Origin of the sequence: Cupriavidus sp. Agwp_2 (assembly GCF_040784895.1) — a bacterium.
Taxonomy (GTDB): Bacteria; Pseudomonadota; Gammaproteobacteria; order Burkholderiales; family Burkholderiaceae; genus Cupriavidus.
Genome location: NZ_CP088083.1, coordinates 2484287 through 2711260 on the forward strand (window position 1 = coordinate 2484287; position 226974 = coordinate 2711260).

Annotated in this window: 208 protein-coding genes and 7 tRNA genes (2 of these 215 only partly in view); 78 read left to right on the plus strand and 137 right to left on the minus strand. The window is 66.3% G+C overall.

From position 1 onward, the window contains the following. The 3 genes from LPA45_RS11645 to hemP form a co-directional block, all read left to right on the plus strand. On the plus strand, positions 1–75 hold the 3' end of the coding sequence (locus LPA45_RS11645) for a MotA/TolQ/ExbB proton channel family protein (protein WP_116322219.1). 654 nt of this gene lie to the left of the window's left edge; the window shows 75 of its 729 coding nt (coding positions 655–729); its start codon lies beyond the left edge, outside the window; it ends in the stop codon at positions 73–75. A 21-nt stretch (positions 76–96) separates the two neighbouring features. Next, entirely contained in the window at positions 97–510 is a 414-nt protein-coding gene (locus LPA45_RS11650; protein ID WP_116322220.1) for a biopolymer transporter ExbD, read from the plus strand. Positions 511–759: 249 nt separating this feature from the next. Continuing rightward, a complete protein-coding gene (gene hemP / locus LPA45_RS11655) occupies positions 760–1089 on the plus strand; it encodes a hemin uptake protein HemP (RefSeq protein ID WP_317919900.1) in 330 nt (109 codons plus the stop codon). Positions 1090–1378: 289 nt separating this feature from the next. Here the strand turns inward: hemP and LPA45_RS11660 are convergent, their stop codons facing one another. From LPA45_RS11660 to LPA45_RS11670, 3 genes are all read right to left on the minus strand, one after another. Next, a complete protein-coding gene (locus tag LPA45_RS11660; protein WP_063238276.1) occupies positions 1379–1786 on the minus strand; it encodes a heme-binding protein in 408 nt (135 codons plus the stop codon). A gap of 152 nt (positions 1787–1938) precedes the next feature. Then, positions 1939–2196 (minus strand): hypothetical protein, encoded by a 258-nt coding sequence (locus tag LPA45_RS11665; protein WP_317919895.1) that lies wholly within the window; start codon positions 2194–2196, stop codon positions 1939–1941. Between the two features lie 274 nt (positions 2197–2470). After that, positions 2471–2827, minus strand: a complete 357-nt coding sequence (locus LPA45_RS11670) for a hypothetical protein (RefSeq protein WP_367394570.1) — start codon at positions 2825–2827, stop codon at positions 2471–2473. A 208-nt stretch (positions 2828–3035) separates the two neighbouring features. Here LPA45_RS11670 and LPA45_RS11675 point away from each other — a divergent pair. Further along, a tRNA-Leu gene (locus LPA45_RS11675) sits at positions 3036–3122 on the plus strand. 92 nt (positions 3123–3214) lie between these two features. Here LPA45_RS11675 and LPA45_RS11680 read toward each other — a convergent pair. Next, positions 3215–4318, minus strand: a complete 1104-nt coding sequence (locus LPA45_RS11680; RefSeq protein WP_116322224.1) for a YeiH family protein — start codon at positions 4316–4318, stop codon at positions 3215–3217. A 94-nt stretch (positions 4319–4412) separates the two neighbouring features. Between LPA45_RS11680 and LPA45_RS11685 the strand changes: the two genes are divergently transcribed. Then, a complete protein-coding gene (locus LPA45_RS11685) occupies positions 4413–5342 on the plus strand; it encodes a LysR family transcriptional regulator (RefSeq protein WP_116322225.1) in 930 nt (309 codons plus the stop codon). Between the two features lie 31 nt (positions 5343–5373). On the opposite strand, the gene LPA45_RS11690 is transcribed toward LPA45_RS11685, so the two are convergent. From LPA45_RS11690 to uvrC, 6 genes are all read right to left on the minus strand, one after another. Continuing rightward, positions 5374–6603 carry a cation:proton antiporter gene (locus tag LPA45_RS11690; protein ID WP_116322226.1) on the minus strand — a complete coding sequence of 410 codons (1230 nt, stop codon included), beginning with the start codon at positions 6601–6603 and terminating at the stop codon, positions 5374–5376. Positions 6604–7012: 409 nt separating this feature from the next. Then, positions 7013–7086: transfer RNA gene (locus tag LPA45_RS11695), tRNA-Cys, on the minus strand. A 107-nt stretch (positions 7087–7193) separates the two neighbouring features. Then, positions 7194–7269 (minus strand) — tRNA-Gly (locus LPA45_RS11700). Positions 7270–7329: 60 nt separating this feature from the next. Next, a tRNA-Gly gene (locus tag LPA45_RS11705) sits at positions 7330–7405 on the minus strand. Between the two features lie 172 nt (positions 7406–7577). Then, positions 7578–8177 (minus strand): CDP-diacylglycerol--glycerol-3-phosphate 3-phosphatidyltransferase, encoded by a 600-nt coding sequence (gene pgsA, locus LPA45_RS11710; RefSeq protein ID WP_317919891.1) that lies wholly within the window; start codon positions 8175–8177, stop codon positions 7578–7580. A 108-nt stretch (positions 8178–8285) separates the two neighbouring features. Beyond that, a complete protein-coding gene (uvrC, locus tag LPA45_RS11715) occupies positions 8286–10397 on the minus strand; it encodes an excinuclease ABC subunit UvrC (protein ID WP_317919889.1) in 2112 nt (703 codons plus the stop codon). 114 nt (positions 10398–10511) lie between these two features. Between uvrC and earP the strand changes: the two genes are divergently transcribed. Beyond that, positions 10512–11681, plus strand: a complete 1170-nt coding sequence (gene earP, locus LPA45_RS11720; RefSeq protein ID WP_317919887.1) for an elongation factor P maturation arginine rhamnosyltransferase EarP — start codon at positions 10512–10514, stop codon at positions 11679–11681. 215 nt (positions 11682–11896) lie between these two features. Next, positions 11897–12457: an elongation factor P gene (efp, locus tag LPA45_RS11725; protein WP_022535910.1), complete on the plus strand. Its 561-nt coding sequence runs from the start codon at positions 11897–11899 to the stop codon at positions 12455–12457. 88 nt (positions 12458–12545) lie between these two features. Here the strand turns inward: efp and nagZ are convergent, their stop codons facing one another. The 23 genes from nagZ to LPA45_RS11840 form a co-directional block, all read right to left on the minus strand. Then, positions 12546–13595 (minus strand): beta-N-acetylhexosaminidase, encoded by a 1050-nt coding sequence (gene nagZ / locus LPA45_RS11730; protein WP_317919884.1) that lies wholly within the window; start codon positions 13593–13595, stop codon positions 12546–12548. Between the two features lie 14 nt (positions 13596–13609). After that, positions 13610–14032 carry a holo-ACP synthase gene (gene acpS / locus LPA45_RS11735; protein WP_116322230.1) on the minus strand — a complete coding sequence of 141 codons (423 nt, stop codon included), beginning with the start codon at positions 14030–14032 and terminating at the stop codon, positions 13610–13612. After that, positions 14029–14811: a pyridoxine 5'-phosphate synthase gene (gene pdxJ / locus LPA45_RS11740; RefSeq protein ID WP_317919881.1), complete on the minus strand. Its 783-nt coding sequence runs from the start codon at positions 14809–14811 to the stop codon at positions 14029–14031. Before pdxJ ends, acpS begins: the two co-directional genes overlap by 4 nt. A 34-nt stretch (positions 14812–14845) precedes the next feature. Then, on the minus strand, positions 14846–15733 hold the full coding sequence (recO, locus tag LPA45_RS11745) for a DNA repair protein RecO (protein ID WP_317919879.1): 888 nt from the start codon (positions 15731–15733) through the stop codon (positions 14846–14848). A 28-nt stretch (positions 15734–15761) separates the two neighbouring features. Beyond that, positions 15762–16697 (minus strand): GTPase Era, encoded by a 936-nt coding sequence (gene era, locus LPA45_RS11750; protein WP_116322233.1) that lies wholly within the window; start codon positions 16695–16697, stop codon positions 15762–15764. Beyond that, positions 16694–17464 (minus strand): ribonuclease III, encoded by a 771-nt coding sequence (gene rnc, locus LPA45_RS11755; RefSeq protein WP_116322234.1) that lies wholly within the window; start codon positions 17462–17464, stop codon positions 16694–16696. The genes era and rnc overlap by 4 nt, the downstream gene beginning before the upstream one ends. A gap of 1 nt (position 17465) precedes the next feature. Further along, on the minus strand, positions 17466–17879 hold the full coding sequence (locus tag LPA45_RS11760; protein ID WP_317919878.1) for a DUF4845 domain-containing protein: 414 nt from the start codon (positions 17877–17879) through the stop codon (positions 17466–17468). A 49-nt stretch (positions 17880–17928) separates the two neighbouring features. Beyond that, positions 17929–18828: a signal peptidase I gene (gene lepB / locus LPA45_RS11765; protein ID WP_116322236.1), complete on the minus strand. Its 900-nt coding sequence runs from the start codon at positions 18826–18828 to the stop codon at positions 17929–17931. A gap of 90 nt (positions 18829–18918) precedes the next feature. Then, complete coding sequence (gene lepA, locus LPA45_RS11770; RefSeq protein WP_116322237.1) at positions 18919–20712, minus strand: translation elongation factor 4; 1794 nt, start codon at positions 20710–20712, stop codon at positions 18919–18921. 210 nt (positions 20713–20922) lie between these two features. Next, on the minus strand, positions 20923–21207 hold the full coding sequence (locus LPA45_RS11775; protein ID WP_116322238.1) for a glutaredoxin family protein: 285 nt from the start codon (positions 21205–21207) through the stop codon (positions 20923–20925). A gap of 18 nt (positions 21208–21225) precedes the next feature. Next, complete coding sequence (locus LPA45_RS11780) at positions 21226–22713, minus strand: DegQ family serine endoprotease (protein ID WP_116322239.1); 1488 nt, start codon at positions 22711–22713, stop codon at positions 21226–21228. A gap of 129 nt (positions 22714–22842) precedes the next feature. Beyond that, complete coding sequence (locus LPA45_RS11785; RefSeq protein ID WP_116322298.1) at positions 22843–23922, minus strand: MucB/RseB C-terminal domain-containing protein; 1080 nt, start codon at positions 23920–23922, stop codon at positions 22843–22845. Positions 23923–23930: 8 nt separating this feature from the next. Beyond that, a complete protein-coding gene (locus LPA45_RS11790) occupies positions 23931–24554 on the minus strand; it encodes a sigma-E factor negative regulatory protein (RefSeq protein WP_116322240.1) in 624 nt (207 codons plus the stop codon). A 116-nt stretch (positions 24555–24670) separates the two neighbouring features. After that, the gene (rpoE, locus tag LPA45_RS11795) at positions 24671–25270 is read right to left on the minus strand and encodes an RNA polymerase sigma factor RpoE (RefSeq protein WP_012353313.1); all 600 of its coding nucleotides are present in this window, start codon (positions 25268–25270) and stop codon (positions 24671–24673) included. A gap of 111 nt (positions 25271–25381) precedes the next feature. Further along, positions 25382–25840, minus strand: coding sequence for a hypothetical protein (locus tag LPA45_RS11800; protein WP_317919876.1), 459 nt, complete (start codon positions 25838–25840; stop codon positions 25382–25384). A gap of 67 nt (positions 25841–25907) precedes the next feature. Beyond that, positions 25908–27140, minus strand: coding sequence for a beta-ketoacyl-ACP synthase II (fabF, locus tag LPA45_RS11805; protein WP_317919874.1), 1233 nt, complete (start codon positions 27138–27140; stop codon positions 25908–25910). Positions 27141–27325: 185 nt separating this feature from the next. Further along, a complete protein-coding gene (gene acpP / locus LPA45_RS11810) occupies positions 27326–27565 on the minus strand; it encodes an acyl carrier protein (RefSeq protein ID WP_008644813.1) in 240 nt (79 codons plus the stop codon). A gap of 180 nt (positions 27566–27745) precedes the next feature. Next, positions 27746–28495: a 3-oxoacyl-ACP reductase FabG gene (gene fabG, locus LPA45_RS11815; RefSeq protein ID WP_317919872.1), complete on the minus strand. Its 750-nt coding sequence runs from the start codon at positions 28493–28495 to the stop codon at positions 27746–27748. Positions 28496–28536: 41 nt separating this feature from the next. After that, entirely contained in the window at positions 28537–29466 is a 930-nt protein-coding gene (gene fabD / locus LPA45_RS11820) for an ACP S-malonyltransferase (RefSeq protein ID WP_116322244.1), read from the minus strand. Between the two features lie 78 nt (positions 29467–29544). After that, on the minus strand, positions 29545–30525 hold the full coding sequence (locus LPA45_RS11825) for a beta-ketoacyl-ACP synthase III (protein WP_116322245.1): 981 nt from the start codon (positions 30523–30525) through the stop codon (positions 29545–29547). A 52-nt stretch (positions 30526–30577) separates the two neighbouring features. Next, positions 30578–31657 carry a phosphate acyltransferase PlsX gene (gene plsX / locus LPA45_RS11830; RefSeq protein ID WP_116322246.1) on the minus strand — a complete coding sequence of 360 codons (1080 nt, stop codon included), beginning with the start codon at positions 31655–31657 and terminating at the stop codon, positions 30578–30580. Positions 31658–31820: 163 nt separating this feature from the next. After that, positions 31821–32000, minus strand: coding sequence for a 50S ribosomal protein L32 (gene rpmF / locus LPA45_RS11835; RefSeq protein WP_029046300.1), 180 nt, complete (start codon positions 31998–32000; stop codon positions 31821–31823). Between the two features lie 120 nt (positions 32001–32120). Then, on the minus strand, positions 32121–32711 hold the full coding sequence (locus tag LPA45_RS11840) for a DUF177 domain-containing protein (protein ID WP_317919866.1): 591 nt from the start codon (positions 32709–32711) through the stop codon (positions 32121–32123). Positions 32712–32906: 195 nt separating this feature from the next. On the opposite strand from LPA45_RS11840, the gene LPA45_RS11845 reads away from it, so the two are divergent. Further along, positions 32907–33506 carry a Maf-like protein gene (locus tag LPA45_RS11845; RefSeq protein ID WP_317919865.1) on the plus strand — a complete coding sequence of 200 codons (600 nt, stop codon included), beginning with the start codon at positions 32907–32909 and terminating at the stop codon, positions 33504–33506. 16 nt (positions 33507–33522) lie between these two features. After that, entirely contained in the window at positions 33523–34254 is a 732-nt protein-coding gene (locus LPA45_RS11850; protein WP_116322249.1) for an SAM-dependent methyltransferase, read from the plus strand. A 65-nt stretch (positions 34255–34319) separates the two neighbouring features. Here LPA45_RS11850 and LPA45_RS11855 read toward each other — a convergent pair whose 3' ends face one another. From LPA45_RS11855 to LPA45_RS11870, 4 genes are read right to left on the minus strand one after another with little or no spacing between them, the layout of a single operon-like run. Further along, positions 34320–35495 (minus strand): S49 family peptidase, encoded by a 1176-nt coding sequence (locus tag LPA45_RS11855; RefSeq protein ID WP_116322250.1) that lies wholly within the window; start codon positions 35493–35495, stop codon positions 34320–34322. A gap of 55 nt (positions 35496–35550) precedes the next feature. Continuing rightward, positions 35551–35949: a Rieske (2Fe-2S) protein gene (locus LPA45_RS11860; protein WP_317919863.1), complete on the minus strand. Its 399-nt coding sequence runs from the start codon at positions 35947–35949 to the stop codon at positions 35551–35553. After that, positions 35942–36601, minus strand: a complete 660-nt coding sequence (locus LPA45_RS11865; protein WP_116322252.1) for an HAD-IA family hydrolase — start codon at positions 36599–36601, stop codon at positions 35942–35944. The genes LPA45_RS11860 and LPA45_RS11865 overlap by 8 nt, the downstream gene beginning before the upstream one ends. A gap of 29 nt (positions 36602–36630) precedes the next feature. After that, positions 36631–37635, minus strand: a complete 1005-nt coding sequence (locus LPA45_RS11870; protein ID WP_317919909.1) for an RluA family pseudouridine synthase — start codon at positions 37633–37635, stop codon at positions 36631–36633. A gap of 803 nt (positions 37636–38438) precedes the next feature. Here LPA45_RS11870 and LPA45_RS11875 point away from each other — a divergent pair. The 5 genes from LPA45_RS11875 to LPA45_RS11895 all read left to right on the plus strand — a co-directional run bounded on the left by LPA45_RS11875 (position 38439) and on the right by LPA45_RS11895 (position 45363). Then, a complete protein-coding gene (locus LPA45_RS11875) occupies positions 38439–41591 on the plus strand; it encodes an Rne/Rng family ribonuclease (protein WP_317919862.1) in 3153 nt (1050 codons plus the stop codon). Between the two features lie 229 nt (positions 41592–41820). Beyond that, positions 41821–42945: a GTP 3',8-cyclase MoaA gene (moaA, locus tag LPA45_RS11880; RefSeq protein ID WP_116322255.1), complete on the plus strand. Its 1125-nt coding sequence runs from the start codon at positions 41821–41823 to the stop codon at positions 42943–42945. A gap of 18 nt (positions 42946–42963) precedes the next feature. Continuing rightward, the gene (gene mobA, locus LPA45_RS11885; RefSeq protein ID WP_116322256.1) at positions 42964–43563 is read left to right on the plus strand and encodes a molybdenum cofactor guanylyltransferase MobA; all 600 of its coding nucleotides are present in this window, start codon (positions 42964–42966) and stop codon (positions 43561–43563) included. 37 nt (positions 43564–43600) lie between these two features. Further along, the gene (glp, locus tag LPA45_RS11890; RefSeq protein WP_116322257.1) at positions 43601–44899 is read left to right on the plus strand and encodes a gephyrin-like molybdotransferase Glp; all 1299 of its coding nucleotides are present in this window, start codon (positions 43601–43603) and stop codon (positions 44897–44899) included. A gap of 182 nt (positions 44900–45081) precedes the next feature. Then, positions 45082–45363 carry a hypothetical protein gene (locus LPA45_RS11895; RefSeq protein ID WP_116322258.1) on the plus strand — a complete coding sequence of 94 codons (282 nt, stop codon included), beginning with the start codon at positions 45082–45084 and terminating at the stop codon, positions 45361–45363. A 99-nt stretch (positions 45364–45462) separates the two neighbouring features. On the opposite strand, the gene rmuC is transcribed toward LPA45_RS11895, so the two are convergent. The 6 genes from rmuC to LPA45_RS11925 form a co-directional block, all read right to left on the minus strand. Further along, complete coding sequence (rmuC, locus tag LPA45_RS11900) at positions 45463–46962, minus strand: DNA recombination protein RmuC (RefSeq protein ID WP_317919861.1); 1500 nt, start codon at positions 46960–46962, stop codon at positions 45463–45465. A 37-nt stretch (positions 46963–46999) separates the two neighbouring features. Further along, the gene (locus LPA45_RS11905; protein WP_116322260.1) at positions 47000–47995 is read right to left on the minus strand and encodes a D-glycerate dehydrogenase; all 996 of its coding nucleotides are present in this window, start codon (positions 47993–47995) and stop codon (positions 47000–47002) included. A gap of 4 nt (positions 47996–47999) precedes the next feature. After that, entirely contained in the window at positions 48000–49436 is a 1437-nt protein-coding gene (locus tag LPA45_RS11910) for a sodium:proton antiporter (RefSeq protein WP_317919858.1), read from the minus strand. A 165-nt stretch (positions 49437–49601) separates the two neighbouring features. Next, the gene (locus LPA45_RS11915; RefSeq protein WP_116322262.1) at positions 49602–50288 is read right to left on the minus strand and encodes a lactate utilization protein C; all 687 of its coding nucleotides are present in this window, start codon (positions 50286–50288) and stop codon (positions 49602–49604) included. A gap of 92 nt (positions 50289–50380) precedes the next feature. After that, entirely contained in the window at positions 50381–51556 is a 1176-nt protein-coding gene (pncB, locus tag LPA45_RS11920; protein ID WP_367394571.1) for a nicotinate phosphoribosyltransferase, read from the minus strand. A gap of 77 nt (positions 51557–51633) precedes the next feature. Continuing rightward, entirely contained in the window at positions 51634–52170 is a 537-nt protein-coding gene (locus LPA45_RS11925) for a hypothetical protein (protein ID WP_317922141.1), read from the minus strand. Between the two features lie 308 nt (positions 52171–52478). Here LPA45_RS11925 and fdxA point away from each other — a divergent pair, with 308 nt between their 5' ends. The 3 genes from fdxA to LPA45_RS11940 all read left to right on the plus strand — a co-directional run bounded on the left by fdxA (position 52479) and on the right by LPA45_RS11940 (position 54295). Continuing rightward, a complete protein-coding gene (gene fdxA / locus LPA45_RS11930; RefSeq protein WP_116322265.1) occupies positions 52479–52802 on the plus strand; it encodes a ferredoxin FdxA in 324 nt (107 codons plus the stop codon). A gap of 97 nt (positions 52803–52899) precedes the next feature. Beyond that, complete coding sequence (locus LPA45_RS11935; RefSeq protein ID WP_116322299.1) at positions 52900–54009, plus strand: NAD(P)/FAD-dependent oxidoreductase; 1110 nt, start codon at positions 52900–52902, stop codon at positions 54007–54009. Between the two features lie 210 nt (positions 54010–54219). Then, positions 54220–54295 (plus strand) — tRNA-Asn (locus LPA45_RS11940). A gap of 134 nt (positions 54296–54429) precedes the next feature. On the opposite strand, the gene LPA45_RS11945 is transcribed toward LPA45_RS11940, so the two are convergent. The 5 genes from LPA45_RS11945 to LPA45_RS11965 all read right to left on the minus strand — a co-directional run bounded on the left by LPA45_RS11945 (position 54430) and on the right by LPA45_RS11965 (position 59130). Beyond that, positions 54430–55200, minus strand: coding sequence for an IclR family transcriptional regulator (locus tag LPA45_RS11945; RefSeq protein ID WP_367394572.1), 771 nt, complete (start codon positions 55198–55200; stop codon positions 54430–54432). 84 nt (positions 55201–55284) lie between these two features. Continuing rightward, entirely contained in the window at positions 55285–56448 is a 1164-nt protein-coding gene (locus LPA45_RS11950) for a CaiB/BaiF CoA-transferase family protein (protein WP_116322267.1), read from the minus strand. 12 nt (positions 56449–56460) lie between these two features. Next, positions 56461–57627: an acyl-CoA dehydrogenase family protein gene (locus tag LPA45_RS11955; RefSeq protein WP_116322268.1), complete on the minus strand. Its 1167-nt coding sequence runs from the start codon at positions 57625–57627 to the stop codon at positions 56461–56463. Positions 57628–57713: 86 nt separating this feature from the next. Next, positions 57714–58691, minus strand: a complete 978-nt coding sequence (locus LPA45_RS11960; protein ID WP_116322269.1) for a tripartite tricarboxylate transporter substrate binding protein — start codon at positions 58689–58691, stop codon at positions 57714–57716. A 49-nt stretch (positions 58692–58740) separates the two neighbouring features. Further along, positions 58741–59130: a cupin domain-containing protein gene (locus LPA45_RS11965; RefSeq protein WP_116322270.1), complete on the minus strand. Its 390-nt coding sequence runs from the start codon at positions 59128–59130 to the stop codon at positions 58741–58743. A 487-nt stretch (positions 59131–59617) separates the two neighbouring features. Between LPA45_RS11965 and rpsU the strand changes: the two genes are divergently transcribed. From rpsU to LPA45_RS11980, 3 genes are all read left to right on the plus strand, one after another. Further along, complete coding sequence (gene rpsU / locus LPA45_RS11970) at positions 59618–59830, plus strand: 30S ribosomal protein S21 (RefSeq protein WP_010814647.1); 213 nt, start codon at positions 59618–59620, stop codon at positions 59828–59830. A gap of 180 nt (positions 59831–60010) precedes the next feature. Further along, complete coding sequence (gene nodI / locus LPA45_RS11975) at positions 60011–60922, plus strand: nodulation factor ABC transporter ATP-binding protein NodI (protein WP_116322271.1); 912 nt, start codon at positions 60011–60013, stop codon at positions 60920–60922. A gap of 13 nt (positions 60923–60935) precedes the next feature. Next, positions 60936–61790 (plus strand): ABC transporter permease, encoded by an 855-nt coding sequence (locus LPA45_RS11980; protein ID WP_317922138.1) that lies wholly within the window; start codon positions 60936–60938, stop codon positions 61788–61790. Positions 61791–61836: 46 nt separating this feature from the next. Here the strand turns inward: LPA45_RS11980 and sugE are convergent, their stop codons facing one another. Next, on the minus strand, positions 61837–62157 hold the full coding sequence (sugE, locus tag LPA45_RS11985) for a quaternary ammonium compound efflux SMR transporter SugE (protein WP_116322273.1): 321 nt from the start codon (positions 62155–62157) through the stop codon (positions 61837–61839). Here sugE and LPA45_RS11990 point away from each other — a divergent pair. Next, entirely contained in the window at positions 62151–62441 is a 291-nt protein-coding gene (locus LPA45_RS11990; protein ID WP_317922136.1) for a hypothetical protein, read from the plus strand. The two genes, sugE and LPA45_RS11990, sit on opposite strands and share 7 nt — an antisense overlap. Positions 62442–62477: 36 nt before the next feature. On the opposite strand, the gene LPA45_RS11995 is transcribed toward LPA45_RS11990, so the two are convergent. The 30 genes from LPA45_RS11995 to LPA45_RS12140 all read right to left on the minus strand — a co-directional run bounded on the left by LPA45_RS11995 (position 62478) and on the right by LPA45_RS12140 (position 94171). Further along, the gene (locus LPA45_RS11995; RefSeq protein ID WP_116322300.1) at positions 62478–63683 is read right to left on the minus strand and encodes an O-succinylhomoserine sulfhydrylase; all 1206 of its coding nucleotides are present in this window, start codon (positions 63681–63683) and stop codon (positions 62478–62480) included. A 323-nt stretch (positions 63684–64006) separates the two neighbouring features. Then, complete coding sequence (gene purF, locus LPA45_RS12000; protein WP_116322275.1) at positions 64007–65536, minus strand: amidophosphoribosyltransferase; 1530 nt, start codon at positions 65534–65536, stop codon at positions 64007–64009. 109 nt (positions 65537–65645) lie between these two features. Further along, on the minus strand, positions 65646–66143 hold the full coding sequence (locus LPA45_RS12005) for a CvpA family protein (RefSeq protein ID WP_116322276.1): 498 nt from the start codon (positions 66141–66143) through the stop codon (positions 65646–65648). 42 nt (positions 66144–66185) lie between these two features. Continuing rightward, entirely contained in the window at positions 66186–66896 is a 711-nt protein-coding gene (locus LPA45_RS12010; protein WP_116322277.1) for an SPOR domain-containing protein, read from the minus strand. Positions 66897–66963: 67 nt separating this feature from the next. Further along, on the minus strand, positions 66964–68274 hold the full coding sequence (gene folC, locus LPA45_RS12015) for a bifunctional tetrahydrofolate synthase/dihydrofolate synthase (RefSeq protein ID WP_116322278.1): 1311 nt from the start codon (positions 68272–68274) through the stop codon (positions 66964–66966). 137 nt (positions 68275–68411) lie between these two features. Further along, complete coding sequence (gene accD, locus LPA45_RS12020; protein WP_116322279.1) at positions 68412–69284, minus strand: acetyl-CoA carboxylase, carboxyltransferase subunit beta; 873 nt, start codon at positions 69282–69284, stop codon at positions 68412–68414. A gap of 175 nt (positions 69285–69459) precedes the next feature. Beyond that, positions 69460–70260 carry a tryptophan synthase subunit alpha gene (gene trpA, locus LPA45_RS12025; protein WP_317922131.1) on the minus strand — a complete coding sequence of 267 codons (801 nt, stop codon included), beginning with the start codon at positions 70258–70260 and terminating at the stop codon, positions 69460–69462. 1 nt (position 70261) lies between these two features. Then, positions 70262–71173 carry a DNA-methyltransferase gene (locus LPA45_RS12030; RefSeq protein ID WP_376790606.1) on the minus strand — a complete coding sequence of 304 codons (912 nt, stop codon included), beginning with the start codon at positions 71171–71173 and terminating at the stop codon, positions 70262–70264. Continuing rightward, positions 71173–72366: a tryptophan synthase subunit beta gene (gene trpB, locus LPA45_RS12035; protein ID WP_317922129.1), complete on the minus strand. Its 1194-nt coding sequence runs from the start codon at positions 72364–72366 to the stop codon at positions 71173–71175. The genes LPA45_RS12030 and trpB overlap by 1 nt, the downstream gene beginning before the upstream one ends. A gap of 124 nt (positions 72367–72490) precedes the next feature. Next, entirely contained in the window at positions 72491–73213 is a 723-nt protein-coding gene (locus tag LPA45_RS12040) for a phosphoribosylanthranilate isomerase (protein ID WP_317922126.1), read from the minus strand. Beyond that, positions 73200–74018, minus strand: a complete 819-nt coding sequence (gene truA / locus LPA45_RS12045) for a tRNA pseudouridine(38-40) synthase TruA (RefSeq protein ID WP_317922125.1) — start codon at positions 74016–74018, stop codon at positions 73200–73202. The genes LPA45_RS12040 and truA overlap by 14 nt, the downstream gene beginning before the upstream one ends. 145 nt (positions 74019–74163) lie before the next feature. Further along, entirely contained in the window at positions 74164–76974 is a 2811-nt protein-coding gene (locus LPA45_RS12050) for a FimV/HubP family polar landmark protein (protein ID WP_367394573.1), read from the minus strand. A 276-nt stretch (positions 76975–77250) separates the two neighbouring features. After that, a complete protein-coding gene (asd, locus tag LPA45_RS12055; RefSeq protein ID WP_317925339.1) occupies positions 77251–78387 on the minus strand; it encodes an aspartate-semialdehyde dehydrogenase in 1137 nt (378 codons plus the stop codon). A 90-nt stretch (positions 78388–78477) separates the two neighbouring features. Continuing rightward, positions 78478–78609, minus strand: a complete 132-nt coding sequence (locus LPA45_RS12060; protein WP_012353360.1) for a hypothetical protein — start codon at positions 78607–78609, stop codon at positions 78478–78480. A gap of 98 nt (positions 78610–78707) precedes the next feature. Further along, positions 78708–79775 (minus strand): 3-isopropylmalate dehydrogenase, encoded by a 1068-nt coding sequence (gene leuB / locus LPA45_RS12065; RefSeq protein ID WP_063238336.1) that lies wholly within the window; start codon positions 79773–79775, stop codon positions 78708–78710. Between the two features lie 22 nt (positions 79776–79797). After that, positions 79798–80448 carry a 3-isopropylmalate dehydratase small subunit gene (gene leuD, locus LPA45_RS12070; protein ID WP_116322287.1) on the minus strand — a complete coding sequence of 217 codons (651 nt, stop codon included), beginning with the start codon at positions 80446–80448 and terminating at the stop codon, positions 79798–79800. A gap of 10 nt (positions 80449–80458) precedes the next feature. Continuing rightward, entirely contained in the window at positions 80459–80590 is a 132-nt protein-coding gene (locus LPA45_RS12075; RefSeq protein WP_116322288.1) for an entericidin A/B family lipoprotein, read from the minus strand. A 14-nt stretch (positions 80591–80604) separates the two neighbouring features. Beyond that, complete coding sequence (gene leuC, locus LPA45_RS12080; protein WP_116322289.1) at positions 80605–82014, minus strand: 3-isopropylmalate dehydratase large subunit; 1410 nt, start codon at positions 82012–82014, stop codon at positions 80605–80607. 351 nt (positions 82015–82365) lie between these two features. Continuing rightward, on the minus strand, positions 82366–83067 hold the full coding sequence (locus tag LPA45_RS12085) for an ABC transporter ATP-binding protein (protein WP_116322290.1): 702 nt from the start codon (positions 83065–83067) through the stop codon (positions 82366–82368). Next, positions 83067–83840 (minus strand): high-affinity branched-chain amino acid ABC transporter ATP-binding protein LivG, encoded by a 774-nt coding sequence (livG, locus tag LPA45_RS12090; protein ID WP_317925344.1) that lies wholly within the window; start codon positions 83838–83840, stop codon positions 83067–83069. The genes LPA45_RS12085 and livG overlap by 1 nt, the downstream gene beginning before the upstream one ends. 8 nt (positions 83841–83848) lie before the next feature. Next, on the minus strand, positions 83849–85129 hold the full coding sequence (locus LPA45_RS12095; RefSeq protein ID WP_317925345.1) for a high-affinity branched-chain amino acid ABC transporter permease LivM: 1281 nt from the start codon (positions 85127–85129) through the stop codon (positions 83849–83851). A gap of 14 nt (positions 85130–85143) precedes the next feature. Beyond that, positions 85144–86070 carry a high-affinity branched-chain amino acid ABC transporter permease LivH gene (livH, locus tag LPA45_RS12100; protein ID WP_116322292.1) on the minus strand — a complete coding sequence of 309 codons (927 nt, stop codon included), beginning with the start codon at positions 86068–86070 and terminating at the stop codon, positions 85144–85146. Between the two features lie 257 nt (positions 86071–86327). Beyond that, positions 86328–87443: a branched-chain amino acid ABC transporter substrate-binding protein gene (locus LPA45_RS12105; protein WP_317925346.1), complete on the minus strand. Its 1116-nt coding sequence runs from the start codon at positions 87441–87443 to the stop codon at positions 86328–86330. A 537-nt stretch (positions 87444–87980) separates the two neighbouring features. Continuing rightward, positions 87981–89282, minus strand: a complete 1302-nt coding sequence (gltA, locus tag LPA45_RS12110) for a citrate synthase (protein ID WP_116322294.1) — start codon at positions 89280–89282, stop codon at positions 87981–87983. A gap of 43 nt (positions 89283–89325) precedes the next feature. Further along, positions 89326–89613, minus strand: a complete 288-nt coding sequence (locus LPA45_RS12115) for a succinate dehydrogenase assembly factor 2 (protein WP_116322295.1) — start codon at positions 89611–89613, stop codon at positions 89326–89328. 78 nt (positions 89614–89691) lie between these two features. Next, positions 89692–90393, minus strand: a complete 702-nt coding sequence (locus LPA45_RS12120) for a succinate dehydrogenase iron-sulfur subunit (RefSeq protein ID WP_011298473.1) — start codon at positions 90391–90393, stop codon at positions 89692–89694. A 34-nt stretch (positions 90394–90427) separates the two neighbouring features. After that, positions 90428–92206, minus strand: coding sequence for a succinate dehydrogenase flavoprotein subunit (gene sdhA / locus LPA45_RS12125; protein WP_367394574.1), 1779 nt, complete (start codon positions 92204–92206; stop codon positions 90428–90430). 3 nt (positions 92207–92209) lie between these two features. Beyond that, entirely contained in the window at positions 92210–92575 is a 366-nt protein-coding gene (gene sdhD, locus LPA45_RS12130; protein WP_116324062.1) for a succinate dehydrogenase, hydrophobic membrane anchor protein, read from the minus strand. Positions 92576–92586: 11 nt separating this feature from the next. Beyond that, positions 92587–92997 carry a succinate dehydrogenase, cytochrome b556 subunit gene (gene sdhC / locus LPA45_RS12135; protein ID WP_012353373.1) on the minus strand — a complete coding sequence of 137 codons (411 nt, stop codon included), beginning with the start codon at positions 92995–92997 and terminating at the stop codon, positions 92587–92589. A gap of 280 nt (positions 92998–93277) precedes the next feature. Then, the gene (locus tag LPA45_RS12140) at positions 93278–94171 is read right to left on the minus strand and encodes a GntR family transcriptional regulator (protein ID WP_116323731.1); all 894 of its coding nucleotides are present in this window, start codon (positions 94169–94171) and stop codon (positions 93278–93280) included. Between the two features lie 432 nt (positions 94172–94603). Here LPA45_RS12140 and LPA45_RS12145 point away from each other — a divergent pair, with 432 nt between their 5' ends. From LPA45_RS12145 to LPA45_RS12175, 7 genes are all read left to right on the plus strand, one after another. After that, complete coding sequence (locus LPA45_RS12145) at positions 94604–95587, plus strand: malate dehydrogenase (protein WP_116323730.1); 984 nt, start codon at positions 94604–94606, stop codon at positions 95585–95587. 130 nt (positions 95588–95717) lie between these two features. Then, complete coding sequence (locus LPA45_RS12150; protein ID WP_317925893.1) at positions 95718–96698, plus strand: aldolase/citrate lyase family protein; 981 nt, start codon at positions 95718–95720, stop codon at positions 96696–96698. 45 nt (positions 96699–96743) lie between these two features. Further along, positions 96744–97925 (plus strand): 2-methylcitrate synthase, encoded by a 1182-nt coding sequence (gene prpC, locus LPA45_RS12155; RefSeq protein ID WP_317925891.1) that lies wholly within the window; start codon positions 96744–96746, stop codon positions 97923–97925. A 167-nt stretch (positions 97926–98092) separates the two neighbouring features. Beyond that, positions 98093–98659: a hypothetical protein gene (locus LPA45_RS12160; protein ID WP_116323727.1), complete on the plus strand. Its 567-nt coding sequence runs from the start codon at positions 98093–98095 to the stop codon at positions 98657–98659. Between the two features lie 289 nt (positions 98660–98948). Continuing rightward, complete coding sequence (acnA, locus tag LPA45_RS12165) at positions 98949–101657, plus strand: aconitate hydratase AcnA (RefSeq protein ID WP_317925887.1); 2709 nt, start codon at positions 98949–98951, stop codon at positions 101655–101657. A 251-nt stretch (positions 101658–101908) separates the two neighbouring features. After that, positions 101909–102058 (plus strand): hypothetical protein, encoded by a 150-nt coding sequence (locus LPA45_RS12170; protein ID WP_199414746.1) that lies wholly within the window; start codon positions 101909–101911, stop codon positions 102056–102058. Between the two features lie 108 nt (positions 102059–102166). After that, complete coding sequence (locus tag LPA45_RS12175; protein WP_063242056.1) at positions 102167–103369, plus strand: DUF2863 family protein; 1203 nt, start codon at positions 102167–102169, stop codon at positions 103367–103369. A 65-nt stretch (positions 103370–103434) separates the two neighbouring features. Here LPA45_RS12175 and LPA45_RS12180 read toward each other — a convergent pair whose 3' ends face one another. Beyond that, the gene (locus LPA45_RS12180) at positions 103435–104121 is read right to left on the minus strand and encodes a methyltransferase domain-containing protein (protein ID WP_317924508.1); all 687 of its coding nucleotides are present in this window, start codon (positions 104119–104121) and stop codon (positions 103435–103437) included. A 126-nt stretch (positions 104122–104247) separates the two neighbouring features. Between LPA45_RS12180 and LPA45_RS12185 the strand changes: the two genes are divergently transcribed. Next, positions 104248–105885 (plus strand): ABC transporter substrate-binding protein, encoded by a 1638-nt coding sequence (locus tag LPA45_RS12185; RefSeq protein WP_116323724.1) that lies wholly within the window; start codon positions 104248–104250, stop codon positions 105883–105885. A 130-nt stretch (positions 105886–106015) separates the two neighbouring features. On the opposite strand, the gene LPA45_RS12190 is transcribed toward LPA45_RS12185, so the two are convergent. The 7 genes from LPA45_RS12190 to LPA45_RS12220 form a co-directional block, all read right to left on the minus strand. Then, positions 106016–106900 (minus strand): spermidine synthase, encoded by an 885-nt coding sequence (locus tag LPA45_RS12190; protein ID WP_317924506.1) that lies wholly within the window; start codon positions 106898–106900, stop codon positions 106016–106018. A gap of 45 nt (positions 106901–106945) precedes the next feature. Continuing rightward, the gene (locus LPA45_RS12195) at positions 106946–107698 is read right to left on the minus strand and encodes a tetratricopeptide repeat protein (protein ID WP_116323722.1); all 753 of its coding nucleotides are present in this window, start codon (positions 107696–107698) and stop codon (positions 106946–106948) included. Positions 107699–107819: 121 nt separating this feature from the next. Beyond that, complete coding sequence (locus LPA45_RS12200) at positions 107820–108950, minus strand: PLP-dependent cysteine synthase family protein (protein ID WP_317924504.1); 1131 nt, start codon at positions 108948–108950, stop codon at positions 107820–107822. A 126-nt stretch (positions 108951–109076) separates the two neighbouring features. Next, positions 109077–109514, minus strand: coding sequence for a universal stress protein (locus tag LPA45_RS12205; protein WP_116323720.1), 438 nt, complete (start codon positions 109512–109514; stop codon positions 109077–109079). 206 nt (positions 109515–109720) lie between these two features. Further along, the gene (locus LPA45_RS12210; protein WP_116323719.1) at positions 109721–110224 is read right to left on the minus strand and encodes a DNA-deoxyinosine glycosylase; all 504 of its coding nucleotides are present in this window, start codon (positions 110222–110224) and stop codon (positions 109721–109723) included. Between the two features lie 59 nt (positions 110225–110283). Continuing rightward, positions 110284–112185: a molecular chaperone HtpG gene (gene htpG, locus LPA45_RS12215; protein ID WP_116323718.1), complete on the minus strand. Its 1902-nt coding sequence runs from the start codon at positions 112183–112185 to the stop codon at positions 110284–110286. A 138-nt stretch (positions 112186–112323) separates the two neighbouring features. Then, positions 112324–113862, minus strand: coding sequence for a PLP-dependent aminotransferase family protein (locus LPA45_RS12220; RefSeq protein ID WP_317924502.1), 1539 nt, complete (start codon positions 113860–113862; stop codon positions 112324–112326). Positions 113863–113994: 132 nt separating this feature from the next. On the opposite strand from LPA45_RS12220, the gene LPA45_RS12225 reads away from it, so the two are divergent. From LPA45_RS12225 to LPA45_RS12255, 7 genes are read left to right on the plus strand one after another with little or no spacing between them, the layout of a single operon-like run. After that, positions 113995–114708 (plus strand): alanyl-tRNA editing protein, encoded by a 714-nt coding sequence (locus tag LPA45_RS12225; RefSeq protein ID WP_317924501.1) that lies wholly within the window; start codon positions 113995–113997, stop codon positions 114706–114708. After that, positions 114705–115352, plus strand: coding sequence for a LysE family translocator (locus LPA45_RS12230; RefSeq protein ID WP_317924499.1), 648 nt, complete (start codon positions 114705–114707; stop codon positions 115350–115352). Before LPA45_RS12225 ends, LPA45_RS12230 begins: the two co-directional genes overlap by 4 nt. A 30-nt stretch (positions 115353–115382) precedes the next feature. After that, on the plus strand, positions 115383–116399 hold the full coding sequence (locus LPA45_RS12235) for a DMT family transporter (RefSeq protein WP_376790607.1): 1017 nt from the start codon (positions 115383–115385) through the stop codon (positions 116397–116399). Between the two features lie 15 nt (positions 116400–116414). Then, a complete protein-coding gene (locus LPA45_RS12240) occupies positions 116415–116873 on the plus strand; it encodes a RidA family protein (RefSeq protein WP_116323713.1) in 459 nt (152 codons plus the stop codon). Positions 116874–116879: 6 nt separating this feature from the next. Then, positions 116880–117209 (plus strand): DHCW motif cupin fold protein, encoded by a 330-nt coding sequence (locus LPA45_RS12245; protein ID WP_116323712.1) that lies wholly within the window; start codon positions 116880–116882, stop codon positions 117207–117209. Between the two features lie 51 nt (positions 117210–117260). Next, entirely contained in the window at positions 117261–118451 is a 1191-nt protein-coding gene (locus tag LPA45_RS12250; protein ID WP_317924496.1) for a PLP-dependent aminotransferase family protein, read from the plus strand. Between the two features lie 33 nt (positions 118452–118484). Then, positions 118485–119129 (plus strand): glutathione S-transferase family protein, encoded by a 645-nt coding sequence (locus tag LPA45_RS12255; RefSeq protein WP_317924495.1) that lies wholly within the window; start codon positions 118485–118487, stop codon positions 119127–119129. A gap of 37 nt (positions 119130–119166) precedes the next feature. On the opposite strand, the gene LPA45_RS12260 is transcribed toward LPA45_RS12255, so the two are convergent. Then, a complete protein-coding gene (locus tag LPA45_RS12260; protein WP_116323709.1) occupies positions 119167–119820 on the minus strand; it encodes a LysE family translocator in 654 nt (217 codons plus the stop codon). A 413-nt stretch (positions 119821–120233) separates the two neighbouring features. Between LPA45_RS12260 and LPA45_RS12265 the strand changes: the two genes are divergently transcribed. The 3 genes from LPA45_RS12265 to LPA45_RS12275 all read left to right on the plus strand — a co-directional run bounded on the left by LPA45_RS12265 (position 120234) and on the right by LPA45_RS12275 (position 125527). Beyond that, positions 120234–121916, plus strand: coding sequence for an L-lactate permease (locus tag LPA45_RS12265; RefSeq protein ID WP_116323707.1), 1683 nt, complete (start codon positions 120234–120236; stop codon positions 121914–121916). Between the two features lie 183 nt (positions 121917–122099). Beyond that, entirely contained in the window at positions 122100–123929 is a 1830-nt protein-coding gene (locus LPA45_RS12270) for an ABC transporter ATP-binding protein (protein WP_317924494.1), read from the plus strand. Between the two features lie 227 nt (positions 123930–124156). After that, complete coding sequence (locus LPA45_RS12275) at positions 124157–125527, plus strand: IS4 family transposase (RefSeq protein WP_367394575.1); 1371 nt, start codon at positions 124157–124159, stop codon at positions 125525–125527. A gap of 77 nt (positions 125528–125604) precedes the next feature. Here LPA45_RS12275 and parC read toward each other — a convergent pair whose 3' ends face one another. The 3 genes from parC to LPA45_RS12290 form a co-directional block, all read right to left on the minus strand. Next, positions 125605–127944 (minus strand): DNA topoisomerase IV subunit A, encoded by a 2340-nt coding sequence (parC, locus tag LPA45_RS12280; protein ID WP_317924186.1) that lies wholly within the window; start codon positions 127942–127944, stop codon positions 125605–125607. A gap of 69 nt (positions 127945–128013) precedes the next feature. Further along, complete coding sequence (locus LPA45_RS12285; RefSeq protein ID WP_317924185.1) at positions 128014–128820, minus strand: lytic transglycosylase domain-containing protein; 807 nt, start codon at positions 128818–128820, stop codon at positions 128014–128016. Between the two features lie 67 nt (positions 128821–128887). Then, on the minus strand, positions 128888–130879 hold the full coding sequence (locus LPA45_RS12290) for a DNA topoisomerase IV subunit B (RefSeq protein ID WP_116323703.1): 1992 nt from the start codon (positions 130877–130879) through the stop codon (positions 128888–128890). A gap of 344 nt (positions 130880–131223) precedes the next feature. On the opposite strand from LPA45_RS12290, the gene LPA45_RS12295 reads away from it, so the two are divergent. Both LPA45_RS12295 and LPA45_RS12300 read left to right on the plus strand, forming a co-directional pair. Further along, positions 131224–132435, plus strand: coding sequence for an MFS transporter (locus LPA45_RS12295; protein WP_317924183.1), 1212 nt, complete (start codon positions 131224–131226; stop codon positions 132433–132435). Next, positions 132435–132575, plus strand: a complete 141-nt coding sequence (locus LPA45_RS12300) for a hypothetical protein (RefSeq protein WP_317924182.1) — start codon at positions 132435–132437, stop codon at positions 132573–132575. The genes LPA45_RS12295 and LPA45_RS12300 overlap by 1 nt, the downstream gene beginning before the upstream one ends. Positions 132576–132656: 81 nt before the next feature. Here the strand turns inward: LPA45_RS12300 and LPA45_RS12305 are convergent, their stop codons facing one another. Beyond that, positions 132657–134588, minus strand: a complete 1932-nt coding sequence (locus LPA45_RS12305) for an ATP-binding cassette domain-containing protein (RefSeq protein WP_116320914.1) — start codon at positions 134586–134588, stop codon at positions 132657–132659. A 430-nt stretch (positions 134589–135018) separates the two neighbouring features. On the opposite strand from LPA45_RS12305, the gene LPA45_RS12310 reads away from it, so the two are divergent. Beyond that, entirely contained in the window at positions 135019–136197 is a 1179-nt protein-coding gene (locus tag LPA45_RS12310; protein WP_317924181.1) for a benzoate/H(+) symporter BenE family transporter, read from the plus strand. 38 nt (positions 136198–136235) lie between these two features. Here LPA45_RS12310 and LPA45_RS12315 read toward each other — a convergent pair whose 3' ends face one another. Continuing rightward, on the minus strand, positions 136236–136745 hold the full coding sequence (locus tag LPA45_RS12315) for a hypothetical protein (RefSeq protein WP_317924179.1): 510 nt from the start codon (positions 136743–136745) through the stop codon (positions 136236–136238). 249 nt (positions 136746–136994) lie between these two features. Between LPA45_RS12315 and LPA45_RS12320 the strand changes: the two genes are divergently transcribed. Further along, complete coding sequence (locus LPA45_RS12320) at positions 136995–137327, plus strand: multidrug efflux SMR transporter (protein WP_116320912.1); 333 nt, start codon at positions 136995–136997, stop codon at positions 137325–137327. 373 nt (positions 137328–137700) lie between these two features. Here LPA45_RS12320 and LPA45_RS12325 read toward each other — a convergent pair. Beyond that, positions 137701–137775: transfer RNA gene (locus LPA45_RS12325), tRNA-Arg, on the minus strand. Positions 137776–137873: 98 nt separating this feature from the next. After that, positions 137874–138047: a hypothetical protein gene (locus LPA45_RS12330; RefSeq protein ID WP_158577676.1), complete on the minus strand. Its 174-nt coding sequence runs from the start codon at positions 138045–138047 to the stop codon at positions 137874–137876. 339 nt (positions 138048–138386) lie between these two features. Between LPA45_RS12330 and LPA45_RS12335 the strand changes: the two genes are divergently transcribed. Both LPA45_RS12335 and LPA45_RS12340 read left to right on the plus strand, forming a co-directional pair. Further along, complete coding sequence (locus LPA45_RS12335; RefSeq protein WP_116320911.1) at positions 138387–138680, plus strand: hypothetical protein; 294 nt, start codon at positions 138387–138389, stop codon at positions 138678–138680. Between the two features lie 88 nt (positions 138681–138768). Next, on the plus strand, positions 138769–139545 hold the full coding sequence (locus LPA45_RS12340; protein ID WP_116320910.1) for a PP2C family serine/threonine-protein phosphatase: 777 nt from the start codon (positions 138769–138771) through the stop codon (positions 139543–139545). A gap of 25 nt (positions 139546–139570) precedes the next feature. Here LPA45_RS12340 and LPA45_RS12345 read toward each other — a convergent pair whose 3' ends face one another. The 10 genes from LPA45_RS12345 to LPA45_RS12390 form a co-directional block, all read right to left on the minus strand. Beyond that, positions 139571–140899 (minus strand): sigma-54-dependent Fis family transcriptional regulator, encoded by a 1329-nt coding sequence (locus tag LPA45_RS12345; protein ID WP_317924176.1) that lies wholly within the window; start codon positions 140897–140899, stop codon positions 139571–139573. Beyond that, positions 140896–143949: a peptidase domain-containing ABC transporter gene (locus tag LPA45_RS12350; protein ID WP_317924174.1), complete on the minus strand. Its 3054-nt coding sequence runs from the start codon at positions 143947–143949 to the stop codon at positions 140896–140898. Before LPA45_RS12350 ends, LPA45_RS12345 begins: the two co-directional genes overlap by 4 nt. Before the next feature lie 73 nt (positions 143950–144022). After that, positions 144023–144775 (minus strand): peptidylprolyl isomerase, encoded by a 753-nt coding sequence (locus tag LPA45_RS12355; RefSeq protein WP_317924173.1) that lies wholly within the window; start codon positions 144773–144775, stop codon positions 144023–144025. Between the two features lie 83 nt (positions 144776–144858). Then, on the minus strand, positions 144859–146238 hold the full coding sequence (locus LPA45_RS12360) for an HlyD family efflux transporter periplasmic adaptor subunit (RefSeq protein WP_317924172.1): 1380 nt from the start codon (positions 146236–146238) through the stop codon (positions 144859–144861). Further along, positions 146235–148847 (minus strand): FHA domain-containing protein, encoded by a 2613-nt coding sequence (locus tag LPA45_RS12365; protein ID WP_317924171.1) that lies wholly within the window; start codon positions 148845–148847, stop codon positions 146235–146237. Before LPA45_RS12365 ends, LPA45_RS12360 begins: the two co-directional genes overlap by 4 nt. A gap of 259 nt (positions 148848–149106) precedes the next feature. Then, the gene (locus LPA45_RS12370; protein ID WP_116320904.1) at positions 149107–150534 is read right to left on the minus strand and encodes an efflux transporter outer membrane subunit; all 1428 of its coding nucleotides are present in this window, start codon (positions 150532–150534) and stop codon (positions 149107–149109) included. Between the two features lie 224 nt (positions 150535–150758). Beyond that, positions 150759–151022 carry a hypothetical protein gene (locus LPA45_RS12375; protein ID WP_116320903.1) on the minus strand — a complete coding sequence of 88 codons (264 nt, stop codon included), beginning with the start codon at positions 151020–151022 and terminating at the stop codon, positions 150759–150761. A 59-nt stretch (positions 151023–151081) separates the two neighbouring features. Then, the gene (locus LPA45_RS12380; protein ID WP_063241792.1) at positions 151082–151351 is read right to left on the minus strand and encodes a hypothetical protein; all 270 of its coding nucleotides are present in this window, start codon (positions 151349–151351) and stop codon (positions 151082–151084) included. A gap of 549 nt (positions 151352–151900) precedes the next feature. Continuing rightward, positions 151901–152329: a DUF4399 domain-containing protein gene (locus LPA45_RS12385; RefSeq protein ID WP_116320902.1), complete on the minus strand. Its 429-nt coding sequence runs from the start codon at positions 152327–152329 to the stop codon at positions 151901–151903. Positions 152330–152374: 45 nt separating this feature from the next. Further along, the gene (locus tag LPA45_RS12390) at positions 152375–152800 is read right to left on the minus strand and encodes a DUF4399 domain-containing protein (protein ID WP_116320901.1); all 426 of its coding nucleotides are present in this window, start codon (positions 152798–152800) and stop codon (positions 152375–152377) included. Positions 152801–153632: 832 nt separating this feature from the next. On the opposite strand from LPA45_RS12390, the gene LPA45_RS34220 reads away from it, so the two are divergent. Further along, positions 153633–154283 (plus strand): formylglycine-generating enzyme family protein, encoded by a 651-nt coding sequence (locus tag LPA45_RS34220; protein ID WP_376790646.1) that lies wholly within the window; start codon positions 153633–153635, stop codon positions 154281–154283. Between the two features lie 93 nt (positions 154284–154376). On the opposite strand, the gene LPA45_RS12400 is transcribed toward LPA45_RS34220, so the two are convergent. Next, positions 154377–156458 carry a serine/threonine protein kinase gene (locus tag LPA45_RS12400; protein WP_116320899.1) on the minus strand — a complete coding sequence of 694 codons (2082 nt, stop codon included), beginning with the start codon at positions 156456–156458 and terminating at the stop codon, positions 154377–154379. 428 nt (positions 156459–156886) lie between these two features. Between LPA45_RS12400 and LPA45_RS12405 the strand changes: the two genes are divergently transcribed. The 5 genes from LPA45_RS12405 to LPA45_RS12425 all read left to right on the plus strand — a co-directional run bounded on the left by LPA45_RS12405 (position 156887) and on the right by LPA45_RS12425 (position 161034). Next, on the plus strand, positions 156887–157156 hold the full coding sequence (locus LPA45_RS12405; protein WP_116320898.1) for a hypothetical protein: 270 nt from the start codon (positions 156887–156889) through the stop codon (positions 157154–157156). Positions 157157–157215: 59 nt separating this feature from the next. Beyond that, entirely contained in the window at positions 157216–157485 is a 270-nt protein-coding gene (locus tag LPA45_RS12410; protein WP_116320897.1) for a hypothetical protein, read from the plus strand. A 91-nt stretch (positions 157486–157576) separates the two neighbouring features. Then, entirely contained in the window at positions 157577–157849 is a 273-nt protein-coding gene (locus tag LPA45_RS12415; protein WP_116320896.1) for a hypothetical protein, read from the plus strand. 115 nt (positions 157850–157964) lie between these two features. Then, positions 157965–158207, plus strand: a complete 243-nt coding sequence (locus LPA45_RS12420; protein WP_116320895.1) for a hypothetical protein — start codon at positions 157965–157967, stop codon at positions 158205–158207. An 859-nt stretch (positions 158208–159066) separates the two neighbouring features. Then, positions 159067–161034: a DEAD/DEAH box helicase gene (locus LPA45_RS12425; RefSeq protein ID WP_367394576.1), complete on the plus strand. Its 1968-nt coding sequence runs from the start codon at positions 159067–159069 to the stop codon at positions 161032–161034. Between the two features lie 94 nt (positions 161035–161128). Here the strand turns inward: LPA45_RS12425 and LPA45_RS12430 are convergent, their stop codons facing one another. Both LPA45_RS12430 and egtD read right to left on the minus strand, forming a co-directional pair. Beyond that, positions 161129–162388: an SUMF1/EgtB/PvdO family nonheme iron enzyme gene (locus tag LPA45_RS12430; RefSeq protein WP_116320893.1), complete on the minus strand. Its 1260-nt coding sequence runs from the start codon at positions 162386–162388 to the stop codon at positions 161129–161131. Positions 162389–162524: 136 nt separating this feature from the next. After that, positions 162525–163631, minus strand: coding sequence for an L-histidine N(alpha)-methyltransferase (egtD, locus tag LPA45_RS12435; RefSeq protein ID WP_317924170.1), 1107 nt, complete (start codon positions 163629–163631; stop codon positions 162525–162527). 527 nt (positions 163632–164158) lie between these two features. Here egtD and LPA45_RS12440 point away from each other — a divergent pair. The 4 genes from LPA45_RS12440 to ilvA all read left to right on the plus strand — a co-directional run bounded on the left by LPA45_RS12440 (position 164159) and on the right by ilvA (position 168110). Beyond that, the gene (locus tag LPA45_RS12440) at positions 164159–164863 is read left to right on the plus strand and encodes a TerC family protein (protein ID WP_116320891.1); all 705 of its coding nucleotides are present in this window, start codon (positions 164159–164161) and stop codon (positions 164861–164863) included. A gap of 133 nt (positions 164864–164996) precedes the next feature. After that, entirely contained in the window at positions 164997–165791 is a 795-nt protein-coding gene (locus LPA45_RS12445; protein ID WP_116320890.1) for a thymidylate synthase, read from the plus strand. Then, complete coding sequence (locus LPA45_RS12450) at positions 165788–166288, plus strand: dihydrofolate reductase (protein WP_116320889.1); 501 nt, start codon at positions 165788–165790, stop codon at positions 166286–166288. Before LPA45_RS12445 ends, LPA45_RS12450 begins: the two co-directional genes overlap by 4 nt. Before the next feature lie 214 nt (positions 166289–166502). Further along, positions 166503–168110, plus strand: coding sequence for a threonine ammonia-lyase, biosynthetic (ilvA, locus tag LPA45_RS12455; protein ID WP_367394577.1), 1608 nt, complete (start codon positions 166503–166505; stop codon positions 168108–168110). Positions 168111–168182: 72 nt separating this feature from the next. Here the strand turns inward: ilvA and pmbA are convergent, their stop codons facing one another. Then, positions 168183–169550: a metalloprotease PmbA gene (pmbA, locus tag LPA45_RS12460; RefSeq protein ID WP_116320887.1), complete on the minus strand. Its 1368-nt coding sequence runs from the start codon at positions 169548–169550 to the stop codon at positions 168183–168185. Positions 169551–169607: 57 nt separating this feature from the next. Between pmbA and yjgA the strand changes: the two genes are divergently transcribed. After that, positions 169608–170222 carry a ribosome biogenesis factor YjgA gene (yjgA, locus tag LPA45_RS12465; protein ID WP_116320886.1) on the plus strand — a complete coding sequence of 205 codons (615 nt, stop codon included), beginning with the start codon at positions 169608–169610 and terminating at the stop codon, positions 170220–170222. After that, the gene (gene mog / locus LPA45_RS12470; protein ID WP_116320885.1) at positions 170219–170866 is read left to right on the plus strand and encodes a molybdopterin adenylyltransferase; all 648 of its coding nucleotides are present in this window, start codon (positions 170219–170221) and stop codon (positions 170864–170866) included. The genes yjgA and mog overlap by 4 nt, the downstream gene beginning before the upstream one ends. A gap of 50 nt (positions 170867–170916) precedes the next feature. On the opposite strand, the gene LPA45_RS12475 is transcribed toward mog, so the two are convergent. Next, positions 170917–171798: an AEC family transporter gene (locus LPA45_RS12475; protein ID WP_116320884.1), complete on the minus strand. Its 882-nt coding sequence runs from the start codon at positions 171796–171798 to the stop codon at positions 170917–170919. Positions 171799–171894: 96 nt separating this feature from the next. Further along, positions 171895–172533, minus strand: a complete 639-nt coding sequence (gene orn, locus LPA45_RS12480; protein ID WP_116320883.1) for an oligoribonuclease — start codon at positions 172531–172533, stop codon at positions 171895–171897. Between the two features lie 96 nt (positions 172534–172629). On the opposite strand from orn, the gene LPA45_RS12485 reads away from it, so the two are divergent. From LPA45_RS12485 to LPA45_RS12495, 3 genes are all read left to right on the plus strand, one after another. Next, positions 172630–173877 carry a M48 family metallopeptidase gene (locus LPA45_RS12485; RefSeq protein ID WP_116320882.1) on the plus strand — a complete coding sequence of 416 codons (1248 nt, stop codon included), beginning with the start codon at positions 172630–172632 and terminating at the stop codon, positions 173875–173877. Beyond that, entirely contained in the window at positions 173874–174842 is a 969-nt protein-coding gene (rsgA, locus tag LPA45_RS12490; RefSeq protein ID WP_116320881.1) for a ribosome small subunit-dependent GTPase A, read from the plus strand. The genes LPA45_RS12485 and rsgA overlap by 4 nt, the downstream gene beginning before the upstream one ends. 65 nt (positions 174843–174907) lie before the next feature. Beyond that, complete coding sequence (locus LPA45_RS12495; RefSeq protein WP_116320880.1) at positions 174908–175213, plus strand: putative signal transducing protein; 306 nt, start codon at positions 174908–174910, stop codon at positions 175211–175213. A gap of 30 nt (positions 175214–175243) precedes the next feature. On the opposite strand, the gene LPA45_RS12500 is transcribed toward LPA45_RS12495, so the two are convergent. Further along, entirely contained in the window at positions 175244–176236 is a 993-nt protein-coding gene (locus LPA45_RS12500; RefSeq protein ID WP_116320879.1) for a CobD/CbiB family protein, read from the minus strand. A gap of 168 nt (positions 176237–176404) precedes the next feature. Continuing rightward, on the minus strand, positions 176405–177103 hold the full coding sequence (locus LPA45_RS12505) for a pirin family protein (RefSeq protein WP_317924167.1): 699 nt from the start codon (positions 177101–177103) through the stop codon (positions 176405–176407). 161 nt (positions 177104–177264) lie between these two features. On the opposite strand from LPA45_RS12505, the gene LPA45_RS12510 reads away from it, so the two are divergent. Both LPA45_RS12510 and gluQRS read left to right on the plus strand, forming a co-directional pair. Beyond that, complete coding sequence (locus tag LPA45_RS12510) at positions 177265–178185, plus strand: LysR family transcriptional regulator (RefSeq protein WP_317924166.1); 921 nt, start codon at positions 177265–177267, stop codon at positions 178183–178185. Positions 178186–178195: 10 nt separating this feature from the next. Beyond that, complete coding sequence (gene gluQRS / locus LPA45_RS12515; RefSeq protein WP_317924165.1) at positions 178196–179101, plus strand: tRNA glutamyl-Q(34) synthetase GluQRS; 906 nt, start codon at positions 178196–178198, stop codon at positions 179099–179101. 52 nt (positions 179102–179153) lie between these two features. Here gluQRS and LPA45_RS12520 read toward each other — a convergent pair whose 3' ends face one another. After that, positions 179154–180653: a DEAD/DEAH box helicase gene (locus tag LPA45_RS12520; protein WP_199414626.1), complete on the minus strand. Its 1500-nt coding sequence runs from the start codon at positions 180651–180653 to the stop codon at positions 179154–179156. Between the two features lie 284 nt (positions 180654–180937). Here LPA45_RS12520 and LPA45_RS12525 point away from each other — a divergent pair, with 284 nt between their 5' ends. After that, entirely contained in the window at positions 180938–181135 is a 198-nt protein-coding gene (locus tag LPA45_RS12525; protein WP_147316222.1) for a hypothetical protein, read from the plus strand. Between the two features lie 143 nt (positions 181136–181278). Here LPA45_RS12525 and LPA45_RS12530 read toward each other — a convergent pair whose 3' ends face one another. The 4 genes from LPA45_RS12530 to rpoD all read right to left on the minus strand — a co-directional run bounded on the left by LPA45_RS12530 (position 181279) and on the right by rpoD (position 186490). After that, positions 181279–182931: an acyl CoA:acetate/3-ketoacid CoA transferase gene (locus LPA45_RS12530; RefSeq protein WP_317924163.1), complete on the minus strand. Its 1653-nt coding sequence runs from the start codon at positions 182929–182931 to the stop codon at positions 181279–181281. Between the two features lie 625 nt (positions 182932–183556). Then, positions 183557–183910 (minus strand): DUF1428 domain-containing protein, encoded by a 354-nt coding sequence (locus LPA45_RS12535; protein ID WP_116320873.1) that lies wholly within the window; start codon positions 183908–183910, stop codon positions 183557–183559. A 217-nt stretch (positions 183911–184127) separates the two neighbouring features. Next, positions 184128–184206 (minus strand) — tRNA-Ile (locus tag LPA45_RS12540). A gap of 10 nt (positions 184207–184216) precedes the next feature. Beyond that, a complete protein-coding gene (gene rpoD / locus LPA45_RS12545; protein WP_317924161.1) occupies positions 184217–186490 on the minus strand; it encodes an RNA polymerase sigma factor RpoD in 2274 nt (757 codons plus the stop codon). Between the two features lie 19 nt (positions 186491–186509). On the opposite strand from rpoD, the gene LPA45_RS12550 reads away from it, so the two are divergent. Further along, the gene (locus tag LPA45_RS12550; protein WP_063241761.1) at positions 186510–186866 is read left to right on the plus strand and encodes a hypothetical protein; all 357 of its coding nucleotides are present in this window, start codon (positions 186510–186512) and stop codon (positions 186864–186866) included. Between the two features lie 92 nt (positions 186867–186958). Here the strand turns inward: LPA45_RS12550 and dnaG are convergent, their stop codons facing one another. The 3 genes from dnaG to LPA45_RS12565 all read right to left on the minus strand — a co-directional run bounded on the left by dnaG (position 186959) and on the right by LPA45_RS12565 (position 190943). Then, positions 186959–188779: a DNA primase gene (gene dnaG, locus LPA45_RS12555; protein ID WP_317924159.1), complete on the minus strand. Its 1821-nt coding sequence runs from the start codon at positions 188777–188779 to the stop codon at positions 186959–186961. Between the two features lie 201 nt (positions 188780–188980). Further along, the gene (locus tag LPA45_RS12560) at positions 188981–189430 is read right to left on the minus strand and encodes a GatB/YqeY domain-containing protein (protein WP_317924158.1); all 450 of its coding nucleotides are present in this window, start codon (positions 189428–189430) and stop codon (positions 188981–188983) included. 253 nt (positions 189431–189683) lie between these two features. Further along, positions 189684–190943 (minus strand): NAD(P)/FAD-dependent oxidoreductase, encoded by a 1260-nt coding sequence (locus LPA45_RS12565; RefSeq protein ID WP_317924156.1) that lies wholly within the window; start codon positions 190941–190943, stop codon positions 189684–189686. 156 nt (positions 190944–191099) lie between these two features. On the opposite strand from LPA45_RS12565, the gene tsaD reads away from it, so the two are divergent. Continuing rightward, positions 191100–192134: a tRNA (adenosine(37)-N6)-threonylcarbamoyltransferase complex transferase subunit TsaD gene (gene tsaD / locus LPA45_RS12570; protein ID WP_317924155.1), complete on the plus strand. Its 1035-nt coding sequence runs from the start codon at positions 191100–191102 to the stop codon at positions 192132–192134. A 77-nt stretch (positions 192135–192211) separates the two neighbouring features. Here tsaD and folE2 read toward each other — a convergent pair whose 3' ends face one another. The 4 genes from folE2 to LPA45_RS12590 form a co-directional block, all read right to left on the minus strand. Beyond that, positions 192212–193015: a GTP cyclohydrolase FolE2 gene (folE2, locus tag LPA45_RS12575; RefSeq protein ID WP_317924153.1), complete on the minus strand. Its 804-nt coding sequence runs from the start codon at positions 193013–193015 to the stop codon at positions 192212–192214. Between the two features lie 256 nt (positions 193016–193271). Beyond that, positions 193272–195188 (minus strand): 1-deoxy-D-xylulose-5-phosphate synthase, encoded by a 1917-nt coding sequence (dxs, locus tag LPA45_RS12580; protein ID WP_317924152.1) that lies wholly within the window; start codon positions 195186–195188, stop codon positions 193272–193274. Between the two features lie 43 nt (positions 195189–195231). Then, positions 195232–196116, minus strand: a complete 885-nt coding sequence (locus LPA45_RS12585; RefSeq protein ID WP_317924151.1) for a polyprenyl synthetase family protein — start codon at positions 196114–196116, stop codon at positions 195232–195234. Next, positions 196113–196415: an exodeoxyribonuclease VII small subunit gene (locus LPA45_RS12590; protein ID WP_317924150.1), complete on the minus strand. Its 303-nt coding sequence runs from the start codon at positions 196413–196415 to the stop codon at positions 196113–196115. Before LPA45_RS12590 ends, LPA45_RS12585 begins: the two co-directional genes overlap by 4 nt. A gap of 391 nt (positions 196416–196806) precedes the next feature. On the opposite strand from LPA45_RS12590, the gene LPA45_RS12595 reads away from it, so the two are divergent. The 3 genes from LPA45_RS12595 to LPA45_RS12605 all read left to right on the plus strand — a co-directional run bounded on the left by LPA45_RS12595 (position 196807) and on the right by LPA45_RS12605 (position 199937). Continuing rightward, positions 196807–197910, plus strand: a complete 1104-nt coding sequence (locus LPA45_RS12595; RefSeq protein WP_116320864.1) for an aromatic ring-hydroxylating dioxygenase subunit alpha — start codon at positions 196807–196809, stop codon at positions 197908–197910. Between the two features lie 193 nt (positions 197911–198103). Then, positions 198104–199027 (plus strand): DMT family transporter, encoded by a 924-nt coding sequence (locus LPA45_RS12600; RefSeq protein WP_317924149.1) that lies wholly within the window; start codon positions 198104–198106, stop codon positions 199025–199027. A gap of 52 nt (positions 199028–199079) precedes the next feature. Beyond that, positions 199080–199937 carry a sulfurtransferase gene (locus LPA45_RS12605; protein WP_317924148.1) on the plus strand — a complete coding sequence of 286 codons (858 nt, stop codon included), beginning with the start codon at positions 199080–199082 and terminating at the stop codon, positions 199935–199937. 13 nt (positions 199938–199950) lie between these two features. Here the strand turns inward: LPA45_RS12605 and LPA45_RS12610 are convergent, their stop codons facing one another. The 4 genes from LPA45_RS12610 to polA all read right to left on the minus strand — a co-directional run bounded on the left by LPA45_RS12610 (position 199951) and on the right by polA (position 206305). Next, positions 199951–200763, minus strand: a complete 813-nt coding sequence (locus LPA45_RS12610) for a ZIP family metal transporter (RefSeq protein ID WP_233528196.1) — start codon at positions 200761–200763, stop codon at positions 199951–199953. A 214-nt stretch (positions 200764–200977) separates the two neighbouring features. Continuing rightward, complete coding sequence (locus tag LPA45_RS12615) at positions 200978–201856, minus strand: dienelactone hydrolase family protein (protein ID WP_317924147.1); 879 nt, start codon at positions 201854–201856, stop codon at positions 200978–200980. A gap of 111 nt (positions 201857–201967) precedes the next feature. Then, positions 201968–203293, minus strand: coding sequence for an NAD(P)/FAD-dependent oxidoreductase (locus LPA45_RS12620; protein ID WP_317924146.1), 1326 nt, complete (start codon positions 203291–203293; stop codon positions 201968–201970). Positions 203294–203482: 189 nt separating this feature from the next. Beyond that, on the minus strand, positions 203483–206305 hold the full coding sequence (polA, locus tag LPA45_RS12625; RefSeq protein ID WP_317924145.1) for a DNA polymerase I: 2823 nt from the start codon (positions 206303–206305) through the stop codon (positions 203483–203485). A 4-nt stretch (positions 206306–206309) separates the two neighbouring features. Here polA and LPA45_RS12630 point away from each other — a divergent pair, with 4 nt between their 5' ends. From LPA45_RS12630 to LPA45_RS12645, 4 genes are all read left to right on the plus strand, one after another. Further along, positions 206310–207257 (plus strand): TIGR00730 family Rossman fold protein, encoded by a 948-nt coding sequence (locus LPA45_RS12630; protein ID WP_232353319.1) that lies wholly within the window; start codon positions 206310–206312, stop codon positions 207255–207257. Positions 207258–207491: 234 nt separating this feature from the next. Next, positions 207492–207905: a hypothetical protein gene (locus tag LPA45_RS12635; protein ID WP_116320923.1), complete on the plus strand. Its 414-nt coding sequence runs from the start codon at positions 207492–207494 to the stop codon at positions 207903–207905. 143 nt (positions 207906–208048) lie between these two features. Further along, positions 208049–209041: a homoserine kinase gene (locus LPA45_RS12640; protein WP_116320857.1), complete on the plus strand. Its 993-nt coding sequence runs from the start codon at positions 208049–208051 to the stop codon at positions 209039–209041. Between the two features lie 5 nt (positions 209042–209046). After that, positions 209047–209844 carry a BPSS1780 family membrane protein gene (locus tag LPA45_RS12645; protein WP_116320856.1) on the plus strand — a complete coding sequence of 266 codons (798 nt, stop codon included), beginning with the start codon at positions 209047–209049 and terminating at the stop codon, positions 209842–209844. A 51-nt stretch (positions 209845–209895) separates the two neighbouring features. On the opposite strand, the gene LPA45_RS12650 is transcribed toward LPA45_RS12645, so the two are convergent. Next, entirely contained in the window at positions 209896–210654 is a 759-nt protein-coding gene (locus LPA45_RS12650; RefSeq protein WP_116320855.1) for an IclR family transcriptional regulator, read from the minus strand. A 179-nt stretch (positions 210655–210833) separates the two neighbouring features. Here LPA45_RS12650 and LPA45_RS12655 point away from each other — a divergent pair, with 179 nt between their 5' ends. From LPA45_RS12655 to LPA45_RS12665, 3 genes are all read left to right on the plus strand, one after another. Then, a complete protein-coding gene (locus LPA45_RS12655) occupies positions 210834–212291 on the plus strand; it encodes an aldehyde dehydrogenase family protein (protein WP_317924141.1) in 1458 nt (485 codons plus the stop codon). Further along, positions 212288–213817 (plus strand): acyl--CoA ligase, encoded by a 1530-nt coding sequence (locus tag LPA45_RS12660; RefSeq protein ID WP_317924140.1) that lies wholly within the window; start codon positions 212288–212290, stop codon positions 213815–213817. Before LPA45_RS12655 ends, LPA45_RS12660 begins: the two co-directional genes overlap by 4 nt. Positions 213818–214055: 238 nt before the next feature. Then, positions 214056–215348 (plus strand): MFS transporter, encoded by a 1293-nt coding sequence (locus LPA45_RS12665; RefSeq protein ID WP_116320852.1) that lies wholly within the window; start codon positions 214056–214058, stop codon positions 215346–215348. 35 nt (positions 215349–215383) lie between these two features. On the opposite strand, the gene LPA45_RS12670 is transcribed toward LPA45_RS12665, so the two are convergent. After that, entirely contained in the window at positions 215384–217732 is a 2349-nt protein-coding gene (locus LPA45_RS12670) for a UvrD-helicase domain-containing protein (protein ID WP_317924138.1), read from the minus strand. 264 nt (positions 217733–217996) lie between these two features. Here LPA45_RS12670 and LPA45_RS12675 point away from each other — a divergent pair, with 264 nt between their 5' ends. Together LPA45_RS12675 and galU are read left to right on the plus strand one after the other, a co-directional pair. Beyond that, complete coding sequence (locus tag LPA45_RS12675) at positions 217997–220864, plus strand: valine--tRNA ligase (protein ID WP_317924136.1); 2868 nt, start codon at positions 217997–217999, stop codon at positions 220862–220864. 122 nt (positions 220865–220986) lie between these two features. Next, on the plus strand, positions 220987–221877 hold the full coding sequence (gene galU / locus LPA45_RS12680) for a UTP--glucose-1-phosphate uridylyltransferase GalU (RefSeq protein ID WP_116320849.1): 891 nt from the start codon (positions 220987–220989) through the stop codon (positions 221875–221877). A gap of 62 nt (positions 221878–221939) precedes the next feature. Here the strand turns inward: galU and LPA45_RS12685 are convergent, their stop codons facing one another. The 6 genes from LPA45_RS12685 to LPA45_RS12710 form a co-directional block, all read right to left on the minus strand. Next, on the minus strand, positions 221940–222167 hold the full coding sequence (locus LPA45_RS12685) for a sulfurtransferase TusA family protein (protein ID WP_029045528.1): 228 nt from the start codon (positions 222165–222167) through the stop codon (positions 221940–221942). A gap of 28 nt (positions 222168–222195) precedes the next feature. Continuing rightward, on the minus strand, positions 222196–222780 hold the full coding sequence (locus LPA45_RS12690) for an NUDIX domain-containing protein (RefSeq protein WP_116320848.1): 585 nt from the start codon (positions 222778–222780) through the stop codon (positions 222196–222198). Positions 222781–222830: 50 nt separating this feature from the next. Next, the gene (locus LPA45_RS12695) at positions 222831–223886 is read right to left on the minus strand and encodes a low specificity L-threonine aldolase (protein ID WP_317924132.1); all 1056 of its coding nucleotides are present in this window, start codon (positions 223884–223886) and stop codon (positions 222831–222833) included. Positions 223887–223950: 64 nt separating this feature from the next. Continuing rightward, positions 223951–224139: a 4-oxalocrotonate tautomerase gene (locus tag LPA45_RS12700; RefSeq protein WP_029045525.1), complete on the minus strand. Its 189-nt coding sequence runs from the start codon at positions 224137–224139 to the stop codon at positions 223951–223953. Between the two features lie 54 nt (positions 224140–224193). Beyond that, on the minus strand, positions 224194–224970 hold the full coding sequence (locus tag LPA45_RS12705) for a class II aldolase/adducin family protein (RefSeq protein WP_317924127.1): 777 nt from the start codon (positions 224968–224970) through the stop codon (positions 224194–224196). 139 nt (positions 224971–225109) lie between these two features. Further along, on the minus strand, positions 225110–226381 hold the full coding sequence (locus tag LPA45_RS12710) for a YbfB/YjiJ family MFS transporter (protein ID WP_317924125.1): 1272 nt from the start codon (positions 226379–226381) through the stop codon (positions 225110–225112). Between the two features lie 141 nt (positions 226382–226522). Between LPA45_RS12710 and LPA45_RS12715 the strand changes: the two genes are divergently transcribed. Next, on the plus strand, positions 226523–226974 hold the 5' portion of the coding sequence (locus tag LPA45_RS12715) for a LysR substrate-binding domain-containing protein (protein ID WP_116320844.1). 445 nt of this gene lie beyond the right edge of the window; 452 of the gene's 897 nt are visible here — the first part of the coding sequence; it begins with the start codon at positions 226523–226525; its stop codon lies beyond the right edge, outside the window.

Genomic DNA, 226974 nt, shown 5'->3' on the forward strand with positions numbered 1-226974 from the left:
ACCGGCGCCCGCGTGCGCCCCACCGGTGCCCGCACTGACGACGGCACCGTGCGCCTGGCCGCGGCCCAGCGCTAATCCGCAAGCAAGGAAGTCATCATGGCATTCGGTACTCTCGACGGTGACGACGACGAGGTGATGAGCGAAATCAACATGACGCCGCTGGTCGACGTCATGCTGGTGCTGCTGATCATCTTCATCATCACCATCCCCGTGATCAACCACGCGGTGAAGATCGACCTGCCGCGCGCCACCAACTCCCCGAACGATCCCAAGCCGCAGAACATCAACGTCTCGATCGACGCCAGCGGCAAGGTGTTCTGGAACCAGGTGGAAGTGGACCAGGCCACGCTGGAAAGCAATATCGCGCTGGCCGCGCAGCAGCAACCGCAGCCTGAGCTGCACCTGCGTGCCGACCGCGAGGTGCGCTACGAACGCGTGGCCGAGGTCATGGCCGCCGCGCAGCACGGTGGCCTAGGCAAGATCGGCTTTATCACCGAACCCAAGCAGTAAGGCGCGCGCCGGCTGGCGCTCCGCGCAACAGGAAGGGCATCCCGTGGGATGCCCTTTTTTTGTTTACCGGACCCGGGCCCGGATGCAAATGCCAGGGGGCGGCTCGCCGTTTGTCGAATCTTTGATCTGGACTATTGTAATGATAACAATTCTCATTTAAGATTCTTCCATCGACCGCGCCATCGGTGGCGCACCCCTGATGCCTTTTTCCTGCGCGCCCAGAGCGCCAGGCAGAACCGGAGCCAGATGATGAGCACTCTTTCCCTGCCGCTGTCGCAACCGCGTGAAGTCACCCGCCGCCGCCTGTCGCTGCGCCGAGTCGAGGTGGCCCAGCCGCGCCGCGAGATGCCAGCCACGAAGGCAGCCCCGTCGACGATCGCGTCCATGAAATCGGCCGTGGCCGCCCTGCCCGCACGCCTGGAAGCTCTGGTGCGCGACAGCCTGTCCTCGGCCCCCGCCGGCGAACCGGTCGCGCTGGACGCGATCATGCGAGGCAACAGCACGCTGCCGATCCTGCACAACGGCGAGGTCTACACGCTGCGGGTGACGCGCTACGGCAAGCTGATCCTGACCAAATGACGCGTCCCGGCGGCAAGGCCGACGCGCTGAAGCCAAGGGAGCGGTTTGAGGACGATTTGAAACCCGCATTCACCGCGGGCGCCACGCAAGTGGCAGTACAGACTTTTGTGGGGACCACCTCGGAACGAGGTGTTGGGCAGTAGCCAGGTGTTGGTGCCGCGGCGGGAATTCCAGACCCCTCGCCTTACCGGCCTCACCCAGCCATGCCCTCTTTTATTCCGCCCCGCAGGCCCGGCCTGCGGGGCTTTTTCATGCGCTGATGCGCGGCAAGGCGCCGCGCAATGCGTCCTTACAGGCCCAGCGCGGCAATGCCGGCGCGTGCGACCTGCGCGTCTTCGGTCGACTTCACGCCCGACACGCCGACGGCACCGACCACCTGCTCGTTGGCAACGATGGGCACACCGCCCTCCAGCATGCCCTGCAGCACCGGCGCCGTCATGAACGAATAGCGGCCGTTGTTGATCATGTCTTCGTAGATCTTCGATTCACGACGACCCAGGGCGGACGTACGGGCCTTCTCCGCGGCGATTTGGGCCGAGATCGGCGCGGCGCCGTCCAGGCGCTGCATCGCCAGCATATGGCCGCCGTCGTCGACCACGACGATGGACACGGCCCAGTGATGGTTCTTCGCTTCGGTTTCCGCCGCGGCCATGATCTTCTTCACATCGTCTGCCGTCAGAACCGTTTTTTGCTGCATGCCACTCTCCTGGTCATTCATTTGGTTGGAGGTCGAAGTATACCCCGCACCCCATGCCATCGCCATTGCGAGCGCGCGCTGGCAGTGCCGGAACGCACCCAAAGAAATGGCCCGCACGAGGCGGGCCGTTCAGCATGCAAACTCCGCGGCAATCAGGCGCCGTCGGTGTACGGGTCCGGCTTGCCGATACGGGCGCCGTCGGTGTACGGGTCCGGCTTGCCAATGCGCGCGCCATCGGTGTACGGGTCGGTCTTGCCGACGCGAGCGCCATCGGTGAACGGATCGACCTTGCCCATCCGGGCGCCATCCAGGTACGGGTCAGGCTTGCCGGTCGCGGCAAACGAAGCGGTGGACACGGCGCACAGCGCGGCCAGCACGGAGGCGGCGGCAATCGATTGTTTGAGATTCATTACGTTCCCCTTGCATCTTGGTCGGTACGGGCATCGCGGCAAGCTCGGCAACAAAAAGGGGCCGGTGTCATCACGATGTCATGGCTCCAGTTTAGGGAAAACCCTCATATCGATAGAGGTGATGCTTTGAGCAGTCCGTTCAAATATTTTGACCGCGATCAAGATAGGGAAATAATCCGGGAACCGGTTCCCACGGCTTCTGTCGTCATCCGCAAGCGCAAATGAAAAGGGCCCCGCGGGGCCCTTCTGTCGAAACGCTTCGGCGCTGTACCGGTCAGTCGTGGCGCCAGTGGCCATGGCCGTGGCCGTGGCCGTGGCCGTGGCCGCGGTGTCCCGGCGGACCATAGTAGCCGTGATGGCCATGGTAACGCGGCGGGCCATAGTAGCGCGGGCCGTAGTAGACCGGACGGGGACGCACCACCACGGCCGGCGGGCCATAGTAGACCGGCGCCGGGGCGACCACCACCGGAGGCGGGGGCGCGTAGTAGACCGGAGCGGGCGGATAATAGGCCGGTGCGCCAACCACGACGCCCGGAACGCCGATCGCGACGCCGACGCTCACATGGGCCATCGCGGCCCCGGATGCCAGCCCGGCTGCGACACCGAATGCTGCGAGCCACCAACGTTTCATATCCGCCTCTCAAGGTTGAGCTTTCTCTTACCCGTTATTGTAGAAGGTCGGAATTTTCCAGGTGCAACCGAGAGCACGACATTGTTACCAGCCGTAACAGTGCGTCACTTTTGTCGCGCGCGCCCCAATCTCTGCCGCCGACAGTACCTAGTGCCTGCGGCGCGCTTGCATCCGGATTGCGGAGCCACCACAATATCGGGCTTGCCGTGCGGCCGTGGAGAAATTGGTAGACTCAGCAGACTTAAAATCTGCCGCCTTTCCGGGCTTACGGGTTCGAGTCCCGTCGGCCGCACCAGGGCCTCCGCAGCGGCAAGCGCTGCGCCCAAGAACAAAAAAGGAGGCCATCGGCCTCCTTTTCCAATCCTTCGTCCTTCGCTGCGCCGCGCTTTACGCCATCACGTAGCACATCAGCGCGCCGACCCCCATCAGGAACACAAACAGCACCCCGGCCAGCGCCAGCGGCTTGCGTCCGGCGCGCACCAGGTCGCCGATGCGGGTATGCAGGCCGATCGCCAGCATCGCGCACGCCAGCAGCCAGTTGTCCAGCGCGATCAGCGGAGCCTTCCAGGCGGCGGGCACCGTGCCGGCCGAGTTGAGCGCCATCACCGCGACAAAGCCCACTGCAAACCACGGCACCGACTTCAGGATGCCGCCCAGGCGGCCCTTACCGGCGGGCGCCTGGCCTGCCTCGCCCTTACCCTGCGGCCACAGCGCCATCACAAGCAGCAGCGGCCCCAGCGCCAGCACGCGCACCATCTTGGCGACCACCGCGGCATCGGCGGTCGGCTCGCTGATCATCTTGCCCGCGGCGATCACCTGGGCCACCTCATGCAGCGTCGCACCAGTAAAGATGCCGAACATGCGCTCGCTGATCGCCCAGTGCCAATGCCCGTTGGCCAGTTCGAACAGGTAGGGATAGAGCAGCATGCCGACCGTGCCGAACAGCACCACCGTGGCCACCGCCACCGCGGTCTGGCGGTCATCGGTGCGCACCACCGACGACACGGCGATGGCCGCGGCCGCGCCGCAGATGGCGCTGCCGGAACTGACCAGGATCGCTTCGCGGCGGCTCAGCCCAAAGAAGGTCGTGCCGACCCAGGTGCCGAACAACAGCGTGGCAACCAGCATCGTCAGCGGCACCACGATGCCCGGCAGGCCCAGCGCGACGATCGACGCGAACGTCAGCCGCAGCCCGTACAGCGCCACGCCCAGCCGCAGCAGGTAATGGCGTGCCACCTGCATTCCGGGAGCCAGCGGCGCCAGCCAGTGCTTCGGCAGTGTATTGGCCGCGACCATGCCGGCGCACATGGCGAGCGTCAGCGCGCTCAGGCCGTAGCGGGCGATCGCCGGATGCTCGGCCAGCGCCAGGGCCAGCCAGGCAATGCCGCCCAGCGGCACGAGCGTCAACAGGCGCTGTGACCAGGGCGGGGAAGCTGCTGCCGGTGTGGCGGCTGCGGTGCGGGGGACGCTGCTGGAGGTGGCGGAAGACATGTCGGCTCACTTGTTTTGTAGTGACTCCAGCGTACTGGTCCGCCCTTAACCCGTAAAACGGGTAATATCGTTATGCGTTATCTATTCTTTCGATATGGAACACCGTCCAGAGCCCCGCCCCGAGCAGCGCCCGCTGCGCTTAACGCTACGCCAGCTGTCGGTCTTCGTCGCCGTCGCCCAGCACGGCAGCACCATGGCGGCCGCGCAGGCGCTGGCGATGTCACAGTCAGCGGTCAGCGCTTCATTGGCAGAGCTGGAACGTGCGCTGGACAGCCCTTTATTCGACCGCATCGCGCGCCGGCTCAGCATCAACGAAACCGGCCGCCAGTTCTTCCCGCGCGCGCTGGCGCTGCTGGACCAGGCGCAGGAACTGGAGCGCTTTGCCACGCAGACCGGGGTGCAACTGCGCATCGCGGCCAGCAACACCATCGGCAGCTATATCCTGCCGCCGCTGCTGGCCGGATTCCGGCATTCGCGCAGTGGGCCCTGCACGCTCGACCTGCGCATTGGCAACACCCGCGAAGTGCTGCAGTCGCTACTGCAGTTCGAGGCCGACATCGGCCTGGTGGAAGGCGCCAGCCACGAGCGCGACCTGCGCAGCATGCACTGGTGCGATGACGAGATGGTGGTGGTCGTCGGCCCGTCGCATCCGCTGGCGCTCACGCCGGAAGACCTGATGGCGCTGCGCGACGCCGAGTGGATCGTGCGCGAACCCGGCTCGGGCACGCGCGAGGTGATCGAGGAACGGCTGGTGCCATTGCTGGGCGAACTGCGCTTCGCGCTGGAGTTGGGCAATGCCGAGGCGATCAAGCGTGCGGTAATGAGCGGATTCGGCGTCAGTTGCCTGTCGTTGCACGTAGTGCGTGACGAACTCGCGCGCGGCACGCTGGTGGCGATCCGTGAAGGATTGCCACGCATCGTGCGACCACTGCAGCTGGTGGTGCACCAGGACAAATTTCCGACGCAGGGCCTGCTGGCCTTTACCGAATACCTGCGCACCATGGCGCCGCGTGTCAGCGCATGACGCGCGGCGCGGACCGGCAATACGCGGACGGCTAGGCCGCCTGCGGCTCGCTGCGCTTGCCCCGCGCGGTGTACAGGTCGAGCAGGTGGAACAGCACCGGGTTGAGCATGATCGACAGCAGCGCGCCCGCCAGGATCAGTGCCTGGCCGCGCTCCGGCAGGATGTTCAGGTAGACGCCCAGGCTCGCCAGGATGAAGGAAAACTCCCCGATCTGCGCCAGGCTGACGGCAATCGTCATGCCGGTCTGCCCGGAGTGGCCGAAGGCCCGCACGATGCCCATTGCTGCCAGCGACTTGCCGACCACGATGATAAACAGCGTAGACAGCACGCCCCACGGGTCGTTGACCAGCACCATGGGATCGAACAACATGCCGACCGAGACAAAGAACAGCACCGAGAATGCATCGCGCAGCGGCAGCGATTCTTCGGCTGCGCGATGGCTGAATTCGGATTCGGCCAGCACCATGCCGGCAAAGAAGGCGCCCAGCGCGAAGGACACGCCAAATAACGAGTACGCGCCATAGGCCACGCCCAGCGCGGTCGCCAGCACGCCCAGGCGGAACATCTCGCGGTTGCCGGTCCAGACAATGCGCTCGAGCATCCAAGGGATAAAGCGGCGCCCGATCAGCAACATCACCGCGACAAAGGCGGCGACCTTGCCCAGCGTCGAGAACACCGCCAGCAGGACTTCGCCGGTGCCCGGACTGCCTTCGGCGCCGGTGTCCGCAGCGCCGGAAAGCAGCCCCGCCAGCGCGGGCAACAGCACCAGCGCCAGCACCATGGCCAGATCTTCGACGATCAGCCAGCCCACCGCGATCCGCCCCTGCGGCGATTCCACCAGGTCGCGCTCCTGCAGCGCCTTGAGCAACACCACGGTACTGGCCACCGACAGCGCCAGCCCATACACCAATCCCTGCCCCCACGACCAGCCGAAACCCCACGCCACCAGCATGCCGAGCAAGGTGGCAATGCCGATCTGCACGACCGCCCCGGGGATCGCAATGCGCTTCACCGCCATCAGGTCCTTGATCGAGAAATGGAGCCCGACGCCAAACATCAGCAGGATCACGCCAAGCTCGGCGAGTTCCGGCGCGAGCGCCTGGTCGGCCGTGTAGCCCGGCGTATGCGGTCCGACCACGATCCCCGCGCAAAGGTAGCCGATCAGCGGCGGCAGCCGCAGCTTGCTGGCGATGGCGCCAAGGACGAAGGCCAGGACGATACCGCCGACGATGGTGCTGATGAGCGGGGTGGCGTGATGCATGCGTGCGGGGTTCCTCGTGTCAGGGGCTGGACGGCGATGGCTGGATCCCACCCGCCTTCCCCACGCGCGCCACGATGCCCACGGCCGGCCATCCGGCGCGCACCAGCGGTCAGTGCGGCACGATCGGCAGCCTCGGAACGGGACAAGCAGGGAAAGAACGGGAAGTGCCGCAGCGGCCCCGGACACGCTGGAGGCGCATCACGGATCAGGAATGGCGTATGACATGCTGCGCCGCGATCCATCGCGCGGCGCACCCCGAAAAGCGTACGACAGGAGTAATGTAACATGCCCGCCGCGCGCTCAAAGCGCAGAAATGCGTGGAAATTCCTGGCAATGGCGAGTGCAGGGATGACGTAGCGGATTGCGCAAAACAAAAGCGGCGCCCAAAGGGCGCCGCTTTGCATGCAACTGGAGGCGGAGGTCGGAATCGAACCGGCGTACACGGCTTTGCAGGCCGCTGCATAACCACTCTGCCACCCCGCCAGGTGACGTGATGCTGGATTGTATCCGCATTCAGCCGATGCTGCCGGCCGGCCTGTCGCGGCAATTCAACCCAAACAAAAAGGGAAGCGCAGCTTCCCTTTGGGGACTGGAGCGGGAGACGAGTCTCGAACTCGCGACCTCAACCTTGGCAAGGTTGCGCTCTACCAACTGAGCTACTCCCGCATACAACTTTTTGCTGCCAGCCCGGCGGGTGCCATGCACGCTGCCGAACCTTTGATAACCTGGAGCGGGAGACGAGTCTCGAACTCGCGACCTCAACCTTGGCAAGGTTGCGCTCTACCAACTGAGCTACTCCCGCAGGGTACTGCTTCAAAAACTTTTCAAGGCATTTTGTATCGCAATTTGCCGCTATCACACAACATCTTGCGCTAAACCTGCCTTATCTCGCTGCTTTCGTTTGCGTCGTCAGCAACGAGAATGAGATTATGCAAAAAGCTCCTCCCTGCGTCAATAGCTTTTTGGAAATTCTTTTACTTGCGCGCGCCGGCGCTCGCCACCACGCCGCTGCGCTCACGGATCTGCGGCCACGCCAGCTTCATGTAATAGATCATCGACCACAGCGTCAGCACAGCGGCCAGATAAATCATCCACGTACCCAGCACGTAGGCATTGAAGCCGAACAGTTGGCCACTGAACAGCAGCAGCGGGATCGCGATCATCTGCACGGTGGTCTTCAGCTTCCCGAGGAAGTTCACCGCCACGCTCTTGGACGCGCCGATCTGCGCCATCCACTCGCGCAGCGCCGAGATCGTGATCTCGCGTCCGATGATGACCAGCGCGATCAGGTCAGTGACCCGATCCAGCGCCAGCAGGGACAGCAGCGCCGCCGTCACCATCAGCTTGTCTGCGACCGGATCGAGGAATGCGCCGAACGACGAGGTCTGGTTCCAGCGCCGCGCCAGGAAGCCGTCGAGCCAGTCCGTCACCGCGGCGATGATAAAGAACGCCGCCGCCGTCAGGTTCTTGGTGTGCATGGGAAGCCATGCGTCGGGCAGGTAAAACACGCCCACCACCAGGGGAATCATGGCGACGCGAAGCCAGGTCAGCAGGATCGGAATATTGAAAGGCATGGAACTCGGGCGGCGGGGGAACGTGACCAATCCCGCGATTGTCGCCGATTTCGGGACCAATCGACCATCATTGACCATTTTCGTGACCGCGCCAGCAACTGCCGCGGGTCAATGCAGCTGCCGATAGATCTCCTCGGCCAGCCCGCGCGAGATGCCCTCGACGCTGGCCAGCTCGTCGATGCTGGCGGCCATCACGCCACGCAGGCCGCCGAAACGGGTCAGCAGCTTCTGCCGCCGGCGCGCGCCGACGCCTTCGATTTCTTCCAGCCGCGAGGTTGTGCGCGCCTTGGCCCGGCGCGCGCGCATGCCGGTGATGGCGAAGCGGTGGGCCTCGTCGCGGATCTGCGCCACCAGCATCAGCGCCGCGCTGCCCTGCCCCAGTTCCAGCGACGGACGGCCGTCGGCGAACACCAATGTCTCCAGGCCGACCTTGCGCCCTTCGCCCTTGGCCACGCCGACCAGCAGGCCGATATCCAGCCCCAGCTCCTCGAACACCTGGCGTGCCACCTCGACCTGGCCCTTGCCGCCGTCGATCAGCACGATCTGCGGCATCAGCGCGGCGGCTTCGCTGCCGGCCTGAGCGCCGCCGTCTTCCTGCATCTGCTCGACCAGCTTCTGGTAGCGGCGCGTCAGCACCTGGCGCATGGCGGCATAGTCGTCGCCAGGGATGATGTCCTGGATGTTGTAGCGGCGATATTCGCTGTTCTGCATGTCATGATGGTGGTACACCACGCACGACGCCTGCGTCGCCTCGCCTGCGGTATGACTGATGTCGAAGCACTCCACCCGCAGCAGCGCCAGGTCTTCCAGGTCCAGGCCGATGGTATCCGCCAGCGCGCGCGTACGCCCCTCCTGGCTGCCCTGCTCGGCCAGCCGGCGCGACAACGCCAGCGCCGCTCCCTGCTGCGCCATTTCCAGCCACACCTTGCGCTGGCCCTGCGGCTGGCGTACCAGCGTCACCTTGCGGCCGGCATGCAGCGTCAGCGCCTCAAGCACCGCTGCGTCGTCCGGCACATGGCTGACGACGATGATGGGCGGCGCGGGTTGCTCCAGGTAATGCTGCACCATGAAGGCGGACAACACCCGGGCGGCGATACGCTCGACGGTGAGCGGTAGCGCGGCCCCGGCGACCCCGCCGTCGCCGGCTTCGTCAAGCGTGTCTCGCTGGTCGGCATCCTCGACGATCATTGCGGCCTCATCGGCATGGGCGGGAAAATAGGCCTTGTCGCCCAGATGGCGGCTGCCGCGCACCATGGCCAGGTTGACGCAGGCGCGCCCGCCTTCCACCGCCACGGCCAGCACATCGATATCGCGCGCCTGCCCGCCCACTTCCTCCACGGCCTGGCGCTTGAGCACGGTCGAGAGCGCCGCGATCTGGTCGCGCACCGCGGCGGCCTGCTCGAACTCAAGCCGCTCGGCGTGCTGCTCCATCTTGCCCTGCAGGCCTTCCAGCACTTCAGTCTGGCGGCCCTGCAGGAAGCGCGCCGCGTTGGCCACGTCGCGCGCGTAATCCTCTTCGCTGATGGCGTTGACGCACGGGCCGGTGCAGCGATGGATCTGGTGCAGCAGGCAAGGCCGGGTGCGGTTGTTGAAGACGGTGTCCTCGCAGGTGCGCAGCTGGAACACCTTCTGCAGGATCTGCATGCTCTCGCGCACCGCGTAGGCGCTCGGGAACGGGCCGAAGTACTGGTGCTTGCGGTCGGTGGCGCCGCGGTAGTAAGCCATGCGCGGGAAGCGATGCCCCGTCAGCTTCAGGAACGGGTACGACTTGTCGTCGCGGAACAGGATGTTGTAGCGCGGCGCCAGCGCTTTGATCAGGTTGTTCTCGAGCAGCAGCGCCTCGGCCTCGGTGCGCACCACCGTGGTCTCGATGCGGGCGATGCGCGCGACCATCATCGCGATGCGCGGCGACAGCTGGGTCTTGGTGAAATAGCTCGAGACCCGCTTCTTCAGGTCGCGCGCCTTGCCGACGTAGAGAACGTTGCCCGCGGCGTCGAAATAGCGGTACACGCCAGGCAGGCCTGGCAGGCGCGAGATGACCGGCTTGGGGTCAAAGGGCTCTGGCGGTAGTTCGCCGGGAGCTTCAGCGGCGGTCTCGGGCTGCACCTCGGCGGGAACTTCGGCCGGCGGTTCGGCCCGCGGTTCGGCCGGCGTATCGGCAAGCGTTTCGGCCGCCACATCGGCCTCGGGTTTCGGTGAATCGGATTGCTGGTCGGACATTGGGGGAACGGTGACCGCTACACGGCCGGCGCGCAACAAAATGGCGCGGCCTCTAAAATCGCAAGTTTAGAGCAATTCAGCGGGCCTCCCGCCCGCGCACGCCTCCACCCTGCCATGCCTATCCGCTCCTGGGACATCTTCTGCACCGTGATCGACAATTTCGGCGACATCGGCGTCTGCTGGCGGCTGGCACGCCAGCTTGCGCAGGAGCACGGGCACGCGGTGCGGCTATGGGTCGATGATCTGGCGAGCTTCGCGCGGCTGGCGCCGGAACTCGATACCGGCGCCACCGTGCAGCGCCTGGCGGGCGTGGAAATTCGTCCGTGGCGGCCGGGTGGCCCGGGTGCTGATAGCGACGTGGATGACACCGCCGGGGTAGAGCCACACGACGCCGTCATCGAAGCCTTCGCCTGCGATATACCGCAAGCCTTCCTGGCCCGCATGGCCGCGCGTGATCCCAAACCCGCCTGGATCAACCTGGAGTACCTGAGCGCCGAGCCATGGGTACGGGAGCACCATGCGATGCCCTCGCCCCATCCGCGGCTGCCGCTGGTGAAGCATTTCTTCTTCCCCGGCTTCGAGCCCGGAACCGGCGGCCTCCTGCGGGAATCGATGCTAGGCGCGCAGCGCGCCACCTTCCTCGGCGGCGCGGCCGCCCAGGCGGCCTTGTGGCACCGGCTAAGCGTGACGCCCCGGCCCAAGGCGCTGCGGGTGAGCCTGTTTGCTTACCGCAACCCGGCGCTGCCCGCGCTGCTGGAGCAATGGCGCGATGCCTCCGAGGCGGTCCATTGCCTGGTGCCCGCAGGCCTGGCGGCTGACCAGGTCGCCGAATGGCTGGGCGCGCCGCTGCGGATTGGCGACCCGGTGGAACGTGGCAGCCTGTGCGTGCAGCGGATCCCATTCGTACGACAGGAGCACTATGACGAACTGCTGTGGGCCTGCGACCTGAACTTTGTGCGTGGCGAAGATTCATTCGTACGCGCGCAGTGGGCAGCGCGGCCGCTGGTCTGGCAAATCTACCCCCAGGATGATGCCGCGCACCGGGTCAAGCTCGACGCCTGGCTCGACCTGTTCCGCCAGGGCGGCGTGGCAACCGACGCTGCCGGTGCGCTAACGGATTTCTGGCACGCCTGGAACGGATATGGCGTCCCCGTCGACTGGCCGCGCCTGCGAGAGCATCTGGCGGCACTTGCCGCAATCGCGCCGCGCTGGGAGCGGCGCTTGCAGCATCCAGGAGATCTTGCCGCCAACCTGGTGGCGTTTTGCGAAAATCAGGTAAAATAACCGGTTGATCCAAATGGCGACCGGGCCGGAGAACCAGGTCCTCTCCCACGCGTCAAACGCGTGAGGCGAAGACCTGAATGCAAGCTGAGCACGGGGTCGCGAGCGCGTGGATACCGGCTTTCGGTGGAGCTCATCTGGCCTATCGCAGCGGTAATGCCGGCAGCGCGCCTTCGCCATTCCAAATTCCTACTTTCTTATTCAGGAAAACAGTTCAGATGAAAATCGCACAGGAACTCCGCGTCGGTAACGTGTTCATGATCGGCGGCGATCCGATGGTCGTGCAGAAGGCCGAGTACAACAAGTCGGGCCGCAACGCAGCCGTGGTCAAGATGAAGTACAAGAACCTGCTGACCGACGCCCCGGGCGAGTCGGTGTTCAAGGCCGACGACAAGTTCGAAGTCGTGGTGCTGGAGCGCCGCGAGTGCACCTACTCGTACTTCGCTGACCCGATGTACGTGTTCATGGACACCGACTACAACCAGTACGAAGTCGAGCAGGACAGCATGGGCGACTCGCTGAACTACCTCGAAGACGGCATGACCGTGGAAGTGGTGTTCTACAACGACAAGGCCATCTCGGTTGAAATGCCGACCACGCTGGTCCGCGAAATCGTCTACACCGAGCCGGCCGTCAAGGGCGACACCTCGTCGGGCAAGGTGCTCAAGGGCGCCAAGATCAACACCGGTTTCGAACTGCAAGTGCCGCTGTTCTGCAACATCGGCGACAAGATCGAAATCGACACCCGTACCGGCGAATACCGCAGCCGCGCCAACTAAGGCGTGCGCAACGTCCCGGCTGGCACAGCGGGACCGGCAGAGAAAAAGGCAGCCGAGGCTGCCTTTTCTGTTTTTGGACTCTCGCGGATCAGGCGATCAACCCGTACTCGCGCAGCGTGCGCAGTGCGGCACGGTATTCGCCTTCGCCTTGCAGCTTGTTCCAGTCCATCGGCTTGCGGCGCGGGAACAGCTTGCGGACGCGGCGCTGCGAAGCCTTGTCGATGCCCACGTCAAGTTCGGTCAGCAACTGGTCGGCGCGATCGGGGTGGTTGCAGATCAGCACCATGTCGCAACCCGCCGTCAGCGCGGCGCGCGCGGCTTCCGTCACATTGCCGGCCACGCTGGCGCCTTCCATGCTCAGGTCGTCGCTGAAGATCACGCCTTCGAAGCCCAGTTGCGCGCGTAGCACGTCCTGCAGCCAGTAGCGCGAGAAGCCGGCCGGATTCGGGTCGACCTTCGGATAGATCACGTGCGCCGGCATCACCGACGACAGCGACAAGCCCAGCCATTCATAGGGGCGCGCGTCCTGCTCGAGGATCTCGTCGAGCGTGCGCTCGTCGACCGGGATCGCCACATGCGAATCAGCCTCGACATAGCCGTGGCCGGGGAAGTGCTTGCCGCAGTTGCTCATGCCGGCCAGCAGCAGGCCGTGGTTGAGATGGCCCGACAGCATCGTCACCACGCGCGGGTCGGCATGGAAGGCGCGGTCACCGATCACGGCGCTGCGGCCGTAGTCGAGGTCGAGCACCGGCGTGAAGCTGAAATCGATGTCGCAGGCGCGCAGTTCAGCCGCCAGCACGTAGCCGCATGCCACCGCCGCGCGCGTCGCGGCCAGTACATCGCGATCCCACAGATCGCCCAGGCGGTGCATCGCCGGCAAATGGGTAAAGCCATCGGTCTTGCAGCGCTGCACGCGGCCGCCTTCATGGTCGATGCAGATCAGCACGTCGTCGCGGATCGCGCGGATCGCGCGCGTCAGCGCCTGCAACTGCGTGCGCGATTCGAAGTTGCGCGCGAACAGGATCACGCCGCCGGCCAGCGGATGCGCGATGCGGCGCGCATCTTCCGTATCGAGCTGCTTGCCGACGACGTCAAGGACCACCGGGCCCGGCCGCTTGCCGGAGTTCTTCTTGGACATGGAAGTGCTTGGATTCACAATGCTGTAGTTTGAGGAGCCGCCCCGCCGGTGCGCTCGGCGATGGCGAAGGCGACCGCATAGTCGTGTTCGTCACTGACACTGACCCGCACGGTGAGGCCGCGTTCCGCGAGCCATGCCGCCAGTTCGCCATGGCACACCGGCGAAGGCTCGCCCGAAGGCAGGTTCATCAGCTCCATCGCGCGCCACGTCATCGGCCAGCGCATGCCCAGGCCGATGGCCTTGGAAAAGGCCTCCTTGGCGGCGAAGCGCGTGGACAGGAAGGCGAGGCCGCGTTTTTCGGAACGCGCCTTGCGCGCGTGGTACTTGGCCAGCTCGTTGGGGCCCAGCACCTTTTCAGCGAAGCGGCCGTGGGTGCGTTCCATCACGCCCTGCACGCGGGCGATCTGGATGATGTCGGTGCCGACGCCGTAGATCACGCCGGCGCGCCTGCGACGGGATATCGCGTGCCCAGGCGCGCGGCCACCATGATGGCCTTCATCTCGCGCACCGCGTTCTGCCAGCCGGCAAACACCGCATGCGCGACGATGGCATGACCAATGTTCAATTCCTTGATGCCGGGCAGCGCCGCGATGGGCTGGACATTGGTGTAGTGCAGGCCGTGTCCGGCGTTGACCACCAGGCCGTGCTTGATACCGGCGTCGACACCCTCAGCGATGCGGCGGAATTCCACCGCCTGCTGGTCGGGCGTGTGCGCATCGGCATAGGCGCCGGTATGCAGCTCGATCACCGGTGCACCGCACGCGGCCGCGGCGGCGATCTGGTCGGGGTCGGCATCGATGAACAGCGACACGCGGATGCCCACGCCGGCCAGTTGCGCGCAGGCGGCCTTGACCTGCTCGAAGCGCCCCGCCACGTCGAGGCCGCCTTCGGTGGTCACCTCCTCGCGGCGCTCGGGCACCAGGCATACGTCCTGCGGGCGGATCTCGCAGGCGATATCCAGCATCTCCTGCGTGATTGCGCATTCCAGGTTCATGCGCGTGGCCAGTTGCGGGCGCAGCGCGCGCACGTCGGCGTCGCGAATATGGCGGCGGTCCTCGCGCAGGTGCAGCGTGATCAGGTCGGCGCCGGCTTCCTCGGCCTGCAGCGCGGCCTGGATGGGATCGGGATACACGGTGCCGCGCGCATTGCGCAGCGTGGCGACGTGGTCGATATTGACGCCAAGGTCGATGACGCCCGGATTTGCGTGGAAGATCATGCGAGCAGGAGAGATTCGGATTGGAATGGTTCGGTCACAGAAACTGCAGGTCGATCAGTATCTGGCGCGTTTTCAGCGGTTCGCCTTGCAGATAATAATGCAGCAGGAAGCGCATCAGTGCCCGGCTTTGCGCCGCGGTCTGCGCACGGCTGTAGTCGTCCTGCGCCATGTCGAGCAGCGTCTGCCCCGACACCACCGGCCACGACGACGGGTCGCTCGGCTGGGCGCGGCGCACGCCGCGCTCGGGCTGGTAGACATAGTCGAGCCCCGACTGCACGCGCTCGCCGGTGCTCAGGCACTGGTCGAAGGCCACCGCGAAGCCGGTGTCCTGCAGCAGCACGCGCTCGAAGCTGCGCAACACCAGCCCGGCGGGTTCGCCATGCGCCAGCCGCGTGAGCGTGGCCAGGTAGTGGCGGAACAGCACGGGATACGCATCTTCGCGCGGGCAGAAGCGCATCAGCAATTCATTGAGGTAGAACGCGGACAGCAGCGCATCGCCAGCCAGCGGCGGCATGCCGCCGACCCATTCGGCCTTGGTCAGGGTCTTGACCTCGCCGCGACCGCTCCACGACACCGACACCGGATGGAAATGCTGCAGCACCGCGCGCAACGCCGAATGCGGGCGCTTGGCCCCCTTGGCGACCATCGAGATGCGGCCATGGTCGCGCGTGAAGACGTCGAGGATCAGGCTGGTCTCGCGATACGGCCAGGCGTGCAGCACGAAGCCGGGCTGCTCGGCGACGCGCGACTCGGGCCGGGCCGGCACGATGCGCATGGCGCGGTCCATCATGGCGCATGCGGCAGCATCCGCCATGCCGGGCAGCGCCCTGCTGTCGAGCAGTTCGGCCGCCTCGTCCACCACCGGATCCGCGCGGCGGGCGCGGGGCGCCGGCACGCGTGCGATGTCAGCCGTCTTGCTCAATGGTCGCTCGCCTTTGGTCGCAGTGCGCTCACTCGTAGCCGTAGGCCCGCAGTCCCGCTTCGTTGTCGGCCCAGCCGCTCTTCACCTTGATCCACATTTCCAGGTAGACCTTGCCGTCGAACAGCTTTTCCATGTCGAGGCGCGCTTCGGTGGATATCTGCTTGAGCTTGCTGCCCTTGTTGCCGATGATCATGGCCTTGTGCGCGTCGCGCTCGACCAGGATGGTGGCAAAAACGCGGCGCAGGCGGCCCTCGGTCTCGAACTTGTCGATGACCACGGTGCTGGTGTACGGCAACTCGTCGCCGGTCCAGCGGAACACCTTCTCGCGGATGATCTCCGAGGCGAGGAAGCGCTCGCTGCGGTCGGTCATCGCGTCGGCGTCATACATCGGCTCGCCTTCCGGCAGGTAGGGCCGGATGATCTCGAACAGCCGCGCGATATGGTCGCGGGTCTTGGCCGACATCGGCACCACTTCGCGGAACGGGAACAGCTGCCCCATCTTTTCCAGGAAGGGCATCATCACTTCCGAGCGGTTCTCGCCGATGCGGTCGAGCTTGTTGGTCACCAGCAGCACCGGCGTGTTCTTCGGCAGCAGCGACAGCACCTTCTCGTCGTCGGCGCCGTAATAGCCGGCTTCGACCACGAACAGGATCAGGTCAACCGACGACAGCGTCGACGTGACCGCACGGTTCAGCGAACGGTTCAGCGCGCTGGCGTGGCGGGTCTGGAATCCAGGCGTATCAACGAACACATACTGCGCGTCATCCGTGGTCTGGATGCCGACGATACGGTGCCGTGTAGTCTGCGCCTTGCGCGAGGTGATGCTGATCTTCTGGCCGACCAGCGCGTTCATCAGCGTGGACTTGCCCACGTTGGGGCGGCCGACGATGGCCACGGTGCCGCAGCGGAACGCCGCGGCCGGGGTATCCGCCGCGTCTTGCTGCGGATGGGTAGATTCGGTCATTCCTTCAACCTGAGAGACAGCTGCGGGTCCTGCGGCTGGGGTTGCTTGCGGGTTTTGCCGGTGCGCTCGGCGCGGCTGCGCTTGAGCAGCTGGGGCACCAGCTTCTGGACTTCTTCCAGCGCCAGCTTGGCGGCGGCCTGCTCGGCGGCGCGGCGCGAGGCACCGGTGCCGAACACCCGGACTTCCAGTTTAGGCACCGTGCACTCGACTTCAAACTGCTGGCTGTGCGCGGCACCGTGAGTGGCGATTACGTTATATTGCGGCAGGGCAATCTTGTGGCCCTGCAGGTATTCCTGCAGCAGGGTCTTGGCGTCCTTGCCCAGCGTGCGCGGATCGACCTGCTCCAGGATCGGGATATAGAGCTTGCGGATCAGCGCGCGCGCGGCCTCGAAGCCGGTATCGAGGAAGACCGCGCCGACAATGGCTTCCAGGGCGTCGGCGAGGATCGACGGACGGCGGAAGCCGCCGCTCTTCAGTTCACCCTCGCCGAGGCGCAGCGTGTCAGACAGCTGCAGCATCTGGGCGATCTCATACAGGGCCTGCTGCTTGACCAGGTTGGCCCGCACGCGCGACAAATCGCCTTCATCAAGCTTGCCGAACATGCCATAGAGCATGTCCGCCACGGCGCAGTTGAGCACCGAATCGCCCAAAAATTCGAGACGTTCGTTGTGCTGGGCGCTGTGGCTGCGGTGCGTCAGCGCCTGCTGCAGCAATTCTGGCTTGCTGAATCGGTAGCCGAGTCGTTGCTGCAAGGCGTCGAGGTTCATATCAGTGCTGCGTTCCCGAATAGGTGATCAGAAGACTCAGGGGTCCGTAGACGGGCACTTCGGTCCGGTACGAAAAATCGACCGAGCGGATGTTGCCGTTATCGTCTTCGCGGACCAGCAGGTCTTCGCCCTTGACTGCGGCAATCCGGTCGATGACTGCCTGTTTGTCGAAATATTCGACGACTTCACGTTTGTTGACTGCGCGCTGCTTCGCATAACTGGCGGCGCGCTTCACCGAAAAATACTCCACCAGGCTCGGGATCGAGCGCACGGCCGGCAAGGCCACGCCAATCACGAAAACCACGATCACCAGCAGCGTCCAGACGGAAAAACCGCCCTGCCCGCGGCGCCGTGACCAGGCCGGCACGTACTCCCGGCCCTGTACTTTCCCCTTGCCCTTCCCGGTCTGACCCATTGCGCTTGCCCTCTTTTGTGTTGAGTGTTCTTGCGCCGCGCGGATTGACTTATTTAAACGAGCCCACGCGTCCGAAATTGCCCAGGTTCATCCAGATGACAAAGGCCTTGCCGACGATATTCTCATCCGGCACGAATCCCCAGTAGCGGGAGTCGAGACTGTTGTCCCGGTTGTCGCCCATGACGAAATAGTGACCTGCAGGTACCTTGCACGTCACACCCTGCTGATTGTAAGTGCAGTTTTCCCGGTAAGGGAAATCCGGGTCGGCGCCCGCCACGAACGCCGGCCGGTCGGCATCGTTAAGGATGCCATGATCGACGCTGCCGGGCAGCTTCTCGCGGAAATGCTTGGAATACGCCAGGCGCTCTTCGTCCAGGAAGTCCGGCAGCACGGTGTATTCAGCCGGCTTGCCGTTGATGGTCAAGCGCTTGTTGAAATACTGCACCGTGTCGCCAGGCACGCCGATGACACGCTTGATGTAGTCGAGCGACTGGTCCTTCGGGTAGCGGAACACCATCACGTCGCCGCGCTGGGGCTCGCGCACGTCCTTGATTTTCTTGTTCACCACCGGCAGCCGGATGCCGTACTCATACTTGTTGACCAGGATGAAGTCGCCGATCAGCAACGTCGGAATCATCGAGCCCGACGGGATCTTGAACGGCTCGACCACGAATGAGCGCAGCACGAACACCGCCAAAATCACCGGGAAGAAGCTGGCCGAGTATTCCAGCCACCACGGCTGGCGCAGCTTCTCTTCGGCCAGGCGCTTGCGCGTGGCGTCGGCATCGGTCGCGCCAAAGCCACCTTGCAGCGCCGCCTGGCGGGAATCGAATTCAGCCAGCGCCAGCCGCGCCGAGGCGCGGCGCTGCCGCTCAAACACGAGCTTGTCCGCGACCCACGCAACACCCGTAATCACCACCAGCACAAAAAGGATCAGTGCAAAATTCATGACGGCTTCTGGTTCTTGGAAATCCTGGTACAGCCTGTTCTGTTATGCGCGCGGCTGAAACGCCGCGCGGGGCATCGTGCTGCCGGTGCCTTACTTGTCGTCCACCTGCAGGATGGCCAGGAAGGCCTCTTGCGGGATCTCGACCGTACCGACCTGCTTCATGCGCTTCTTGCCGGCCTTCTGCTTTTCCAGCAGCTTTTTCTTGCGGCTGATATCGCCGCCGTAGCACTTGGCCAGCACGTTCTTGCGCAGCGCCTTGACGTTCTCGCGGGCGATGATATTCGAGCCGATCGCAGCCTGGATCGCCACGTCGTACATCTGGCGCGGGATGATCTCGCGCATCTTGGCGGCGACTTCGCGGCCGCGGTATTGCGAGTTGGAGCGGTGCACGATCACCGACAGCGCATCGACCTTGTCGCTGTTGATCAGGATATCGACCTTGACCACATCCGACGGGCGATATTCCTTGAACTCGTAGTCCATCGACGCATAACCGCGCGACACTGACTTCAGGCGGTCGAAGAAGTCCATCACGATTTCCGCCATCGGGATTTCGTAGGTCAGTTGAACCTGCTTGCCGTGGTAGCTCATGTTGATCTGCGAGCCGCGCTTCTGCGTGCACAGCGTTATCACCGAGCCGACATATTCCTGCGGCATATACAGGTTGACGGTAACGATCGGTTCCAGGATCGCTTCGATCCTGCTCGGATCCGGCATCTTCGCCGGATTTTCCACCGTGATCATGCTGCCGTCGCGCATCTCGACCTGGTACACCACCGTCGGCGCGGTCGTGATCAGGTCCATGTCGAACTCGCGCTCCAGGCGCTCCTGCACGATTTCCATGTGCAGCAGGCCCAGGAAGCCGCAGCGGAAGCCGAAGCCCAGGGCCTGCGACACTTCCGGCTCGAACATCAGCGAGGCGTCGTTCAGGCGCAGCTTCTCCAGCGACTCGCGCAGCGCTTCATACTGGTTGGCCTCAACCGGATACAGGCCGGCGAACACCTGCGGCTTGACTTCCTTGAAGCCCGGCAGCGGCGCCTCGGCCTTGCGCTGCACCGTGGTGATGGTGTCGCCCACCTTGGCGGCCTTCAGTTCCTTGATGCCGGCAATGACAAAACCCACTTGCCCCGCCGTCAACTCGTCGCGCTGGATCGACTTGGGCGTGAACACACCCACCTGCTCCACCAGGTGCTGCGAGCCATTGGCCATCAGCAGCACCTTGTCCTTCGGGCGCAGCGTACCGTTGACCACGCGCACCAGCATCACCACGCCGACGTAGTTGTCGAACCACGAATCGATGATCAGCGCCTGCAGCGGTGCACTGGCGTCGCCCTTGGGCGGCGGCACCTTGGCGATCAGGGCTTCGATCACGTCCTGCACGCCCTGGCCGGTCTTGGCCGAGCACGGGGTGGCATCCTGCGCGTCGATGCCGATGACGTCTTCGATCTCCTGGATCGCGTTGTCCGGATCGGCCTGCGGCAGGTCGATCTTGTTCAGCACGGGCACCACTTCCACGCCCAGCTCGATCGCGGTATAGCAGTTGGCCACGGTCTGCGCCTCAACGCCCTGCGAGGCGTCGACCACCAGCAGCGCGCCCTCGCAGGCGGACAGCGAGCGGCTCACTTCATAGCTGAAGTCGACGTGTCCCGGGGTGTCGATCAGGTTCAGGTTGTAGACCTTGCCGTCGCGCGCCTTGTAGCTCAGCGCCGCGGTCTGCGCCTTGATGGTGATGCCGCGCTCTTTCTCGATATCCATCGAGTCGAGGACCTGCGCTTCCATCTCCCGATCCGACAGCCCTCCGCAGAGCTGAATGATCCGGTCGGCCAGGGTGGACTTCCCATGGTCGATGTGGGCAATGATCGAGAAATTACGGATATGGTCCATCTAGTGTTCAGGGGAGCGCCGGCAACAGGGCCCGGGCGGCAACAAGCGGTTCGTCGCAGTTCGTAAATGGCCCGGCGCCGCGCGCCGCCAGGCGTGCGCGGGCGTGCCGCAAAGGTAAGGGTGCAATTTTTGCGCCAATCCGCAATTTTACCGGATTTTCAAAGGCTTCCGGGTCGTGAAATGGCCACGCCATGCGTGTGTCGAACGCATTCAGCGGATGTTGCGGGCGCCTCCGTGTGCCGCAAGCCACACCCGCACCACACCTTCGTCGAGGAAATAGTGACAAAGCTGCGCAGCACCGCTGTGAAGCGCCTCCGGCGTCCCTGCCATCAATACCGGGACCAGGTCGCCGAAGCGGTCTTCCAGGCTGGCGTCGCTGTCGACATCCACTTCATGCAGTACGAAAGAAAAATCGCGCCGGAGGGACTCCAGCGCGACCTTCATGTCGTCGCACAGATGGCAGTATGCCCGGCCGTAAAGCGTCAGCGCGGGCATGCCATCGACGGTTGCGGATCAACGGCTGACGGTGGCACCGGGGCGCAGCGTCAGTACCTGGGTGGCATCGCCGCGCCGCACGAACACCGCGGCGATCCGGCTCTTGTCCAGCCCGCGCACCAGCTCGTTGAACTGGCGGGCGTTGGTCACGTCGGTATCGCCCAGGCGCAGGATGATATCGCCCGGACGGATTCCGGCGCGCAGCGCGGGGCCGTCGGCCAATTCGACTTCGACGCCCGACTTGAGCTTGAGCTCCTTCAGCCGTGCATCGGGCAGGTCGTTGACCACCAGACCCAGCGCATTAGGCTTGCTGGCTTGTGCGCTGTCTTCCTTGGGCGCCGCACTGCGGCTGGCGCGGGCCTTGCCGTCCGGCTCCAGTTCGGTGACGGTTATGGTGACCTCGCGGGTCGCGCCCTTGCGCCACAACTGCAGCGGCACGCGCGCGCCCGGCTTGGTATCGCCCACCAGGCGCGGCAGGTCCGAGGCGCGCTCGATATCGCGACCGTTGAACTTCAGGATGATGTCGCCGGCCTCGATCCCGGCCTTTTCGGCGGGGCCGCCCGGTTCGACACTGCCGACCAGCGCGCCGCGCGCACGGCCCAGCCCCAGCGAATCGGCCACTTCCTTGGTGACATCGCCGATCGCCACCGCGATGCGTCCGCGGGTCACGCGCCCGGCGGTCTTGAGCTGCTCCGACACGCGCATCGCCTCGTCGATCGGGATCGCGAAGGAAATGCCCATGTAACCGCCGCTGCGGCTGTAGATCTGCGAGTTGATGCCGATCACTTCGCCGCGCAGGTTGATCAGCGGGCCGCCCGAGTTGCCGGGGTTGACCGCCACGTCGGTCTGGATAAACGGCAGGTAGTCGCCGGTATCGCGGCCCTTGGCCGAGACGATGCCGGCGGTCACGCTATTATCCAGCCCGAACGGCGAGCCGATGGCCAGCACCCACTCGCCCGCGCGGACTTTTTCCGAATCGCCAAGCGGCAGGCGCGGCAGGTTGTTGGCCTCGATCTTCAGCAGCGCCACGTCGGTACGCTTGTCCGAGCCGATCAGCTTGGCCTTGAATTCGCGCTTGTCGGGCAGCGTCACGTAAATGGTTTCGGCATCGGCGACCACGTGCGCGTTAGTCATCACATAGCCGTCCTGGCTGATGATGAAGCCCGAGCCGACGCCGCGGCTCTGCTCTTCCTGCTGCGGCGGCTGGCCACGGCGCGGCGGCGTACCAGGCGACGGTGCGCCGGGCATGGGCACGCCGAAGAAGCGGCGGAAGAATTCGGCCATCTCATCGTCGTCGCCGGGCGCGCCGCCGCGCTGGCGCACGCGCTCGGTGGTGCGGATATTGACGACCGCGGGGCTGGCCTTTTCCACCAGGTCGGTGAAATCGGGCAGGTTGTAGTTGGCGGCGGCAGCCTGGGCGTGGCTGACTTCGGCCACGGTCGGACCGAACACCAACATGGCAGCCATGACCAGGGCGCGCGCCAGGGCTGGAGATCTGAAAGTCATCGACAACTCCCGGGATTCAGCGAAAGAAGAAAAACCGATACGATCCCGTGGCTGGGACCCCTCGCGCAGGTTTCATGGGCCGGCACCCGGAATGGGCATCCCGAGGCGCCGGCTGCACCCGCGTCAGGCTCAGTGTACCGCCTTGGGCGGTCGGTACTCTACGGCCGTCGCAAACTGGCGTACGGTGCTCGCCGGCACCTCTCCGACCACGGTGATCCAGTAGTCGGCGATCCGGCGCACCACGACCTGGGTCGCGCCGAGCGCAGCCACGCCCTCGCGGCGCACACGCTGCTCGGAAACCGGCTCGATGAAGACCGACAGGCCGGTCAGCCCGTCGCTGTAGACCACCTGCAGGACTTCGAATACCTGGCCGCGGTTGCTGCCCGGCGCCGAGGCGCGCAGCTCGCCCAGCGGACGGCGCACTTCGCGGATTTTCTGGAAACCCTTCAGCGGCACAGCGATCGTCCAGCCTTCGTCGGCGATATTGGTCGGCTGGTAGTTCACCTCATAGTGATTCCAGTTGCTGGCGCTCTTGATCGCAGCCAGGATGCGCTGCTTTTCAGACGGCACCCCGATCTGGACTTGCGAGAATGCCACTTGCTCCAGCACCTTGCCGCCATCGCCAACCGTCTGCGCACGCATCAGCAGGCCGGAATTCTTCTCGGCCCACAGGCGCACCGCATAGCGCGCGGCATCGTGCGGCTCCAGCGCAAACACCTCGCAATCCATGCCGGCAACCCGCTCCGCGGGCATCTTGCGCATGTCGTAGAGTTCCAGCACGTCGTTCTTGTTGGTGGCAAGCAGCGCCGGGAAGCGGTCCTTGGCTTCCTGCTTCTCGACCACCACCAGCTTGGCTTCCGGAATCAGGCTGTGCACCACGTCGTTCTGGCGCAGCACCTCGCGCGGCTTGCCATCCAGCGTTTCCAGGCGCTCGTACTCGTTGTTGACCAGGTCGCTGTAATGCTGGATGCGCGACGCATGCATGACGCTGCCGCGCTGGTAGATCAGCGTGCCCACGTAGTTCTCGCGTTGCGCCGCCTTGTGGATCTTGTTGAGCCACGCGGTGGCGTCGCGTCGGTTCAGCGTACTGTCCGTCGGCTGCGCGGTTGCCGCTGCAGCAGTCAGACACAAGGCCAGAAAAAGGGACCTACGCAGGGCCCCAATTCTCTGCGCGCCCGCTACATAGGCGGACGACCGTCCTTTATGCATGTCCGGCATTATTCCTGCGTATTTTCCTGAGAGAAGCTGGCGCCGTTGGCAACCGTGCGCATGGTCGGCACGAACGCATCCGTTGCCACCGAAGTGCGATGGGCACGCAGGTATTCGTCCAGTCGCGGGTCGCGGATCATCTGGGTGTCGGCCACGGTGACGATACCGGCAGCCGGCGCGGCTGCGGACGGTTCCGCGCGTGCCACCACGGCTTCGGGCGTCGCCAGGCCGGCGGGTCCGCGCATCTGCGGCACCACCACCCAGCTGACCGCCGCCACCGCCGCCGCGATCGCCGTACCCGGCAAGGCGCGGCGCACCCACGACGGCCTGACCAGCAGGCGGTGGCGGGCGCTGGCTTGCGCCACGGCCGGCACCAGCACGTGCGGCTCGGCTTCCAGGCGCGCGGAGAAACAAGAGAGGAAATCGGCGGTGGAGCCCGCGTGCGTCAGGTCTTCCGAGCGCAGCGCATCACCGATTAGCTGGTAGGTGCTCCAGTCCGCCATGCCGGCGTCGCTTTTCGCGAGATCGAGCACGGCATTGACTTCGTGCGGCGCCAGTTCGCCATCCATCAGAACGGAGATCTGCTCCGCTGCTTCCATTACATGAACCGACTGCTTATGAGCCTGACCCATTTCCCACCCCAAGACATTCCATTGAACACCGATAATCCCGTCTACTGCTGTCGCTTATCGATGCAGGAATAGGCTGCAACGCTGGCCGCACGACATTGTTCTTTGCTACCGAACCACTACCACCGCTTGCCCTCTGCCGTTCCCAGCAGCGGGCGCAATCTTTCGGCAATCGCCTCGCGCGCACGGAAGATCCGCGAGCGCACCGTGCCGATCGGACATCCCATCGCCTCCGCGATTTCCTCATAGCTGAGGCCCTCGATCTCGCGCAGGGTGATGGCGGTCCGCAATTCCTCCGGCAGTGCTTCCATCGCGCGGTTCACCGTCTCGGCGACCTGGCGCGTGTGGAGCATCGACTCCGGCGTATTGATATCCCTTAGTTGCTCACCGTCCGCAAAAGTTTCAGCCTCTTCCGCATCGATGTCGCTCGACGCTTCTGGCCGGCGGCCCTGGGTAGCCAGGTAGTTCTTGGCCGTGTTGACGGCGATCCGGTACAGCCACGTGTAGAAGGCCGACTCCCCGCGAAACTGGGGCAAGGCGCGATATGCCTTGATAAAGGCATCCTGCGCCACATCCTCGACTTCGGCGGGGTCCCTGACCAGGCGCGAGATCAGGCGAATGATCTTCCGATGGTATTTGGTCACCAGAAGTTCAAAGGCCCGCTTGTCGCCCTGCTGGACGCGTTCAACTAGGAGCTGATCGGCTTCGCGTTCGCTCACGTATGGCTCACCTGCAGTGTATCTCTTGGTTTGGTCGTCACGACAAACGTTGTATTTTACCTACGATTCTCCGCCCACTCCGTCGAGCAACGCGCACCCTGTGACCGTGAATTAACAAATTCGTTCCTTCGCGGCCGCTTCCGGTTGCACCTGCAGTGCAACTCTGGCGGCGCGTTGCAACCGCCGCGAGAGCTCCGGCGAACCGGCTTGCCAGGGGAGGAAGACGGCACCCGGCAGGCCGGGCGCGCTGGAGGCGAGGCGCAAGACAGCTGCGTCGCCTGCCTGCCAGAAGCCGGTGACCACAACTTCATGGCAACTGGCGCCGGGGGCTTCAATACGGATCCGCAGTGGTCCTTTGCCGTCGGGCGCCGGCAGCATCGCCGTGCAGCGCCAGCGCAATGCCTGCACCCATCGGAGCCAACTGCGCACAACGGCAGCGGCGGCAACCAAGGCCAGCAGCGCCAGCGCGCCATGCCACCACAGCATGCCGGCCGGGCTGGCGGCAACGGTGTCGGCCAACGCCGACGCGAGCAGCCCCACTGCCGCCGCCTCACCGACGCAGAACAACAACAGGGCCCACCGCAACCGGTGGACCCTGTCCCGGCGCAGCCCGCGCAGGGCCCGCCTCAACCACGGATCAGACGCGGCGGAAGACAAGCGTACCGTTGGTACCGCCGAAACCGAAGTTGTTCTTCACCGCAATGTCGATCTTCATCTCACGCGCCGTGTTGGCCACGTAGTCCAGGTCGCATTCCGGATCCTGGTTGTCGATGTTGATCGTCGGCGGCGACACCTGGTTGTGCACGGCCAGCACAGTGAAGACCGATTCCAGGCCGCCGGCGCCGCCCAGCAGATGGCCGGTCATCGACTTGGTCGAGTTCACCACCATCTTGTAGGCCTGGTCGCCGAATGCCGCCTTGATGGCATCGGATTCGTTCTTGTCGCCGAGCGGCGTCGACGTGCCATGCGCATTCAGGTAATGAACCTGATCCGCGTTGATGCCTGCGTCCTTCAGCGCGTTGACCATGCAGCGGCGCGGGCCGTCCATGTTCGGCGCCGTCATGTGGAACGCATCGCCGCTCATGCCGAAGCCGATCAGCTCGGCATAGATGCGCGCGCCGCGCGCCTTGGCCGACTCGTACTCTTCCAGCATCATCACGCCGGCGCCCTCGCCCAGCACGAAGCCGTCACGGTCCTTGTCCCACGGACGCGAGGCCGCTGCCGGGTCGTCGTTGCGGGTCGACAGCGCGCGGGCCGCGGCAAAGCCGCCAATGCCCAGCGGCGACACCGTCGACTCGGCGCCGCCCGCCAGCATGGCGTCGGCGTCACCGGCCTGGATCAGGCGAGCGGCAAGGCCGATGCTGTGCAGGCCGGTCGTGCACGCGGTCACGGCAGCCAGGTTCGGGCCCTTGATGCCGTGGATGATCGACAGGTGGCCGGCGATCATGTTGATGATCGAGCCCGGCACAAAGAACGGCGAAATGCGGCGCGGACCGCGCTCGGTCAGCACCGCTTTGGTGTCTTCGATCATCGGCAGGCCGCCGATGCCCGAGCCGACCAGTACGCCGATGCGCTCGGCGTTGGCTTCGGTCACTTCCAGGCCGCTGTCCTTCAGGGCCTGCGTACCCGCGGCGATGCCGTAATGGATAAACGTATCCATATTGCGGGCTTCCTTGGCCGGGATGTAATCCTCGGCATTGAAGCCCTTCACTTCACCGGCGAAGTGCACGGAAAGCGCGGAGTGATCGAATTTGGTAATGGTGGCGATGCCGGACTTGCCGGCTACCAGGTTGGCCCAGCCTTCGGCAACCGTGTTTCCGACCGGAGACACAAGGCCAAGCCCAGTGACGACGACGCGACGACGGCTCACTATGTTTTCCTACGGGTGCGTGAAGATGCAACGGAACGACGGATCAGCCTGCCACCGGCTCGCCGGCGGACAAACGCATTCCATTCTGCGTCTTCGAACAGACGAAAGCCACAGAAAACAGCAAGGCACGGCCGCGACGGCCCGCCCACCTGCCTTCTGTGGCTCGGAATTCAGATACGACGGGCTTAGGCCTTGACGTGCGCGGTGGCGTAGTCGATTGCCTGTTGCACGGTCGTGATCTTTTCGGCTTCCTCATCGGGAATTTCCATGCCGAATTCATCTTCCAACGCCATCACGAGTTCAACCGTGTCCAGCGAATCCGCACCGAGATCGTTCACGAACGAGGATTCGTTCTTGATGTCTGCCTCGGCCACGCCAAGCTGTTCTGCCACGATTTTCTTGACGCGTTGTTCGATATTGTCCATGTAACCCTCCAGGGAAGTTCGACAAAAAGTGGGCGCATTTTAGCAGGTTTGGGGCAACAGAAATGCCGCCTGCCAAGCTTTGCAAGAATCGCGCCCGTTTGGTTCGGAAAACTACGACTTCACTACGGCTTCAGGCAGCTTCTTCCGGCTTTTTCCGGAAAACCGCCAACCGAAAACCGGTTAATTCATGTACATCCCGCCGTTCACATGCAGTGTGGTGCCGGTGATATAGGCGGCTTGCGGACCGGCCAGAAAGGCCACCGCATTGGCGATATCCTCGGGCTGACCCAGGCGGCCCAGCGGGATCTGCTGCTTGAGCGAAGCATGCTGCTCTTCGGACAGCGCCTTGGTCATGTCGGTATCGATAAAGCCCGGCGCGACGCAGTTGACGGTCACGTTACGGCTGCCGATTTCCGCGGCCAGCGAACGGGTCATGCCGGCCACGCCCGCCTTGGCGGCCGAGTAGTTCATCTGCCCAGGGTTGCCGACCGAGCCGACCACCGAAGTGATATTGATGATACGGCCCTGGCGCGCCTTCATCATCGGGCGCAGCACCGCGCGCGACAGGCGGAATACCGAAGTCAGGTTGGTCTGGATGACCGCGATCCAGTCCTCGTCCTTCATGCGCATCGCCAGCTGGTCCTGCGTGATACCCGCATTGTTCACCAGCACGCCGATACCGCCGTGCGCCTTCACGATCTCGTCGATCAGGGCATCGCAAGCGGCCGCGTCATTGACGTTCAGCACCGCGCCCTTGCCCTTCAGGCCTTCGGCGCCGAGGTATTCCGTGATGCCGGCAGCACCGGACTCGCTGGTGGCCGTGCCGATCACGGTGGCGCCCTGGCGGGCCAGCTCCAGCGCGATGGCGCGACCGATGCCGCGCGAGGCGCCGGTGACCAGCGCAACCTGGTTATCGAGAAGTTTGGTCATGCAGAGTGTCCTTTCGTACTCTTTCGTGCTTTGTGCCTGGCTTATTTCAGCAGCGCCAGCGTGTCCTGCAGCGAGGCCGGATCGAAGATCGCGCCGCCGGTCAGGTTGCCGTCAATGCGCTTGGTCATGCCGGCCAGCACCTTGCCCGGGCCGCATTCGATCACGTGCGTGACGCCTTCGGCGGCAAGCTTCTGCACGCACTCGACCCAGCGCACCGGCGCCGCGGCCTGGCGCACCAGCGCGTCCTTGATCGCTTCCGGATCGTTGACGATCGCGACATCGACGTTGTTCACCAGCGGGATCGACGGCGCCGAGAACGCCACCCCGGCCATGCGCTCGCGCAGGCGGTCCGAAGCGGGCTTGAGCAGCGACGAGTGGAACGGCGCCGATACCGGCAGCGGCAGCGCGCGCTTGGCACCCTTGGCCTTGGCGATCTCGCATGCCTTCTCGACCGCGCCCTTGTGGCCGGCGATCACGACCTGCGACGGGGCGTTGAAGTTGACCGCTTCGACCACGCCGGCGGCAGCCGCCTCGGCGCACGCGGCACGGACGTCGTCATCGGACAGGCCCAGGATCGCAGCCATGCCGCCCTCGCCCACCGGCACGGCTTCCTGCATGGCCTGCGCGCGGAAACGCACCAGCGGCACCGCGTCGGCAAACGGGATCACGCCCGCGGCCACCAGCGCCGAGTACTCGCCCAGGCTGTGGCCCGCCACGAGTGCCGGGGCCGGGCCGCCGGCATCGAGCCACGCGCGGTAGACCGCCACGGCGGCGGTCAGCATCACCGGCTGCGTATTGGTGGTCAGGTTCAGCTCTTCGGAGGGACCCTCGGCGATCAGGCGGCCGAGATCCTGGCCCAGCGCGGCCGAGGCTTCTTCCACGGTGGCGCGCACGACGGCGTTATCCGCAAAGGCATTGAGCATGCCGACCGACTGCGAACCCTGGCCGGGAAATACGAAAGCGAATTTCATCGGATTGGAACCCTTTATGGAACGGGAAGCCGGCGCGGCGGCGCGCGGCATTGGCGCGCACCGGGCACCGGCTGCGAATTACATGCGCAGCAGAACCGCGCCCCAGGTAAAGCCGCCGCCGACGCCTTCCATCAGCACGGTCTGGCCGGGGCGGATGCGACCGTCGCGCACGGCGACGTCGAGCGCCAGCGGGATCGACGCGGCCGAGGTGTTGCCGTGCTCGTGCACGGTGGCGACCATGCGTTCGGCGGGCAGGCCCAGCTTCCTGGCGGTGCCCTGCATGATGCGGATATTGGCCTGGTGCGGGATCAGCCAGTCGACCTGCTCCGCCGAAAGGCTTGCCGCTTCCATGGCTTCACGCGCGACCTTGTCGAGCACGGTCACGGCGAGCTTGAACACGGCCTGGCCATCCATGTGCAGGAATGGGTTGCCGGTGATATTGCCGCCCGAGACATTGCCCGGCACGCACAGGATGTCGACGTGGCTGCCGTCCGAGTGCATCGCGCTCGACAGGATGCCAGGCTCCTCCGACGCGGTCAGCACGACTGCGCCGGCGCCATCACCGAACAGCACGCAGGTGGTACGGTCGTTGAAATCCAGGATGCGCGAAAACACCTCGGTGCCGATCACCAGCACGTTGCGGTGCGAGCCGCTGCGGATGAACTTGTCGGCCGTGGCCAGCGCATAGACAAAGCCCGAGCACACCGCCTGCAGGTCGAACGCCGCGCAGTGGTTGGTGATGCCCAGTTTTTGCTGCACCATGCACGCGGTGCTGGGAAACACGAAGTCCGGCGTCGAGGTGGCGACGATGATCAGGTCGATGCTCTGCCTGTCGATGCCGGCGGCCTCGATGGCCTGCTCGGCTGCCTTGACGGCCAGATCGCTGCTGGTTACGTCGGGCTCGGCCCAGTGGCGCGCCGAGATACCGCTGCGCGAGACGATCCACTCGTCACTGGTCTCGATGCCCTTTTCGGCAAGCTGCGCCGCCAGATCATGGTTGGTCACGCGCCGCGGGGGCAGGTAGCTCCCGGTACCGATGATTTTTGCGTACTTGGTCATGTAGTGTCGGATCGTATGGACCGCAGTTCCCGCTGGCCGGCGCGCAAGGCGCTCAGGCGGCGTGGGTGCTGGGATGCGCGCTGGGCGCGTCTGTCTCCGGGGCGGTCTGCGCCACGCCAGCGGCGCTGGACTTATCGGCGAAAGCCCGTGCGATACGGGGAATCACGCCATTCTTGGCGGCATCATACCCGCGTTTGATAGCCCACTCAAAAGAATGGGCATCAGCCGAACCGTGGCTCTTGATCACAAGGCCGCGCAGGCCCAGCAGCGACGCACCGTTATAGCGCGCCGGATCGAGCCGCTTGGCCAGCCGCGACAGCACCGGCATGGCCACGGCCGCGAGCAGTTTGGTGAACCACGAGCGGGTGAATTCTTCCTTGATCATGCCGCCGATCATCTTGGCGAGGCCCTCGGTACTCTTGAGCGCCACATTGCCGACAAAGCCGTCACAGACGACGATATCGGTCGTTCCCTTGAAGATGTCGTTGCCTTCCACGTTTCCGTAGAAATTGAGCTCGGAAGCGCGCAGCAGTTCGCCGGCACGCTTGACCACCTCGTTGCCCTTGATGACTTCCTCGCCGATGTTCAGCAGGCCGACGGTCGGGCGTTCCTTATGGTCCACCACGGCCACCATGGCCTCGGCCATGCGGGCGAACTGCAGCAGGTGCTCGGGTTCGCAGTCGGCGTTGGCGCCGAGATCCAGCACGGTGGTGCCCCAGCCTTCCTGGTTCGGGATGGTGGTGGCAATGGCCGGCCGCTCGATGCCCTCAAGCGTTTTCAGCACATAGCGCGACACCGCCATCAGCGCGCCGGTGTTGCCGGCGGAGATGCAGGCGCCGGCCTGGCCTTCCTTGACCTGAGTGACGGCCACGCGCATGGAAGAATCCTTCTTCTTGCGCAGCGCCACCTCGACCGGGTCATCCATGGTGATGACCTCGGTAGCCTCGACGATGCACACACGCGGATGATCCAGAGCATGCAGCTTTTTCAGCTGCGCCCGGATAGCGTCCGGCAGGCCCACCAGCACCATCTCGGCATCGTCGTGGCGGGAAAGAAAACTGATCGCCGCGGGCACGGTCACGGACACGCCGTGGTCGCCGCCCATGCAGTCGATAGCGATTTTGATCGTCATTGTTCCTGGTACGGATAGCGCAGCGGCGCACACCACGCCCGGTGGTTATCCCGAGCGCCCAACAAAAAAGCGGCAACGATCTTGCCGCTTTTTTGTGTCTGACCGTCTTGTGTCCGACTTACAGGCATGCGCGAGCGAGACGCAATGTCACGCCACGAAGCTATCAGTCGTTCTTGGTCTTGATGACCTTGCGGCCACGGTAGTAGCCGTTCGGGCTGACGTGGTGACGCAGGTGGGTTTCGCCGGTGGTCGGCTCGACGGCCAGCGGGGCGACCGTCAGGTGGTCGTGCGAGCGATGCATGCCGCGCTTGGACGGCGACTTCTTGTTCTGTTGAACAGCCATGATGACTCCTTCGAGAATTTTTCAATATTAACACACGCATCCCGCCCAAGGCGTAGCCGGGGCCCGGCCGGATGCTTCATCAACTACCACCTGCGGAACGCTGCAATCGGCCGGTTGGCCTCAGTGCTTGTTCTTCAGGCCGGCCAGCGCCGCAAAGGGCGACGGCCGCTTTTCTTCCTCTGGCTCAGCTTCGGGCTGGGCCTCGCCGTCCTTGCCGGTCACGAGGCTCTCGTGCACCGACGGGCAGGCGTCATGCTTGGGGGCCACCGGCAGCGCCAGCAGCACCTCATCTTCAATCAGTTCCAGCAGCGAAAAGTGCTTGGAGCCGGCGATCACGTCGACATCGTCGTCGTCCATCGGCGCGGCATCTGCCGCTTCTTCGCTTTCCACTACCTCGAAGCGCGTGGCCGTTTCGATTGGCTCGGCGTAGGGCGTCAGGCAGCGCTGGCAATCCAGCCACATCCGGCCCTTGACGGTCACATCGAGGAACAGCCGCCGCGCCACCGTGGCGCCCGGCTCGGCCGCCTCTTCGCGCACGAAGCCAGTGGCCGTATAGGCAAACGTCTCTTCGGGTGCCGAGGCTGGCGCTTGCGCCGCGGTCTCGGCTAAGATGCGCGGCAAATCCCGCACCGCCACGTCGCCGTTCAGGCTTTCGCTCTTGCGGCAGAACGCGAAGAGATCGAGCGCGCGCAGGTCAATTGGCTGGGTCATGTGCGTGGCTCCGGTCGTATTGCAATGACTGGCTCGCCACATTCCACGCCTGTGCTGACTGCGGCCGCGCACATCGGCGGCACAGCGCCCAGGTGAGGATGCGGCAAAACGTGCGATTATACGACGTAAACCTTGTGGAGGTCAAAGGTCTTGCCAGGCAAACCTTGCCTCATTCCTGTTACGCTTCAATCACTTATGCATCAACACCCCCGCCCCAGGCTGATCCTCGGCTCCGGCTCACCCTACCGCCGCGAGTTGCTCGAGCGGCTGCGCATCCCCTTCGAAGTGGCCACCCCGGACATCGACGAAACCCCGCTTGCCGGCGAAACGCCGGAGGCAACCGCCCTGCGCCTGTCGCAACGCAAGGCCGAGGCCATCATGGCGCGGCACCCGGGTGCACTGGTGATCGGCTCGGACCAGGTGCTGACACTGGACGGGGCGCAGATGGGCAAGCCCGGCACGCACGACAAGGCCGTGGCGCAACTGCGCCGCATGCGCGGGCGTACCGCCACCTTCCACTCGGCGCTATGCCTGCTGGACGGTCGCACCGGCACCGTGCAACTGGCCGACGTGCAGACCCGCGTGACCATGCGCGACCTGAGCGATGCCGAGATCGAAACCTACCTGCAGCTGGAACGTCCCTATGACGTGGCGGGCAGCGCCAAGTCCGAAGGACTGGGCATCACGCTGCTCGAGCGCGTCGAGTCCGACGACCCCACGGCGCTGGTCGGACTGCCGCTGATCGCGCTGACCGGCATGCTGCGCCAGGCCGGCTACCCGCTGCTCGCGGCATGACGCACCGGAACTAACCATGAGCGGCAACCTTTTCCTGATTCCCAATACCCTCGGCAAGCGCGACGAAGCCGATCCGCTGGCCGAAGTCATTCCCGCCGGCGTGCAGCAGATCGCAGCCAGCCTCGACTACCTGGTCGCCGAAAACGCCAAGACCGCCCGTGCATTCCTGAAGAAGCTGGGCGAAACCACCCCGCTGGCACGCCCGATCCAGCAGATCGAGATCCGCGAGCTGAACGTCAACACGCGGGCCGATGCGCTGGCCGAACTGCTCGCGCCGATCCAGGCCGGCCGCGACGGCGGCCTGCTGTCCGAAGCCGGCGTGCCAGCAGTGGCGGACCCCGGCGCCGAGTTGGTGCGGCTGGCGCATGCGCGCGGCATCCGGGTGCGCCCGCTGGTCGGGCCCAGCTCAATCCTGCTGGCGGTGATGGGCTCGGGCCTGAACGGCCAGAGCTTTGCCTTCAACGGCTACCTGCCGGTTGATGCCAACGAGCGCGCGCAGCGGCTGCGGGAGCTGGAACAGCGCTCGCGCAAGTCCAGCCAGACGCAGGTGTTCATCGAAACGCCGTACCGCAACGCGGCGCTGCTCGAAGCGATGCGCCAGCATTGCGCCGGCACCACGCTGCTGTCGGTGGCGGTGGACCTGACGCTGCCGACCGAAACCATCGTCACGCTGCCACTGTCGGCCTGGCGCGCGGACCGGATCGAGCTGCACAAGCGGCCGGCGATCTTTTCGCTGCTGGCCGCCTGAGCACGCCGGCAAATGCAGAAAGGGGCGCAATGGCGCCCCTTTTTCACCTGGCCAATCGATGCGCCTCAGTGCATGCCCTGCATGCGCGTGCTCCACAGCATGGTCTTCATCGCCGCGGTGCCGACCGCGGCACCGAAGCGCTTGGCCACGCGCTCGGCGATGTTCTCCCTGACCGTATAGTCGACGATATCCTCGGCCTTGAGCACGTCGCGTGCGACGGAATCGGCAGTCCCTAACGCGTCGGCCAGGCCCAGTTCGATGCTGCGCTCGCCCGACCAGAACAGCCCGGAGAACAGATCCGGATCGTCCTTGAGCCGGTCGCCCCGGCCTTCCTTCACCACGTCGATGAACTGCTCGTGGATTTCCTTGAGCATCGTCTCAGCGTAGGCCTTCTGCCTGGGCACCTGCGGCGAGAACGGGTCGAGCATTCCCTTGTTGGACCCCGATGTGTACAGCCGACGCTCCACACCCAGCTTGTCCATCAGGCCGGTAAAGCCGAAACCATCCATCAGCACGCCGATCGAGCCGACGATGCTGGCCTTGTCGACATAGATCTTGTCGGCCGCCGCAGCCACGTAATAGCCACCCGAGGCACAGATTTCCTCGATCACCACATAGAACGGCTTGGACGGATAGAGCCCGCGCAAACGGTGGATCTCGTCATTGATGATCCCGGCCTGCACCGGCGAGCCACCCGGCGAGTTGATCTTGAGGATCACGCCGGCGGCATTGGCGTCGGCGAAGGCCGCCTGCAGCGAAGCATTGATCGATTCGGCGCTGGCCGGCGTACCGGCTGAAATCTCGCCCTCCAGCGTGACCATTGCGGTATGGCGGCCGGACGTGTTGATGCCGTCGCCCTTGAAATCGAACAGCGCGATGAAGATCAGCGCCAGCAGGCCCAGCCCGACGAAGCGGAAGAAGATGCGCCAGCGGCGTGCGGCGCGCTGCTCGCGCAGCGATGCCGTCAGCACCTTTTCCAATACCTCGCGCTCCCAGCCCGCCGCGCCCACCGGTCCGCTGCCGGCCGCTCGCGCATCCCCAGCCATGCGGGCCTTGCGTTCACGCTGCTCGCGCCGCGCCGCATCGTCGCCGGCGCGCAACTCGTGGTCCAGTGGATAGTCGGCCTGCTTCGCGGTGACCAGGCGTTCGGACTCGGGCCGGTTCGCATTGTCCTGCCCAGGTTCACGCGATTCGTCCGATGTTCCCGGTTGACCATTAGGCGGCTTCTGTTCTTCTGTCATGCAACTCGCTCGTGGAAAGCTTGGAAACACAATGGGCGGCCATGCCGCCCGTCATTCAGGCGCCGTCCGCTTGCGCGGCGGCGCGGTACGGACCTTCAGGCAACCAGAAGACCTGGCCATCGCGCTCTTCTATGCGCAGCTTGGCCAGCGCCGCGCCGCGGCAGGGACCGCCGACGCATTCGCCGCTATCCGGTGCATAAACCGCGCCATGTGTGGCGCACATCAAGTATAGGCCCGAGCTATCGAAGAACCGCCCCTCCTGCCAGTCCAGTTCCATCGGCACATGCGCGCACTGGTTGAGGTAGCCATGCGCGGCGCCGTCGAACCGCACCACGAAGGCACCGATCTCGCGGCTATCCAGCGCCACCGAGAAGCGCACCCCCAGCCCGCCCTCTTCCAGGTCTGCCGCGGCGCAAAGCCGCACCGGCCCCTGGCTGGCAGCGGCCTCAGGCATGGGCCAGCAACCAGTCGGTCAGGTCGGCGATCGACGAGGCGCAATGCACCGGCGCCATCGCCCGCAGCGAGTCGCCCGGATGTGCACCATAACACACACCAATCCCGGCAGCACCAGCATTGACCGCCATCTGCAGGTCATGGGTGGTGTCGCCCACCATCACCGTGCGCTCCATGTCCTGGCCCAGTTCGCGCGTCAGTTCCTGCAGCATGGCCGGATGCGGTTTGGAGAAGGTCTCGTCGGCACAGCGGGTGGCGTCAAAGAGCTGGGTCAGGCCGCTGGCGGCCAGCGCGCGCTGCAGGCCGACGCGGGTCTTGCCGGTGGCGACACCAAGGAAGTAATGCTCTCGGCGCAGCGTTTCCAACATCTCGCGCACGCCGTCGAACAGCACGAGGTCGGCGTCGCGGGTCAGGAAGTGGTAGCGATAGCGCTCCGCGAGGCGCGGGTAGTCGACGGGGTCAAGCGTGGGCACGGCGTACGACAAGGCATCCTTCAGCCCCAGCCCGATCACATGGCTGGCCGCGCTGTCGTCCGGCACGGGCAGGCCCAGGTCGCGGCTGGCAAGCTGGATGCACTTGGCAATGGTCGGGGTCGAGTCCATCAGTGTCCCGTCCCAGTCGAATACGATCAGGTCAAACTGTTGCCTGGCCATGGTTGTCCTTTGGCGTGAATTGCGCAGCCCTACTCCGGAGCACGCAGTTGTCGCAATTGTTGCAGGAATCCGACGCATTCGTCCGGCAACGGCGCCTCGACGGTCAGCGGCGCGCCCGTTGCCGGGTGGATAAACACCAGCCGATGGGCGTGCAGGAACATGCGCTTGATGCCCGGCTTCGCCGCGGAGCGCGCCAGCGACTTGTTCAGCGCGAAATCACCGTACTTTTCGTCGCCGACGATCGGGAATCCCGAATGGGCCAGGTGAACGCGGATCTGGTGCGTCCGGCCGGTCTTGAGCTCCGCTTCCAGCAAGGTAAAACCGGAAAACGCCTCGACCCGGTTGAACACCGTGTGCGAAGCCAGGCCGTCGGCCTGGACCCGTACGCGCCGCTCCCCGTCTGCCGTGGTGTACTTATATAGAGGCAGCTTCACATGCTGCCGCGAATTCGGGAATTCGCCGGCCACGCAGGCGAAATACCGCTTGTCCATGCTGTTGCCGCGGATCTGCTCATGCAGGTGGACCAGCGCCGAGCGCTTCTTGGCCAGCATCAGGATGCCCGAGGTCTCGCGGTCGAGGCGGTGCACCAGCTCCAGGAACTTGGCCTGCGGCCTGGCCTGGCGCAACTGCTCGATCACACCGAAGGCAACGCCCGAGCCGCCATGCACCGCCACGCCGGCGGGCTTGTTCACCACCAGTAGCTGAGCATCCTCGAACAGCACCGGGAATTCGCTGGCTGGCACGGGCTGCGCCCCGGCGGATTGAGACGGAGTCGCCACACGCATCGGGGGAATTCGCACCACGTCGCCTGATTGCAGGCGATAAGTGGCATCGATACGCCCCTTGTTGACCCGCACCTCGCCCGACCGCAATACCCGGTAGATATGGCTCTTGGGTACGCCCTTGGCCACCTTCAGCAGGAAGTTGTCGATGCGCTGGCCTTCAGAGCCTTCATCGATCGTGACATACGCCACCTGCGGGCTTGCCGGCGCTACATCGGCAGGCTTTTCAATTTGATGGCGTAACTCATTCATTTTCAATATAATTTCCTCGCTGTTCCGGCCGGGGGCCGGCAGCGCAAGACCTGTGTAAGCGATCAATCCCGTGATTAATCTTGGATTGACCGCATTCTACACTTGGGGTCGCCGCCAACCCGGCCCGTCTTCCGCCCTGCGCCGCTTCATTGCGTGATCCGCGCGGGCGCCAGACAACCAAATGGCGGTAAAAGCAGCACGCACGATATCGCCGGCACGCAGGAAGTCGCCCAAAGGAGGCTTCGGCGCAGCAGGCGATGACGTGGGAACAGAGTGTTCAGGTAAAACAGAATTTAAGAGTGGATGCCCCGTAGGCATCCGCTTCGGTGAGAGAAGTCCCGCCTGCACCGGGAAACGGTGCCGGCCGGCAGGCCAGCCTGCCGCCTGACTGGAAATACCGGCGCCCGGTCGCAGAACTCCAAGAAGTAGTAGGTGCGCCCGCCAGGAGATGTCAGGCAGCATTGGCAGCCTTGCCGTGTCCGAAAAATTTGCTCTTTGACGCGTCTAGGCCTTCCGCGGTCCGGCCGCGATGCCGCCGGCGCCAGTTGCGCCGCTGCCCAGCATCGCCTCCGGAACGGGAACGCGCCAGTGTCTGCCAGAGCAGCCGCCGGCGTCCTCTCCCGCCCCACGGACGTTACCCCGACGTCATCGCCTCTCTTTCACCCGCGCCCAGCCGCTCGCCTTCGCGCGAAACGGCGCTTTCCGGCAATTCTCGCGCCTTCGCTCGCTCCCTCGCGTGCTCCATGGATCGCCGCGGACACCGCCCAGACGGTGCAACCGCGGCTCTGGAGTGAGGTATTGCGATGAAACGCATGCTGTTCAACGCGACGCAACAGGAGGAATTGCGCGTCGCCATCGTCGACGGTCAGAAACTGATCGATATCGACATCGAGACTGCCGGGCGCGAACAGCGCAAGGGCAATATCTACAAGGGTGTCATCACCCGTATCGAACCCTCGCTGGAAGCCTGCTTCGTCAACTATGGCGAAGAGCGCCACGGCTTCCTGCCGTTCAAGGAAGTTGCCCGCGCCTTCTTCAAGGAAGGCATCGACGTGCGCAACGCGCGCATCCAGGATGCCCTGCATGAAGGCCAGGAACTGATCGTCCAGGTCGAGAAGGAAGAGCGTGGCAACAAGGGCGCGGCCCTGACCACCTTCATCTCGCTGGCCGGCCGCTATCTGGTGCTGATGCCCAACAACCCGCGCGGCGGCGGCGTGTCGCGCCGCATCGAGGGCGAGGACCGCCAGGAACTGCGCGAGACCATGTCGCAGCTGACGGTGCCGGAAGGCATGAGCATCATCGCCCGGACCGCGGGCATCGGCCGCTCGGCCGAGGAACTGCAGTGGGACCTGAACTACCTGCTGCAACTGTGGAAGGCCATCGACGGCGCCGCCGGCGACAACAAGGCTCCGCTGCTGATCTACCTGGAATCGAGCCTGGTCATTCGCGCCATCCGCGACTATTTCCAGCCGGATATCGGCGAGATCCTGATCGATACCGACGAGATCTACGAACAGGCCCGCGCCTTCATGAGCGTGGTGATGCCTGACAACATGAACCGCGTGAAGAAGTACCGGGACGACGTGCCGCTCTTCTCGCGCTTCCAGATCGAACACCAGATCGAGTCGGCCTACTCGCGCATGGTGATGCTGCCCTCGGGCGGCGCCATCGTGATCGACCACACCGAGGCGCTGGTCTCCGTGGACGTGAACTCCGCCCGCGCCACCAAGGGCGCCGACATCGAGGAAACCGCGCTGCGCACCAACCTCGAGGCCGCCGACGAAATCGCCCGCCAGCTGCGCCTGCGCGACCTGGGCGGCCTGATCGTCATCGACTTCATCGACATGGAGTCGGGCAAGGCCCAGAAGGACGTGGAAACGCGCCTGAAGGATGCGCTGCGCCACGACCGCGCCCGCGTGCAGATGGGCAAGATCAGCCGTTTCGGGCTGATGGAGCTGTCGCGCCAGCGCCTGCGCCCGTCGCTGTCGGAGGGCTCGCACATCACTTGCCCGCGCTGCAATGGCACCGGCCATATCCGCGATACCGAATCGTCCGCCCTGCAGGTGCTGCGCATCATCCAGGAAGAGGCGATGAAGGAAAACACCGCCGCCATCCACTGCCAGGTGCCGGTGGAGGTTGCTGCCTTCCTGCTGAACGAGAAGCGCCAGGAAATCAACCTGATCGAGCTGCGCTTCAAGGTCAACGTGCTGCTGATCCCGAACAAGCACCTGGAAACGCCGCACTACAAGCTGGAGCGCCTGCGCCACGACGACCCGCGCCTGGAAGACAGCACCGCCAGCTACAAGATGGCCGAGGCTGCCGCCAAGGAACTGGAAGCCGACACCAGCTACAGCAGCCGCCGCAAGGAAGAAGCCAAGCCGCGCCAGGAAGCCGCGGTCAAGGGCATCACGCCGGAACAGCCGGCACCGGTCTCCGTGCCGCGCCCCGAGCGCGCCCCGCGTCCGGAAGCTGCTCCGGCAGCCCCGCCCGTCCCGGCGACCAAGCCGGTGGAAGCCGGCGGCTTTATCGCCTGGCTGAAGGGCCTGTTCGGCGCGCGTCCTGCGCCTGCGCCGGTGGTTGAGCCGGCCAAGCCGGTGGCGGCCGCCGAAAGCCGCGGCGCCGAAGGCCGCCGCGAGCGCGGCCAGCGCGGCGAAGGCCGTGGCCAGCGTGGCGAACGTGGTGAACGTGCCGAGCGCGGTGAACGTGCCGAGCGCGGCGAGCGTGGCGAGCGCCAGGAACGCGGCGACCGCCAGCCGCGCGGACAGCGCGCCGAGCGTGGTGAGCGCGCCGAGCGCCAGCAAGGCGAGCGTGGCGAACAGCGCGAAGGCCGTGGCGAGCGCCAGGGCCGCCAGCCGCGCCAGCAAGAAGGCCAGGCCACCCCGGCCGTCGCCCGCCAGGCTGAAACCGCTCAGGGTGAACGTGCCCAGGGTGAACGTGCTCAGGGCGAGCGCGCCGAAGCCCGCCAGGAAGGCCGCCGCGAGCGCAGCCAGGAACGCCGTGAACGCCTGCGTGACCGCCAGCGCGAGCGCAGCGACCTGCGTGAAGCCGAGGCCGGCGAAGCGCCGCAGCCGGAAGCCGTAGCCGCCGCCCAGGCCCTGGGCGTGCTGCCGCAAGCCGCCGCAGACGAAGTGCCGGCCGTTCGCGCCGAACTGCCGGAAGGTGCTGAAGAGTTCGCAGACGCCGCCGACGGCGAGGAACGCCGCCGCCGCAACCGCCGCGGCCGCAACCGCTATCGCCGCGAGCGCGACGAGACCGGCCAGGGCGCGCAAGGTGAAGGCGAAGCCGCCCTGGAAGGCGCTGCTGAGTCCGAAGACATCGCTCCGGCGACCACCCAGGCGGCGCCGCAAGCAGCACCCCAGGCGGCCCCGCAAGCTGAACCGGCACCGCAGGCAGCTGTCGTTGTTGCCGCCGCGGAAAGCGTCGAAGCGATCCGCATCGCCGTGCCGGAAGACGTGACGCCGGCCCCGGCAGCGGAACCGGCACCGGTAGCCGCACCCCAGGCCGTGCCCGTGGCCGAGCCCGCCCCGGCCGCCGTGGCCGTGCAGGCGGAAGCTCCCGCAGCAGTGACCGAGGCTATCGCCGCCGAAGCCGCTCCCGAACCGGTCGTGGCCGCAGCAGTGGAACCCGCCCCTGCCGTTGCCGCGCCCGCCGCGGAGCCGGCCGCCGCGCCTGCCCAGGTGGCCCAGGCTGCACCGGCAGCGTCCGCTACCCCGGCCGCTACCCCGGCCGCTGCGCCGGTCGCGATGGAAAGCCTCGAGCCGATGCTCGCGGGCGCCGGCCTGCAATGGGTCCACACCGATGCCGACAAACTGCGCTCGGCCCAGGAAGCCGCTGCCCGCATCGCGCCGGCGCCGCGCGTGCCGCGCGAGCGCAAGCCGCTGCCGCCGCTGCCTCAGGGACCGATGATCCTGGTCGAGACCAAGGGCCGCGAAGTGGAAATGGCGTCGCAGCAGTAAGCCTGGTTTGGGTGCCGCCGCTGGCACCCACGCCGCGGCAGAAGGGACAGCCCAAGGGACAGCCTTGGCTGTCCCTTTTTTTTATGCACGGCAAATCCCCGCGATGCGGGGGAATGCGGCTCCCCGGGCGCCCACTCGGCTAGAATGGCAGCAAATGCATCCGGGCTCCCGGAGTCCCCCGGCCTGGCCTTGCCAGGCCACTCACCGGAGCAGCGCCCACCCACAGGCCATGACCGAATCCGTCATTCCTATCTTCGACCTGCGCGACCATCGCTACCATTCGATGACGCCGCGCATTCCCGGCAAGCTGGAAGCGCCCACCGGCCTGGTGGCCGACACCCGCGGCAGGCCGCTGCATGACCTGCGCATCTCGGTGACGGACCGCTGCAACTTCCGTTGCGTCTACTGCATGCCAAAGGAAGTGTTCGACAAGGACTACACCTTCCTGCCGCACTCGGAACTGCTCAGCTTTGAAGAAATCGAGCGCACCGCACGCCTGTTCGTCGCGCACGGCGTCGAGAAGATCCGCCTGACCGGCGGCGAGCCGCTGCTGCGCAAGAACATCGAGCACCTGGTCGAGATGCTGGCAAAGATCGAGACCGTCTCTGGCAAGCCGCTCGACCTGACGCTGACCACCAACGCCTCGCTGCTGGCGCGCAAGGCACGCTCGCTGCGCGACGCCGGCCTGACTCGCGTCAGCGTCAGCCTGGACGCGATCGACGATGCCACCTTCCGCCGCATGAACGACGTCGACTTTGCCGTCGCCGACGTGCTGCACGGCATCGAGACCGCTCAGGCTGTTGGCCTGGCGCCGATCAAGGTCAACATGGTGGTCAAGCGCGGCACCAACGACCAGGAAATCGTGCCGATGGCGCGCCATTTCCGCCACAGTGGGATCATCGTCCGATATATCGAATTCATGGACGTCGGCGCCAGCAACCACTGGCAGATGGACGAGGTGTTGCCCTCCGCCGAGGTCGTGCGCCGCATCGATGCCGAATTTCCGCTCGAACCGGTGCAGGCCAACTACAGCGGCGAAACTGCCGAGCGCTGGCGCTATCGCGACGGCAGCGGCGAGATCGGCGTGATCTCCAGCGTCACCCATGCCTTCTGCGGCGATTGCAGCCGCATCCGGCTGTCCACCGAAGGCCGGCTCTACCTGTGCCTGTTCGCCACCGAGGGCTATGACCTGCGCGCACTGCTGCGCGGCAGCTACAGCGACCTGGAGATCTCGAACGCGATCGCCCAGGTGTGGCAGGGCCGCACCGACAACTATTCCGAGCAGCGCGGCGACCCGGCAGTCCGCCAGGCACGGGCTGAGCGCAAGATCGAGATGTCCTATATCGGCGGCTGAACCCGCCGCCGCACCCTCATGATTGCACGCGACGACATCACCGGCCTGATCCTCGCAGGCGGCAGGGGCAGCCGCATGGGCGGCACCGACAAGGGGCTGCAGCCGCTACACGGCACGCCCATGGCGATGCACACGATGATTCGCCTCGGCCCGCAGGTCGGCGGCCTGATGATCAACGCCAACCGCAACCTGGCCGCCTATGAATCGTTCGGCGTGCCGGTCTACACCGATTCCGTGCCCGACTTCGCCGGCCCGCTGGCCGGCATGCTGGCCGGGCTTGAGCAATGCCCGACGTCCTGGCTGGTGACCGCGCCGTGCGATTCGCCGTTCCTGCCCACCGACCTGGTGGCGCGGCTCGCACAGGCGATCGAGACCGAAGGCGCGGAACTGGCGATTCCGGTCACACTGGATGAAACCGGCAAGCGCCAGACCCAACCTGTGTTCTGCCTGATGCCGGTCAGTGCGCTCGACAGCCTGGTCGCATATCTTTCCGGCGGCGGCCGCAAGATCGAAACCTGGGCCGCCTCGCACCGGCTGGCCGAGGTGATGTTCGACGACGCCGCGGCCTTCGCCAATATCAACACGCTGGACGAACTGCGCACGCACGAAAGCCGCTAGCCGCCGACATCCGCAAACATCCCGCCGCCGAGCCACCATGCCTTCCCTGCAATCCGTCATTTCCTGCCTGTCTGACTACGACCCCACCGCACTACCGGTGGACCAGGCCAACCGCATCATCGGCGAGGTGGTGGAGCCGGTACGCGGCATCGAACAATTGCCGGTCCGCAGCGCACTCGACCGTGTGTTGGCCGAGGATATCGTCTCGACCATCAACGTTCCCGCCCATGACAATTCAGCCATGGACGGCTACGCCTTCCGCAGCGAAGCGCTCGCCGCCGCGCAGACCGACATGGTCGAACTGGAAGTGATCGGCAGCGCCTTCGCCGGCGATGCCGGCGCGCTTGCGCCCACGGCCGTGCAGACGGTACGCATCATGACCGGCGCGGTGATGCCTGACGGCTGCGACACGGTGGTGCCGCAGGAATTCGTCGAAACGGTTGCCGACGGCGCACGCATCCGCTTTGCCGCCGACTGCGTGCGCGCGGGCGACAACCGCCGCCTGCGCGGCGAAGACCTGGCGCACGGCCAGGCCGCGCTGCCGGCGGGCCGCATCATCCAGCCAGCGGACCTCGGCCTGCTGGCCTCGCTGGGCATTGCCGAAGTCCGCGTACGCCGGCGCCTGCGCGTCGCCTTCTTCTCCACCGGCGATGAACTGCGCTCGATCGGTGAGCCGCTGGATGCCGGCTGCGTCTATGACTCCAACCGGTACACACTGCACGGCATGCTGCGGCGGATGAATGTCGAACTGCTCGACATGGGCGTGGTGCGCGACGAGCCCGAAGCATTGGAAGCGGCCTTCCGCACCGCCTGCGAGAGTGCCGACGCGGTCATCACCTCGGGCGGCGTCTCGGTCGGCGAAGCCGACTACACCAAGCAGATCATGGCGCGCCTGGGCGACGTCACGTTCTGGAAGATCGCCATGCGGCCCGGCCGGCCGATGGCATTCGGCCGCATCGGTACTGGCAGCGACGGCAGGCACTCGGCACTGCTGTTCGGCCTGCCGGGCAACCCGGTCGCGGTCATGGTCACCTTCTACCATTTCGTGCGTGCCGCGCTGCACCGCCTGATGGGTGCCGACGTGCCGCCGCTGCCGCTGCTGCGCGTGCGCAGCGCGCAGGCCATCCGCAAGAAGCCGGGCCGCACCGAATACCAGCGCGGCATCCTGGCACCGGCGGCAGACGGACAGTGGGAGGTGCGCATCACCGGCCAGCAGGGCTCGGGCGTACTGCGCTCGATGAGCGAAGCCAACTGCTTTATCGTGCTCGGCCACGAGCAGGACTCGGTCAAGGCCGGCGACCCGGTCGAAGTCATGCTGTTCGACGGGCTGGTCTGAGCGCAGCAGCAGGCCGGCCGCTTCGGTGCGGTCGCAATGTGTCGTATTTATGATGCACATTTGCCGCCGTGACGCGTCCGGCGCACGGCTTTCGACTGCGGCGCGAGCAGCGGGCTTTGCTTTGGGTCGGCCAGTCGATACACTTGGCGCACGATTCAGCAACAATCAAGTTATTCCCCGTCATGAATCAGGAGATCGCCTACCTCCACCCCGTGAAGACCGCCCGCGCGCTGGTGCTGGTCTACCTGTGCTTCTCCCTGCCGATCGTTTCGCTGGGCCTGTTTGTCACCTTTATCCGCTATGGCGACCTGCCGGCGATCACGGTCTTCAGCGCAATCATCCTGAATGCGCTGATTGGCTTCGGCCTGCTGTGGCTGGCGTGCAAGGCCTACAACTGGGTGGCCGCCCGCTTTGGCGGCATCGAAGTCCACGTGCGCGAACTGGCGCCCGAAGAAGATCGCTGAACCTTCTGAACCCAGCGGTGATCGCCGCGCGGGTTCACAGGCCGGCAGGTTGCCGGCCATCCTGCCCGCGCTGCGGGCCTACCCTGCTCCAACCCGCGCTTAGCCGCCGCTGTCATCCGGCGTCTCCGCCGTCTCCACCCCTGCCTCTGCGGCGTTGAGTCCCAGCAACTGCTGCGCGGCATCACCCGGCAGCGCTTCCACCGTCCGCAGCTTGCGCGCCATCTGACGCGTGCGCACCTCGGCCTGCTCGATATTGCGCGCGGCGCGCTCAAGCGTGTCGCGGGTCTTGGCCAGCACGTCGCCGAACTTGCCGAATTCAGTTTTCACCGCGCCCAGCACTTCCCAGACTTCACTCGAGCGTTTTTCCAGTGCCAGCGTGCGGAAACCCATTTGCAGGCTGTTCAGCAGCGCGGTCAGCGTGGTCGGGCCCGCCACGGTGACACGGAAGTTGCGCTGCAGCAGGTCGGTCAGGCCGGGGCGCCGCAGCACTTCGGCGTACAGCCCCTCGGTCGGCAGGAACAGGATGGCAAAATCCGTGGTCTGCGGTGGCGACAGGTATTTCTCGGCAATGGTCTGCGCCTCTCGGCGCAACGCAACTTCCAGTTCGCGGCCGAAGGCGATGACGCCGTCCGGGTCACCGCGTTCCTGCGCATCGACCAACCGCTCGTACTGTTCCTTGGGAAACTTGGCATCGACCGGCAGCCACACCGGCGCGCCGCCGTCGCCACCGCTGCCCGCGGCCTTGCCGGGCAGGCGGATGGCAAATTCCACCCGCGCACCGGAGTTGCGCACCGTTTCTACGTTCTTGCCGTACTGCTCCGGCGTCAGCATCTGTTCCAGCAGCATTTCGAGCTGGACTTCGCCCCAGGTGCCGCGCGACTTCACATTGGTCAGCACCTTCTTCAGGTCACCCACGCCCTGCGCCAGCGCCTGCATCTCGCCCAGCCCGCGATGCACCTGCTCGAGGCGGTCCGATACCAGCCGGAACGACTCGCCCAGGCGCTGCTCCAGCGTCGCATGCAGCTTCTCGTCGACGGTGCGACGCATTTCCTCCAGCTTGGCCGTGTTGTTGGCCTCGATGTCGTGCAGCTTCTGCTCCAGCGTGGCGCGCACCTCGGCCAGCCGGCGCTCGTTGGCTTCTGACATCTGCGCCAGCTGCTGCTGCAAGCCGTCGCCGAAGCGGCGCAGCGCTCCAGCCTGTTCGTCACGTGCCTGCTGGCTTTGCAGCATCAGGTGCTGGCGCACGTGCTCGAGCTGCTGCGTGTTGGACTCGGTCAGCTTGGCCAATTGCTGCGCGAAGGTGTCGATCTGGTTGTTCTGCAGCGTGGCGATGCCGGTCAGCTGCGACGACAGCGCCTGCTGGAAGCGCAGCATCTGCTGGGCCGACTCATCGCGGTTGCCGCGCGCCGCCTCGGCTACGTCGGTGCGGACCTCACGCTCCACGCGCTCCATGCCGCGCGCCCCTTCGACGCGCAACTCGGCAAGTTGACGGGCCAGTTCGGCGCCGGGCGAGGCGGCCTGCTGGCGCAGCAGCACGATGACTAGCAGGACGACCGCGAGCAGCGCCACGGCCAGCGTCAGGAACGGAATCAGCGACATGCAGCAACTAATTAAGCGACAGACAGACGGGCGCGCCTCAGCGGCGGCGCGGCATGACTTCAGGGTTGATCACAGTGGGCGGATGACCGGCCTGCGGCCCCTGGTCGAGCGCGGCGATCAGGTTGTCGGCAGCCAGCATCGCCATGGCGCGGCGGGTTTTTTCCGAGCCGCTGGCGATATGCGGCGTCAGCACGACGTTGGGCACCGTCAGCAGGTCAGGATGGACGCCGGGCTCGCCCTCGAACACATCCAGGCCGGCGCCGAAGATGCGCTTGTCGCGCAGCGCCTGCGCCAGCGCGGCGTCGTCGACGATGCCGCCGCGGGCCAGGTTGACCAGCGTCGCAGTCGGTTTCATCAGCGCCAGCTCGGCAGCGCCGATGGCATGGTGGCTCTGCGGGCCGTAAGGCAATACCAGCAGCAGGTGGTCGGACTGCCGCAGCAGATCCTCCTTGCTGACGTAGCGGGCATTGAGCTCGCGCTCGGTGTCCGCCGGCAGCTGGCTGCGGTTGTGGTACAGCACGCTCATGCCAAACCCGCTGGCACGGCGCGCCAGCGCCTGGCCGATGCGGCCCATGCCCAGGATGCCGAGCGTGCTGCCGTACAGGTCCACGCCGACCAGCATGTCGTAGCTCCAGCGCTGCCACTTGCCGGCGCGCAGGTAGTGCTCGGCCTCGGTGACGCGGCGCGCCGTGGCCATCAGCAGCGCCCAGCCGAAGTCGGCAGTGGTCTCTGTCAGCACGTCGGGCGTATTGGTGGCGACGACCCCCGCGGCGGTCAGCGCCGGCACGTCGAGGTTGTTGTAGCCGACGGCCATGTTGCACACCGCGCGCAGCGACGGCAACGCGGCGACCAGGCCACCGTCGATGCGGTCGGCGGCGTTGGCCAGCACGCCGGCCTTGCCGGCCAGCCGCGCCTTCAGGGCGGCGGCGTCGAGCACCGCGTCCTGCTGGTTGTCATCGACATCGAAATACTGCGCCAGGTGGTCGATGACTTCGGGATAGATGGCGCGGGTGACAAGGACGGACGGCTTCATGGCATCACACGTGGAAGAAAAGGAAGGTCATGATGACGAACAGCGGCATCAGGAAGATGCCCGAGTACAGCATGTAGCCGAAGAAACTCGGCATGCGCACGCCGCGGTTCTCGGCAATGGCCTTGACCATCAGGTTGGGCGCGTTGCCGATATAGGTGTTGGCGCCCATGAACACCGCGCCGGCGGAAATCGCGGCCAGCGTCGAGGCATCGCGCGTCATCAGCGTGGCGGCATCGCCGCCGGCGGTGTTAAAGAACACGAGGTAAGTCGGCGCATTGTCGAGGAAGGACGACAGCAGCCCGGTCGCCCAGAAGTACATGCTGTCGACCGGCTGCCCGTTACTGTTGCTGACTGCGCGGATCACTCCGGCGAAGGCGCCATCGGTGCCGGCCTTGAGCATGGCGATCACCGGGATGATGGTCAGGAAGATGCCGGCAAACAGCTTGCCGACTTCCAGGATCGGCTCCCAGTTGAACTCATTGCCGGCGCGCGCGGTATGCGGTGTGACCAGCAGCGACACCACCGCCACCACGATCAGCAGCACATCGCGCAGCGCCGCCTGCAGCGGCACGTCGGTGCCGAGGACGCTAAACGAGATGGCCGGCTGCCACAGCCCGCTCATCAGCACGAGGCCGATCAGGGCCAGCAACAGCACGAAATTGATCTTGCCGTCGATCGTGATGCCGTTCGAGTCCGGCGTGGGATCGTTCCTCTGCGGCAGTTCTTCTTCCTTGTTGCGGTAGTAGTGGCTGTCGACCAGGTAGAACAACACCAGCAGCACCGCGCAGATAAACAGCGTCTCCAGGTAGATGTTGCGCATGGTCCAGAAGAAGTCCACTCCCTTCAGGAAACCCAGGAACAACGGCGGATCGCCCAGCGGTGTCAGCGAGCCGCCGGCATTGGCCACCAGGAAGATAAAGAACACGACCACGTGCGCCACATGGCGACGGTTGTCGTTGGCGCGCAGCAGCGGCCGGATCAGCAGCATGGCCGCGCCAGTGGTCCCCATGAGGCTGGCCAATGCGGTGCCCAGTGCCAGGATGCCGGTGTTGAGCCGCGGCGTGCCGTGCAGGTTGCCGCGCACGCAAATGCCGCCCGCGACGATATAGAGCGATGCGATCAGCGAGATGAACGGAATGTACTCGGCCAGCAGCGCATGCACCGCGCTGGCGGCGGCCGCATGCGTGCCGAAGGCCGCGGCGAACGGCAGCAGGAACAGCAGCCCCCAGCCAGCGGCGATCTTGCCATAGTGGTGGTGCCAGAACTTCGGCGCGAGCAGCGGCCACAGCGCAATCGACAGCAGGATGCCGGCGAACGGCAAGCCCCAGAGCGGCGACAACGAAGCCCCGTCGACATCAGCTGCATGGGCGGCTGCAGGGAAGGCAGCAAGGACCGCGGCCAGCATGGCCAGTATCGGCAACAGCACGAAGGCACGTCGCATCAGGCAGGATCTCCTCGGGAATGCAGCATTCATGGTGCATCGAGCCCCGCCACGAACGGCGTGCGGGCTCGCACGGCAAGCCTGCAAGTGTAATTCAACCGCCTCACGCGACCGTGCTCCGTCCCGCGTTTGCAGACCTTTCTTACGTCCGTGCTGCCCGACGCTTCAAGCCTGCTCGACCAGGATCACATGCACGCGATACGGGCCATGCGCGCCCAGCACGATGGTCTGCTCGATATCCCCGGTGCGCGACGGTCCGCTGATGATATTGGTCGCGCGCGGCAGTTCGCCGCGTTCGCTGCGTACCAGCGCAAATGCATCTTCCAGGCCGGCGACCACGCGCGAGCGTGGCACCACCGCAATATGCGTTTCCGGCAGCAGCGCCGCGGAGGCGAACGTTGCCGGCCCTGACAGCAGCATCAGCGAGCCGGTCTCGGCAATCGCGCAGAAGCAGCCGGTGATGCCCACCAGGTCGCCGTGATCGCGATCCGCCTCGACCTCGCGCAGCGGCGGCCGGCATTCGACCGCGATGCCCGCGTCCTGCCATGGCAGCGTGCCCAGCGCATCCCATGCCACCGCGCGCTGCACCAGGTTCAGGCTGTCGAGAAAACGCCGCGCGGCCGCCGGCACTTCGTCCAGTGTGGCGACACGGTCGACGGTAGACGCCATGCGCTGGGCCTGCGCCAGGAAGGCATCGACGAGGTCGGCGGCAGGCATCGGGCGCGGGCCTTGCGGATGGCGCGCGAGGTAATCGGCCACCGCACCGCGTTCGCCCTGCGTGGGCTGGCGCGGCCTGCCCTGTGCGGCACGGATGCGGGCGAAGATGCGGTCGCGGGCGTCGTTGGTTTCCATAGGGCCTGGCAATGCGGTTGGCAAGGATGCGGCAAGTTGCGCGATGCGCCGATTATAGTTGCCGCGGCACGGTACGGCGTGCCGGAATCCCGCTATGCCGACTGGACCGAGAACACCTGCCGCAGGTACGACAGGTAACCGGCATCGTCGCACATGGTCTTTTCCGGCGTGTCCGACAGCTTGGCCACGGGCTGGCCATTGCAGCGCACCATCTTGATCACGATCTGCAGCGGCGTGTAGCCGAGATCGTTGGTCAGGTTGGTGCCGACGCCGAACGCCAGCCGGCAGCGGCCGTGGAAGCGCTGGAACAGCTCGATCACGCGCGGAATGTCCAGGCTGTCACTGAAGATCAGCGTCTTGGTGCGCGGGTCGACGCGGCTGGCGGCGTAGTGCGCCACCATGCGCTCGCCCCACACGACCGGGTCGCCCGAGTCATGGCGCACGCCGTCGAACAGCTTGCAGAAATACAGGTCGAAGTCGCGCAGGAAGGCGTCGAAGCCATAGGTATCGGAAAGCGCTATGCCAAGGTCGCCGCGATATTCGCGCGCCCAGCGTTCGAGCGCGAACACCTGCGAATCGCGCAGCCTCGGTCCCAGCGCCTGGCAGGCCTGCAGGTATTCATGCGCCATGGTGCCGAGCGGCACCATGTTGTGCAGACGGGCGAAATGGACGTTGCTGGTGCCGGCCAGTTGCGGACCGAGCTCACGCCGCATGGTCAGCAGCACCTCTTCCTGCCAGTCCCGCGAGAAGCGCCGGCGCGTGCCGTAGTCGGCGATGACGCATTCGGCCAGTTCGGGCGCCTGCAGCAGGGCCAGCTTGTCTTCCAGACGGCGACGGCCGCCGGCCAGGTCGGGCCGCGGCTGGGTCCGGCGGAAATAGACCTCGTTGACGATCGCCAGCACCGGCACTTCGAACAGGATGGTATGCAGCCACGGGCCGATGATCGAAATCTCGATCTCGCCGTTGCCCTGCGGCGCCTCGCGCACGGACACATACTTTTCGTTCAGGTGGAACAGCCCGAGGAAGTCGATGAAATCGCTCTTGATGAAGCGCAGGCCGCGCAGGTAGGCGAGTTCGTCGTCAGTAAAACGCAACTGGCACAGATGCGCGATCTCGGCACGGATCTCATCGATATACGGGGTCAGGTCGACGCCGGCGTTGCGGCACTTGAAGCGATATTCGACCTGCGCCTGCGGAAACTGATGCAGGACCACCTGCATCATCGTGAACTTGTACAGGTCGGTGTCGAGCAGAGACTGGATGATCATAGCTAGCCAGACGGCGATGTGCCGGGTCAGTCCGACATGCTAACCGAGACTGCGCGCGTCCGGGCGCTGACAGGCGTTCAAGCGCCGTCGAGGAACGGCTGCGGCGCGCGCGGCGCAGGCTTCCCGGCCGCCCTGCCCTGCAGGCACCACAGTGTCCGGCCGTCGCTCCCGGGACAGGACACCAGCGTGGCGGCGCTGCGCGGCACGCGCTCCGGCAGCGGCTCGGCAAAGGCGCCGTTCTCGGCAAGGATGCGCTCGGTGTAGACCGCAGCGCCCGCGCGCTCGAAGCGCAGCACCTGCATCCGGTCTCCCGGCTTCGGCTGCAACTCAGGTCCGCAAGGCATCAGGCCGGCGCGGCCGCAATGGGCAATGGCATCGCCCGCGGGCGAATCGGTCACGCTGAAATGGTCCCAGTCGAAGCCGGTCAGCGCCGGCAAGGCGACCGGCGCCTCGGATCGTGCGCGCCATGCCACCAGCCTGGAGACCACGCTGTCCGCCATGCCCGGCTGGACCAGGGCTTGCGCACCGGCAGGCGGCGCGATCGCCGGAAATGCCGCGAGCATCACAAGCAGCGGCATGGCGACGCGGCAGCAACGATGAAACGGGCGTGGCATATACGAATCTCCCGGCGTGGTGGCATGTGGCACTCAGGCGGACCTATCATGCCTGTGGATACGCAAGCCCGCCAGCGGGCCGCCATGTCTTGGATCAAAAGCACATAAAGAAATAAGAAAACTATCTGATCCAGCTATATAGACCCGCTATCCTTGCCAGAAGGCTCGGCTACAATACCGGTTTCCGAAAGGCCATGGCCGGCGCTCGTCCAGCCCATCCTGCCACCCATGGCAGATGGACGCGTCCGCCGGCAAGAAGCGGCCCAACAGTTTCCCATCAAAAGCCGACCCGTTTTCCTGGAACCGAAATGACTCACGTTGTCACCGAATCCTGCATCCGTTGCCGCTACACAGACTGCGTTGACGTATGTCCGGTGGATTGTTTCCGCGAAGGCCCGAACTTCCTGGCCATCGACCCGGATGAGTGCATCGACTGCGCCGTGTGCGTGGCCGAATGCCCGGTGAACGCCATTTACGCCGAGGAAGACGTGCCGGGCGACCAGCAGCACTTCATTGAACTGAACGCTGACCTGGCGCGCGCCTGGCCTTCGATCACCAAGACCAAGGCCCCGCTGGCCGAGGCCGAGGAGTGGAAGGACGCCACCGACAAGCTGCAATACCTGGAGCGCTGAGCGCAAGCTGAGCCCACCAGGCAGCAAAGAAAGCCGTCCCCACGCGCTTTCCGCAATGCCGGGCACCCGCGTGCCCAACCAACGTATCAGGACGAATATGGACTTGAGCATTCCAAATCCCGTTGCCGACACGACCAAGCAGGTCGAAGTTGGCAGCCCCGCAGGCGGCCAGCCGCTGGAAATCGACGCGCTGATCGTCGGTGCCGGTCCGGTGGGCCTGTTCCAGGTCTTTGAACTGGGCCTGCTCGAGATCAAGGCCCACGTAATCGATTCCCTGAAAGTCGTTGGTGGCCAGTGCGTTGAGCTGTATCCGGACAAGCCCATTTACGACATCCCGGCCGTGCCAAGCTGCACCGGCCAGGAACTGACCGACAACCTGCTCAAGCAGATCGAGCCGTTCGAGCCCACCTTCCACCTGGGCCAGGAAGTCTCCGTGGTGGAGCGCCGTGAAGACGGCCGCTTCTTCGTCGAGACCTCGCTCGGGACCCGGTTCATCACCAAGACCATCTTCATCGCCGCCGGCGTGGGCTCGTTCCAGCCGCGAACGCTGAAGGTCGAGGGCCTCGACAAGTTCGACGGCAAGCAACTGTTCTACCGCGTCAAGGATCCGAGCCGTTTCCACGGCCGCAACCTGGTGATCGTCGGCGGCGGCGACTCGGCGCTGGACTGGACGCTGGACCTGGTCGGCAAGGCCGAGTCGGTGGTGATGATCCACCGCCGCGACGGCTTCCGCGCCGCACCGGCCTCGGTGGCCAAGATGAAGGAACTGTGCGAGCAGCTGGAAATGCAGTTCGTGGTCGGCCAGATCGGCGGCTATGAAGAAAAGGACGGCGTGCTCACCGAGATCAAGGTGACGGGCGCCGACGGCGTGACCCGCCGCCTGCCGCTGGACGACCTGCTGGTGTTCTTCGGCCTGTCGCCCAAGCTCGGCCCGATCGCCGAGTGGGGACTGGACCTGGAGCGCAAGCAGATCAAGGTGGACACCGAGAAGTTCCAGACCAATATCCCGGGCATCTTCGCGGTGGGCGACATCAACACCTACCCCGGCAAGAAGAAGCTGATCCTGTCGGGCTTCCACGAGGCCGCGCTGGCCGCGTTCGGTGCCGCACCGTATATTTTCCCCGAAAAGAAGATCCACATGCAGTACACCACGACTTCGCCGAAGCTGCACAAGGTGCTGGGCGTGGAATCGCCGGTGTTCGACTGACCGGTGGCTCACGGTGCCGCAGAAAAAAGCCGCCGCAAGGCGGTTTTTTCTGGCACAAACGAAAATCCGTCGCTATAATGCGGCCTCGCTGTTGAACACCAAGGTGGGACGCAGCCAGCCAGTCGCCCCAAAGCCCTTGACGACAAACAAATTGTTGACGAGGTGTTGACGGCGAAAAGAGAAACTGGCTATAATCTTTTTCTCAGCTGTTCCCCGATAGCTCAGTCGGTAGAGCGACGGACTGTTAATCCGCAGGTCCCTGGTTCGAGCCCAGGTCGGGGAGCCAACCGATACGGAAGCCCGGTGCAAACGCACCGGGCTTTTTCGTTTGGCGCGGCCCGTTTGCCAACCGGCTTTCAGTGCTGGCCGCCACGGCAGGCCTGGTGCTGCCGCAGCGCCCTGCCCCCTCACCCTGCCCCCTTACTTATCCCGCAGCGAACCGCCTGCCGCCTTCAGTGCCGTGACGATGGCGCCGGCATTGGCCTCGACCCGGTGCAGCGGACCCGCCACCGACATCCCGTAGAGCGCGCCGCCCAGCGTTATCGGAATCGCGATGGCGCCCAGATCCGGGAATGACTCGCCGAAGTTTGGATACCACCCCTGCGCCTGCCATTGCTGCATCGCCGCCTCGAACACCCGCAGCGAGTCCACCGTGCGCCGGGTGCGCGAAGCAAAGGAAACGCCGGCCAGCAGTTCCGCGCGGCTCTCCGCGTCCAGGGCGCCGAGGATGGCACGGCCGATGGAATTGACATGCGCGTCGCGCAGTTCGCCCGGCGCGGCGATATAGCGCACCGGGTTGGCGGACTCGCGCACCTCCAGGTACAGCACGCGGCCATCGTCCTGCAGCTTGCCAAAGATCACGGTCTCGCCGGTGTCATCGCGCAGCGACTCCAGCACCGGCTGCACGCGTTCGAGCAGCGGGTCGTTGCGCGCGATGCGCTGGGCGATGTCGAGCAGCCTCCGCGTGGGGTAATAGCCCTGGCGGCGGCCGGTTTCATACAGGTAGCCCAGCGAGGCCAGCGTGCGGATCAGCCCGAGGCAACTCGACATCGGCGCGCCCAGCAGCTTCGCCAGCTCGGTCAGCGTCAGCGAGCGCCCTTCGCGCGCATAGATCTCCATGATCTCGATCACGCGCAGCGCCGTCTTGACGCTGCCGTAGCCGGATTTTTCCGCCGCTTCGTTTTCTGCCATCGTTGGCTTCCTCGCCTTCCGTGTGCTTTCGCCGGAATTGTACGCGGCGTGTGCGCCGCACCTGCCAATCGCGGCGCAGTCGGGTCAGCCGCCCGCTTCGTCCTGCGCCTGCGGCAAGCCCTCCGGCCAACTGCGAATATTGCCCGGCGTGCGCGAGAACCGTGTGGGGATGCCCACGCCCCGCAGGCGCCCTTCGCTCGGATGATCGTATTCGAACATCATGCCGGTGGCACGCAGGTGCGGGTCATCCACCAGGCTGTCGAAATGCGGCAATTCGCTGTGCGGGATATCGGCGTCCCGCAGCAACGCCAGCCATTCCGCGGTAGTGCGCTGCGCGACGATCTCGGCCAGCGTGGCGTAGAGCGCGTCGATATTGGCGCTGCGCGCGGCCGGCGTGGCGTAGCGCGGATCGCGCGCCAGCCCGGCATGGCCTGACAGGTCAAAAAAGCGCAGCCACTGCGCGCTGGTATAGGGCAGCAGCGCGAGATGGCCATCGCTGGTGCGGTACGGCTTGCGGTGGGCCGACATCACGCGCGGATAGCCAGCAGGCCCGAGCGGCGGCACGAAGGTCTGTCCGGCGAGTTGCTCGGTGGCAAGGAAGGACACCAGCGTCTCGAACATCGGCACCTCGATGGCCTGCCCCTGGCCGGAACGCTCGCGCTCGTACAACGCCATCGGGATCGCGTAGGCGACAGTCAGGCCGGCGACCTTGTCGGCCAGGATGGTGTTGACATACTGCGGCCCCTCGTTCGAATTGGCGCCCTGGAACTGCGCCATTCCGCTGCGCGCCTGGATGATGTCGTCGAAGGCCGGTGCGCCGGCATATGGCCCCTCTTCCGAATAGCCATAGGCGCCGCAATAGATCAGCCGTGGATGGTCCGCTCGCAGCGATGCATAGTCCAGGCCGAGCTTGCGCAGCGACTGCGGCCGCACGTTGGAGACAAAGACATCCGCCGTGGCGATCAGCGCCTTCAGCGCGGCAAGGTCGTCCGGCTGCTTGACGTCGAGCACGACGAACCGCTTGTTGCGGTTCAGGTTGAGGAAGCTCGCGCCCATCGCGGCATGGCGCGCCGGCTCGGCATGGCGGAACACATCGCCGGCGGGCGCTTCGACCTTGATCACCTCGGCGCCCATGTCACCGAGGATCTGCGTGGCATACGGGCCCATCGCGACCGAGGTCATGTCGATTACGCGGATGCCCGCCAGCGGGCCGGTGGCTGCGGGCGCGGGCGCTTGCTCGTTGTGCATCGTTCCTCCCGTTCAGTACGACTTGGGCAAACCCAGCACGCGCTCGGCGATAAAGCACATGATCAGTTGCGGGCTGACCGGCGCAATGCGCGGGATATAAGACTCGCGCAGCAGGCGCTCGACGCGGTATTCACGCGAGTAGCCCATGCCACCCAGCGTCAGGATCGCGGTCTGGCACGCGTTGTGGCCAGCCTCGGCGGCGAGATACTTGGCCGTGTTGGCCTCGGCCCCGCAGGACTGCCCCGCGTCATAGCGCGCGGCTGCCTTCAGCATCATCAGGTTGGCCGATTCCAGCTGCATCCACGCCTGCGCCAGCGGGTGCTGGACGCCCTGGTTCATGCCGATCGGGCGGCCGAAGACGACGCGCTCCTTGGCATACTGCGTGGCGATCGCCAGCGCCGCGCGCCCGAGCCCGATGGCCTCGGCAGCGATCAGGATGCGCTCGGGGTTCAGGCCATGAAGGATGTATTCGAAGCCCTTTCCTTCTTCGCCGATCCGGTCCTCTTCCGGGATGAACAGGTCGTCGATGAACAGCATGTTGGTATCGACGGCGGCGCGGCCCATCTTGTCGATCTCGCGGATCTCGATCTTGCTGCGGTCAACCTTGGTGTAGAACAGCGACAGCCCTTCCGTCGACTTCTTCACCTGCTCCAGCGGCGTGGTGCGCGCCAGCAGCAGCATGCGGTCGGCCACCTGCGCGGTCGAGATCCAGATCTTGCGCCCGCTCACTGAATAGCCGCCCGGCACCTTGCGCGCGAAGGTCTTGAGCTTGGTGGTGTCGAGCCCCGCATCGGGCTCGGTCACGCCGAAGCAGGCCTTCTCCTTGCCGGCAATCAACGGTGGCAGGAAGCGGCCCTTCTGCTCATCCGTGCCGAACACCACCACGGGGTTCAGGCCGAACACGTTCATGTGCACGGCCGAGGCACCGGTCATGCCCGCGCCCGACTGCGAGATGGTCTGCATCACCAGCGCCGCTTCGAGGATGCCGAGACCGGCGCCGCCGAAGGACTCGGGCATCGCCACGCCCAGCCAGCCGCCCTCGCACAGGGTCTTGTAGAACTCGTGCGGGTAGGTGCCGGACTTGTCGAGCCGGTCCCAGTACTCCATGTCGAACTGCGTGCAGACTTGCTGCACCGCTTCGACGATCGATGCCTGTTCTTCGGAGAGATCGAAATTCATAGGTGTTGCCTGCTTAGTGTCTTGTCGGATCGTGTCGGGTCGGGTCGGGTCGGGTCGGGGCGGGTCGTGTCGGGTCGCGTTCTTGCTTATTCCGGCTGGATGCCGGCGTCCTTCACCAGCCGCGACCACTTCTGCAGCTCGGCCACCACAAACTGGTTCAGCTCGGCCGGCGTGCTGCCGAACGGCTCGAAGCCCAGCGCGTGGAACTGCGCGGCATGCTGCTTGCTGGTGGCAATGGCAACCAGCGCCCGGTTGAGCCGCTCGACCACGGGCGCCGGCACGCCGGCGGGCGCGAACACGCCGTTCCAGGACGTGATATCGAAACCCTTGAGTTCGGGCGCACTGCCAACCGGCGGCAGGTCGGGCAGCAGTGCGCTGCGTTGCGCGGTCGTCACGGCCAGCGCGCGCAGCTTGCCGGCGCGCACGTTGGCGATACCCGCGGCAAAGTCGACGAACATCGCCTGCACCTGGCCGCCCATCACGTCGGTCATCGCCGGCGGCGTGCTCTTGTACGGGACGTGCAGCATCTTCAGGCCCGCCATCTTCGACAGCGTCGCGCCGGCAACGATGCCGGTGCTGTTGCCGCTGGCGTAGCTCATGCCGGGATGCGCCTTGGCGTAGTCGATGAATTCGCGCAGCGTCTTCACTGGCAACTGCGGATTGACCACCAGCATGAACGGCAGGTTGCCCATGCGCGAGACCGGAGTGAAATCCTTGACCGGGTCGTAGCGCAGCTGCTTCATCAGCGACGGGTTGGCCGAATGCGTGGTGTTGGTGGTCATGAACAGCGTATAGCCGTCGGCCGGCGCCTTGGCGACGAACTCGGCGGCGATGGTGCCGTTGGCGCCCGGCTTGTTGTCGACCACCACCGGCTGCTGCAGCGACTCGCCCAGGTACTTGGCGGTCAGCCGCGCCACGGCATCGGTGCCGCTGCCAGCGGCGAACGGCACCACCAGGCGCAGCGGCTTGGACGGAAATTCATCGGCGGCCAGGGCCGGTGCCGCGAACAGCGCGGCGGTACACCCCAGCACGAGGCTGGCAAAAGCGGTCTTGAAGCACTTCACGGTCTGTCTCCTGTCGTTATATGAACCCTTGCCGTGGCCGGCCGCAATCTCAGGCGGGCCGTATCACGCGCTCGGGCGATTCCTCATACGGTGGGGAATAGATCACCAGGATCCTGGCCGGCTCGTCGCTCACCACCGTGAACACATGCATCTCGTCCGGGGGAAAGAAGCAGCAGTCGCCCGGACCCAGTTCCTTGCGCTGGCCCGCAACCTCTGCAATGGCGCGACCTTCCAGCACATAGCACACTTGCTCGATGCCGGGGTGCGCATGGGGCAGCGCGCCCTTGCCCTTCTCGATGGTGCCGTGGATCACTTCCAGGTGGCGCGAACCCACGGTCTCGGGGCCGATCAGCCGGCGGTTCAGCGTGCCGACATGGTTGGCGGGGTGGTATCCCTCGACCTCTTCGGTCGAGATGAAATAAACGGGGGGTTGCGGCACGCTGCTCTCCTGTCGGGACCTCGCCATGCTCGGCGATTAATTCATATCCATGAATCTTAGTTTATACACATGAATTTCATCGTCAAACTATTTCGGGCGTTTTGCGGGTTTACCGGGAGCAGTGTCCGGGTCATCACCCGATGCTTCCGATGGGCTGGTCGACAAGGGAGGAAAGGCGGATAATCCGCCGCTTGATACCCGCGCCTGCGGCGCCAATCGCACGCCATTCTTGACAGAAGCGTCGTATACCTGCCATAGTTACGGGCGTATAGCATTCATGGAAACCGGTACTGTCAGGCTCCGGCTGTATTTGGACCTGGCGATATCACCCCCTGACACTGGTTGCACGGACTGAAACGTCCACATCTTTCAGGTTCGCGGGGGCGCATCCGGGCATCAGCCCGGCGTGCAATACCAGTCGCTCCGGCGACCGCAGTTTCCCCCCGTTTGAACCAGCCGCTAGTGCGGCAATCCCTAAAGGACTGAATTGACTAAGATCGTCTTGAAACCCGGTGAGCCCGTTGAAGTTGCAATGCGGCGTTTCCGTCGTGCCATTCTGCAGACTGGCCTGATCGTTGAACTCAAGAGCCGTACCGCTTACGAGAAGCCGACGACCGAGCGCAAGCGCAAGAAGAAGGCCGCCGAAGCACGCCTGCGCAAGCGCCTGCGCATGCAAATGCTGCCGAAGAAGATGTACTGATTCGGGCAAGCTTCGCAAAAGACCGCCAGTTCGCTGGCGGTTTTTTTATGCCCGCGCGCAATGCGTTCCGGACATCCGCCACCCGGCGGCTTTTGCTGCACTGCGCCACCTGATCGATATGCCGATGCCCGGCATAATGGCGGATATTGCGCCCCCTTAAGGCGCCAACCGGATCCTGCCTTGACTGCCATCCTCGAGTTGCGCAAGGTGCGCAAGCAATACGGCGATACGGTCGTTGTCGACGACCTCGACCTCCAGGTGTTTCGCGGCCAGTGCTTTGGCTTGCTCGGCCCCAACGGCGCCGGCAAGACCACCACGCTGCGCCTGCTGCTGGGCCTGACAACGCCCATGGCCGGCACGCTGACGCTGTGCGGCGAACCCATCCCCGAGCGGGCGCCGCAGGCACGCATGCGCGTGGGTGTGGTGCCGCAGTTCGACAACCTCGACCCGGATTTCTCGGTGATCGAGAACCTGCGCATCTTCGGGCGCTACTTCGGGCTGTCGTCGGCCGAGATCGAGCGCCGCGTGCCGAAGCTGCTGGAATTCGCCCGGCTGGAAAGCCGTGCCGACGCCCAGGTGCGCGACCTCTCCGGCGGCATGCGCCGGCGCCTGACGGTGGCACGCGCGCTGATCAACGACCCCGACCTGCTGGTGATGGACGAGCCCACCACCGGCCTGGATCCGCAGGCGCGCCACCTGATCTGGGAGCGACTCAAGTCGCTGATGGCGAGCGGCAAGACCATCCTGCTGACCACGCACTTCATGGAAGAAGCCGAACGGCTGTGCAACTACCTGTGCGTGATCGACGGCGGGCGCAAGATCGCCGAAGGCAAGCCGCACGAGCTGATCGACAGCCAGATCGGCTGCGATGTGGTCGAGGTCTATGGCGATGAACTGGACACGCTGCGCGGCACGCTGACACCGCTGGCGCAGCGCACCGAAATGAGCGGCGAGACGCTGTTCTGCTATGTGCGCGAGCCGGCCCCGCTGCTGGACGCGCTGCACGGCAGGAGCGGCGTGCGCTACCTGCACCGCCCGGCCAACCTGGAGGATGTGTTCCTCAAGCTGACCGGCCGCGAGATGCGGGACTGAACCAGGGACTGACATGAGCGAACAGGATCCGCGCACTGACACGCCCGCCATCGCCACCCGGAGCGCTGGCCCGGCAACGCGCCAGACCTATCCCCAGCCGCTGCTGCCGCGCAACCTGCGCAACTGGATGATGGTCTGGTATCGCAACTACCTGGTGTGGAGGAAGCTGGCCATCCCGTCGATGATCGGCAACCTGGCCGATCCGATGATCTACCTGTTCGGCCTCGGCCTGGGACTGGGGCTGATGGTGGGCCAGGTCAACGGCGTGTCGTACATCGCCTTCCTCGCCGCCGGCACCACCGCGTCGAGCGTGATGATGTCGGCCAGCTTCGAGTCGATGTACTCGGCTTTCTCGCGCATGCACGTGCAGCGCACGTGGGAAGCGATCATGCACGCGCCGCTGACACTGGGCGACGTGGTGCTGGGCGAGATCTTCTGGGCGGCCAGCAAGGCGGTGCTGTCGGGCCTGGCGATCATGCTGGTGGCGGCCGCGCTGGGCTATGCGCAGATGCCGGGCGCGCTGCTGGCGCTGCCGGTAATCGTGCTGGCCGGCATTGCCTTTGCCGCGCTGGCGATGATCGTCACCGCGCTGGCGCCCAGCTACGACTTCTTCATGTTCTACCAGACGCTGGTGATGACGCCGATGCTGCTGCTGTCGGGCGTGTTCTTTCCGGTGGAGCAATTACCGGAAGGCGTGCAGACGGCCACCAGGTTGCTGCCACTGGCGCATGCGGTCGAGCTGATCCGGCCGCTGATGCTGGGCCGGCCAGTGGAAGGCGCCGGGCTGCACTTTGCCGTGCTTGCCGCATATGCGGCGGCCGCGCTGGTGGTTTCGCTGGTGCTGCTGCGCAGGCGGTTGCTGCGCTGAGGTTCGGCTGAGGTTCGGCTGAGGTTGCGCTGGTGCTGGGCGCGGCTCAGGCACTGCCCACCAGCTTAAGCCCGGCAATGCCGCACACGATCAGCGCGATGCAGCCGATGCGCGCCGCGGTCGCGGGCTCATTGAAGAGTATGATGCCGAAGATCGCGGTGCCGACCGCGCCGATGCCGGTCCAGACCGCATAGCCGGTTCCCACCGGAATGTGGCGCAGCGCCAGTGCCAGCAGGATCACACTGATGGCCATGCCGACCAACGTGATGATGCTCGGCACCAGACGCGTGAACCCGTCGGTGTATTTGAGCCCGATTGCCCACACCACCTCGAACAGCCCTGCCAGGGCCAGCAGTGTCCATGCCATACCGAAATTTCCCGTTGCGACGTATCGAGCGCAACGATAGCGGAGAATCCGCCATCTTGCAGCGCGTTGCCGTGGCGTTGGCGGCCGTGTTGACCACCCTTTCGCTGGGCGGCTGCATGGTGATGGCCGTGGGTAGTGCCGCGGTTTCTACCGTGGCAACCGTCGGCTCCGCCGCGGTCAGCGTGGCCTCGACCGCGGTCGGTACCACCTATGACATCACCGCTGCCGGCGTAAAAGCGGTGGCCGGCAGCGACGATCCGCCGCCGGCGCAGGAAGCACCGTAAGCGCTGTCAGCCTCGCAGTCGGCCTCGCAGGCAGCCTTATGCGCCCAGGCCGCGCAGCAGATCGGCCTTCAGGTCCTCGACCGACTCCAGCCCCACCGCCAGCCGGATCAGCCCTTCGCCCACGCCCGCCGCGGCCTTGGCCTCCGGGCTCACGCGCGCGTGCGTGGTGGTGTACGGGTGCGTGATGGTGGTGCGGGTGTCGCCCAGGTTACCCGTGATCGAGCACACGCGGGTGTTGTCGATCACGCGCCAGGCGTTGGCGCGCTGCTGCTCGGGCGTGGCGCCCTTCAGCTCGAACGAAACGATCGCGCCACCGCCGCTCTGCTGCCGCATGGCAATCTCATGCTGCGGGTGCGACGCCAGCGCCGGGTGGAACACGCGCGCCACCGCGGGATGCGACTCCAGGAACTGCGCCAGCGCCAGCGCGCTGGACGAGTGGCGTTCCATGCGGATTGCCAGCGTCTCCATGCCCTTGAGCAGCACCCAGGCGTTGAACGCCGACAGCGTCGGGCCGGCGGTGCGCACGAACGGGAACACCTTGCCCATGATGAAGTCGTGCGAGCCCAGCACCGCGCCGCCCAGCACGCGGCCCTGGCCGTCGATATGCTTGGTGGCGGAGTGCACCACGATATCCGCGCCGAACTTCATCGGCTGCTGCAGCGCCGGCGAACAGAAGCAGTTGTCGACCACCAGCAGCGCACCCGCGTCGTGGGCTATGTCGGCCACCGCGGCGATGTCGGCCACTTCGGTCAGCGGATTCGACGGCGTCTCCAGGAAAAACAGCCTGGTGTTCGGCCGAACGGCGGCGCGCCACGCGTTCAGGTCGCTCGGGTCGACGAAGGTGGTCTCGACGCCGAACTTCGAGAAGATATTGCCAAACAGCGTCATGGTCGAGCCGAAGATCGCGCGCGAGCTGACCAGGTGATCGCCTGCCTGCATCGACGACAGCACCACCGACAGGATCGCGCTCATGCCCGACGCCGTGGCCATGCAGGCCTGCGCGCCTTCCAGCGCAGCCAGGCGCGACTGGAACATCGACACAGTGGGATTGGTGAAGCGCGAATAGGTGAAGCCCTCTTCCGAGTTGGCGAAGCGTTCGGCGGCCTCGGCTGCACTGTTGAAGCAGAAGCTCGAGGTCAGGTACATGGCCTCGGAATGCTCCATGAACTCGCTGCGCAGCGTGCCGGCGCGCACGCCAAGGGTATCGATGCCGAGCGTTTCAGGATTGAGCGGTTCGTTCATGCTGGTGTCGCGGTCGTACCCGCGCGAATGCAATGGTTGCGGCCCGCCGCGCCAAGGCGGCCGGCCATGAAAAAAGCCCGTGCGATCGAATGGTCGGATCGACGGGCTTGCTGTTCTGCGGAGGCCTTTGGCAGGCTGTAGCGGGCTGTAGCGGTTGGCAAGCCAGTTGCGCAAACACTGTGCGCATTGGCAAGGTTGCCGACCGCCATCTCTTTAGCTGTTTCGGGCTGGACCCGCGTCCGCAAGCTGACTATCAAATCGACGCCCGGCCATGTTACGGCCGGGCTTCGCATCCGTCAACGCGCGGGCGCGTGGTGCGCGGCTTACTCGTTGCCGCCGGAGCGCTGCAGGTGCAGTGACGAGCGCTCGGTGTCGCCACCGGTGCCGTCGCGGTCGGCCTGGCTGCGCGCCGTTTCCAGCCGCTCCAGGTAGGCCTCGTCGATATCGCCGGTGACATAGCGGCCATCGAAGCACGATGCGTCAAAGTCCTTCAGCGCCGGGTTGATGTCGCGCACCGCCTGCTTCATCGCTTCCACGTCCTGGTACACCAGCTTGTCCGCGCCGATGATCTTCGCGATCTCTTCGTGCGTGCGGCCGTGCGCCACCAGTTCGCTGCGGGTCGGCATGTCGATACCGTACACGTTGGGGAACTTCACCGGCGGCGCTGCCGAGGCGAAGATCACCTTGTTGGCGCCGGCGTCGCGCGCCATCTGCACGATCTCGAACGAGGTGGTGCCGCGCACGATCGAGTCGTCGACGATCAGCACGTTCTTGCCCTTGAACTCGACGCCCATGGCGTTGAGCTTCTGGCGCACCGACTTCTTGCGCACCGCCTGGCCGGGCATGATGAAGGTGCGGCCGACGTAGCGGTTCTTGAAGAAGCCTTCGCGGTAGTTCACGCCCAGGCGGTTGGCCACCTGCATCGCGGCCGGGCGGCTGGAGTCGGGGATCGGCATCACCACGTCGATGTCGCCGGCCGACACTTCCTCGCGGATTTTCTCGGCCAGGTAGTCACCCATGCGCAGGCGCGCGTCGTAGACGGGCACGCCGTCGATGCACGAATCCGGGCGGGCCAGGTAGACGTACTCGAAAATGCAGGACGTCAGCACCGGGTTGTCCGCGCACTGCTTGCTGTAGAGCTTGCCGTCCAGGTCGATGAAGATCGCCTCGCCCGCCGCCACGTCGCGCTCGAGCTTGTAGCCGATGCCTTCCAGCGCCACCGACTCCGATGCCACCATCCATTCCTTGCCGGTCGGGGTCTCGATGCTGCCCAGGCACAGCGGGCGGATGCCGAACGGGTCGCGCACCGCAAGCATGCCATAGCCGGCGATCTGCGCGGCGATCGCATACGAGCCGCGTACGCGGCGGTGCAGGCCGCTTACCGCGGTGAAGATGGTGTCCGGGTCCAGCGCCATGCCGCTGCTGGCACGCTGCAGTTCGTCGGCCAGCACGTTCAGCAGCACTTCCGTATCGGAGTGCGTGTTGATGTGGCGACGGTCGCGGCGGAACATTTCTTCGCGCAGCTGCTGCCAGTTGGTCAGGTTGCCGTTGTGCGCCAGGATCACGCCGTAAGGCGCGTTGACGTAGAACGGCTGCGCCTCTTCCTCGCTCGACGCCGAGCCGGCGGTCGGGTAGCGCACCTGGCCGATGCCGGCGTCGCCCGGCAGGCTGCGCATGTTACGGGTGCGGAAGACATCGCGCACAAGGCCGTTAGCCTTGTGCATGTGAAAAGTACTGCCGTTGGCGGTGGCGATGCCGGCAGCATCCTGTCCGCGATGTTGCAACAACAGCAGGCTGTCGTAAATCAGTTGGTTGACAGGCGTGGCTGAAACCACACCGACGATACCGCACATGCCAAGCTCCCAGGAAAGGCTTTGAATCAGGGGGCGCAGCCTGGTCCGGCTATCCTTCCGGACCGCAAGGCCTGCGTACTACTGACCGGGCACCATGCCCGGCTTCATGTCATGTCTTGACGTACTTCGCCAGCTCCGGCGGCAGCCAGGGCTTCATCGATTCCATGGCCTGCATCACATAGGGGCGGCTCACCGCATCGCGCCAGAACGGTTCTTCCGGCAATTTCGTCAGGCTGGCGAGCGTCACCATCACCATCACCAGCAGCACGCCGCGCAGCAATCCGAACACCAGCCCGAGCCCGCGGTCCGCCGGCTTGAGGCCGGTGCTCTCCAGCAACTGCCCGACCACCATGCCGGCCAGCGACGCCCCGAGCACGGTGCCGATCAGCAGCACCACGAAACCCAGCGCGTGGCGGGCCAGTTCACCGCCGGGCAGCGACTCGGGCATCCAGCCCGCGGCCACTGCGCCGTAGCGGAACGCGACCCAGAACGCCACCACCCAGCCGATCAGCGACAGCACCTCGCGCACCAGGCCGCGCAGCACGCCCAGCACGCCCGAGGCCAGCAGGATAAAAACCACGGCATAGTCGAAGAAAGTCGGCTGCATCGTCGCTCGCTGCCGCGCCCATGCGCCAGGCAGCGCTGGTCCTTACTGTTCGATCACCTTCGAGGTCAGGCCCGCCGCGCGCACGCGCTTGTCGGCGGCATCGGCGGCGTCGCGGTCGCTGAAGGGACCGGCGCGCAGCAGGATGCGCTCGCCGTCGGCCAGCGCTTTCTTTTCCACATAGGCCGGCACCTTGCTCGCCTTGAGCTTGGCCAGCCAGGTCTTCGCCTTCTCTTCCGACGAGAAGGCGCCGATCAGGATCAGGTACTTGCCGCTGCCCTGGGGCTTGGCCTCAGGCTTGGCGTCGGGCTTGGCCTCGGCGCGCTGAATGGGCTTGTCGGCAGGCTTGTCCGCCGTATTGACGATCTCCTCGCCGGCATCGAGCGCCGCGGCGTCGCTGCGGGCCGCCGGCGCCGGCGGCAGCGGGTCGGCCTTGCGCGGCTCGACGCGGGGCTTGCTGCTGCCCTGCCCGCCGCTCACCTTGACCGCGACATCGTCGGCCACCGGGCGCGGCTTGGTCTCGAATACGATCGGCAGCACGATCACCGCGGCCACCACCAGCACCACGGCGCCGATCAGCCGGCGGCGCGCGCGCTGCTTCTGCGGGAATTCAGGGTCCAGCGTGTCGTCGGCATATTCGTCGGCGAGACGGCGCGACGAGGCGATGCCTGCACCCGGGTCGTTGCGCTGACGGCGCGCACGCTCTGGTGCCGGGTCGTTGCCCTTGCGGGAAGAAAACAGCGAAAGCAGGCCCATAGATTGGTTCGGTGCGACGGCCCCCTCAGGCAGGGGCCAGTCTTTGCGTTTGCCGCTCAGTGCCAGGTCAGTTGGCTTGCGTGGCCCGGTAGGCCATCACGCCGGCGACGGTATAGAACGATCCGAAGACCAGAATTCTATCATTCTCGGTCGCTCTCTCCATGGCGTCGCGGAACGCCGCCTCTGGACTGGAAAAGCAGGCGGCCGTGGCGTCGGGGCCGGCGCGGAAACCGCCCCCCTCCAGCTTCGCCAGCACGTCGGCGGCGCTGGCGGCGCGCTCGGTCGGCAGGTCGCACAGGCACCAGTGGTCGACCTTGTCGGCCACGTGCTGCAGCACGCCGGCGATATCCTTGTCCTGCATTGCGCCGAACACCGCATAGGTGTAGCGGAAGAAGCCCATGTTCTCCAGGTTCTGCCCCAGCGTGGCGGCAGCATGCGGGTTATGCGCCACGTCGAGGATCACCGCGGGCCGTCCCGGCAGCACCTGGAAGCGTCCCGGCAGCTCAACGAAGGCCAGCCCGTTGCGCACTTCCTGCGCGCTCACCGGCAGTTGCTGGCGCATGGCCTGCAGCGCGGCCAGCGCAGCGGCGGCGTTCAGAAGCTGGTTGGCGCCGCGCAGCGCGGGGTAGCCCAGCCCGTTGAGCTTGCGGCCGCCGCCGCTCCAGTCCCATTGCTGGCGTTCCTGGCCCTTGGCCGCGTGGAAGTGGAAATCGCGGCCCACCATCCACAGCTCGGCGCCGATGGCCTCCGCATGCGCCACCAGCGACTTGGGCGGCACCGGGTCGCCGCAGACCGCCGGCACGCCCGGGCGGAAGATGCCGGCCTTTTCAAAGCCGATTTCCTCGCGTGTGTTGCCCAGGTACTGGGTATGGTCGATATCGACGCTGGTGACGACGGCGCAGTCGGTATCGATCACATTGGTCGCATCCAGGCGGCCGCCCAGCCCGACTTCGAGGATGATCGCGTCCAGGCCGGAAGCGGCGAAGAAATGGATGATCGCCAGCGTGGTGAACTCGAAGTACGTCAGGCTGACCGGATCGGCAAAGCTGTTGCGCGCGCGCTCGACCGCCTCGAAGTGCGGCAGTAGCTGCGCGTCGGTCGCCATCTCGCCATTCAGGCGCGCACGCTCGTTGAACGAGATCAGGTGCGGCGAGGTATGGCAGCCCACCTTGTAGCCGGCTTCCAGCAGGATGCGCTCGAGCATGGCGCAGGTCGAGCCCTTGCCGTTGGTTCCGCCCACGGTGAAGACCGTGGCGTCGATGCGCAGCCCGAGGGCTTCCTTTACGCGCGTGATGCGCGTCAGGCCCATGTCGATGCCCACGGGATGGGCGGTTTCGAGATGGGTAAGCCATTCGGGGAGCGTGTGGAAGACAGGCATTTCAGGTGTGTGAGGAAAGCGTTTGCTACCAGATTCGGGCAGGCGGGCGCAAAGTCAAGGGCCGGCGCTGCAGGCGTCCAGAAAAGGCGAAAGGCGCGTCAACCACCCGCGCCTTCGGTATTGCGATTGCTGCGGCGTTATGCCACCGCGTCGGCCGGCTGCTTCTGCAGCAGCGCCAGCAGCTGCGCCAGTTCGGCGCGCATCTTGCGGCGGTCGATGATCATGTCGATGGCGCCCTTCTGCAGCAGGAACTCCGAGCGCTGGAAGCCTTCCGGCAGCTTCTCGCGCACGGTCTGCTCGATCACGCGCGGGCCGGCAAAGCCGATCAGCGCCTTGGGCTCGGCGATCACCACGTCGCCCAGGAAGGCGAACGAGGCCGACACGCCACCCATGGTCGGGTCGGTCAGCACGCTGATGAACGGCAGCTTGCTCGCGCTCAGCTGATTCAGCATGGCCGTGGTCTTGGCCATCTGCAGCAGCGACAGCAGGCTTTCCTGCATGCGCGCGCCGCCCGTGGCGGTAAAGCAGATGAACGGCACCTTCTGCTCGAGCGCGGCCTGCGCGCCGCGCACGAAGCGCTCGCCCACGACCGAACCCATCGAGCCGCCCATGAATTCGAACTCGAAGCAGCTCGCCACCACCGGGATGGTGTGGATGGCACCGCCCATCACCACCATGGCGTCGGTTTCGCCAGTTTCTTCCATGGCCGCCTTGATGCGGTCCGGGTACTTCTTCGAATCCTTGAACTTGAGCGCGTCGACCGGCACGATCTCCTGGCCGATCTCATAGCGCCCTTCGGCGTCCAGCAGCCCGTCCAGCCGCGCACGCGCGTTGATGCGCATGTGGTGGTCGCACTTGGGGCAGACGTGCAGGTTGGCCTCGACGTCGGTCCGGTACAGGGTGGACTCGCACGACGGGCACTTGACCCACAACCCCTCCGGGATGCCCTTGCGGGTACGGGGGTCGGTCTGTTGAATCTTGGGGGGCAGGAGTTTATCCAACCAGCTCATGAAAGCTCCTTTCGGATAGCTGCGCGCCGCCGGCAAACCCTGTGTCAGGGCGCACTTCGGCAGGTGGCAGGGAATCAACCCGCAAATTTACCACGCCGGGCCCGTGACCTCGAAGCGCGGCGCGCAGATTGAGCACGCCGCATCACTTAAGGATGCCTACCGAGCCCGGATTAGATCACTTGTCGTCCAGCGCCTGGCGGATCTCGGCGATAAACGCCTGCAGCGCCGCCACCGCCTGCTCGCGCGGCGTGTCTTCCAGCAGTTGCACCAGCCTGCTGCCGATCACCACGGCGTCGGACACGCTGCCGATCGCACGCGCGGTCTGCGCGTCGCGGATGCCGAAGCCCACGCCCACCGGCAGGTTGGCGTGCTGCTTGATCAGCGGCAGGCGCGAAGCCACGCTGTCCAGGTCGATCGATGCAGAACCGGTCACGCCCTTGAGCGAGACATAGTAAAGATAGCCGCTGGCGACCTTGGCCACTGCCTCGATGCGTGCATCGGTGGAGGTCGGTGCCAGCAGGAAGATCGGATCCATGCCGTTGTCGCGCATCAGCCCGGCGAAGGATTCGCACTCCTCGGGCGGATAGTCGACCACCAGCACGCCATCCACGCCGGCCGCGCTCGCAGCCTTGGCGAAGGCCTCTTCGCCCATGCGCTCGATCGGGTTGGCGTAGCCCATCAGCACCACCGGGGTCTCGGCATTGGTCTGGCGAAACTCGCGCACCCACTGCAGCACCTGCGTCAGCGACACGCCCTGCGCCAGCGCGCGCTCGGAGGCGCGCTGGATCACCGGGCCGTCGGCCATCGGGTCGGAGAACGGCACGCCCAGCTCGATCACATCGGCGCCGCCCGCCACCAGCGCGTGCATCAGCGCCACGGTCAGGCCGGGCTCGGGATCGCCGGCGGTGACAAACGGAATCAGGCCCTTCTTCTGCTGCGCGGTCAGCGCCGCGAACGTCTTCTGGATACGGGACATATCAGGGAATCAGGTGAGGCCGCGGCGCCGGCGAGGCGTCGTCGTTGGCGGCGGCCGGGGTTGCGGTGACGTCAGGCTCGATCGCGGGCATGGCTTGCGCGGCCGCGGCCACGCGCCCGCACGCCACCTGCACGTACTCCGGGTTGATCTCGTAGCCCACAAAGCGCCGGCCGTGGCGCAGGCAGGCCACCGCGGTGGTGCCGCTGCCCGCGAATGGATCCAGCACCAGGCCGCCCGGCGGGCAGCTCGACAGCACCATGCGCTCGACGATTTCCAGCGGCTTCTGCGTCGGGTGGTTGGCGCGTTCGGGATCCTGCCGGTGGATGCGCGAGATGCTCCACAGGTCCTTGGGGTTGTAGCCCACCTCCAGCCACTTCTTGCCCTCGAAGCGCGGGCGGCTGCGCGCCTTCTTGGTCTCGGGGTCATACGGAATCCGGACCGGGTCGAGATCGAAGTAGTAGTCGCGCGCCTTGGCAAAGAAGCCAATGTTGTCGTGCACCGACGAGAACTTGCGCGTGGTGCCGCCCATGCTGGGCACGCGGCGGTCCCAGATGATCTCGTTGATCATCGTCAGGCGCCGCTTGAGCATCACGAACAGCTCCGGCGAATACTGCCAGGTGCAGAACAGGTAGAGCGTGCCCCTGGGCGCGAGCTTGGGCACGACCGCGTCCATCCAGCGCTCGGACCAGTCCAGGTAGGCCTGGCCCGACAGCAGGTCGGAATCGTTGCCATAGTCCTTGCCCAGCCCGTACGGCGGATCGGCGACGATCAGGTCGACCGAGCCGTCCGGCAGGCGGGCAATGCCCTCGAACATGTCTTCCTGGAACAGGTGCAGCGGCGGCGCGTCGGACGCGCCAGGCAAAGCGTCGGGCCCGCCGACGGCAAGGCCCTGGGGGTGGGACAGCGCGCGCATCAGAGCTTGAGCCCCGCGCGCTCGGCGACCGTGTGCATGTCCTTGTCGCCGCGGCCGGACAGGTTCACCAGCAGCAGCTTGTCCTTGGGCAGCGTCGGCGCCAGCTTGCAGGCGTAGGCGATCGCGTGGCTCGATTCCAGCGCCGGGATGATGCCCTCGATGCGGCAACAGTCATGGAAGGCCTTGAGCGCTTCCTCATCGGTGATCGGCACGTACTGCGCGCGGCCACTGTCCTTGAGCCAGGCATGCTCGGGGCCAACGCCAGGGTAGTCCAGGCCGGCCGAGACCGAATGCGTCTCGATGATCTGGCCGTTGTCGTCCTGCAGCAGGTAGGTGCGGTTGCCGTGCAGCACGCCGGGCGTGCCGCCGGTCAGCGACGCGGCATGGCGGCCGGTGTCGAGGCCGTCGCCGGCGGCTTCCACGCCGATCAGCTGCACATCCTGGTGCTCGATATACGGATAGAAGATGCCCATGGCATTGGAGCCGCCGCCGACGCAGGCAATCACCGCATCCGGCTGGCGGCCGGTCATCTCCGGCATCTGCACCTTGGCTTCCTCGCCGATCACGCACTGGAAGTCGCGCACCATCATCGGGTACGGATGCGGGCCGGCCACGGTGCCGATGATGTAGAAGGTGTTCTCGACGTTGGTGACCCAGTCGCGCATGGCTTCATTGAGCGCGTCCTTGAGCGTGCGCGAGCCGCTTTCCACCGGCACCACGGTCGCGCCCAGCAGCTTCATGCGGTAGACGTTGGCGGCCTGGCGCTTGACGTCTTCGGCGCCCATGTAGACCACGCACTCCATGCCGAAGCGTGCAGCGATAGTGGCCGTTGCCACGCCATGCTGCCCTGCCCCGGTCTCGGCGATCACGCGCGGCTTGCCCATGCGCCTGGCCAGCAGCGCCTGCCCGATGACGTTGTTGATCTTGTGCGCGCCGGTGTGGTTCAGGTCTTCGCGCTTGAAAAAGATCTGCGCGCCGCCGAGCGTCTCGCTCCAGCGTTGCGCGTGGTAGATCGGCGACGGGCGGCCGACAAAGTGCTTCAGTTCGCGGCGGAATTCGGCATCGAACTCCGGGTCCTTCTGGGAGTGCGCATAGGCTTCGCGCAACTCGTCCAGCGCGTGGACCAGTGTCTCGGAAACGAAGGTGCCGCCATAGGGGCCGAAATGGCCACGGGAATCGGGCAGGTCGTACATGTCTAGGCTCTTCGGAACAGCGGCCTTGCCTTGACCGGCAAGGGCGCGTAGTTGGCTGGGGTGCGCGATGGCCGCCTTGATGCGGCGGACACGGGGTGGGCAAGGGATCGGGCTTCGATCCGGCTCATCCGGCCTCGGCGCTGCGGACAGCGCGCACGAATTCGGCAATGCGGGCGTGGTCCTTCACGCCCTTGGCGGCCTCTACCCCGCTGCTGACGTCCACAGCGTAGGGCCGCACGCGTTCAATCGCGCCAGCGACGTTTTGCGCGTTCAACCCACCACTCAAAACGATGCGAGGAGCGCCGCTTGCGTTCGGGTTGCCGGTTGCCGTAACCGGAGGATTGGGCGGAAGCCATGCCGGAGGAATCAGGGTCCAGTCGAAGACGTGGCCGCCACCGCCGTAGCCTTCGACGAAGGCATCGAGCAGCAAGGCAGCGGCATCACGGTATTGGTCGGCAAATTCTACCAAATCGAGCCCCGGACGGACACGGGCGGCGCGCAGGAACGGCAGCCGGCAGCGCTGGGCGGCCTGGGTGCAGAACTGCGGGGTTTCGTCGCCGTGCAGCTGCAGCAGCGTCAACGGCACACGCTCGGCCACATGGGCGATGTCCTCCAGCTCGGCGTTGACGAACAGCCCCGTCACCGCGACGAACGGCCCCGCGGCCTCGGCCAGCGCCGCCGCCCGCGCCACCTCGACGTAGCGCGGGCTCTTCGGGTAGAAAACCAGCCCGATCGCGTCCGCGCCGGCATCGACGGCGGCGCGCACGTCGTCTTCGCGGGTCAGGCCGCAGATCTTGATGCGGGTACGCTGTGGCAGGTGCATCGCACTGCCCTCAGGCTGCGTCATCGAACACTCCATGAAACAGGCTCGCGGACGGATCGGCCGCGGGGATCGGGTAAGCATCAGGATACTTGACCCCGACCAGGTAAAGGCCATCCGGCATGAACGTAGGCGCCGCCAGCTTGCGGTCGCGCCCGGCCAGCACCTGCGCCAGCCACTGCGGCGGGTAGCGGCGGCGGCCCACCGCCACCAGGCAGCCCATCAGGTTGCGCACCATGTGGTGCAGGAAGGCGCTGGCGCGGAAGCGCAGGAACACCCAGTTGCCGTCGTCACGGATGGTGACGTCGTACATGGTCTTGACCGGCGACTTGGCCTGGCATTCGGCGGCGCGGAAAGCGGAAAAGTCATGCTCGCCGACCAGGCACGCGGCGGCTTCGCGCATCGCCTCGACGTCGAGCCGCTGGCCCGGCGGCAGCATCTGGTAGCCGGCGCGGCCGTGCACCATCGGCACCCGGTGCGGGCCGGTGTAGAGCGCGTAGTAATACATGCGCTCGTACGCCAGGAAGCGGGCGTGGAAGCCCTCGTCGACGGGCCGCGCCCACTGCAGCGCGATCGACGGCGGCAGGAACGCATTGACGCCGCGGACCCAGGAAAAAGGCTCGCGTTCCAGCTCGGTATCCAGGTGGATGACCTGTCCCAGCGCGTGCACGCCGGTATCGGTGCGCCCCGCCACGGTGGTCAGCAGGCGCACGCCGGCGAAGCGCTCGATGGCGTCTTCGAGGTGATCCTGCACGGTATTGCGGTGCGGCTGCGACTGCCAGCCGGAAAAGGCGGCGCCGTCGTAGTGCAGGCCAAGAGCGATGCGGTTCATGTCAGGGGAAAAAGCATGGGTCCGGCAACGTCGGGCAAGCTTGCGTGCCGCGCGCGCCGGAAAAGCAAATGCGCCGGAAGGGACGCTTCCGGCGCATCGCTTCATGCCGCGGCAGCGGGTGCCGCGGCGGACCGTCAATGATAGCTCAGGCCACTTCCAGCAGCAGCGAACGGGCCTCGGCCTGCAGCGGATCCTGCGACTGATCTACCACCTCCTGCAGCAGCTCGCGCGCCCCTTCCTTGTCGCCGATCTCGATATAGGCACGGGCCAGGTCGAGCTTGATCTGCATGTCGCGCCCGCCGTCGACACCATCGGTCGACAGCGTGCTGGGCGAAACGCCGCGAGCGGTGTCGGGATTGGTCTCGTCGGGAACGCGGGACAGGTCGAACGGCTCGGCCAGCTTGCCGTCGCGCAGCATGGTCGTTGCAGGCAACGGCGCGAACGCCTCGTCCGCCGCGGCCGGCGAGCCGCTGGTAGCCGACGGCCCACCGCCCAGGTCGAGCGACAGGCCGGACATGTCGAACTCCAGCGGGCGCGAGCGGGTGGGCGTATCCAGGCGCGGCACCTCGTGCTCGTCCTCATCATCTGCCAGCGGGTCGGTGGCACGGGCCGGGAAGTCCAGGTGCAGTCCGCGGTCCAGGCGCACGGCCGGTTCGGTCGGGTCCGAATCGGTGCCGAACACCATGGCCGCCGATGCCGGCGCCACGATCGGGTCGCCCGCCGCGGGCGCCGGGAAGGCGTCCAGCGGCAGTGCCAGGTCGCCCAGCGAGGGCTCCAGGCGCGGGATCGATGCCGGATCCTGCGACGGGTCCTGCGTGCGCCACTGGTCCGTTGCCGGCGAGGCCGTATCCGGGCCCGCGGCCTCCGGCGTCACCACCATGTACATCGCGTTGCCCGGCTCGAGCGCGCGCCCCATTTCTGCTGCCTTCAGCCATTCCGCACCGTGTCCGCCGGTCTGGGCGAACATTTCTTCTGCTATCACGCGGAAACCTTCCACATCCTGTCTGTTGCTGTAAATCTCCAGGAGCTTGAGCCGCACCGGCTGCTGCTCCGGGTTTTTCTCCAGGGCTTCGCGCAGGATCTCCTCGGCCTGCACATCGCGCCCGTAGGCGATATAGACCTCGGCCTCGGCGATCGGGTCGACCTCATTGGCTTCCGGCGTGTTGTTGCCGATGCGGAAATCGGCGCCGAACACGCTGTGCTGCGAGGTGTCGACACTCTGCCCGCCGGCGGCACCGAACAGCGAATTGGTGCCGGCCATCACCGTGCTTTCCTGCGACAGGATGCTGTCGCCAAAGCCGGTCGCCTCGCTTTCCTTCTGCTGCTGGCGGCGCCGATAGATCGCGAAGACGCCGAGCAGCGCCACCACCAGGCCACCGCCGGGCAGCAGCAGCGGGTTGGCGAGCAGGCCGTCAAGGAACGACGGTTCCTGCACCGGTGCGGGCTGTGCCACCACGGGTGGCGTCGGCTTGACTGCCGGGGCCGATGCCGGCGCAGCAGCAGCCACTTGCGGCGCCGAGGCTCCGGCGGCAGCCACTGCCGACGCTGCGCCAGCGGCGGCGGGCACGGCGGCGGCAGCGGTAGCCGCCGCTGCCGCTGGTTCCGCCGCATCCGCCTTCGGCGCCTGCGCGGCCACCACGTTCGGTGCGGCCGCTTCCGGCTTGGCCACTGCGGCCGCCTTTTCCTTCTCCTTGTCGGCAGGCGCCGCCTGGTTGGACTGGCTCAGCTTGGCGATCTCGGCATTCTTCAGCTCGAGCAGCTTCTGCATGTCGCCGATATTCTTTTCCAGCTGCGCCAGGCGCGTCTCGGCTTCCTTGATCTGGCGCTCGCGAGCGACGTTGGCTTCGGCCTTGGCGGCAGCATCCGCCTGGGCACCCCGCTCGGCCTTGCTCAGCTTCAGTTCGTCGCGCGGGCCATCGGTCGGGGCCGCCTGTTCCTGCACGCGCGCCGTCACGTTGCCGGACTGCTGGCGGCCGCTGTCGGGCTCGACCGACTTGGCCGCGGCGGCACTCGCCAGGCGGCTGCGATAGGCGTCGAAGCCCTGCGTGCGCGCGACCACTTCGCGGCGTGCCTCCTTCCGCGTGACGGACTGCGCCTGTTGCTGGGTCGGCACCTGCAGCACCGCGCCGCTGCGCAGCCGGTTCATGTTGCCGCCGATAAAGGCATTGGGATTGTTGCGATAGAGCGCGACCAGCATCTGGTCCAGCGACACCGATTCGGCGCCCTGTACGGCTTCGCCGGCAATCCCAGACAGCGTATCGCCGCGCTTGACGGTATAGCCGCCGCCCGGCGCCGTGTCGGCGCTGGGTGCGGTTGCCGGTGCCGGCGCGCGCCTGGCTTGCCGTGCCGGGCGCACGGGCGCTGCCGGACGGGCGGATTCGGCGGCGGACGCGGCCTCCTGTGCCGCCGCTTGCGGCGCTGCGTCAGCCGCGGGCTGCGGCGCGGTGGCGGGTGAAGCGTCGGGCGTTGCCGCCTGTACCACCGTCGACGGCGAGTAGGTCTCGTTGGAGGGCTTGGCTCCGGCGGGATCAAGCAGGAATGTGTAGGCGCGCGAAACCTTGCCGCTGGCCCAACTCATGTCGACCAGGATATCGACAAACGGCTCGCTGATCGGCTGGGTCGAACGGACCTTGGCGACATAGCTGCCGTTGCGTCGGCGCTCGACCTCCAGGCGCAGCGTACTGACCGCGGGCTGGTAAGTCAGCCCCGCCGCGGCATACGCCCCCGGCGACGCCAGCCTGACGTTCAGCCCGGCGGCCTCTTCGGGCGTGACCCCGCTGATGTCGATTTCAGCCTGTAGCGGCTGCCCCAGATTCGACTGAACCCGCAATTGCCCGAACCCCGCGGCATATGCGGCCGGCTGCGCAAGCAGCAGGCCCAGTGCCGTGACGGCCAGCGTTGACCAGCGCTGACGGGCAGTAGGCGCATCTTTCCGGCGATGTTGGCTCACACTCACCTTTATGCTCCGTTATGTTTTAGTAGCGATATACATCGACAAACCGACCCCATAAACAGGTCCGGCAGGCTGGCGAGGCATTCTGGTTGCACCTCTTGTCCAGCCGGCGCGCAGGCGCCGACCCCTGCGAGCCGGGGCGCATGCCGGCGTATTGTGACGCATCGCCCGGGAAAATAGGCGCCCGGATACAACAACGCCGCGCGTGGGCGCGGCGTTGTCGGCAAAGCGGTCTTTTCTGTTGCCTGGCTGCAACGGACGCAACCAGGCAACTTCCCATCAGGATTCGATCAGGATACGCAGCATGCGGCGCAGCGGCTCGGCCGCGCCCCACAGCAGCTGGTCGCCCACCGTGAAGGCCGACAGGTACTCGCCGCCCATCTGCATCTTGCGCAGGCGGCCGACCGGGATCGTCAGCGTGCCGGTCACGGCAGCCGGGGTCAGGTCGGTCATGCTGGCTTCACGCGTGTTCGGCACCACCTTGGCCCACGGGTTGTGAGCGGCCAGCATGCCTTCGACCTCGTCCAGCGGCACGTCCTTGCGCAGCTTGATGGTCAGCGCCTGCGAGTGGCAGCGCATCGCGCCGATGCGCACGCACAGGCCGTCGACGGCGATCGGCGTGGCGCCGGTCGCGCCCAGGAAGCCTTCGCCACGGCCCAGGATCTTGTTGGTCTCGGCGCCGCCCTTCCATTCTTCCTTGGACTGGCCGTTGCCCAGGTCCTTGTCGATCCAGGGGATCAGGTTGCCGGCCAGCGGCACGCCGAACTGCTTGGTTTCCTCGGCGGACAGGCCGTGCTGGGTTGCCAGGATCTGACGGTCGATTTCCAGGATGGCCGACGCCGGGTTGTCCAGCAGCGGCTTGACCGAGGCGTTCAGCGTGCCGAACTGCGTCAGCAGCTCGCGCATGTGCTGGGCCCCGCCGCCCGAAGCGGCCTGGTAGGTCATCGAGGTCATCCATTCGACCATGTCGGCCTGGAACAGGCCACCCAGGCCGATCAGCATGCAGCTGACCGTGCAGTTGCCGCCGATGAAATTCTTGACGCCCTTGGACAGCGCGTCCTTGATCACACCCTGGTTGACCGGATCCAGCACGATGATGGCATCGTCCTTCATGCGCAGCGACGAAGCCGCGTCGATCCAGTAGCCCTTCCAGCCCGCCGCGCGCAGCTTGGGGAAGACTTCGTTGGTGTAGTCGCCGCCCTGGGCGGTCAGCACCACGTCGCACTTCTTCAGTGCCTCGATGTCGTTGGCATCCTTGAGCGTGGTTTCGTTCCTGGCCATGGCGGGCGCCTTGCCGCCGGCGTTGGACGTGCTGAAGAAGACGGGCTCGATGTGGTCGAAATCACGCTCTTCCTGCATGCGTTGCATCAGGACGCTGCCGACCATACCCCGCCAACCGACGAGACCTACAATCATGATTTACCTCGGATGTGATTTTTACTTCCCCGCCATTTTCCTCGCCCGGCGTGGCTGCGCGGGGAAGACGGGCAGGCACGACGAACGGATCTAGGCGATCGCGGTTTTAATAATGGTTTTAATCGTCGTTGCGGTCTGGCCGAGCGAAATCGTGCCGACCGGGCCGCGGGTGGCGGTCAGGGCGACAACAGCAGTCAGGGTGGACTGGGAAAATCGGGCCATTCGCAGAGTCTACACGATTTTGCGGCGCCGCCGCAGCGTGCAAATTGGGGACAAATAAAACGAGGGCACCGCGCTGGCGGTGCCCTTTTGCGTGTGACTTACAGTGCCGCCAGCACGGCTTCACCCATCTCGCGGGTGCCAACCTGCTTGCAGCCCGGCGTCAGGATGTCGCCGGTGCGGTAGCCCTGGGCCAGCACCTTCTTGACGGCGTTCTCGATGCGGTCGGCCTGCTCGGCGCGGTTCAGCGAGTAGCGCAGCATCATCGCCGCCGACAGGATGGTGGCCAGAGGATTGGCCACGCCCTTGCCGGCGATGTCAGGTGCCGAACCGTGCGACGGCTCGTACAGGCCCTTGTTGTTCGCATCCAGCGACGCCGACGGCAGCATGCCGATCGAGCCGGTCAGCATCGCGGCCTCGTCCGACAGGATGTCGCCGAACATATTGCCGGTGACGATCACGTCGAAGCTCTTGGGCGCCTTGACCAGCTGCATGGCCGCGTTGTCGACATACATGTGCGACAGCTCGACTTCCGGATATTCCTTGCTGACGTCGATCACGATGTCCTTCCAGAACTGGAAGGTTTCGAGCACATTGGCCTTGTCGACGCTGCACAGCTTCTTGCCGCGCTTGGCCGCGGCCTGGAATGCCACATGCGCAATGCGGCGGATTTCCGGCTCGCTGTAGCGCATGGTGTCGAAGGCTTCGCGCGCCCCCTTGAACAGGCCGTCCGGCGCTTCGCGCAGGCCGCGCGGCTGGCCGAAGTAGATGTCGCCGTTCAGTTCGCGCACGATCAGGATGTCCAGGCCGGCCACCAGCTCGGGCTTCAGGCTCGAGGCGCCGGTCAGCTCCGGATAGCAGATCGCCGGACGGAAGTTGGCAAACAGTTGCAGGTGCTTGCGCAGGCCCAGGATGGCCTGCTCGGGGCGCAGCGCGCGCTCCAGGCTGTCGTATTTCCAGTCGCCGACGGCGCCGAACAGGATGGCGTCGGCTTCCTTGGCCAGCTTCAGCGTGTTCTCCGGCAGCGGATGGCCTTCGGCCTCGTAGCCGGCGCCGCCCACCGGGGCGGTTTCCAGTTCGAACTTCTCGTCGAGCGCGTTCAGGACCTTGACGGCCTCTGCAACGATTTCGGGACCGATGCCGTCACCCGGCAGGACTGCGATCTTCATTGTTGTCTTCCCTCGTAGAGTCTTATCCGACCAGGCGGTTGTTCAGCCACGGCATCTTCGCCACGCGCTCGGCCTCGTAGGCCTTGATCTTGTCGGCATGGCGCAGGGTCAGGCCGATATCGTCGAAACCGTTCAGCATGCAGTACTTGCGGAACGGGGCGATGTCGAACTCGTAGCCCTGGCCCGACGGCGTGAGCACCACCTGCTTGTCCAGGTCGATGGTCAGCTGGTAGCCGTTGAACGCGTTGGTCTCGTTGAACAGGTGGTCGACCTGCTGCTCGCTCAGCACCACCGGCAACAGGCCGTTCTTGTAGCAGTTGTTGAAGAAGATATCGGCAAAGCTGGGCGCGATCACGGCGCGGAAGCCGTATTGCGTCAGCGCCCACGGCGCGTGCTCGCGCGAGCTGCCGCAACCGAAATTGCGGCGCGCCAGCAGGATCGACGCGCCCTGGTAGCGCTGCTGGTTCAGCACGAAGTCCGGGTTCAGCGGACGCTTGCTGTTGTCCATGCCGGGCTCGCCGACATCCTTGTAGCGCCACTCGTCGAACAGGTTGGGGCCGAAGCCGGTGCGCTTGATCGACTTCAGGAACTGCTTCGGGATGATGGCGTCGGTGTCGACGTTTTCGCGGTCGAGCGGGGCCACGAGGCCGCTGTGTACAGTGAACTTGTCCATGTCTCTTTCCTTACTTCTTGGCCGCGCGCTCGAGCGAGCTGCCGGCGGCCTGCGTGTCCTTGCCCAGGCCGGCCATGGTATTGCAGCCAGCCAGCTGCAGCATGCCCAGGCATGCCAGCCATGCGATCAGGGTCCTTTTCATCTGCCGCGCCCCGCTTAGCCCAGCTTGCGGATGTCGACGAAATGGCCTTCGATGGCGGCAGCGGCTGCCATCGCCGGGCTCACCAGGTGGGTACGGCCACCGGCGCCCTGACGGCCTTCGAAGTTGCGGTTCGAGGTCGACGCGCAGCGCTCGCCCGGATCGAGGCGGTCGGCATTCATGGCCAGGCACATCGAGCAGCCCGGCTCGCGCCACTCAAAGCCGGCGGCCTTGAAGATCTTGTCCAGGCCTTCGCGCTCGGCCTGCTCCTTGACCAGGCCGGAACCCGGCACCACCAGCGCAAGCTTTACGTTCGATGCAACCTTGCGGCCCAGCTTTTGAACCACCCACGCGGCGGCACGCATGTCTTCGATGCGGCTGTTGGTGCACGAGCCGATAAAGACCTTGTCGATATTGATGCTTTCGACCGGCACGTTGGGCTGCAGGCCCATGTATTCCAGCGCGCGCTCCATGGCGTTGCGCTTGTTCTGGTCCTTTTCCTTCTCGGGATCCGGCACGCGGTCTTCAATGCTGATCACCATTTCCGGCGATGTGCCCCAGGTCACCTGCGGGCGGACGTCTTCGGCGCGCAGTTCGACCACCTGGTCGAACTTGGCACCGGCATCCGAGTGCAGCGTGCGCCAGTAGCTAACCGCCTGCTCCCACTCCACGCCCTGCGGCGCGTACGGGCGGCCCTTCACGTATTCCAGCGTGACATCGTCCACCGCCACCAGGCCGGCGCGCGCGCCCGCTTCGATGGCCATGTTGCAGACCGTCATGCGGCCTTCCATGGTCAGGTCGCGGATGGCCGAGCCAGCGAACTCGATGGTGAAGCCGGTGCCGCCGGCGGTGCCGATCTTGCCGATCACGGCCAGCACGATGTCCTTGGCGGTGCAGCCGCGCGGCAGCTTGCCTTCCACCTTGACCAGCATGTTCTTCGCCTTCTTGCCCAGCAGCGTCTGCGTGGCCAGCACGTGCTCGACTTCAGACGTGCCGATGCCGTGCGCCAGCGCGCCGAAGGCGCCATGCGTGCTGGTATGCGAGTCGCCGCACACCACCGTCATGCCCGGCAGCGTCGCGCCCTGCTCCGGCCCGATCACGTGCACGATGCCCTGGCGGTGATCGGTCATCTTGAACTGGGTGATGCCGAAGCTGTCGCAGTTTGCATCCAGCGTATCGACCTGCAGCTTCGACACCGGATCGGCGATGCCCTGGCTGCGGTCGGTGGTCGGCACGTTGTGATCCGACACGGCCAGGTTCGCGCTGATGCGCCATACCGGACGCTCCGCCAGCTTCAGGCCCTCGAACGCCTGCGGGCTGGTGACTTCATGCAGCAGGTGGCGGTCGATGTAGAGCAGCGTGGTGCCGTCTTCCTCGACGTGGACGGTGTGGTCATCCCAGAGTTTGTCGTAGAGCGTCTTGGCCATGATGCGATGGCGGGCCGAATGACCGATCCTTGGCAGGAGAGGTCCGCGGTGACCGCGCAGTAGTTTGCAGGGGTTTTTGTTCGCTTCGGTCGCGGTGGCGAACACGGGCGTCGTATTGCAATCAGTCTCGATGATCGCGCCGGAAGCCGCCTGAAGCGAGCGTTATTTCAAGCGTTGCCGCAATGCTTGACTTGGCAATCGATTATGCCACAGGGGGTATGGGGATCAGCGCCCTGCCCGGCCGGGACGGCGCCTGGAATGTAATGTGATTGGCGAAAGGGGGCTTTCGCGGATGGCGAAAACGAATCGCCAGAGGGCCGCCACCCCGTTGCAGGGCGGCGGCCGCGGACATCAGCCGCCCAGGTAGGCGGCCTTGATCCGGTCGTTGGCCAGCAGGTTGGCGCCGGTATCGGCCAGCACCACCTTGCCGGTTTCCAGCACATAGCCGCGATCCGCGACCTGAAGCGCCTTGTTGGCGTTCTGCTCGACCAGGAACACAGTGACGCCTTCGTCACGAATGGTCCGGATGATGTCGAAGATCTGCGCGATGATCAGCGGCGCGAGGCCGAGGGTGGGCTCGTCCAGCAACAGCAGGCGCGGCCGGCTCATCAGCGCGCGACCGATCGCCAGCATCTGCTGCTCGCCGCCCGACATGGTGCCGGCGCGCTGGCTCGCGCGCTGGTTCAGGCGCGGGAACAGCTTGAAGACGTGCTCGATGCCTGCCTCGATCTCGTCGCGCCTGGCAAAGAAGCCGCCCATCTTCAGGTTCTCCAGCACCGTCAGGCTCGGGAACACGCGCCGGCCTTCGGGCGAGATCGCCATGCCCAGCCGCATGATCTCGTGCGTCGAGCGGTTGGTGATGTCCTCGCCTTCGAACAGCACGCGCCCGCTGGAGGCGCGCGGCGTGCCGCACACGGTCATCATCAGCGTCGTCTTGCCGGCGCCGTTGCTGCCGATCAGGGTGACGATCTCCCCCTTGTTCACTTCGATCGATACGCCCGACAGCGCCTCGACGGCGCCGTAGTGGGTATGGACCTGTTCCAGCTTCAGCATCAGTCCTCTCCCAGGTAGGCCTTGATCACGCGCGGGTCGTTGCGCACTTCCTCCGGCTTTCCGATCACGATCGGCTTGCCGTGCTCCATCACCAGGATGCGGTCGGACACGCCCATCACCAGGCTCATGTCGTGCTCGATCAGCAGCACGGCAATGCCGAACTCTCGCCGCAGCTGGTCGATCAGCTGCTGCAGCTCGACCTTCTCCTGCGGGTTCAGGCCGGCGGCGGGTTCGTCCAGCATCAGCAGGCGCGGCTTGGTGATCATGCAGCGCGCGATCTCCAGCCGGCGCTGGTGGCCGTATGACAGCGTGCCGGCCTCGCGGTTGGCAACCTTGGTCAGGCCCATCCGCTCCAGCCAGACCGCGGCGCGCTCCAGCGCCTCGCGCTCGGCACGGCGATAGGCCGGGGTGGCAAACAGGCCGCGCAGGATGCCGGACTGCACCTGCAGGTGTTGCGCCACCAGCAGGTTCTCCACCACCGTCAGCGACTTGAACAGGCGGATGTTCTGGAAGGTCCGCACCAGGCCCTGGCGCGCCACCTTGTGGCTGGGCAGGCCGGCGATGTCGTGGCCATCCAGCGTGACATCGCCCGCGGTCGGCCTGTAGAAGCCGCCGACGCAGTTGAACACCGTGGTCTTGCCTGCGCCGTTGGGGCCGATGATGGCGAAGACCTCATCCTTGCGGACATCGAAATCGATGCCGTCCACGGCCAGCAGGCCGCCGAAGCGCATCTGCAGGCCCGAGACCTTCAGCAATTCTGCGTTTGTACTCATCGGCGCATTCATCGAGGGAGCTCCACGTGGGGACGGTTCGCGGGCAGCAGGCCCTGCGGACGCCACATCATCATCAGCACCATCACCAGGCCGAAAATCAGCATGCGATATTCGGCAAAGCCGCGCGCCACCTCGGGCAACACGGTCAGCAGGATCGCCGCCAGGATCACGCCCAGCTGCGAGCCCATGCCGCCCAGCACCACCACGGCAAGGATCAGCGCCGACTCGATGAAGGTGAACGATTCCGGGTTGACCAGCCCCTGGCGCGCCGCGAAGAACGCGCCGCCGATGCCGGCGAACGAAGCGCCCAGCGTGAACGCCGACAGCTTGATGCGGGTCGGGTTCAGGCCCAGCGAGCGGCACGCGATCTCGTCGTCGCGCAGCGCTTCCCAGGCACGGCCCATCGGCATGCGGATCAGGCGGCTGGTGACGAACAGCGTGAAGCCCACCAGCAGCAGCGCCAGCAGGTACAGGAAGATCACCATGTGCTGGCCGCTGTAGTCCAGGCCGATCAGGTCATGGAAAGTCTTGGCGCCCTCCACGCTTGCGCTGCGCGCCATCTCGATGCCGAACACGGACGGCTTCGGGATGCCCGAGACACCGTCCGGGCCGCCGGTCAGGCTGGTCAGGTTATTGGCCAGCAGGCGGATGATCTCGCCGAAGCCCAGCGTCACGATGGCAAGGTAGTCGCCGCGCAGCCGCAGCACCGGGAAGCCGAGGATGAAGCCGAAGGTCGCCGACATTGCAGCGGCGATTGGCAGGCATTCCCAGAAGCCCAGCCCGAAGTACTGGTTCAGCAGCGCATAGGTGTAGCCGCCGATCGCGTAGAAGCCGACATAGCCCAGGTCGAGCAGGCCGGCATAGCCCACCACGATATTCAGGCCCAGGCCCAGGATCACGTAGATCAGCGCCAGCGTGGCCACGTCGACCGCGCCGCGCGAGCCGAAGAACGGCCACACCAGCCCGACCGCCAGCAGCACCCATACCGCCACGCGCTGCTGGCGCGCACCGAACTGCGGCACCGACGGCAGCCGCACGGCACTGCCGGCACGCGACAGCATCGGCTTGAACAGCTGGAACAGGAACACCGCCGCCACGGCAATCCATACCGGACGCCAGTGCGGCTCGAGCACCACCTTGTAGCCTTCCAGCTTGAGCTGCAGGCCCAGGATGGGAATGGTCAGGATCGCCGTCATCACGGCGGCCGTGATTGCGTTCTTCAGCGACTGGCCCGGCGTGGCGCCGCGTGCGGCTTGCCTGGCGGGCATCGCAGAAACTTGATTAGTCATTGTCTCGCCCTCCCTCACACCTTCTCGACATCAGGCTTGCCCAGCAGCCCGGTCGGACGGAACAGCAGCACCAGCACCAGCAGGCTGAATGCGACCACGTCCTTGTATTCGGCCGGCATGTAGCCCGAGGCGAAGGTTTCCGCCAGGCCCAGCAGCACGCCGCCGAGCATCGCGCCCGGGATGCTGCCGATGCCGCCCAGCACCGCCGCGGTAAAGGCCTTGATGCCGGCGATAAAGCCGATAAAGGGATTGAGCTTGCCGATGCTCAGCCCGATCAGCACGCCGCCCACGGCTGCCAGCATCGCGCCCAGCACGAAGGTGAACGAGATCACCTTGTTGGTGTCGATGCCGAGCAGGTTGGCCATGCGCATGTCTTCAGCACAGGCACGGCAGGCGCGGCCCATGCGCGAACGGCCGATAAACAGCGTCAGCGCGATCATCATCACCAGCGTCACGCCGACGATCAGCAGGCGCGAATACGGCACGGTCACGGCGAAGTCGCCGCCCATCTGGAACTCGATGGCACCCGAGATCAGCACCGGCACCGACACGTCGCGCGCGCCCTGCCCGATCTGGACATAGTTCTGCAGGAAGATCGACATGCCGATGGCTGAGATCAGCGGCACCAGGCGCGGTCCGCCGCGCAAGGGCCGGTATGCCACCCGCTCGACCGCAAAGCCGTAGACGCCGGTGACCAGCACCGAGACCAGCAAGGCGGCGCCCAGCACCAGCGGCAAGGGATAGCCTGCCTGGGCACCGATCGCGGTGAGCGTGACCAGGCCGACATAGGCGCCGATCATGTAAATCTCGCCGTGCGCGAAATTGATCATGCCAATGATGCCGTAGACCATTGTGTAGCCGATGGCAATCAACGCATAGATCGCACCCAGCGTCAGGCCGTTGACCAGCTGCTGGGTGAACTGTGGAAGGAATTCATTCATTGGGGGAAAACCTCGAAGCCGCAGAGCTGGCCTCAGCAGGGATGCATCCAAAACCGATCGAACTTGCCAAAGCAAGGTGTTCTCCCTCTCTCCTCAGGGGGAGAGGGCTGGGGAGAGGGGTGGGCTAGCAAGGAACCACATCAAGCGGGGCCAATGGTGTTAACTCACCGTCCTCAGCCTTTGATCCTCCTGCCCTCTCCACCAGCCCCTCTCCCGCAAGCGGGAGAGGGGAGCAACCCGTCGGGATTTGAAGGGCCTCAGTTCGCCGCGGTCTTGGTGGCGTCCTTGTGCCAGGTGTAAACCACGAACTTGAAGGACTTCAGGTCGCCCTTGTCGTCGTACTCGACCTTGCCGATCGGGGTCTGGAAGGCGTTCTTGTGCATGTACGCCGCGACCTTGGCGGGATCGGTGCTCTTCGCGCCGGCAATGGCGTCGCCGATGATCTTGACGGCGGCGTAGGCCGGCATCTGGAACGGACCGTTGGCGTCACGCTTCTTGTCGGCGAATGCCTTCACCAGGCCAGCGTTGGCCGGGTCGGCCGAGAAGTCGGCCGGCAGCGTCACCAGCATGCCTTCGGACGACGGGCCGGCGATCGCGGTCACGTCCTTGTTGCCCACACCCTCGGGGCCCATGAAAGCCGCCTTCACGCCCTGCTCGCGCGCCTGGCGCAGCAGCAGGCCCATTTCCGGGTGGTAGCCGCCGAAGTAGACGAAGTCCACGCCCTGCGACTTGAGCTTGGTGATGACGGCGGAGTAGTCCGAATCGCCGGCGTTGATGCCCTCGAATACGGCGACCGGAATCTTGGCCGCTTCCAGGTCCTTCTTCACCGAGCTGGCGATGCCCTGGCCGTACGACTGCTTGTCGTGCAGAATCGCGACCTTCTTCGGCTTGACCTTGCTGATGATGTACTGGGCAGCGGCCGGGCCCTGCTGGTCGTCACGGCCGATGGTGCGGAAAATGAACTTGCGCTTCTTGGTCTCGGTCAGCTGCGGCGCGGTGGCCGACGGCGTGACCATCACGATGCCTTCGTTCTCGTAGATGTCCGAGGCCGGGATGGTCGAGCCCGAGCACACGTGGCCGATCACGTACTTGATGTTCTGGCTGACGATCTTGTTGGCCACCGCAACGGCCTGCTTCGGCTCGCAGGCGTCGTCCATCATCACCACTTCGAACTTGTTGCCGCCGGCGCCGCCGGCTGCGTTGATCTGTTCGATGGCGGTCAGCGCACCGGCCTTGACCATGTCGCCGTACTGCGCCACCGAGCCGCTCATCGGGCCGGCAATGGCGATCTTCACGGTTTCGGCGTTGGCGGCGGCGCCAAAGGTGGCCAGCATGGCGGCCAGCGAAATGGTGGTAAGACGGGACAGCGTCATCAGGAGCTCCTCGATTTATGTTTGGGTCATCCAGGCAGAAACGGAATGACCTGCGCAATCGAACAACACCCGCGGACTACTGAGATCGGACTGGCGGAAAGGCGGCCCGAGACGCGGAAGACGGGCCTGCAGAACAGCTGAAGAGATGCGGGGCCCGGCGTGTGTCAGTCCCGCTGGGTATGGGGACCAAGGTTCGGAAAGACAACGTTTGATGCGTTCTCTATTGCGCAAGCGATTCGCCTGCCCCGCTTGCCGCACCGCACGCCGGAGGGATGGCCCGGCTGCCGTCGGCAAAGCAGCCCGCATTATAGGGTCAAATTCCCTGCGCCACGCGACAATCGCACAATAAATGCGGAACTCTATTGGGGAAACGCGACACAATTTTCCACTAATTGCGCCCCGGACCATTCCAGGTGCAATTTCCTGCCCTTGTCGGCGTTGCACCGCACAAGAGCGTCCATTGCCACAAAAACAAACGCCCCGGCGGGCCGGGGCGTCTGCATTTGCTGCTGCGCAGCGCGGGATGTCAGCCAGCGATCAACGCTTGGCGATATCCGGCACGTCGCGGCTGGCTGCGCCGACGAACAGCTGGCGCGGACGGCCGATCTTGTATTCCGGATCGGTGATCATCTCTTCCCACTGCGAGATCCAGCCCGGGGTGCGGGCCAGCGCGAAGATGCAGGTGAACAGCGAGGTCGGGATGCCCAGCGCGCGCTGGACGATGCCCGAGTAGAAGTCGACGTTCGGGTACAGCTTGCGGCTGACGAAGTACTCGTCTTCCAGCGCGATCTTTTCCAGCTCCATGGCCAGCTTGAACAGCGGGTCGTTGTGCAGGCCCAGTTCGTTCAGCACTTCATGGCAGGTTTCGCGCATCAGCTTGGCGCGCGGATCGTAGTTCTTGTACACGCGGTGGCCAAAGCCCATCAGGCGCACGCCCGAGTTCTTGTCCTTGACCTGCTTGATGAACTCGCCGATGTTGTCGACGCTGCCGATCTCTTCCAGCATCTTCAGTGCGGCTTCGTTGGCGCCGCCGTGGGCCGGGCCCCACAGGCAGGCCACGCCGGCGGCGATGGCTGCGAACGGGTTGGTGCCCGACGAGCCGGCCAGGCGCACGGTCGAGGTCGAGGCATTCTGCTCGTGGTCGGCGTGCAGGATGAAGATGCGGTCCAGCGCACGCTCCAGCACCGGATTGACGGTGTACGGGGCGCACGGCGTGCCGAACAGCATGCGCAGGAAGTTGCCCGAGTAGGACAGGTCGTTCTGCGGATAGATGTACGGCTGGCCGATGTTGTACTTGTACGCCATGGCGACCATGGTCGGCATCTTGGCGATCAGGCGGATGGCCGAGATCTCGCGCTGGTGCGGATCATCGATGTCCATCGCGTCGTGGTAGAACGCGCTCATGGCACCCACCAGGCCCGTCAGCACGGCCATCGGATGGGCATCGCGGCGGAAACCGCGCATGAAGAACTGCAGCTGCTCATGAACCATGGTGTGGTTCATGACGTGGCCGGTGAATTCTTCCTTCTGCTTGGCGTTGGGCAGCTCGCCCTTGAGCAGCAGGTAGCTGGTCTCGAGGTGGTCGCACTTCTGCGCCAGTTGCTCGATCGGGTAGCCGCGGTACAGCAGCTCGCCCTTGTCGCCATCGATATAGGTGATCTTGGAATTGCACGAAGCCGTCGACATGAAACCGGGGTCGTAGGTGAACTTACCGGTTTGTCCGTACAGCTTGCGAATGTCGATCACGTCCGGGCCAACGGTGCCCGTATAAATCGGCAGCTCAACGCTGGGGGAACCATCGGAGAACGATAGCGTGGCTTTCACATCGGACGGCGTCATGTCGGATCCTTCAAATGCTGTGAATAATAATGTTGACCAAAACTCAGACCGAACGCAGCAGGTTCACTACGCGCTGCATCGGGGGCGTGTCGAGCTCACCGTCCAGTTCCTTGCGGGCAAGGAGCAGGTCCATCAACTCGTTGTCGCTGAGCTCGAACAGCTGGCTCAGCGCAGCCACGTCCTCATCGGACAGGCTCTCCTCGTAACGGTTGAAAAAACGTTCGACGATGATGTCGTTCTCCAGCAGGCCGCGGCGGGCGCGCCAGCGCAACCGTGCGCGCTTGTGCGGATCGGCCTGATGGGAGAAGGTGGTGGCAGGACTCTCAGTCATGGCTTCCTACTTTCGGCGCGCCCGCCAGATATAGCCGCTCTGGCTGACGCGCCGCTTACTACAGTGACAGCCGCAGGATCAGACAGCGCGGCGGACCATCAGCTCCTTGATCTTGCCGATGGCCTTGGTCGGGTTCAGACCCTTGGGGCACACGTCGACGCAGTTCATGATGCTGTGGCAGCGGAACAGGCGGTACGGGTCGTTCAGGTTGTCCAGGCGCTCGCTGGTGGCCTGGTCACGGCTGTCCGCGATGAAGCGGTAAGCCTGCAGCAGGCCGGCGGGGCCGACGAACTTGTCCGGGTTCCACCAGAACGACGGGCACGACGTCGAGCAGCTGGCGCAGAGAATGCACTCGTACAGGCCATCCAGCTCGTCGCGCTCTTCCGGCGACTGCAGGCGCTCTTTCTCGGGCGGCGGCTCGTCGTTGATCAGGAACGGCTTGATCGAGTTGTACTGCTTGAAGAAGTTCGTCATGTCGACGATCAGGTCGCGCACCACCGGCAGCCCGGGCAGCGGACGCAGCACGATGCGGTCCGGCAGCTCGCGCATGTTGGTCAGGCAGGCCAGGCCGTTCTTGCCGTTGATGTTCATCGCGTCCGAGCCGCACACGCCTTCGCGGCACGAGCGGCGGAACGAGATGGTCTCGTCCAGCTTCTTGAGCTTGACCAGCGCGTCCAGCAGCATGCGCTCGTGACCGTCCAGCTCGACCTCGTAGGTCTGCATGCGCGGTGCCGCATCCTTGTCCGGATCGTAGCGGTAGACTTCGAAAATACGCTTCATTTCTGTGGGTCCTGTTTTCTCTACGACGCGGTGCTCAGAAGGTACGGGCCTTCGGCGGCACGCTTTCCACCGTCAGCGGTTCCATCTTCACCGGCTTGTAGTCGAGGCGGTTGCCTTCGCTGTAGAACAGCGTGTGCTTGAGCCAGTTCTGGTCGTCGCGGTTCGGGAAGTCGCTGTGCGCGTGGGCACCGCGCGATTCCTTGCGGGCCGCCGCCGAGATCATGGTGGCCTTGGCCACTTCCACCAGGTTGGCCACTTCCAGGGCTTCCACCAGCGCGGTGTTGAAGACCTTGGACTTGTCCTTCAGGTGGATGTCGTTGGCGCGCTCGGACACTTCCAGGATGCGCTCGACGCCTTCGTCCATCAGCTTCTGCGTACGGAACACGCCGGCATGCGACTGCATGTTCTTGCGGATGTCGTTGGCGACGTCCTGCGTGTACTCGCCCGACGACGTGGCCTGCAGCTTGGCCAGGCGCGACAGCGCGAGGTCGGCGGCATCGGCCGGCAGCGGCTTGTGTTCCTTCTGCTTCAGGTTCTGCGCGATGATGTGGTTGCCGGCGGCACGGCCGAACACCACCAGGTCGAGCAGCGAGTTGGTGCCCAGGCGGTTGGCGCCGTGCACCGACACGCACGAGCATTCGCCGATCGCATAGAAACCGTTCAGGACTTCGTTCGGGTTGCCGTTCTTCGGCACCACGACCTGGCCGTGATAGTTCGTCGGGATACCGCCCATCTGGTAGTGGATGGTCGGGACCACGGGGATCGGTTCCTTGATCGCGTCGACGTTGGCGAACTTCATGCCGATTTCGCGGATCGACGGCAGTCGCTTCATGATGGTCTCGGCACCGACGTGGGTCAGGTCGAGCAGCACGTAGTCGCCGTTCGGGCCGCAGCCGCGGCCTTCCTTGATTTCCTGGTCCATCGAGCGCGAGACGAAGTCACGCGGCGCCAGGTCCTTCAGCGTCGGGGCATAGCGCTCCATGAAGCGTTCGCCGTCCTTGTTGCGCAGGATACCGCCTTCGCCGCGCACGCCTTCGGTGATCAGCACGCCCGCGCCGGCCACGCCGGTCGGGTGGAACTGCCAGAACTCCATGTCTTCCAGCGGCACGCCAGCGCGTGCGGCCATGCCCAGGCCATCACCGGTGTTGATGAAGGCGTTGGTGGAAGCGGCGTAGATACGGCCGGCACCGCCGGTCGCGAACAGCGTGGTCTTGGCTTCGAGGATGTAGACCTCGCCGGTTTCCATTTCCAGCGCGGTCACGCCCAGCACGTCGCCGTCCTGGTCGCGGATCAGGTCCAGCGCCATCCACTCGACGAAGAAGTGGGTCTTGGCGCGCACGTTGCGCTGGTACAGCGTGTGCAGCAGCGCGTGGCCGGTACGGTCAGCCGCGGCGCAGGCGCGCTGCACCGGCTTCTCGCCGTAGTTGGCGGTGTGGCCGCCGAACGGGCGCTGGTAGATGGTGCCGTCGGGGTTGCGGTCGAACGGCATGCCGAAGTGTTCGAGCTCGTACACGACCTTCGGGGCTTCACGGCACATGAACTCGATGGCGTCCTGGTCACCCAGCCAGTCCGAGCCCTTGATGGTGTCGTAGAAGTGATAGTGCCAGTTGTCTTCGCTCATGTTGCCCAGCGAGGCACCGATGCCGCCCTGCGCCGCCACGGTGTGCGAGCGGGTCGGAAACACCTTGGACAGCACGGCCACGTTCAGGCCGGCTTCCGCGAGCTGGAGGGATGCGCGCATCCCGGCGCCGCCAGCACCGACGATGACCACGTCAAAGCGGCGACGCGGCAATCCAGTCTTGACTGCGACCATTTATTACACCCTCCAGAGAATCTGAGCAGCGTAGCCCGCGCAACCGACGAGCCACAGAATCGTAAGTACTTGCAGCACGAGGCGCACCGCCATCGGCCTCACATAGTCCATCCAGATGTCGCGCACGCCGATCCAGGCGTGGTAGAGCAGCGACAGGATGGTCAGGAACGTGATGATCTTCATCCACTGGTTGGCGAAGAGCCCTGCCCACGCTTCGTACGAAGCGCCGTTCGACAGCAGGAAGGCAATGGCCAGGACCACGGTGAACACCACCATGATCACGGCCGTGACGCGTTGCGCGAGCCAGTCTTTCAGGCCGTAGTGGGCACCGACGACCAGACGCTTGGGACCGATATTGTTATTTGCCACCTTGATTCTCCTCAGAACAGGCCGAACAGCTTCAGGCCGAAAATCAGGGTAAGCAGCAGGCTGACAACCAGCACGCTGATGGCAGACTTAGCCGAAGCGGGCTTGGACACACCAACGTGCACATCCAGCAGCAGGAAGCGGATACCCGCGCAGAAATGATGCAGATACCCCCAGATCAGGGCCAGCACAACCAGCTTGACAAAGCCACCGGACAGCAGGGCCGAAAACTTTGCGAAGCTCAGTTCGGAGGTGATGCTCTGCTCGAACAGATACAGGACAAAGGGAAGGAGGAGGAACATCAAGGCACCGCTTACGCGATGCAGGATGGATACCTTGCCGGCCCAGGGCAACCGGTATTTCGCGATCTGCGAAATACCGATATTCCGGAACTCCGGCCTGGCTTGTTTGACGGCTTCAGCCATGCGAGACCCCATTAGCGGTAAACAAAGAAACGAAACTGCCATTGCCTGCATGCAGCGGGATGCACTGTGGCAAATCCACGAGATTTTAGCGCCTTTGTTGCGCGCTGCACCAATAATTTTCAGCTATCGCGCACCAACACGCGCCGCCCGACAATCGCACACTGCACACAAAACACGGCAATTGCCACGCAACATCCACCTGCGCCGCGCAACAGCCAACGCCACCATCACGAAAGCCGCAATAATCCACACCGATGCGGGAGGACACCGGCGCAGTAACTCAGCTCAGGTCGTTCTGGTAGTAATGCCTGGTCGTCACATACAACCCGCGGCGCACCTCTACAGGGCGATCGCCGTAGGTATAGGAAACGCGCTCGACCGACAGCAGCGGCGAGCCCAGCGGCACGGACAGCAGCTCGGCCGCCGTCTCGTCGGCGGCCACGGCACGGATCTTTTCCGAGGCGCGGATCATGCGCGTACCGAACTCGGCCTCGAACAATGCATACATGGGCCCCTTCCACTCGGTCAGCTTTTCCGCGGTGAGGCCCTTGAAGTTGGCGCCGAGCAGCCAGATCTCGTCGAGCACGGTCGACTCGCCGGAGAAATTCAGCACGCGGCGGATCTGGACCACGCTGTCGCCGGTGCGGATATCGAGCAGCCGCGCGATCTCGGCGGGCGCGCGCAGGCGCTTGCACTCCAGCACGTGGCTGGCGCCGTAATGGGGCTCGCCTTCGTCGGGGACGAGGCGCAGGAAACGGAACTTGACCACGTCCTCATGGTGCGTGGTCACGAAGGTGCCCTTGCCCTGCCGGCGCGCCACGAGGTTCTCTGCGGCGAGTTCGTCGATGGCCTTGCGCACCGTGCCCTGGCTCACCTTGTACCGTGCCGCCAGCTCCATTTCGCTGGGGATCATCTCGCCTGGCTTCCACTCGCCGGACTGCAGGCTGCGCATGATGAGCGCCTTGATCTGCTGGTACAGCGGGCTGAAGGTGGGCGACGGGGAGGCCTGCGGGCCTGGCTGGGCGACGGCCTGCGGTGCGGGGGATGCCGACGGGGTGGACGGGGGCAACGAGGGCGACGAAGACGGCTGCGTCCCGGCGCCAGGGGTGGCCGCGCCAGAGTCCTGCGCGCCAGGGGCGGCAGCGCCGGAGAGGGACGTAGACAGGGAGGACATAGCGGGGATTTCACCACAAAAGGGCGGCGGGCGCCAGCCTGACGTTAATTGTCTTATGTCTTATATAAGACATATGAATTGACAGCCAGTGAGGCCGGGCCTACACTCGCGCTGGTCCACGCCCGCGAATGCCGTGAATGCCGCGCTCGTGCCGCCGGCGGATGCCTTTGCCGGCACCCTCCCCCGCGGCCCGGACTGTAAATCAGTCTGGAAATGGCGGCTCGCTTCGCAGTAGACTTACGCTTCGTTGTATCACCATGACCCGTTGTGGCTCTCCCTCACCGGTTCCGCCCCGTGGCCCCCGCCACCTGGTGCCGGCGGACGGCCGCTCCCCGCTGTGGCGACAACCAGCACCCGGCGTGCACGCCGCCTTGAGTTGGCGACGGTGTGCCGCCGACCGGCTACCCCCTTCTATCGTTTGGAGATTTACTCATGGCTAAAGCCCCAATGCGCGTCGCAGTGACCGGCGCCGCTGGCCAGATCGGCTATTCCCTGCTGTTCCGCATCGCCAACGGCGACATGCTGGGCAAAGACCAGCCGGTCATCCTCCAACTGCTCGATCTCCCGCAAGCCCAGGCCGCCGTCAAGGGCGTGGTGATGGAACTGGAAGACTGCGCATTCCCGCTGCTGGCTGGCGTGGTCATCACCGATGACCCCAAGGTTGCCTTCAAGGATGCCGACGTGGCCCTGCTGGTTGGCGCCCGTCCGCGTAGCAAGGGCATGGAGCGCAAGGACCTGCTCGAAGCCAACGCCCAGATCTTCACGGTGCAGGGCAAGGCGCTGGACGAAGTCGCCAGCCGCAATGTCAAGGTGCTGGTGGTCGGCAACCCGGCCAACACCAACGCCTACATCGCCATGAAGTCGGCACCGAACCTGCCGCGCGAGAACTTCACCGCCATGCTGCGCCTGGACCACAACCGTGCCCTGTCGCAGATCGCGGCCAAGACCGGCAAGCCGGTGTCGTCGATCGAGAAGATGTTCGTGTGGGGCAACCATAGCCCGACCATGTACGCCGACTACCGTTACGCGACCGTCGACGGCCAGAGCGTCAAGGACCTGATCAACGACCAGGTGTGGAACAACGACGTGTTCCTGCCGACCGTCGGCAAGCGCGGCGCCGCCATCATCGAAGCGCGTGGCCTGTCGTCGGCTGCCTCGGCCGCCAACGCCGCCATCGACCACGTGCATGACTGGGTCCTGGGCAGCAACGGCAAGGTCGTCACCATGGGCATCCCGTCGAACGGTGAGTACGGCATCCCCGCCGACACCATGTTCGGCTACCCGGTGACCACCGCCAACGGCAAGTACGAAATCGTCAAGGGTCTGGAGATCGACGCCTACAGCCAGGAAAAGATCAACATCACCCTGAAGGAACTGGAAGAAGAGAAGGCCGGCGTGCAGCACCTGCTGGGCTGATCTTCAGCGCGTTCCAGGAAAAGGACCGGGGTTCCGCAACGATTCAAAAAATCGGCGCGGAACCCCGGTTTTTTCGTATTGGGGCGCTATGATGTGCCCTCCCCGAGCAACCATAACCACCTGAATTCCCGTGCATCCATCCGAGGTCTTGTTCCAGGGCGAAGCCATCCCGGTCCAGTTGCCGGTGTGTGACCACTACGCGGGCAGCGAAAAGCTGATGCGCAAGTCGCTTGCCCTGCAGCAAGAGCTTGGTCCCGTCTTCGACATCACCTTCGATTGCGAGGATGGCGCCGCCGTCGGCGAGGAGCGCGAGCACGCCGAACTGTGCGCGCAACTGGTCAACAGCCCGCTGAACGCGCACAACCGCGTCGGCGTGCGCATCCACGATCCCGCCCACCCGAACTGGCGCCAGGATGTCGACATCCTGGTGCGCGCCGCCGGCGCGCGGCTGGCCTACGTGGTGGTGCCCAAGGTGACCGACGTGGTCGAGGTCGCGCGTGTGACCGACCATGTCAACCAGGTGGCGCGCAATGCCGGCATCGCCCGCCATATCCCTATCCATGTGCTGATCGAGACACATGCCGCGCTCGAGCAAGCCTTCGATATCGCCGCGCTGGTACAGGTGGAGTGCCTTAGCTTCGGCCTGATGGACTTCGTCTCGGCGCACCACGGTGCGATCCCCGGCGATGCCATGCGCTCGCCGCAGCAGTTCGAGCATCCGCTGATCCGTCGCGCCATGCTGGAAATCTCCGCGGCCTGCCATCGCCACGGCAAGGTGCCGTCGCACAACGTCAGCACCGATGTGCAGGCACCGCGGCGGGCGGGCGACGACGCACTGCGCGCGCGCGCCGAATTTGGCTACCTGCGCAAGTGGAGCATCCACCCGGGCCAGATCGCGCCGATCGTCGCCGCCTTCCGGCCGGGCGCGGAAGAAATCGGCGCAGCCAGCCAGATCCTGCTGGCCGCCCACGAAAACAACTGGGCGCCGATCCGCCACGACGGCCAACTGCACGACCGCGCCAGCTACCGCTATTACTGGTCGCTGCTGCAGCGCGCCCAGGCCACCGGCACCCCGCTGCCGGACAATGTGGAAGCGCTGTTCTTCGCCTGACACCGCCAGAACAACAAAATACGGACGCGACCGAAGGAGACCCGGATGTCCGCTTCGAAGACCGCTGCATCCGCCGCCACGACCGAGCCCACGGCGCCGAAAGCCAAGAAATCCGTCGCCCTGTCCGGTGTTGCCGCCGGCAATACCGCGCTGTGCACCGTCGGCCGTACCGGCAACGACCTGCACTACCGCGGCTATGACATTCTCGATATCGCCGAAACCTGCGAGTTCGAGGAAATCGCCCACCTGCTGGTGCACGGCAAGCTGCCGACCAAATCCGAACTGGCCGCCTACAAGGCCAGGCTGAAGGCCCTGCGCGGCCTGCCCGCCAACGTCAAGCTGGCGCTGGAATGGGTTCCGGCCAGCGCGCATCCGATGGACGTGATGCGCACCGGCGTGTCGGTGCTGGGCACCGTGCTGCCGGAGAAGGAAGACCACAACACCCCGGGCGCGCGCGATATCGCCGATCGGCTGATGGCCAGCCTGGGTTCGATGCTGCTGTACTGGTACCACTACAGCCACAATGGCCGCCGCATCGAGGTGGAGACCGACGACGACTCGATCGGCGCCCACTTCCTGCACCTGCTGCACGGCGAGAAGCCCTCGGCGCTGTGGGAGCGTGCCATGCACACCTCGCTGATCCTGTACGCCGAGCACGAGTTCAACGCGTCGACCTTCACCGCACGGGTGGTTGCCGGCACGGGCTCGGACATGTACTCGTCGATCTGCGGCGCGATTGGCGCCCTGCGCGGCCCCAAGCATGGCGGCGCCAATGAAATGGCCTTCGAGATCCAGAAGCGCTATGACAACGCGGACGAGGCCCAGGCCGACATCACCCGGCGCGTCGAGAACAAGGAAGTCGTGATCGGCTTTGGCCACCCGGTGTACACCACCGGCGACCCGCGCAACCAGGTGATCAAGGAAGTGGCGAGGAAGCTGTCGAAGGATGCTCGCTCGATGAAGATGTTCGCCATCGCCGAGCGCCTGGAAACCGTGATGTGGGACATCAAGAAGATGTTCCCGAACCTGGACTGGTTCAGCGCGGTGAGCTACCACATGATGGGCGTGCCGACCGCGATGTTCACGCCGCTGTTCGTGATCGCGCGTACCTCCGGCTGGGCCGCGCACATCGTCGAGCAACGCATCGATAACAAGATCATCCGCCCCAGCGCCAACTACGTGGGCCCCGAAAACCTCAAATTCGCGCCGATCGGCAAGCGTAAGTGAACCCGGACTAACCGGACACCCGGATTATGTAACCAAAGGCCAGCGCACTTCGCCGGCTCAGGCAAATCGTAGAGAATAGCGGCGGACTTCCATTCCAGGCGCCGCCTGATGTGACGGCGGCGAACGACAAACAGACCAGATTTCAGAATCCGAAAGGCACTCACAAAATGAAACATCTTGTACTCGCAGCCTGCATTGGCGCCTTCAGCCTGACCACCGCGACCGCCGTGATGGCGCAGGAACCGGCCAAGAAGACCACCACGAAGAAGTCCTCGACCAAGAAGAAGGCCGCAGCCGGCGCCGCTGCCGGCGCAGGCGCCGCCGCCGCTGCCACCCCGACCGGTGAAAAGTGGCAGTGCGAGCTGGGCAACAGCATCTATATCTCGGGCGACATGCTGCGCGACGAAGTGCTGACCGTCCACTGGCAAGGCCGCGACTACAAGCTGCCGCGCCAGTCCACCGTGACCGGCGCCGACCGCTACTACGACGCCCGCACCGGCCTGGACCTGGTGGTGATCCCGAGCAAGGCCATGCTGTTCAACAAGAACCTGGGCCAGCGCCTGGCCGACGACTGCCAGAGCGCCGCCATGCAGGCCGGCGCCGCCGCACCGACCCAGGCCGGCGGCCTGCGCGCCCCGGTTACCGCCCCGCTGCTGGTCACGCCCCCGGGCGGCCCGACGATCCAGCCGCAGCAGCCTGACGCCGCCCAGCAGTCCGCGGCACCCAAGCAGTAAATCCGTGCAGGGCACTCGCGGCCGCCTGCATGGCGGCCGCCGGGTGCCCTGCCTGCCTTGCCGGCGGGGGCAATCCCCGCGGGAAGCCGCTGTCGCGCCGACAGGGCAAGCGACCTGGCCGATCGAGACCGGGTGGCGGCAAAGCCGCGCGGCGGTTAGAGTATGCAGTTGCAGTGCGCTGCCGACCTCGGACCGCGGTCACATGCCGCGGCAGCGCACCGGGGTCTGATTCCAGTTTCAGAGGTCCGAGCCAAATGCCATCGCATCATTCTTCGATCGGAGTACGGCAATGCCCCATAACCTCAAGAACACGCTAAAAGAATTCAAGATCGGCGCTTCCGGCAAGGGCCAGTTCTATTCCCTGCCACAACTGGCGCAAGAACTGGACCTGGACCTCGGGCGCCTGCCGGTATCGATCCGCGTCGTGCTGGAAGCGGTGCTGCGCAACTGCGACGGCAAGAAGGTTACCGAAGAACACGTCAAGCAGCTTGCCGGCTGGAAGCCGATTGCCGAGCGTGTCGACGAGATCCCGTTCGTCGTGGCCCGCGTGGTGCTGCAGGACTTCACCGGCGTGCCGCTGCTGGCCGACCTGGCCGCGATGCGCAACGTGGCCGAGAAGATGGGCCAGGATCCCAAGAAGATCGAGCCGCTGGTGCCGGTCGACCTGGTGGTCGACCACTCGGTGCAGGTCGACCATTTCCGCGATAAGAAGGCGCTGGACCTGAACATGCAACTGGAATTCAAGCGCAACAACGAGCGCTACCAGTTCATGAAGTGGGGCATGCAGGCGTTCGACACCTTTGGCGTGGTGCAGCCGGGTTTCGGCATCGTCCACCAGGTCAACCTGGAATACCTGGCTCGCGGCGTGCACAAGAAGGATGGGGTCTACTACCCTGACACGCTGGTCGGCACCGACTCGCACACCACCATGATCAACGGCATCGGCGTGGTCGGCTGGGGCGTCGGCGGCATCGAGGCCGAGGCCGGCATGCTAGGCCAGCCGGTGTACTTCCTGACGCCGGACGTGGTCGGCGTGGAGCTGACCGGCCGCCTGCGCGAAGGCGTCACCGCCACCGACCTGGTGCTGACCATCACCGAGATGCTGCGCAAGGAGAAGGTGGTCGGCAAGTTCGTCGAGTTCTTCGGCGAAGGCACGGCCAGCCTGTCGGTGCCGGACCGCGCCACCATTGGCAACATGGCGCCGGAATACGGCGCCACCATGGGCTTCTTCCCGGTCGACGGCAAGACCATCGACTACTTCCGCGGCACCGGCCGCACCGACGAGGAAATCGACGCGTTCGAAGGCTACTTCCGCGCCCAGCAGATGTTTGGCATCCCCCAGGCAGGCGACATCGACTTCAGCAAGACGCTGAAGCTGGACCTGTCCACGGTGGCGCCGTCGCTGGCAGGGCCGAAGCGCCCGCAGGACCGCATCGAGATCGGCAACGTCAAGAGCACCTTCGCGTCGCTGTTCAGCAAGCCGGTGGCCGAGAACGGCTTCAACAAGGATCCGGCCGAGCTGGACCAGCCCTACAGCACCAGCAACGGCATCGAAGTGAAGAACGGCGACGTGCTGATCGCCGCCATCACCTCGTGCACCAACACCTCCAACCCCAGCGTGCTGCTGGCTGCCGGCCTGCTGGCCAAAAAGGCGGTCGAGGCCGGGCTGGAAGTGGCGCCGCACATCAAGACCTCGCTGGCGCCGGGCAGCCGTGTGGTGACCGAATACCTGAAGGCCGCGGGCCTGCTGCCGTACCTGGAAAAGCTGGGCTTCGGCGTGACCGCCTACGGCTGCACCACCTGTATCGGCAATGCCGGCGACCTGACGCCCGAGCTGAACGAGGCGATCATCCAGAACGACCTGGTGGCGGCCGCCGTGCTGTCCGGCAACCGTAACTTCGAGGCGCGCATCCACCCGAACATCCGCGCCAACTTCCTGGCTTCGCCGCCGCTGGTGGTGGCGTACGCCATCGCCGGCAATGTCACGCGCGACCTCATGACCGAGCCGGTCGGCAAGGGCAAGGGCGGCCGCGACATCTGGCTGGGCGACATCTGGCCGACTTCGGAAGAAATCCATGCGCTGATGAAGTTCGCGATGGACGCCAAGACCTTCAAGGGCAACTACGAGCAGGTCAAGAAGCCGAGCAAGCTGTGGGGCGCGATCCAGGGCACCAAGGGCCAGGTCTACGACTGGCCCAGGTCAACCTACATCGCCGAGCCGCCCTTCTTCCAGGACTTCAGCCTGGAGCCGTCGGGCGCCACGGCCAGCGTGCGCGGCGCGCGCGCTCTGGGTATCTTCGGCGATTCGGTGACCACCGACCATATCTCGCCGGCCGGCTCGATCAAGGACACCTCGCCCGCGGGCAAGTACCTGCAGGAGCATGGCGTGCTCAAGGCCGACTTCAACAGCTACGGTTCGCGCCGCGGTAACCATGAGGTGATGATGCGCGGCACCTTCGCCAACGTGCGCATCAAGAACCTGATGATCCCGCCCAAGCCGGACGGCGCACGCGTGGAAGGCGGCATTACCATCCACCAGCCCACCGGCGAGCAGATGTCGATCTACGACGCGGCCATGAAGTACGTCGCCGAGGGCACGCCCACGGTGGTGTTCGGCGGCGAGGAGTACGGCACCGGCTCGTCACGGGACTGGGCCGCCAAGGGCACGCAGCTGCTGGGCGTGAAGGCCGTGGTGGCGCGCAGCTTCGAGCGGATCCACCGCTCCAACCTGGTTGGCATGGGCGTGCTGCCGCTGCAGTTCAAGGGCAACGACAGCGCACAGACGCTGGGCATCACCGGCAACGAGACCTTCGACATCGAAGGCATCGAGGGCGACCTCAAGCCACAGCAGGACCTGGTGCTGGTGATCAAGCGCGCCAACGGCGACGTGCAGCGCGTGCCGGTGTTGCTGCGCATCGACACGCCGATCGAGGTCGATTACTACAACCACGGCGGCATCCTGCCGTTCGTGCTGCGTCAGCTGCTGGCAGCCGCCTGACGCCCCGCGGACCGCGATCCGCGATCCGCGAAAGCCAACGCCGCCTGCCCGGCCCCGTGACGCGGGGCCGGGCAGGCGGCGTTTGTCATTGTGAGCATGGTGCGGCCTCGGGATCACCTCGCGCCCCTGCGCCGTCTGGTGCCCGTGTAAGTTCCACGCAAGGCAGTGCTGCCACACTGTGTCCCAAAGAACAGCGGTCGCAATGACCCGGAGGCGGGGCCACCCCGCCTCAGACAGATACAGGAGACAACATGGCAAAGATCATCATCGCATTCGTCGTCATTGCCGGCGCGGCCCTCTACCTGCTGACCAAGGGCGGCAGCGACGTGTCGATTTCCGGCGAGCAGCACGGTGTCGAGACCCACGCACCGGCGGTGCCGGCTGCCAGCGAAAAGAAATAAGAGCGATCCTTCAGCCTCGCCAAGTACAAGGCGCAACGTATCGCGCGGCCGCCTTGTCAACGCAGCGAGTAGAATACCGTTTTACGCATAAACGGACGGTTTCATTCTATGGCAGGTTTTCGCCCCAAGGCTTCCCCACGTCTTTCGCCCGACGCCGAGCGGTTGGTGGCCGATGCGCTCGCCCTCGACGCATCGGGCAGCCGCATGGAGGATGGCTACTGGGAACGGCGACTCTCGCAGCGCCTGGGCCGCCTGCTGAAGAACGGTAGCCAGACCGCGCTGGACGCGGCGTTGGAACACCTGTTCAAGCACAACGCCGACGCCTCCGACGTGCTGGCCGAGCAGGCCGAGACGCTGGCCGAATCGGCCACCATCGAGGTCGATGGCCAGCGCTACGACGCGCTGCTGATCGCCGCGCCGATCCTGGCGCACACGCGTTACGCCATCCCCTCGGGCGCGCTCAAGCCGGAGCTGGCCCAGACGCTGGCCGTGCACTTGCAGGCACATGTGCTGGCTTCCGCCACCAAGGTCGCGCTGTCGCCGTACCTGTACAGCATCGACCAGCTGCCGCGCACGCACAGCGACACGTTTGCGCTGACGCACAAGCTGGCCGCGGCCGCGCTGGCCGGCTCGGTGCCCAAGGTCGACCTGCGCGACCTGCCCGAGACCGCGCCGATCCTGGCCGACCCCCGCTACCTGCTGGCCGTGGTGGTGGCCCCGCACGAGCAGGCGCTGTTCCGCTGGCAGGAGGACGCCAAGGAGCACCATGCCGAGCGCTCGGTATGCCTGGAGCAATGGCGCAGCCAGGTCCAGCCATCGGTGGCGCTGCTGCTGCCGGGCTGCGAGTTCGAGTTGCTGTTGCCCGACGCCTTCTTCCTGTCGTGCCGCGAATCCGACAAGAGCATCCGCCCGCTGACGGTGCGCGCCGCCGTCAACTACCTGGCCGGCACGCTGGATATCTCCGCCGGCCAGCTGGCCGCGGTGGTGGCCGCGTTCGGCGAGGAAGTGGTCGAGGAATACCGCGTCGGCTTCACCATGCGCGGCGAGAAGGACGTGATCTACGGCATCGTCTGGCCGGTCTACGGCCGTGAAGCCGGCGAAGTCGATGCCGACGAGAAGGGCAACCCGCTCGAGCAGATCTGCGAGGAACTGCGCAATGCGGGCGTGGAAGACATCTTCCGCCACGCGGCGCTGTTCGATCCGGAGTACTGCGAGGATTGCGGCACGCCGCTGTATGCCGACCGCAATGGCGAGATCGTGCATGCAGAGCTGCCCGAAGACGCGCCGACGCAGCAGCCGCTATTCCACTGAAATCCTGCGTCCTGGCAAGCAAACGGCCCGCATTGCGGGCCGTTTGCTTTTGTTGCCGGCTGTTTTCAGGCGCTGCGCTCGCTGACGCAGCGCCACAGACCATGCCCCGAAGCCGCGTACTTGCGTTCGAACGGCGTCATCGCCTGCGCCGGCTGCCATGGCTCGACCACCTGCGCCGGACGCCCTGCCAGCGCCAGCGCCTGCGCGAACTCGTCGATATAGACCTGCCAGTTACTGCGGCATTCCAGGTATTCGCCGCACGCCGCCAGCGCCGGGAACACCGCATGGCCCTGCCAGCGCCGTCCCAGGTGGCCAATCTTTGGCCACGGGTTCGGGTACAGCACGTAGTGGCGCGCCACCGGCACCGCGTCGGCCTGCAGCATGCGCCAGACATCGACCAGGTCGGCCCGCGCCCAGCAGAAATTGGCCGGCATCGTTGCCTCGCCCCACCAGTCCTTGCCGGCCGCCAGGCGCTTTTCGGACTGGTCGACACCGATCACGTAGTGATCCGGGAACGACGTCGCCAGCCGCAACGTGCTTTCGCCCACGCCGCACCCGGCATCCAGGATCAGCGGCGCGCCGCCGGCCTGCTGCCAGTTGTCGAGCGCTACGGCCAGCGCGCGGCGGCTGGCTTCGCCGATGGGCTTGCGGAACGGCTCGGCCAGGTGGCGCGCGACGCGCGCGGCCAAATGCTCGTGGACATCGGACTGCGCCGAAACGATGGTGCGGGAATTGGCAAACATGGCCGCCATTCTACCGGCGCCGAACCCGTCAGCTTGCACAGGACGCTGCAACCATGCCACTTTAGCGGCACAATGCGGGACAAACCGCCTGAGAACCCGTCCGCAAGCGCCGGACCCGTATGAGGAGCCAGCCCCATGCCATCTACAACCGCTACGTCCCGCCCGCCTGCCCGCCAGTCCGCTCCCCGCAATCTGCTCCACGCCACCGCCGCGCTGGTGCTGGGCAGCGCTGTTTTCACCGCCTTGGCGCTGCTGCCGGCCGGCGCCGCCCATGCCGAGGACCTGCGCATCGGGCTGGCCGCCGACGTCACCTCGATGGACCCGCACTGGAACAACGCCGGCCCCAACAACGCGATCGCGCTGCACGTCTTCGAATCGCTAGTGTTCATGGACAAGAACGCCCGCTATATCCCCGGCCTGGCGCTGTCGTGGAAGCCGGTCAATGCCATCACCTGGGAAATCAAGCTGCGCCCCAACGTGAAGTGGCATGACGGCTCGCCCTTCACCAGCGAAGACGTCAAGGCCTCGCTGGAGCGCCCGGACAAGCTGACCAACAGCCCGGGCTCGTTCACGAGCTATACCAAGCCGATCGCCCGCATCGACACGCCCGATCCGCTGACGGTGCGCCTGACCATGAGCGTGCCCAACTACGCCAACCTGGCCAACGACCTGAACAGCGTGCCGATCATGCCGAAGAAGGTCGCCGCCACGCTGACGCAGGCCGATTTCGATTCGGGCAAGGCCATGATCGGCACCGGGCCATTCAAGTTCGTGCGCTTCGCGCGCGGGCAGGAAATCGTGATGGAGCGCAATCCTGACTACTGGGGACCCAAGCCGGAGTGGGACCGTGCCGTGTTCCGGATCATCACCGACAACGGCGCGCGCAGCGCCGCGCTGCTGGCCGGCGACGTCGACGTGATCGAAAGCGTGCCATCGGCCGACGTGGCCAAGCTCAAGCAGAACCCGAAGTTCAAGGTCGAGCAGCAGGTGTCGTGGCGCACCATCTTCTGGCAAATGGACCAGTCGCGCGACAGCCCGCCCTTCGTCACCGACAAGGCCGGCAAGCCGCTCGGCAAGAACCCGTTCAAGGATGCACGCGTGCGTGCCGCGATCAGCAAGTCACTGAACCGCGACGCCATCGTCAACCGCATCATGGAAGGGCTGGCGGTGCCGGCGTCGTCGATCGTGTCGCCGCAGATCTTCGGGCATCCGGGCACCAAACCCGAAGCCTATGACCCGGAAGGCGCCAAGAAGCTGCTGGCCGCCGCTGGCTACCCGGACGGCTTCGGGCTGACGCTGCACGCCACCAACAACCGCTACCTGAACGACGCCGCGGTGGCGCAGGCCACCGCGAGCATGCTGACGCGCATCGGCATCCAGACCAAGGTCGAGACCATGCCGGTGGCGGCCTACTTCACGCGCGCGCGGCAGGGTGAGTTTGCCTTCCAGATGCTGGGCTGGGGCTCGGCGGCAGCTGATGTGGCGCTGCGCTCGATCACGGGCACACCCAATCCCAAGACGGGGTATGGCACGTGGAACTGGGGCAAGTACAGCAATGCGCAGCTGGACCAGCTGATCGAGAAATCGCTGACCACCGTTTCCAGCGAGAAGGCACGCGAAGAGAACGCGCGCACGGCGGCAAAGTTTGCGCTGGCCGACCACGCGATCATTCCGTCGCACAGCCAGCTGGCGATGTGGGCGATGAAGAAGGGATTGAAGTATGAGGCGCGGACGGACGAGTGGTCGTTGGCGCAGTTTTTCCACAAGGAGTAAGCGCGGCGGCTCGTCATCAGCCCGCGGTTTTCTCCCTCTTCCGCTGAGGGGAGAGGGAGAACACCTTGCTTGGGCGAGTTCAGGCAGCTTGGGCGCACCCCACACCGCCGTCCCCTTTTCGTGTTTTCGCTTAGATCTTCAACCGTTCTTCCTGCCGCGCATTCGCCGCGCGCAGCTTCTGCACCCAGTCCCGCGCCGGCAGTCCGGTGGTGCTTTCGACCACGTCGGCACGCGCTTCCAGCACTTCCCACGCCACATCGATCTCGGGGCCGTTGAACGCCATCGCGATGATGTTGCCGTCATGCACCTCCGGGAACACCAGCACGCGGTTATCGAAGGCTTCGCAGATGCGCTCGATATTCTTCGGGAAGCTGTCGTGGTCGCCGAACAGGTTGATGGTCATCACGCCCGGCCCCTTCAGCGTGCGGCGGCAGGCGCGGTAGAACGCGGTGGTGTCGAGCACCGGGCCGCGCGCGGTGGCGTCGTACAGGTCTACCTGCAGCACGTCGATGGCGTCGGCGTGGGTGCCGTCCATCACGTAGTCCCACGCGTCCTGCTCGCGCACGGTCAGGCGCGCGTCGTCCTGGCGCAGGCCGAACATGCTGCGCCCGGCAATGATCACCGCCGGGTTCAGTTCGACCGCGGTCACGCGCGCGCGGCTGAACTGGCGATGGCAGAACTTGGTCAGTGCCGCCGCCCCGAGGCCGAGCTGCACCACATGGAACTCATCCACCGAGGGCGACAGGAACAGCAGCCACGCCATCATCTGCTGCGCGTATTCCAGCTCGATCGCATCCGGCTTGCGCAGGCGCATCGCCCCCTGCACCCACTCCGTGCCGAAATGGAGGTAGCGCACGCCATCCAGTTCGGAGAAGGTCACCGGCGCAAAGCGCGGCGTCATGCGTTTTTCTTCGCGTGCTGTGTCGGAGCCTGGCGCCTCGCCACGGTTGCGGTTTCCACGTGCCGGTCGGCGCGAGGCCACGGCTTCAATCGATTTGCGTTTCAGTAGGGTCATAGTGTCGAGAATTTCACGGCGGCCATGCACGGGCCGGCAGGCGCCTTACTTGCCCAGCGCCGCCTGGGCGCGCTGCAGCCACTCGCGGTTGTGTTCGCGGGCATGGCGCGGCCAGTGACGGGCATCGTGGACGATTTCGGCATACAGCTCGCGCGCGCGTTCGCGGTCGGCGGCGTCGGGCTGCGTTGCCAGCCAGTCGGCGAACAGGCAGCGCGGCGCGACGTCGCTGGCGCTGGTCAGGGCCTGCTCGAACGCGGCGCGCGTGCCGGGCGCGCCGGTGGCAGCCAGGGCGCGAGCATACAGCAAGGCGGGGTCGGGCTGCTGGCGCGCATGCGGGCTGGCGGCGAACAGCTTCTCCAGCGTCACCAGCGCGGCGGACGCGTCGCCGTTGGCGAACTGCGCCTGGGCCAGCCCCTGCAGCAGCGCCGGATCGGACGCGAACGGGCCGTTGGCCGCGGCCTGGTAGTGCTGCAGCGCCTCGGCCGGCTCGCCGGCTTCGAGCAGTGCGGCGCCCAGGCGCATGCGGTGCGCCACGGTCGGGGCACGGTCAAAGTCGGCGCGGGCCTCGCGCACCGCCCGGTTGGGATCGACCAGCTGCGAAATGGCGCGCGTGGCCACGCGTGCGCCGCGCGACTGGCGCAGCTCGGGCAGGAAGATCGCAAAGAAGTAGACCACGCTGCCCAGCCCCGGGAACAAAAACAGAATCAGCAACCAGTACATGTTCTGGTGCGTGCGCACCGCATGCACGGCGAAAAACAACGCAACGATGATATGGAGGCTGATGCCGAAGATACGCATGGATAAGTCACCCTGTGAGGTCACCCTTTGAGGTCACCGGTGGAGCAATGGCCAGCGCCGAAGCACTGGCCGCCGGCATTTTGACAGAATGGCGGCGGCGCGATTCCCACGACTCATGCATTCAGCCCGGAATGCCCGCACCGGCCGGCTGCAGCCCCGCCACCGCCTGCGGCGTGAGCACCGCTTCGCCTTTCACCGCGCGCGCCACCAGCGCATCGGCGGCGTCGATGGCAATGCGCTGCTCGGCATACCAGTCTTCGTCGTAGTAGGTATTGCCATAGCGGTCGCCGCTATCGCACAGCAGGGCGACGATGGACCCGGCCTGCCCTGCCGCTTGCATCTGCTGCGCCAGGTACAGCACGCCGACGAAGTTGGTGCCGGTCGAGCCGCCGACGCGGCGGCCGAAGCGCTTTGCCAGGTAGCGCATGGCGGCGAACGACAGCGCATCGGGCACCTTCAGCATGGCGTCGATGCAGCTGGGGATGAACGAACGCTCCACGCGCGGCCGGCCGATGCCCTCGATGCGCGAACCGGTCGGCAGGGCCAGGTCCGGCTCCGGCTTGCCCGCCAGGGAGCTGCGGAAATAATCAAAGAACACCGAGTTCTCCGGGTCGGCGCACAGCACGCGCGTCTTGTAACGGCGGTAGGCAACGTAGCGGCCAAGCGTCGCGATCGTGCCCCCGGTGCCGCCGCTCGATACCAGCCACGCCGGCACCGGGTGCTCCTCCTCGGCCATCTGCTTGAAGATGGACTCGGCGATATTGTTGTTGGCGCGCCAGTCGGTGGCACGTTCGGCGTAGGTGAACTGGTCCATGAAATGGCCGCCGGTTTCCTGCGCGATGCGGTGCGACGCGGCATAGATCTCCGACGGGCTGTCGACCAGGTGGCAGCGCCCGCCATAGAACTCGATCGCCTCGACCTTGGCGCGCGAGGTGCCTGCCGGGATCACCGCCACGAACGGCAGCCCCAGCAGCCTGGCGAAATACGCCTCGGAGATCGCGGTAGAGCCACTGGACGCTTCCACCACCGTGCTGCCCTCATGCAGCCAGCCGTTGCACAGCGCGTACAGGAACAGCGAGCGCGCCAGCCGGTGCTTCAGGCTGCCGGTCGGGTGGCTGGATTCGTCCTTGAAGTAGAAGCGGATGTCGGGATAGCCCGGCAGATCCAGCGGGATCAGGTGGGTATCCGCGGAGCGGTTGAAATCCGCTTCGATCTTGCGGATGGCTTCATGGGTCCAGTCGGAAAGTGGCATGGCGGCTTGCGGGCGCGGTGGCCGGGCATTGAGACAGGCCGTCAGCATGCCAGAAGCGACCACGGGCGGCAAAAATACATCCCCGCGCCGGCCCGCAAGCCGGCGGCTGACGGCAGGGCCGCAAGCTTACCGGTAGACCAGCACCGGGATCTTGCTGTGCGTCAGCACCTTCAGGGTCTCGCTGCCGATCAGCAGCCCCTGAACCCCGCGTCGCCCGTGCGAGGCCATCACTATCAGGTCGCAGTCTTTTTCTTCGGCCGCATTGATGATGGCTTCGTAGGGATGGTCGTTGACGGCGTACGTGGTATCGCACTTCACGCCTGCGCCGCCGGCCTCGTCGGCCAGGCCGCGCAGGTAGCGGGTGGCATCTTCCCACGCCTGCTTCACGTAGGTCTCGCGCGTGTCTTCCAGCATTTCGACCTGGTAGGTCAGCACATGGTAGTTCGGACAGACGCGCACCGCGGTGATCCGCGCCCCCGTTTCCCGCGCCAGCACGATCGCCTTGCGGAATGCCGATTCAGACAGGTCGGAGCCATCGACCGCCAGCAGGAGATGCTTGAACATGATTGCCTCCTCGCTCGCCTATTACGCTCACTTTCGATGTGTCATCGCCTTGCGGCCGAAAGTGTGAGTCGCAAGGCGCACGGCAAGGAGCGACCGATACCCCCGGTTTCGAATGATTCGTCACTCGATTGCAGTATAGGGCGCCATGACCCACGTCAATACGGGATACCTCACGCGCGCGATGCACCAAAAATGAGGGAGCCGGACTACGCCACCAAGGCGCGCCACAGCGCCAGCTTCTGCTCGAAATTGCGCGCCGCGTGCGCCGGGCTGGACGAAGGCAGCACCACCGTCTGATAGCCCTGCCCGGCAAACTGCGGCGCGAAGCGGCCGGAAGTGCCGCCATTGAAGCCAACGCGCTCGAGCGCGGGCGCCAGCTGGCGCAGCCGCGTGAAGTCGTTGGCCTGCGGATAGCGGATATTGCTGTCGAGGCTGCCCTCGCGCATGCATGCGCCGAGCACGTCCCAGACGCCGATGCGGTGCGCCAGCAGCCGCCCCAGCCGTTCGGCATAGGGCAGCGCCGGCAGCGGTTCGCCGGTCAGTGCGGCCATCAGCGGCCAGAACTGGTTGCGGGGATGGGCGTAGTACTGGCGCGCGGCCAGCGAGGCGGCGCCGGGGAAGCTGCCCAGCACCAGCACGCGGGTGTGGGTGTCGATGACGGGCGGCAGGCCCTGGTGCAGGTCGGTCTGGGACGGTATGGTGTCTGGCATGGCAGAAACGCAGCGGCCCCGACTACCTGCTTCGGGGCCGCTGCGTCAGTCGCCGGCCGTCAGGCCAGCAGCTTGTTGACGCGCTGCACGTAGGCGGCCGGGTCTTCCAGCATGCCGCCTTCGGCCAGCAGCGCCTGGTCGAACAGCACCTGCAGGCGGTCGCTGAACGCATCCCCTTCCGGCAAATCGCGCAGCTTCCTCACCAGCGCATGTTCCGGATTCAGTTCCAGGATCGGCTGGGCGTCCGGCGCCTTCTGCCCCGCCTGCTTCAGCAGGCGCTGCAGGTAGCCGCTCATGTCGCCCTCGTCCGACACCAGGCACGATGCCGATTCCGTCAGGCGCAGCGTCACGCGCACGTCCTTGGCCTTGCCTTCCAGCACTGCCTTGGCGCGCTCGACCACGTCCTTCCAGTCGGCTTCGGCCTTTTCCTGCTCGGCCTTCTCGGCTTCGTCGGCAAGCTTGCCCAGGTCGAGGTCGCCGCGCGCCACCGACACCAGTTCCTTGCCGTCGAATTCGCGCAGGAACGACAGCATCCACTCGTCGACGCGGTCGGTCAGCAGCAGGACTTCGATGCCCTTCTTGCGGAACACTTCCAGGTGCGGGCTGTTCTTGCCCGCGGACCAGGTATCGGCCGTGACGTAGTAGATCTTGTCCTGCCCTTCCTTCATGCGGCCGACATAGGCGGCGAGCGACACGTTCTGCTCGGCGGTGTCGTTGTGCGTCGAGGCAAAGCGCAGCAGCCTGGCCACGCGTTCCTGGTTGGCCTGGTCCTCGCCGGCGCCTTCCTTCAGCGCCTGGCCGAACTGCTGCCAGAAGGTGTCGTACTTGGCGCGTTCGGCTTCATCCTCGCTGTCGGCCAGCGCTTCCAGCATCGACAGCACGCGCTTGGTGCAGCCCTCGCGGATCGCCTTGACGTCGCGGCTTTCCTGCAGCAGTTCGCGCGATACGTTCAGCGGCAGGTCGGCGGAATCGACCACGCCCTTGACCCAGCGCAGGTAGCCCGGCAGCAGCTGCTCGGCGTCGTCCATGATGAAGACGCGCTTGACGTACAGCTTAAGGCCGGCCTTGTGGTTGCGGTCCCACAGGTCGAACGGTGCGCGCGCCGGGATGTACAGCAGCTGCGTGTATTCGCTGCGGCCTTCGACGCGGTTGTGGGTCCAGGCCAGCGGCGCCTCGTTGTCATGCGCGATATGCTGGTAGAACGCGGTGTACTGCTCGTCGGAAATATCGGACTTGTTGCGGGTCCACAGCGCGCTGGCCTGGTTGACGCTTTCCCACTCGTCGGTGCGCTTGTAGGTGCTCGACTCCGCGTCCCACACTTCCTTGGGCATGCGGATCGGCAGCGAGATGTGGTCTGAGTACTTCTGGATGATGCTCTTCAGGCGCCAGGCCGACAGGAAATCGTCTTCGCCCTCGCGCAGGTGCAGCGTGATGGTGGTGCCGCGCTCGACGCGCGAGATCGCGTCGACGCTGAACTCGCCGTCGCCAGTGCTTTCCCAGCGTACCGCTTCCTCGGCGCCCACGCCGGCGCGGCGGGTTTCCACCGTGACCTTGTCGGCGACGATAAAGGCCGAGTAGAAGCCGACGCCGAACTGGCCGATCAGCGCCGCGTCCTTCTGCTGGTCGCCGGAAAGCTGCTGGAAGAATTCCTTGGTGCCCGAACGGGCGATGGTGCCGAGGTTGCGGATGGCCTCGTCGCGGCTCATGCCGATGCCGTTGTCGGTGATCGTCAGCGTGCGCGCCGTGGCGTCGGCCTCGATGCGGATGGCCAGGTCGGCGTCGTTTTCCAGCAGGGAAGGATTCGCGATCGCCTCGAAGCGCAGCTTGTCAGTGGCGTCCGAAGCATTCGATACCAGCTCGCGCAGGAAGATTTCCTTGTTGCTGTACAGCGAGTGGATCATCAGGTGCAGCAGTTGCTTCACTTCCGCCTGGAAGCTCATCGTCTCGTGCGGTGCGGTCATGGTTCTCCTCTTGAATCTCGAAAACAGGCGAATCTGGGATGGTCGGGTGGCCGTCGGGGGCCGGTGACGCCAGAAATAGGGCCGCCCGGGCCATTTTTCAAGGCCCGGGGAATGTAACGGGTGCAGCAAAAAGGCGGCTCAGCGCCGTTCCAGCTGGCGCGCCAGGAAGCGCAGCATGTCCGGGTCGCCGCTGCTGGCGACGTTGAAGCGCATCCACCCCGACGGCATCTGCGACGGCGAGAACAGGCTGCCCGGGGCGAACAAATAGCCCTCTTCATGCCCGGCGGTGGCGATGGCATTGGTATCGCGCCCGGTATCGGCCCACAGGTACATGCCAGCGTGCTGGCCCGGGAACAGGCGCAGGCCCAGCCGCTCCAGCTCGCGCCGGGTGTCGTCGCGGGCGCGGTCCAGCCGGGTGCGCACGCGCTCGACATGCTTGCGGTAGTGCCCCTCGGTCAGCACCTTGTACAGCACCCGCTCGTTGATCTCGGGCGAGGCCAGCCCCGCCAGCAGCTTGCTGTCGGTCAGCGCCGACGCCATTTCCGGCGGCGCGGCGATAAAGCCCACGCGCAGGTTGGCCGCCAGCGTCTTGGAAAAGCTGCCCAGGTAGACCACCCGGCGCAACTGATCCAGGCTGGCCAGCCGGGTCGCGGCGTGGCCAGGCGGGCACAGGTCGCAGTAGATATCGTCCTCGACGATCAGGAAGTCGTACTGCTCGGCCAGCTTCAGCAGCTGGAAGGCCTTGGCGGCGGACAGCGAGGTTCCGGTCGGGTTGTGCAGCACCGAGTTGATGACGAACAGCTTCGGGCGCCGCGCCTGCACGATGCGCTCCAGCGCCTCCAGGTCCGGCCCCTCGGCGGTGTAAGGCACGCCGATCACCTGCGCACCCTGCGCGGCAAAACGGGCGAACATCACGAACCACGCCGGGTCCCCGACCAGCACGGCATCGCCGGGCTGCAGGTAGAGCCGGGCGATCAGGTCGAGCGCCTGGGTGATGCCGGAGGTCAGCACGATCTGCTCGGCACCGGCGCCGATCTCCAGCTCCTCCAGCCGGGTGCGCAGTTGCTGGCGCAGCGGCAGGAAGCCCTGCGGCGTGCCGCTGGCCAGGAAATGGTTGCCCGGCTGGCGTCCCAGCCCGCGCAGCGCGCTGGCGATCAGTTCGCCATCGAGCCACTCGTTGGGCAGGAAGCCCAGCCCCGGCGCCTTGTGCGCCTCGGCGGTATGGAACATGCTGCGCAGCAGCCAGGTGACGTCGATATTGCGCGACTCGGCCCCATTGGACGACACCGGCGCCGCCGGCGCGGCCGGCGCGCGCTCGCGCACGTAGAAGCCAGAGCCGCGCCGCGATTCCAGGTATCCGAGCGCCACCAGCCGCTCATAGGCCTCCACCACGGTAAAGCGCGAGATGCCTTTTTCCTGCGCGAGCTGGCGGATCGACGGCATGCGCATGCCGGCGCGGAACACGCGTTCATCGATGCGCATGCGGGCCCATTCGGTCAGCTGCTCGACCAGCGTCATCTGCGCCGACGGGATCGGGTCGGGCAGGCGCTCGGTAGGCGGCAACACCAGGCGCAGCGGGCGTCCGCCGGCCTGGGCGGAGGTCACGCGGGCGCCACTTGCGCCACGCTGACTGGGGATCGCGGGGGTGGTGTCCCCGTCCCGGGTGTTCGCATCCATGTGCTGCTCCTGCAACTGTACTGAAGACGATCCGCAGAACTGTACCGGTACTGTACCGACTACCTTGTCTACCATCAAGCCACGATGAAACTGGCCGTACCAATAAGCACAAGCATCCCCAAGGAGACACCGATGTCCGCGACCCGCAAGCGTTTCGACGACGATCCCTACCTCGATCACTGCGCCGCTACCGTGCTGGCGGCCAGCGCGGAAGGCATAGAGCTGGACGAGACCGTCTGCTACGCACGCAGCGGCGGGCAGGCCGGTGACACCGCCACGCTGGCACTTCCCGACGGCCGCACCGTGACCATCGTCGACACGATCTATGCCGAAGACCGCAGCCGCATCCTGCATATACCTGCGCCGGACGCCGCGCTGCCACGCGTGGGCGAGCGCGTCACGGTCACCATCGACTGGGCGCGCCGCCACCGGCTGATGCGCCTGCATACCTGCCTGCACCTGCTGGGCTCGCTGATCCCGGTGCCGGTGACCGGCTGCGGCATCTCGCCGGACTCGGCCCGGATCGACTTCGACCTGCCGGAATCGACGCTGGACAAGGCCGACCTGACCGAGCGCCTGAACGCGCTGATCCGCGCGGAAACGGCGGTGCGGATCACGCTGATCACGCCGCAGGAGCTGGCCGCGCAGCCGGAACTGGTGCGCACCATCGGCGCGGCGCCGCCGGCGGGGACGTCGAGCATACGCATCGTCGAGATCCCCGGCGTCGACCGCCAGCCCTGCGGTGGCACGCATGTGGTCAATACCAGCGAGATCGGCACCGTGGCAGTGACCAAAATCGAGAAGAAGAGCCGCACCAACCGCCGCGTGGTGGTGGCATTCGCATGACCGCCGTGACTTCTGGCCTGCTCACCGGCCTGAGCGCCGCGCAGTTCCTGGCCCTGCTGACGCTGCTGACGGTCGGCCTGTTCACGCCCGGACCCAACACCACCATTGCCGCGGTGACCGGCGCCAACTTCGGCCTGCGCGCGACGCTGCCGCATTGCGTCGGCGTGGCCTTCGGCTTTGCCAGCATCCTGGCGCTGTGCGCGGTGGGCGTGGGCGCGCTGATCCTGGGCCAGCCTGCGCTGGCATCGGCCGTGCACCTGGCCGGCGTGGCCTACGTGCTGTGGCTGGCGTGGAAGATCGCGCGCAGCACGGCGCTGGCCGAAAAACAGGTGCTGCGCCCGCTGAACGTGTGGCAATCGGCGGTGCTGCAGTACGCCAACATCAAGGCGTGGATGCTGGCGCTGGCCGTGGCGGCGTCCTACATGGCCGGCGCCCCCGCGCCGCTGCAGCGCCTGCTGCTGGTGTGCGGCGTGTTCGCGCTGCTGGGCTTCGTCAGCAACGGCGTGTATGGCGTGCTGGGCGCGGCGCTGCGGCAATGGCTGAAGCAAGGCCAGCGCGTGCGCTGGTTCAACCGCGCCATGGGCGCGGCGCTGGCGCTGACCGCGCTGTGGATCGCCGTCAGCGCCCGGCCCGGCGTGCATTGAATCGACCGACAAGAAAGCAAGAGGCCAACCATGCCCGCTCCCTCGCCCTCGCCCTCGTCCGTATCTGCCGCGCCCCCTGCCGCGCCTCATTCCGCGCCTCACTCCGCGCCCCATTCAGGCGGCATGCTGCTCGGCTTTGTCGGCGTGGCCATCTTCAGCCAGACGCTGCCGTTCACGCGCATGGCGGTGGCTGAACTGGACCCGATTTTTGTCGCGCTGGCACGCGCCGTCCTGGCCGCGCTGCTGGCGCTGGCGCTGCTGGCCATGCGCGGTGCGCTGGCCGCGGCACGCCGCCCGCGCGGCGGCCAGTGGCCGCGCCTGGCGGTGACGGCGCTGGGCGTGGTGGTCGGCTTCCCGGTGTTCTCGTCGCTGGCGATGCGCGAGGTGCCGGCCAGCCACGGCGCCATCGTGGTCGGCCTGCTGCCGCTGGCCACGGCCGTGTTCGCGGCCTGGTTCGGGCGCGAGCGGCCGTCGGCGGGGTTCTGGCTGTCGGCCGTGGCCGGCAGCGCGCTGGTGGTCGGCTTTGCCGTCTGGCAAGGCGCCGGCGGCCTGCAGCACGCCGACTGGTACCTGTTCGCCGCGGTGGTGCTGGGCGCACTGGGCTATGCCGAGGGCGGCAAGCTGTCGCGCGAGCTGGGCGGGCTGGAGACGATCAGCTGGGCGCTGGGAGTGTCGCTGCCGGTGCTGGTGCCGGTGGTGGCCTGGCTGGCGCTGCGCGACCTGCCGGCGATCGCCGCGGCGTCGCCGCGTGCCTGGGGCGGCATGGCCTATGTTTCGGTGTTCTCGATGTTTGTCGGCTTCCTTTTCTGGTACGCCGGCCTCGCAAAAGGCGGCGTGGCCCGCGTCGGGCAGATACAATTGCTGCAGCCGTTCCTGACGCTGGCGGGCGGTGCGCTGATCCTGGCCGAGCCGCTTGACGCCCCCACCATCGCCTTCGCAGTGGCGGTAATCGCTGTCGTGGCCCTCGGCCGCCACGCCGCCGTGCGCCAGGGCGCACCTGCCCCCGCCCCGGAAACGTCCCCTGTCCTTCCAGGACACATTCACTGACCAGGAGTCCAACGCATGTCCGTCTACGACACCCTTGCCCGCCTCGGCGTCGAACTGCCGACCGCCAACGCCCCTGCCGCCGCCTACGTGATGGCCGCGCAGACCGGCAACACCGTATTCCTGTCGGGCCATATCGCCCGCAAGGACGGCAAGGTATGGACCGGCAAGCTGGGCAAGGACATCGACACCGAGTCCGGCAAGGCCGCCGCACGCGCCATCGCCATCGACCTGCTGGCCACGCTGCATGCGCACATGGGCGACCTGAACCGCGTCACCCGCATCGTCAAGGTGATGAGCCTGGTCAACTCCACCCCCGAGTTCACCGAGCAGCACCTGGTCACCAACGGTGCATCCGAGTTCCTGGCCGAAGTCTTCGGCGAACAGGGCAAGCACGCGCGCAGCGCCTTCGGCGTGGCGCAGATCCCGCTGGGCGCCTGCGTCGAGATCGAGATGATCGTCGAGGTCCAGGGCTGAGGCCCCATGCGCATCGACAACCTGCCCTTCGGCACCACCGACTGGTCGGCCATCGCGCCGACCCGGCACCCGGGCGAGCAAGGCGAGGCCACCTGGCGTACGCGCCAGTTCGGCGATATCCGCGTGCGGATGGTGGAATACTCGCCCGGCTACCTGGCCGACCACTGGTGCAGCAAGGGGCATATCCTGTTCGTGCTGGACGGCGAGCTCCACACCGAACTGGATGACGGCCGGCAGTTCGTGCTCACCGCGGGCACCAGCTACCAGGTCGCCGACCAGGCGGAAGCGCACCGTTCGTCCTCGCCGACAGGTGCCAGACTTTTTATCGTTGACTGAGCGGCAGGCTAGCCTCTCTCCAGAATTCCCCCAGACCACAAGAGACACATCATGAAATGGGCCATCTCCCGCCGGGCGCAGCAACTGACCAGCTCGGCCATCCGCGAAATCCTCAAGGTCACCGAGCGTCCGGAAGTCATTTCCTTCGCCGGCGGCCTGCCCTCGCCGGAGTCGTTCCCGGTAGCGGCCATGGAGGCAGCGACGGCCCGCGTATTTGCCGACAACCCGCAGGCGGCGCTGCAATACGCCGCGACCGAAGGCTACCTGCCGCTGCGTGAATTCGTTGCCAAGCGCCACGGCGTGGGCGTCGAGCGCGTGCTGATCGTGACCGGTTCGCAGCAGGCGCTCGACCTGATCGCCAAGGTGATGATCGACCCGGGCAGCAAGGTGATGGTGGAAACCCCCAGCTACCTCGGCGCGCTGCAGGCGTTCTCGCTGTTCGAGCCCGAGTTCGTCTCGATCCCGACCGACGACAAGGGCCTGGTGCCCGAGGCGCTGACGCCCGAGCTGACCGCCGGCGCGCGCTTCCTGTACGCCCTGCCCAACTTTCAGAACCCGACCGGCCGCCGCCTGCCGCTGGAACGCCGCCAGGCGCTGGTGGCCCGCGCGCAGGAACTGGGCGTGCTGGTGGTGGAAGACGATCCGTACGGCGCGCTCAGCTACACCGGCGACCAGCTGCCAACGCTGCTGTCGATGAACCCGGACGGCGTGATCTACATGGGCTCGTTCTCCAAGATCCTGGCCCCCGGCATGCGCCTGGGCTACGTGATCGCCCCGCCCGAACTGCATTTCAAGCTGTGCCAGGCCAAGCAGGCATCGGACCTGCACACGCCGACCTTCACGCAGCGCGTGGCCTACGAAACCGTGCGCGACGGCCTGCTCGACCGCCATATCCCGACCATCCGCGAGCTCTACAGCAAGCAGTGCCAGACCATGCTGGACGCGCTCAAGCGCCACATGCCGGAAGGCGTGACCTGGAACACGCCTGAAGGCGGCATGTTCATCTGGATGGAGCTGCCCGAGGGCCTGGACAGCATGGCTATCCTGGAAGAGGCGGTGAAGCGCAACGTAGCCTACGTGCCGGGCGCGCCGTTCTACGCCAGCAACCCGAAGCGCAATGCGCTGCGCCTGGCGTTCGTCACGGTGCCGCCCGCGCGCATCGAGCAGGGCGTGGCGATCCTGGGCGAACTGTTCCGCGAGTCCATCGCCGCCGCTGCCGCCAAGCAACCGCGCGCGGCCTGACCACGTCCGGGCGCGCACCTTCCAGGAGCCGACATGCTGCGTATCTGGGGCCGACTCTCCTCCATCAACGTGCAGAAGGTGGTCTGGTGCGCACGCGAGCTCCACCTGGACCATGAGCGCGTCGATATCGGCGTCAACAAGGGCGACCTCGACACCGAGGCCTACGTCCGCCTGAACCCGAACCGCCAGATCCCGGTGATCGAGGACTTCCGCGGCACGGACGTGGGCGGCGAGCCCTTCGTGCTGTGGGAATCGAATGCGATCGTGCGCTACCTGTGCGCGCGCTACGGCGAGGGCACGCTGTGGCCCGAAGACGTCAAGGCGCGCGCCTCGGCCGACCGCTGGATGGACTGGCAGACCACGACCTTCAGCCCGGCCATGGTGACGGCTTTCCTGAACCTGGTGCGCAAGCCCGCAGGCGAGCGCGACGAGGCCGCTGTCCAGGCATCGCGCGCGCGCACCGAGCCGCTGGCAGACTTGCTCGACAAGGCGCTGGCAGGCCGAGAATTCATCGGTGGCGACCGTTTCACCATGGCTGATATCTCGCTGGCCTGCGCCGCGCACCGCTGGATGGGACTGCCGGTCCAGCATCAGCCGCGGCCCGACCTGGAGCGATGGCTGGCGTCGATGCGCGCCCGCCCTGCCGCCGGCGGGATCCTGGAACTGCCGCTGCGCTGAGCGGCGGCAGTTTTTTCCTTCCCCTGCTTCTGCCTGCCTACTTCGCGGCGCGCGAGCCCGACGTCGCCGTAAATATCCCCAGCCCGATAAACGCCGCACCCGTCAGGTAGCGGCCAAACGCGCGCGCGCGCCCGGCACGGCGCAGCGCCGGCATCACCGCGGCCGCGGCCATTACGTAGCAGGCGTCGGTGGTGGCGGCGATCAGCACGAAGGCCACGCCCAGCGCCAGGCTCTGCGCCAGCGCCGAGCCGGCCGGGTTCATGAACTGCGGCAGGAAAGCGGCGAAGAAGATCGCGGTCTTGGGGTTGAGCAGCGCCACCACGAAGCCGTCGCGCATCACCTGGCGCAGGCTGCGCTGCGCCACTTCGGGCGTGCCGCCGTCCGCCGCCGCACCGCCGCCACGCAGCGCGCGGATACCCAGCCAGATCAGGTAGGCCGCCCCTGCGTACTTGACCACCGAGAACGCCAGCGCCGACACCGAGAACAGCACTGCCAACCCCAGCGACGCGCCGATCGCGTTGCCCAGGTTGCCCAGCGCCACCGCGCCTATCGAAGCCAGCCCGGCCTGCCGGCCTTGCGCCAGCGTGCGCGTCACGATATAGACCACGGCCGGACCGGGCGTGATGGCCAGCGCCAGGCTGGCCAGCACAAAGGCGGTCAGCAGCGGCCACGCAGGCAGGAATTCAGTCATTGGGCAGCCTCGTTGGATATGGGGATACGGGCAGCGCGCCCGCTTGATGGCGAACGCCAGTATGCGCCGGCCCACCGCGCTTGCGCCAGTCCCCGCCATGGCTGGCGGGCCAGTCATCCGAGCCGCACGCCGGCAGGCAGACTTTTGCAACAGGCGCCGTTTAGAGTACTCTGGCCGGTGTGCCGGGCACATCCCACGTGCTCTGTAATGCCCCCAGGGAAACCCTGATCCCTGAATGTGGCTCATGCCATGCATGACGCAATATACGGCAGCGAACACGGAACCCGTTCCTACAATCGCTGGTTCTTTCCCGCGCGCGGTGGATGTCGCGCGCCGGCTGCAAAGCGCAAGCAGGCGGCCCAGGGCACGCAGATCGCCCGGGCGCCCGAGCCAACCTGAGGAGGATTTCGATCGTGTGGAGTCAAGTCTATGACCCGCTAGGCAATATGGCGCTGTCGACCATTGCCGCGGGTATTCCGGTCGCCGTGCTGCTGGCAGCGCTGGCGTTCTTTCATATGCAGGCACACCTGGCCGCGGGGCTGGCGCTGCTGATCGGCATCGTGGTCGCGTCCACGGTGTTCGGCATGCCGGCGGCGATGGCCGGCAAGGCCGCGGGGCTCGGCATCGTGTCCGGGCTGTTCCCGATCGGCTGGATCGTGCTGAACATCATCTTCCTGCACCGGCTCACCACCCTGAACGGATCGTTCAAGGTGCTGCAGAACTCGATCTCCGGCATCACCGAGGACCGCCGCCTGCAACTGCTGCTGGTGGCGTTCAGCTTCGGCGCGTTCTTCGAGGGCGCGGCCGGCTTCGGCACGCCGGTGGCCGTGACCGGCGCCATCCTGATCGGCCTGGGCTTCTCGCCGCTGGCCGCCTCGGGGCTGGCGCTGATCGCCAATACCGCGCCGGTGGCCTATGGCGCGCTGGGCGCGCCGATCATCGGCCTGGCCTCGGTGACCGGGCTGGACCTGCTCGACCTGTCGGCCATGATCGGCCGCCAGTTGCCGTTCTTCTCGGTGATCGTGCCGTTCTGGCTGATCTGGGCCTTTGCCGGCTTCCGCGGCATGCTGGCGATCTGGCCGGCGATCCTGGTGGCGGGCGTGAGCTTTGCCGTGCCGCAGTATTTGGTGTCGAACTTCCACGGCCCGTGGCTGGTGGACGTGATCGCGGCGCTGGTGTCGATGGGCTCGCTGACGCTGTTCCTGAAGGTCTGGCACCCCAAGGACATCTGGACTTCGACCAAGATCCTGGGCCGCCACGACGACTCCAAGGTCGACCACCCCGAAGCGCTCGAAGCCGACGCCCGCGCCAGCGCCGCCTCGGCCGGCATTTCGGTGGCGAAGGCCTGGATGCCGTGGGTGATCCTTACGGTGTTCGTGTTCGTCTGGGGTATCCCCGAGTTCAAGAAGCTGATGGATAGCCTGTGGGCGTGGAAATTCCCGGTCCCGGGCCTGGACAAGGCTATCGTCAAGGTGCCTCCGGTGGTGCCCAAGGAAGTCATCGAAGGCGCCGTGTTCAACTTCAACGTGCTGTCGATGGCCGGTACCGGCATCTTTGTCTCGGCGATCGCGGGCGGCCTGCTGATGGGCTACTCGGTGCCGCGCCTGTTCAAGGAATACTGGGAAACCATCAAGCTGGTGCGCTACTCGCTGCTGACCATCTGCGCGATGTTCGGCGTCGGCTACCTGACCCGCTACTCGGGCCTGGATGCCACGCTGGGCCTGGCTTTTGCCCACACCGGCGTGTTCTACCCGCTGTTCGGCACCATGCTGGGCTGGCTGGGCGTGGCGCTGACCGGTTCGGACACGGCCTCCAACGTGCTGTTCGGCGGCCTGCAGAAGACCACCGCCGAGCAACTGGGCCTGTCGCCGGTGCTGATGGCGTCGGCCAACAGCTCGGGCGGCGTGATGGGCAAGATGATCGACGCGCAGTCCATCGTGGTGGCCTCCACGGCGACCAAGTGGTACGGCCACGAGGGCGACATCCTGCGCTACGTGTTCTTCCACTCGATCGTGCTGGCGATCCTGGTGGGCCTGTTCGTGACGCTGCAGGCCTACGTGCCGCCGTTCACGCATATGGTGATCCACCACCCCTGATTGCCCTGCCGCCGCAGCAGTTTCGGCATGGCGTTTCAGACAAGGCCCCGCCCCCGGCGGGGCTTTTCCATTGGGCAATGGCGCGTATCATGTTGCGTCTGATCCGCCGCAAGCGCCCCCGGCATCCCACAAGGACAACACAAGGACGACCGGGCGCGCCGTGCCACACAACGGGAACCTGCCATGTTGCGTCGCCTGGAAAGACTGATCGACCCCTTCCGGAACATGCCCGACCGCGAGCCGCCGGGCCAGGTCTTGCGCTTCTATACCTGGTACCTGCGTGAAGTGTGGGGCGTGTTCGCGCTGCTGTTGCTGGTGGGCCTGGTCGGCGCGCTGATCGAGGTGGCGCTGTTCAGCTTCCTTGGCCGGCTGGTCGACATGGCGCAGACCACGCCGGGCGCGGAATTCTTCAGCCGGCATCGCGACGAACTGATATGGATGCTGGTGGTGGCAGTGCTGCTGCGGCCCATCTTCTTCGGCCTGCACGACGTGCTGGTGCACCAGGTCATCAACCCCAGCCTGTCCAACCTGATCCGCTGGCAGAACCACCGCTACGTGCTCAAGCAGAGCCTGTCGTTCTTCCAGAACGACTTTGCCGGCCGCATCGCCCAGCGCATCATGCAGACCGGCTTCTCGCTGCGCGACTCCGCCGTGCAGGCGGTCGACGCGCTGTGGCACGTGGTGATCTACGCGGTCAGTTCGCTGGTGCTGTTCGCGCAGGCCGACTGGCGGCTGATAATCCCGCTGCTGCTGTGGATCGTATGCTATGTGGCCGCACTGCTGTACTTCGTGCCGCGCGTGAAGGAGCGCTCGGTGATCGCCACCGAATCACGCTCGCGGCTGATGGGGCGCATCGTCGACGGCTATACCAACATCACCACGCTCAAGCTGTTCGCCCATACCCGGCAGGAAGAAGACTACGCGCGCGACGCCATGGCCGAGCAGACCGAAAAGACGCGGCAGGCGGGACGCATGGTCAGCGGCATGGACGTCACCATCACCGCGATGAACGGCGCGCTGATCGCCGGCACCACCGGACTGGCGGTGTGGCTGTGGAGCACCGGGCACGTCACCACGGGCGCGATCGCGCTGACCACGGGGCTGGTGATCCGCATCAACAACATGTCCGGCTGGATCATGTGGGTGGTCAACGGCATCTTCGAGAACGTCGGGCAGGTGCAGGACGGCATGAAGACCATCGCCGTGCCGCGCAAGGTCACCGACCGCTCCAACGCGCAGCCGCTGCGCGTAACACAGGGCGAAGTCCGCTTCGAGCAGGTTGGATTCCACTACGGCAAGGGCTCGGGCGTGATCGAGGGCGTCAACCTGATCGTGCATCCGGGCGAGAAGATCGGGCTGGTCGGGCCTTCCGGCGCCGGCAAGTCGACGCTGGTCAACCTGCTGCTGCGGCTCTATGACGTGGAAAGCGGCCGCATCCTGATCGACGGGCAGGACATCGCCGGTGTCACGCAGGAAAGCCTGCGCGCGCAGATCGGCATGGTGACGCAGGACACTTCGCTGCTGCACCGCTCGATCCGCGAGAACCTGCTGTACGGCAAACCCTCCAGCACCGACGCCGAGCTGGCCGAAGCGCTGCACCGCGCCCGCGCGGACGAGTTCACGCCCAACCTGGTCGATGCCCACGGCAATACCGGGCTGGAAGCGCAGGTGGGCGAGCGCGGCGTGAAGCTGTCAGGCGGACAGCGCCAGCGCATCGCGATCGCGCGGGTGCTGCTGAAGAACGCGCCGATCCTGATCCTGGACGAAGCGACCTCGGCGCTGGATTCTGAAGTGGAAGCGGCAATCCAGGACAGCCTGGAAACGCTGATGCAAGGCAAGACGGTAATCGCCATCGCGCACCGGCTGTCGACGATCGCGCGCATGGACCGGCTGGTGGTGCTGGACAACGGGCATATCGTCGAGAACGGCACGCATGCGGAACTGCTCGCGCATGGGGGGCTGTATGCGCGGTTGTGGGCGCATCAGACGGGGGGATTTGTGGGGGTGGATTGATCCCGCTGGTTTTCTCCCCTCTCCCGCTTGCGGGAGAGGGGCCGGGGGAGAGGGCAGGACTTCGGCAAGCATGAAAGCGCGTCACTTCGTGGACACGCCGGCCCTCTCCCCCGCCCCTCTCCCAGAGCTTACCTTTACCCACATCTCGATAGGAGAGGTTGTAAACCGGATTGGACGGTGTTAACTTCAGGCGAAGTTGTTAATCATTGGTGGCGACTTTGCCTGATATGGAAGACCTTGAAGACTGGGCCGGCGACGAATTCGGTGGCGCACAATTGGGCGATGCGCGTCGCACGCAGCGCCTTGTGGCATTGGCGCGCGGACTGGCGCAAAAAGCCCATGTTTCGTTCCCGCAGGCCTTGAGTGGTGCCCAACTCAAGGCGGCATATCGCTTCTTTGATAATGAGGCGGTCGACCCAGACGGAATCCTGGCGAGCCACGTCGCTCAAACCGTGGGTCGCATGCAGCAGGTACCTGTCGTACTGGCGGTGCAGGACACCACGGAATTCAATCTGGCAAATTTGCCCGCGACTGAGGGGCTTGGTCACGGCACGGGCGGCAATTTGCACGGATTCATGTTGCACAGCGTGCTGGCGGTGACGCCTGAGGGCCTGCCACTGGGCGTGCTGAGCATGAAGACGTGGGTGCGTGCGCCGCAAGCATCGGGCAAGGCCGGGCAGCGCCGGGCGCTGTCCATTCGTGACAAGGAAAGCGTGAAGTGGCTGGAGGGGCTGGAATGCCTTGAGCCGCTCAAGATGCAGTGTCCGGACACGCACCTTGTTGCCGTCAGCGATCGCGAGGGCGATGTGTACGACGTGTTCCTGGCGCCGCGCCCAGCGGGGGTGGACTGGTTGGTGCGGGCCGCCTGGAATCGAGGCGTGGACCACCCAGAGAAGTATCTGTGGGAGACGGTTGCTGCGGCTCCTGTACTTGGAGAGACCGTATTGCACGTGCCCAGGAGCGGCGCCAGGCAGGCGCGTAGCGCCCGACTGGCTTTGCGTTGTGTGCCCGTCCAACTGCGACCGCCGCGCAGCCGCGGTGCAGAGGATCTACCGAGTCTCGAAGTGTTTGCCATTCACGCGCTGGAGATCGAGCCGCCCCAAGGCGTTGAGCCGCTCGAATGGATGTTGCTCAGTTCAATGCCTACCCAAACGCTGGAAGATGCGCTGGAGCGACTGAGCTGGTATGCCCGGCGCTGGACCATTGAATCCTGGCATCGTGTCCTGAAGAGTGGCTGCCAGATCGAAGCGCGGCAGTTCGGGACGCTGGAGCGGTTCCTGCGGGCCACGGCGCTGTTCGCCGTGATCGGCTGGCGCATAATGTACGCGACCATGCTGGGCCGGCTCGAAGCCGATATCCCTTGCTCGGTGCTGCTGCAACCGCTCGAATGGCGGGCCTTGTACTGCCGCACGCACGGCACAACCAAGCCACCGGAAGAGGCGCCAAAACTCAGCGACGCGGTCCTTTGGATCGCCAAGCTCGGTGGCTACCTGGGTCGCAAAAACGACGATCCCCCGGGAGCCACCGTCCTCTGGCGCGGCTTCCTCGCCCTGCACGAAATCACCGAAATGTATCGGATCTTCCAGAAAGACGAGTAAGCCGCCAGAAGTTGTGGGTAAAGCTCAGCTCCCAGAGGGAGAGGGGAGACAACAATCGGTTGCGGGTCGGAAATCGATCAATTGCCGCCGGTCGCCTCCACCCGCACCGGATCGATCCTCGGCTCCTTCAGCCTGGCCTCGATCTGCTTGCCCTTGCGCGCGCGCTTGCCGACATACGGCAGCAGCGACTGCCCGGCCAGCTTCTGTGACGACGGCTTGCCGCCGCGGCCCGCGCCCGACAGCATCAACCCCGGCGCGCCCACGGCAACCGCCTGCAACAGCTTCTCCTTGGGCTCCAGCTCCATCAGGATCACGCCTCGGCCGCCGGCCGACAGCACCTTGACCTCGTCCAGCGCCACCAGCAGCAGGCGGCCGTTGCCGGACAGGCAAGCCGCATGCGTGGCCTCGTCGCCGATCGGCGCCGGCGGCAGCGGTGCATCGCCGTCGTCCAGCGTCAGGAACGACTTGCCGCCCTTCTGCCGGCCGGTCATGTCGCCCACCGTGGTCTGGAAGCCGTTGCCGCCCGCGGTGGCAATCAGCACGCGCTGGGTGGGGCTGCCGGCAAGGGTGTGCGCCACCTGGCTGCCGGACTGCAGCTCGATCAGCGTGGTGATAGGCACCCCGTCGCCGCGCCCGCCCGGCAGGCTGGAGACCGGCACGGAATAGACCCGGCCATTGGTGCCGAACACCAGAAGCACATCGACCGTGCGGCAGTCAAAGGTGTTGTAGAGCGCATCGCCCGCCTTGAAGGTGAACTGCTGCGGATCGTGGCCATGGCCCTGGCGCGTACGCACCCAGCCCTTCTGCGACATGATCACCGTCACCGGCTCGTCGATCACGCGCACTTCGGCGGCGGCGCGGCGCTCTTCCTGGATCAGCGTGCGGCGCGGGTCCTTGTCTTCCGGGCTGAACTGCCTGGCGTCGGTCTCGATCTCCTTGATGATGCGACGGCGCATCATGGTCTCGGACTTGAGCAGCACATCCAGGTCGGCCTGTTCTTCGCGCAGGTCCTTCAGCTCCTTCTCGATCTTGATCGCTTCCAGCCGCGCCAGCTGGCGCAGGCGGATTTCAAGGATGTCCTCGGCCTGGCGGTCGGTCAGCTCGAAGGCTTCGATCAGCGCCGGCTTGGGCTCGTCGCTCTCGCGGATGATGCGGATCACCTCGTCGATATTGAGCAGCACCAGCATCCGGCCTTCGAGGATGTGGATGCGGTCCTCGACCTTGCCCAGGCGATGGCGCGTGCGGCGCGTGACCGTGTCGAAGCGGAACGCAATCCACTCGCCCAGGATCTCGCGCAGGCCCTTCTGGCGTGGCCGGCCATCGGTGCCGATCATCACCAGGTTGATCGGCGCGCCCGATTCCAGGCTGGTATGCGCCAGCAGCACCTGGATGAACTCCTGCTGGTCGATGTTCTTGCTCTTGGGCTCGAACACCAGCCGCACCGGCGCATCCTTGCCGGATTCATCGCGCACCGCATCGAGCACGCCCAGCACGGTAGCCTTGAGCTGCTGCTGGTCCGGCGTCAGCGCCTTCTTGCCGGTCTTGATCTTGGGATTGGTGATTTCCTCGATCTCTTCCAGCACCTTCTGCGCGGAAGTATTCGGCGGCAGTTCGTTCACCACCACCTGCCACTGGCCACGCGCCATTTCCTCGATGGTCCAGCGCGCGCGCACCTTCAGGCTGCCGCGGCCGTTCTCGTAGATCTGGGCAATATCCGACGCCGGCGAGATGATCTGGCCGCCGCCGGGGTAGTCCGGTCCCGGCATCAGCGCCAGCACCTCGGCCAGCGAGATATTCGGGTTGCGGATCATCGCCACGGTGGCCGCGGCGACCTCGCGCAGGTTGTGCGGCGGGATCTCGGTGGCCATGCCCACGGCGATGCCCGAGGCGCCGTTGAGCAGCACGAACGGCAGCCGCGCCGGCAGCAGCCTGGGCTCCTGCATCGAGCCGTCGTAGTTGGGGATGAAGTCGACCGTGCCCTGGTCGATCTCGTCGAGCAGCAGCCGCGAGATCGGCGTCAGGCGCGCTTCGGTGTAGCGCATCGCCGCCGCGCCGTCACCGTCGCGCGAGCCGAAGTTGCCCTGGCCGTCGATCAGCGGATAGCGCAGCGAGAAGTCCTGCGCCAGGCGCACCAGCGCGTCATAGGCGGACTGGTCGCCGTGCGGGTGGAACTTGCCCAGCACGTCGCCGACCACGCGCGCGGACTTGACCGGCTTGGCATCGGCGCGCAGGCCCATCTCGTGCATCGAGAACAGGATGCGGCGCTGCACCGGCTTCTGGCCATCGGCCACTTCCGGCAGCGCGCGGCCCTTGACCACGCTGACGGCGTAATCGAGGTAGGCGCGCTCGGCGTAGCGGGCCAGCGTCAGCGAATCGGCCGGCTCTTCAGGTTGAAACGTGATGTCTTGTTGTTCCATGGATAGGCAAGAATTCGGCGCGCCATGTTGAAGCAGCGCGCCGGGTTGCTTGTGGTTCGGTCATGCCGGTCAGGGCATGTTGCGCCGCCCGCCGATCACCATCTTCACGCGCGGACCGTCGGCACTGGCACGCATGGGACCCGCGGCTTGCGCGGGTTGGTAGAAGCGGTAGAACTGCAGCACCGTGCTGACATACTGCTGCGTCTCGGGGTACGGCGGAATGCGGTTGTTGTAGCGCTGCACCGCGCCCTCGCCCGCGTTATACGCCGCCAGCACCAGTTCCAGGTTGTTCGGAAACAGTTGCATCAGCCAGCGCAGGTAGCGCACGCCGGCGGTGATGTTGGTGCGCGGGTCAGCCAGTTTCTGCTCGACCGTGCGGCGCTGGTCGGCGCTGATGCCAAAGCGCGCGCCGGTGTCGGGAATCACCTGCATCAGCCCGATCGCGCCCTTGGGCGAAACCGCGCCCGGATTGAAGCCCGACTCCACCGCCATCACCGCCTTGACCAGCGCGGGATCGACATCCTGCTTGCTGGCGATCTGGTGGATCAGCGGCTCGACGGTCTTGATGTTGGGATGGTTGACGACGTAGCGGTAGAGCTTGTGCCGCTCGAGGTCGACATTGTCCGCGCCGTCCGCGCCGGCCGGCGCCTTGCCCCGCTGGATCGCCGCCAGACGCGCGCTGTCGAGCTTGCCGCCGTCCTTCATGAACAGCTTGTAGCGCGCGTCGAGCTTCTCGTCGGCGAAGTGCGCGACGCCGTCAGCATCGATATAGCCCCACAGCTCGGCATGGGCCGCCGGCGCGCAGGCGAGCCCGGCCAGCGCCAGCACTGCGGCTGCCGCCTTGCGCCATCGGTTGCCGGGGGGTCTCGTCGTCATCGTGCGTTCCAGCTGGTCATGCGGACTCGGGGATTATCCCCCCAATCGCGGGCCGCCGCTCCTGCGATCAGATATCGGCCTCGACCTCGTTGCCCTTCTCTTCCAGCCAGCTGCGGCGCTGCGCGGCCTCGCCCTTGCCCATGAGCATGTTCATCATCTCGACGGTCTGCGGCAGGTCGTACTCGCCCAGCGTCACGGGCAGCAAGCGGCGCGTGTCGGGGTTCATGGTGGTTTCCCACAGCTGCTCGGCGCTCATCTCGCCCAGGCCCTTGAAGCGAGATATCTGCCAGCTGCCATCCTTGACGCCGTCCTTGACCAGCTTGTCCTGGATGGCCACGAGTTCGCCTTCATCCAGCGCATACAGCTTCTGCGCCGGCTTCTTGCCGCGCGCGGGAGCATCGACGCGGAACAGCGGCGGACGCGCCACATAGACGTTGCCGGCGTCGATCAGCTTGGGGAAGTGACGGAAGAACAGCGTCAGCAGCAACACCTGGATATGCGCGCCGTCCACGTCCGCGTCCGACAGGATGCTGATCTTGCCGTAGCGCAGGTTGGACAGGTCGGGCTCGTCGTTGGTGCCGTGCGGATCCACGCCGATCGCCACCGCGATGTCGTGCACCTCGTTGTTGGCAAAGAGGCGGTCGCGCTCGGTTTCCCACGTGTTGAGCACCTTGCCGCGCAGCGGCAGGATGGCCTGGAATTCCTTGTCGCGGCCCATCTTGGCCGAGCCGCCTGCGGAATCGCCCTCGACCAGGAACAGCTCGTTGCGGGTCACGTCGGTGGATTCGCAGTCGGTCAGCTTGCCGGGCAGCACGGCCACGCCGGAACCCTTCTTCTTCTCGACCTTCTGCGCCGCGCGCGTGCGCGCCTGCGCCTGGCGGATCACCAGCTCGGCCAGCTTCTTGCCGTACTCGACATGGTGGTTCAGCCACAGCTCCAGCGCCGGCCGGCTGAAGGTGGAGACCAGCCGCACCGCGTCGCGGCTGTTCAGGCGTTCCTTGATCTGCCCCTGGAACTGCGGGTCGAGCACCTTGGCCGACAGCACGAACGAAGCGCGCGCAAACACGTCTTCGCTCATCAGCTTGACGCCCTTGGGCTGCAGCGCGTGCATCTCGATAAAGCTCTTGACCGCCTGGAACAGGCCTTCGCGCAGGCCGGACTCATGCGTGCCGCCGGCGGGAGTGGGGATCAGGTTGACGTAGGACTCGCGCACCGGTGCGCCGTCTTCGGTCCAGGCCACCACCCACGACGCGCCCTCGCCGTCGGCAAAGCCTTCCTCGCCCGGGTTGGCGTCGGGGTCGGCGAAATGCTCGCCCTCGAACATCGGGATCACCAGCTCCGAGCCGCTTCCTTGCGCCAGCGCTTCGACCAGGTAGCCCTTCAGGCCCTGGTCATACTGCCAGGTCTGGGTTTCGCCGCTCTTCTCGATCACCAGCGTCACCTTGACGCCCGGCAGCAGCACGGCCTTGCTACGCAGCAGCCGCTGCAACTCTGCCTGCGGGATCGCGGCCGAATCGAAATACTTGGCGTCGGGCCACACCTGCACGCGCGTGCCGTTCTTCTTCTCGCCGCGCTCGAACTTGCGCGAGGCCAAAGGCACGGTCACGTCGCCCCCGGAGAAGGTCAGCGTCGAGCACATGCCGTCGCGCCAGACGGTCACGTCCAGCTGCGTCGACAGTGCGTTGGTCACCGACACGCCCACGCCGTGCAGGCCGCCCGAGAAGGCATAGGCGCCGCCCTTGCCCTTGTCGAACTTGCCCCCGGCGTGCAGCCGGGTAAAGACGATCTCGACCACCGGCACGCCTTCTTCCGGGTGGATGCCCACCGGGATGCCGCGGCCGTCGTCCTCCACGCTGACGCTGCCGTCGCGGTGCAGGGTCACCAGGATCTCGGAGCCGTGGCCGCCCAGGGCCTCGTCCGAGGCGTTGTCGATCACCTCCTGCACGATATGCAGGGGGTTGTCGGTCCGGGTGTACATGCCGGGGCGCTGCTTGACCGGCTCCAGGCCCTTCAGGACCCGGATGGAAGATTCGCTGTACTGACTGGTTTTGCTCGCCATGGAGTCGCTACGAAAGTGGATGTCCCGCCTGCCGCGGGCGTACAACTGTGCACGCGCCGGGGCACCGGGCACTGCATTGTAATGGATGCCGGCGGCGGTATTCCCGCCGGAAAGCGCTTGCCGCTGCCGCCGGGGGCTCGCGCCACATTTGCCGCGGCGCCGCCACTTTTTGCCGCGCCACCGGCTTCAGGCGGCGGCGTACGCGTTTTCCGCGTCCGGGGTAAACTCGCCTCCACCCGGCCCACGGCAAGCCTGATTGCCGTCCCGGCACGGTCCACAACAAGCACAGACAATCCATGCCGGCGCCGCGCCACCGCGCGGTCAGCCGCACACCGAGCCAAGACATGCAAAACCGACAACTTTCCCTGACCACCGTACTGGTGTGCGGGGGCCTGCTCGTGACGCTCTCGATGGGCATTCGCCACGGCTTCGGCCTGTTCAACCTGCCGATCACGCAGGCACACGGCTGGAACCGCGAGACCTTCGCCTTCGCGCTGGCGCTGCAGAACCTGATGTGGGGCGCCAGCCAGCCCTTCGCCGGCGCGCTGGCCGACAAGTTCGGCGCGCTGCGCATCATGCTGGTCGGCGTGGCGCTGTATGTGGCGGGCCTGGTGGTGATGGCGCTGGCGACCAGCGGCACCGCCTTTGCCACCGGTGCCGGGGTGCTGATCGGCATCGCCCAGTCGGGCACCACCTACAGCATCGTCTATGGCGTGATCGGCCGCGTGGCCAGCCCCGAGAAGCGCGTGTGGGCAATGGGCATCGCCGCCGCGGCGGGCTCGTTCGGGCAGTTCCTGATGATCCCTATCGAACAGGGGCTGATCTCGGGCCTGGGCTGGCAGAACGCGCTGTACGTAATGGCGCTGATGGCCTGCGTGATGCTGCCGCTGGCGCTGACCCTGCGCGAACCGCGCGAGGCGGCGCACACGGCGGGCCAGCACCAGACCATCGGCCAGGCGGTCCATGAAGCCTTCAGCAACCGCAACTTCCAGCTGCTGACGCTGGGCTACTTCGTGTGCGGCTTCCAGGTGGTGTTTATCGGTGTCCACCTGACACCGTACCTGAAGGACCAGGGCCTGACCGACCCGAAGGTCGCCGTCGTGGCGCTGGCGCTGATCGGGCTGTTCAACGTGTTCGGCACCTACACCGCCGGCGCGATCGGCCAGCGCCTGCCCAAGCGCTACCTGCTGGCGTTTATCTACCTGGCGCGCTCTGTCGTGATCGCCGGCTACCTGCTGTTGCCGCTGACGGTGGCCAGCACCTGGGTGTTCGCGGCGCTGATGGGCTTCCTGTGGCTGTCGACGGTGCCGCTGACCAACGGCATCATCGCGCAGGTGTTCGGCGTGAAGTACCTGTCGATGCTGTCGGGGGTGGTGTTCTTCTCGCACCAGATCGGCAGCTTCCTCGGCGCGTGGCTGGGCGGATATCTCTATGACCGCACCGGCGGCTACAACACGGTGTGGCTTATCTCGATCGGTCTGGGCGTGATGGCGGCACTGGTCAACCTGCCGATCCGCGAGCAGGCGCTGGTGCGTGCCCAGCCGGCGGCGGCGTGATGGTGGCGGCCCGCGCGCGCATCGCGAAGGCAGCCGGGCTGGCGGTGCTGGCCGGGGTGCTGGCGGTTGGGTTCGTGGGGTACCTGCGGCCTTCGTTCATGGTCGACCTGACCAATATGGTGTTGGCGTGGTGTGGGTGAGATTGGGAAACCTTGCTGTTGGCCGTTGAACCGCTTCCGCTGTTGACAACGGCGCCCAAACGACCGAGATCCTGTCACCCCTTATTCACCTTCCCCCTTCCCCTTCCCCTCCAACACCTCCCACCGCTCCAGCGCCTCCAGCAGTTCCATCTCGATCTCATCATGCCGCGTGGCGAGCTGCGCTGCCTTGGCCGCGTCGCTTACATAAAGCGAGCCATCCTCCAACTGCCCCGAGATCGTCTTCTGCTCGGTTTCCAGCGCGGCGATGCGTTCCGGCAGGCCGTCCAGTTCGCGCTGCTCCTTGTATGACAGCTTGACGGTCCGGTTGGCGCCGCGCGCCTCGCGCGAATCCTTGCCCTTGGCCGGCTCGGCCGCCTTCTGCTCCGGCTTGCGAGCGGCCTGGATCGACGCGGCGCGGGCCGATTGCTCGACCCAGTCGGAATACCCGCCCACCGACTCGCGCCACACGCCTTCGCCCTCGGCGGCAATGGTGGACGTCACCACGTTGTCCAGGAACGCGCGGTCGTGCGAGACCAGGAACACGGTGCCGCTGTAGTCCTGCAGCAGTTCTTCCAGCAGTTCCAGCGTGTCGATATCGAGGTCATTGGTCGGCTCGTCCAGCACCAGCACGTTGGCCGGGCGCGCGAACAGCCGTGCCAGCAGCAGGCGGTTGCGTTCCCCGCCCGACAGCGACTTGACCGGCGAACGCGCGCGCTCCGGCGCGAACAGGAAGTCGCCCAGGTAGCTCATCACGTGCTTGCGCTGGCCGTTGACCTCGACCCAGTCGCTGCCCGGACTGATGGTGTCGGCCAGCGATTTCTCCAGGTCGAGCGCGGTGCGCATCTGGTCGAAGTACGCCACCTGCAGGTTGCTGCCGTTGCGCACCGTGCCGCTGTCCGGCGCCAGCTCGCCCAGGATCAGCCGCAGCAGCGTGGTCTTGCCGGCGCCGTTGGGACCGATCAGGCCAACCTTGTCGCCGCGCATGATGGTGGCGGTGAACTCGCCCACCACCGCCTTGTCGCCATAGGCCTTGTTCACATCGATCAGCTCGGACACGATCTTGCCGGAGCGGTCGGCCTGCGACACCTCCAGCTTGACGTTGCCCTGCACCTCGCGGCGCGCGGCGCGCTCGGTGCGCATTGCCACCAGCCGCTGGATGCGCGACACGCTGCGCGTGCGGCGCGCCTCCACGCCCTTGCGGATCCACACTTCTTCCTGCGCCAGCAGCTTGTCGAACTTGGCCTGCTCGACCTGCTCGGCGGCGAGCAGCTCTTCCTTGCGCGCCTGGTAGGCGGCGAAGTTGCCGGGGAAGGACACCAGCCGGCCGCGGTCCAGCTCGATGATGCGGGTGGCGACGCGGTCCAGGAAGGCGCGGTCGTGGGTGATCAGCAGCACGCTGCCGCGGAACGTCAGCAGCAGGTCTTCCAGCCAGCGGATCGCTTCCACGTCGAGGTGGTTGGTCGGCTCGTCCAGCAGCAGGATGTCGGGTTCGGCCACCAGCGCCTGCGCCAGCGCCACGCGCTTCTGCAGGCCGCCGGACAGCGCATCGACGCGCGTGTGCGAATCCAGCCCCAGCCGGGCCAGCGTGGTTTCCACGCGGGTGCGCAGTTGCCAGGCGTTGGCGGCGTCCAGTTCGGACTGCAGCCGGTGCAGCTCGGCCAGCGCGGCTTCGTCGTCATGGTGCTCGGCGACGCGCTCGGCGGCGGCCTCGTAGCGCACCAGCAGGTCGTGCGCGTCGCCCATGCCCTGCGAAACGGCATCGAACACGGTGATACCCGGCTCGAACTGAGGCTCCTGCGGCACGTAGGCGCTGGTCACGCCGCTCTGGCGCGCGATCAGGCCGTCATCCGGCGCCGAGAGTCCGGCCACGATTTTCAGCAGCGAGGACTTGCCCGAGCCATTGCGCCCGATCAGGCCCACGCGTTCGCCGGCCTCCAGCGAGAAATCGGCGTGGTCGAGCAAAGCCACGTGCCCGAAGGCGAGCTGGGCGTCGGTGATGGAAAACAGGGCCATGGGAAGAGGACGACGGAAAGACGGCGTAAGGAAAGACAGACGGGATGGTTGCCGGCCACGGCGCGGCAGCCCGCATTGTAGACGACCCCGGGGCGACGTTGAGTTGACCCCAAGGCGACCCCGCCCGGCCGGCAGGCGGCCCACAAAAAGAAAGGCCCGCGCATTGCGGGCCCAAGAGTCTCTCCTCGGTGCCCTGCTCGCAAGGCACGACTGCAGAATATCAATGCGGCCAGTCCCGCTCCAGTCGGAGAACTCCGTAAGGGAAAGTCCCGTCAACCCGGCCATGTGGCGCCGTTGGTTGCGCAGTACGCTTGCCCCGGCGGCAGTTGTCCGCGCCCGGAAGACCGGTGCGGCGGATTGGTACGGCCAAGGCACTCGTGCGAACATGGCGGCCGTGCCAATGTGCGCGCTCCTTTTCCGCGCCTCCCCGATGACCACCGCTTCACTGAAATTTTCCGACCTGTCCGTCTCCGCGCTCGTTGCCGGGCTGGTCGCCACGCTCACCGGCTATGCCAGCTCGCTGGTGCTGATGATCCAGGCCGGCCAGGCCGCGCACCTGACCGACGCGCAGGTCTCGTCGTGGATCTGGGCGCTGTCGATCGGCATGGGCGTGACCACCCTCGGCCTGTCGCTGGCATCGCGCATGCCGATCGTGGTGGCCTGGTCAACGCCCGGCGCCGCGCTGCTGATCGCCAGCCTGCCCGGCGTGCCCTATCCCGAGGCGATCGGCGCCTTCCTGATGTCCGCGCTGCTGATGGTCGCCGCCGGCATGACCGGCTGGTTCGACAAGCTGATGCGGGCGTTGCCGGCCAGCATCGCCTCGGCGCTGCTGGCCGGCATCCTGTTCCGGATCAGCGTGGATGTGTTCGTGCAGGCGCAACACCAGACCGTGCTGCTGCTGGCCATGTTCGCCGCCTATCTGCTGGGCAAGAAGCTGTGGCCGGCCTACGCGGTGCCGGGCGTGCTGGCGACCGGGGTGGCCATTGCCGGCGTAATCGGCCAGCTTGATTTCTCCGGTATGCGGCTGGAGCTGGCCGTGCCGGTATGGACCACACCGGCGTTCTCGCTGTCGGCCTTCATCAGCATGGCGATTCCGCTCTTTATCGTCGCGCTGGCGTCGCAGAACATCCCGGGGCTGGCGGTGCTGCGCGCCGACGGCTACCACGTGCCGGCCTCGCGCCTGATCACGGTTACCGGGCTGGCGTCGGCCGTGGTGGCGCCGTTCGGCTCGCACGGCATCAACCTGGCGGCGATTACCGCCGCCATCTGCACCGGCCCGCAGGCCGACCCGGACCGCAACCGCCGCTATACCGCGGCCGTGGTCTGCGGCATCGGCTACCTGGTGGCGGGCACGCTGGCTGCCAGCATCGCCGCGCTGTTCGCCGCCTTCCCCAGGGCGCTGGTGGTCGGCGTGACCGCGTTCGCGCTGCTGGGCTCGATCGCCAACGGCCTGACCGTCGCCATGCAGACCCCGGCGGAGCGCGAAGCCGCGCTGCTGACCTTCATGATCACCGCCTCGGGCATGACCCTGGCAGGCATCGGCTCGGCGTTCTGGGGCGTGGTCGGCGGCATGCTGGCGTTCTACGTGCTGAGACCGCGCGCGGCCTGAGCAGCCTGAGCGGTCTGAGCGCCCCCACCCGGGCGCGGCTACAGCATCAGGAAGCCAACGTCGGCGGCGCGGATCTCGTCCGGCGGCACGCCCTTGCGGCGCTGGAACAGGATGTGCTGCAGCACGCGGTCGCGGTGCGCGGCAAAGGTCTGCGGGTCCAGCCGCAGCGCCATGCGGGCGTAGTGCTCGGCCATCAGCTTGTAGACCCGGTGGCGCACCAGCAGCATCTCGTTCTCTGCCTTGAGCCGGCTCATGGCCCCGGTGTGGTCGTCCTCCAGCTGCCGCATGCCCACCACCACCCGCGCATGCATGCCCCGGTAGCGGTCGATCTGCGCATGGGCCTTGCGCAGCTCTTCGCGCAGCGACCGGACTTCCTGCATCAGCTTGAGGTTGTGCTCCACGCCGCGCTGGATACGCGTGGCTTCCTCCAACGCATGGTCCGCGGCGGCGATGGTGTCCTGCCACGGCGTCGCGTCCGGCGCGGGCGCCGGCTCCCCGAACTGCGTTTTCGGCCAGACGGTGGTTCCGTCGATACCGGTGTGACTCATACCGCTCCCCTTACCCCAAAGCCAGCCGCCGGCATCGGAAGTTCGTGCCGGCTTGGTCAGGCCGCAATACCGCGACTGCCTTGTGCCGCAGGCCCGCGCGGGACCTGCCTTTGTTCTATGTTTTTGTGCCATTCAAAACCGCTTTGCCGCTTCGCACAACCACCGCAAGGGAGGGAGGAGGCTTTGGCGCAACATGGCGGCGGCGCTAAGATGCCGGTTTGGCACCGCCCCCACTTTCCAGCCCCAGCCATGAACGGATACCTGCTTCTCGCCCTCGCCATCGTCGCCGAAGTCATTGCCACCAGCAGCCTGAAGGCCTCGCAAGGCTTTACCCGGCTGGTGCCCAGCGTGCTGGTGGTCGGCGGCTACGTGGCGGCGTTCTGGCTGCTGATGCTGGTGATGCGGACCGTGCCGGTGGGGATTGCGTACGCGATCTGGAGCGGTGCCGGGATCGTGCTGGTGTCGCTGATTGCGGTGGTGCTGTACCGGCAGATTCCAGACCTGGCGGCTTGCCTGGGCATTGGCCTGATTATTGCCGGCGTCGCGGTAATTCAGCTTTTCTCGAAGACGAGCGCGCACTGAGCAACGCTATGCTCGGATTGCGGAGCGCAACGCGGCTTGATTGCTGGCAGCCGAACCGCTTACCGCACCTCGCACGGCCCAGGCGTGCAGGTCACGGTGGACCCCGGCGGCACGATGACCGTACGACCGCTCGGCGGTGGATCGGAAACCGTTCGTTGCACCGAGATGCAGCTGGCGAGCCCAAGAAGCGGCAACAACGCCAGTGAACGTACGAGCAGTCCGACACGTGCCATGGCAATCTCCCTGTCTGGCAAGGCCGCCGCGGGCAGGTGCCCGGAACGCAACCTTTTGCCTTTGCGAAAGTATAGGCAACGAAAGGCGCAATTGGCCCCGGAGGCGATCGGACTGGGAGGGGAAGAATTTACTGAAGGAATGGTCCCGCCGACAGGAATCGAACCTGTATCTAGCGCTTAGGAGGCGCTCGTTCTATCCATTGAACTACGGCGAGGGGACCCTGAAGCAGGAGGGGAGTATATCAAAATCCTCTTGCCGGAAGTCACCCGACACAGCCCCCACCCACCATCGAGGATTCGCAGCGGCCGTGCCTCAGTGCGACTGGAGGTCCGCCGCGAATGCCAGTGCCTGTCCAAGCGACTCGCATTCGGTAAGGTTGCCGAAGTCGTCTGTCACGCATATATCCCGATGCCCCCAGAAAGGTGTCCTCACGACGCTTAGTCCAAGGCGGTTCAGGGGTTCGACGATGGTCAGCAGGATCAGCATGACGCCCTCGCAATGTTGCGTGAGGGCTCAGTGTCGCCGCGGGCACGTGCTGCATCGGTGGTCTGCGTCACATAACAGAAGAATATTGCGGTTGAAGCCGGCTTGGCCCGTGAGCAGCCCAGTGATGGGGAAATGCCGACACGTGTTCGCGCAGGTGTCGGCGCCAGGCCAACGCAAGCTGCCGGTGCGCTGATGGCGCGACGCCGTGCCGCAGCCCGGCCAGCCGCGCCGGATGGCACGCTGGCGCCGACCCGGCCAGCCGCCGCTGTCCATGGCACGCGCCTTGCTCTAATCCGGTACCGCCCCCGGCGCCACGCCGCTACTACCGGAGACAGAAACATGGCCACCCTAGCTATCCACGACCTTGCCAGCTGCCGCGAACTTGCATCCGACGCCATGGCCCGCGTGCGCGGTGCCGGCGGGCAGTGGGTGTTCGGGTGGATCCGCCCGTTCGTGCCGTCGTCGCCGGTGCCGGCTGGCGCAGTGATCAACTTTTACGAGATCAACTACAGCTTCTATGCTGATCAGATGAACAACCAGTTCCAGAACATCGATATCCGCAATAACGCGCCCAACTCCAATATCAGTGTCCAGGGTGACCAGGGCGCGAGGAACGACGGCCGCTTGGTCTGAGCGAGCGTCGTGGCACGCCCCGGCGCGAGGAGGCACCAAAGGCACCAAAGGGGCAACAAAGGGGCGCGATGCGGAGCGGAGGCTAGATTTGGGTTTCGATTCGCACTTTCAGTGGACCTCGGCGGCCTGCACCGATGTGGGCCGCGTACGCGAACGCAACGAGGATGCGTGCCTGGACCTGCCTGCGCAGCAGTTGTGGGCGGTCGCCGACGGCATGGGAGGACACGCCGTCGGCGACTTTGCCAGCCAGGCCGTGGTCCAGGCGCTGGCCGCGCTGCCGCCGCAGCCGTTGCTGGAAGACCGGATGGAGGCCACGCGTGCGGCGATGCAGGGCGTCAACCTCGCGCTGGTCGATGAAGCCGCGCGGCTGGGCGTGCGCTGCATCGGCAGCACGGTGGTGGTGATGCTGGCCGGCGACCGCCGCTGCGGCTGCCTGTGGGCCGGCGACAGTCGGCTGTACCGGCTGCGCGGCGGCGAGCTGGTGCGGCTGACGCGCGACCACAACCAGGTCGAACGCCTGCTGGCGCGCGGGCTGATCACGCCCGACCAGGCACGCCATCATCCGGCGCAGAACACCATCACGCGCGCGGTCGGCGCAGCGGCGACGCTGATGCCGGAACAGCTGCTGACCGACGTTGCCGATGGCGACATCTTCCTGCTGTGCAGCGACGGATTGAGCAATGAGGTCGACGACCCCGACATCGCCGCGGTGCTGGCGCAACAGGACCCGCCGCAAGCCGCGCAGACGCTGCTGAAGATGGCGCTCGATGCCGGCGGGCGCGACAACATCTCGGTGGTGGTGATCCGCGCTGCCGACCCCTACGGCTCGGACAAAACGCTGGTCAATCCCGAGCTGGACACCTGAGCCCCGCCCCTACCGAGTACCGCCCCTACCCCTTGCTCCCGTCCGCCTGCCGGCTGGCGCGGAAATCCTTGGAGTGGATGCCGTGCTTCTTCAGCAGCATCTGCAGGTGCGAGCGGTTCATGTCGAAGCGCCGCGCCAGCTCGGCCACGGTGCCGCCAACCTCCTGCAGCCCGCGTTCCAGGAAGGCGCGCTCGGCTTCGTCGCTGGCCGCGCGCTTGGCCTCGCTGAGCGACGTCGGCATGGCGATGTCCGCCGCACCTGCCCCCACCGCCCCAACCACCGCCAGCGCCGCCGGCTTGGGCCGGATGTCCTGCGGCAGGTGCGCCAGGTCGGCGGTGTCGCCGGCCAGGCACGAGAGCCGGTACATCAGGTTGCGCAGCTCGCGGATATTGCCCGGGTAGTCGTAGTGCAGCAGGAAATCGCGCAGCCGCGGCGTCAGCCTGACCGGCGCGCGCTTGAGCATGCTGGCGGCCTCGTCGCTGAAGTAGGACACCAGCAGCGGGATCTCGTCATGCCGCTCGCGCAGCGCCGGCAGGCTGACGTGGATGACGCTCAGTCGGTAGAACAGGTCTTCGCGGAAGGTGCCGACCTCGCTCATCTTGCGCAGGTCCTTGTTGGTGGCGGCAACGATGCGCGTGTCGACCGAGATGATCTCGTCCGAGCCCACGCGCTGGATCTCGTGCGCCTCCAGCACGCGCAGCAGCTTGACCTGCCCGGTCAGCGGCAACTCCCCGATCTCGTCCAGGAAGATGGTGCCGGTATGCGCGCTCTCGAACTTGCCTCGCCGGTCGTTGCTGGCGCCGGTGAATGCCCCCTTCTTGTGGCCGAACAGCTCGGATTCGAGCAGGCTGTCGGGAATCGCGCCGCAGTTGACCGAGATGAACGGCTTGTCCGTGCGCGAACCATTGGCGTGGATCACCTTGGCCATCAGTTCCTTGCCGGTGCCGCTCTCGCCGTCGATCAGCACCGGCAGGTCGGTTGGCGCGGCTTTCTCGGCAATTTCCAGCGCTTCGAGCAGCTTGGGGTTGTCGCCAAAGGTGCCCTCGAAGATAAAGCTGCGCTCCATCAGCGCCTGGCGCCGCTCACGCGGCATGCGCTCGACTTCCTGCGCCGGCGGCGCGGCTTCGGCATCGGCCGAGGTTGCCGCCTGCACGAAGCGCTCCTTGTGCGACAGCCCCATTACCTCGTCGCGCAGCGTGGTGGCCTGCTTGAGCAGCTTCTCGATATCGGGCCGGTCTAGCCGGGATGCCCAGCGCAGCGTCGAGCGCAGGATCTCGATCTTCTCGATCAGCCCGGCGAACGACACCGGCGAGGTCACCGAGGCGGGGGTGGCACCCTGGTTGAATAGCTTCATGCTGCGCTCAGTTGCTTCTGCACCAGTTGGAAATACATGCCCTTGCGTTCCAGCAGTTCTTCGTGCCTGCCCTGCTCGACGATCGCGCCTTCATACAGCACCAGGATCTTGTCGGCCTGCATGATGGTACTGAGGCGGTGCGCGATGATGACCGCGGTGCGCCCACGCAGGATCTCCTGCATGTTCGCCAGGATGTTGCTTTCAGATTGCGTATCCAGCGCCGAGGTGGCTTCGTCGAACACCAGCAGCCGCGGGTCGTGGTACAGCGCACGGGCGATGCACAGCCGCTGGATCTGCCCGCCCGACAACCCCATGCCGCGCTCGCCCACCACCTGCTCGTAGCCGAGCGGCAGCTTGCTGATAAAGGCATGGGCGTCGGCCATGCGCGCCACTTCCTCGATGCGGCGGCGGTCGGGACTGTCGTCGCCGCAGGCGATGTTCTCGGCGATCGTGCCGGAGAACAGCAGGTTGGACTGCATCACATAGCCGACCTGCGCGCGGTAGAACGCGGCGTCGATCACGTTGAGGTCATAGCCGTCCACCGACATCGAGCCCTCGGTCGGCTTGTAGAAGCCCACCAGCAGCTTGGCCAGCGTGGTCTTGCCCGAACCGCTGCGCCCGACGATGGCGACCATCTCGCCTGGCCGGATGGTGAAGCTGATGTTCTCCAGCACGTAGGGCGTGTCTTCGCCGCCGTAGCGGAAATACAGGTCCTTCATCACGATCTCGCCCTGCAGGTCGGGCAGCATCACGCGCGACAGCACGTCCTGCGGCTTCTGCTCCGGCTCCAGGTCGAGCACGTCGCCAAGCCGCTCCATCGCCACGCCCGCATCGTTGAGCTGGCTCCACAGGGCGACCAGACCCATCAACGGCGCCAGCACGCTGCCCATGAAGGCGTTGAAAGCGATCAGCTGGCCGATGGTCAGCTCGCGCTCCAGCACCAGCGTCGCGCCCACCCACAGCACCGCGATGGTGGTGGCGGCGTTGAGCAGCTGGCTCACCAGCCCCACCAGGATATGGAACGCCTGCGCCTTGTACTGCGCCTCCAGCGCCTTGGTGTACTTGCGCTCCCAGCGCAGCCGCACCGGGCGCTCGATGCCCATGCCCTTGACGGTCTCGGCGCCGCCCAGCGTTTCCATCAGGTAGGCCTTGGCATCGGTCGACGCGGCAAAGACCTCGCGCGCATAGGTCTTGACCTTCGGCGTCACCACGATCGTCAGCGCCGCGATCGGGATCACGAAGGCAATCAGCAGCAGCGTCAGCTTGACGTTGTAGAGGAACATGATGGTGAAGTAGATAAACACCATCAGCAGGTTCAGCGCCGTGGTCACCGTCGACTCGGTCAGGAAGGCGCGGATGGTCTGGTTCTCCTGGAAGCGCGCGAAGATGTCGCCGGTCTTGCGCTTGGCGAAGAACGAGAGCGGCAGCGACATCGTGTGCTTGAAGAAGTGCGACATCATGGCGAAATCCATGTTGCGCACCATGAAGTTGGCCAGGTACGCGCGGATCGTCGACATCAGCTGTGAGAACACGTTGGCGATGATGAGCCCGGCGATCAGCAGGTGCAGCAGCCCCACGTTCTGGTGCACCACCACACCGTCGAGGATGTTCTGGATGATCAGCGGCGGCACCACGCCCAGCATCTGGATCACGAAGGTGGCCAGGAACAGGTGCGCCAGGATCTTCTTGTACGGCGCCAGGTAGCTGATGAAACGCAGCCACGGCGAGCGCTGCACCGACAGCTGCGTCATGCTCTCGCCCGGCGAGAACAGCAGGCAGGTGCCGCTCCAGCCGCGCTCGAACTCTTCCGCGCTCATCTTGCGGAAGCCGATGGCGGGATCGGCCACCCACACCCAGCGCGACGAGATGCCGTACACCACAACGTAGTGGTAGCCCTCCCAGTGCACGATGAACGGCAGCTCGAAGCCCATCAGCGAGTCGCGCGTGCATTGCACGCCGCGCGTGGTGAAGCCCAGCGACTCGCCCGCACGCGCCAGGCTGTCGAGCGTGGCCCCCTGCGTGGTCACGTTGGCCAGCTCGCGCAGCTTGCCCAGCGTCATCGGGATGCCGTAGTGCCGGCAGATCATCGCCAGGCAGGCCGCGCCGCAGTCCATCTCCTCGGCCTGCTCGACCAGGCCGAAGCGGCGGATCATCTTCTCGCCCAGCTCGGGCTTCGAATGCAGGTCCAGCAGCACCGGGCGCTTGCGCCGCTCGGCCAGCTTCTTCTGCCGATGCAGCTCGCGGTCGAGCGCGCGGATGCGCTCTTCCAGCACCTCGCGCAGGCGCGGGTTGCGCTCAAGGATCAGCTGCACGGTCTTCTCGGGGATGACCAGCAGGCGCACGTCGGTCTCGGCGATGGCCGATGCCAGCTGCTCCTGCCGCATCACGCAGGCGCGCTCGCCGAAGATGTCGCCCTGCCCCAGCGTCGCCAGCGGGAACTCGCTGCCCTCCTCGCTGCGCACCACGCGCACGGTGCCCTGGCGCACCACGTACAGGCGGCGGTCCTCGCGCCCGTCCTGCTTCAGGATCTCCTTGCCCGCTCCCACGCGCTTGACGCCAACGCTGCGCACGGCGTCCGCCAGTTCCTGCTTGTCGAGCTTGCCGCGCAGGTCGAACAACCGCGCGACAAAGCCGCCGGCGGAACTGATCGCGACATAGCTGGTAACAAAGGACAGCGCGGCCGGGTTGCCGGCTACCACCGGTTCGGCCACGCTGCGCGGGATCATCAGCAACTCGGTCTTGCCCGAGGCGCGCACCGACGATTCGTGCCGGTACTCGCGCAGCAGCGCGATATCCGCAAAGACCTCGCCGGCCTTGCGCACGCCCATGCTGATTTCCTTGCCATGCTCTTCGTTGAACACGCGCACGGAGCCCGACTTGACGATAAACAGGCCAGGCGCAGCTTCGCCGGCATTGCAGACCGTGTCGCCAAAGCCAAAGGTCAGCACCTGCGCGGCGTCGGCCAGGCGCGCCAGCTCCTCAGGCGTCAGCACCGACAGGATTTCCACGCTGGCCAGGAAAACGGCCAGCGCGGATCCGCCCTCGGCCATTCCCGAGGCTGTCGGGGCCGTCGGGGCCGTCGGGGCAGTCGGGGCAGTGGCGGCGGCCGATTCGCCAGACTCGCTAGCGGGCTTCGATGACATGTTCCTGCGCCCTGCCCATCAGCCAGCCCTCGCGCAGCAGCCGTCGCACTTCGACCGCGACTTCGCTGTCGAGCGTGGCGGGATGCTTGGCGCGCACCAGGAAGACCTCGAAGAAAGAGCGGTCCGGCGCCGGGAACGGTCCCAGCAGGTCGCCCGGCTCCGCGTTGAACACCTTGGCCTCGATATCGGTCTTGAGCGAGCCGCGCAGCACCTTGCCGATCTCGCCGCCGTGCTCGCGCGTGTCGGCGATCGAATGCTCGCGCGCCATCTCGGCGAAGCTGTCGGGATCGTCCTGCAGGTAAGAGATCAGCTCCTTGGCCTTGCCTTCGCTGTCGACCACGATATGGCTGACCTCGATGCTGTCGAAGCGCGGCGAGTTGAGCGAAAAGTACTCCTGCACCGCACCCTCGCTGCAGACCTGTTCCATCATCCGCTCCTGGTACAGGTTGTCGGTGATGAACGCTTCGAACTCGTCGAGGCTGACGTTCAGCGCGTCGAGGTAGTGGTTCATGTCGGCGGCGCGATGCAGCCCCTGCACGCGGCGGAACTGGTCGGCGCGCTCCTGGATTTCCTCGGGCGTGACCACCATGCCCTGCCGTTTCGCTGCATGCACGGTCAGCTTGTCGCGCACCATCTGCTCGACCAGCCCTTCGAACTGCCCGGTCAGCTTGAGCAGCCGCACGAATTCCTCGACGCCGAGCACCTCGTCGTCGATACGGACAATGCCAGTCATGTCTAGGCTCCTTTGACGGCCCGGTGCGTGCGCACGGGCTTCCAGATCGGGTGTTCCTGTGTTCCCCCGGCTGCTGCCGGCATTTATCCCGCCACCTCGCGGAAGGGGTCGAGCCCCAGGTCGATCAGACGGCGCTCGCGCACCACGATCTCCGCCGTGGCAGTCATGCCATAGCGCAACGGATACTTGCTGTCGGCCACGGTGTAGTAGTCGCGCGCGAGGCGCACCCTGCCTTCGTAGACCGGCTGCTTGTCGGGGCCCGGCTTGGTCGCGGGCGAAATGAATTCGAGCGTGCCTTCCAGGATCCCGTAGCGCTGGTACGGGAATGCGCTGAACTTGAGCTTGACCGGCAGCCCTTCGCGCAGGAAGGCGCGGTCGCGCTCGGCGATGACGATCTTGACCACCGGGCGCGCGTCCTTGGGCGCAATCCCGCCCAGCGGCGAATTGGCCTGCACCTTGTCGCCGCGCTGGGTAGAGGTGACGTCAGTGATCACGCCCGACACCGGCGCCAGGATCAGCAGGAAGTTGTCCTTGTCGATGTTCTCGAAGCGGATGCGCGCGGCCGCGTCGGCCACCAGCCGGGCGGTCTGCACCTGCAGCCGCAGCTTGTCTTCGGTACTGGCGATTTCGCGCATCGCGGCGTCGTACTGCACGCGCAGCCCGGCCAGGTCTTGCCCGCTGCTTTCGAGCAGCGCGCCGGCCTGGGTCATCTCGCGGGCCAGTCGCGCGTCGAGTTCGCTCAGCCGAGACTGCGCCACGCGCAGGTTGTTCTCGGCGTCCTGCGCCGCGGCGCGCTTGGCATCGACCTGCGACTGCGAGACACCGCCACCACCTGGCAGCGCCAGCAGGCGCGCATAGCGGTCCTGTTCCTGGCGCGCGAACTCGCGCGCACGCCGGCTGTTCTCCAGGTTGCTGCGCGCTTCCTGCAGCTGCGCGCGCTGTTCCTCGGCCAGCCGCGTGGTGCCCTGGGCCAGGCGATTCTCGTGCTGGCGCGTGGCCACGTCGATCTGCTGCTTGAGCGCGGCCGCGCGGCGTTCCATCAGCGCCTTCTTCTCCGGGAACTGCTTCCAGTCGCGCTCGGAATCCTCCAGCTTGAGCTGCGCCTCCAGCGCATTGGCGGCGGCCTCGATCGCGCCGCGCGCGTTCAGCCGCGCCAGCACGTCGTCCTTGGACACCGGCTGCCCTTCGGCGACGTACAGGTCGGCCAGCTCGCCGTCGACCGGCGCATAGAAGCGCCGCACTTCCGATTCGGGGGCCAGCGTTCCCTGCGCGGTGACGATGACATCGGCATGGCCGACGAATGACCACACCAGCCCGCACATCACCAGCGCAAACGTAGTGACGATGGTCAGCATGCCCAGCCGCGAAGGCTCGGCGGTCAGCAGGCCGATGCCTTCGGCGCTGTGGTCTTCCAGCGCTTCGGACAACGGCTTCAGGCCAGCCTGGCGGGAATCGTCCTTCATGGTTGCCTCGCTGGCTTTGGCGGCGCGGCGGCCGCGTCTGTAGTGGCGGCATCCGCGGGAACCTTGCCGCTGTCTTCGCCGCCGATCAGCTCAAGCTTGGTCTTGAGTACGGCGGGATCGAGCACGGTGCGCAGCTCTTGCAACGCATGGCGCTGATGGTCGGCCTCGGCACGGATCTCTTCCTCGACCTTGGCCAGCTGCGCCAGGTCGGCACTTTCGCCGGCGCGCAGCTGCGTAAAGATGCGCATGCCCTGGCGCGCGTCTTCCTGCGCCTGCGACAACAGCCGGGCCTGCGCACGGAACTTTGGCGAGATGCCGGGTTCGAGCCGCTGCTCGCTGCCGATCACGCCGTTGCTGCGGTATTGCTTCCACGCGGCGACGGCGCTGCTCATCAGTTCGCGCGCGCGCCGCAGCGCGCTGTCGCGCACGCCGTTGACATCGGCCTCCACCGCCTTGGCGAAGAACTTGTCCTCGTCGGCGTCGAGCATGGCGTAGAAGCCGAGCAGGCGGTCTTCATAACCCTTGCTGCCGCGCGCCGACTGCAGCTCGGCAAACTGCGCCGCCACCTTCTGCTTGTGCGCGAGGTCGCGCGCCACGTCGTCGGCCCAGGCACCGCCGCGGATCTGCCTGATCCCTGCCAGCGCGGTGTTGCTGTCACCCTTCTGCCACGCGCTGGCGGCGCTGGCGTACTGCGTTGCCATCTCCGGCGGCGGCAGCCGCGGTGCCAGTTGCGCGAACTGGGCCCGGAACGGCGGCGTGGCAAAGCGGCTGTCGGCCAGCCGCGCCACCAGCGTGCCGGGGCGGCGGGCGCGCAAGGCCTGCAGCAGCGCAGTATAGCGGTCCAGGTCGCCCTGCACCTGGTCCAGGCCCGACAGGCGCGGATACTTCTCGCGATAGTCGGCGATTACCGGCTGCAGCGCTTCCGGGCGGTCGCGCCCGAGTTCGGTGGCGATGCTGGTGTCGAGCCGCGCAATCGCCGCCAGGTAGACCGACGCATCGTTCTGCAGCCGGCGCACGTCGCTGAGTGCCTCGGCGTAGAGATCGCGGAAGGCCGGCACATCGGCGGCGATGCGCCCAAGCGCGCGCTGGTGCGCGATGGTGTCCTGATTCCAGTGTGCCAGCAACTGCCGGATCGGCGCCTCGTCGGCGTAGAGGCGGACCGGGGCGTCGGCGCCGCGCTGTGCGGCATAGCGTTCGAGCCGGCCGATCCATTCGAGCTCGGCCACCAGCGGCCGGACGTCGGCGTTATGCGTGCCGAGCTTGCGCATCTGCGCGAGCGCGTCATCGGCGCCACCGAAGTCGCCGGCCTTGAGCTTCGTGACCCAGCCAGGCACATAGGCGCGCAGCAGCGCTTCGGTGCCAAGCGCTTGCACCTCGGCATCGTCGGGGTGGCGTGCGAGATAGCTGTCGGCAGCCCTTGCCGCGCCGGCATAGTCGCCCGCCGCGTGCAGCGTCTGCACCGCGCGCTCGTCGGCGCCGTGCCAGTAGAGCGCCACGCCGGCCAGCACCGCCAGCAGCAACAGCGCGCCGCCCCAGCGCGCGGCGCGCCGCACGCGTGCGCCGTCGTCCAGGCCAAAGCTGCGCGCCGCCTCCGCCAGCAGCAGCGCGACGCGCCCGCGCTTGCGCGGCGGATGCGCACCGTCCGGCGCGGCGGTGGCGGCCGCGGCCTGTGCCTCGGCGTCGGCGTTGACTTCGTCTTCCTGGTGCGCGGCGTAGTCGACACAGAAGATGTCGAGGAAGGAATCGGCCGCGCCGACGAAGGTGGTGCGGTCCTCATCATCGCCTGCGTTCGGTTCGGCAGACACGGGCACCGGCACGGCAGGCTCCAGCACCGAACGCGTCGCGGTGGCATCGTCGTCGCCGGCGCGGCTGACCTCGGCCTTGTAGACGAAATGGCTGCCGCCGAACGCGATGCGGTCGCCGTTGTCCAGCGCCACGCCGTGGTCCGCCAGGCGCCTGCCGTTGACGAAGGTGCCGTTGGTGCTGCCCAGGTCCTCCAGGAACGGCACGCCGCCCTTCAGATAAACGTGCGCGTGCCGCCGCGACAGGTAGTTGACCTGCTGCGGATAGTTGTCACGATAGCGCGCAAAGGCATCGTCGGCCTTGCTGATCAGGTATGGGAAACCGTCGACGTGGATTGGCTGCAGGCCGACATCGCTGCGTTCGGGCAACAGCGTCAGCGCCACCCGCGGCGGCTCCGGCTGCGGCGCGCGCGCCGACAGCCGCACGCGGAACGACAGCGCGGGACCGAATGCCACCTCATCGCCATCGCGCAGCTGCGCCGGCTGGCGCGCAACCGCGGCACCGTTCACGCGCGTGCCGTTCTTGCTGCCCAGGTCAGCGACATAGACCGCGCCGTGCTCGGCAAAAATGCGCGCGTGGCGCCGCGACAGCGGCGCGGCCAGGTCTTCGGGATAAGCGGCAAACGGCAGCTCGGTGCGGCCGACCGGGAACAGGTCTTCGTCGATGCGGATCTCGCCCAGGTCCGGCCGCGCGACCGGCGTCAGGAACACATCGAATTCCCGCCCCAGATCCTGGCTCGAGTCCCGAGCGATCCCCTGGGCCATTTTCACCGGCATTTCCATGATCAGTGCTTCGTCAGGAGCCATGTTTCCAGGGAGCCAACAGCGCGGCTGCCGCGGCGGCCGGCCAAGGGGGGTGAAGCGACTAAGAACATAGTAGGCGACGGCTTAGGCTAGTCAATCGGCTGCGGCACGCGCGCAGAAGCGTGTTTTCACGGCGTTGGGCAGGAAAAGAGACAATGGCCGCGCGCATTGCGCAACGCGTTGCGTACGCATGCGTCACGTCGCGATTCAGCGCGCTGCGGGCGCAGCCGGAACCGGCCCGCGCCGCGCGGCAGGGAGCGCACTATTGCGGCTGGCTGGCCGCCGTGTTGCGCACTTCGGCATCGGGCCAGCCGCCGCCAAGCGCCTTGTACAGCGTGACAGTGTCGGCCAGGATCTGTTGGTGGACCGCCAACAGCTGCAGCTGCGCGTTCAGCAGCGAGCGCTCGGTCTCGAACACCTCGAGTTGCGAGACCACGCCTTCCTTGAGTTGCGCCTCGATCTGCGCGGAGACCACGCGCAGCTGATCGACCTGCTGCTGCAGCTCGACGCGCTGCTTCTTGTGCGCATCGACGTTGACCAGTGCGCTCTCCACCTCTTCGAACGCGGTCATCACGGTGCGGCCATATTCGTTTTCCGCCACGCCCACCTGCGCCTCCGTGGTTTTCACGCGGGCGCGCACGCTGGGATCGAGCATGGGCAGGTTGATGCTGGGCATGAAGCCGAAGGTGAAGGACTTGAGCAGGTCGCTCAGCGCAAAGCTGGCGGTGCCGCCGCGCGCGGTCAGGCTGATGGTGGGCAGCTGCGCCAGCCGCGCCTGGCCAACGATGTTGTAGGCCGCCAGCACGCGATATTCGGCCGCGACGATATCGGGACGGCGCGCCAGCAACTGCGACGGCAGGCCAGCCGGCACGCTAGGCGGCTTCACGCGGTCCTGCAGGCGTCCCGCCGGCACCTTGAGGTTGCCCGCGGGCACGCCCACCAGCGTCGCCAGCGCGTTCTCCGCCACATCGCGCGAGCGGCGCAGCTCCAGCAGATCCTTGTTGAGCCGGTTGATTTCGGCCTGCTGCTGCATCACGCGGATTTTTGGCACCAGGCCGTTCTGGTACATGGCCTGGTAGGTGGTGAGGATCTGACCGTTCTTGGCGACGGTGCGCGTCTGCTGCTCGATCTGCTCGTCGAACTGCAGGATCGTGAAGTAAGTGGTCGATACATTGGACACCAGCGTCAGGTAGCCGGCGCGCCAGTCGGCTTCGGTGGCGCGGAACTCAGCCGTCTGCGCCTGCACGCCCTTTTCGACCTTGCCCCAGATATCGATGTCCCAGTTCAGCTGCGCGCCGGCGTTGTAGGTCCAGGTCGACTTCTGCCCGGTGCTTTTCTCGAAGCTTGCACCGGCGCCGATATCGATCACCGGCAGCCCGCCGGCGCGCGCTTCGCCGATCTGGGCATTGGCCACGCGGATGCGCGCGGCCAGCACCTTGATGTCGTAGTTGCCGGCCAGCGCCTGGTCGATCAGCCCGTTCAGGTACGGGTCGTTGAAGCTATGCCACCAGTTGGGCTGCACCGCTTCCCTGGGCGACACCGTGATCGAGTCCTGGCGCGACCATTCGGCCTTGGCCGGCGTTTCCGGGCGCTGGTACACCGGCGGCCGGAAATCGGCGCAGCCGGCCAGCAACGCAGCGCAGGCTGTGGATGCGAGCCAGGCAAGGCGGCGCGAGGCTTGGGTCGGCATGACCCTGGAAGCGGCAGTAAGGGATACGGGCACGGTGCGTTCCTGCGTGCGTGCGCGGCGGGCGGGACGCGCTGGCGTGCCGTGGCCGCGGATGTCTGTCTGTATTGTGGTGCGCGCGGGCGCGCGCTCCAACCCCGATCTGCATCAGGGGCGATCGGGCATGGATGGGCGCATATTGCGCCGCGGGGACGCCCCCGCGGCGCAGCGCCATCTCAACAAGCTTCTCAACGATAGATATTGTTGCTGGCGTTCTGGTTGGTATCCACATGCGAACGGACATGGTCGAGGAAGGCCGAGCCGTTGCCATTCAGGTTGGTGACAGACTGCATCTGCGCGATTTCCTGCGTGGCGGTGATGCTGCTGTCGAGCTTGAGCTTGATCGGGGCGTAGACCGCCGCGAAAGGCATGTAGGCGAGACCGCCGCGCACGGCTTGCATGCGCTTGCTGTCGAGGGTTTCGGTGGCGGCCAGGTCTTTGATGGTCAGCATGATCGTTCTCCGGGTATCGATGTGTGTGCGTGTGTGCGTTGGCAGCTATGGCGTGGGGCTCAGCCGTAGATGTTGTTGGTGGCGTTCTGGTTGGTGTGGACGTTCGACTTGACGTGGTCCAGGAACGCGGAGCCGTTGCCGTTCATGTTGGTGACGGTCTGCATTTGCGCGATTTCCTGCGTGGCGGTGATGCTCTTGTCGATCGACAGCTTCAGCGGCATGTAGGCGGCGACGAACGGGACGTAGGCGAAGCCGCCGCGGACGGCGTGCATGCGCTTCTGGTCCAGGGTGTCGATGGTGGTCAGGTCGTTGATGGTCAGCGTGGTCATGATGGGCTCCTGGTGCGGATGGTGTTGCTTGGGTTGGGTTCGAGCATCGGGTTGGTGTCGCGCTCGGTTGGGATATCGCAGGGAGCGTGCCAGGGGATGGGGTTGGGTGATTGGTGTTTCGTAAACGCTTGAAAATATGGGGGTTTTTTATCGATCCTGGGGTTCCGCTCGGGTCAACGCGGCTTTGTGGCGGGCTGCGGATGATGGGTACTGACCAACAGGTTGGGGCTGGGTGTTGGGTGAGTTGTGACAGGGTGGATTGGTATTCAGAACGCGTTCGCCTGCGCTTGGGAATCTGGCGGTTGGCCTTGCGCCCTGTTCCGCCCTGAAGGGCGCGGGTAAAGGCGGCCACTCTTATCGTACTGTGCGAGGGATTACGCACGGGGCCGCGCTTCCTCACATAGCGGCGCTGCCTGCCGCAGGGGTGCACCACGGTGGCAGGGATGGACAGGCTGGCTGAACGAGCCCAGAAGGTTGGTGGCCCCTGCTATCCGGATCAACGTAAGAACGCCTGCGGCTGCGCTGCGCGCCGGTCCTATGTGAGCCGTTCTACTTCACGTAGATCGTGATCCGCTTCGAATACACCGGCGGGTTGGTAGGAATGTGCTTGTCATCCCCCATGATCAGCTGCAACGTATGCTTTCCCGGCGGCAGCTCCAGCATGGTCTCTGTCTCGCCGGCGCCGAAATGCAGGTGGTTGCGGTCGTTCGGGATTTCCTTGTCCATCGGCGGCAGTTCGACGTCGATCAAGAGGTGGTGGTGCCCGGTGTTCGCGTACTTCACGTCCTTCGGAGCCACCCCCATGTTGCGCAGGCCGAACCACACCTTGAACGGCTTGCCGGCAGGCATCACCTGCCCGTCATTGGGCCAGCCGATGTAGAGATAGGCATTCGGCGGCGCCGGCGTCGATCCGCCCTGGGCCGCGAACGACAACAGCACGCTGGCAGCCAGCGCAGCGGCAGCAAGTAGTCTGGACATAACCCTCTCCCCTGGTGACCGTGCAATGCCACGCCGCGCGCAACGCTAGCGCACGGTGATCGTGATCTTCTTCGAATAGATCGGCGGCTCGAACGGTATGTGCTTGGCGTCGCCCATCAGCAGCTGCAAGGTGTGCTTGCCAGGCGGCAGTTCGATGCGCGCATCCGTCTCGCCCGCCCCGAAATGCAGGTGGTTCCGGTCGTTCGGGATTTCCTTGTCCATCGGCGGCAGTTCGACGTCGATCAACAGGTGGTGATGGCCACAGCGCGGCAGCTCGATGCCCTTGGGACACACGCCCATGTTGCGCAGCCCCATGCGCACCCAGAACTTGCCGCCGCTGATCACGGTGCCGTCGTGTGGCCAGATGATGTAGGCCTCGGCATTGGGCGGAGCCGCCGTCGACAAGGACAGCGATGGCGCGGCGGCAAACAACGCGGCCGCCGCCAGGCGGAACAGGAATCGTCTGGACATGCGCCCTCCCCGGAGATCTGCCCGAAACCCGATCACGTTGTCCCGTCAGCCCATTCTTGTTGCTTGTTGGCCAGCGCTCGGCGATTCGTCATTCAGGTTAGGACGCAAGACCGGAAAATGCGACCCCGGCGAAGCGTGGCGGGATTGCAATGCTTCGCCCGGGACACAGGCGCTGTGCTATCTTGAAGCAAGCCGGTCGAGGTCTCGGCAACACCACAATGCGCCCGCAGGCATGTGCCGGCATGCAATCGGGTTCGCTGCCGTCCGACGAGGTGTGAAGATGTGGCGCAATCTACCAGTCGTGCATCTGGCCGCGATGGCCGGGATTCTCGCCTCCGCTGCACTCTCCGCGGGTGCGGCGTCTGCAGCGCCCGCCGCGGACCCGCTGCTGCTGGCCGGCATCCTGCCCAAGGATACCGACGAGCAATACGAGCTCAGCTTCTGGGAATCGATCAAGAACAGCAACTACGCCGCCGACTATGAGGCTTACCTGAAGCAATACCCCAACGGGCGCTTCGCGGTGCTGGCCAAGGCACGGCTCGAGCGGCTGAAGGCGTCCGCGCCACCCGCCAAGGCGCAGCAGCCGCCGCCCGCAGCTGCGGCGCCGCCCGCACGCCCTGGCACGTCGGCCGGCGGACAGGTCTCGCGGGCGCCGGCTGCTTCGCCGCCCGCCGCACGCCCTGCCACGCCACCGCCAACCGCGGCAGCGCCCAAGGCAGGCACCGCCGCCGGTGGCTCGGTCAGCGTCGCAACCCCGCCACCGCGAGCCGGCGAAATCCGCGATTGCCCGGCCTGTCCGGCGCTGATTGCGCTGCCCGCAGGCAATTTCACCATGGGCAGCAACACCAGCGATCCGGCGGAGAAGCCGCCCCATCACGTCACCATCAGCCAGCCGTTCGCGATCGGCCGCTTTGAAGTCACGGTCGAGCAGTGGAATGCCTGTGTCGACGCAGGCGGCTGCCAGCGCGTGCCGACCGTCGCCGAAAGCGCAAAGAACTCGCCCGTGCGCGATGTCAGCTGGGACGATGCGCAACAGTATGTGGCGTGGCTCAGCAAGACCACTGGCAAGGACTACCGCCTGCCGACCGAATCGGAATGGGAGTACGCGGCGCGCGGCGGCACCGCCAGCGCGTTCTGGTGGGGCGACCAGATGCGCAAGGGCAACGCCAACTGCAAGGATTGCGGCGATCCGTGGAGCAATGATGCACCTGCGCCGGTGGGTTCGTTCGCCGCCAACCCGTGGGGCCTGCATGACGTCAACGGCAGCGTGTGGGAATGGGTGGCCGACTGCTGGCACAGCACGTACAAGGGCGCACCCGCCGACGGGCGCGCATGGAACGAGAACGCCTGCGGTTCGCGCGTGATACGCGGCGGCTCATGGCGTGAAGGGGCCAGCTACATGGTGTCTTCCACGCGCTTCAAGTACAGCCCGAGCGTGCGGCAGTCGCAGAACGGCTTCCGCGTCGCGCGCGACATGAAATAGCGAGTGGATAGCGCGTGAAGTAGCGTGGAATAGCGTGGCCGGGCGCGTGGCAGGGCGCGTGGCGTGAAGCGCAAGTCCGCGCGGGCCGCCCCGTCAGCGTGCGCGCGTCGAGATCTGCACGACCTCCGCGCTGATGCGGTCATTGCCGTAGGTGCGCGCCATCTGCGCCAGCGGCTTCTCCAGCGCGCGCAGGTAGTCCTGCCGCGCTTCCACTTCCGTACGGCGCCCTTCGAACAGCGGCACCGGCGTGGTCAGCAGCACCACCAGCTCGGTGCCGAACGGCGCCGACACGACCCACGCGCCGCCCTCGCCAATCGTTGCCTGATGGCCTGCCGGGGCCTGGTGGGCCGGCACGCGCGTGCTGGGGACCATGTGCGCGACCTTGCCGTCGGCCGCGAAGTAATCGACGTAGACATAGGACTCCTGCGCCGGCGTGCGCAGCTCCAGCACCAGCGGCGTGCCATCGGTCAGCTGCGAGCTCTTGCCGCGCAGCCGCAGCGATGACGCGCCGCCGCCCTCGCGATTGCCGGACCAGTACGGCGCGATCAGTTTGGCGACATCGCACTTGTCGGCGGCAAAGGGCTGGGTTTCGACGGTCACGCCCTTTACGCCGGGCATTGCCGCCAGTTGCTCGCGCAGGCGCGCCGGCCCCACGCTCTCGTCCAGGAAGCCGCGCACGCGCAGCGTATGGGCCTTCTCGCTGACGCTGAGCAGCGAACACGGCACCGCGGCGAGCGCCTTGCTGACGTCGGCCATTGAGAACACGGCCGGGCGCGGCGGAGGTGACACGGGAGGCGGCGCGGGTGTTTCTGCCCGCGTTGGCGCAGGCGGCGTGGCGGGCGCTTCCGCAGGCGATTCGGCGCGTGACTCGGCGCGCGACTCGGCCGGCGGCTCGGCCTGCCGGGAGGCATGCCAGGCGTAATAGCCGATCGCCGACACCCCGGCGAGCACGGCGGCGACACCGCCGAGCATCATCGGCGAGCGCTGCGACGGGGTTGTCGCCGGCACCGCGCTCATGCCGTGCAGGAAGCGCGCGACGGTCGGCGTGCGCGTGGCCCGGTCCAGCGACAGCGACTCGCGCAGCGTTTTCCATTGGGTGCGGCTGAGCTGCGGCGGCTGCAGCGGCTTGACGCCCGCTTCGCGCGCCTGGTTGGCCGACATGCGCTGGTACGGATGCTTGCCTGTAACCAGTTCGTAGGTCACGCAGGCCAGCGCGTAAATGTCATCGCGCGGATCGGGCTCGCGATGCTCGAACATCTCGGGACTCGCATAGGCCGGCGTCATGCCGCCCAGCGAGCCCGGATCGAACACGGTCCGGTCTGACTCGTCCGCCGGCGGCAGGAAGCCCCGCGCGATGCCGAAGTCGATCACCTTGACCTCGCCGCTGTCGGTCAGGAACACATTGGCGGGCTTGAAGTCGCAGTGCACGAAGCCGCGTTCGTGCGCGTAGGCCAGTGCGTTGCCCATGCCATTGATGATGGGCATGGCGCGCGCCATCGGCATGCCGCTGAAACCCGGCGCCTTCAGCACATGGTTGAGCGAATTGCCCGACAGGTATTCCATGGTCAGGAAGACCACCGGCCCGTCGCGGTCAAAGTCGTAAACGGTAACGATGTTCCGGTGCGCCAGCGTCTGGGCCTTGCGCGCTTCGCGCTGCAACGCGATCAGCGACTTGGGATGGCCGCTGAACTGCAGGTTCAGCACCTTGATGGCGATATAGGGCTTGCGGTCAGACGCTTCCAGCTTGCGCAGGTCCAGCGCCTTGTACACCGTGCCCATGCCGCCCACGCCCAGGCACTCCTCCAGCACGAAGCGGCCGTTCAGCGTATCGCCCACGCCCTTGGTATGCGCCGCATTCGGCAGCGTGCCGGCCTCCGGCGAGGTCGCGTAGAGCGAACCGGTATGCGGGCCGCTGGCCATGCGCGTGGATTCAGTGGCGCCCTCGTACTGGGTGGCACTGCGGCGCTCGATGCGCCGCATGACCTCCGCATAGACCGCGGGCGGGAACGGGAAGCGCGTGTTTTCCTCGATCACCACGCGCGCCGCCTGGCTGGGCGAGGTCGGGTCCTGGGCCAATGCCGTCTCGAACGACGCAACGAATTCGTCGTCGGACAGTCCGCCGTTCTGGAACTTTCGGATCAGGTCTTTAAGACTGGCCACGGCTCGCCCTGACATGGTTTTCGGGCAGGGTCGCCCGCGCTCTGTGTGCAGTGCGAAGTTGCCCTGTCTCCGATGGATACTAGTGCGCACCCATGGCATGCGCAATCCGTGCGCTTCCCTTGCGCTGTCGGCACGCAACGCCATGCACGTGCGGATTCAGCGTGCGTCGGCCGCGATCGGCGCCAACTGTCACTGCTGCGCCAACACCAGCGCTTCACGTGTTGGCGCGACACCGCCATTCCTGGCCCCGCTTTTCCGCATGCGGCCCGTGCTGCCAAGCCGACATGCCGGCCAAAAAGCCCTTGTTTTCAGGCATTTACGCGCGGCACGCGAAGCCGGCCGCAGCGCTGGCACGCTCCCTGCGATATCCAACCCGAGCGCGACACCAACCCGATGCTCGAATCCAAACCCAAAGGCAATACCTTCCGCTACCGGAGACCATCATGACCACGCTGACCATCAAGGACCTGTCCTCCGCCGAAACCCTGGACCGCAAGGGCATGCAAGCCGTACGCGGCGGCATGACCTACATGCCGTTCGCCGCGGTGTACATGCCGCTGAAGCTGTCGATCGACAAGAGCATCACCGCCACGCAGGAAATCGCGCAGATGCAGTCTGTCACCAACCTGAACGGCAACGGCTCCGCGTTCCTGGACCACGTCAAGTCGAACGTCCACACGAACCAGAACGCCACCAACAACATCTACGGCTGAGCCCCGCGCCATAGCTGCACACGCACACACGCACACACATCGATACCCGGAGAACGATCATGACCACGCTGACCATCAAAGACCTGTCCGCCGCCGAAACCCTCGACAGCAAGCGCATGCACGCCGTGCGCGGCGGCCTCGCCTACCTGCCCTTCGCCGCTGTCTACGCGCCGATCAAGCTGGCGTTCGACGGCAGCATCGACGCCAAGCAATCGATCGCGCAGATGCAATCCGTCACCAACCTGAACGGCAACGGTTCGGCCTTCCTGGATCACGTCAAGTCGAACGTGCATACCAACCAGAACGCCACCAACAACATCTACGGCTGATCCAGCCACGGCCGCGGCGCGCGGTGGACATATGCAACCTCCGCGCCAGCCGCCCCGCCAAACTCATCGAAATACCTGAAGGAGCACCATCATGTCATCCATCATCGTTCGCGACCTCGCCGTCAGCAAAGACCTCGACCGTGCCTCGCTGCGCGCCGTGCGCGGCGGCAATTCCTGGCTCACCCGCGGTGTCGGCAACGTCGGCCCGCTGGCCAACGTCACCGTCAACGTCAACCAGAACATCGCCCAGTTGCAGAGCATCAATGTCAACACGCTCAACAACAGCTTCGTCGGCCACGGCGTGGGCCCGGTGAAGGTCGACGTCAACCCGTCGCAATGGGCCGGCAACTTTGCCGCAGTCTGAGCGCCTGGGTACGGGGAGCGGCGGCCGGCCCGCGGGTGAGCACCGCGAGCCGGCCGCCTATACTGAAGCGGTCCCGCGGCCGCATGGCCGTGGCGCCGCGTTACCGGAGACAGCCATGGCAGTAATCGTCATCAAGGATTTGTCCGACAGCATGGATCTCGACCGGCAGGCCATGACCGCCATCCTGGGCGGCGGGCGCACTGCCGGCGGCCAGGGATGGCACGGGCTGCGGCGTAGCGGACCGGCGCGCATCGTCGATTACCCGGGCGGCCTGCCCGGCAATCGCCATGTGATGCCACGGGAGGTCCCGCTGGGCCGGTTGCCACGCAAACCGGCAGACAAGGGGACGGGCGGCTAAGCGCGGGCGGTAACGGGTAGAAAGAAACGGTCAAGCAAATGAAAAGCCCGCCAGTCACTGGCGGGCTTGGTTGCGGACGGGCCCGGACCTTCTGGGTCACACGGTCAACAGTTCGGTCATTCTTTGCCAGGCAGGCTTCCCATGATTCCGCCCATGACGCGGACGCCCATCCGGACCACCCGGAGAGTCGCAGGAAGACTGGCGCTTGGGCGCAATGACCGCAATGCTCGCCGCTAGCAGTGGCGCAATGCCGCTGGAGGAGGTCAAAGCGGGAACGTTATCGTCCGCCCCGTGCGGGCATCCTGTGTGCTCGCGCCTCCAGTATAGGCAGGCGCCGCGGCCTTTCAACCCGGCTGGCACGTTCTGCGAGCCCGGGTGGCGGCGGCGATGCATGCAGGTGACGCCCAGCCGACATATCTGGTTACATTTTCGCAGTGCAACAAAAATTCCCCACTCTGCTATAATCCGCGCCGTGAGTTTCGCAACTGTGAGATCCGCCAACCGCCCGGCACCGGCTTCACCTCAATGCCGCGGCGAATCCGCTGCCCTCCCATGCTCTGTTTCCTCGCTGCCGGACGCCTAGTTGTTGTTTGCGCCAGCCGCCCAGCAGAACGCACCGCTCACCTGACGTCGCCTCGTCTCCGATCCTGTTGAACAGCCTGAAACCTGAGCTGTTTGCCTGCCAGGGACATGGCCGGACCGCCTAGCGGAACCAGCCAACGCCCTGCCTGCCGCCGTACTGCCAGCTGTGTCTGTCGTAACGGCCTCACCGATTGGCGCCGAAGCCTTTTTAAGACTTTGCACTGCGCCCACCCCATTCTGCGTTCGGGGTGCCATGCATTTATTTGACCATTACGACATGACCCAGCACGACATTCGTGCGGAGCAAGCTATTGCCTCCGCGACCGACGCTTCGATCACTTCCGACGCTGCCCAGATTATCGAGAGCCCGCTCGACAAGCTCGACGCCATGCTCAACGGCAACCCGGCAGCCGAAGCTGCGGCCGCCACTGAAACCACTCCGACTGAAAGCGGCTTTGCCAAGCTTGGCCTCGACGCGGCCATCCTGCGCGCGCTTTCCGAACTGAACTACAACACGCCGACCCCGGTGCAGGCGCAGGCCATCCCCGCCTTCCTGGCCGGCCGCGACCTGCTGGTGTCGAGCCAGACCGGCTCGGGCAAGACCGCCGCATTCATGCTGCCCGCGATTCAGCGCATCAGCGAAATGCCGGCGCCGCAGCGCTCGACCGAACCCGCCAAGCGCATGAAGGGCAAGCGCCCCCGTCCGTCGCCGGCCCAGCCCGCACTGCTGGTGCTGACCCCGACGCGCGAACTGGCGCTGCAAGTGACCGAAGCCGCCGCCAAGTACGGCCGCAACCTGCGCCGCATCGTCTGCGCCAGCATCCTGGGCGGCATGCCCTACCCCAAGCAGCTGGCCGCGCTGTCCAAGATGCCTGACATCCTGGTGGCGACGCCGGGCCGCCTGCTCGACCATATCGACGCCGGCCGCATCGACCTGTCGGCACTGCAGATGCTGGTGTTCGACGAGGCCGACCGCATGCTCGACATGGGCTTTGCCGACGACATCGACGCCATCGTCAACGCCACCCCGGCTTCGCGCCAGACGCTGATGTTCTCGGCCACGCTGGATGCGCGCATCGCCCAGCTCGCCTCGCGCCAGCTGAAGGATCCGCAACGCATCGAGATCGCCGCGGCCCGCGCCGACCAGAGCCATATCGAGCAGCGCCTGCACTACACCGACGACATGTCGCACAAGGAGCGCCTGCTCGACCACCTGCTGCGCGACGCCGGTCTCAAGCAGGCGATCGTCTTCACCGCGACCAAGCGCGATGCCGACTCGCTGGCCGAGCGCCTGTCCGACACCGGCTTCGCCGCCGGCGCACTGCACGGCGATATGACCCAGGGCGCGCGCAACCGCACGCTGACCGCACTGCGCCGCGGCAACCTGCGCATCCTGGTGGCCACCGACGTTGCCGCGCGCGGCATCGACGTGCCCGACATCACCCACGTGGTGAACTTCGACCTGCCCAAGCAGGCCGAGGACTATGTGCACCGCATCGGCCGTACCGGCCGCGCGGGCCGCTCGGGTATCGCCATCAACCTGGTCAACCACGGCGACGTGTTCCAGTGGCGCCGCATCGAGCGCTTTACCAACCAGCGCGTCGACGCGTCGGTGATCGAAGGCCTTGAGCCGCGCCGCTCGCCCAAGCCGCGCTCGAACTTCGGCGGCAAGCCGGGCGGCCGCGGTGATTCCCGTGGCAACGGCGGCGGCTACCGTGGCGGCGAGCGCAGCTTCGGCGACCGCAAGTTTGGCGGCAACGGCGGCGAGCGCAGCTTTGGCGACCGCAAGTTCGGCGGTGAAAGCCGCGGCTTCGGCAACCGCACGGAAGGCGCGCGCCCGTTCGGCGACGACAACCGCGGCGGCTTCGGCAACCGTGAGGGTGGCTACCGTGGCCAGGGCGGCAATGGTGGTAACGGCGGCTACCGCGGCGCGAATGATGGCGCCCGTGGTTTCGGCAACCGTGAAGGCGGCCGCAGCTTCGGCGACGAGAACCGCGGCGGCTTCGGCAACCGCGACGGCGCCCGCAGCTTCGGCGACGAGAATCGCGGCGGCTTCGGCAACCGCGATGGCACCCGCAGCTTCGGCGACGGCAACCGCAACAGCGGCGGCTACCGTGGCAACGGCGAAGGCCGCAGCTTCGGCAACCGTGACGGCAACCGCGGCTTTGGCGGCGGCTTCGGTGGCAATGGCGGCAATGGCGGCAATGGCGGCAACCGCAACAGCCGCTCGCGCTACGAGCGCTGATCGGCCGGTGCGCTGAGCGCACCTTGCCTCCAGCAGCAAAAAGGGCACCCACGGGTGCCCTTTTTGCATGCGCGCGTGGAGACGCTGGAGCGCGCTACAGCGCGCAGGTACGGAACCCGACGAACGCCAGGTCATCCTCCGGCAGCAGTGCCCAGCGCGCCCGCGCATGGCGCAGCCGCGACGGGCTGGCGAACGATACGCCGCGCACCGCCTGGTGCGTGCCGAAGCGGCCGACAAACTCGCCGTCCGACGGCGCCGCGGTGAAGCCCGCATAGGGCTCGTACGGCGTCGCTGTCCACTCGCGCAAGGCCCCCCACTGCAGCCCGCGGTTTTGTGTGGCCGCGAGCTCCCATTCCGATTCCGCCGGCAGACGCCGGCCGGCCCAGCTACACCACGCCTGCGCTTCGAACAGCGTCACGTGGCGCACCGCCTCGTCAGGGTTGAGCGTGCGCAGCGTACCGAAGCGCTCCATCATCCATTGGCGCGACTCCGGGTGGCGCGACCAGTAGCGCGGAACCGAGCGCTCCTGCGTCATCAGCCACTGGCGGCCCGACACCGACCACCACGCGGGCCGCTCGTAGCCACCGTCTTCGATGAATTCCAGGAACTGCGCGTTGCTGACGGGCGCGACATCCATCTCGAAGGCCGGCACATAAGTAGGTTGCGGCGGCAGTTCGTCGGGCCAGGCGAACCCGTCCGCCTCGCACCAGCCCAGCGTGAAGCGCCCGCCCGGGAACTGCAGCGTGCCGCCCTGCCCCGCCGGCCGGGCGCTGCCGAGGGCAGGCGCAGATTCCGTGGGCGCCATGCCCAGCGCCTGCAGCAGCGCGGCCAGCCCCTCGCCTTGCGCATCTTCATGGAGCAGCGCGCGGCGGTACGGATACAGGGTCAGGTCGCTGTCGTCGGGCAACAGCGCTATCCGGCGCAGCACGCCGTCGAGCACATCGGCGGCATAGCGCTTGACCACGGCCACATCGGGCAGCGTGACTTCCCAGCGCTCATCGGGGCCGATGCGGTCGGGATCAAACCATTCATCGGCGCCGTCGAGCAGGGAAGGATCGGACGCCACCGGCACCGGCACCCCGCCGCGGTCGACCTGGCGCACGCCACGCAGGCACCACCACTCGGCATGCCAGGCGACATGACCCAGCGTCCACAATGGCGGATCGGCATCGTACTGGCGCGGCACGTCCCAGGCACGGCGGGTCTGGCCGAACGGGGCCAGCCACCCTAGCGTGCGGTTGCGCGTCTCGACCAGCGCCTGCGCCAGGCCTTCGCGCGGCAGCCGGCGCGGGTCGGACCATGCCGCCTTGCCGCCGGTGAAATAAAGATCGGGAAGCATGGGAAAGCCGCTCATCGGTAGATCCGCGCAGGGAAATGGGGTGGACAGGCAACGGCCGCATCGGCGTGAGGCCTGCAGCGCACGCCGGTGCGGCCATTATGACACCACCTTCCAGCCCTGCCCGGGCGCGGACCGGGACGACCGGCGGAACTCAGCCGCGCGCGTGGAACACCGCGAACCAGCCGCGCGGATCGGTCCAGCAGACCGGATCCTCGAAGCCCGCGGCTTCCAGCAGCAGGGCGAAGTCGGCCGGCTTGTACTTGTACGAGTCCTCGGTATGGATGCGCTCGCCCGTGCGGAACTCGCGCGCGCCACCTTCCCACTGCACACGCACGTCGCGGCACGCCTCCAGATGCATCTGGATGCGCGAAGCCTCGCGGTCGAAGCTGGCCACGTGGCGCCAGTCCGCCAGCACGAAGTCGGTGCCCACGATCCGGTTCACGTTGCGCAGCATGTTCCGGTTGAAGGCGGCCGTGACGCCCAGCGCATCGTCGTAAGCGGACACCAGCGCGTCCTCGTCCTTGTGCAGGTCGACGCCGATCAGCACGCCATCGCCCCGCCCCGCCGCGCCGCGCATCCGCTGCAGCAGCGCCAGCGCTTCCATCGGGGAGAAATTGCCGATGCTCGAGCCGGGGTAGAAGAACAGCCGCCGGCCGCGCCTGACGTTGCGCGGCAGGTCGAACGGTGCGCACAGGTCGGCGCCCAACCCCAGCATCGGGATGCCAGGATGTTGCTGCTGGAGCGATGACAGCGTCGCACACAGGAAGTCGACCGAGATATCCAGTGCCACGTACTGCGCCGGCCGCAGGCTGCCGAACAGGCGCGCCGCCTTCTCGCAGTTGCCGGCGCCCAGGTCCACCAGCACGCAGCCGCTGCCGGCCCGTGCCGCGATGGCGGGGGCGGCGCTGGCAAAGATGGCCGCCTCGGTGCGCGTCGGGTAGTACTCGGGCAGGTCGGTGATGGCCTCGAACAGGCGCGAGCCGAGCACGTCGTAGAAGAACTTGGGACTGATCGCCGCCGGCTCGGCGCACAGCCCGGCCAGCACCTGCTGGCGCAGGGCGCCGCTCTCCTCGCGATACTGCTGCACGAACTCGGGCTGTGGCGGCGGGCGGTGCGCATGGCCGTTGGCCAGCGCCACCAGTGCGGGCTGGGCGCCGGGCGCTGGCGACACGGCATGGCCGTTATGGTGGTGGTTGCGGGAAAGATTCTGGGGGATGGATTGCGGGGAGGCGTTCGGCGGGTTCGGGACAGCCGGCATGACGTTTCCTTGTGTGGTCGCGAATGGTCACTGCTTCACTGCGTATTCCCCAAGGCCGCGCGGTGGATGTCGTGCGCGCCGGTCTCTGCAACCCGCCCCTGTGCTGTCCGGGGCGCATCAGGCGGAGCCGAGCTTCAAGGATAGGACCATCCGGCGGATTGCGCACCGTTGCATGCCCGGACGGGCACGATGCGGCACACGCCGCAGCTTTAGTCGGTATCTCCCCCAATGTGCCACTCCAGCAACAGTTCGTTTATAATCCCGCCCAGCGCGGCCTCAGCGGCCCGCGACCTTCAAAGGGGAGTAGCTCCGGGGCCTGAAGCCCTTAGCACAATCGTCATTCCGGGATCCACGTCCCCGGTTGTGCTGACCGCCGGCGCGCATACCGCGCCTGTGGTCGAGCAAGACCTTTGCAACCTGGACTTCATGGTTTGCAAAGGCGCCCCCACGCTCCCGTGCTCCGCGAATCCAGGCGAACCAACGTTAGACGTGCGCATTAGCGCTGTTATGTACCCTGAGGAGAGTTCATGGAGTGGTTTACCGATCTGTTCACGATGCAGTTCCTGACGGCCCTGCTGTCGATCGTCGTCATTGACCTGGTGCTGGCCGGCGACAATGCCATCGTGATCGCACTGGCGGCACGCAACCTGCCCCCGCACCTGCAAAAGAAGGCCATCATCTGGGGCACCATCGGTGCCGTGGTGGTGCGTTCGGCCATGACGATCGGCGTGGTCTGGCTGCTGAAGATCCCCGGGCTGCTGCTGGTCGGTGGCCTGGCGCTGGTTTGGATCGCCTACAAGCTGCTCTCCGACGAAAGCGGCGAAGAAGGGCACGGCTCGGGCGCCGCGACCCTGTGGGGCGCGATGAAGACCATCATCATCGCCGACGCGGTGATGGGCGTTGACAACGTGCTGGCCGTGGCCGGCGCCGCGCACGGCAGCTTCCTGCTGGTGGTGCTGGGCCTGCTGATCAGCATCCCCATCGTGGTGTGGGGCTCGAGCCTGGTGCTCAAGCTGATGTCCCGCTTCCCGGCCATCATCTACGTGGGCGCGGGCGTGCTGGCGTTCACCGCGGTCAAGATGATCGTGCACGAGCCGCTGGTCAAGGCCTTCTTCGAGGCCAACCCGGTGGTCAACTGGGGCCTGTATGTGCTGATCATCGGCGGCGTACTCGGTGGCGGCTACCTGGTGCAGAAGCGCCGCGTGCAGCAAGAGCCGGCCGGCAGCCACTAAGGCTTGCCGCCGCGCCAGGGCCGCGAGCCCTGGACCACCTGCGAGAAGGGCTGCCCGAGGGGGCGGCCCTTCTTGCTTTAAAATGCCTGCTTTGCGGGTCCAGCGCCCGCGTCACATCCCCTGCCCCGCGCCGATGAAACAGTATCTCGACTTCATGCGCCATGTGTACCAGCATGGCACCGACAAGGCCGACCGCACCGGCACCGGCACGCGCTCGGTGTTCGGCTACCAGATGCGCTTCGACCTGCGCGAAGGCTTTCCGGTGGTCACCACCAAGAAGCTCCACCTGAAGTCCATCATCCTCGAACTGCTGTGGTTCCTGCAGGGCTCGACCAACGTGCGCTGGCTACAGGAAAACGGCGTCAGCATCTGGGACGAATGGGCCGACGAGAATGGCGAACTGGGCCCGGTGTACGGCTCGCAGTGGCGCTCGTGGCCCGCGCCGGACGGCCGCCATATAGACCAGATCACCGACCTGATGGCGCAGATCCGCGCCAACCCGGACTCGCGCCGGCTGATCGTGTCGGCCTGGAACGTGGCCGATATCCCACGCATGAAGCTGCCGCCCTGCCACGCGTTCTTCCAGTTCTACGTGGCCGACGGCAAGCTGTCGTGCCAGCTGTACCAGCGCAGCGCTGACATCTTCCTTGGCGTGCCGTTCAATATCGCCAGCTATGCGCTGCTGACGCACATGATCGCGCAGCAGGCCGGGCTGGAAGTGGGCGACTTCATCTGGACCGGCGGCGACTGCCATATCTACAACAATCACTTCGAGCAGGTGCAGACCCAGCTGGCGCGCGAGCCGCTGCCGCTGCCGCAGCTGAAGATCCTGCGCAAGCCCGACAGCATCTTCGACTACCGCTACGAAGACTTCCAGCTGGACGGCTACCAGTCGCACGCCGCCATCAAGGCACCGGTGGCCGTATGACGATCCTGACCCTGGTTGTCGCGAAGGCCCGCAACGGCACCATCGGCCGCGACAACACGCTGCCATGGCGCCTGCCGGAAGACCTCGCGCATTTCAAGCGCACCACCATGGGCGCGCCGGTGATCATGGGCCGCAAGACCTGGGACTCGATCGGCCGCCCGCTGCCCGGCCGGCGCAATATCGTGGTCAGCCGCAATCCGGACCTGCGCATCGAAGGCGCAGAGGTAGCAACGTCGCTGGAAGACGCGCAGCGCTTGTGCGTGGGCGTCGACCAGATCTTCCTGATCGGCGGCGCGCAGCTATATGCCGAGGCGATGCCTTGCGCCGACCGTCTGGTCGTGACCGAGATCGATGCCGACGTGGAAGGCGACGCCTTCTTCCCGCCCATCGACCGCACGCAATGGCTGGAAACCGCGCGCGAGACGCATCATTCCGAGGCCAACGGCTTCGACTATGCGTTTGTCACCTACGATCGGCCGCCTTCGGAAGAGTCTTGAGCCGATGCCGGCGGCATTGACAAATCCCGCCGCATCGCCCAAAGTCTGGCCCATGGACCGCCGTCGCTTCCCCATCGCGCGAATTATTCGCACCATTCTCCGAATGGTGGGTTAGCGCGCGTCCAGAACCAGTTTTCCGCAAACACCCGCCCTGCAGGCGGGTGTTTTGTTTTCCGGCTCCAGGGCAATCGACAACGAATCCCGGAGCCACCCCATGCAGGCCACTGCCGAAGCCACCGCCGAAGTCGCCACCCAAGTCGCCACCGAAGTCGCCACCTCAGCCGCGTCCGACCAGCACGACTACCTGAAGCGCATTCTGACCGCGCGCGTCTACGATGTGGCGCGCGAGACCGAACTGGACTTTGCCAGGCACCTGTCCGCGCGGCTGCACAACCAGGTCTACCTCAAGCGCGAAGACACCCAGCCGGTGTTCTCCTTCAAGCTGCGCGGCGCCTACAACAAGATGGCACACCTGAGCCCCGAGGCACTGCGGCGCGGCGTCATCACCGCCTCGGCGGGCAATCATGCGCAAGGCGTGGCGCTGTCCGCGGCGCGCCTCGGCGTGCGCGCGCTGATCGTAGTGCCGACCACGGCGCCGCAGGTCAAGGTCGATGCGGCGCGTGCGCACGGCGGTCCGACTGTCGAGGTGGTGCAGGCCGGCGACTCCTATACAGATGCCTACCGCCACGCGATGCAACTGCAGGCGGAACAAGGATTGACCTTTATCCCGGCATTCGACGACCCCGATGTCATAGCGGGCCAGGGCACGGTGGCGGCGGAAATCCTCAACACGCACCGCGGCCCCATCCACGCGATCTTCGTGCCGATCGGCGGCGGCAGCCTCGCCGCGGGCGTGGCCACCTACGTCAAGGCGGTGCGGCCGGAGATCAAGGTCATCGGCGTGCAGACCGAAGACTCATGCGCGATGGCGCAATCGGTCCGCGCGGGACGGCGCGTCGAACTGGAGGAAGTGGGACTGTTTTCGGACGGCACCGCGGTCAAGCTGGTCGGCGAAGAGACCTTCCGGCTGTGCCGCCGCTACCTGGACGAGATCGTCACCGTCGATACCGACGCGCTGTGCGCGGCGATCAAGGATGTCTTCGAGGACACCCGCAGCGTGCTGGAGCCCGCCGGCGCGCTGGCGGTAGCCGCGGCCAAGCAGTATGCGGCGCGCGAGGGCCTGCGCAACCAGACACTGGTGGCGGTCACCTCCGGCGCCAATATCAACTTCGAGCGCATGCGTTTTGTCGCGGACCGCGCCGAGCTCGGCAATGCGCGCGAAGCCATGTTCGGCGTGACGCTGCCCGAGACCTGCGGCGCGTTCCGGCGCTTGTGCGCCCATTTGGGAGATCGGATGGGCGACCGGCAGATCAGCGAATTCACCTACCGCATTGCCGATGCGAAGACCGCGCACGTCTTTGTCGGCATGCAGCTGCGCGCACCCGGCGAGGCGGCAGAGATCCTGGACACGCTGCACGCCGATGGCTTCCCGTCAATCGACCTGACCGCCGACGAGGTGGCCAAGGAACATGTCCGGCATATGATCGGCGGCCGCTCGCCGCTGGCGCGCGGCGAGCGCTTGTTCCGCTTTGAATTCCCCGAGAAGCCGGGAGCATTGATGGCCTTCCTGTCGGCGCTGGCGCCGGACTGGAACATCAGCCTGTTCCACTACCGGAACCAGGGCGGCGATACGGGCTCGGTGCTGGCCGGCATCCAGGTGGCCGACGGCCAGGCGCAGGCGTTCCGCGAGCGGCTGGCCACGCTGGGCTATCCGTGGCAGGAAGTCAGCGACAACGCGGCTTACCGCATGTTCCTCGCATAATTCGTGGCGTAGTTCGTGGCATAAACGAAAACGAGCCGCCCGAAGGCGGCTCGCGCATCTGTCAGTCTCTGATCAGTTGCCGGCGATGGTCATCTGCTCGATCAGGATCGAGCCGGTTTCCTTGGTGCCGCGGATCAGCGAATCGGCGCCGATGGCGACGATCTGCTGGAACATTTCGGCCATATTGCCGGCGATGGTGATTTCCTCCACCGGGTACTGGATCACGCCGTTCTCGACCCAGTAGCCCGAGGCGCCGCGCGAATAATCGCCGGTCACGTAGTTGACGCCCTGCCCCATCAGCTCGGTCACCAGCAGGCCGGTGCCGAGCTTGCGCAGCATCGCCGGGAAGTCGTCGCCGGGCTCGGTCAGGTTGCTGTGCAGCGTCAGGTTGTGCGAGCCGCCGGCGTTGCCGGTGGTCTGCATGCCGAGCTTGCGCGCCGAATACGTCGACAGGAAGTAGCCCTGCACCACGCCGTCGAGGACTACGTCGCGCTCGCGCGTGCGCACGCCTTCCTCATCGAACGGGGCGCTGCCCATCGCGCCCGGGGTGTGCGGCTGCTCGTGGATCTGCACGTGCGGCGCGAACACGGCCTTGCCCAGCGTATCGCACAGGAAGGTGGACTTGCGGTACAGCGCGCCGCCCGACACCGCCTGCACGAAGGCGCCGAGCAGGCCGGCGGCCAGCGGCGCCTCGAACAGCACCGGGCAGCGGCGCGTGGACAGCTTGCGCGACTGCAGCCGCGCCAGCGCGCGCTCGGCGGCATAGCGGCCGATGTCCTCGGGGTTGGCCAGTGCCAGCGGCGAGCGCTTGGACGAGTACCAGTCATCGCGCTGCATGCCACTGCCGCTGCCGGCGATCGGCGCGCACGAGATGAAATGGCGCGAATACGGATAGCCGCCCGAGAAACCACGCGTGGTTGCCAGCACGAACTGCGAATGCTGCGCCGACACGCTGGCACCGTCGCTGTTGCGGATGCGCGGCGACACCGCGAAGGCGGCGGCCTCAGCGCGGGTGGCGATATCGATGGCGGCCTCGGCATCGATGGCCCAGGGATGGAACAGGTCCAGGTCCTGCGGCGAGCGCTCCAGCAGTTGTTCCTCGGCCAGGCCCGCGCACTCGTCTTCCGCGGTGAAGCGGGCGATGTTGTAGGCCGCCTCGGCGGTGGCGCGCAGCGCGGCCGGCGAGAAGTCCGAGGTGCTGGCGTTGCCGCGGCGCTTGCCGATCATCACCGTGACGCCGACCACCTTGTCGCGGTTCTGCTCGATGGTTTCCACCTGCCCCTTGCGCACCGATACGGACAGGCCGCTGCCTTCGGAGATCTCCGTGGCAGCGTCCGTCGCGCCCAGCTCGCGTGCCACACGCAGCACATCGGCGGCCATCTCGCTGAGCTGGGCCTGGGTGTAGGTGAAATGCGCGGTCTGTTCTGCGATCTGGTCCATGTGGGATCCGTGCCTGGGGGTCATCAAAAGTCCAAGGGGCAATCATAGCAAGATAAAATGCCGGTCATGACGCGAAATTCCCGTAATTCCCAAGGCTCGCGCTTCCCCGGCGCATTCTCGCCGGAGCCCGAAGACGACGAACCAAAAAGCAAGTCGCAGCGCAAGCGCGACATGACCGCCCTGCAGGATCTTGGCGCCGAGCTGGAAAGCCTGGCCAAGGACCGGCTGGCGCGCGTGCCCATGCCCGAAGCGCTGGCCGACGCCATCCACCAGGCGCGCCGCATCACCAGCCATGAAGGCAAGCGCCGCCAGATGCAGTTCGTGGGCAAGGTCATGCGCGGCCTCGACGACGACGAGGTCGAGGCGATCCGCGCGGCGCTGGAAGGCTTCAAGGGCACCAGCAAGGCCGAAACCGCGCGCATGCACCTGATCGAACGCTGGCGCGAGCTGCTGCTCGCCGATGACGCGGCGCTGACGCGGTTTCTCGGCGAGCACCCGGTCGCCGACGTCCAGTCGCTGCGCAATATCATCCGCAACGCACGCAAGGAGAAGGAGCAGGCCAGGCCGCCGCGCTACTTCCGCGAACTGTTCCAGGCCATCAAGGCAGCGCTCGACGCCAAGGACGGCGCTGCATCCAGCGACGCAGCCCCTTCCCCGGAGCCCGAGGCATGACCCAGACCACGCAGTCCACGCAGCCGGTGTCCCGCAACCATCCCGACGAACTCGTCGTCGGCTTCGTCTCGATCTCGGACCGCGCCTCGGCCGGCACCTACCAGGACGAAGGCATCCCGGCGCTGCGCGAGTGGTTTGGGCGCACGCTGACCTCGCCGTGGCAGGCGGTGGAGCGGCTGATTCCCGATGAGCAGGCGCAGATCTCGCGTACGCTGATCGAGCTGGTGGACGTGGCTGGCTGCGACCTGGTGCTGACCACCGGCGGCACCGGGCCGGCGCGGCGCGATGTCACGCCGGAGGCCACGCTGGCGGTGGCCACCAAGGAAATGCCGGGCTTCGGCGAGCAGATGCGGCAAGTGAGCCTGCACTTCGTGCCGACCGCGATCCTGTCGCGCCAGGTGGCGGTGATCCGCGAGACCGCCAGCCGCGCCGCGCTGATCGTCAACCTGCCCGGCCAGCCGCGCGCCATCCGCGAGACGCTGGAAGGCTTGCGCGATGCCGACGGCAAGCCGGTCGTGCAAGGCATCTTTGCTGCGGTGCCGTATTGCATCGACCTGATCGGCGGCCCTTACATGGAAACCGACGAGGCCGTGGTAAAGGCCTGGCGGCCGAAGAACGCGGTGCGCGCCAAGCCCGCGGCGTAAGTCAAGGATGCTGCCGCCGGCGCCTGCCGGCGGCAGCCCTCTCCTGCGCTTCAGCGCAATCCCAGGTACAACCCCACCGGCACGAACACCACCGCGGCAATGTTGCCGAGCAGCACGATCGACGCCACCTGGTCGGGCTCCTGCCGGAAATGGTCGGCAATCAGGAAATTCAGCACCGCCGGCGGCAGCGCTGCGAATACGAACAGCAGCCCGCGCTGCAGTTCCGTCAACGGCACCCACTGCGCCAGCACCAGCGCCACCGCGATCCCCGTCAGCGGGCATGCCGCCGCGCCCACCACCCCCATGCCCCAGTTGCGCAGGCTCACGTCCTTCATCCGCACGCCCAGCGCGAACAGCATCAGCGGCACGGTGGCATCGCCCAGCAGCTTGATGGACTGGTAGACCGGGTCCGGCAACGTGAACCAGGGACGCGCCAGCGACAGCCCGACGCCGGCCACCGTGGCCAGCACCATCGGGTTACGCGCGATCTGCGCCATCGACGCATGCCGGTTGACGATCTTCAGGCCGAGGGTGAAGTGCATCAGGTTTGACGCCGCGAACAGCGCCACCGCCGGCGCCAGCCCGGCGTGGCCAAAGGCAAAGACCGACAGCGGCAAACCCATGTTCCCGCAGTTGTTGAACATCATCGGCGGCACGAAGGTGCGCGGATCGACCTTGAGCAGCCGCGCCGCCCCCCACGCCAGCACGCCGGAACCCAGCACCACCGCCACCGCGCAGACCAGCAGCACCAGTTGGTCGGCCAGCACGAACTCCTTGCTGACGAAGGCCGACACCACCAGCAGCGGCGCGATCACATCGAGCGTGGCGCGGTTGATGCCGGCCATGTCCGGATGGGCCTTGCGCCCGTACAGCCACCCGACCAGGATGATCAGGATGACCGGCGTGATGATGGAAACGATGCGCTCGAACATAGCAGGCTCGACGGGAAGTGCCCGGGAGGGTGTCCCGGTCAGCGCGCGCCCCGTCGGTGGTGGTTGGTTGTTGTTATCGGAGGCCGGGAACCCGGCTTATTGCGCGGGCGTGTCGGCAGCCGGGGTGTCAGCAGCCGGAGTATCGGCAGCCGGGGCGCCCGGCGGCGTGTGACGGATAAAGTGCGTGCGGTAGTAGCGCAGCTCTTCCACCGACTCCAGGATGTCGGCCAGCGCCGTGTGCAGCTGGCGCTTGACGAAGCCCTTGTGGATGACCGGCTCCCAGCGCTTGCACAGTTCCTTGAGCGTGGACACGTCCAGGTTGCGGTAGTGGAAGAACGCCTCCAGCTTGGGCATGTAGCGTGCCATGAAGCGGCGGTCCTGGCAGATCGAGTTGCCGCACATAGGCGACTTGTTTGCGGGCACCCAGCGCTTGAGGAAGGCCAGCAGTTCGGCCTCGGCCTGTTCCTCGGTCAGCGTGGACGCCTTGACCTTGTCGATCAGGCCGGAGCGGCCGTGGGTGCCCTTGTTCCAGTTGTCCATGCCGTCGAGCACGGCATCGCTCTGGTGGATCACCAGCACCGGGCCTTCGGCCAGGATGTTGAGTTCGGAGTCGGTAATGACGACCGCCACCTCGATGATGCGGTCGGTATCCGGCTGCAAGCCGGTCATTTCCATGTCCAGCCAGATCAGGTTGTTTTCGCTTTTGACGGATTTGGCGGTGGCGTGGGTTGTCATCGGGACTGCGGAAAAAGGATTTCAGAAAGGCGGCCGCGGCGGAGGCGGACGCGAACAACTTATAATTCTCGCATATCCGTCCCAAGGCTCTTGCCGATGTTCACGATTGTCTTCCTCGCCGCGCTGGTGCTGATGGTGCTGACCAAGCTCTGGCTGGCCGCGCGCCAGGTGCGCCATGTGGCACAGCATCGCAACGCGGTGCCGGCGCGCTTTGCCGACACCATCACCCTCGCCTCGCACCAGAAAGCGGCCGACTACACCATCGCCCGCACCCGGCTGTCGATGCTCGAGGTGCTGGCCGGCGCCGCGGTGCTGATCGGCTTCACCATGCTGGGCGGGCTGCAGTGGCTCAACCAGCTCTGGCTGGAAACCTTCGGCCCCGGCTATGCATATGGCGTGGCGCTGGTGGCCAGCGTGGCGGTGATCGGCGGGCTGGTCGACCTGCCCTTCTCGCTCTACGGCCAGTTCGGCATCGAGGAGCGCTTCGGCTTCAACAAGATGACCTTCGGCCTGTGGCTGGCCGATATGGTCAAGATGCTGGCGGTCGCGAGCGTGCTGGGCCTGCCGCTGCTGCTGGCGGTGCTGTGGCTGATGGAGGGCGCCGGCTCGCTGTGGTGGCTGTGGACGTGGCTGGTGTGGATGGGTTTCAACCTGTTCCTGCTGGTGGTGTTCCCCACCTTTATCGCGCCGCTGTTCAACAAGTTCGAGCCGCTCAACGACGAATCGCTGCGCCAGCGCATCGAGGGCCTGATGCAGCGCTGCGGCTTTGCCAGCAAGGGCCTGTTCGTGATGGACGGGAGCAAGCGCAGCGCGCACGGCAATGCCTACTTCACCGGCTTCGGCGCGGCCAAGCGCATCGTCTTCTTCGACACGCTGCTGGCACGCCTGTCGGGCGACGAGATCGAGGCGGTGCTGGCGCACGAACTCGGCCACTTCAAGCGCCGCCACGTGGCCAAGCGCATCGTCGTCACCTTTGCACTGAGCCTGGTGTTCCTGGCGCTGCTGGGCTGGCTGGCCACCCGCACGTGGTTCTATACCGGCCTGGGCGTGGCGCCCAACCTGGGCGTATCCAACCACGCGCTGGCGCTGGTGCTGTTCTTCCTGACGCTGCCGGTGTTCACCTTCCTGCTCGGCCCGCTGTCGAGCCAGTCGTCGCGCCGCCATGAATTCGAGGCCGACGCCTTCGCCGCCGACCAGACCAATGCCGGCCACCTGGTGTCGGCACTCGTGAAGCTGTACAAGGACAACGCCTCGACGCTCACGCCCGACCCGCTCTACAGCGCCTTCTACTACTCGCATCCGCCCGCCGCGCAGCGGATCGACCGGTTGCTGGCGCACGCATGAGCCGCACCACGCGACACCGCACTGCCGGCGGCGCCAATACCGGCACAAGCACCGAACCCGCGCTGATCATCGCCGCGCACGGCCGCCACTACGTGGTCGAACTGGCCGACGGCACGCGCATGCATGCCTTCCCGCGCGGCAAGAAGAGCGACAGCGCCGTGGGCGACCACGTCGGCGTCGAGCGCGCCGCCGCGGACCAGTGCGTGATCACCAGGGTCTCGCCGCGCAAGAACCTGCTGCATCGCTCGGACCAGTTCAAGTCCAAGCTGCTGGCGGCCAATATCGACCAGGTCATCATCGTGCTGGCGACCGAGCCGGGCTTCTCCGAAGACCTGCTGGGCCGCGCGCTGGTGTCGGCCGAGGCGCTCGATATCCGGCCGCTGATCGTGCTCAACAAGACCGACCTGCCCGATCGGCTGGACGAGGCGCGCCGCCGCCTGGCGCTGTACGGCGAACTGGGCTACGACACGCTGGAGCTGTCGGTGCGCGCCAATCCGGAGCAGGCGCTGGATGCGCTGCAGCCGCGGCTGGCGGGGCTGTCCAGCATCCTGATCGGCCAGTCGGGCATGGGCAAGTCATCGCTGCTGAACCTGCTGATCCCCGGGGTGGACGCGCAGACGCGCGAGATCTCGGCCAAGCTCGATTCCGGCAAGCACACCACCACGTTCACGCGGCTGTACCACCTGCCGGCGGACTGGGGCACGGTCGACGGCCGCCTGGGCGCGCTGATCGATTCGCCCGGCTTCCAGGAATTCGGCCTGTACCACCTGAGCGAAGGCATGCTGGAACGCGCTTTCCCGGAGTTCCGGCCACGCCTGACCGAGTGCCGCTTCTACAACTGCCATCACACCAACGAACCCGGCTGCGGCGTGCTCGCCGCGGTGGCATCGGGCGAGATTGCCGAGCGCCGCCACCAGCTCTACGCGCAGTTGCTGCACGAATCCAGCCAGCAGAAGCCGTGGTGAGCCGGTGCTGAATCGCTACTGGCACCGTGGTAAGGTAAGTGCACCTGGGTAACCGGTGCGCCGCCATGAAACTGCTACTGTCAGCCACCTCTCTCGTCCACGCCGCCCATTGCCAGAACGTCCTGCGGGCGGCCGGCATCCGGGCGGAACTGCGCAATACCTGGCTGGGCGGCGCCACCGGTGAAATTCCGTTCCGGGAAAGCGCGCCGCAGGTCTGGCTGGTCGATGACGAGATGGAGGCGCAGGCGTGGGCCGCGCTCAATGCGGCGGCCAACCCGGTACCGGGTCCAAGCTGGCAATGCCGGCATTGCCACGAATGGCATGAGGCGCAATTCGGCGCCTGCTGGCGTTGTGGCGCGGCGCGCGACTAACGCCAGCGGCCGCTTTCACATACGCAGGTATCAGCCCACCCAGAGCGCCAGCGACAGCATGGCGAGCAGCAGCATCCACAGCACCACCGCGCGCCATACCAGGCCAACGGCGGACTGCAGCGTGCGCACGCCCGGCTCGGCACCGAATTCCGGCGCCGATGGCTCAGGACCGTTGTCTTCTTCCATGCCTGGCGCGTAGTCGATCGCCGGGCCGACCACGCTGGCGCGCAGCACCACGGTAGAGTCGTCCTCGGCCAGCGGCGTGCCCAGGCGCACGCCCAGTGCCCCGCCGCCGCTGGCAAGCAGGATGCCGTTGACCGCATCGTTCCACTTGCGCGCATGGTTGCGCCACGCGTACACCGCATCCTCGAAATTGCCGACGATGGCAAAGCCGATCGCGGTCAGGCGCGAGGGGATCCAGTCGAGCAGGTAGAACGCGCGCGCGGCGAAGCGGCCCAGCGCGGGGCTGCGTTCGGTCGACGGCTCGTTCCAGTGGCGGCCGAGGTATTCCGCGACGCGATACAGCACCACGCCGCCGGGACCGATCGGCACCAGGAACCAGAAGAACACGCCGAACACATGCCGGTGTACGGCGATGATCGCCGCTTCCAGCGTGTGCCGCACGATCTCGGTGACCGGCATCTCGACCGTGTCGATACCGGTCCACTCATGCAGCAGCGTGCGCGCGGTATGGACGTCGTCGCGGTTCAGTGCCTCGTGGATGTCGGTGAAGTAGTGGCTGAACTGGCGGAAGCCCAGCGTCATGTACAGCACCAGCACGTTCCAGGCGAGCGTCAGCGCCACGCTGATCGAAGCCAGCAGGTAATGCACCACGACCACGGCCAGCGTCAGCGGCAGTACGACGGTGAACCAGGCCAGCGCGGCATCGCGGGGGCGGCCGGTGTCGAAGGCGTGCTCGGCGCGGTCGCCCAGTGCGCGCACGATCTCGTAGATCGGGTTGTTGCGGCCCAGGGCGCGGAATTGCTCGGCGATCAGCGCTAGGAGAATAGAAACAAAGGTCATCTTGGTACGGGTGTTCCAAGGGGCGCGCCTGCCCGATGTGCCGGTGCAGGCGCAATGCATAGCGAGAAGATAGCACAGCGGTACCTGACCCTACCCGTTGCGACACAAAAAGCAAAAGCCCGCCGGTGGGCGGGCAAGATTTTCCGGATCAAATTGGCGTGGTGTTGGTCAGGGCAGGTCGAACACCAGCACCTCGGCGTCATCGCCACCAGACAGCGCGACCTCGCCGACCGACTCCAGCCTGGCCGCATCGCCCGCTTCCAGCGCCTTGCCGTTGACGAGCACACGGCCACGCGCTACATGGACATAGGCGCGGCGTCCCGGCGCGAGGGCCAGCGTGGCCGCCTCTTCGCCGTCGAACAGCCCGGCGTACAGACGCACGTCCTGGTGCACCACTACCGAACCGTCGGCGCCGTCCTGGCTGGCCACCAGGCGCAGCTTGCCCCGCTTGTCAGCCGGCTCGAAGTGCTTTTCCTCGTAGCCCGGCTCGATGCCGTTCTGCGCCGGCATGATCCAGATCTGCAGGAAATGCGTGGTGTCGTGCGCTGCGTGGTTGTACTCCGAGTGCCGCACACCCGTGCCGGCGCTCATGCGCTGCACGTCGCCGGGGCGGATCACGCTGCCGTTACCCATGCTGTCCTTGTGCGCCAACTCGCCTTCGAGCACGTAGCTGATGATCTCCATGTCGCGGTGGCCATGCGTGCCGAAGCCCATGCCCGGCGCGACGCGGTCCTCGTTGATCACGCGCAGCGGCCCGAACTGCACATGCTGCGGATCGTAGTAGTCGGCAAACGAGAAGGAATGATAGGACTTCAGCCAGCCGTGATCCGCATAACCGCGCTCTGCAGACTTTCTGATTTCAATCATTTTGATGGCCCTCCTTGGCCTGTTTCCGTGTCGCCACCGGCACCGGAACTGCTTGCAACCGTTTGGCGGCATGTGTTTCGTTGTTGATGCTAGGAAGTTTAGGCCGTGGAGCGTATATTTACGGGGACCGCCTTAGAAGCACTCATTCAGAATTTCTGAATATGCCACTCTCACTCGAATCCCTTGAAGTCCTGGACGCCATCGAACGCAAGGGCAGCTTCGCCGCCGCCGCCCACGAGATGGGCAAGGTGCCTTCCGCGCTGACCTACGTGGTGCGCAAGCTGGAAGAAGACCTTGACGTGCTGCTGTTCGACCGGCGCCGCCACCGCGCCGAACTGACCCCGGCCGGGCGCGCGCTGCTAGACGAAGGCCGCCACCTGCTGCACGCCGCCGACGACCTGGCACGCCGCGTCAAGCGGCTGGCCACCGGCTGGGAAGCCACGCTGACCATCGTGGTCGACGACCTGATCAATTTCCGCGCGCTGATGCCGGTGATCCATGACTTCTATGCCGAGAACACCGCCACGCGGCTGCGCTTTGCCAAGGAAGTGCTGGGCGGTGCCTGGGACGCGCTGGTCAGCAACCGCGCCGACCTGGTAATCGGTGGCGCCTACGATGCGCCGAGCACGCAAGGCTTCCAGATCCGGCCGCTGGGCACCGTGCCGTTCGTGTTCGCGGTGGCGGCGCACCACCCGCTGGCGACCGAGGAAGGCCCGCTCACCACCATTCAGATCGCCAGGCACCGCATCGTCGCGGTGGGCGATACCTCGCGCAACCTGCCCGCGCGCACCCACGGCGTGCTGGCCGGCCAGGACGTGCTGGTGGTGCCGACCATGCGCGACAAGATGGAAGCGCAGATCCGGGGCCTCGGCTGCGGCTGGCTGCCGGCGCCGATGGCGCAGCCGCATATCGAAAGCGGCGTGCTGCAGGTACGCGAGACCGTCGAGGTGCGCGCCCCGGGCAACTTCAAGGTGGCCTGGCGCACCAGCAACCGGGGCAAGGCGCTGCAGTGGTGGGCCGGCAAGCTGGAAGACCCGCGACTGGCGCAGGCGCTGCTGCAGCAACCCGATTTCGCCGGCTGAGGGCCTCCGCATGGCAGTGACGGCTGCAATGTTTGCCTCGGCGGCCGGCTACCGCGGCCGCTTTGCCCCCTCGCCGACCGGCCCGCTGCATATGGGCTCGCTGGTCACCGCGCTGGCCAGCTGGCTGGATGCGCGCGCGCACGGCGGCCAGTGGCTGGTGCGCATCGAGGACATCGACATGCCGCGCTGCGTGCGCGGCGCCGACGAAGACATCCTGCAGACGCTGGAGCGCCTGGGCATGGCGCCGGACGAGCCGCCGGTGTGGCAGAGCCGGCGCGAGGTGCATTACGCCGAAGCGCTGCGCCAGCTCGACGCCGCCGGGCAGCTCTACCCCTGCGGCTGCTCGCGCAAGGAAATCGCCGATTCGCTTGTGCACGTGCGGGAGCGGCACCAGACGCTAGGCTACCCCGGCACTTGCCGCCACGGCCTGAACGGCAAGCTGCCGCGCGCCTGGCGCGTGCGCGTGCCGGATGGGCCGGCCGCCACGATCTGCTTCCACGACCGCTGGCAGGGCCGTCAGTGCCAGGACCTGGAAACCGAGCTGGGCGACTTCGTGCTGCGCCGTGCCGACGGGCTATGGGCCTACCAGCTGGCGGTGGTGGTGGATGACGGGCTGCAGGGCATCACGCATATCGTGCGCGGGGCCGACCTGCTCGACTCCACGCCGCGCCAGATCCACCTGCAGCAACTGCTGGGCCTGCCCACGCCGAGCTACCTGCATGTGCCGGTGGTGGTCAACGAGAACGGGGAAAAGCTGAGCAAGCAGAGCGGCGCACAGGCGATCGACACCGGCGCGCCGCTGGAGGCGCTGCGCCAGGCCGGCATACACCTGGGACTGGCGAACAACGAAGGGAATGTACAGGACTGGCTGGCGCACGCCACGGAGGACTGGCGCCAGCGAATGTCAGCAGCCTGAGCCTGAGCCTGAGCCGCAGGCCGCATCAGGCCCGCTCAGGCGGGCCGCCGGATCAGGACTTGCGCGGCACGCCGCCCAGCAGCGCCGCCACCGGACGCTTGGGAGCCTGGCGGCCACGGCTCAGCGCGGCGGCGATTTCCTCCGACGGCTTCACCTGCGAGCTGCTGGCGCTGGGCTCGTACGGACGCGAGAAGAACGGATCGTCGGAAGGACGGAACACCTGGCGGCTGCCGCTGTGCTCGTGGCGGCGCGGGCGCTCCTCTCCTTCGCCGTTGCCGCGCGCGCGGCGCAGGTCGCCGCGCTGGCGGCGGCGCTCGGCTTCGTCCTGGCGCGACTTCTCGCCGGTCGGGTCAAAGCCTTCCAGCTTGCCGCGCGGGATGCTGCGCTTGATCAGCTTTTCGATATCGGACAGCAGGCGCTCGTCATTGCCAGGCACGTAGATCGACAGTGCATCGCCGCTGGCACCCGCGCGGCCGGTACGGCCGATACGGTGCACGTAGTCCTCGGCGCTGTACGGCACGTCGAAGTTGATCACGCACGGCATGTCGGGGATATCGAGCCCGCGCGCCGCCACGTCGGTGGCGACCAGCGCGTCGATGGTGCCGCTCTTGAAGCCGTCCAGCGTCTGCATGCGCTCGGTCTGGGTCTTGTCGCCGTGGATCGCGGAGGCATTGATGCCCTCGCGCTCCAGGTGCCGTGCCAGGCGCGAGCAGCCGATCTTGCTGTTGACGAAGACGATGCACTGGCGGGACAGGCCCTGGTCGGCACGCTGCTTGAGCAGGTGCACCACCGCCGCCTGCTTGTGGCCATCTTCGACCTGGTACACCATCTGGCGCACGTTCTCGTTGGTCGAGTTGCTGCGCGCCACCTCGATCGTGACCGGCTGCTTCAGGTAGCTGGCGGCCAGCCGCTTGATTTCCGCCGAGAACGTTGCCGAGAACAACAGCGTCTGGCGCTGCGCCGGCAGCAGGTTGATGATGCGCTGCAGGTCTGGCAGGAAGCCCATGTCGAGCATGCGGTCGGCTTCGTCCAGCACCAGCATCTGCACTTGCGACAGGTTCACCGACTTCTGCTGCACGTGGTCGAGCAGGCGGCCGGGCGTGGCCACCAGGATCTCGACACCGCGGCGCAACGCGTCGGTCTGCGGGTTCATGTCGACACCGCCGAACACCACCGTGCTGCGCAGGTCGGTGTGCTGGGCGTAGCGGGCAACGTTGTCGTAGACCTGGTCGGCCAGTTCACGCGTGGGCGTCAGCATCAGCGCGCGCACCGGGTGGCGTGCCGGCGAGGCGCTGGCGTTGGCCAGCGGCAGCAGGCGCTGGATGATCGGCAGCGCGAAGCCGGCGGTCTTGCCGGTGCCGGTTTGCGCGGCGCCCATCACGTCCTTGCCGAGCAGCACGACGGGAATGGCCTGCGCCTGGATCGGCGTGGGCGTGGTATAGCCCTGGTCGGACAAGGCACGCAGGATGCGCGCGTCCAGGCCAAAGCTTTCGAAGGTTTGCACCGCGGTCTGCCCTGCGGTGGTGGGTTCTGGTGCGGTCGTAGTGGTCATGGGTATCGGTGTCTGGCGGGAGGCGAACCCGGCACAAACGGATACGCGTCTGGAACTCATCTCGCCCTGGTTCTCGGCTGGCACCGGAGGGGCGCCGGCGCGGCCATGCCGCTTAAAGAGAGCTTGCAGCTTTTGGCCAAGAGAATCAAAGACTTAGATTTTAGCATTTCTGCCAGCACAGTGACCAGCTTGGCGCGGGCGTGCGAGCGCCGCGACAGTGCGCGGCCTGGCCGGGCGGTTTTCAAGAAACTGTCACATCGGCGATGGATGATGCCGGCGGCGCCATGGACAAGGCCAGCCCCGACCGGCCACGCGGACGCCACCCTCCGACCACCGAGACCATTATGGACTTCGAGCAATTCCGCCAGACCTGCCAGCAGTTCCTGCGCACTTCAAGCCAGTTTCTGGGCCTGGCTGCCGCCCTGCCCGTGCCGGCACTGCCGATTGGCCAGCCGGCCCAGCCTGTGCAGCAGCCGGCCTGATTGAGCTTTCCAGCGAACGGCCGCGCAGCGGCACCAGGTGATTCAATCGACGCGCATGCCGTGATCCTGGATCACCTTCCCCGTTTCCTGTAGTCCGCGCTCATGCGGAATTACAGGCAACTACAAGCGCATTACAGGCGCAACTACAGGCGCATGGTGTCGGCCAGGAACAGCCGCGCATCCATCTGGCGCAGGTCCGGCGCCACTGCCACCGGCGTGGCGCACTGGTCAAGCACGTCGCGTTGCAGGTCAACGCCGGGCGCGATTTCGACCAGCGTGAGGCGCGGCTCGCCATCATCGCCCGCGCGCATCTCGAACACCGCGCGCTCGGTGATGTACAGCACCGCGATGCCCAGCGATGCCACGTACGGGCCGTTGAAGCTCAGGTGCGAGACCGCCGGCACGATCTTCTTGACGCGGCCTTCGCGCACGATCTGCAGCTGGCCATCGCCGGCGCGGACTTCCAGCCCGCCCGCCGTAAGCGTGCCCATGAAGACCACGGCACGCGCGCTCTGCGTGATGTTGATAAAGCCGCCCACGCCCGCGATCAGAGCGCCCTCGCCTTCACCGAACTTGCTGACATTGACGTTGCCGTGGCCATCGAGCTCGGCCAGCCCGAGGATGGCCAGGTCGATGCCGCCGCCCTCGTAGAAGTCGAACTGCGCCGGCTGGTCGACCACCGCTTCCGGATAGGCCGAGGCGCCGAAGCTGAGCCCGTCGGCCGGCGTGCCGCCGATCGGGCCTGCCTCCACCGTGAGCGTAAAGCCACCCAGCCCGGCCTCGTGCGCCAGCGCGCCGACCGCCGCCGGCATGCCGACGCCGAGGTTGACCACGCGCGGCGCGCGCCGGGCCAGCTCCATCGCCGCACGGCGCTGGACGATGGTGCGCGCGTCGAGCGCCCCGCCGACGGCCGGCACCAAAGCCGCTTCCGCCGCTTCCGCCGCTTCCACGGCGGCAGCAGCGGCCTCGCCCTGCCACGGCGTGACGTAGGCCGGATTGAAGGCCTCGGCAAACGTCATCTGGTGGTTGGCGGGGTTGTCGCAGACCACCACGTAATCCACCAGGATGCCGGGCACGTGGATGGCGTGCAGGTTCTCGTGATGATCGACCAGGCTTTCCACCTGCGCGATCACGATGCCGCCCGAGTTGTGCGCGGCCTGCGCCATCGCCAGCAACTCGTGGTGGAAGGCTTCCCGGTGCGTGCTCAGGTTGCCGCGCGCATCGGCCGCGGTGCAGCGGATCAGCGCGCAGTGGATCGGGAAGCTGGGATAGAACAGGTATTCGTCGCCGCGGAAGTCGACCGCCTCGACCCAGCACGCCTTGCCCTCGGCCAGCGCCTGGCGCGCGCGCTCGTTGACCGCGCCGCCGTGGTAGCGCGGGTCCTGGCCGGTGCGCGGATCGACAAACGTGTGCAGTCCGATCTTGGTCATCACACCGGGCTTGCCGCCGGCGATGGCGCGATACAGGTGCGTCAGCACGCCCTGCGGCAGGTTGTAGCCCTGGAATTGCTCCGCCATTGCCAGCGTCGCCAGCCGCGTGGCCGAGCGCCAGTGGCCGCCGACGATGCTGGCGGTCATGCCGGCATTGCCGAAGTGGTTCACGCCGCGCGCGCCGCGGTCGCCCTGCCCGGCCGAATACACCAGCGTCAGGTCGCGCGGCAGGCCGCTTTGCAGGAAGCGCTGCTCCAGCGCCTCGGTCACGGCCTCGGCATGGCCGGCGCCGACAAACCCCGCGCTGGCCAAGGTCCAGCCATCCCGCACCAGGGCGGCTGCTTCGCGTGCGGTGATCACCTTCATCGCTGTCTCCGGTTCTTGTCTCGCCTCCTCATCGGGGGCGGCTTGTGCCTGCATTGAATCGCGAACGCCAGCCGCTTCGCAATGGAAAAAGCCCCGCGTGCCGGGGAGGGCAGCGGGGCTTAAGTGGTAGCGGGGCAACCTTCCGATTACCCACGCAGTGATCTTGGCTGATCGCGCCGCGGCCCACATCACCCAAATGCGGGTTTTTGAGCGGTCGGCAACCTAGCGCCGGCGGCGGCGCGCCTGACGCTGCCTGTAAAGCCTGTCAATCATCACTCGCGCCTTCCGGCCCTGGAATCGGGGTTTTCTCCGAGCGGGTTTCCGCCAGCTTCCCGTCCCGCCGCGCATGCGGTCTACTGGTATCACATTGACAGGGCACAGCCAACGCGGCGTAACGCCGCAGTCGATGGAGCACCAAGACGATTCCAATAACCGGGAGACAGACCATGGTGACGAAAAAAGAAGACGCATTCGTACTGAAGAACCTTCTTGCCCTCGCAGCAGTGGAAACCGTTGGCGGCGCGATCGCCCTCAGCATGGTCTTCCACCTAATCTGATCTGAATTTGCCCGGCACCGCGCCGCCACGCCGGCGCGGTGTTTGCTGGCCCTGCGTCAATCGGCGGCCTAGGCGTCGACAATCACCTCGAAGCCGCCGTAGATCATCCGCTGGCCATCGAACGGCATCGGGTCCATCCCTTCCTTCAGGCGCGGGTCTTCCATTGCTGCCTTCATGCCGGTGTCGCGTTTTTCGCGCGACGGCCACAAGATCCAGGAAAACACCACCGCTTCGTCATCCTTGCGCTTGACCGCCATGGTGAAGGACGTAACCTTTCCTTCCGGCACGTCATCGCCCCAGCATTCCACCACCTTCAGCGCGCCGTGCTCCTTGAACACCGCAGCGGCTTTCTGCGCCACCTGGCGATAGGTTTCGCGATTGGCCTGCGGCACGGCCAGCAAGAATCCGTCGATATAAGGCATGGATCTGACTCCTCGTCGGGTTGAACGGTTGCGAACGGCAGCGAACAAGTCGCCTCCGAATACCTTAGTCCATCGTTAGGCGGGCCGAGGTTCCCCCAGGGATCGCGCCGTTCACCTCGACGAGCGGTGCGCTGCCGCCGGAAACGCACGCGGCAAAGCAAACGCGACAACGCAAAAGGGGTTACGGCATTCACCGTAACCCCTTTTTTGACAGCATTGGTGGGCCTCCCGTGAGTCGAACACGGCACCAACGGATTATGAGTCCGCTGCTCTAACCAGGCATGAGCTAGAGGCCCTTGGAAGCGTTTAGTTGCCTTCCAGGAAACTCTTCAGCTTGTCGGAGCGGCTCGGGTGGCGCAGCTTGCGCAGTGCCTTGGCCTCGATCTGGCGGATCCGTTCACGCGTGACGTCGAACTGCTTGCCGACCTCTTCCAGCGTGTGGTCGGTGCTCATTTCGATGCCGAAGCGCATGCGCAGCACCTTGGCTTCACGCGGCGTCAGCGAGTCCAGCACGTCCTTGACGACGTCGCGCATGGAGCCGTGCAGCGCCGCTTCGGCCGGGGCCAGCGTGTTGGTGTCCTCGATGAAGTCGCCCAGATGGGAATCGTCGTCGTCACCGATCGGCGTTTCCATGGAGATCGGTTCCTTGGCGATCTTCATGATCTTGCGGATCTTGTCTTCCGGCATCTCCATCTTCTCGGCCAGCGTTGCCGGGTCCGGTTCGTTGCCGGTTTCCTGCAGGATCTGGCGCGAGATGCGGTTCATCTTGTTGATCGTCTCGATCATGTGCACCGGAATACGGATGGTGCGTGCCTGGTCGGCGATCGAGCGCGTGATGGCCTGGCGGATCCACCACGTGGCGTACGTCGAGAACTTGTAGCCGCGGCGGTATTCGAACTTGTCCACCGCCTTCATCAGGCCGATGTTGCCTTCCTGGATCAGGTCGAGGAACTGCAGGCCGCGGTTGGTGTACTTCTTGGCGATCGAAATCACCAGGCGCAGGTTGGCCTCGGTCATCTCGCGCTTGGCTTCGCGGGCACGACGCTCGCCTTCGGCCATCTTGCGGTTGACGCCCTTCAGTTCCTTCAGCGGCAGCACCACGCGCGACTGCAGGTCGATCAGCTTCTGCTGCAGCTCATGCACGGCCGGCACGTTGCGCTCGACGATGCCGCTGTAGGCCTTGCCGTCGGCCACCACGGTGCTGATCCAGTCAAGGTTGGTCTCGTTGCCCGGGAAGCGGGCGACGAATTCAGAGCGCGGCATGCCGCACTTGTCGACCACGATATTCAGGATCGAGCGCTCGAGCTTGCGCACTTCATCCACCTGGCCGCGCAGCGTGTCGCACAGGCGCTCGACGTTGCGGGCGGTGAAGCGGATGCTCATCAGCTCGGCCTGGATGGCTTCCTGTGCCTTGACGTAAGGCTTGGACTTGTAGCCCTCCTTCTCGAAGGCACGGCGCATCTTGTCGAACTGCTCGGCGATCACGCGGAATTTTTCCAGCGCGTTCTGCTTCAGCTCTTCCAGCTGGCGCGCGGAAGCGCCGGCGCCGGCATCGCCTTCGTCGTCTTCTTCCTCGTCGGCTTCCTCGTCGTCGTCGGACTCGATGTCCTCGTCGTCGGACGCTGCAGCCGGGGCCGAGGGCGCTTCCGGTGCTTCGTCGGCGTTCGGATCGATCAGGCCATCGACGAACTCGTCGATCTTGATCTCGTCGTTGGCCACGCGCTCGGCATGGGCCAGGATCTCGGAGATGGTGACCGGGCACGCCGAGATCGCCATCACCATGTCCTTCAGGCCGGCTTCGATGCGCTTGGCAATCTCGATCTCGCCTTCGCGGGTCAGCAGCTCGACCGTGCCCATTTCACGCATGTACATGCGCACCGGGTCGGTGGTGCGGCCGAACTCGGAGTCCACCGTGGACAGGGCCGCCTCGGCCTCTTCCTCGGCTTCTTCCTCGCTGGTGGCCGAGGGCGCGTTGTCGTTGAGCAGCAGCGTCTCGGCATCCGGCGCCTGTTCGTAGACAGCGATGCCGATGTCGTTCAGCGTGGCGACCAGCGTGTCGATCGTTTCCGAATCGACCATGTCGTCCGGCAGGTGATCGTTGATTTCCGCATAGGTCAGGTAGCCGCGCGACTTGCCGAGCTTGATCAGCGCCTTGAGCTTCTGGCGACGCAGCTCGAGCTCCTCTTCGGTCCCCTGCTGGGTCGAGGCGAACTCCTTGAGCAGTGCCTTTTCCTTGGCCTTGCGGTCCTTGGCCTTCTGCTTTTCGGTCTTCGGCGCGGCAGCGGGCGTCGCGGCGCGCACGTCGTTCTCGTAAAACTCTTCAGTCACGTCGTCTGTTGTGCTGTCGTCGTGCTGCATCTCGGCCTTGGGCTTGCGGCCGCGCTTTTTCGGCTCCGGCTTGATTGCCGGGGCAGCGGGACGCTCGGATGCAACGGATGCAGTGGTCGCGGTGCGTGCCTTGGTTGCCGTCGCGGTGCTGTCCGCCTTGGCGGCTCCGCTCTTGGCGCCGGCTGCTGCCGCTCGCTTGCTCTCGACTTCGGTATTCTGCTGTTTCGCCACGGTGATACTCTTGCCTTTCACTGGTGCAGACACGGCAACCTTGCCGCTCGTACTGGCGCCCTCGCGTGCCGAAGTCGAGGCCTGTGTTTCTTTGGATGTGCGAGTCCTGGCAGGAGTCGTCACGGCGGGCGCTTGCGCGCTACGCACTGACTTGGATGGCGCAGACCGGGCTGGTGTCCTGACTGGCGCGGTCGATGTCTTCGCCGCCGTCGTTTTTGCAGACGCCTTGCCGCTCCCTGATTGGGGAGCCTTCGTTGTAACCTTTTCGGTTGCTTTGGCCTTTGCCATTGGCACGCTCACTTTCACCAGAACTGGGAAGAAAGATTTCGCAATCCAAACCGGCTATTGTAGCACGCCACGGATAGCCGGCTTCCTGTCAGGTGAGGTTTTCACCTGAAAAATCAAGGCTTAAGCTCGGCGATGCCGGCCTAGACCTTCATCCAACGCCTGATACTGCCTCCCGGTTGATAGCCGTTGCGCCGCGACGCCTCAGCCAAGTTGACGCCGGCGGTGGATCTCCCCCACCAGCCAGCGCATGCGTTGCTTGGCCGCCTCATCCGCGGTCCCTGCCACCACTTCGGCCTGCAGCATGTCGAGTTCACGCCGCAACGGTTCGGCCAGCAGCTTGGTGATGGCGGCATCGAACTCGTGTGTGGCAGGCTCCTCTTCGATCTCTTCCTTCAGCACGGCGGTGCGCGCTCCCGCATATACCTCGGCATAGGGCGACTGGGCCAGCTGCTCGCTGAATGCCGCGAAATTCACCTCGCCCTGCAGGCCGTCGCACGCCGACACCAGGTGCGAAAGCACTTCGCTCTCCCCGCCCATGCCGCCCTCGCCATCCAGCAGCAAGGCACGCGCGTCGTCGTCGAGCCGCGCCGACAGCGCCGGGTAGCACATCAGCAGCTGGATCACGCGCTGCTCCAGGCCCGTCGGTGCCTGCCGCCGCGCGCGCGGGCGCGGCTTCTCGAAACGGCCCACACGGGCCGGGTCGCTGCGCAGGCCGCAGATGGCTTCAATCTCGGCAGGTGTCGTACCCGTGGCATCGGCAAGTTCGCGCACGATCTGTAGCCGCAGGCCGCCGGCGGGCATCGCCTGCAGCAGCGGCTTGGCCTCGTACTGGGCGCGCGCGCGGCCCTCGGGCTGGCGCAGGTCCAGTTCCTCGGTCACCGATTGCAGCAGGAAGCGCGACAGCGGCATGGCGTTGCGCACCTGGGTGCCAAAGGCCTCGGTCCCCTCTTCGCGCACATAGCTGTCGGGGTCGTGCTCGGCCGGCAGGAACAGGAAGCGAATGGTCTTGTTGTCGGCCACGTGGGGCAGGCAGGCTTCGAGTGCCCGCCGCGCCGCGCGGCGGCCGGCGGCATCGCCATCGAACGAGAACACCACCGCGTCGGTCTGGCGCAGCAATTTCTGCACGTGCACGGGCGTGCACGCCGTGCCAAGGGTAGCGACGGCATTGGCAAAACCGAGCTGGGCCAGTGCCACGACATCCATATACCCTTCGACCACTAATACGTAGCCGGTTTCCCGGATCGCATGGCGCGCCTCGAACAGGCCGTACAGTTCGGTGCCCTTGCTGAACAACGGAGTTTCGGGCGAGTTCAGGTACTTTGGCTCGCCCTGCCCCATCACGCGGCCGCCGAAGCCGATCACGGCCCCCTTGGTGTTGCGGATGGGGAACATGATGCGGTCGCGGAAGCGGTCGTAGCGCCGCGGCTTGCCGTCGGGGTCACGCTTGTCGCTTTCGATCAGCAGGCCGGCCTCGACCAGCGGCGCGGCGATATTGTCGTCGCGATAGCTGCCGAACACCGTTTCCAGCCCTTGCCAGTCATCGGGCGCATAGCCCAGGCCGAACTGCGCGGCGATCTCGCCGGTCAGCCCACGCCCCTTCAGGTACTGGATCGCCTGCGGCGCGGTGCGCAGCTGGCGGCGGTAGAAGTCGGTCGCGCGGCTCATGGCGTCGGACAGCGCCACCGAGCGGGCCTGCTGTTCGGCGCGCTGGCCCGGCGGCAGGCGATCGCGCTCTTCCGGAACGGTCATGCCGACCGACTGGGCCAGTTCGCGCACCGCCTCCGGGTAGGACTGGCCGGAGTACTCCATCAGGAAACCGATGGCCGAGCCATGCGCGCCGCATCCGAAGCAGTGGTAGAACTGCTTGGTCGGCGAGACCGTGAAAGACGGCGATTTCTCGTTATGGAAGGGGCACAGCCCCATGAAATTCGCGCCGCCCTTCTTCAACTGCACGTACTTGCCCACCACATCGACAATGTCGACACGGTTGAGCAGGTCCTGAATAAAGGATTGCGGAATCACCCGACTGACCGTCCTGAGGCTTGGCCGTCCCGCGACGGGAGGCAATTTCTAGGAATGCGTGACCGGTGCGACGCCCGGTTGCTATCGGAATATTGTAGTGCAGCGCGCTCAGGCCGCCCCGGAATGTTATCAATTCCGTGCATTTACGCCGAATCCCGGCGATCCGGCATGCATCACAACTATATCTGATTAAATCAACACTTACTTCGGAGCCAGCGCTGCCTTGACCAGCGCCGACACGGCAGTCATGTCCGCACGGCCGGCGAGCTTGCCCTTGAGCACGCCCATGACCTTGCCCATATCCTGCGGGCCGGCGGCACCGGTGGCGGTTACCGCCTGCTGGACCTCGGCGGCGACTTCGGCCTCGGACAGCGCGGCAGGCATATAGATCTTCAGCACCTCGACTTCGGCCAGTTCCTTGTCGGCCAGGTCGTTGCGGCCGGCCTGCTGGAACTGGGAGATCGAGTCCTTGCGTTGCTTGATCAGCTTCTCGACCACGGCCAGCACGGCGGTATCGTCAAGCTCCGTGCGCTCGTCGACCTCGCGTTGCTTGATCGCGGCCAGCAGCAGGCGGATGGTGCCGAGGCGCTCCGCTTCGCGGGCGCGCATGGCGTTCTTCATGTCTTCGCTGATACGGGCTTTGAGGGACATCGTGATCTTCCAGAAAGTGGGCGGACACTCACAGGTGGCGGCGGGAGCCGCTCGCTGCAAGGCCCATAACGCAAAAACCCGCCGAAGCGTGCGCCACAGCGGGTTGGTGCAAGCGCAAGGCCCGGTCAGTACAGCTTCGATTTTCGGGATAGCGGCTTTACGAAGCTCTGGATTGTAGCACCAAGCCCGGAGCCCGGAAGTGGCGCGCAGCGGACACTGGAAAAACGACGCCCTGGCTCAAACAGACCGGCGCTCAGGCCACTGACTGCCCCGCGGCGGCGCTGCGGCTGGCCTCCGCTACCGCCTTGCCCGCCGCAACGGCAGACGCCCAGGCCCATTGGAAGTTGTAGCCGCCCAGCCAGCCGGTGACATCGACCACTTCGCCAATGAAGTAGAGCCCTGGCACCTCGCGCGCCATCATCGTCGCCGAGGACAGCGCGCGCGTATCGACACCGCCGATCGTCACCTCGGCCTTGCGATAGCCTTCGGTGCCAGACGGCACGATGCGCCAGTCGTTGAGCGATGCGCCAAGCTTGCGCAGCGCCTTGTCCGTGACATCGTGCAGCGGCATGGTGGCATCGACGCCGGCGGCCGCGCACCACGCGTCGGCCAGCCGCGACGGCAACCGCTGCGCCAGCAGGTTGCCGAGGTGCTTGCGGCTGCCGCCCTTCTGCTCCAGCAGCCAGTCCGCCGCGTCTTCGCCGTCGAACAGGTCGATGGCGATCGGCGTGCCGGGCTTCCAGTAGCTCGAAATCTGCAGTACCGCCGGGCCGGACAGCCCGCGGTGGGTCCACAGCAGGTCTTCGCGGAACGCGCCGGCCGTCTTGCCATTGCCGGTGGCGATATCCACTTCCAGCGACACGCCGGCCAGCGGTGCGAACGGGGCCCAGTCCTTGCCGTCGAAGGTCAGCGGCACCAGCGCCGGCCGGGTTTCAACGATGCCCAGCCCGAACTGGCGCGCGATGCGGTAGCCGAAGTCGGTGGCGCCGATCTTGGGGATCGACAGCCCCCCGGTGGCGACCACCAGCGCGCCAGCGCGCACCGTGCCGGTGGAGGTCAATAACAGGAAGTCATCGCCCTCGCGGCGGATTTCCGTCACCGAGCAGCCGGCCTGCCAACGTACGCGGCCGGTGTCGCATTCGGCGCGCAGCATGGCGATCACGTCTTCGGCGCTGTCATTGCAGAACAGCTGGCCGCGATGCTTTTCATGCCAGGCGATGCCGTGGCGGCGCATCAGGTCGAGGAAGTCCGGTGGCGTGTAGCGGGCCAGTGCCGAACGGCAGAAATGAGGATTGGACGACAGGTAGTTGGCCGGACCCGCCTGCAGGTTGGTGAAGTTGCAGCGGCCACCGCCGGAGATGCGGATTTTCTCGGCCAGTTTGGTGGCGTGATCGACCAGCACCACGCTGGCGCCGTTCTGGCCGGCGACGGCGGCGCACATCATGCCGGCCGCGCCCGCGCCCAGCACGGCCACGTCATACCGGCCCATCCGGGTTCCCGTCGCCCCGCTCATTGCTTGCCTCGCCAATCCATCTGTTGCCACCGCTCAAGAAAGGGCAGATTGTAGCGAAAAGCACGCGCCGCGCCGGTGTGCTACCCTGCGCGCTTCCTGCAACCTGTTGTTTCAACGGCCGTTTCGCCCGTTGCGGCGGCCTTCAGCTTCTTCCTCATGCTTGTCCTCGGCATCGAATCTTCCTGCGACGAAACCGGGCTGGCCCTCTATGACACCGAGGCCGGCCTGCTGGCGCATGCACTGCATTCGCAGATCGCCATGCACCGCGACTATGGTGGCGTGGTCCCCGAACTCGCCTCGCGCGACCATATCCGCCGTGTGCTGCCGTTGCTCGAACAGGTGCTGGCCGACGCCGGCCGCACCCGCAAGGACATCGACGCCATCGCCTTTACCCAGGGCCCGGGCCTTGCCGGCGCGCTGCTGGTCGGCGCCTCGGTGGCCAATGCGCTGGGCTTCGCGCTGAATGTGCCGATGGTAGGCGTCCACCACCTGGAGGGCCACCTGCTGTCGCCGCTGCTGACGCGCGAGCCGCCGCCGTTCCCGTTCGTGGCGCTGCTGGTGTCGGGCGGGCATACCCAGCTGATGGATGTGCGCGGCGTCGGCGACTACACGCTGCTGGGCGAGACCCTGGACGATGCCGCTGGCGAGGCCTTCGACAAGACCGCCAAGCTGCTCGGCCTGGGTTATCCCGGCGGGCCGGAAGTGTCGCGGCTGGCCGAGTTCGGCACGCCTGGCGCATTCGCACTGCCACGGCCGATGCTGCATTCGGGCAACCTCGATTTTTCCTTCGCGGGGCTGAAGACCGCGGTGCTGACGCAAACCCGCAAGCTGTCCAATACCTGCGAGCAGGATCGGGCCAACCTGGCGCGGGCCTTTGTCGATGCGATTGTCGATGTGCTGGCGGCCAAGTCGTTCGCGGCGCTGAAGCAGACCGGCCACAAGCGGCTGGTGGTGGCGGGCGGCGTCGGTGCCAACCGCCAGTTGCGCGAGCGGCTGGACCAGCTCGGCAGGCAACGCAGGATCGACGTCTATTACCCGGACCTGGCGTTCTGCACCGATAACGGCGCGATGATTGCGTTTGCCGGCGCGATGCGCTTGCAGGCCGCGCCGGAACTGGCCCGGCGCGAGTATGGCTATGGCGTGACGCCGAGGTGGGACCTGGCGGATATCCGGCTGCCGTCCGCGGCCTGACAGTTTTCTCGCCAAAGAAAAAGCCACCGCATGCGGTGGCTTTTTCATATCAGCGACGGTTTCCGCAACCGAGGGGATCAGTTCACCCGCTTGTCCCGCTCGATCACCGCATACGCGCTGTGGTTGTGGATCGACTCGAAGTTCTCCGCCTCCAGCACATAGGCCACGATACGGTCATCCGCATTCAGCCGCATCGCGATGTCGCGCACCAGGTCTTCGACGAACTTGGGGTTCTCGTACGCACGCTCGGTGACAAACTTCTCGTCGGGACGCTTGAGCAGCCCCCACAGTTCGCACGACGCCTCTTCCTCGGCCATGCGCACCAGCGCTTCCACCGGCAGCTCTTCGGCCAGCTCCACGTCCATCGTGATGTGCGAGCGCTGGTTATGCGCGCCGTACTGCGAGATCTTCTTCGAGCACGGGCACAGGCTGGTCACCGGCACCATCGCCTTCAGGAACACGCGCGTCTGGCCGTTGCGCACTTCTCCGGTCAGCGTGACCTCGTAGTCCAGCAGCGACTGCACGCCGGACACCGGCGCGATCTTGCTGATGAAATACGGGAAGGTGACCTCGATGCGGCCCGCCTCGGCTTCCAGCTTTTCGAGCATCTTGTCGAGCAGCAGGCGGAAGCTGGCCAGCTCCAGCGGCGCGCGCTCTTCTTCCAGCAGCGCCACGAAACGCGACATATGCGTACCCTTCTGGTCCGCCGGCAGGTGCACGTCGAGGTTAAACGTGCCCACGCTCGGCACGATGCCGGTCGGGGTCTTCAGGGTCACGGGATATCGCACGCCCTTGACACCGACGCGCTGGATGGGGATCTGGCGGGTGTCGAGGCTCGACTGGACGTCGGGCATCACGAAGGCGGGATTGATGTCATTCATCTACGGTTTCCTCCAGGGCTGCGCCAGCGGTTGAGCGATTGGCACAGGTCCTTACGGTCGCGGCATTTTCGCAGTCCATCCAAGCCGCGCAACGAGTGTGAAACCACGGGACCCGGCACTGGGCGCGCCGACCCGCAGCTGCGAACACAAAAAAAGGGGAGTTTAAGGGAATTCGGACGCACTCGTTGCCGAGGGCCGAATCCCCTTAGCCGGCGCGGGTGATCTCAGCCACCCGCCGGGAATACGCCGGCCGCGGTCAGGCTACGCGCGAAGCGACCGTAACCTTGGGCTGGTCCAGGCCAAAGCGCTCGCGCACCGAACGCTCGATGCCGGCCGCATCCAGCCCGCACTGCTGCAGCAGGTAGGCCGGGTCGCCATGGTCGACGAAGCGGTCGGGCAGGCCCAGCACCAGCACCGGGACATCGATGCCGGCTTCGGCCAGCGCTTCGAGCACCGCGCTGCCCGCGCCGCCCATCACGCTGCCCTCTTCCACCGTGACCAGGAAGTCGTTCTCGGCGGCCAGGCGCTTGACCAGCTCCACGTCGAGCGGCTTGACGAAGCGCATGTCGGCGACGGTCGCATCCAGCGCCTCGGCGGCGCCCAGGGCCGGATGCAGCATCGAGCCAAAGGCCAGGAAGCCGACGCGCTGGCCGGCGCGCGCAGCGCCTTCGCGGCGCACCACGCCCTTGCCGACCGGCACGCTGGCCAGTTCGGCGGCAATTGCCGCGCCCGGGCCGGAGCCGCGCGGATAGCGCACCGCGGTCGGGCAATTCTGGTGGAATGCCGTGGTCAGCAACTGGCGGCACTCGTTCTCGTCCGACGGCGTCATCACCATCATGTTGGGGATGCAGCGCAGGTAGGCGATATCGTAGGCACCCGCGTGGGTGGCACCGTCGGCGCCGACCAGGCCGGCGCGGTCCAGCGCGAACACCACCGGCAGGTCCTGCAGCGCCACGTCGTGGATCAGCTGGTCATAGCCGCGCTGCAGGAAGGTCGAGTAGATCGCCACCACCGGCTTCAGGCCTTCGCAGGCCAGGCCGCCGGCGAAGGTCACCGCGTGCTGCTCGGCAATGCCGACATCGTAATAACGATCCGGGAAGCGCTTCTCGAACTCGACCATGCCCGAGCCCTCGCGCATCGCCGGGGTAATGCCAACCAGCCGCTTGTCGGAGGCGGCCATGTCGCACAGCCATTCGCCGAACACCTGGGTGTAGGTCTTGCGCGCCGGCTTGGCCGCCGGGCGGATGCCCTCGGCCGGGTTGAACTTGCCCGGGCCGTGGTACAGGATCGGATCGGCCTCGGCCAGCTTGTAGCCCTGGCCTTTCTTGGTGACCACGTGCAGGAACTGCGGGCCGGCGCCTTCCAGCGCGCGCTCGCGGATGTTCTGCAGCGTCGGCACCAGCGAATTCAGGTCGTGGCCGTCGATCGGGCCGATGTAGTTGAAGCCGAATTCCTCGAACAGCGTCGCCGGCACCATCATGCCCTTGGCGTGCTCCTCGAAGCGCTTGGCGAATTCCAGCACCGGCGGCGCCACCGACAGCACCTTCTCGATGCCTTTCTTGGTGGCCGCATAGAACTGGCCGCTCAAGAGCCGCGCCAGATGGCGATTGAGCGCGCCCACCGGCGGCGAGATCGACATGTCGTTGTCGTTGAGCACCACCACCAGCGGCAGGTCCTTGTACACGCCGGCGTTGTTCAGCGCCTCGAAAGCCATGCCCGCGGTCATGGCGCCGTCGCCGATCACTGCCACCGAGACGCGCTTCTCACCCAGCGTGCGCGCGCCCAGTGCCATGCCCAGCGCGGCCGAGATCGAGGTCGACGAATGCGCGGTGCCGAAGGTGTCGTACTCGCTCTCGCTACGGCGCGGGAAGCCCGAAATACCGCCCCACTGGCGCAGCGTGCCCATGCGCTCGCGGCGCCCGGTCAGGATCTTGTGCGGGTAGCTCTGGTGGCCCACGTCCCACACCACCCGGTCATCGGGGGTGTTGAAGACGTAGTGCAGCGCGATGGTCAGCTCGACCGTGCCGAGGTTCGAAGACAGGTGGCCGCCGGTCTGCGAGACCGACTCCAGCACATAGGCGCGCAGTTCATCCGCCAGCGTCTGGAGCTCGCGCCGGTCGAGCTTGCGCAGGTCTGCGGGGGCGTCAATCTTCTTTAGGAGTGCGTAGGTCATGATTTCCGTTCGGCCGCCGGTTTCTTTCGTCCGGCTCGTCATTTCAGTGTGTGCGCAGCACAATCAGGTCCGCCAGGTCGGCCAGGCGGGCCGCGCGGCTGCCGAAGCCGGCCAGCGCCGCATGCGCCTCGGTGCGCAGCGCCCCGGCCAGGTCCCGCGCCGCTGCCAGCCCCATCAGCGACACATAGGTCGGCTTGTCGTGCGCGGCGTCCTTGCCGGCGGTCTTGCCCAGCGTGGCGGTATCCGCGGTGACGTCCAGAATATCGTCAACTACCTGGAACGCCAATCCCACCGCCGCTGCATACTTGTCCAGCGCGGCCAGCCCGCTGCTGTCGATTTCGCCACACAGCGCGCCCATGCGCACGCTGGCACGCAGCAGCGCACCGGTCTTCATCCGGTGCATGGCCTCGAGCGCGTCGCGCGTCATGGCGCGGCCCACGTTCTGCAGGTCGATCGCCTGGCCGCCGGCCATGCCGGTCGAGCCCGATGCCTGCGCCAGCTCTGCCACCAGCTTCAGCCGTGCCGCGGGCGTCACCGCTTCGGCGCCGGCCAGCACGATGAAGGCCTGGGTCTGCAGCGCGTCGCCCACCAGCAGCGCGGTGGCCTCGTCGTACGCCTTGTGCACGGTGGGCCGGCCGCGGCGCAGGTCGTCGTCGTCCATGCACGGCATGTCGTCGTGCACCAGCGAGTAGGCGTGGATCATCTCCACCGCACAGGCCGCGGCATCGCAGGCGGCGGGGTCGGCCCTGCTGACCTCGCCGGCGGCATGCACCAGCAGCGGCCGCACGCGCTTGCCACCGCTCAGTGCAGCATAGCGCATGGCTTCGTGCAGCGTATGCGGCACGGTGTTGGCATCGGGCAACGCCGCCTGCAGCGCGGCTTCGGTACGAGCGCCCTGCGCCTGCATCCATTGGGCGAAATCGGTCATGCCTCGTCCGCCCCCTGCGCGCCATTGGCCCCGTTGCCTTCGCCGGCGAGCGGCTTCAGCACCTCGCCTTCCAGCACCCTGACCTGCTGCTCCACGCGCTCCAGCTTCTGCTGGCAGTAGCGCACCAGCTCGGCACCGCGTCGGTAAGCCGCCAGCGAGGCCTCGAGCGGCAGTTCGCCGCTCTCCATGCTGGCCACCAGGGTCTCGAGTTCGGCCATCGCCGCTTCATAGGAAGCAGGAGGCGCGGAGGCCGTGGTGGTGTCTTCGGTCTGGACCGCAGCGGTCGTCGTCTTTGGCATGTAGGGCCCTGAGAATATGGCGCCGGGGGAAAACCCGGATGGGGAAGCCCGGATTTTACGCCAAAGCCGGCGCTTGCCCCATCCTTGAGCATGCACGAGTGGACCGCAAAGGAGTGGCAAAGGAGTGCTGTCGGGGCATATGTGACTTGTGCGCTCGGGTCGTCTTTACGAATGCGCCCGGAACGGCACCCCGATGACGACCCGGGTCGACTTTTTCGCTAAAAAGGCAAAAAAATCAGGCCCTTAACTTTTTGGCTCGGGTACAATCCCCCGTTCGCCGCAGGGGTCCCTATGGAATGCTTCCAACCCCCGGCCGTGTTTCCCAAATCGATTCAATTTTCGATGGTTGGGTTGTTCACTGCTTTCACCTGTTCATCTGGGAGTGGGGATAATGTCCAATCTCAGCACCGCGCTTAAGTTGGCGCCGGCTGATACGCAATTGCCCGTCGGCGTCTACTTCGACGAAGCGCTGCACCAACAAGAACTGGAACTGCTGTTCAGGCAAGGTCCGGGCTACGTCGGCCACGAACTGATGGTTCCCGAGGTCGGCGACTACCACACGCTCAAGGCCGAGGACGAGGGCCGCATGCTGGTGCGCAACGCCGCCGGTGTCGAGCTGATGTCCAACGTGTGCCGCCACCGCCAGGCCATCATGCTCAATGGCCGCGGCAACAGGCAGAACATCGTCTGCCCCCTGCACCGCTGGACCTACGACCTCAAGGGCGAACTGCTCGGCGCGCCGCATTTCGACCAGCAACCCTGCCTGCACCTGAAGCGCTCGCCACTGCAGAACTGGAACGGCCTGCTGTTCGACGGCAAGCGCGACGTTCGTGCCGACCTGGCCAGGCTCGGCGTGGCGCAGGACCTGAACTTCGACGGCTACATGCTCGACCACGTCGAGGTGCACGACTGTGACTACAACTGGAAGACCTTTATCGAGGTCTACCTGGAGGACTACCACGTCGTGCCGTTCCACCCGGGGCTCGGCAGCTTTGTCTCGTGCGACGACCTGAAGTGGGAGTTCGGCGAGTGGCACAGCGTGCAGACCGTGGGCCTGCATGCCGGCCTGAAGCGTCCCGGCAGCCCGACGTACCAGAAATGGCACGACGCGGTGCTGCGCTTCAACAACGGCGTGCTGCCCAAGCACGGCGCGATCTGGCTGACCTACTACCCCAACATCATGGTGGAGTGGTACCCGAACGTGCTGGTGATCTCGACGCTGCACCCGCTGGGCCCGCGCAAGACGCGCAATGTGGTGGAGTTCTACTACCCCGAGGAAATCGCGCTGTTCGAGCGCGAGTTCGTCGAGGCCGAGCGTGCCGCCTACATGGAAACCTGCATCGAGGACGACGAGATCGCCGAACGCATGGACGCGGGCCGCCTGGCGCTGATGAAGCGCGGCACCAGCGAGGTCGGGCCGTACCAGTCGCCGATGGAAGATGGCATGCAGCACTTCCACGAGTGGTATCGCCGCGCCATGTCTTACTCTGGCTAATACGCTAATACGCCGGCCAGCGCGATAACCGCACGGCTCGCGCAAAGACGGACCGCCACGGCGGTCCGTTTTGCCTTGCGGCCCGATGTGCGCTGATAGAATCATTGCTCCGCAACGCCGGGCCACCGCGCCTTGCGCACGAGCACGACCCTCGCAACACCTTCCCAGCCCCTTCCCACCTCCCGCCCCCGCCATGCAATCGCTCTGGATGCTGTTCGCCGCCTTCTCGTTCTCCTTGATGGGGGTAGGCGTCAAGCTGGCATCTGACCTGTACACCACGGGCGAGATCGTGTTCTACCGCGGCCTGATCAGCGTGCTCATCATGTGGGTGCTGCTGTCGTCGCGCGGCGTGCCGGTGCGCACGCCGTACATGCTGTCGCATATCAAGCGCAGCGTATTCGGCGTCACCGCGCTGATGCTGTGGTTCACCTCGATCACGCTGCTGCCGCTGGCCACGGCGATGACGCTGAACTACATGTCGCCGGTGTGGATTGCGTTGATCCTTGGTGCCAGCGCGGCCCTGGCCGGCACCGCCGGCAATGCCGACCGGCGCCTGGTGCTGGCGATCCTGCTGTCGTTCGCCGGCGTGATCTGCCTGCTGCAGCCCTCGGTCGGCAAGGACCAGCTCACCGGCGGCCTGGTCGGCCTGATCTCCGGGGTCTTTACCGCACTGGCCTATGTCGAGGTCCGCCAGCTCGGCCAGCTGGGCGAGCCCGAGGGCCGCATCGTGTTCTATTTCTCGCTGGTCGGCATGGTCGCCGGCCTGGTGTGGATGCTGTTCAGCGGGGTCAGCCCGCACACCTGGTATGGCGCGGGCCTGCTGCTGGCTATCGGCATCCTGGCCACGCTGGGCCAGACCGCGATGACCCGCGCGTACAAGCGCGGCAACACCCTGCTGACCGCCAACCTGCAGTATGCCGGCATCGTCTTTTCCAGTATCTGGGGCATGCTGATCTGGTCCGACAAGCTCAACTGGCTGTCGTGGCTGGGCATGGGGCTGATCATCGCCAGCGGTATTGCCACCACGCTGATGCGCGCCCGCCAGGGCACCGACGCCAAGCCGACGCCGGCCACGCCGGTCAAGTCGCCCGAGGCGGAAGTGCATCCCGAGGTGTAGCATCGCATAAGCTTTTCCCCCCTCATGCTTTTTGGCTCGCTACAGGATTCCCATGCAGAAACCGCTGATTTCCGTCACCGCACTGCAGGCGCTGCTGGCCGGCCCGGGCCGCTGCGTCGTGATCGATTGCAGCTTCGACCTGGCCAATCCGGCCGCGGGCCGCGAGGCCTACCACACCGGGCACCTGCCAGGCGCGTTCTACCTGCACCTGGACAACGAGCTGTCGGGGCCCAAGACCGGCTCCAACGGCCGCCACCCGCTGCCCGACGCCGACGACTTCGTCGCCCGGCTGCAGGCGCTGGGCGTGGAAGACGACACCCCGGTGGTGGCCTACGACGCGCAGGGCGGCATGTTCGCCGCGCGCCTGTGGTGGCTGCTGCGCTGGATCGGCCATGACGAGGTCGCCGTGCTCGACGGCGGCGCACAGGCCTGGGTCAAGGCCGGCCTGCCGCTGGAACATGATGCCGCTCCCGAGCCGGAATTCCCCGGCAAGGTCGCGCGCCGCAAGTCGCTGGTGCCGACAGTGGAAGCAGCCGCGCTGCTCGACAACCTGGACCGCGCCGCGCTGCTGGTGGTGGACGCACGCGCGCCCGACCGCTTCCGCGGCGAGAACGAAACGCTGGATCCGGTCGGCGGCCATATCCCGGGCGCGGTGAACCGCTTCTTCAAGGACAACCTCGACGCCGAGGGCCGTTTCAAGTCACCGGAAACGCTGCGAGCGGAATTTGGCGCGGTGCTGGGCCAGCGTGCGCCGGCGCAGGCGGTGATGCAGTGCGGCTCGGGGGTCACGGCCTGCCACAACCTGCTGGCACTGGAAGCGGCCGGCCTGGGCGGCGCGGCGCTCTACCCGGGCTCGTGGAGCGAATGGTGCGCCGACCCGGCGCGCCCGGTGGCGACCGGCGCCGCCTGACGCCAGCGCCCGCTCAGTGCGATGACGCCACCGGCGCGGCGCTGCCGTGCCCGTGGCCGTGCCGCTCGTGCACGCCATTGGTGATAAAGACGATCGCCGAAATCCCCGCCGCCACTAGTACCACCTGGATCGCCGACTCGCGCCAGCGCGGCTTGCGCTGCATCTGCGGCATCAGGTCGCTGACGGCGATATAGAGGAAGCTGCTGGCGGCGATCACCAGCACGTACGGGATCCAGCCGCTCATCTCGTCGAGCAGGAAGTACCCCACCAGGCCGCCGGCGAGGGCGGCCACGCTCGACAGCAGGTTGAAGGCAAAGGCGCGCGCCTTGGAGAACCCGGCGTTGAGCAGCACGATGAAGTCGCCCACTTCCTGCGGGATCTCGTGCGCTGCGATCGCCAGCGCGGTGACCACGCCGATGTGCGGGTCGGCCAGGAAGGCCGCCGCGATCACGATGCCGTCGGCAAAATTGTGGAAGGTATCGCCCACCAGGATGGTCAGGCCGCTGCGCCCCGCCTCCTCGCGGTCATGGCCGTGGTGGTGGTGGTGCCCGTCGCCCTCGTGGTGGTGCGAGTGGCGCAGCAGCGAGATCTTCTCCAGCAGGAAGAAGCCCAGCAGCCCCGCCAGCAGGGTGCCAAACAGCGCACGCGGATCGGCACCGGACTCGAACGCCTCCGGCAGCGAATGCAGCAGCGCGGTGGCGAGCAGCACCCCCACCGAGAAGCTCACCATGCGCTCGACCACGCGGGACGCCACCGTCAGCGACAGCAGCGCCGCCCCGAAGATGCTGCCCACGCCCGAGATCGTGGCGGCGAGCAGGATATACAAAAGCGTCGAATGGATGATGGGCTCCCAGGTGGCGGCGCTGCGGGCCTCTCAGCCATCCCTTACGCAGCTATTTACGCAGGTTAAGCAGCTCCGCCGTTCCGCCCGCATTGCGCCGGGCGGCTAACGCAACAATGTTGCAACAACTCAAAGGCCGCATTGTACGTATCCGCCGGGACTTTGCAATCCTGCTGTCGGCCGGGTCACCCCGAAAGGATCACGCCACGCCGTGCTGCCTGAACCAGGCCAGGCACTTTTGCCAACCGTCCCTGGCGTCCGCCTCGCGGTAGCTCGGACGGTAATCGGCATGGAAGGCGTGGCCCGACTCGGGATAGACGACGAAGCGCGAGGCCTTGGCGGCCGGGTCGGACGAGGCCGCCAGCGCCGCCTTCATCTTCTCCACCTGCTCCAGCGGGATGCCGGTGTCCTTGCCGCCGTACAGGCCGAGCACCGAGGCATGCAACTGGCCGACAAGGTCGATCGGGTTCTTCGGCTTGAGCGGCGTCGGCTCGGGCGACAGCTGGCCGTACCAGGCCACGGCGGCCTTGAGCTGCCGGCTGTGCGCCGCGAACAGCCAGGTGATGCGGCCGCCCCAGCAAAACCCCGTGATGCCGAGCCGCGACACGTCGCCGCCATTGGCGCCGGCCCAGGCCACCGCGGCGTCGAGGTCGCCCATGACCTGCGCGTCCGGGGTCTTAGCGATGACCTCGCGCTGCAGTTCCTGGATGGAGCCGAAGCTCTGCGGGTCGCCTTGGCGCGCAAACAGTTCGGGCGCGATCGCCAGGTAGCCGAGCTTGGCGAAGCGCCGGCAGACATCGGCGATGTATTCGTGCACGCCGAAGATCTCGCTGATGACCAGTACCACCGGCAGGTTCTTCTTGCCTTCCGGCTGGGCGCGGTAGACCGGCATGCTGAAGCCGCCGGACGGAATCGTGACCTCGCCGGCGGTCAGGCCGGCGAAATCGGTCTTGACGGCTTGCTGGGCCATCACCGGCAAGGCGGCGGCGGCAAAGGCGGAACCGAGCGCGGTCTTGACGAAGCCGCGGCGGTCGAAGGTCTGGCCGGGGACGAGGCTTTCTACTTCTGGTTTGAGCATGCGTGTCTCCAGGAACGTTGGTGGCTGGCGCGCCAAAAATCGCCAGCCACCGATTCTAAGCAGACATGACGCTTCGTGCTCATGCTTGCACGGCGCTCTTTCAGTGCAGCTTCAGTGCAGTTTCACCCGCGGGCTGGTCTTGCTGCGCAGCCAGTGCGACACCGTGTCCAGCGCCATGCCGACCGCGCCGTGCAGCGCCATCACGTGCATCCGGTACAGCGAGGTGTACATGACGCGCGCCATCAGCCCCTCGATAAACATCGAGCCGCCGATCAGCCCGCCCATCAGGCTGCCCACCGCGCTGAAGTGGCCCAGCGAAACCAGCGAGCCGAAGTCCTTGAAGCCGAACGACGGCAGCGGCTTGCCTTCGAGCCGTGCGCACAGTGCCTGGTAGAGGAAGGTCGCCTGCTGGTGCGCCGCCTGCGCGCGCGGCGGCACCGAGGTCTGCTTCTCCGGCCACGGGCAGCTGGCGCAGTCGCCGAAGGCGAAGATGTCGGGATCGCCCTCGCTCTGCAGCGTCGGGCCGACCACGATCTGCCCCTGGCGGCTGGTCGGCAGGCCCAGCGTGGCCAGCACCTGCGGCGCGGTAATGCCCGCGGCCCACACTGTCAGGTCAGCATCGATGTTCTTGCCGCTGGCGGTCAGCACCGCCTGCGGCGTGACCTCGGTCACGCGCTCGCTGGTGAAGACATCGACATCGAGCTTCTGCAGCAGCTTGGCGGTCTCGGCCGAGACGCGCTCGGACAAAGCCGGCAAGATGCGCGGGCCGGCCTCGACCACATGGATGCGCACATCGCGGCGCGGGTCGAGGCGGTGCAGCCCGTAGGCGCTGAGCACATGCGCGGTATTGCGCAACTCGGCCGACAGTTCGACGCCGGTGGCGCCGGCGCCGATGATGGCCACGTCCACGCGCGGGCGGCCGTCCTCGCCCATGCGCCCGCGCCCGTTCTGGGCACGCACGCACGCGGCAATCAGGCGCTTGCGGAAGCGTTCCGCCTGCGCCACGGTATCGAGCGCGATGGCATGTTCGGCGGCGCCCGGCACGCCGAAGAAATGGGTGACGCAGCCGATCGCCAGCACCAGCGTGTCATACGGCAGCTCGCGCGCGGGCAGCAGCTCGGCACCGTCCTGGTCGTAGCAGGCCGACACCGCAATGGTCTTGCTGGTGCGGTCGATGCTTGTCAGCTCGCCCTGCTGGAACTCGAAATGGTGCCAGCGCGCCTGTGCCGCGTATTCGAGCTGGTGCGTGTTGGGATCCATGCTGCCGGCGGCAACTTCATGCAGCAGCGGTTTCCAGATGTGGGTGGGCAGGCGGTCCACCAGGACCACTTGCGCCGTTCCCTTCCTGCCGAGCTTGTCGCCCAGCCTGGTTACCAGTTCCAGCCCTCCTGCCCCGCCACCGACAACAACGATGCGGTGCGCCTTTGCTTCTGTCATGGTCTACCCGATGCGTATTGTGAAATCCGTGCCTGAGGCATGGCCACAGTCTGCTGCATTGCAGCATGCATGGCAAGCCGCATAAACCGACTCAGCAGTCGCTTCAATCGATACCACCATGCAGCACCATGCAGCGGCGGGCGGACGTTGTCAGCTCAACCTTCAGCTCAACCTGTCAGCTCAACAACTTCAGTGCGCTTCTTCCCAGTTGGCGCCGCTGCCCACCTCGGCCACCAGCGGCACGCGCAACTGCGCGACCGTGCACATCAGTTCCGGCAGGCGCGCCTTCACCAGCTCCAGCTCATGCTCGGGCACTTCCAGCACCAGTTCATCGTGTACCTGCATGATCTGGCGCGTCTGCAGCCCGTCACCTTCCAGCCAGCCCTGCACCGCGATCATCGACAGCTTGATCAGGTCGGCGGCAGTGCCCTGCATCGGCGCGTTGATGGCCGCGCGCTCGGCGGCCTGGCGGCGCGGACCGCTGCCGCCATTGATGTCGGGCAGCCACAGCCGGCGGCCGAACACGGTCTCGACATAGCCCTGCTCGCGCGCGGTCTGCCGGGTTTCTTCCATGTAGTGCGCCACGCCCGGGTAGCGCATGAAGTAGCGGTCGATGTAGTGCTTGGCCGCCTCGCGTTCGATGCCCAGGTTGCTGGCCAGCCCGAATGCGCTCATGCCGTAGATCAGGCCGAAGTTGATGACCTTGGCGTAGCGGCGCTGCTCGCTGCTGACCGCTTCGCGCTCGACGCCGAAGATCTCGGCGGCGGTGGCGCGGTGGATGTCCTCGCCGTTGGCAAAGGCGCGCAGCAGGTTCTCGTCGCCCGAGATATGGGCCATGATGCGCAGCTCGATCTGCGAATAGTCCGCCGACACGATCACGCTGCCCGGCTCGGCGATAAAGGCTTCGCGGATGCGGCGGCCTTCCTCGGTGCGCACGGGGATGTTCTGCAGGTTGGGTTCGGTCGACGCCAGCCGGCCTGTCACCGCGGTGGCCTGCCCGTAGCTGGTGTGCACGCGGCTGGTGCGCGCATTGACCATCCTGGGCAGCTTGTCGGTGTAGGTGGACTTGAGCTTGGCCAGGCCGCGGTAGTCGAGCAGCAGCTTGGGCAGCGGGTAGTCCTCGGCCAGCTTCTGCAGCACCTCTTCGTCGGTCGACGGTGCGCCGCTGGCAGTCTTCTTCACCACCGGCAGCTTCATCTGGTTGAACAGGATCTCGCCGATCTGCTTGGGCGAGCCCAGGTTGAACGGCTGGCCCGCGGCCTCGTAGGCGGACTGCTCCAGCGCCAGCATGCGCTGGCCCAGCTCGGCGCTCTGCGCGGCCAGGCGCTCGGCGTCGATCAGCACGCCGTTGCGCTCGATCTTCTGCAGCACCACCGAGACCGGCATCTCGATCTCTTCGTACACCCGGCGCAGCCCCGCGGCGGCTTCCACCTGCGGGAACATCTTGCGGTGCAGGCGCAGCGTCACGTCGGAGTCTTCGGCGGCGTACTCGGTGGCGCGCGCCAGGTCGATCTGGTCAAAGCAGATCTGGCCAGCGCCTTTGCCGCACACCTCTTCGTAGGTGATGGTCTTCAGGCTGAGCAGCCGTTCGGCCAGGCTGTCCATGCCGTGGTTGCGGTGCGAGGCCAGCACGTAGCTCTGCAGCATGGTGTCGTGCGCCACGCCGCGCAGCGTCACGCCATGGTTGGCGAAGACATGGATGTCGTACTTCAGGTTCTGGCCGAGCTTGAGGCGGCCGGCGTCTTCGAGCCAGGCGCGCATGCGCTCCAGCACGGCTTCACGCGAGAGCTGTCCATGCTCGGGCAGGCCGGCCACGTCCGGGCCGCGGTGCGCCACGGGGATGTAGCAGGCTTCGCCCGGCGTCGCCGACAGGGAGATGCCGACCAGCTGCGCCTGCATCGGGTCGAGCGAATCGGTCTCGGTATCGATCGCCACCAGCGGTGCCGTCTCGATGCGCCGCATCCAGTCTTCCAGCATGCCTTGGGTGGTGACCGTCTCGTAGCGGATCTCGGTCGGCGCGCTCTCTTCCGTGGCCTGGACCACATTTCCAGCAGACGCAGCCGGCGCATCGAACAGGCCGCCCTGCGCCGGCGCCGCCGCCGCGCGGGCCTGCGCGCGCGCCTGGCTGCGTGAATCCGGCAGGCGTTCGCCGGTGGCTTCGCGCAGCCAGGTCTTGAAGCCGTAGCGCTGGAAGAAATCGACCAGCTTGTCCTTGTCTTCGCCGATCTCGCGCAGCGCATGGAAGTCCGCCACCGCCTTGCTCAGGTCGCAGTCGGTCTTGACCGTGACCAGCTGGCGCGCCATCGGCAGCCAGTCGAGCGTATTGCGCAGGTTTTCGCCAACCACGCCCTTCATGCCCGGCGCGGCGGCCATCACGCCGTCGAGCGAGCCATGCTCGGCCAGCCATTTGACCGCGGTCTTGGGGCCCACCTTGGGCACGCCGGGGACGTTGTCGACCGCATCGCCGATCAGCGACAGGTAGTCGATGATGCGCTCGGGCGGCACGCCGAACTTGGCCGCCACACCCGGGGGATCGAGCACTTCACCGCTCATGGTGTTGACCAGCGTGACCTGCTCGTTGACCAGCTGCGCCAGGTCCTTGTCGCCGGTGGATACCACCGTACGCACTCCCTGCTCGGTGGCCTGGCGCGACAGCGTGCCGATCACGTCGTCGGCCTCGACGCCGTCCACCACCACGATCGGCCACCCCAGTGCGCGCACGGCTTCGTGGATCGGCTCGATCTGGCGGGCCAGGTCTTCCGGCATGGACGGGCGGTGTTCCTTGTAGGCCGGATACATGTCGTCGCGGAAGGTCTTGCCCTTTGCGTCGAACACGCAGGCGCTATACTCTGCCGGGTAATCGTTGCGCAGCTTGCGCAGCATGTTGATCATGCCGTAGATTGCCCCTGTGGGCAGACCCTCTCCATTCCTCAGGTCCGGCAGAGCGTGATAAGCGCGATACAAATAGCTCGATCCGTCGACGAGCAAGAGTGTTTTTGGACTATCCGACATTCCCATGGACTCAAAATTGACTGGTGCCGCTGCGGGCGGTGCCTCGACCGCCCCCCTTGCTGATCCGGATGTTTCCGATATCTCCGGCGATACCGTGCAACCCCCGCCGGAAGCAGCATCCGAACACGCCGCGGCCGTAGCCGCCGCAGCCGATGCCGCCGCCGCAGGCCATCCTCCCGAAGTGGCGGCCGAAAAAGCCGCCGCGGCGGCCGCTCGCGCCAATCCGCGCAAGATGATCCCCAGCCTGCGTGCGCTGGCCGACGAAGACCGCGCTACCGCAAAGAAGGCGCGCGCATCGTGGCAAATGTTCACGATTATGGCAGAGTTCATCGAGGCGACCGAGTACCTCTCGGAGATCCGCCCGGCCGTGTCGATCTACGGCAGCGCGCGCCTGCGCGAGGATTCGCCCTACTACCAGCGCACCATCGAGATCGCGCGGCTGTTCTCCGATGCCGGCTTTGCCGTCATCTCGGGCGGCGGCCCCGGCATCATGGAAGCGGCCAACAAGGGCGCGCACGCCGGCAAGTCGGCCAGCGTGGGCCTGAACATCGAACTGCCGCACGAGCAGCAGGGCAATCCGTACCAGGACATTGCCATGCGCTTCCGCCACTTCTTCACGCGCAAGGTCACCTTCGTCAAGAACTCGGACGCGTTCATCGTGATGCCGGGCGGCTTCGGCACGCTCGACGAGCTGGCCGAGGTGCTGACGCTGGTGCAGACCGGCAAGTCGCGTTCGGTGCCGGTGGTCATGTTCGGCAGCCGCTTCTGGAAGGGCCTGCTCGACTGGTTCCGCTTCACGCTGCTGCCGATGGGCCTGATCGCCGAACACGACCTCGACCTGATGAAGATCGTCGACGAGCCGCATGAAGTGCTCGAAGCGGTCTACGACTACTACGAGCGCCGTGGCGGCGACAAGCCGATCCCGCCCAAGGAAGAGATGTTCTACCTGTAAGCGCGCCGCCGGGCCCGGGCCCGTCCGGCTTGCCGCCGCAAGCCACGTGTCCGGCACACCGGGCGTTGCGCGGGGTGCGCCGCGGGGCACGGCACGGCCTCCGGGCACGGCAGAATTGCTAGAATGGAACCTGTCCGTTCTGCCAAGCCCGGCGCCGCCGGGTTGCAGCCAACCGCCGCATGCCGCGGCGCCGCCCGCCGCCCCCCGCGCCGCGACGCCGCACAGGAGCCCCTGATGACCTCCCGTTCCACCCGGTCGTGCCGTTCTGCCCGGTCCGACGACCCCCTGCCCGCAGGCCTGCGCCTGGTGGCCGCAGCTGTCGCCACGTTGGCGCTGGCGGCCCCCGTGCTGGCCCAGGGCAACCAGGAAAGCAGCGCACTGACGCAGCAGGAACTGAACCAGATCAACAACCAGCCGATCGCGCCGGCAGCCAAGACGCAGCTGAACCAGCCGCGCCAGCCGAGCTTCCAGCTCAACGAGCGCGACGGCACGCAGGTGCGCGAGTACCGTGACAAGGGCCGGGCCACCGATATCCAGGTCAAGTCGGGTTTCGGCACCAAGTACGAGATGAGCAAGCCGGAAGACAGCTCGCCCCGGATCCGCGAGCACGATGTCAACCGCGTGCCCTCGGTCAACCTGAAGTTCTGACCACGCAAGCGCCCGGCCGCAGCGGCGGCGGGACGCTGACCCACGGCCTGGCAAACACCGGGCCGCGCCGGCCCTCCGGCAGTCATGCCGCGGCGGCGGCCCTTGTTTTGCCGCCGCTTTCCGATTCGCTTCACACAACGAGTATGGCCGTATTCACCACGGTCTCGCAGGACGAGATCGCCAGCTGGCTGCTTGATTTCGACCTTGGCGAAGTGCGCGAACTGCGCGGCATCGCCTCGGGCATCGAAAACAGCAATTTCTTCCTTACCATGGAGCAGGATGGCCAGACACGCCAGTACGTGCTGACCATCTTCGAGCGGCTGTCGTTCACGCAGCTGCCCTATTATCTGCACCTGATGGCGCACCTGGCCGAGCGCGGCATTCGCGTGCCGGCGCCGATCCCGGCGCGCGACGGCGAGATCCTGCGCCCGCTCAAGGGCAAGCCCGCCACCATCGTCACGCGCCTGCCCGGCGCCTCGCAGCTGGCACCGGACGCGCAGCACTGCGCCGAAGTCGGCGACATGCTGGCGCGCATGCACCTGGCCGGCCAGGACTACCCGCGCCGCCAGCCCAACCTGCGCAGCCTGCCGTGGTGGCAGCAGACCGAGCCCGAGGTCCTGCCCTTCCTCGATGCCGGCCAGCGCGCGCTGCTGCAACAGGAAATCGCCCATCAGGCCGCGTTCTTCGCCAGCGCCGACTACGCGAGCCTGGGCGAAGGCCCGTGCCACTGCGACCTGTTCCGCGACAACGTGCTGTTCGAAGAAGACGGCAGCGGGCGCCACCGTCTCGGCGGTTTCTTCGATTTCTACTTTGCCGGCAACGACAAGTGGCTGTTCGACCTGGCGGTCACCGTCAACGACTGGTGCATCGACCTGGCCAGCGGCGAACTCGACCACGCGCGGGCGCAGGCGATGCTGCGGGCTTATCATGCGGTCAGGCCGCTGACCGACACCGAGGCCGCGCACTGGCAGGACATGCTGCGCGCGGGCGCGCTGCGCTTCTGGGTGTCGCGGCTGTGGGACTTCTACCTGCCGCGCGAGGCCGACATGCTGCAGCCGCACGATCCCACTCATTTCGAACGCATCCTGCGCCGGCGCCTGGACGCCAGTCCCGCGCGGCCGCTCCCCTGGATCTGATCCGTATGCAACTACTGGAAGTCTCTGCCAAGGAAGGCTACGTCTGGTTCCGCCAGGGCATCTGGCTGTTCCGCAAGAACCCGCTGACCTTCCTGATGCTGCTGTTCGTCTACCTGATCGCCGCGCAGCTGGCCATCGTGGTGCCGCTGATCGGCATCATCGCGCTGCTGGTGGTCACGCCGGGGCTTTCGGTCGGCGTGATGACCGCATGCCGCGACGTGATCCAGAACAAGCGCGTGCTGCCCACCGTGCTGCTGGCGGGCTTTCGCGCCAACGGCAAGGAAGCCACGCGCAACCTGCTGGTGCTGGGCGGCATCTACGCCGGGCTGGTGTTCATGCTGGGGCTGATCGCCGGCGCCGTGGTCGACATGAGCGCGCTGGTGCCGATCGTGCTGAAGGAAGAAGCGCCGTCGGCCGAAGCGGTGCGGCAGCTTTACTACGCGATGCTGATCGGCGCGATGCTGTACACGCCGATCGCGATGATGTTCTGGTTCGCGCCGCTGCTGGCGGCCTGGCACGGCGTGCCGCCGGTCAAGGCGCTGTTCTTCAGCTGGACCGCGTGCTGGCGCAATCGCGGGGCGTTCTTTACCTATATCGTGCTGTTCGCGATGCTGCTGGTCGCGATCCCGTTCCTCCTGGAAGCGGTGTTCAGCGCGTTCGGGGCGGAGACGGTGCTGTCGTTCCTGGTGACGCCGTATTCGCTGCTGATGCTGGCGATCCTGTATTGCTCGTTCTATGCGACGTACCGCGGTTGCTTCAACGTGACGCCGCCGGGCGTGGAGCCGGCTGCGCCGGCGGTTTAAACCACCTGCCCCCTGCCCCTCTCCCGCAAGCGGGAGAGGGGAGCAAACCCACTACTCCCCGAACGTCTTCACCATCGCGTCCGCCGCCATGCGCAGGTCGGGCACGAATCCCATCAGCCGGTCCATCGTCATCCGCGCCATCGGCGCCTGCACCGCGATCGCCGCGCACGCGCGGCTGCGGTTGCGCATCACCGGCACCGCTACCGCAATCATCCCTTCAAGGTTTTCCTGGTTGTTGACGCCCAGGCGCCGCCGCCGCGTCTCCGACAGCTCCGCGTGCAACGCCGCGGCATCGGTGATGGTATGCGCGGAATGCGCGCGCAGCGGCAGGTTGGCCACCAGGCGCTCGCGCTGCGCGCTGGGCAGGAAGGCCAGCAGCAGCTTGCCACTGGCGGTGCAGTGCAGCGGCACGCGCGAGCCCGGCTGCAGGTGCATGCGCAGCGGCCATTGCGTTTCCACCCGATCCAGATAAACGACGTCGTCGCCCGACAGCATGGTCAGGTTGCAGGTCTCGCCGACCTTGTCGACCAGTTGCTGCAGGATCGCGTGGCGCGCCGCCGCCGGCCCCGCCTGCATCAGCACATTGACCGCAAGCTGGCGCACGCGTGACGAACATTCATAGCCGGGGCTGCCCGCCGTGCGCGACACCAGCCAGGTGCTTTCCAGCTGCTTGAGGATGCGGTGCACGGTCTGCTTGGGCAGCCCGATCTCCTCAACGATAGCGCACAGCGGCATGGGCCCGTCGGCGGCGGACAGGATCTCCAGGATGCGGAAAGCGCGCACTGCGGCGGCGTTCGAGTGATTGCTCATGGATGCAATTTAGCGGATTCCGGGACGCCCTGGCGTCCCGAAAACTGCATTACCGGGTGCAGCCCGCAGCCGTGCTCGCGAAAGCGCACAAATTGGGACGGCATGCCAGTTTGGGTTCACTAGATTCGATCCGGGGCCCGCCGCGGCGGACCTACCTGACCCAACCCCGGAGCCGATCCATGAGTGTGCAATCACTGCAGCGCCAGCAGTCCCATTCCACCGATGTGCCCGTACAGGAATATCCGGCAGACCAGGCGGTCGATGCGATCGTGGCGCGTGCCCGGCAGGCGCAACGCGCATTCGCGCGTGCCGGCCAGGCCACCGTCGACACCGCCGCGGCGGCTGCCGCGTGGGCCATCATGGAGCCCGCGCGCAACCGCCAGCTTGCCGAGCGGGCCGTGGCCGACACGGGCCTCGGCAACGTCGACGACAAGATCCGCAAGAACCATCGCAAGACGCTGGGGCTGCTGCGCGACCTGCACGGGCGCAAGACCATCGGCGTGATCGCGCGTGACGCCGCTACCGGCATCACCGAGATCGCGCGGCCGGTCGGAGTGGTCGCCGCCATCACGCCATCGACCAACCCCGGGGCGACGCCGGCCAACAAGATCATCAACGCGCTCAAGTGCGGCAACAGCGTGGTGGTGGCGCCGTCGCCCAAGGGACAGGGCACGTGCGAGCTGCTGCTGTCGTTCATCCACGCCGAGTTCGCGCGCGCCGGCCTGCCTGCGGACCTGGTGCAGATGCTGCCCGCGCCAGTGTCGAAAGCCTCGACCGCCGAGCTGATGCGGCAGGCCGACCTGGTAGTGGCCACCGGCTCGCAGGCGAACGTGCGCATGGCCTACACCTGCGGCACGCCGGCGTTCGGCGTCGGGGCCGGCAATGTGGCCGCCATCGTCGATAGCAGCGCGGCGCTGGGCGATGCGGCGGCAAAGATCGTCCGCTCCAAGACCTTCGACAACGCCACCAGCTGTTCGTCGGAAAACAGTCTGGTGATCCTCGACGCGGTCTACCAGCCCATGCTGGAAGCACTCACCGCCGTCGGCGGCGTGCTGCTGACCGCCGAGGAAAAGGCGCGGCTGCAGGCGCTGATGTGGCGGCACGGCAAGCTCGCCGGCGACATGACCGGCCAGAGCGCCCGGCGCATTGCCGAACTGGCCGGCCTGCCGCGCGTGCGCGCGCTGCAGCCGGCCATGCTGCTGGTGCCGGAGACCGGCGTCGGCAGCGACTATCCCTTCTCCGGCGAGAAGCTTTCGCCGGTGCTGACGCTCTACCGCGCCGCCGATTTCAACGCCGCCGTGGCGCGCGTGGCGAGCCTCTACGACTACATGGGCGCGGGCCACTCGGTCGGGCTGCATACGGCCGATCCGCAGCAGGCGCTGCAACTCGGGCAGGAACTGCCGGTGGCGCGCGTGATCGTGAACCAGGCGCACTGCTTCGCCACCGGCGGCAATTTCGACAACGGCCTGCCGTTCTCGCTGTCGATGGGCTGCGGCACCTGGGGCGGCAACAACTTCTCCGACAACCTCGGCTGGCGGCAATACCTCAACATCACCCGCATTGCCGAACCGATCGCCGAACGCGTGCCCGACGAGCGCGAGCTGCTGGGCGACTATTTCGCGAGGGTCGGCCAATGAACGCGCGCATCCGACCCGAAGTGCTCGACACGCTGGCGACGCTGCTGGCCGCCCGTGCCGCGCAAGTTCCCGACAAGCCCTACCTGCTGTCTCCCGACAGCGGCCGCGCGCTCAGCTTCGGCGCCCTGGCCGCCGACGCGGATGCGCTCGGCCGCCGCTATGCCGAGGCCGGCCTCGCCAGCGGCCAGACGGTGTCGGTGTACCTGCCCAACGGCGAACAGACCGCGCGGCTGCTGCTGGGCACCATGGCGTGCGGGCTGGTGGCCAATCCGATCAACCTGCTGTGCCAGCCCGCACAGCTGCGCTACATCCTCGGGCACTCGGACACGCGGCTCGTCTTCACCTCGCCCGAAGGCGAAGCCGCGATCCGCATGGCGCTGGCCGAAGCCGGCGTGGCGGTGCCAGTGGTGGTCACCGCGCCGGACGGCAGCGCGTTGCCAACGCTGCCGCTGCTGCAGCCCGGCGCCGCTCCCCTTGCGCCGCCGCAGCCGCACCATCCGGCGCTGCTGATGTACACGTCCGGGACCACCGGCACGCCCAAGGGCGTGCTGCTGACCCACCGCAACCTCGCCGCCAACGGCGCCAGCGTCAGCCGCGAGCATGCGCTCGGCGCGGGGGATCGCGTGCTGGCCACACTGCCGCTGTACCACATCAACGGGCTGGTGGTGACCGCAATCGCGCCGCTGGTGCACGGCGGTTCGGTGGTGATGCCGATGCGCTTCTCGGCCAGCGCGTTCTGGCATGACATTGCCCGCCATGGCTGCACCTGGCTCAACGTGGTGCCGACCATCATCGCCTACCTGCTCAACGATGCCGATGGGCGGGCACCGGCCGGCGTGCGCTTCTGCCGCTCCGCATCCTCCGCGCTGCCGCCCGAGCACCACCGCGCCTTCGAGCAACGCTTCGGCATCGGCGTGATCGAGACCATGGGCATGACCGAAACCGCGGCGCCGGCCTTCAGCAATCCGCTCGATCCTGGGCAGCGGCGCATTGGCAGCATCGGCCATCCCTCAGGCACGCATGCGCGCGTGCTGGGGCGCGACGGGCAACCGCTGCCCGACGGCGAGATCGGCGAGATCGTGCTGCAAGGCGAGAGCGTGATGGCGGGCTACTACAAGGCACCCGAGGTCACGCGCGAGGCCTTCACGCCCGACGGCTGGCTGCGCACCGGCGACCTCGGCTACCGCGATGCGGAGGGCTACTTCTACATCACCGGCCGCGCCAAGGAACTGATCATCAAGGGCGGCGAGAACATCGCGCCGCGCGAGATCGACGAAGCGCTGCTGCGCCATCCGGGCGTGCTGGAAGCGGCGGCGGTGGGCGTGCCCGACCCGGCCTACGGGCAGGAGATCGTCGCCTTCATCGTCAGGCGCGAGGCCGTGGCCTGCGACGACGCGGCGCTGCGCGCGCACTGCCTGCGCGAGCTGGGCCGCTACAAGACGCCCAGGGAATTCCGCTTTATCGCGGAATTGCCGCGCGGGCCCTCCGGCAAGGTGCAGCGGCTGAAGCTGCTGGACCCTGCCTGACCTGAGGCCCCGTCCCTTCCTCCCAACCCTCGCCAAGGAGCCCGCTCACCCGCCACACGACATCCGGAGACACGCTCAGAGACACACAGGGACACGCAGCTGATTGCTCAAGGATGGGGCAGCGCAGCCAAGACTTGCCACTGGCGCGCTCCGGCGAGCCGCAAGCGCATGGCAATGACCATGCGCCGGCCGCCGCCCCGTTAACACCACGCGCGCACGCCGCGCATAGGAGGTGGTTATGAAGCAACGCATCAAGACCCGGCACATGATCCTCGGCGTCATGTGCCTGATGTATTTCATCGCCTATATCGACCGCGTCAACATCTCGGTCGCCGCCCCGCTGATCCGTGAAGAGATGGGGCTGACGTCATCGCAACTCGGGCTGGTGTTCTCGGCCTTTGCCTATCCCTATGCCGCCATGCAGATCCTTGGCGGCTGGATGTCCGACAAGTTCGGGCCCAAGAAAGTGTTGATCGTGCTGTCGCTGATCTGGGGCGTGGCCACGGTGCTGACCGGCTTTGCCGGCAGCGTGATGATGCTGGTGGTGCTGCGCTTCGTGCTGGGCATCGGCGAAGGCGGCGCGTTCCCGACTGCCACGCGCGCCTTCACCTACTGGATGCCGGTGGCCGAACGCGGCTTCGCGCAGGGCATTACGCACAGCTTCGCGCGGCTGGGCGGCGCGATCACGCCGCCGATCGTGCTGGCCATCGTCGCGGCTGCGGGATGGCGCGAGGCCTTTGTCGTGCTGGGTGTGGTGAGCCTGGGCTGGACCGTGCTGTACGCGATGATGTTCAAGGACTCGCCCGACAAGCACAAGCGCGTCACCCCCGAAGAGCTGCAGGAAATCGGCTACCGGCGCGGCGACTCGCAGCAGGCGGCCAAGGCGCCCACGCCGTGGCGGCGGCTGTTCCGGCGCATGTGGCTGGTGACCTTCGTCGACTTCTGCTACGGCTGGTCGCTGTGGGTCTACCTGACGTGGCTGCCGTCGTACCTGAAGGAAGCGCGCGGTTTCGACCTGAAGCAGCTGGCGCTGTTCACCGCGCTGCCGTTGATGGCAGGCGTGGTCGGCGATACGCTCGGCGGCGTGCTGTCGGACCGCATCTACCGGCGCACCGGCAACCTGCGGCTGGCACGCGGCGCGATCCTGTTCGTCGGGCTGGCCGGCTCGCTGATGTTCATCGCGCCGATGACCTTCACCGCCGATGCCGTCAACGCGGTGATCCTGCTGTCGCTGTCGTTCTTCTTCCTGGAGCTGACCAACGCCGTGCTGTGGAGCCTGCCGCTGGACATTGCCGGCAAGTACGCCGGCACCGCGGGCGGCATGATGAACACCGGCTTCGGCCTCGCCGGCATGGTGTCGCCGGTGGTGTTCGGCTACCTGATCGAGCGGACCGGCAGCTATGACCTGCCGTTCATGATCTCGGGGGCGTTGCTGGGCGTCGGTGCGGTGGCGTCGCTGTTCATCAACCCGTTGCTGACCGTGGACAGTCCCGAGCCCAAGGCCGGCGAAGTACGGCACGCCCTGTCCTGAGCCTGCCAGCGGCGCCGGCTCCCGGCCGGCGCCGCTCAGTCGATCGCGTCGAGCTTCGCCACCGACAGCGCCAGCCACTTGGCGCCGTGGCGCTTGAACTTGATATTGGCGCGGGCATCGTTGCCTTCGCCCTCCAGCGCGGTGATCACGCCTTCGCCAAACTTGTTGTGGAACACCGACTGGCCTACGCGGAAGCCGGTGCCCGCCTCGCGCTTGGCGTCGGCATAACCATTGCCCTTGTCCATGCCGCCGGTCGGGCGCGTGCCCGTGTAGGGCACATCCTCCGGCTTGCGGAACCAGTCGCGGCCCCAGGCGTTGTCGCGTTCCTGGCGGCGTACGCCACCGTAGTTCTGCACCGCGGGCGTCAGCCACTTGAGCGCTTCCTCGGGGAGTTCCTCGAAGAAGCGCGAGCGCACGTGGTACTTGGTCTGGCCGTGCAGCACGCGGCTCTGGGCGAACGACATGAACAGGCGCTTGCGCGCGCGCGTGATCGCCACGTACATCAGGCGGCGTTCTTCTTCCAGCCCGTCGGGATCCATCATGCTGTTCTCGTGCGGGAACAGCCCTTCTTCCAGCCCGGTGATAAAGACCACGTCGAACTCCAGCCCCTTGGCCGCGTGCACCGTCATCATCTGCACCGCGTCCTGGCCGGCCTGGGCCTGGTTGTCGCCGGCCTCCAGCGAGGCATGCGTCAGGAACGCGACCAGCGGCGTCATCACCACCGGCAGCGCCTCGGGGTCCAGCACCTGCAGGGACTGGTCGCCATCGGCCAGCACCGGCGTGGCCGGGGTACGATCCGCGGGGATCACCGCGGCGAGCGCGTCCAGCCCGTAGCCTTCTTCCACCACGAAGGCCTGCGCGGCGGTCACCAGTTCCTGCAAGTTCTCGATGCGGTCCTGGCCTTCCTTCTCGCCCTGGTAGTGGGTGATCAGGCCGCTGGTGTTGATCATGTACTCGACGGTCTCGGCCAGCGTCATGCGGCGGGTATCGTCGCGCATCTTGTCGACCAGGCGCGCGAAGGCGGCGAGCTTGCTGCCGGCCGCGCCGGGCACGTAGGCCACCGCCTCGGACAGCGCGCAGTTGTACTGGCGCGCCATGTCCTGCAGCACCTCCAGCGAACGCGCGCCGATGCCGCGCGCCGGGAAGTTGACCACGCGGCCGAAGGCGGCATCGTTGCGCGGGTTCTCCAGCAATTGCATGTACGCCAGCGCGTGCTTGATTTCGGCGCGCTCGAAGAAGCGCAGGCCGCCATAAACGCGGTACGGGATGCCACCGGAGAACAGCGCGTGTTCGATCACGCGCGACTGCGCGTTGCTGCGGTACAGGATGGCGATCTCGGCGCGGCTGGCGCCCTGCGCGATCTGGTCGCGGATCTCCTCGATGATCCAGCCCGCTTCCTGGCCGTCGGAGCCGGCCTGGTACACGCGCACCGGCTCGCCGTGTCCGGCATCGGTGCGCAGGTTCTTGCCGAGGCGGCGCGCGTTGTGCGAAATCAGGTGGTTGGCCGAATCCAGGATATGCCCGTGCGAGCGGTAGTTCTGCTCCAGCTTGATCAGCCGGCGCACGCGGAACTCATGCTCGAAGTCGCGCATATTGCCGACGTTGGCGCCGCGGAAGGCGTAGATGCTCTGGTCGTCGTCGCCCACGGCAAAGACCGCGGCCGGGTTCTGCGTGCCGTGGCCGGCCAGCAGCTTGAGCCACTGGTACTGCAGCACGTTGGTGTCCTGGAACTCGTCGACCAGCACATGGCGGAATCGGTGCTGGTAGTGCTGGCGGATGGCGTCGTTGTAGCGCAGCAACTCGTAGCAGCGCAGCAGCAGCTCGGCGAAGTCGACCACGCCCTCGCGCTGGCACTGCATGTCGTAGGCGGCGTAGAGGTCGACGAAGCGCTTGTTGAAGTCGTCGTTGGCCTCCACGTCGGCCGGACGCAGGCCCTGTTCCTTGGCGTTGTTGATGAAGTACTGCAGGTTCTTGGCAGGGTACTTCTCGTCGTCGACGTTAAGCGACTTGAGCAGCCGCTTGAGCGCCGAAAGCTGGTCCTGGCTGTCCAGGATGGCAAAGGTCTGCGGCAGGCCGGCGTCGCGGAAATGCGCGCGCAGCATGCGGTTGCACAGGCCGTGGAAGGTGCCGATCCACATGCCGCGGGTGTTGATCGGCAGCATCGACTGCAGCCGCGTCTGCATTTCCTTCGAGGCCTTGTTGGTGAAGGTCACCGCCAGGATGCCCGCCGGCGAGACCCGGCCGTTCTGCAGCAGCCAGGCAATGCGCGTGGTCAGCACGCGGGTCTTGCCGCTGCCCGCGCCCGCCAGGATCAGCGCCGGCTCGTCAGGCAGGGTGACGGCGGCAAGTTGTTCGGCATTGAGGTTGGCGAGCAGGTCGGACATCGGAGGGGCCTTGTGGAATGGCGGCAATTATACCGGTCGACCCTTTCCGATCCGTCACATTGAAGGGGCGAAAACTGCCCCGCATGCGGCCTTGCGCCGGCCCCGTCCAGCCTTTCCGGGCCGGGGCTGCTGTCCGCAAAATAGGCACCGACCGGCCCGCCCCCGTATAATTTGGGGTTTCACTGGCGCAACGCCGCCAGGCGCAGGCTGCCGCACCCCGCTGAGCCCTGCGACGCATCCAGACGCCAACCTCGACATCCCAGCATGACCGCCCAAGACCAATCGCTTGCCAAGAGCTTCGAACCCGCCGCCATCGAGGCGAAATGGGGCCCCGAGTGGGAGAGCCGCGGCATCGCCAAGCCGACCTTCGACCCCGCCCGCCCGGACTTCGCGATCCAGCTGCCGCCGCCGAATGTGACCGGCACGCTGCACATGGGCCATGCGTTCAACCAGACCATCATGGACGGCCTGGCGCGCCATGCGCGCATGCTGGGCGCCAATACGCTGTGGGTGCCGGGCACCGACCACGCCGGCATCGCCACCCAGATCGTGGTGGAGCGCCAGCTGGAGGGCCAGGGCGTGTCGCGCCATGACCTCGGCCGCGAGAAGTTCACCGAGAAGGTGTGGGCCTGGAAGGAAGAATCGGGCTCGACCATCACCCGCCAGGTGCGGCGCATGGGTGCGTCGATCGACTGGAGCCGCGAGTACTTCACCATGTCGCCGGAGATGTCGAAGGCGGTGACCGAAGTGTTCGTGCGCCTGTACGAGCAGGGCCTGATCTACCGCGGCAAGCGCCTGGTCAACTGGGACCCGGTGCTGGGCACCGCCGTGTCGGACCTGGAAGTCGACAGCGTCGAGGAAGAAGGCTCGCTGTGGCATATCCGCTATCCGCTGGTCGAGGCTGACGCCAAGGGCGGCCTGACCCACCTGACCGTAGCCACCACGCGTCCGGAAACCATGCTGGGCGACGTGGCCGTGATGGTCCACCCGGGAGACGAGCGCTATGCGCACCTGATCGGCAAGTCGGTGCACCTGCCGCTGACCGGCCGCCAGATCCCGGTGATCGCCGACGAATACGTCGACCGCGAGTTCGGCACCGGCGTGGTCAAGGTGACCCCGGGCCACGACTTCAACGACTACGCCGTCGGCCAGCGCCACAGCCTGCCGCAGCTGTCGATCCTGACGCTGGACGCAAAGATCGTCGCCGACGCGCCGGCCGCCTACGCCGGCCTGGACCGCTTCGACGCGCGCAAGGCCGTCGTGGACGACCTGGAAAAGCAAGGCCTGCTGGCCGAGGTCAAGAAGCACAAGCTGATGACCCCGCGCAGCGAGCGCACCGGCAGCGCGATCGAGCCGATGCTGACCGACCAGTGGTTCGTCGCCATGAGCAAGCCGGCGCCGGAAGGCACGTACTACCCGGGCCGCTCGATCGCCGAGGTGGCACTGGAAGCCGTGCAGAGCGGCGAAATCAAGCTGGTGCCGGAAAACTGGATCAGCACCTATAACCAGTGGCTGGGCAATATCCAGGACTGGTGTATTTCGCGCCAGCTGTGGTGGGGCCACCAGATTCCGGCGTGGTATGACGATGCCGGCAACTGCTTCGTTGGCCGCACCGAAGAGGAAGCGCTCGCCAAGGCCAGGGCCGCCGGCAGCACCGGCGCCCTGCGCCGCGAGGAAGACGTGCTCGACACCTGGTTCTCGTCGGCGCTGGTGCCCTTCTCCTCGCTGGGCTGGCCCGAGGAAACGCCTGAGCTGAAGCACTTCCTGCCGTCGTCGGTGCTGGTCACCGGCTACGACATCATCTTCTTCTGGGTGGCGCGCATGGTCATGATGACCAAGCACTTCACCGGCAAGGTGCCCTTCCATACCGTCTACGTGCACGGCCTGGTGCGCGATTCGGAAGGCAAGAAGATGAGCAAGTCCGAGGGCAACACGCTCGACCCGGTGGACCTGATCGACGGCATCGACCTCGACACGCTGCTGAAGAAGCGCACCACCGGCCTGCGCCGCCCCAAGGACGCGCCCAAGATCGAGAAGAAGACCAAGAAGGAATTCCCGGAAGGCATTCCCGCCTTCGGCGCCGATGCGCTGCGCTTCACCTTCGCCTCGCTGGCGACGCTGGGCCGCAACATCAACTTCGACACCGGCCGCTGCGAGGGCTACCGCAACTTCTGCAACAAGCTGTGGAATGCGACCCGCTTCGTGCTGATGAACACCGAGGGCCATGACTGTGGCATGGGCCCGTGCAACAACGACTGCGGCCCGGACGGCTACCTGCACTTCTCGCAGGCCGACCGCTGGATCGTGTCGCTGCTGCAGCGCGTGGAGGCCGACGTCGAAAAGGGCTTTGCCGAGTACCGCTTCGACAATGTCGCCAACGCGATCTACAAGTTCGTCTGGGACGAGTATTGCGACTGGTACCTGGAACTGGCCAAGGTGCAGATCCAGACCGGCACCGAGGCCCAGCAGCGCGCCACCCGCCGCACGCTGCTGCGCGTGCTGGAGACCGTGCTGCGCCTGGCGCACCCGATCATCCCGTTCATCACCGAAGAGCTGTGGCAGAAGGTGGCCCCGCTGGCCGGGCGTGCCAGGGGCGACGGTAGCGAGACCCTCGCGCTGCAGCCCTACCCGCTGCCGGCCGTGGCCAAGATCGATGAAGACGCCGAGCAGTGGGTCGCGCGACTGAAGGAAGTGATCGATGCCTGCCGCAACCTGCGTGGCGAGATGAACATCTCGCCGGCGCAGCGCATTCCGCTCTATGCCGAAGGCGACAGCGAATTCCTGAAGGCGGCCAGCGCACATATCCAGGCACTGGCGAAACTTTCCGAGGTGCGCGTCTTCGAAGACGAGAGCGCCCTGCAAGCTGAAGGCGCCGGTGCCCCGGTGGCCATCGCCGGCGGCAACCACCTGCTGCTGAAGATCGAGATCGACGTCGCCGCCGAGCGCGTGCGCCTGTCCAAGGAGATCGAACGCATCGGTGGAGAGATCGGCAAGTGCCGCGGCAAGCTCTCCAATGAGAGCTTTGTCGCCAAGGCGCCGCCCGCGGTGGTGGCGCAGGAGACACAGCGCCTCGCCGATTTCGAGCAAACTCTGGCCAAGCTGCAGGGCCAGTTGCAACGGTTGCCGGCCTGACCGGCAACCGATGACGCCCCTGCCAGTCTGGTTCCCGTCCGGCCTCGTCGGACGGAACCGGACAGACGGCGCCGGCAATGGCTGGCAGGGTTATGAACCAGAATCTGAGAGGTACACCTGATATGGAAAATCGCGTCACCAAGGCCGTCTTCCCGGTCGCGGGCCTGGGCACCCGCTTCCTGCCAGCCACCAAGGCCAGCCCGAAGGAAATGCTGCCGGTGGTGGACAAGCCGCTGATCCAGTACGCCGTGGAAGAAGCCATGGCCGCCGGCATTACCGAGATGATCTTCGTCACCGGCCGCTCCAAGCGCGCCATCGAGGACCATTTCGACAAGGCCTTCGAGCTGGAAGTCGAGCTGGAAGCCAAGAACAAGCAGGCCCTGCTGGACGTGGTGCGCTCGATCAAGCCCGCCAACGTGGAGTGCTACTACGTGCGCCAGCCCGAGGCACTGGGCCTGGGCCACGCGGTGCTGTGCGCCGCCAAGCTGGTCGGCGACACCCCGTTCGCGATCATGCTGGCCGATGACCTGATCGACGGCAGCCCGCCGGTGATGAAGCAGATGGTGGATACCTACAACCACTACAACTGCTCGGTGCTGGGCGTCGAGGAAATCTCGCCGGAACAGAGCCGCTCCTACGGCGTGGTCGATGGCCGCGAGTGGGAACCGGGCGTGATCAAGGTGTCGAACATCGTTGAGAAGCCGGCGCCGGAAGACGCCCCGTCCAACCTGGGCGTGGTCGGCCGCTACATCCTGACGCCGCGCATCTTCGACCACCTGCGCGAGCTGAAGCCCGGCGCGGGCGGCGAGTTCCAGCTGACCGACGCGATCCAGTCGCTGCTCAATCAGGAACAGGTGCTGGCGTACCGCTACCAGGGCCGCCGCTATGACTGCGGCAGCAAGCTGGGCTACCTGAAGGCGACCGTCGAGTTTGCGCTGAAGCACCCGGAGGTGGGCGCGGAGTTCAGCGCGTACCTGGAGTCGCGCGAACACCTGACGCGGCCGAACAGCTGAGCGCTCGCCTCGCCCTAAAGAAAAAGCCGCTTTCGAGCGGCTTTTTCTTTGTTTTTCTTCGATCAGCGGCGCCGCATATAGAACACGAACACCTTGTCGACTTCCGAATGCGACAGCAGCTCGTTGCCGGTCTGCTTGGCAAAGGCCTGGAAATCGCGCGTCGCGCCGGGATCGGTCGCCAGCACTTTCAGCACTTCGCCGCTGGCCATGTCGGCCAGCGCCTTCTTGGTGCGCAGGATCGGCAGCGGGCAGTTCAGGCCGCGCGCATCCACTTCTTTCTGGAACTCCATTCGTCTCTTCCTTCGGTTTCTGGGACTGTTACCAGCGGTATTGTAGCGAAGCCCCGACCTGGCTGAAGTCATGCGGGCGGCGCGGGTCGGGGATGTCCTCGCCGGTCTGCCGGTCGAAGAAGCGCACCGGGTAGCCGCGCGCGGCCAGCCAGTCGGCAACGGCGAAGCCGGTGCCTGCCGACCACACGCGCACGTCCTCGGGCGCCACCAGCTTGTATTCGGCCAGTTCCTCGGACAGTTCGACGGTGCCGGTCGCCTTCACGTGGTAGGCGATGATCAGCTCGTTCTTGCGCATGAACTCGTAGACGCCGATCAGCGAGACCGACTCGGTATCGAGGTTGGTCTCCTCCTTCAGCTCGCGCGCGACGCCCAGTTCGGGCGGCTCGTCGCGCTCCAGGAACCCCGTCACCAGCGCAAACATCTTCTCCGGCCAGGCAGCATTGCGCGCCAGCAGCAGCTTGTTCTCATACTCGACAACCGCGGCCAGCACCGGCAGCGGGTTGTTCCAGTGCACGAAGCCGCATTCATGCTGCACGCAGGCGTGGCGTTCGCGCCCGGACAGCGGCAGCACCTCGAGCGGCGCGCCGCACTGCGGGCAGAATCGGTATTGCATTTGGGGGCTCCTGTAGGTGTCTCGTTATCAGTATGACCGCCTTGCCGCGTTCAGGCACCCGTTCGGGCACCTGTTCCGGCACCACACGCCGCGCGCATGTCGGCGGCCAGCGCCTCCACCGTCTGCGGCTGCAGGTCCCACGAACACATGAAGCGGCAGCCGCCGGCGCCGATGAAGGTATAGAAGCGCCAGCCTTTGGCGCGCAGCGCCTCGATCGCCGGCAGCGGCAGCTCGGCAAAGACGGCGTTGGACTGCGTCGGGAACATGATGCGCACGCCGGGGATGTCGGCAATACGCTGCTGCAGCAGCTTCGCCATCGCGTTGGCATGGCGCGCGTTGGCCAGCCAGACATCGTTTTCAAGCAGGCCCAGCCACGGTGCCGAGATAAACCGCATCTTCGACGCGAGCTGCCCGGCCTGCTTGACGCGGTAGGCAAAATCCTCGGCCAGGCGGCGGTCGAAGAACACCACCGCCTCGCCCACCGGCAAGCCGTTCTTGGTGCCGCCGAAGCACAGCACGTCGACGCCGGCACGCCAGGTGATCTCGGACGGATGCACGCCCAGCGACGCCACCGCGTTGGCAAAGCGCGCGCCGTCCATATGCACGCGCAGCTGCCGGCGCTTGGCGATGGCGGCGATCGCGCGCACCTCTTCCACGCTGTACACCGTGCCGACCTCGGTCGCCTGCGTCAGCGACACCACCTTGGGCTTGGGGTAATGGATATCGGAGCGGCGCGTGACCAGCGCCTCGATCGCATCGGGCGTGAGCTTGCCGTTCTCGCCCGGCGCGGTCAGCAGCTTGGAGCCGTTGGAGAAGAACTCCGGGCCGCCGCACTCGTCGGTCTCGATATGCGCCAGCTCGTGGCAGATCACAGAGTGGTACGACTGGCACAGCGCCGACAGCGCGAGCGAGTTGGCCGCCGTGCCGTTGAACACGAAGAACACTTCGCAATCGGTCTGGAACAGATCGCGGATGCGGTCGCACACCTTCTGCGTCCAGCTGTCGTCGCCATAGGCCTGCTCGTGGCCGCTGGCGTTGGCTTCCAGGAAATACTTGAGCGATTCCGGGCAGAAGCCGGCGTAGTTGTCAGAGGCGAAGTGCTGCATGGTGTTCAGTCAGGACGGCGAGCGAGGACGGCCAGGGAGGACTCGGCGGATTACTCTCGGCGGACTACTTCTTGTCGGCCCAGAGTTCGCCGCCGGTGGCCCAGTTCTCGCGCTTGACGTCGGTGATGATGATGTCGACGGCCGAGGCCGAGCAGCCCAGCGTCTCGCAGGTAACGCGCGTCACTTCCTCGACGAACTTGCGCTTCTGATCGATGGTACGGCCTTCAAACATTTCGACGTGGAAAGTCGGCATGCAATGCTCCTTGTGATGATTGGTGTTCTGGAAAGTCGCCAGGGAACGTGGAAATCAGTCCCGGTAGGAAGGATCGATTCTATCGAGTTTGCGCAGCAGCGCGGGCCACTCCATCACGCCCTCGACCGCGCCGTTGTCGAACAGTTGCCCGGATGTCCTGTGCGCGACCGCCTGATCCGGCTGCACCAGCGCGCCGCCCGCCTGCGCGGCGATCTGGATCTCGCAGGCCTTGATCAGCGTCGCCATCAGCACGTAGGCCTCGGCCACGGTGCGGCCGGCCGTCAGCGTGCCGTGGTTGCGCAACAGCATGGCCGGGTGCTCGCCCAACGACGTGGTCAGACGCCCGCCTTCGGCCGGGCTGAAGGCCAGACCCTCGTAGTCGTGATACGCGATGCGGCCGTAAAAGCGCATCGCGTGCTGCGACAGCGGCAGCAGGCCGGCGGCCTGCGCCGACACGGCGATACCGGCGGTGTTATGCAGGTGCATCACGCACATCGCGTCGGGGCGGGCCGCGTGCACGGCGGCATGCAGCGCGAAGCCGGTGACGTTGACCGGGTGGACCGTCTCCCCGACGACCTCGCCGCGGCCGTTGATCTTGACCAGGTCGCCGGCGCGGATCTCGTCGAAGGCAAAGCCGAACGGGTTGATCAGGAAGTGGTCGGGCTCACCGGGCACGGTGGCCGAGATATGGGTGTAGATCAGGTCATCCCAGCCCTCGCGCGCGGCCAGCCGGTAGGCCGCGGCAAGGTCGACGCGCACACGCTGCTCTTCGGCGGAGGCAGGCTGCGGGGAGGCGCCCGCGGCACGCGCGGGCTGCAAGGCAAAAGACATGGGGCTCGCTCCTGCGCCGCCCGGTCTCGCGTGCCGGGGTCGGCCCCGGCCTTCTGTGCTGCGCCACCGGCCGCGGCGCACGCGCGGCAGCCGCGATGCGTGGCGCGTCAGGCGGCAAAGGCGATATCGTAGCGCACCTTCACGATCCGCTCCGTGCGGGCGCCAGCGGCCAGGCGCGGCGCATCCAGGCGAACACCAGCGCGCCCACCAGCAGCGACGCCGCCGCGCACGACAGCGAGCTGGCGAAGCCGCCCGTGCGCGCCACCATCGCGGTCGCCAGCGGCGGCCCGGCGATCTGGCCGAGGCCGTACGACGCGGTCATCAGCCCCATCAGCCGCGGCGCGTGCGGACCCCACAGGCGCCGGGCCTCGCGCATGGCGAACGCCACCAGCGCGGTGAACGGCAGGCCGGTCAGCAGGCTGCTCAGCGCAAACCCCGCCACCGTCGGCCACAGCACCGCAATCCCCACGCCCAGCGCCTGCATGCCGTACGCATACGCCAGCAGCTTGCGGCTGTCGTGCGCCATGCTCACCCGCGTCGCCAGCAAGGCGCCCACCGCTACGCCGGCGCCGAAGATCGGCCAGAACAGGTCGGCCCAGACCGTGCCCGGCAGCGCCTCGCGCGCGATCACCGGCAGGAAGGTGGCGGTGATGATGTAGCCAAAACCGGCCAGGCCGTAGGCCAGAGTCAGGGCCCAGGTCTGGGCGTCAAGCCGCGCGCCGGCGCCGGCCGGCTGCGCGGCGTCAGGCGCCTGGCTGGCGTCCGCGGCCATCGGCCTGGCCGCGAAGATGCGCCACACCAGCGCCACCAGCACCGCGGCCAGCACGGTGAAGGCCAGCCAGCCATGGTCGGCATGCCAGCCCGCGCCGACCATGCCGGAGGCACCCAGGCCCGTGGCGACGATGCCCAGCCCCGGCCCGCAGAAGATCAGCCCGCCCAGTTCCGGCTTGCCCAGTTCGGCGAGCCGCTGCAGGCACCAGCCGGCGGTATAGACCAGCACCACGGCGCTGGCCACGCCGGCGGCGAAGCGCCACAGCGACCACGCCGGCATGCCGCCCGGCAGCGCCATTCCCAGCGTCAGCAGCACCGTCGCCACCAGGCCCCAGCGCACCATGCGCACGGCGTCCGGGCGGATAAACATGCACAGCGCGGCGCCAAGGAAATAGCCGATGTAGTTGACCGTCGCCAGCCACCCTCCCTGATGCAGGTCGACGATGCCGTCGTGCAGCATCATCGGCAGCAAGGGGGTAAAGGCGAAGCGGCCGATCCCCATCACCACCGCCAGCGACACCAGTCCGGCCAGCGCCACCGCCACCGGTCCGGCCTGGCGCAGGTCGGGCCGCGTGGCGGGCTGCGGACTGGCGGCGCCGGCGGCCGCCTGGTCGGGATCGAGGCTGTGGAGCTTGGACATTGGCTCTGGCTGTGTGGGGCAGCGGTTGCATTGCAGTCTCTGTATGCTACGCTGGGCAAACCATCCCGAAAAATGAATTATCAAGATGCAACGCATCCTGAGTTGAGATGGATCCTGGATTCACGTTCCGGAGCTGGTGCCATGGACCTTGCAGCACTTGAAATCTTCCGTGCCGTCGTCGAAGCCGGCGGCATCACCCGCGCGGCCGAGCGGCTGCACCGGGTGCAATCCAACGTCACCACGCGCATCCGCCAGCTGGAGCAGTCGCTCGGTGTCGAGCTGTTCGTGCGCGATGGCCGGCGCATGGTGCTGACGCCGGCGGGACAGACGCTGTTCGACTACGCCTGCCGCATCCTGCAGCTGACCGAGGAAGCGCGCCAGGCCGTGCTGCCGGCACGTCCCAGTGGCCGCCTGCGCATCGCCTCGATGGAAAGCACCGCCGCCAGCAGGTTACCCAATGTGCTGGCGGCGTATCACCAGGCGTGGCCCGAGGTGCAGCTGGAACTGGTAACGCTGGCGACGCGGCAGGCGCTCGATGCGCTGGCGCGCTTCGAGGTCGATTGCGCCTTTGTCGCCGAGCCGCTTGCCGAGCC

Coding starts and splice junctions, on each gene's coding strand:
- LPA45_RS12685 (WP_029045528.1), bottom strand. CDS start 222,167: ATGGAGTTCCAGAAAGAAGTGGATGCGCGCGGCCTGAACTGCCCGCTG.
- LPA45_RS12360 (WP_317924172.1), bottom strand. CDS start 146,238: ATGAAGGACGATTCCCGCCAGGCTGGCCTGAAGCCGTTGTCCGAAGCG.
- LPA45_RS12505 (WP_317924167.1), bottom strand. CDS start 177,103: ATGATTGAAATCAGAAAGTCTGCAGAGCGCGGTTATGCGGATCACGGC.
- LPA45_RS12660 (WP_317924140.1), top strand. CDS start 212,288: ATGAACGCGCGCATCCGACCCGAAGTGCTCGACACGCTGGCGACGCTG.
- LPA45_RS12345 (WP_317924176.1), bottom strand. CDS start 140,899: ATGAAGCTATTCAACCAGGGTGCCACCCCCGCCTCGGTGACCTCGCCG.
- accD (WP_116322279.1), bottom strand. CDS start 69,284: ATGAGCTGGTTGGATAAACTCCTGCCCCCCAAGATTCAACAGACCGAC.
- LPA45_RS11990 (WP_317922136.1), top strand. CDS start 62,151: ATGCCATACCGAAATTTCCCGTTGCGACGTATCGAGCGCAACGATAGC.
- LPA45_RS11785 (WP_116322298.1), bottom strand. CDS start 23,922: ATGCATAAAGGACGGTCGTCCGCCTATGTAGCGGGCGCGCAGAGAATT.
- LPA45_RS12075 (WP_116322288.1), bottom strand. CDS start 80,590: ATGAAAAGGACCCTGATCGCATGGCTGGCATGCCTGGGCATGCTGCAG.
- yjgA (WP_116320886.1), top strand. CDS start 169,608: ATGCCGGTCATGACGCGAAATTCCCGTAATTCCCAAGGCTCGCGCTTC.
- LPA45_RS12175 (WP_063242056.1), top strand. CDS start 102,167: ATGGCAGGTTTTCGCCCCAAGGCTTCCCCACGTCTTTCGCCCGACGCC.
- LPA45_RS12385 (WP_116320902.1), bottom strand. CDS start 152,329: ATGTCCAGACTACTTGCTGCCGCTGCGCTGGCTGCCAGCGTGCTGTTG.
- trpA (WP_317922131.1), bottom strand. CDS start 70,260: ATGTCCCGTATCCAGAAGACGTTCGCGGCGCTGACCGCGCAGCAGAAG.
- htpG (WP_116323718.1), bottom strand. CDS start 112,185: ATGACCGCACCGCACGAGACGATGAGCTTCCAGGCGGAAGTGAAGCAA.
- fabG (WP_317919872.1), bottom strand. CDS start 28,495: ATGACCAAACTTCTCGATAACCAGGTTGCGCTGGTCACCGGCGCCTCG.
- LPA45_RS12185 (WP_116323724.1), top strand. CDS start 104,248: ATGCCATCTACAACCGCTACGTCCCGCCCGCCTGCCCGCCAGTCCGCT.
- LPA45_RS12510 (WP_317924166.1), top strand. CDS start 177,265: ATGCCACTCTCACTCGAATCCCTTGAAGTCCTGGACGCCATCGAACGC.
- LPA45_RS12225 (WP_317924501.1), top strand. CDS start 113,995: ATGTCCGCGACCCGCAAGCGTTTCGACGACGATCCCTACCTCGATCAC.
- LPA45_RS12095 (WP_317925345.1), bottom strand. CDS start 85,129: ATGACTAATCAAGTTTCTGCGATGCCCGCCAGGCAAGCCGCACGCGGC.
- LPA45_RS12270 (WP_317924494.1), top strand. CDS start 122,100: ATGTTGCGTCGCCTGGAAAGACTGATCGACCCCTTCCGGAACATGCCC.
- pdxJ (WP_317919881.1), bottom strand. CDS start 14,811: ATGATCTTCCACGCAAATCCGGGCGTCATCGACCTTGGCGTCAATATC.
- LPA45_RS12285 (WP_317924185.1), bottom strand. CDS start 128,820: ATGACGACGAGACCCCCCGGCAACCGATGGCGCAAGGCGGCAGCCGCA.
- leuD (WP_116322287.1), bottom strand. CDS start 80,448: ATGGACAAGTTCACTGTACACAGCGGCCTCGTGGCCCCGCTCGACCGC.
- prpC (WP_317925891.1), top strand. CDS start 96,744: ATGTCCGCTTCGAAGACCGCTGCATCCGCCGCCACGACCGAGCCCACG.
- trpB (WP_317922129.1), bottom strand. CDS start 72,366: ATGTACGACCTGCCCGATTCCCGTGGCCATTTCGGCCCCTATGGCGGC.
- LPA45_RS12060 (WP_012353360.1), bottom strand. CDS start 78,609: ATGGCCCGATTTTCCCAGTCCACCCTGACTGCTGTTGTCGCCCTGACC.
- LPA45_RS12115 (WP_116322295.1), bottom strand. CDS start 89,613: ATGACTGAGAGTCCTGCCACCACCTTCTCCCATCAGGCCGATCCGCAC.
- pmbA (WP_116320887.1), bottom strand. CDS start 169,550: ATGGACCAGATCGCAGAACAGACCGCGCATTTCACCTACACCCAGGCC.
- LPA45_RS12590 (WP_317924150.1), bottom strand. CDS start 196,415: ATGCCAAAGACGACGACCGCTGCGGTCCAGACCGAAGACACCACCACG.
- LPA45_RS11855 (WP_116322250.1), bottom strand. CDS start 35,495: ATGACAGAAGAACAGAAGCCGCCTAATGGTCAACCGGGAACATCGGAC.
- LPA45_RS12560 (WP_317924158.1), bottom strand. CDS start 189,430: ATGTCCCTCAAAGCCCGTATCAGCGAAGACATGAAGAACGCCATGCGC.
- LPA45_RS11840 (WP_317919866.1), bottom strand. CDS start 32,711: ATGACCCAGCCAATTGACCTGCGCGCGCTCGATCTCTTCGCGTTCTGC.
- LPA45_RS12475 (WP_116320884.1), bottom strand. CDS start 171,798: ATGTTCGAGCGCATCGTTTCCATCATCACGCCGGTCATCCTGATCATC.
- LPA45_RS12245 (WP_116323712.1), top strand. CDS start 116,880: ATGCGCATCGACAACCTGCCCTTCGGCACCACCGACTGGTCGGCCATC.
- LPA45_RS12040 (WP_317922126.1), bottom strand. CDS start 73,213: ATGACGCAGCCTGAGGGCAGTGCGATGCACCTGCCACAGCGTACCCGC.
- tsaD (WP_317924155.1), top strand. CDS start 191,100: ATGCTTGTCCTCGGCATCGAATCTTCCTGCGACGAAACCGGGCTGGCC.
- LPA45_RS12005 (WP_116322276.1), bottom strand. CDS start 66,143: ATGCAGCCGACTTTCTTCGACTATGCCGTGGTTTTTATCCTGCTGGCC.
- LPA45_RS11670 (WP_367394570.1), bottom strand. CDS start 2,827: ATGAAACGTTGGTGGCTCGCAGCATTCGGTGTCGCAGCCGGGCTGGCA.
- LPA45_RS12315 (WP_317924179.1), bottom strand. CDS start 136,745: ATGAGTCACACCGGTATCGACGGAACCACCGTCTGGCCGAAAACGCAG.
- LPA45_RS12200 (WP_317924504.1), bottom strand. CDS start 108,950: ATGCCACTTTCCGACTGGACCCATGAAGCCATCCGCAAGATCGAAGCG.
- gltA (WP_116322294.1), bottom strand. CDS start 89,282: ATGACGCCGTCCGATGTGAAAGCCACGCTATCGTTCTCCGATGGTTCC.
- LPA45_RS12275 (WP_367394575.1), top strand. CDS start 124,157: ATGGAAGACCTTGAAGACTGGGCCGGCGACGAATTCGGTGGCGCACAA.
- LPA45_RS11865 (WP_116322252.1), bottom strand. CDS start 36,601: ATGGCCAGGCAACAGTTTGACCTGATCGTATTCGACTGGGACGGGACA.
- moaA (WP_116322255.1), top strand. CDS start 41,821: ATGACCGAATCCGTCATTCCTATCTTCGACCTGCGCGACCATCGCTAC.
- LPA45_RS11895 (WP_116322258.1), top strand. CDS start 45,082: ATGAATCAGGAGATCGCCTACCTCCACCCCGTGAAGACCGCCCGCGCG.
- LPA45_RS11660 (WP_063238276.1), bottom strand. CDS start 1,786: ATGCAGCAAAAAACGGTTCTGACGGCAGACGATGTGAAGAAGATCATG.
- LPA45_RS12630 (WP_232353319.1), top strand. CDS start 206,310: ATGGACTCAAAATTGACTGGTGCCGCTGCGGGCGGTGCCTCGACCGCC.
- LPA45_RS12700 (WP_029045525.1), bottom strand. CDS start 224,139: ATGCCGACTTTCCACGTCGAAATGTTTGAAGGCCGTACCATCGATCAG.
- LPA45_RS12425 (WP_367394576.1), top strand. CDS start 159,067: ATGACCCAGCACGACATTCGTGCGGAGCAAGCTATTGCCTCCGCGACC.
- LPA45_RS11875 (WP_317919862.1), top strand. CDS start 38,439: ATGAAACGCATGCTGTTCAACGCGACGCAACAGGAGGAATTGCGCGTC.
- LPA45_RS12375 (WP_116320903.1), bottom strand. CDS start 151,022: ATGCTGACCATCAAAGACCTGGCCGCCACCGAAACCCTCGACAGCAAG.
- livH (WP_116322292.1), bottom strand. CDS start 86,070: ATGAATGAATTCCTTCCACAGTTCACCCAGCAGCTGGTCAACGGCCTG.
- LPA45_RS11760 (WP_317919878.1), bottom strand. CDS start 17,879: ATGGGTCAGACCGGGAAGGGCAAGGGGAAAGTACAGGGCCGGGAGTAC.
- plsX (WP_116322246.1), bottom strand. CDS start 31,657: ATGACGATCAAAATCGCTATCGACTGCATGGGCGGCGACCACGGCGTG.
- uvrC (WP_317919889.1), bottom strand. CDS start 10,397: ATGTCCGACCAGCAATCCGATTCACCGAAACCCGAGGCCGATGTGGCG.
- gluQRS (WP_317924165.1), top strand. CDS start 178,196: ATGGCAGTGACGGCTGCAATGTTTGCCTCGGCGGCCGGCTACCGCGGC.
- LPA45_RS11780 (WP_116322239.1), bottom strand. CDS start 22,713: ATGACTTTCAGATCTCCAGCCCTGGCGCGCGCCCTGGTCATGGCTGCC.
- LPA45_RS12240 (WP_116323713.1), top strand. CDS start 116,415: ATGTCCGTCTACGACACCCTTGCCCGCCTCGGCGTCGAACTGCCGACC.
- LPA45_RS12690 (WP_116320848.1), bottom strand. CDS start 222,780: ATGCAATACCGATTCTGCCCGCAGTGCGGCGCGCCGCTCGAGGTGCTG.
- LPA45_RS12120 (WP_011298473.1), bottom strand. CDS start 90,393: ATGAAGCGTATTTTCGAAGTCTACCGCTACGATCCGGACAAGGATGCG.
- LPA45_RS12520 (WP_199414626.1), bottom strand. CDS start 180,653: ATGACCACTACGACCGCACCAGAACCCACCACCGCAGGGCAGACCGCG.
- LPA45_RS12710 (WP_317924125.1), bottom strand. CDS start 226,381: ATGTCCAAGCTCCACAGCCTCGATCCCGACCAGGCGGCCGCCGGCGCC.
- lepB (WP_116322236.1), bottom strand. CDS start 18,828: ATGAATTTTGCACTGATCCTTTTTGTGCTGGTGGTGATTACGGGTGTT.
- polA (WP_317924145.1), bottom strand. CDS start 206,305: ATGTCGGATAGTCCAAAAACACTCTTGCTCGTCGACGGATCGAGCTAT.
- LPA45_RS12145 (WP_116323730.1), top strand. CDS start 94,604: ATGGCTAAAGCCCCAATGCGCGTCGCAGTGACCGGCGCCGCTGGCCAG.
- LPA45_RS12255 (WP_317924495.1), top strand. CDS start 118,485: ATGCTGCGTATCTGGGGCCGACTCTCCTCCATCAACGTGCAGAAGGTG.
- LPA45_RS12420 (WP_116320895.1), top strand. CDS start 157,965: ATGGCAGTAATCGTCATCAAGGATTTGTCCGACAGCATGGATCTCGAC.
- LPA45_RS12430 (WP_116320893.1), bottom strand. CDS start 162,388: ATGAGCGGCTTTCCCATGCTTCCCGATCTTTATTTCACCGGCGGCAAG.
- orn (WP_116320883.1), bottom strand. CDS start 172,533: ATGACAACCCACGCCACCGCCAAATCCGTCAAAAGCGAAAACAACCTG.
- mobA (WP_116322256.1), top strand. CDS start 42,964: ATGATTGCACGCGACGACATCACCGGCCTGATCCTCGCAGGCGGCAGG.
- LPA45_RS12335 (WP_116320911.1), top strand. CDS start 138,387: ATGGCCACCCTAGCTATCCACGACCTTGCCAGCTGCCGCGAACTTGCA.
- LPA45_RS11685 (WP_116322225.1), top strand. CDS start 4,413: ATGGAACACCGTCCAGAGCCCCGCCCCGAGCAGCGCCCGCTGCGCTTA.
- LPA45_RS11775 (WP_116322238.1), bottom strand. CDS start 21,207: ATGCCCGCGCTGACGCTTTACGGCCGGGCATACTGCCATCTGTGCGAC.
- LPA45_RS12665 (WP_116320852.1), top strand. CDS start 214,056: ATGAAGCAACGCATCAAGACCCGGCACATGATCCTCGGCGTCATGTGC.
- LPA45_RS12210 (WP_116323719.1), bottom strand. CDS start 110,224: ATGCCAGACACCATACCGTCCCAGACCGACCTGCACCAGGGCCTGCCG.
- lepA (WP_116322237.1), bottom strand. CDS start 20,712: ATGGACCATATCCGTAATTTCTCGATCATTGCCCACATCGACCATGGG.
- LPA45_RS12615 (WP_317924147.1), bottom strand. CDS start 201,856: ATGCTCAAACCAGAAGTAGAAAGCCTCGTCCCCGGCCAGACCTTCGAC.
- LPA45_RS12535 (WP_116320873.1), bottom strand. CDS start 183,910: ATGCCTTATATCGACGGATTCTTGCTGGCCGTGCCGCAGGCCAATCGC.
- LPA45_RS11870 (WP_317919909.1), bottom strand. CDS start 37,635: ATGAATGAGTTACGCCATCAAATTGAAAAGCCTGCCGATGTAGCGCCG.
- LPA45_RS12250 (WP_317924496.1), top strand. CDS start 117,261: ATGAAATGGGCCATCTCCCGCCGGGCGCAGCAACTGACCAGCTCGGCC.
- LPA45_RS12635 (WP_116320923.1), top strand. CDS start 207,492: ATGACCTCCCGTTCCACCCGGTCGTGCCGTTCTGCCCGGTCCGACGAC.
- LPA45_RS11925 (WP_317922141.1), bottom strand. CDS start 52,170: ATGCCACGCCCGTTTCATCGTTGCTGCCGCGTCGCCATGCCGCTGCTT.
- LPA45_RS12305 (WP_116320914.1), bottom strand. CDS start 134,588: ATGGCCCTGTTTTCCATCACCGACGCCCAGCTCGCCTTCGGGCACGTG.
- LPA45_RS12085 (WP_116322290.1), bottom strand. CDS start 83,067: ATGCTGAAGCTGGAACAGGTCCATACCCACTACGGCGCCGTCGAGGCG.
- LPA45_RS11790 (WP_116322240.1), bottom strand. CDS start 24,554: ATGGGTCAGGCTCATAAGCAGTCGGTTCATGTAATGGAAGCAGCGGAG.
- LPA45_RS12530 (WP_317924163.1), bottom strand. CDS start 182,931: ATGAAGGTGATCACCGCACGCGAAGCAGCCGCCCTGGTGCGGGATGGC.
- mog (WP_116320885.1), top strand. CDS start 170,219: ATGACCCAGACCACGCAGTCCACGCAGCCGGTGTCCCGCAACCATCCC.
- LPA45_RS11955 (WP_116322268.1), bottom strand. CDS start 57,627: ATGAATTTCGATCTCTCCGAAGAACAGGCATCGATCGTCGAAGCGGTG.
- LPA45_RS11860 (WP_317919863.1), bottom strand. CDS start 35,949: ATGCCTGAGGCCGCTGCCAGCCAGGGGCCGGTGCGGCTTTGCGCCGCG.
- rmuC (WP_317919861.1), bottom strand. CDS start 46,962: ATGTCGCTGATTCCGTTCCTGACGCTGGCCGTGGCGCTGCTCGCGGTC.
- LPA45_RS12260 (WP_116323709.1), bottom strand. CDS start 119,820: ATGACTGAATTCCTGCCTGCGTGGCCGCTGCTGACCGCCTTTGTGCTG.
- acpP (WP_008644813.1), bottom strand. CDS start 27,565: ATGGACAATATCGAACAACGCGTCAAGAAAATCGTGGCAGAACAGCTT.
- efp (WP_022535910.1), top strand. CDS start 11,897: ATGAAAATCGCACAGGAACTCCGCGTCGGTAACGTGTTCATGATCGGC.
- pncB (WP_367394571.1), bottom strand. CDS start 51,556: ATGATCATCCAGTCTCTGCTCGACACCGACCTGTACAAGTTCACGATG.
- LPA45_RS12415 (WP_116320896.1), top strand. CDS start 157,577: ATGTCATCCATCATCGTTCGCGACCTCGCCGTCAGCAAAGACCTCGAC.
- asd (WP_317925339.1), bottom strand. CDS start 78,387: ATGATTGTAGGTCTCGTCGGTTGGCGGGGTATGGTCGGCAGCGTCCTG.
- LPA45_RS12290 (WP_116323703.1), bottom strand. CDS start 130,879: ATGGCGAGCAAAACCAGTCAGTACAGCGAATCTTCCATCCGGGTCCTG.
- LPA45_RS12405 (WP_116320898.1), top strand. CDS start 156,887: ATGACCACGCTGACCATCAAGGACCTGTCCTCCGCCGAAACCCTGGAC.
- acnA (WP_317925887.1), top strand. CDS start 98,949: ATGCCCCATAACCTCAAGAACACGCTAAAAGAATTCAAGATCGGCGCT.
- parC (WP_317924186.1), bottom strand. CDS start 127,944: ATGGAACAACAAGACATCACGTTTCAACCTGAAGAGCCGGCCGATTCG.
- LPA45_RS12640 (WP_116320857.1), top strand. CDS start 208,049: ATGGCCGTATTCACCACGGTCTCGCAGGACGAGATCGCCAGCTGGCTG.
- LPA45_RS12705 (WP_317924127.1), bottom strand. CDS start 224,970: ATGTCTTTTGCCTTGCAGCCCGCGCGTGCCGCGGGCGCCTCCCCGCAG.
- LPA45_RS12390 (WP_116320901.1), bottom strand. CDS start 152,800: ATGTCCAGACGATTCCTGTTCCGCCTGGCGGCGGCCGCGTTGTTTGCC.
- LPA45_RS12350 (WP_317924174.1), bottom strand. CDS start 143,949: ATGGCCGAGGGCGGATCCGCGCTGGCCGTTTTCCTGGCCAGCGTGGAA.
- truA (WP_317922125.1), bottom strand. CDS start 74,018: ATGAACCGCATCGCTCTTGGCCTGCACTACGACGGCGCCGCCTTTTCC.
- leuC (WP_116322289.1), bottom strand. CDS start 82,014: ATGGCCAAGACGCTCTACGACAAACTCTGGGATGACCACACCGTCCAC.
- livG (WP_317925344.1), bottom strand. CDS start 83,840: ATGAGTACAAACGCAGAATTGCTGAAGGTCTCGGGCCTGCAGATGCGC.
- LPA45_RS11845 (WP_317919865.1), top strand. CDS start 32,907: ATGCATCAACACCCCCGCCCCAGGCTGATCCTCGGCTCCGGCTCACCC.
- fabD (WP_116322244.1), bottom strand. CDS start 29,466: ATGAAATTCGCTTTCGTATTTCCCGGCCAGGGTTCGCAGTCGGTCGGC.
- LPA45_RS11665 (WP_317919895.1), bottom strand. CDS start 2,196: ATGAATCTCAAACAATCGATTGCCGCCGCCTCCGTGCTGGCCGCGCTG.
- LPA45_RS12600 (WP_317924149.1), top strand. CDS start 198,104: ATGCAATCGCTCTGGATGCTGTTCGCCGCCTTCTCGTTCTCCTTGATG.
- sdhC (WP_012353373.1), bottom strand. CDS start 92,997: ATGGCTGAAGCCGTCAAACAAGCCAGGCCGGAGTTCCGGAATATCGGT.
- LPA45_RS12440 (WP_116320891.1), top strand. CDS start 164,159: ATGGAGTGGTTTACCGATCTGTTCACGATGCAGTTCCTGACGGCCCTG.
- LPA45_RS12365 (WP_317924171.1), bottom strand. CDS start 148,847: ATGGCTCCTGACGAAGCACTGATCATGGAAATGCCGGTGAAAATGGCC.
- galU (WP_116320849.1), top strand. CDS start 220,987: ATGGAAAATCGCGTCACCAAGGCCGTCTTCCCGGTCGCGGGCCTGGGC.
- LPA45_RS11850 (WP_116322249.1), top strand. CDS start 33,523: ATGAGCGGCAACCTTTTCCTGATTCCCAATACCCTCGGCAAGCGCGAC.
- LPA45_RS11910 (WP_317919858.1), bottom strand. CDS start 49,436: ATGCGACGTGCCTTCGTGCTGTTGCCGATACTGGCCATGCTGGCCGCG.
- hemP (WP_317919900.1), top strand. CDS start 760: ATGAGCACTCTTTCCCTGCCGCTGTCGCAACCGCGTGAAGTCACCCGC.
- rnc (WP_116322234.1), bottom strand. CDS start 17,464: ATGAACCTCGACGCCTTGCAGCAACGACTCGGCTACCGATTCAGCAAG.
- LPA45_RS12030 (WP_376790606.1), bottom strand. CDS start 71,173: ATGCGCGCGCTGTCCCACCCCCAGGGCCTTGCCGTCGGCGGGCCCGAC.
- LPA45_RS12595 (WP_116320864.1), top strand. CDS start 196,807: ATGTCCAATCTCAGCACCGCGCTTAAGTTGGCGCCGGCTGATACGCAA.
- pgsA (WP_317919891.1), bottom strand. CDS start 8,177: ATGCCTTTCAATATTCCGATCCTGCTGACCTGGCTTCGCGTCGCCATG.
- LPA45_RS12525 (WP_147316222.1), top strand. CDS start 180,938: ATGGACAAGGCCAGCCCCGACCGGCCACGCGGACGCCACCCTCCGACC.
- rsgA (WP_116320881.1), top strand. CDS start 173,874: ATGAGCCGCACCACGCGACACCGCACTGCCGGCGGCGCCAATACCGGC.
- LPA45_RS12410 (WP_116320897.1), top strand. CDS start 157,216: ATGACCACGCTGACCATCAAAGACCTGTCCGCCGCCGAAACCCTCGAC.
- LPA45_RS12010 (WP_116322277.1), bottom strand. CDS start 66,896: ATGGGCCTGCTTTCGCTGTTTTCTTCCCGCAAGGGCAACGACCCGGCA.
- era (WP_116322233.1), bottom strand. CDS start 16,697: ATGACCGAATCTACCCATCCGCAGCAAGACGCGGCGGATACCCCGGCC.
- rpmF (WP_029046300.1), bottom strand. CDS start 32,000: ATGGCTGTTCAACAGAACAAGAAGTCGCCGTCCAAGCGCGGCATGCAT.
- LPA45_RS12205 (WP_116323720.1), bottom strand. CDS start 109,514: ATGTTCAAGCATCTCCTGCTGGCGGTCGATGGCTCCGACCTGTCTGAA.
- LPA45_RS12645 (WP_116320856.1), top strand. CDS start 209,047: ATGCAACTACTGGAAGTCTCTGCCAAGGAAGGCTACGTCTGGTTCCGC.
- LPA45_RS12565 (WP_317924156.1), bottom strand. CDS start 190,943: ATGAGCGGGGCGACGGGAACCCGGATGGGCCGGTATGACGTGGCCGTG.
- LPA45_RS12235 (WP_376790607.1), top strand. CDS start 115,383: ATGCCCGCTCCCTCGCCCTCGCCCTCGTCCGTATCTGCCGCGCCCCCT.
- LPA45_RS12445 (WP_116320890.1), top strand. CDS start 164,997: ATGAAACAGTATCTCGACTTCATGCGCCATGTGTACCAGCATGGCACC.
- LPA45_RS12370 (WP_116320904.1), bottom strand. CDS start 150,534: ATGCCGACCCAAGCCTCGCGCCGCCTTGCCTGGCTCGCATCCACAGCC.
- LPA45_RS34220 (WP_376790646.1), top strand. CDS start 153,633: ATGGGCAGCAACACCAGCGATCCGGCGGAGAAGCCGCCCCATCACGTC.
- LPA45_RS12495 (WP_116320880.1), top strand. CDS start 174,908: ATGAAACTGCTACTGTCAGCCACCTCTCTCGTCCACGCCGCCCATTGC.
- LPA45_RS12655 (WP_317924141.1), top strand. CDS start 210,834: ATGAGTGTGCAATCACTGCAGCGCCAGCAGTCCCATTCCACCGATGTG.
- nagZ (WP_317919884.1), bottom strand. CDS start 13,595: ATGTCCAAGAAGAACTCCGGCAAGCGGCCGGGCCCGGTGGTCCTTGAC.
- LPA45_RS12320 (WP_116320912.1), top strand. CDS start 136,995: ATGAACGGATACCTGCTTCTCGCCCTCGCCATCGTCGCCGAAGTCATT.
- LPA45_RS11980 (WP_317922138.1), top strand. CDS start 60,936: ATGAGCGAACAGGATCCGCGCACTGACACGCCCGCCATCGCCACCCGG.
- LPA45_RS12695 (WP_317924132.1), bottom strand. CDS start 223,886: ATGCAGCACTTCGCCTCTGACAACTACGCCGGCTTCTGCCCGGAATCG.
- purF (WP_116322275.1), bottom strand. CDS start 65,536: ATGTGCGGTATCGTCGGTGTGGTTTCAGCCACGCCTGTCAACCAACTG.
- LPA45_RS12585 (WP_317924151.1), bottom strand. CDS start 196,116: ATGACCGATTTCGCCCAATGGATGCAGGCGCAGGGCGCTCGTACCGAA.
- LPA45_RS11915 (WP_116322262.1), bottom strand. CDS start 50,288: ATGGAAACCAACGACGCCCGCGACCGCATCTTCGCCCGCATCCGTGCC.
- LPA45_RS11945 (WP_367394572.1), bottom strand. CDS start 55,200: ATGGCAGAAAACGAAGCGGCGGAAAAATCCGGCTACGGCAGCGTCAAG.
- LPA45_RS12355 (WP_317924173.1), bottom strand. CDS start 144,775: ATGACTGGCATTGTCCGTATCGACGACGAGGTGCTCGGCGTCGAGGAA.
- LPA45_RS12160 (WP_116323727.1), top strand. CDS start 98,093: ATGAAACATCTTGTACTCGCAGCCTGCATTGGCGCCTTCAGCCTGACC.
- folC (WP_116322278.1), bottom strand. CDS start 68,274: ATGCCTGTCTTCCACACGCTCCCCGAATGGCTTACCCATCTCGAAACC.
- egtD (WP_317924170.1), bottom strand. CDS start 163,631: ATGCCGGCTGTCCCGAACCCGCCGAACGCCTCCCCGCAATCCATCCCC.
- LPA45_RS11950 (WP_116322267.1), bottom strand. CDS start 56,448: ATGCACAACGAGCAAGCGCCCGCGCCCGCAGCCACCGGCCCGCTGGCG.
- LPA45_RS12190 (WP_317924506.1), bottom strand. CDS start 106,900: ATGACCCTACTGAAACGCAAATCGATTGAAGCCGTGGCCTCGCGCCGA.
- LPA45_RS12180 (WP_317924508.1), bottom strand. CDS start 104,121: ATGGCGGCCATGTTTGCCAATTCCCGCACCATCGTTTCGGCGCAGTCC.
- LPA45_RS12300 (WP_317924182.1), top strand. CDS start 132,435: ATGGTGGCGGCCCGCGCGCGCATCGCGAAGGCAGCCGGGCTGGCGGTG.
- LPA45_RS12605 (WP_317924148.1), top strand. CDS start 199,080: ATGCAGAAACCGCTGATTTCCGTCACCGCACTGCAGGCGCTGCTGGCC.
- LPA45_RS11935 (WP_116322299.1), top strand. CDS start 52,900: ATGGACTTGAGCATTCCAAATCCCGTTGCCGACACGACCAAGCAGGTC.
- LPA45_RS12380 (WP_063241792.1), bottom strand. CDS start 151,351: ATGACCACGCTGACCATCAACGACCTGACCACCATCGACACCCTGGAC.
- LPA45_RS11680 (WP_116322224.1), bottom strand. CDS start 4,318: ATGTCTTCCGCCACCTCCAGCAGCGTCCCCCGCACCGCAGCCGCCACA.
- sugE (WP_116322273.1), bottom strand. CDS start 62,157: ATGGCATGGACACTGCTGGCCCTGGCAGGGCTGTTCGAGGTGGTGTGG.
- folE2 (WP_317924153.1), bottom strand. CDS start 193,015: ATGAATGACATCAATCCCGCCTTCGTGATGCCCGACGTCCAGTCGAGC.
- LPA45_RS12330 (WP_158577676.1), bottom strand. CDS start 138,047: ATGCTGATCCTGCTGACCATCGTCGAACCCCTGAACCGCCTTGGACTA.
- leuB (WP_063238336.1), bottom strand. CDS start 79,775: ATGAAGATCGCAGTCCTGCCGGGTGACGGCATCGGTCCCGAAATCGTT.
- LPA45_RS12400 (WP_116320899.1), bottom strand. CDS start 156,458: ATGTCAGGGCGAGCCGTGGCCAGTCTTAAAGACCTGATCCGAAAGTTC.
- LPA45_RS12105 (WP_317925346.1), bottom strand. CDS start 87,443: ATGACGCTGTCCCGTCTTACCACCATTTCGCTGGCCGCCATGCTGGCC.
- LPA45_RS12670 (WP_317924138.1), bottom strand. CDS start 217,732: ATGTCCGACCTGCTCGCCAACCTCAATGCCGAACAACTTGCCGCCGTC.
- LPA45_RS12195 (WP_116323722.1), bottom strand. CDS start 107,698: ATGCGTATCTTCGGCATCAGCCTCCATATCATCGTTGCGTTGTTTTTC.
- LPA45_RS12650 (WP_116320855.1), bottom strand. CDS start 210,654: ATGAGCAATCACTCGAACGCCGCCGCAGTGCGCGCTTTCCGCATCCTG.
- fdxA (WP_116322265.1), top strand. CDS start 52,479: ATGACTCACGTTGTCACCGAATCCTGCATCCGTTGCCGCTACACAGAC.
- sdhA (WP_367394574.1), bottom strand. CDS start 92,206: ATGGTCGCAGTCAAGACTGGATTGCCGCGTCGCCGCTTTGACGTGGTC.
- dxs (WP_317924152.1), bottom strand. CDS start 195,188: ATGACCTACGCACTCCTAAAGAAGATTGACGCCCCCGCAGACCTGCGC.
- LPA45_RS11995 (WP_116322300.1), bottom strand. CDS start 63,683: ATGAACGAACCGCTCAATCCTGAAACGCTCGGCATCGATACCCTTGGC.
- LPA45_RS11905 (WP_116322260.1), bottom strand. CDS start 47,995: ATGAAGCCGTCCGTCCTTGTCACCCGCGCCATCTATCCCGAAGTCATC.
- glp (WP_116322257.1), top strand. CDS start 43,601: ATGCCTTCCCTGCAATCCGTCATTTCCTGCCTGTCTGACTACGACCCC.
- LPA45_RS12230 (WP_317924499.1), top strand. CDS start 114,705: ATGACCGCCGTGACTTCTGGCCTGCTCACCGGCCTGAGCGCCGCGCAG.
- LPA45_RS11825 (WP_116322245.1), bottom strand. CDS start 30,525: ATGACCAAGTACGCAAAAATCATCGGTACCGGGAGCTACCTGCCCCCG.
- LPA45_RS11650 (WP_116322220.1), top strand. CDS start 97: ATGGCATTCGGTACTCTCGACGGTGACGACGACGAGGTGATGAGCGAA.
- LPA45_RS12485 (WP_116320882.1), top strand. CDS start 172,630: ATGTTCACGATTGTCTTCCTCGCCGCGCTGGTGCTGATGGTGCTGACC.
- LPA45_RS11690 (WP_116322226.1), bottom strand. CDS start 6,603: ATGCATCACGCCACCCCGCTCATCAGCACCATCGTCGGCGGTATCGTC.
- LPA45_RS12450 (WP_116320889.1), top strand. CDS start 165,788: ATGACGATCCTGACCCTGGTTGTCGCGAAGGCCCGCAACGGCACCATC.
- LPA45_RS12220 (WP_317924502.1), bottom strand. CDS start 113,862: ATGGATGCGAACACCCGGGACGGGGACACCACCCCCGCGATCCCCAGT.
- LPA45_RS12140 (WP_116323731.1), bottom strand. CDS start 94,171: ATGTCCTCCCTGTCTACGTCCCTCTCCGGCGCTGCCGCCCCTGGCGCG.
- earP (WP_317919887.1), top strand. CDS start 10,512: ATGCCTATCCGCTCCTGGGACATCTTCTGCACCGTGATCGACAATTTC.
- LPA45_RS12500 (WP_116320879.1), bottom strand. CDS start 176,236: ATGACCTTTGTTTCTATTCTCCTAGCGCTGATCGCCGAGCAATTCCGC.
- LPA45_RS12310 (WP_317924181.1), top strand. CDS start 135,019: ATGACCACCGCTTCACTGAAATTTTCCGACCTGTCCGTCTCCGCGCTC.
- ilvA (WP_367394577.1), top strand. CDS start 166,503: ATGCAGGCCACTGCCGAAGCCACCGCCGAAGTCGCCACCCAAGTCGCC.
- LPA45_RS12170 (WP_199414746.1), top strand. CDS start 101,909: ATGGCAAAGATCATCATCGCATTCGTCGTCATTGCCGGCGCGGCCCTC.
- LPA45_RS12675 (WP_317924136.1), top strand. CDS start 217,997: ATGACCGCCCAAGACCAATCGCTTGCCAAGAGCTTCGAACCCGCCGCC.
- LPA45_RS12295 (WP_317924183.1), top strand. CDS start 131,224: ATGCAAAACCGACAACTTTCCCTGACCACCGTACTGGTGTGCGGGGGC.
- LPA45_RS12620 (WP_317924146.1), bottom strand. CDS start 203,293: ATGACAGAAGCAAAGGCGCACCGCATCGTTGTTGTCGGTGGCGGGGCA.